Annotated in this window: 215 protein-coding genes and 10 pseudogenes (2 of these 225 running past the window's edge); 110 read left to right on the top strand and 115 right to left on the bottom strand. The window is 59.5% G+C overall.

The annotated features are described in order from the left end of the window. The 3 genes from AM571_RS26770 to AM571_RS26760 all read left to right on the top strand — a co-directional run. Positions 1-451, top strand: the 3' portion of a protein-coding gene (locus AM571_RS26770) for an SDR family NAD(P)-dependent oxidoreductase (RefSeq protein ID WP_074064060.1). It extends 263 nt beyond the left edge of the window; only the last 451 of its 714 coding nucleotides appear in the window; the start codon falls outside the window, past its left edge; it ends in the stop codon at positions 449-451. Positions 452-472: 21 nt separating this feature from the next. Beyond that, positions 473-712 carry a tautomerase family protein gene (locus AM571_RS26765; protein ID WP_074064059.1) on the top strand — a complete coding sequence of 80 codons (240 nt, stop codon included), beginning with the start codon at positions 473-475 and terminating at the stop codon, positions 710-712. Between the two features lie 317 nt (positions 713-1029). Further along, positions 1030-1431, top strand: a complete 402-nt coding sequence (locus AM571_RS26760; RefSeq protein ID WP_074065591.1) for a cupin domain-containing protein — start codon at positions 1030-1032, stop codon at positions 1429-1431. Between the two features lie 1160 nt (positions 1432-2591). On the opposite strand, the gene AM571_RS26755 is transcribed toward AM571_RS26760, so the two are convergent. Then, on the bottom strand, positions 2592-2996 hold the full coding sequence (locus AM571_RS26755) for a response regulator (protein WP_237358644.1): 405 nt from the start codon (positions 2994-2996) through the stop codon (positions 2592-2594). Positions 2997-3405: 409 nt separating this feature from the next. On the opposite strand from AM571_RS26755, the gene AM571_RS26750 reads away from it, so the two are divergent. The 9 genes from AM571_RS26750 to AM571_RS26710 all read left to right on the top strand — a co-directional run bounded on the left by AM571_RS26750 (position 3406) and on the right by AM571_RS26710 (position 12170). Further along, on the top strand, positions 3406-4617 hold the full coding sequence (locus AM571_RS26750) for a glycosyltransferase family 4 protein (RefSeq protein WP_074064058.1): 1212 nt from the start codon (positions 3406-3408) through the stop codon (positions 4615-4617). 8 nt (positions 4618-4625) lie between these two features. After that, the gene (locus tag AM571_RS26745; protein WP_074064057.1) at positions 4626-5603 is read left to right on the top strand and encodes an NAD-dependent epimerase/dehydratase family protein; all 978 of its coding nucleotides are present in this window, start codon (positions 4626-4628) and stop codon (positions 5601-5603) included. Positions 5604-5720: 117 nt separating this feature from the next. Then, the gene (locus AM571_RS26740; protein ID WP_074064056.1) at positions 5721-6602 is read left to right on the top strand and encodes a dihydrodipicolinate synthase family protein; all 882 of its coding nucleotides are present in this window, start codon (positions 5721-5723) and stop codon (positions 6600-6602) included. Between the two features lie 23 nt (positions 6603-6625). Beyond that, positions 6626-7285 (top strand): GntR family transcriptional regulator, encoded by a 660-nt coding sequence (locus AM571_RS26735; protein ID WP_074065589.1) that lies wholly within the window; start codon positions 6626-6628, stop codon positions 7283-7285. A 51-nt stretch (positions 7286-7336) separates the two neighbouring features. Continuing rightward, on the top strand, positions 7337-8668 hold the full coding sequence (locus tag AM571_RS26730; protein WP_074064055.1) for an ABC transporter substrate-binding protein: 1332 nt from the start codon (positions 7337-7339) through the stop codon (positions 8666-8668). Further along, positions 8668-9603, top strand: coding sequence for a carbohydrate ABC transporter permease (locus AM571_RS26725; RefSeq protein WP_074065588.1), 936 nt, complete (start codon positions 8668-8670; stop codon positions 9601-9603). Before AM571_RS26730 ends, AM571_RS26725 begins: the two co-directional genes overlap by 1 nt. Next, positions 9603-10424 (top strand): carbohydrate ABC transporter permease, encoded by an 822-nt coding sequence (locus AM571_RS26720; RefSeq protein WP_074064054.1) that lies wholly within the window; start codon positions 9603-9605, stop codon positions 10422-10424. The genes AM571_RS26725 and AM571_RS26720 overlap by 1 nt, the downstream gene beginning before the upstream one ends. Positions 10425-10440: 16 nt before the next feature. Continuing rightward, the gene (locus AM571_RS26715; protein WP_074064053.1) at positions 10441-11403 is read left to right on the top strand and encodes a PfkB family carbohydrate kinase; all 963 of its coding nucleotides are present in this window, start codon (positions 10441-10443) and stop codon (positions 11401-11403) included. A gap of 320 nt (positions 11404-11723) precedes the next feature. Then, entirely contained in the window at positions 11724-12170 is a 447-nt protein-coding gene (locus AM571_RS26710; protein ID WP_074064052.1) for a GNAT family N-acetyltransferase, read from the top strand. A 54-nt stretch (positions 12171-12224) separates the two neighbouring features. Here the strand turns inward: AM571_RS26710 and AM571_RS26705 are convergent, their stop codons facing one another. The 6 genes from AM571_RS26705 to AM571_RS26680 form a co-directional block, all read right to left on the bottom strand. Beyond that, entirely contained in the window at positions 12225-12482 is a 258-nt protein-coding gene (locus AM571_RS26705) for a hypothetical protein (protein ID WP_074064051.1), read from the bottom strand. A 99-nt stretch (positions 12483-12581) separates the two neighbouring features. Further along, positions 12582-13280, bottom strand: coding sequence for a TfuA-like protein (locus tag AM571_RS26700; protein WP_074064050.1), 699 nt, complete (start codon positions 13278-13280; stop codon positions 12582-12584). After that, positions 13277-14470, bottom strand: a complete 1194-nt coding sequence (locus tag AM571_RS26695) for a YcaO-like family protein (RefSeq protein WP_074064049.1) — start codon at positions 14468-14470, stop codon at positions 13277-13279. The genes AM571_RS26700 and AM571_RS26695 overlap by 4 nt, the downstream gene beginning before the upstream one ends. Positions 14471-14479: 9 nt before the next feature. Further along, the gene (locus AM571_RS26690) at positions 14480-14698 is read right to left on the bottom strand and encodes a hypothetical protein (protein WP_074064048.1); all 219 of its coding nucleotides are present in this window, start codon (positions 14696-14698) and stop codon (positions 14480-14482) included. Between the two features lie 23 nt (positions 14699-14721). Beyond that, positions 14722-16566 (bottom strand): peptide antibiotic resistance protein, encoded by a 1845-nt coding sequence (locus tag AM571_RS26685; protein WP_074065587.1) that lies wholly within the window; start codon positions 16564-16566, stop codon positions 14722-14724. An 8-nt stretch (positions 16567-16574) separates the two neighbouring features. Continuing rightward, positions 16575-17018 (bottom strand): helix-turn-helix domain-containing protein, encoded by a 444-nt coding sequence (locus tag AM571_RS26680; protein ID WP_074064047.1) that lies wholly within the window; start codon positions 17016-17018, stop codon positions 16575-16577. Between the two features lie 402 nt (positions 17019-17420). Here AM571_RS26680 and AM571_RS26675 point away from each other — a divergent pair, with 402 nt between their 5' ends. Beyond that, complete coding sequence (locus AM571_RS26675) at positions 17421-17669, top strand: hypothetical protein (RefSeq protein WP_074064046.1); 249 nt, start codon at positions 17421-17423, stop codon at positions 17667-17669. Positions 17670-17699: 30 nt separating this feature from the next. Here the strand turns inward: AM571_RS26675 and AM571_RS26670 are convergent, their stop codons facing one another. The 5 genes from AM571_RS26670 to AM571_RS26650 form a co-directional block, all read right to left on the bottom strand. Then, a complete protein-coding gene (locus tag AM571_RS26670; RefSeq protein ID WP_132549037.1) occupies positions 17700-17984 on the bottom strand; it encodes an acylphosphatase in 285 nt (94 codons plus the stop codon). 64 nt (positions 17985-18048) lie between these two features. After that, a complete protein-coding gene (locus AM571_RS26665) occupies positions 18049-19791 on the bottom strand; it encodes a TRAP transporter large permease (RefSeq protein WP_074064044.1) in 1743 nt (580 codons plus the stop codon). Next, complete coding sequence (locus tag AM571_RS26660) at positions 19788-20480, bottom strand: TRAP transporter small permease subunit (protein WP_196776394.1); 693 nt, start codon at positions 20478-20480, stop codon at positions 19788-19790. The genes AM571_RS26665 and AM571_RS26660 overlap by 4 nt, the downstream gene beginning before the upstream one ends. 54 nt (positions 20481-20534) lie before the next feature. Next, the gene (locus AM571_RS26655) at positions 20535-21680 is read right to left on the bottom strand and encodes a TRAP transporter substrate-binding protein (protein ID WP_074064042.1); all 1146 of its coding nucleotides are present in this window, start codon (positions 21678-21680) and stop codon (positions 20535-20537) included. Between the two features lie 239 nt (positions 21681-21919). Further along, positions 21920-22843, bottom strand: a complete 924-nt coding sequence (locus tag AM571_RS26650) for a DMT family transporter (protein ID WP_074064041.1) — start codon at positions 22841-22843, stop codon at positions 21920-21922. 111 nt (positions 22844-22954) lie between these two features. Here AM571_RS26650 and AM571_RS26645 point away from each other — a divergent pair, with 111 nt between their 5' ends. After that, on the top strand, positions 22955-23830 hold the full coding sequence (locus AM571_RS26645; protein WP_074064040.1) for a LysR substrate-binding domain-containing protein: 876 nt from the start codon (positions 22955-22957) through the stop codon (positions 23828-23830). Here AM571_RS26645 and AM571_RS26640 read toward each other — a convergent pair. Next, positions 23805-24797, bottom strand: a complete 993-nt coding sequence (locus AM571_RS26640) for a GlxA family transcriptional regulator (RefSeq protein ID WP_074064039.1) — start codon at positions 24795-24797, stop codon at positions 23805-23807. The two genes, AM571_RS26645 and AM571_RS26640, sit on opposite strands and share 26 nt — an antisense overlap. Before the next feature lie 101 nt (positions 24798-24898). Between AM571_RS26640 and AM571_RS26635 the strand changes: the two genes are divergently transcribed. From AM571_RS26635 to AM571_RS26590, 10 genes are all read left to right on the top strand, one after another. Then, on the top strand, positions 24899-25801 hold the full coding sequence (locus AM571_RS26635; protein ID WP_074064038.1) for a 3-keto-5-aminohexanoate cleavage protein: 903 nt from the start codon (positions 24899-24901) through the stop codon (positions 25799-25801). Between the two features lie 7 nt (positions 25802-25808). After that, on the top strand, positions 25809-27311 hold the full coding sequence (locus tag AM571_RS26630; protein ID WP_074064037.1) for a carnitine 3-dehydrogenase: 1503 nt from the start codon (positions 25809-25811) through the stop codon (positions 27309-27311). Further along, positions 27308-28468, top strand: a complete 1161-nt coding sequence (locus tag AM571_RS26625; protein ID WP_074064036.1) for an acyl-CoA dehydrogenase family protein — start codon at positions 27308-27310, stop codon at positions 28466-28468. Before AM571_RS26630 ends, AM571_RS26625 begins: the two co-directional genes overlap by 4 nt. Positions 28469-28472: 4 nt before the next feature. Beyond that, positions 28473-30527 carry an acetate--CoA ligase family protein gene (locus AM571_RS26620; protein ID WP_074064035.1) on the top strand — a complete coding sequence of 685 codons (2055 nt, stop codon included), beginning with the start codon at positions 28473-28475 and terminating at the stop codon, positions 30525-30527. Positions 30528-30533: 6 nt separating this feature from the next. Continuing rightward, a complete protein-coding gene (locus tag AM571_RS26615; RefSeq protein WP_074064034.1) occupies positions 30534-31316 on the top strand; it encodes a carnitinyl-CoA dehydratase in 783 nt (260 codons plus the stop codon). A 121-nt stretch (positions 31317-31437) separates the two neighbouring features. Beyond that, positions 31438-33027, top strand: a complete 1590-nt coding sequence (locus tag AM571_RS26610; protein ID WP_074064033.1) for an ABC transporter substrate-binding protein — start codon at positions 31438-31440, stop codon at positions 33025-33027. Positions 33028-33123: 96 nt separating this feature from the next. Then, the gene (locus tag AM571_RS26605; RefSeq protein WP_074064032.1) at positions 33124-34131 is read left to right on the top strand and encodes an ABC transporter permease; all 1008 of its coding nucleotides are present in this window, start codon (positions 33124-33126) and stop codon (positions 34129-34131) included. Then, positions 34128-34955 (top strand): ABC transporter permease, encoded by an 828-nt coding sequence (locus tag AM571_RS26600; RefSeq protein ID WP_074064031.1) that lies wholly within the window; start codon positions 34128-34130, stop codon positions 34953-34955. Before AM571_RS26605 ends, AM571_RS26600 begins: the two co-directional genes overlap by 4 nt. Next, complete coding sequence (locus AM571_RS26595) at positions 34948-36579, top strand: ABC transporter ATP-binding protein (RefSeq protein ID WP_074064030.1); 1632 nt, start codon at positions 34948-34950, stop codon at positions 36577-36579. The genes AM571_RS26600 and AM571_RS26595 overlap by 8 nt, the downstream gene beginning before the upstream one ends. Positions 36580-36632: 53 nt before the next feature. Further along, positions 36633-38636 (top strand): CocE/NonD family hydrolase, encoded by a 2004-nt coding sequence (locus AM571_RS26590; RefSeq protein WP_074064029.1) that lies wholly within the window; start codon positions 36633-36635, stop codon positions 38634-38636. Between the two features lie 3 nt (positions 38637-38639). On the opposite strand, the gene AM571_RS26585 is transcribed toward AM571_RS26590, so the two are convergent. Together AM571_RS26585 and AM571_RS26580 are read right to left on the bottom strand one after the other, a co-directional pair. Next, a complete protein-coding gene (locus AM571_RS26585; protein ID WP_074064028.1) occupies positions 38640-39536 on the bottom strand; it encodes an alpha/beta hydrolase in 897 nt (298 codons plus the stop codon). A 93-nt stretch (positions 39537-39629) separates the two neighbouring features. Next, complete coding sequence (locus tag AM571_RS26580; RefSeq protein ID WP_074064027.1) at positions 39630-40106, bottom strand: Lrp/AsnC family transcriptional regulator; 477 nt, start codon at positions 40104-40106, stop codon at positions 39630-39632. A 103-nt stretch (positions 40107-40209) separates the two neighbouring features. Here AM571_RS26580 and AM571_RS26575 point away from each other — a divergent pair, with 103 nt between their 5' ends. Continuing rightward, positions 40210-40749, top strand: a complete 540-nt coding sequence (locus AM571_RS26575; RefSeq protein ID WP_074064026.1) for an RBBP9/YdeN family alpha/beta hydrolase — start codon at positions 40210-40212, stop codon at positions 40747-40749. Between the two features lie 98 nt (positions 40750-40847). Here the strand turns inward: AM571_RS26575 and AM571_RS26570 are convergent, their stop codons facing one another. Beyond that, on the bottom strand, positions 40848-41552 hold the full coding sequence (locus AM571_RS26570) for a transcriptional regulator NanR (protein ID WP_074064025.1): 705 nt from the start codon (positions 41550-41552) through the stop codon (positions 40848-40850). Positions 41553-41725: 173 nt separating this feature from the next. Here AM571_RS26570 and oiaX point away from each other — a divergent pair, with 173 nt between their 5' ends. The 11 genes from oiaX to dhaL all read left to right on the top strand — a co-directional run bounded on the left by oiaX (position 41726) and on the right by dhaL (position 54471). After that, complete coding sequence (oiaX, locus tag AM571_RS26565; RefSeq protein WP_074064024.1) at positions 41726-42982, top strand: 3-oxo-isoapionate-4-phosphate decarboxylase OiaX; 1257 nt, start codon at positions 41726-41728, stop codon at positions 42980-42982. A gap of 5 nt (positions 42983-42987) precedes the next feature. Further along, the gene (locus AM571_RS26560; RefSeq protein ID WP_074064023.1) at positions 42988-44325 is read left to right on the top strand and encodes a four-carbon acid sugar kinase family protein; all 1338 of its coding nucleotides are present in this window, start codon (positions 42988-42990) and stop codon (positions 44323-44325) included. 365 nt (positions 44326-44690) lie between these two features. Next, positions 44691-45518, top strand: coding sequence for a phosphogluconate dehydrogenase C-terminal domain-containing protein (locus AM571_RS26555; protein WP_074064022.1), 828 nt, complete (start codon positions 44691-44693; stop codon positions 45516-45518). A 76-nt stretch (positions 45519-45594) separates the two neighbouring features. Beyond that, positions 45595-46536: a D-ribose ABC transporter substrate-binding protein gene (locus AM571_RS26550; RefSeq protein WP_074064021.1), complete on the top strand. Its 942-nt coding sequence runs from the start codon at positions 45595-45597 to the stop codon at positions 46534-46536. 72 nt (positions 46537-46608) lie between these two features. After that, positions 46609-47253, top strand: a complete 645-nt coding sequence (locus tag AM571_RS26545) for a DUF2291 family protein (protein ID WP_074064020.1) — start codon at positions 46609-46611, stop codon at positions 47251-47253. After that, positions 47250-48800, top strand: a complete 1551-nt coding sequence (locus AM571_RS26540) for a sugar ABC transporter ATP-binding protein (RefSeq protein ID WP_074064019.1) — start codon at positions 47250-47252, stop codon at positions 48798-48800. The genes AM571_RS26545 and AM571_RS26540 overlap by 4 nt, the downstream gene beginning before the upstream one ends. After that, positions 48797-49861, top strand: a complete 1065-nt coding sequence (locus AM571_RS26535; RefSeq protein ID WP_074064018.1) for an ABC transporter permease — start codon at positions 48797-48799, stop codon at positions 49859-49861. Before AM571_RS26540 ends, AM571_RS26535 begins: the two co-directional genes overlap by 4 nt. Before the next feature lies 1 nt (position 49862). Further along, positions 49863-50897, top strand: a complete 1035-nt coding sequence (locus AM571_RS26530; protein WP_074064017.1) for a Gfo/Idh/MocA family protein — start codon at positions 49863-49865, stop codon at positions 50895-50897. Continuing rightward, positions 50894-52759, top strand: coding sequence for a hypothetical protein (gene apnL, locus AM571_RS26525; protein WP_074064016.1), 1866 nt, complete (start codon positions 50894-50896; stop codon positions 52757-52759). The genes AM571_RS26530 and apnL overlap by 4 nt, the downstream gene beginning before the upstream one ends. A 56-nt stretch (positions 52760-52815) precedes the next feature. Continuing rightward, the gene (locus tag AM571_RS26520; protein ID WP_074065586.1) at positions 52816-53820 is read left to right on the top strand and encodes a dihydroxyacetone kinase subunit DhaK; all 1005 of its coding nucleotides are present in this window, start codon (positions 52816-52818) and stop codon (positions 53818-53820) included. A gap of 3 nt (positions 53821-53823) precedes the next feature. After that, complete coding sequence (gene dhaL, locus AM571_RS26515; protein ID WP_074064015.1) at positions 53824-54471, top strand: dihydroxyacetone kinase subunit DhaL; 648 nt, start codon at positions 53824-53826, stop codon at positions 54469-54471. A gap of 43 nt (positions 54472-54514) precedes the next feature. On the opposite strand, the gene AM571_RS26510 is transcribed toward dhaL, so the two are convergent. The 6 genes from AM571_RS26510 to AM571_RS37110 all read right to left on the bottom strand — a co-directional run bounded on the left by AM571_RS26510 (position 54515) and on the right by AM571_RS37110 (position 60765). Continuing rightward, positions 54515-55633 carry a site-2 protease family protein gene (locus AM571_RS26510; RefSeq protein WP_074064014.1) on the bottom strand — a complete coding sequence of 373 codons (1119 nt, stop codon included), beginning with the start codon at positions 55631-55633 and terminating at the stop codon, positions 54515-54517. A 3-nt stretch (positions 55634-55636) separates the two neighbouring features. Continuing rightward, entirely contained in the window at positions 55637-56422 is a 786-nt protein-coding gene (locus AM571_RS26505) for a slipin family protein (protein ID WP_074064013.1), read from the bottom strand. 28 nt (positions 56423-56450) lie between these two features. Next, on the bottom strand, positions 56451-57809 hold the full coding sequence (locus AM571_RS26500) for an NfeD family protein (RefSeq protein ID WP_074064012.1): 1359 nt from the start codon (positions 57807-57809) through the stop codon (positions 56451-56453). Between the two features lie 816 nt (positions 57810-58625). Continuing rightward, entirely contained in the window at positions 58626-59129 is a 504-nt protein-coding gene (locus tag AM571_RS26495; protein WP_074065585.1) for a DUF2269 family protein, read from the bottom strand. Beyond that, the gene (locus tag AM571_RS26490; RefSeq protein WP_074064011.1) at positions 59129-60439 is read right to left on the bottom strand and encodes an SDR family oxidoreductase; all 1311 of its coding nucleotides are present in this window, start codon (positions 60437-60439) and stop codon (positions 59129-59131) included. Before AM571_RS26490 ends, AM571_RS26495 begins: the two co-directional genes overlap by 1 nt. A gap of 44 nt (positions 60440-60483) precedes the next feature. Beyond that, entirely contained in the window at positions 60484-60765 is a 282-nt protein-coding gene (locus tag AM571_RS37110) for a hypothetical protein (RefSeq protein WP_081377211.1), read from the bottom strand. Between AM571_RS37110 and AM571_RS38545 the strand changes: the two genes are divergently transcribed. Then, positions 60664-61020, top strand: coding sequence for an alpha/beta hydrolase (locus tag AM571_RS38545; RefSeq protein WP_155774543.1), 357 nt, complete (start codon positions 60664-60666; stop codon positions 61018-61020). The genes AM571_RS37110 and AM571_RS38545 overlap by 102 nt on opposite strands. Further along, entirely contained in the window at positions 61017-61211 is a 195-nt protein-coding gene (locus AM571_RS38540; RefSeq protein WP_074064009.1) for an alpha/beta hydrolase fold domain-containing protein, read from the top strand. The genes AM571_RS38545 and AM571_RS38540 overlap by 4 nt, the downstream gene beginning before the upstream one ends. A 266-nt stretch (positions 61212-61477) precedes the next feature. Here the strand turns inward: AM571_RS38540 and AM571_RS26475 are convergent, their stop codons facing one another. Continuing rightward, entirely contained in the window at positions 61478-61684 is a 207-nt protein-coding gene (locus AM571_RS26475; protein ID WP_074064008.1) for a hypothetical protein, read from the bottom strand. A 525-nt stretch (positions 61685-62209) separates the two neighbouring features. Continuing rightward, complete coding sequence (locus AM571_RS26470; RefSeq protein WP_074064007.1) at positions 62210-63493, bottom strand: ABC transporter substrate-binding protein; 1284 nt, start codon at positions 63491-63493, stop codon at positions 62210-62212. Positions 63494-63685: 192 nt separating this feature from the next. Between AM571_RS26470 and AM571_RS26465 the strand changes: the two genes are divergently transcribed. The 6 genes from AM571_RS26465 to AM571_RS26440 are packed head-to-tail and all read left to right on the top strand — an operon-like array spanning position 63686 to position 71817. Further along, the gene (locus tag AM571_RS26465) at positions 63686-66196 is read left to right on the top strand and encodes a hypothetical protein (RefSeq protein ID WP_074064006.1); all 2511 of its coding nucleotides are present in this window, start codon (positions 63686-63688) and stop codon (positions 66194-66196) included. Positions 66197-66210: 14 nt separating this feature from the next. Further along, positions 66211-67305 (top strand): glycoside hydrolase family 88/105 protein, encoded by a 1095-nt coding sequence (locus AM571_RS26460; protein ID WP_074064005.1) that lies wholly within the window; start codon positions 66211-66213, stop codon positions 67303-67305. Next, positions 67302-68666 carry a glycoside hydrolase family 28 protein gene (locus AM571_RS26455; RefSeq protein WP_074064004.1) on the top strand — a complete coding sequence of 455 codons (1365 nt, stop codon included), beginning with the start codon at positions 67302-67304 and terminating at the stop codon, positions 68664-68666. Before AM571_RS26460 ends, AM571_RS26455 begins: the two co-directional genes overlap by 4 nt. Continuing rightward, positions 68654-69760, top strand: a complete 1107-nt coding sequence (locus AM571_RS26450; RefSeq protein WP_074064003.1) for an ABC transporter ATP-binding protein — start codon at positions 68654-68656, stop codon at positions 69758-69760. Before AM571_RS26455 ends, AM571_RS26450 begins: the two co-directional genes overlap by 13 nt. A 1-nt stretch (position 69761) precedes the next feature. After that, positions 69762-70757 carry a carbohydrate ABC transporter permease gene (locus tag AM571_RS26445; RefSeq protein WP_074064002.1) on the top strand — a complete coding sequence of 332 codons (996 nt, stop codon included), beginning with the start codon at positions 69762-69764 and terminating at the stop codon, positions 70755-70757. A gap of 13 nt (positions 70758-70770) precedes the next feature. Further along, positions 70771-71817 carry a carbohydrate ABC transporter permease gene (locus AM571_RS26440; protein WP_196776393.1) on the top strand — a complete coding sequence of 349 codons (1047 nt, stop codon included), beginning with the start codon at positions 70771-70773 and terminating at the stop codon, positions 71815-71817. Positions 71818-71823: 6 nt separating this feature from the next. On the opposite strand, the gene AM571_RS26435 is transcribed toward AM571_RS26440, so the two are convergent. Together AM571_RS26435 and AM571_RS26430 are read right to left on the bottom strand one after the other, a co-directional pair. Next, on the bottom strand, positions 71824-72861 hold the full coding sequence (locus tag AM571_RS26435; RefSeq protein ID WP_074064000.1) for a LacI family DNA-binding transcriptional regulator: 1038 nt from the start codon (positions 72859-72861) through the stop codon (positions 71824-71826). Positions 72862-73189: 328 nt separating this feature from the next. Then, positions 73190-74242 carry a D-TA family PLP-dependent enzyme gene (locus AM571_RS26430; protein ID WP_420493399.1) on the bottom strand — a complete coding sequence of 351 codons (1053 nt, stop codon included), beginning with the start codon at positions 74240-74242 and terminating at the stop codon, positions 73190-73192. A gap of 213 nt (positions 74243-74455) precedes the next feature. Here AM571_RS26430 and AM571_RS26425 point away from each other — a divergent pair, with 213 nt between their 5' ends. The 7 genes from AM571_RS26425 to AM571_RS37105 are packed head-to-tail and all read left to right on the top strand — an operon-like array spanning position 74456 to position 79176. Then, positions 74456-75298 (top strand): transporter substrate-binding domain-containing protein, encoded by an 843-nt coding sequence (locus AM571_RS26425; RefSeq protein ID WP_074063999.1) that lies wholly within the window; start codon positions 74456-74458, stop codon positions 75296-75298. A 58-nt stretch (positions 75299-75356) separates the two neighbouring features. After that, entirely contained in the window at positions 75357-76019 is a 663-nt protein-coding gene (locus AM571_RS26420; protein ID WP_074063998.1) for an amino acid ABC transporter permease, read from the top strand. Between the two features lie 6 nt (positions 76020-76025). Continuing rightward, positions 76026-76685 carry an amino acid ABC transporter permease gene (locus AM571_RS26415; protein ID WP_074063997.1) on the top strand — a complete coding sequence of 220 codons (660 nt, stop codon included), beginning with the start codon at positions 76026-76028 and terminating at the stop codon, positions 76683-76685. 13 nt (positions 76686-76698) lie between these two features. Next, positions 76699-77469 (top strand): amino acid ABC transporter ATP-binding protein, encoded by a 771-nt coding sequence (locus AM571_RS26410; RefSeq protein WP_074063996.1) that lies wholly within the window; start codon positions 76699-76701, stop codon positions 77467-77469. A gap of 14 nt (positions 77470-77483) precedes the next feature. After that, positions 77484-77873, top strand: a complete 390-nt coding sequence (locus tag AM571_RS26405; protein WP_074063995.1) for a RidA family protein — start codon at positions 77484-77486, stop codon at positions 77871-77873. Positions 77874-77893: 20 nt separating this feature from the next. After that, positions 77894-78703 (top strand): IclR family transcriptional regulator, encoded by an 810-nt coding sequence (locus AM571_RS26400; protein WP_074063994.1) that lies wholly within the window; start codon positions 77894-77896, stop codon positions 78701-78703. Positions 78704-78747: 44 nt separating this feature from the next. Next, positions 78748-79176: a hypothetical protein gene (locus AM571_RS37105; RefSeq protein ID WP_196776381.1), complete on the top strand. Its 429-nt coding sequence runs from the start codon at positions 78748-78750 to the stop codon at positions 79174-79176. Here AM571_RS37105 and AM571_RS26390 read toward each other — a convergent pair. The 9 genes from AM571_RS26390 to AM571_RS26350 form a co-directional block, all read right to left on the bottom strand. Beyond that, complete coding sequence (locus tag AM571_RS26390) at positions 79131-79322, bottom strand: hypothetical protein (RefSeq protein ID WP_155774542.1); 192 nt, start codon at positions 79320-79322, stop codon at positions 79131-79133. The genes AM571_RS37105 and AM571_RS26390 overlap by 46 nt on opposite strands. 141 nt (positions 79323-79463) lie before the next feature. After that, the gene (locus AM571_RS26385; protein WP_074063992.1) at positions 79464-80903 is read right to left on the bottom strand and encodes a M20 family metallopeptidase; all 1440 of its coding nucleotides are present in this window, start codon (positions 80901-80903) and stop codon (positions 79464-79466) included. A 114-nt stretch (positions 80904-81017) separates the two neighbouring features. Continuing rightward, positions 81018-82562 carry an ABC transporter substrate-binding protein gene (locus AM571_RS26380; RefSeq protein ID WP_074063991.1) on the bottom strand — a complete coding sequence of 515 codons (1545 nt, stop codon included), beginning with the start codon at positions 82560-82562 and terminating at the stop codon, positions 81018-81020. Positions 82563-82597: 35 nt separating this feature from the next. Next, the gene (locus AM571_RS26375; protein WP_074063990.1) at positions 82598-83461 is read right to left on the bottom strand and encodes a serine hydrolase; all 864 of its coding nucleotides are present in this window, start codon (positions 83459-83461) and stop codon (positions 82598-82600) included. Position 83462: 1 nt separating this feature from the next. Further along, on the bottom strand, positions 83463-85091 hold the full coding sequence (locus AM571_RS26370) for a dipeptide ABC transporter ATP-binding protein (RefSeq protein WP_074063989.1): 1629 nt from the start codon (positions 85089-85091) through the stop codon (positions 83463-83465). Beyond that, a complete protein-coding gene (locus AM571_RS26365; protein ID WP_074063988.1) occupies positions 85088-85906 on the bottom strand; it encodes an ABC transporter permease in 819 nt (272 codons plus the stop codon). The genes AM571_RS26370 and AM571_RS26365 overlap by 4 nt, the downstream gene beginning before the upstream one ends. Continuing rightward, complete coding sequence (locus AM571_RS26360) at positions 85903-86847, bottom strand: ABC transporter permease (RefSeq protein ID WP_074063987.1); 945 nt, start codon at positions 86845-86847, stop codon at positions 85903-85905. The genes AM571_RS26365 and AM571_RS26360 overlap by 4 nt, the downstream gene beginning before the upstream one ends. A gap of 177 nt (positions 86848-87024) precedes the next feature. Beyond that, entirely contained in the window at positions 87025-87927 is a 903-nt protein-coding gene (locus AM571_RS26355; RefSeq protein ID WP_074065582.1) for a LysR family transcriptional regulator, read from the bottom strand. 83 nt (positions 87928-88010) lie between these two features. Further along, positions 88011-88916: a LysR family transcriptional regulator gene (locus AM571_RS26350; protein WP_074063986.1), complete on the bottom strand. Its 906-nt coding sequence runs from the start codon at positions 88914-88916 to the stop codon at positions 88011-88013. A 112-nt stretch (positions 88917-89028) separates the two neighbouring features. Here AM571_RS26350 and AM571_RS26345 point away from each other — a divergent pair, with 112 nt between their 5' ends. Continuing rightward, positions 89029-90390, top strand: a complete 1362-nt coding sequence (locus AM571_RS26345) for an MmgE/PrpD family protein (RefSeq protein ID WP_074063985.1) — start codon at positions 89029-89031, stop codon at positions 90388-90390. A 351-nt stretch (positions 90391-90741) separates the two neighbouring features. Further along, on the top strand, positions 90742-90948 hold the full coding sequence (locus tag AM571_RS26335; protein WP_074063983.1) for a hypothetical protein: 207 nt from the start codon (positions 90742-90744) through the stop codon (positions 90946-90948). 13 nt (positions 90949-90961) lie between these two features. Here the strand turns inward: AM571_RS26335 and AM571_RS26330 are convergent, their stop codons facing one another. Next, positions 90962-91684, bottom strand: coding sequence for a metallophosphoesterase family protein (locus AM571_RS26330; RefSeq protein WP_074063982.1), 723 nt, complete (start codon positions 91682-91684; stop codon positions 90962-90964). A gap of 10 nt (positions 91685-91694) precedes the next feature. Beyond that, complete coding sequence (locus tag AM571_RS26325) at positions 91695-92501, bottom strand: nucleotidyltransferase family protein (RefSeq protein ID WP_074063981.1); 807 nt, start codon at positions 92499-92501, stop codon at positions 91695-91697. Between the two features lie 208 nt (positions 92502-92709). On the opposite strand from AM571_RS26325, the gene AM571_RS26320 reads away from it, so the two are divergent. From AM571_RS26320 to AM571_RS26310, 3 genes are all read left to right on the top strand, one after another. After that, on the top strand, positions 92710-92931 hold the full coding sequence (locus AM571_RS26320; RefSeq protein WP_074063980.1) for a hypothetical protein: 222 nt from the start codon (positions 92710-92712) through the stop codon (positions 92929-92931). Continuing rightward, a complete protein-coding gene (locus AM571_RS26315; RefSeq protein ID WP_074063979.1) occupies positions 92928-93176 on the top strand; it encodes a hypothetical protein in 249 nt (82 codons plus the stop codon). Before AM571_RS26320 ends, AM571_RS26315 begins: the two co-directional genes overlap by 4 nt. Positions 93177-93316: 140 nt before the next feature. Next, on the top strand, positions 93317-93622 hold the full coding sequence (locus AM571_RS26310) for a hypothetical protein (protein WP_074063978.1): 306 nt from the start codon (positions 93317-93319) through the stop codon (positions 93620-93622). A 229-nt stretch (positions 93623-93851) separates the two neighbouring features. On the opposite strand, the gene AM571_RS26305 is transcribed toward AM571_RS26310, so the two are convergent. From AM571_RS26305 to AM571_RS26290, 4 genes are read right to left on the bottom strand one after another with little or no spacing between them, the layout of a single operon-like run. Then, positions 93852-94691, bottom strand: a complete 840-nt coding sequence (locus AM571_RS26305; protein ID WP_074063977.1) for a metal ABC transporter permease — start codon at positions 94689-94691, stop codon at positions 93852-93854. After that, positions 94688-95545: an iron/manganese ABC transporter permease subunit SitC gene (gene sitC, locus AM571_RS26300; RefSeq protein ID WP_074063976.1), complete on the bottom strand. Its 858-nt coding sequence runs from the start codon at positions 95543-95545 to the stop codon at positions 94688-94690. The genes AM571_RS26305 and sitC overlap by 4 nt, the downstream gene beginning before the upstream one ends. After that, positions 95545-96447, bottom strand: a complete 903-nt coding sequence (locus AM571_RS26295; protein ID WP_074063975.1) for a manganese/iron ABC transporter ATP-binding protein — start codon at positions 96445-96447, stop codon at positions 95545-95547. The genes sitC and AM571_RS26295 overlap by 1 nt, the downstream gene beginning before the upstream one ends. Then, positions 96444-97358, bottom strand: a complete 915-nt coding sequence (locus AM571_RS26290) for a metal ABC transporter substrate-binding protein (RefSeq protein WP_074063974.1) — start codon at positions 97356-97358, stop codon at positions 96444-96446. The genes AM571_RS26295 and AM571_RS26290 overlap by 4 nt, the downstream gene beginning before the upstream one ends. Positions 97359-97607: 249 nt before the next feature. Here AM571_RS26290 and AM571_RS26285 point away from each other — a divergent pair, with 249 nt between their 5' ends. Together AM571_RS26285 and AM571_RS26280 are read left to right on the top strand one after the other, a co-directional pair. After that, the gene (locus AM571_RS26285) at positions 97608-98471 is read left to right on the top strand and encodes an alpha/beta fold hydrolase (protein WP_074063973.1); all 864 of its coding nucleotides are present in this window, start codon (positions 97608-97610) and stop codon (positions 98469-98471) included. Between the two features lie 49 nt (positions 98472-98520). Beyond that, on the top strand, positions 98521-98742 hold the full coding sequence (locus AM571_RS26280) for a hypothetical protein (RefSeq protein WP_074063972.1): 222 nt from the start codon (positions 98521-98523) through the stop codon (positions 98740-98742). Between the two features lie 126 nt (positions 98743-98868). On the opposite strand, the gene AM571_RS26275 is transcribed toward AM571_RS26280, so the two are convergent. Further along, positions 98869-100872 (bottom strand): putative bifunctional diguanylate cyclase/phosphodiesterase, encoded by a 2004-nt coding sequence (locus AM571_RS26275; RefSeq protein WP_081377208.1) that lies wholly within the window; start codon positions 100870-100872, stop codon positions 98869-98871. Between the two features lie 265 nt (positions 100873-101137). Here AM571_RS26275 and AM571_RS26270 point away from each other — a divergent pair, with 265 nt between their 5' ends. After that, entirely contained in the window at positions 101138-102175 is a 1038-nt protein-coding gene (locus AM571_RS26270; RefSeq protein ID WP_074063970.1) for a class I SAM-dependent methyltransferase, read from the top strand. A gap of 118 nt (positions 102176-102293) precedes the next feature. On the opposite strand, the gene doeB is transcribed toward AM571_RS26270, so the two are convergent. The 10 genes from doeB to AM571_RS26220 form a co-directional block, all read right to left on the bottom strand. After that, a complete protein-coding gene (gene doeB / locus AM571_RS26265) occupies positions 102294-103292 on the bottom strand; it encodes a N(2)-acetyl-L-2,4-diaminobutanoate deacetylase DoeB (RefSeq protein ID WP_074065581.1) in 999 nt (332 codons plus the stop codon). A gap of 7 nt (positions 103293-103299) precedes the next feature. Next, complete coding sequence (gene doeA / locus AM571_RS26260; RefSeq protein ID WP_074063969.1) at positions 103300-104481, bottom strand: ectoine hydrolase DoeA; 1182 nt, start codon at positions 104479-104481, stop codon at positions 103300-103302. Between the two features lie 31 nt (positions 104482-104512). Then, positions 104513-105505: an ectoine utilization protein EutC gene (eutC, locus tag AM571_RS26255; protein WP_074063968.1), complete on the bottom strand. Its 993-nt coding sequence runs from the start codon at positions 105503-105505 to the stop codon at positions 104513-104515. After that, positions 105502-106503, bottom strand: coding sequence for a hydroxyectoine utilization dehydratase EutB (gene eutB / locus AM571_RS26250; RefSeq protein WP_074063967.1), 1002 nt, complete (start codon positions 106501-106503; stop codon positions 105502-105504). Before eutB ends, eutC begins: the two co-directional genes overlap by 4 nt. 4 nt (positions 106504-106507) lie before the next feature. After that, a complete protein-coding gene (eutA, locus tag AM571_RS26245) occupies positions 106508-107284 on the bottom strand; it encodes an ectoine utilization protein EutA (RefSeq protein WP_074063966.1) in 777 nt (258 codons plus the stop codon). A gap of 1 nt (position 107285) precedes the next feature. Beyond that, positions 107286-107945, bottom strand: coding sequence for an ectoine/hydroxyectoine ABC transporter permease subunit EhuD (ehuD, locus tag AM571_RS26240; protein WP_074063965.1), 660 nt, complete (start codon positions 107943-107945; stop codon positions 107286-107288). A gap of 3 nt (positions 107946-107948) precedes the next feature. Continuing rightward, positions 107949-108608, bottom strand: a complete 660-nt coding sequence (ehuC, locus tag AM571_RS26235) for an ectoine/hydroxyectoine ABC transporter permease subunit EhuC (RefSeq protein WP_074063964.1) — start codon at positions 108606-108608, stop codon at positions 107949-107951. A gap of 69 nt (positions 108609-108677) precedes the next feature. Then, the gene (ehuB, locus tag AM571_RS26230) at positions 108678-109517 is read right to left on the bottom strand and encodes an ectoine/hydroxyectoine ABC transporter substrate-binding protein EhuB (RefSeq protein WP_074063963.1); all 840 of its coding nucleotides are present in this window, start codon (positions 109515-109517) and stop codon (positions 108678-108680) included. 50 nt (positions 109518-109567) lie between these two features. Further along, positions 109568-110353, bottom strand: a complete 786-nt coding sequence (gene ehuA, locus AM571_RS26225; RefSeq protein ID WP_074063962.1) for an ectoine/hydroxyectoine ABC transporter ATP-binding protein EhuA — start codon at positions 110351-110353, stop codon at positions 109568-109570. 120 nt (positions 110354-110473) lie between these two features. Further along, positions 110474-111859, bottom strand: a complete 1386-nt coding sequence (locus tag AM571_RS26220) for a PLP-dependent aminotransferase family protein (protein WP_074063961.1) — start codon at positions 111857-111859, stop codon at positions 110474-110476. 100 nt (positions 111860-111959) lie between these two features. Here AM571_RS26220 and AM571_RS26215 point away from each other — a divergent pair, with 100 nt between their 5' ends. From AM571_RS26215 to AM571_RS26195, 4 genes are all read left to right on the top strand, one after another. Next, entirely contained in the window at positions 111960-112439 is a 480-nt protein-coding gene (locus AM571_RS26215; protein ID WP_074063960.1) for an Lrp/AsnC family transcriptional regulator, read from the top strand. 1008 nt (positions 112440-113447) lie between these two features. Further along, positions 113448-114944 carry an NAD-dependent succinate-semialdehyde dehydrogenase gene (locus tag AM571_RS26205; RefSeq protein WP_074063958.1) on the top strand — a complete coding sequence of 499 codons (1497 nt, stop codon included), beginning with the start codon at positions 113448-113450 and terminating at the stop codon, positions 114942-114944. Between the two features lie 31 nt (positions 114945-114975). Continuing rightward, the gene (locus tag AM571_RS26200; RefSeq protein ID WP_074063957.1) at positions 114976-116355 is read left to right on the top strand and encodes an aspartate aminotransferase family protein; all 1380 of its coding nucleotides are present in this window, start codon (positions 114976-114978) and stop codon (positions 116353-116355) included. 11 nt (positions 116356-116366) lie between these two features. Continuing rightward, complete coding sequence (locus AM571_RS26195; protein WP_074063956.1) at positions 116367-117437, top strand: alcohol dehydrogenase family protein; 1071 nt, start codon at positions 116367-116369, stop codon at positions 117435-117437. Positions 117438-117514: 77 nt separating this feature from the next. On the opposite strand, the gene AM571_RS26190 is transcribed toward AM571_RS26195, so the two are convergent. After that, positions 117515-117745, bottom strand: a complete 231-nt coding sequence (locus AM571_RS26190) for a hypothetical protein (protein WP_074063955.1) — start codon at positions 117743-117745, stop codon at positions 117515-117517. A gap of 404 nt (positions 117746-118149) precedes the next feature. Between AM571_RS26190 and AM571_RS26185 the strand changes: the two genes are divergently transcribed. Continuing rightward, positions 118150-118926: a phosphodiester glycosidase family protein gene (locus AM571_RS26185; protein ID WP_074063954.1), complete on the top strand. Its 777-nt coding sequence runs from the start codon at positions 118150-118152 to the stop codon at positions 118924-118926. Positions 118927-119111: 185 nt separating this feature from the next. On the opposite strand, the gene AM571_RS26180 is transcribed toward AM571_RS26185, so the two are convergent. Next, on the bottom strand, positions 119112-120554 hold the full coding sequence (locus AM571_RS26180) for an FAD-binding oxidoreductase (protein WP_074063953.1): 1443 nt from the start codon (positions 120552-120554) through the stop codon (positions 119112-119114). Between the two features lie 187 nt (positions 120555-120741). Between AM571_RS26180 and queC the strand changes: the two genes are divergently transcribed. Genes queC through queE form a run of 3 tightly spaced genes read left to right on the top strand, consistent with a single transcriptional unit; the run spans position 120742 to position 122542 of the window. Further along, positions 120742-121452, top strand: coding sequence for a 7-cyano-7-deazaguanine synthase QueC (gene queC, locus AM571_RS26175; protein ID WP_074063952.1), 711 nt, complete (start codon positions 120742-120744; stop codon positions 121450-121452). Next, complete coding sequence (gene queD / locus AM571_RS26170) at positions 121452-121808, top strand: 6-carboxytetrahydropterin synthase QueD (RefSeq protein WP_074063951.1); 357 nt, start codon at positions 121452-121454, stop codon at positions 121806-121808. Before queC ends, queD begins: the two co-directional genes overlap by 1 nt. Beyond that, positions 121805-122542 carry a 7-carboxy-7-deazaguanine synthase QueE gene (gene queE / locus AM571_RS26165; protein ID WP_074063950.1) on the top strand — a complete coding sequence of 246 codons (738 nt, stop codon included), beginning with the start codon at positions 121805-121807 and terminating at the stop codon, positions 122540-122542. The genes queD and queE overlap by 4 nt, the downstream gene beginning before the upstream one ends. Positions 122543-122589: 47 nt before the next feature. Here queE and AM571_RS26160 read toward each other — a convergent pair whose 3' ends face one another. The 6 genes from AM571_RS26160 to AM571_RS26135 form a co-directional block, all read right to left on the bottom strand. Next, complete coding sequence (locus tag AM571_RS26160) at positions 122590-122775, bottom strand: hypothetical protein (RefSeq protein WP_022712945.1); 186 nt, start codon at positions 122773-122775, stop codon at positions 122590-122592. A 149-nt stretch (positions 122776-122924) separates the two neighbouring features. After that, complete coding sequence (locus tag AM571_RS26155; protein WP_074063949.1) at positions 122925-124814, bottom strand: bifunctional sugar phosphate isomerase/epimerase/4-hydroxyphenylpyruvate dioxygenase family protein; 1890 nt, start codon at positions 124812-124814, stop codon at positions 122925-122927. 31 nt (positions 124815-124845) lie between these two features. After that, positions 124846-125706, bottom strand: a complete 861-nt coding sequence (locus tag AM571_RS26150; protein WP_074063948.1) for a shikimate dehydrogenase — start codon at positions 125704-125706, stop codon at positions 124846-124848. 64 nt (positions 125707-125770) lie between these two features. Continuing rightward, entirely contained in the window at positions 125771-126787 is a 1017-nt protein-coding gene (locus AM571_RS26145; protein WP_074063947.1) for a TRAP transporter substrate-binding protein, read from the bottom strand. A 78-nt stretch (positions 126788-126865) separates the two neighbouring features. Beyond that, entirely contained in the window at positions 126866-128146 is a 1281-nt protein-coding gene (locus AM571_RS26140; RefSeq protein ID WP_074063946.1) for a TRAP transporter large permease subunit, read from the bottom strand. A 10-nt stretch (positions 128147-128156) separates the two neighbouring features. Further along, the gene (locus AM571_RS26135) at positions 128157-128720 is read right to left on the bottom strand and encodes a TRAP transporter small permease (protein WP_074063945.1); all 564 of its coding nucleotides are present in this window, start codon (positions 128718-128720) and stop codon (positions 128157-128159) included. Positions 128721-129006: 286 nt separating this feature from the next. On the opposite strand from AM571_RS26135, the gene AM571_RS26130 reads away from it, so the two are divergent. The 3 genes from AM571_RS26130 to AM571_RS26120 all read left to right on the top strand — a co-directional run bounded on the left by AM571_RS26130 (position 129007) and on the right by AM571_RS26120 (position 134014). After that, positions 129007-129660 (top strand): TetR/AcrR family transcriptional regulator, encoded by a 654-nt coding sequence (locus AM571_RS26130; protein WP_074063944.1) that lies wholly within the window; start codon positions 129007-129009, stop codon positions 129658-129660. A 639-nt stretch (positions 129661-130299) separates the two neighbouring features. Next, on the top strand, positions 130300-132846 hold the full coding sequence (locus AM571_RS26125; protein WP_074063943.1) for an NAD-dependent epimerase/dehydratase family protein: 2547 nt from the start codon (positions 130300-130302) through the stop codon (positions 132844-132846). Positions 132847-133066: 220 nt separating this feature from the next. After that, positions 133067-134014 (top strand): complex I NDUFA9 subunit family protein, encoded by a 948-nt coding sequence (locus tag AM571_RS26120; protein ID WP_074063942.1) that lies wholly within the window; start codon positions 133067-133069, stop codon positions 134012-134014. 201 nt (positions 134015-134215) lie between these two features. On the opposite strand, the gene AM571_RS26115 is transcribed toward AM571_RS26120, so the two are convergent. The 13 genes and pseudogenes from AM571_RS26115 to AM571_RS26060 all read right to left on the bottom strand — a co-directional run bounded on the left by AM571_RS26115 (position 134216) and on the right by AM571_RS26060 (position 147497). Further along, a complete protein-coding gene (locus tag AM571_RS26115) occupies positions 134216-135892 on the bottom strand; it encodes an ABC transporter permease (RefSeq protein ID WP_074065580.1) in 1677 nt (558 codons plus the stop codon). Between the two features lie 41 nt (positions 135893-135933). After that, positions 135934-136959, bottom strand: a complete 1026-nt coding sequence (locus tag AM571_RS26110) for an extracellular solute-binding protein (RefSeq protein ID WP_420493398.1) — start codon at positions 136957-136959, stop codon at positions 135934-135936. 115 nt (positions 136960-137074) lie between these two features. Continuing rightward, positions 137075-138139, bottom strand: coding sequence for an ABC transporter ATP-binding protein (locus AM571_RS26105; RefSeq protein WP_155774540.1), 1065 nt, complete (start codon positions 138137-138139; stop codon positions 137075-137077). A 255-nt stretch (positions 138140-138394) separates the two neighbouring features. Then, positions 138395-138632 (bottom strand): annotated as a pseudogene (locus tag AM571_RS38535) (hypothetical protein); the annotation flags it as partial. Then, positions 138616-138772: pseudogene (locus tag AM571_RS38530) on the bottom strand (type II toxin-antitoxin system PemK/MazF family toxin); the annotation flags it as partial. The pseudogenes AM571_RS38535 and AM571_RS38530, both read right to left, overlap by 17 nt. Beyond that, a complete protein-coding gene (locus AM571_RS37780; protein ID WP_237358642.1) occupies positions 138769-138933 on the bottom strand; it encodes an antitoxin MazE family protein in 165 nt (54 codons plus the stop codon). The pseudogene AM571_RS38530 and the gene AM571_RS37780, both read right to left, overlap by 4 nt. A gap of 203 nt (positions 138934-139136) precedes the next feature. Continuing rightward, the gene (locus AM571_RS26090) at positions 139137-140633 is read right to left on the bottom strand and encodes an amidase (protein ID WP_074063939.1); all 1497 of its coding nucleotides are present in this window, start codon (positions 140631-140633) and stop codon (positions 139137-139139) included. Positions 140634-140693: 60 nt separating this feature from the next. Beyond that, entirely contained in the window at positions 140694-140996 is a 303-nt protein-coding gene (locus tag AM571_RS26085; protein ID WP_074063938.1) for a TSUP family transporter, read from the bottom strand. 3 nt (positions 140997-140999) lie between these two features. Further along, positions 141000-142382: a M20 family metallopeptidase gene (locus AM571_RS26080; RefSeq protein WP_074065578.1), complete on the bottom strand. Its 1383-nt coding sequence runs from the start codon at positions 142380-142382 to the stop codon at positions 141000-141002. A gap of 9 nt (positions 142383-142391) precedes the next feature. After that, positions 142392-144047, bottom strand: a complete 1656-nt coding sequence (locus AM571_RS26075) for a dipeptide ABC transporter ATP-binding protein (protein WP_074063937.1) — start codon at positions 144045-144047, stop codon at positions 142392-142394. Further along, entirely contained in the window at positions 144047-144949 is a 903-nt protein-coding gene (locus AM571_RS26070; protein WP_074063936.1) for an ABC transporter permease, read from the bottom strand. The genes AM571_RS26075 and AM571_RS26070 overlap by 1 nt, the downstream gene beginning before the upstream one ends. Before the next feature lies 1 nt (position 144950). Beyond that, a complete protein-coding gene (locus AM571_RS26065; RefSeq protein WP_074063935.1) occupies positions 144951-145868 on the bottom strand; it encodes an ABC transporter permease in 918 nt (305 codons plus the stop codon). A 111-nt stretch (positions 145869-145979) separates the two neighbouring features. After that, positions 145980-147497: an ABC transporter substrate-binding protein gene (locus tag AM571_RS26060; RefSeq protein WP_074063934.1), complete on the bottom strand. Its 1518-nt coding sequence runs from the start codon at positions 147495-147497 to the stop codon at positions 145980-145982. A 176-nt stretch (positions 147498-147673) separates the two neighbouring features. Between AM571_RS26060 and AM571_RS26055 the strand changes: the two genes are divergently transcribed. Next, positions 147674-148366: a GntR family transcriptional regulator gene (locus AM571_RS26055; protein WP_074063933.1), complete on the top strand. Its 693-nt coding sequence runs from the start codon at positions 147674-147676 to the stop codon at positions 148364-148366. A gap of 38 nt (positions 148367-148404) precedes the next feature. On the opposite strand, the gene AM571_RS26050 is transcribed toward AM571_RS26055, so the two are convergent. Beyond that, positions 148405-150723 (bottom strand): transketolase-like TK C-terminal-containing protein, encoded by a 2319-nt coding sequence (locus AM571_RS26050; RefSeq protein WP_081377299.1) that lies wholly within the window; start codon positions 150721-150723, stop codon positions 148405-148407. Between the two features lie 202 nt (positions 150724-150925). Next, entirely contained in the window at positions 150926-151939 is a 1014-nt protein-coding gene (locus tag AM571_RS26045) for a 1-aminocyclopropane-1-carboxylate deaminase (RefSeq protein WP_074063931.1), read from the bottom strand. 159 nt (positions 151940-152098) lie between these two features. Between AM571_RS26045 and AM571_RS26040 the strand changes: the two genes are divergently transcribed. Further along, positions 152099-152563, top strand: a complete 465-nt coding sequence (locus AM571_RS26040) for an Lrp/AsnC family transcriptional regulator (protein WP_074063930.1) — start codon at positions 152099-152101, stop codon at positions 152561-152563. A gap of 585 nt (positions 152564-153148) precedes the next feature. Here the strand turns inward: AM571_RS26040 and AM571_RS26035 are convergent. Genes AM571_RS26035 through AM571_RS26025 form a run of 3 tightly spaced genes read right to left on the bottom strand, consistent with a single transcriptional unit; the run spans position 153149 to position 155154 of the window. After that, positions 153149-153991: a type 1 glutamine amidotransferase domain-containing protein gene (locus AM571_RS26035; protein WP_074063929.1), complete on the bottom strand. Its 843-nt coding sequence runs from the start codon at positions 153989-153991 to the stop codon at positions 153149-153151. Positions 153992-154045: 54 nt separating this feature from the next. After that, on the bottom strand, positions 154046-154348 hold the full coding sequence (locus AM571_RS26030; protein ID WP_074063928.1) for a putative quinol monooxygenase: 303 nt from the start codon (positions 154346-154348) through the stop codon (positions 154046-154048). 14 nt (positions 154349-154362) lie between these two features. Then, positions 154363-155154 (bottom strand): SDR family NAD(P)-dependent oxidoreductase, encoded by a 792-nt coding sequence (locus AM571_RS26025; RefSeq protein ID WP_074063927.1) that lies wholly within the window; start codon positions 155152-155154, stop codon positions 154363-154365. A gap of 97 nt (positions 155155-155251) precedes the next feature. Between AM571_RS26025 and AM571_RS26020 the strand changes: the two genes are divergently transcribed. After that, entirely contained in the window at positions 155252-156172 is a 921-nt protein-coding gene (locus tag AM571_RS26020; RefSeq protein ID WP_074063926.1) for a LysR substrate-binding domain-containing protein, read from the top strand. Positions 156173-156225: 53 nt separating this feature from the next. Here the strand turns inward: AM571_RS26020 and AM571_RS26015 are convergent, their stop codons facing one another. After that, the gene (locus AM571_RS26015; RefSeq protein WP_074063925.1) at positions 156226-157017 is read right to left on the bottom strand and encodes an aldolase; all 792 of its coding nucleotides are present in this window, start codon (positions 157015-157017) and stop codon (positions 156226-156228) included. Positions 157018-157038: 21 nt separating this feature from the next. Then, the gene (locus AM571_RS26010) at positions 157039-157740 is read right to left on the bottom strand and encodes a haloacid dehalogenase type II (protein ID WP_074065577.1); all 702 of its coding nucleotides are present in this window, start codon (positions 157738-157740) and stop codon (positions 157039-157041) included. Between the two features lie 89 nt (positions 157741-157829). On the opposite strand from AM571_RS26010, the gene AM571_RS26005 reads away from it, so the two are divergent. Continuing rightward, the gene (locus AM571_RS26005; protein WP_074063924.1) at positions 157830-158684 is read left to right on the top strand and encodes a LysR substrate-binding domain-containing protein; all 855 of its coding nucleotides are present in this window, start codon (positions 157830-157832) and stop codon (positions 158682-158684) included. A gap of 190 nt (positions 158685-158874) precedes the next feature. Here AM571_RS26005 and AM571_RS37770 read toward each other — a convergent pair. Together AM571_RS37770 and AM571_RS26000 are read right to left on the bottom strand one after the other, a co-directional pair. Beyond that, positions 158875-159130: pseudogene (locus AM571_RS37770) on the bottom strand (LysR family transcriptional regulator); the annotation flags it as partial. Positions 159131-159177: 47 nt separating this feature from the next. Then, complete coding sequence (locus tag AM571_RS26000) at positions 159178-159969, bottom strand: IclR family transcriptional regulator (protein ID WP_074063923.1); 792 nt, start codon at positions 159967-159969, stop codon at positions 159178-159180. 221 nt (positions 159970-160190) lie between these two features. Between AM571_RS26000 and AM571_RS25995 the strand changes: the two genes are divergently transcribed. The 8 genes and pseudogenes from AM571_RS25995 (at position 160191) to AM571_RS25960 (ending at position 168308) form a co-directional block, all read left to right on the top strand. Then, a complete protein-coding gene (locus tag AM571_RS25995; protein WP_074063922.1) occupies positions 160191-161261 on the top strand; it encodes an ABC transporter substrate-binding protein in 1071 nt (356 codons plus the stop codon). 21 nt (positions 161262-161282) lie between these two features. Further along, on the top strand, positions 161283-162797 hold the full coding sequence (locus tag AM571_RS25990; protein WP_074063921.1) for a sugar ABC transporter ATP-binding protein: 1515 nt from the start codon (positions 161283-161285) through the stop codon (positions 162795-162797). Continuing rightward, positions 162797-163759: an ABC transporter permease gene (locus AM571_RS25985; RefSeq protein WP_074063920.1), complete on the top strand. Its 963-nt coding sequence runs from the start codon at positions 162797-162799 to the stop codon at positions 163757-163759. The genes AM571_RS25990 and AM571_RS25985 overlap by 1 nt, the downstream gene beginning before the upstream one ends. Next, positions 163756-164697, top strand: coding sequence for an ABC transporter permease (locus AM571_RS25980; protein ID WP_074065576.1), 942 nt, complete (start codon positions 163756-163758; stop codon positions 164695-164697). The genes AM571_RS25985 and AM571_RS25980 overlap by 4 nt, the downstream gene beginning before the upstream one ends. After that, the gene (locus AM571_RS25975; RefSeq protein ID WP_074063919.1) at positions 164694-165650 is read left to right on the top strand and encodes an amidohydrolase family protein; all 957 of its coding nucleotides are present in this window, start codon (positions 164694-164696) and stop codon (positions 165648-165650) included. The genes AM571_RS25980 and AM571_RS25975 overlap by 4 nt, the downstream gene beginning before the upstream one ends. Beyond that, positions 165643-166950 carry an alanine racemase gene (locus AM571_RS25970; RefSeq protein ID WP_074063918.1) on the top strand — a complete coding sequence of 436 codons (1308 nt, stop codon included), beginning with the start codon at positions 165643-165645 and terminating at the stop codon, positions 166948-166950. The genes AM571_RS25975 and AM571_RS25970 overlap by 8 nt, the downstream gene beginning before the upstream one ends. Before the next feature lie 37 nt (positions 166951-166987). Beyond that, positions 166988-167243: pseudogene (locus AM571_RS25965) on the top strand (Rid family hydrolase). A 51-nt stretch (positions 167244-167294) separates the two neighbouring features. Then, positions 167295-168308, top strand: a complete 1014-nt coding sequence (locus AM571_RS25960) for a succinylglutamate desuccinylase/aspartoacylase family protein (protein WP_074063917.1) — start codon at positions 167295-167297, stop codon at positions 168306-168308. Positions 168309-168334: 26 nt separating this feature from the next. On the opposite strand, the gene AM571_RS25955 is transcribed toward AM571_RS25960, so the two are convergent. Beyond that, on the bottom strand, positions 168335-169519 hold the full coding sequence (locus AM571_RS25955; RefSeq protein ID WP_074063916.1) for a hypothetical protein: 1185 nt from the start codon (positions 169517-169519) through the stop codon (positions 168335-168337). 245 nt (positions 169520-169764) lie between these two features. Here AM571_RS25955 and AM571_RS25950 point away from each other — a divergent pair. Then, positions 169765-169999, top strand: a pseudogene (locus AM571_RS25950) (mobile mystery protein B); the annotation flags it as partial. Positions 170000-170177: 178 nt separating this feature from the next. Here the strand turns inward: AM571_RS25950 and AM571_RS25945 are convergent. The 6 genes from AM571_RS25945 to AM571_RS25920 form a co-directional block, all read right to left on the bottom strand. Further along, positions 170178-170882 carry a 4-carboxy-4-hydroxy-2-oxoadipate aldolase/oxaloacetate decarboxylase gene (locus AM571_RS25945; protein ID WP_074063915.1) on the bottom strand — a complete coding sequence of 235 codons (705 nt, stop codon included), beginning with the start codon at positions 170880-170882 and terminating at the stop codon, positions 170178-170180. Between the two features lie 89 nt (positions 170883-170971). Further along, a complete protein-coding gene (locus AM571_RS25940) occupies positions 170972-171814 on the bottom strand; it encodes an ABC transporter substrate-binding protein (protein WP_074063914.1) in 843 nt (280 codons plus the stop codon). A gap of 32 nt (positions 171815-171846) precedes the next feature. Then, entirely contained in the window at positions 171847-172611 is a 765-nt protein-coding gene (locus tag AM571_RS25935; protein ID WP_074063913.1) for an amino acid ABC transporter ATP-binding protein, read from the bottom strand. Then, on the bottom strand, positions 172608-173366 hold the full coding sequence (locus tag AM571_RS25930; protein WP_074063912.1) for an amino acid ABC transporter permease: 759 nt from the start codon (positions 173364-173366) through the stop codon (positions 172608-172610). Before AM571_RS25930 ends, AM571_RS25935 begins: the two co-directional genes overlap by 4 nt. Next, positions 173363-174070, bottom strand: a complete 708-nt coding sequence (locus AM571_RS25925) for an amino acid ABC transporter permease (protein WP_074063911.1) — start codon at positions 174068-174070, stop codon at positions 173363-173365. Before AM571_RS25925 ends, AM571_RS25930 begins: the two co-directional genes overlap by 4 nt. Beyond that, complete coding sequence (locus tag AM571_RS25920) at positions 174067-174846, bottom strand: SDR family oxidoreductase (protein WP_074063910.1); 780 nt, start codon at positions 174844-174846, stop codon at positions 174067-174069. Before AM571_RS25920 ends, AM571_RS25925 begins: the two co-directional genes overlap by 4 nt. A gap of 180 nt (positions 174847-175026) precedes the next feature. On the opposite strand from AM571_RS25920, the gene nac reads away from it, so the two are divergent. Next, positions 175027-175986: a nitrogen assimilation transcriptional regulator NAC gene (gene nac, locus AM571_RS25915; protein ID WP_074063909.1), complete on the top strand. Its 960-nt coding sequence runs from the start codon at positions 175027-175029 to the stop codon at positions 175984-175986. Between the two features lie 13 nt (positions 175987-175999). Here nac and AM571_RS25910 read toward each other — a convergent pair whose 3' ends face one another. The 7 genes from AM571_RS25910 to AM571_RS25880 form a co-directional block, all read right to left on the bottom strand. After that, positions 176000-177202, bottom strand: a complete 1203-nt coding sequence (locus AM571_RS25910; protein ID WP_074063908.1) for a pyridoxal phosphate-dependent aminotransferase — start codon at positions 177200-177202, stop codon at positions 176000-176002. A gap of 62 nt (positions 177203-177264) precedes the next feature. Continuing rightward, positions 177265-178032, bottom strand: a complete 768-nt coding sequence (locus AM571_RS25905; RefSeq protein WP_074065575.1) for a 5-oxoprolinase subunit PxpA — start codon at positions 178030-178032, stop codon at positions 177265-177267. A gap of 90 nt (positions 178033-178122) precedes the next feature. Continuing rightward, on the bottom strand, positions 178123-179118 hold the full coding sequence (locus tag AM571_RS25900; protein ID WP_074063907.1) for a biotin-dependent carboxyltransferase family protein: 996 nt from the start codon (positions 179116-179118) through the stop codon (positions 178123-178125). Then, complete coding sequence (gene pxpB, locus AM571_RS25895; RefSeq protein WP_074063906.1) at positions 179115-179819, bottom strand: 5-oxoprolinase subunit PxpB; 705 nt, start codon at positions 179817-179819, stop codon at positions 179115-179117. The genes AM571_RS25900 and pxpB overlap by 4 nt, the downstream gene beginning before the upstream one ends. Next, positions 179816-180238: an acetyl-CoA carboxylase gene (locus tag AM571_RS25890; protein WP_074063905.1), complete on the bottom strand. Its 423-nt coding sequence runs from the start codon at positions 180236-180238 to the stop codon at positions 179816-179818. The genes pxpB and AM571_RS25890 overlap by 4 nt, the downstream gene beginning before the upstream one ends. After that, positions 180235-181629, bottom strand: coding sequence for an acetyl-CoA carboxylase biotin carboxylase subunit (gene accC / locus AM571_RS25885; RefSeq protein WP_074063904.1), 1395 nt, complete (start codon positions 181627-181629; stop codon positions 180235-180237). The genes AM571_RS25890 and accC overlap by 4 nt, the downstream gene beginning before the upstream one ends. Continuing rightward, positions 181629-182057, bottom strand: a complete 429-nt coding sequence (locus AM571_RS25880) for an acetyl-CoA carboxylase biotin carboxyl carrier protein (RefSeq protein WP_074063903.1) — start codon at positions 182055-182057, stop codon at positions 181629-181631. Before AM571_RS25880 ends, accC begins: the two co-directional genes overlap by 1 nt. Positions 182058-182493: 436 nt before the next feature. On the opposite strand from AM571_RS25880, the gene tnpA reads away from it, so the two are divergent. From tnpA to tnpC, 3 genes and pseudogenes are all read left to right on the top strand, one after another. Continuing rightward, on the top strand, positions 182494-182868 hold the full coding sequence (gene tnpA / locus AM571_RS25875) for an IS66-like element accessory protein TnpA (protein WP_132549283.1): 375 nt from the start codon (positions 182494-182496) through the stop codon (positions 182866-182868). Further along, a complete protein-coding gene (gene tnpB, locus AM571_RS25870) occupies positions 182865-183218 on the top strand; it encodes an IS66 family insertion sequence element accessory protein TnpB (protein WP_074063902.1) in 354 nt (117 codons plus the stop codon). The genes tnpA and tnpB overlap by 4 nt, the downstream gene beginning before the upstream one ends. Before the next feature lie 69 nt (positions 183219-183287). Then, positions 183288-184872: pseudogene (tnpC, locus tag AM571_RS25865) on the top strand (IS66 family transposase). A 28-nt stretch (positions 184873-184900) separates the two neighbouring features. Here the strand turns inward: tnpC and AM571_RS25860 are convergent. Then, positions 184901-186223, bottom strand: coding sequence for an NAD(P)/FAD-dependent oxidoreductase (locus AM571_RS25860; RefSeq protein ID WP_074063901.1), 1323 nt, complete (start codon positions 186221-186223; stop codon positions 184901-184903). Between the two features lie 345 nt (positions 186224-186568). Between AM571_RS25860 and AM571_RS25855 the strand changes: the two genes are divergently transcribed. The 3 genes and pseudogenes from AM571_RS25855 to otnC all read left to right on the top strand — a co-directional run bounded on the left by AM571_RS25855 (position 186569) and on the right by otnC (position 189246). Next, on the top strand, positions 186569-187264 hold the full coding sequence (locus AM571_RS25855; protein ID WP_074063900.1) for an aspartate/glutamate racemase family protein: 696 nt from the start codon (positions 186569-186571) through the stop codon (positions 187262-187264). A gap of 83 nt (positions 187265-187347) precedes the next feature. After that, positions 187348-188608, top strand: a pseudogene (otnK, locus tag AM571_RS25850) (3-oxo-tetronate kinase). Beyond that, on the top strand, positions 188605-189246 hold the full coding sequence (gene otnC / locus AM571_RS25845; RefSeq protein ID WP_074063899.1) for a 3-oxo-tetronate 4-phosphate decarboxylase: 642 nt from the start codon (positions 188605-188607) through the stop codon (positions 189244-189246). Before otnK ends, otnC begins: the two are co-directional and overlap by 4 nt. Before the next feature lie 971 nt (positions 189247-190217). Here otnC and AM571_RS25835 read toward each other — a convergent pair. Then, positions 190218-191183, bottom strand: a complete 966-nt coding sequence (locus tag AM571_RS25835) for a DUF4440 domain-containing protein (RefSeq protein WP_074063898.1) — start codon at positions 191181-191183, stop codon at positions 190218-190220. A gap of 684 nt (positions 191184-191867) precedes the next feature. Between AM571_RS25835 and AM571_RS25825 the strand changes: the two genes are divergently transcribed. Next, the gene (locus AM571_RS25825) at positions 191868-192098 is read left to right on the top strand and encodes an Imm32 family immunity protein (protein ID WP_074063896.1); all 231 of its coding nucleotides are present in this window, start codon (positions 191868-191870) and stop codon (positions 192096-192098) included. A gap of 175 nt (positions 192099-192273) precedes the next feature. Here AM571_RS25825 and AM571_RS25820 read toward each other — a convergent pair. Beyond that, positions 192274-192983 (bottom strand): annotated as a pseudogene (locus tag AM571_RS25820) (transposase); the annotation flags it as partial. A 95-nt stretch (positions 192984-193078) separates the two neighbouring features. After that, positions 193079-193597: a GNAT family N-acetyltransferase gene (locus tag AM571_RS38525; RefSeq protein ID WP_074065574.1), complete on the bottom strand. Its 519-nt coding sequence runs from the start codon at positions 193595-193597 to the stop codon at positions 193079-193081. A gap of 229 nt (positions 193598-193826) precedes the next feature. On the opposite strand from AM571_RS38525, the gene AM571_RS38070 reads away from it, so the two are divergent. The 7 genes from AM571_RS38070 to AM571_RS37760 all read left to right on the top strand — a co-directional run bounded on the left by AM571_RS38070 (position 193827) and on the right by AM571_RS37760 (position 198956). Then, positions 193827-193958, top strand: coding sequence for a hypothetical protein (locus AM571_RS38070; protein ID WP_257788708.1), 132 nt, complete (start codon positions 193827-193829; stop codon positions 193956-193958). Between the two features lie 161 nt (positions 193959-194119). Beyond that, entirely contained in the window at positions 194120-194377 is a 258-nt protein-coding gene (locus AM571_RS25810) for a hypothetical protein (protein WP_081377298.1), read from the top strand. A 323-nt stretch (positions 194378-194700) separates the two neighbouring features. Then, positions 194701-195246 carry a DUF1269 domain-containing protein gene (locus tag AM571_RS25805; RefSeq protein WP_074063894.1) on the top strand — a complete coding sequence of 182 codons (546 nt, stop codon included), beginning with the start codon at positions 194701-194703 and terminating at the stop codon, positions 195244-195246. Between the two features lie 109 nt (positions 195247-195355). Further along, on the top strand, positions 195356-196381 hold the full coding sequence (locus tag AM571_RS25800) for an alpha/beta hydrolase family esterase (protein WP_074063893.1): 1026 nt from the start codon (positions 195356-195358) through the stop codon (positions 196379-196381). A 1087-nt stretch (positions 196382-197468) separates the two neighbouring features. Further along, positions 197469-198437 carry a DMT family transporter gene (locus AM571_RS25790; protein WP_074063891.1) on the top strand — a complete coding sequence of 323 codons (969 nt, stop codon included), beginning with the start codon at positions 197469-197471 and terminating at the stop codon, positions 198435-198437. Beyond that, positions 198430-198588, top strand: coding sequence for a DUF945 domain-containing protein (locus AM571_RS37765; protein WP_237358641.1), 159 nt, complete (start codon positions 198430-198432; stop codon positions 198586-198588). Before AM571_RS25790 ends, AM571_RS37765 begins: the two co-directional genes overlap by 8 nt. Next, positions 198585-198956 carry a DUF932 domain-containing protein gene (locus tag AM571_RS37760; RefSeq protein WP_237358640.1) on the top strand — a complete coding sequence of 124 codons (372 nt, stop codon included), beginning with the start codon at positions 198585-198587 and terminating at the stop codon, positions 198954-198956. Before AM571_RS37765 ends, AM571_RS37760 begins: the two co-directional genes overlap by 4 nt. A 296-nt stretch (positions 198957-199252) precedes the next feature. Here the strand turns inward: AM571_RS37760 and AM571_RS25780 are convergent, their stop codons facing one another. Both AM571_RS25780 and AM571_RS37755 read right to left on the bottom strand, forming a co-directional pair. Next, positions 199253-199864, bottom strand: a complete 612-nt coding sequence (locus AM571_RS25780; RefSeq protein ID WP_237358674.1) for an antitoxin Xre/MbcA/ParS toxin-binding domain-containing protein — start codon at positions 199862-199864, stop codon at positions 199253-199255. Between the two features lie 54 nt (positions 199865-199918). Continuing rightward, positions 199919-200170, bottom strand: coding sequence for an NYN domain-containing protein (locus AM571_RS37755; protein ID WP_237358639.1), 252 nt, complete (start codon positions 200168-200170; stop codon positions 199919-199921). Between the two features lie 1212 nt (positions 200171-201382). Between AM571_RS37755 and AM571_RS25770 the strand changes: the two genes are divergently transcribed. Beyond that, on the top strand, positions 201383-201964 hold the full coding sequence (locus AM571_RS25770) for a glutathione S-transferase N-terminal domain-containing protein (RefSeq protein ID WP_074065573.1): 582 nt from the start codon (positions 201383-201385) through the stop codon (positions 201962-201964). Further along, a complete protein-coding gene (locus AM571_RS25765; RefSeq protein WP_074063889.1) occupies positions 201961-202818 on the top strand; it encodes an alpha/beta fold hydrolase in 858 nt (285 codons plus the stop codon). The genes AM571_RS25770 and AM571_RS25765 overlap by 4 nt, the downstream gene beginning before the upstream one ends. Before the next feature lie 198 nt (positions 202819-203016). Here the strand turns inward: AM571_RS25765 and AM571_RS25760 are convergent, their stop codons facing one another. Both AM571_RS25760 and AM571_RS25755 read right to left on the bottom strand, forming a co-directional pair. Further along, entirely contained in the window at positions 203017-203403 is a 387-nt protein-coding gene (locus tag AM571_RS25760) for a response regulator (RefSeq protein ID WP_074063888.1), read from the bottom strand. Next, positions 203384-204550 carry a sensor histidine kinase gene (locus AM571_RS25755; RefSeq protein WP_074063887.1) on the bottom strand — a complete coding sequence of 389 codons (1167 nt, stop codon included), beginning with the start codon at positions 204548-204550 and terminating at the stop codon, positions 203384-203386. The genes AM571_RS25760 and AM571_RS25755 overlap by 20 nt, the downstream gene beginning before the upstream one ends. Before the next feature lie 447 nt (positions 204551-204997). Between AM571_RS25755 and AM571_RS25750 the strand changes: the two genes are divergently transcribed. Both AM571_RS25750 and AM571_RS25745 read left to right on the top strand, forming a co-directional pair. Next, positions 204998-205258 carry a helix-turn-helix domain-containing protein gene (locus tag AM571_RS25750; RefSeq protein ID WP_074063886.1) on the top strand — a complete coding sequence of 87 codons (261 nt, stop codon included), beginning with the start codon at positions 204998-205000 and terminating at the stop codon, positions 205256-205258. A gap of 82 nt (positions 205259-205340) precedes the next feature. After that, on the top strand, positions 205341-207074 hold the full coding sequence (locus AM571_RS25745) for a SulP family inorganic anion transporter (RefSeq protein ID WP_074063885.1): 1734 nt from the start codon (positions 205341-205343) through the stop codon (positions 207072-207074). A 203-nt stretch (positions 207075-207277) separates the two neighbouring features. Here the strand turns inward: AM571_RS25745 and AM571_RS37750 are convergent. The 5 genes and pseudogenes from AM571_RS37750 to AM571_RS25720 form a co-directional block, all read right to left on the bottom strand. Beyond that, a pseudogene (locus AM571_RS37750) lies at positions 207278-207856 on the bottom strand (hypothetical protein); the annotation flags it as partial. A gap of 207 nt (positions 207857-208063) precedes the next feature. Then, on the bottom strand, positions 208064-209059 hold the full coding sequence (locus AM571_RS25735; RefSeq protein ID WP_074063884.1) for a HupE/UreJ family protein: 996 nt from the start codon (positions 209057-209059) through the stop codon (positions 208064-208066). After that, positions 209056-209985, bottom strand: a complete 930-nt coding sequence (locus tag AM571_RS25730) for a peptidyl-prolyl cis-trans isomerase (protein ID WP_237358638.1) — start codon at positions 209983-209985, stop codon at positions 209056-209058. Before AM571_RS25730 ends, AM571_RS25735 begins: the two co-directional genes overlap by 4 nt. Then, positions 209982-211922 (bottom strand): DUF3604 domain-containing protein, encoded by a 1941-nt coding sequence (locus AM571_RS25725; protein ID WP_074063882.1) that lies wholly within the window; start codon positions 211920-211922, stop codon positions 209982-209984. Before AM571_RS25725 ends, AM571_RS25730 begins: the two co-directional genes overlap by 4 nt. A gap of 346 nt (positions 211923-212268) precedes the next feature. Then, positions 212269-212460, bottom strand: a pseudogene (locus tag AM571_RS25720) (Rrf2 family transcriptional regulator); the annotation flags it as partial. Between the two features lie 176 nt (positions 212461-212636). Here AM571_RS25720 and AM571_RS25715 point away from each other — a divergent pair. Next, complete coding sequence (locus tag AM571_RS25715; protein ID WP_074063881.1) at positions 212637-213206, top strand: nucleoside 2-deoxyribosyltransferase; 570 nt, start codon at positions 212637-212639, stop codon at positions 213204-213206. 282 nt (positions 213207-213488) lie between these two features. On the opposite strand, the gene AM571_RS25710 is transcribed toward AM571_RS25715, so the two are convergent. Further along, positions 213489-213908, bottom strand: coding sequence for a type II toxin-antitoxin system VapC family toxin (locus AM571_RS25710; RefSeq protein WP_074063880.1), 420 nt, complete (start codon positions 213906-213908; stop codon positions 213489-213491). Next, complete coding sequence (locus AM571_RS25705) at positions 213905-214159, bottom strand: FitA-like ribbon-helix-helix domain-containing protein (protein ID WP_074063879.1); 255 nt, start codon at positions 214157-214159, stop codon at positions 213905-213907. Before AM571_RS25705 ends, AM571_RS25710 begins: the two co-directional genes overlap by 4 nt. A gap of 451 nt (positions 214160-214610) precedes the next feature. On the opposite strand from AM571_RS25705, the gene AM571_RS25700 reads away from it, so the two are divergent. Further along, entirely contained in the window at positions 214611-216377 is a 1767-nt protein-coding gene (locus AM571_RS25700) for an adenylate/guanylate cyclase domain-containing protein (RefSeq protein WP_074063878.1), read from the top strand. Between the two features lie 311 nt (positions 216378-216688). On the opposite strand, the gene AM571_RS25695 is transcribed toward AM571_RS25700, so the two are convergent. Next, positions 216689-217120 (bottom strand): GNAT family N-acetyltransferase, encoded by a 432-nt coding sequence (locus AM571_RS25695; RefSeq protein WP_074063877.1) that lies wholly within the window; start codon positions 217118-217120, stop codon positions 216689-216691. A 175-nt stretch (positions 217121-217295) separates the two neighbouring features. On the opposite strand from AM571_RS25695, the gene AM571_RS25690 reads away from it, so the two are divergent. Further along, entirely contained in the window at positions 217296-217880 is a 585-nt protein-coding gene (locus AM571_RS25690) for a GNAT family N-acetyltransferase (protein WP_196776380.1), read from the top strand. Positions 217881-218072: 192 nt separating this feature from the next. On the opposite strand, the gene AM571_RS25685 is transcribed toward AM571_RS25690, so the two are convergent. Further along, positions 218073-219950 carry a methyl-accepting chemotaxis protein gene (locus AM571_RS25685; RefSeq protein WP_074063875.1) on the bottom strand — a complete coding sequence of 626 codons (1878 nt, stop codon included), beginning with the start codon at positions 219948-219950 and terminating at the stop codon, positions 218073-218075. Positions 219951-220205: 255 nt separating this feature from the next. Between AM571_RS25685 and AM571_RS25680 the strand changes: the two genes are divergently transcribed. The 3 genes from AM571_RS25680 to AM571_RS25670 all read left to right on the top strand — a co-directional run bounded on the left by AM571_RS25680 (position 220206) and on the right by AM571_RS25670 (position 221936). Then, entirely contained in the window at positions 220206-220541 is a 336-nt protein-coding gene (locus AM571_RS25680) for an ArsR/SmtB family transcription factor (RefSeq protein ID WP_074063874.1), read from the top strand. Then, positions 220534-220962, top strand: coding sequence for an SRPBCC family protein (locus AM571_RS25675; RefSeq protein ID WP_074065572.1), 429 nt, complete (start codon positions 220534-220536; stop codon positions 220960-220962). Before AM571_RS25680 ends, AM571_RS25675 begins: the two co-directional genes overlap by 8 nt. Before the next feature lie 134 nt (positions 220963-221096). Further along, positions 221097-221936 (top strand): hypothetical protein, encoded by an 840-nt coding sequence (locus tag AM571_RS25670; RefSeq protein WP_074063873.1) that lies wholly within the window; start codon positions 221097-221099, stop codon positions 221934-221936. 718 nt (positions 221937-222654) lie between these two features. On the opposite strand, the gene AM571_RS25665 is transcribed toward AM571_RS25670, so the two are convergent. Then, positions 222655-223596, bottom strand: coding sequence for an alpha/beta fold hydrolase (locus AM571_RS25665; RefSeq protein ID WP_081377207.1), 942 nt, complete (start codon positions 223594-223596; stop codon positions 222655-222657). Between the two features lie 750 nt (positions 223597-224346). Here AM571_RS25665 and AM571_RS25660 point away from each other — a divergent pair. Next, entirely contained in the window at positions 224347-226113 is a 1767-nt protein-coding gene (locus AM571_RS25660; protein ID WP_074063872.1) for an adenylate/guanylate cyclase domain-containing protein, read from the top strand. Between the two features lie 360 nt (positions 226114-226473). On the opposite strand, the gene AM571_RS25655 is transcribed toward AM571_RS25660, so the two are convergent. After that, positions 226474-227493 (bottom strand): LacI family DNA-binding transcriptional regulator, encoded by a 1020-nt coding sequence (locus AM571_RS25655; RefSeq protein WP_074063871.1) that lies wholly within the window; start codon positions 227491-227493, stop codon positions 226474-226476. A 187-nt stretch (positions 227494-227680) separates the two neighbouring features. On the opposite strand from AM571_RS25655, the gene AM571_RS25650 reads away from it, so the two are divergent. Next, positions 227681-227778: the 5' end (the start) of an ABC transporter substrate-binding protein gene (locus AM571_RS25650; RefSeq protein ID WP_237358636.1), read on the top strand. The gene runs 943 nt beyond the window's last position; the window shows 98 of its 1041 coding nt (coding positions 1-98); it begins with the start codon at positions 227681-227683; its stop codon lies off the right edge, out of view.

The following is a 227778-nucleotide window of genomic DNA, read 5'->3' as shown; positions in this document are numbered from 1 at the left end:
TTTCATCGAGATGACCCAGGAAGACTATGACCACAACCTCGGGGTCAATGTGGCCGGCTTCTTTCACATTACCCAGCGCGCTGCCGCCGAGATGCTGAAGCAGGGTTCTGGCCATATCGTCAGCATCACCACGAGCCTTGCCGATCAGCCAATGGTCGGGATGCCATCGGCGCTCGCCTCCTTGACCAAGGGCGGTCTGAACGCCGTGACCCGGTCACTGGCGATGGAGTTCTCGAAGAGCGGCGTTCGCGTCAACGCGGTGTCTCCAGGCGTGATCAAGACGCCGATGCATCCGGTGGAGACGCATTCGGCTCTCGCCAAATTGCATCCAGTTGGTCGAATGGGCGAAATCCGCGACATCATCGATGCCGTCCTTTATCTCGAAACCGCTCGTTTCGTAACCGGCGAAATCCTCCACGTCGATGGCGGCCAGAACGCCGGTCGCTGGTGAACTTCTCGAAGGGAGACCAAAATGCCTATCGTCACCGTACAGGTTACCCGCGAGGGGACCACTGCTGACCGCAATTCGATCACCGCCGAGGAAAAGGCCGCCATTATCAAGGGCGTCAGCGAGGTGCTGCTCGACGTGCTGAACAAACCCCTTGAGTCCACCTATGTGGTGATCGAGGAGGTCGATCTCGACAATTGGGGCTGGGGCGGGCTTCCGACGGCGCAGTATCGCGCCAGGCGTGCGCCGGCAGCAAAACCTTGAGCCGCCGGCAGGAAGTTCGCACGTGAGGGTTTCGCCCAGAAACTCACGATAGGACTGAGATCGCTGCGTCGATGTGAGATCGTCAAAGGGTTGTACTGGGCGCCGCCCTTTCAAAAAAGGGAAAAAAGTACCATGGCGCTCGTATCCATAGCGAGTGGCCGCAAAAGGTCGACCCTCGACGTGAGCGATTTTTGTTCCTCTACATGGCGTTACAAAAAGCGCAGCCCGCGGACACATCGACGATACAGGCCCTCGCTCAAATGGCGCTGCTGTCCTCGAAGATGACGGTTTCGGTCCCAATACGAAAGGATGACCATATGACAACGATCAGACTCATTGCAGCTGCCCTGACGATAGCCGCAAGCGCGGTGACGCCGCACATGGCGCAGGCTCAACAATTGACAATTCAGCGCACCGATCTTCTGCGGCACGACCTTGACGTGCCTGGACGCGAACTTGTTCAGGTGCGCGTCGACTTCGAACCTGGCGCAATTGCCGCTAAGCATTCTCATCCCGGCGAAGAGATCGCCTATGTCCTGGAAGGCTCGCTGGAATATCAGCTCGGGGATAGGAGGCCCATCACGCTCAGGGCCGGCGAGACCTTGTTCATTCCCGCAGGAGTGCCCCACGTCGCGAAAAACGTCGGCAGCGGCAAGGCCTCTGAACTCGCCACATACATCGTCAAAAAGGGGATGCCACTCGTCGTACCGGCCAAGTAGATGATGCGCTCAGCGTACTGTCGCAGTCCGCAACGAAGACCCCTTCCTCCGGCAAGCAAAACACAGACACATTGTTTCCCGCCCGGGCTGCAGCATCAATCACATGGCGGGTCGGGCTTCAGGCTGGTTTCTGAAATCAAGGTGTTGGGGCGCAGCAATCGGCCGGATTTTCTGGGCGATTGCTCCAATTGACGGGACGGTCTGCGGCACGGGAACGACGGCTCGTTCTTCGATTGTTTGCCTGGCTGATCGAAGTCGGACCTTCACGAGCCTGGAATTCTTTTCTGAGCGATTGCCCGATCGTTGCGATGAACGTCAGCTGGATCGCTTGCGGCGGTCGATCCGACGTTGACGTCGCCAGGTTAGTGCAAAGGACCGCGGGGTCCCGTAGCCCATGGGCCTTACCGACTGCCTACTTCGAGCTGCAGATCTAGTTCAATGCCAACAAGAACAAGGCCTGCCCGACGCATTGACAGGCAATCCCGGGTTGCTAAATGCTGGCTTTGGTCCTATATAGAAACAGCTGCCGCGTGTACCTTCTCCTCCCGGTGCCGCCAGCTGTTCCCCTCTGGAGGTTCACACCTTCACATCTCATGGGCCGCAATTACCTGCGGCCCATTTTTTCGACAGTCAAGCTCCATGACCGGCAAGCCGTCTATTGTGGAGTGGTTGTTTTTGCCATGCCGGAAACTGCACGAGCGAGGTCGGCAAGGTGACGAACGGTGGTTCGGCAGGTGGGACAGCTCCGTTCAAGTCAGCAGTCGTCCTCTAGCCACTTTGTCGGCGGGCATCCAGTTCATGCGAGGCGAGCCCGTCGCATCTGAGCCGCAAAAGGTCAATCTACGGCACCTAGAAACCTTGAGCGGTGCCGCTGCGCAAGCCGTTGCGCATCCGTGCAAGGCAAAGAGTGCCACAGTCCCCGTTATGACGATGCCGAAAATGAAGTATTCCAGCCACTTGCGGCAAACACCAGAACCACCGTGCAGAAAAAATGCCCCGCAAGCGGCGGGGCACTGAGAAATGCGAAAGCGCCGCAGAGTGGACGACTGAGCCTAGTTTAGCTTGGAGGCGTTTTCCGTCAACTTGGACTAAGGTCCCAAATCACCGAAAGGCGCTCTGGTTGTACTCGGATCATCTGCCGGTGGTCCGGCTGGTGCCTTTTACAACGGGAGCGTAGGCCCACCGGTGCGGGCGGAATGTTCAGCCGAACCGATAGCAGCTCGTGAGAGAGCGGCGAGCAGTCTCTCGGGCTCACAGGGCTTCCAAAGCAGCTGGCCTGCGGAGAAAGCGGGTTCGCTCTCGATCGCCGCATCTGGTTCGCCGGAATAGAGAATGAAGGGGACGCTGCGCTCTGCAAGGGTCTTCACCGCAAACGAGCACATTCCATCGCTGAGACGCGGATCGACGATGGCGATATTCGGGGTGTTGACACCCAGCCATCCGATAGCCTCGGCACAGGTCGACAGGGTAATAACCTTCTCGGCGCCGTTTTCCTGAAGAAGCTTCTCGACATCGAGAGCGATGATCGGCTCGTCCTCAAGGAGCAGAACAGTTCCAATCGTCATCTTGCACCCCCCAGCTGTCGCCATTGCGCGCCATCAAATAGCGTACATTCGATAGGGCTCAAAGTCACTTCACATTGTAAAGCATCGAATGCAGCGCGCAGTTGCAACTTCCGTGTCATGCCATTGGCCCCTCTGTCTACGCAGCGTTGCTTTTGTCCGCCGCTGACCGACAGCAATTCCCGGTCAGCAGGCTGAAGAAACCCCGACGCTGGCGATATTTGACGTGGGTCGTGCAGCAGCAGATTGTTTTTAAATAGCAATCCCCCGGCACTTCATTACTGCGGACTAATGCCATTGGGTGAATTGCAATCGGACGTGATAAATCGCCTCATTGAAAGCGGGGATTTTGGTTTTCCTTTGCCGGTGCTGGTCCCCGCTTGGCCCCTGCGTAGATTTGGGCGGTTCGACCATGCGCCTTATTGTCGTGAACGACGTTTCCGTTGTCCAAGGTGGAGCGACGAAAGTCGCGATCCAGTGTCTGCAGGCCTGTGCGCGGGCCGCCATGGATTGCACTTTCTTCGTTGGCGACGACGGGACCGGCCTTGAAGAATACGGTCTGCGCTTACCGACGATCGCGCTTGGCGAAAGGCCGCTTCGAGACGGGCCTGTCATCGCCAATGTTTTCGACCGTCACTTCAACAAGCGGGCCTACGAGGCGCTGTCGATGCTGTTGGCACGATCCAGCGAAAAGACCGTCGTTCATGTGCACGGTTGGAACCAGATCCTGTCGCCTTCGATCTTTCATGCCCTGGCCGAGAGCCCGGCCCGCGTCATCGTAACGGCCCACGACTTTTTCCTGAACTGCCCGAATGGCGGTCGGCTCAACTACAGGAGCGGCGAAATCTGCCCCGTCAAACCGATGTCGCTCGAGTGCCTGGCAACCAACTGCGACAAGCGCAACTATCTGCACAAGCTTTGGCGCTTCCGGCGCATGCTGGGGCAGATTGGCGTCGGTGACGACTTTTGGCAGCGCATCGAGGTGATCCTCGCTCACGAGAAAATGGAAGCCTACTTGACCCCCGGGCCAATCAGGAATTTCCAGACCTTGCGCACACCCACCGAGCCGCTTACGCGGCGGCCGACGGAACCTTGGCGGCACGAACGCATCATGTTCCTCGGCCGCATGACCTGGGAAAAGGGCGTGCGTACGCTGGGCGAAGCACTGCGCATGACCAATCAGGCAGCAACGCTGATCGGCCGCGGGCCGCTTCTCGAAGAGATGCAGGTGACGCTTCCAAATTGCTGGGTGCCCGGTTGGCTCGACCATGAAACCGTAGCCGAGCTTGCCGACCAGGCGCGGATATTCGTGATGCCGTCTCGGATGCCGGAGCCTTACGGGCTGGTGGCCGCCGAGGCAATCATGAGTGGAATTCCGGTAATCATAAGCAGCAATGCTCTCATTGCTGACGAGATCGAGCAAAACCGCGCGGGGCTGGTGTTCAAGAGCGGCGATGCCGCCTCACTGGCCGAAGCGTTGTTGAAGGTCAAGAGCGACAGCCTTGTGCAAAAGCTCGCAGAAGGCGCCCGCGCCTTCGGCAATAAGATTGCGCCCAGCCGCGTAGAATGGGAACGCCGGATGATCGCGATCTATGCAGGGGAGGCTGCATTTCTCGCTGCTTAGGGGGGATCATGACGCGTGCACTCGTGACTGGCGGATGCGGCTTTGTCGGCCGGCATCTCTGTGACCGGCTCTTGGCCGAGGGCTTCGATGTGGTCTGCGTCGATCCTATAAAACCGGGAACGGGCGCAAGGCCACCTTCTTCAAGCCAGCGTTTGCATCGTCAGTTCACCTTGAATGAGCAGGATTGCCGGGGATTTTTCGAAAGCACCCGCGAGCATTTCGACTATGTGTTTCACCTCGCGGCGCTCGTCGGCGGGCGAATGATGCTCGAGAACCAGACGCTGCTCGTTGCCGAAGATCTCGCCGTCGACGCAGCGCTCTGGCGGTGGGCAGGCGAATGCCGCCCCGCAACCGTCGTCTATTTTAGCTCCAGTGCGGCGTATCCCGTGGCATTGCAAACTGAGGCGATGCAGACGAGGCTTTCTGAAGACATGATCTCGTTCGAGCGCCCGCTTGGCGTGCCCGACCTCAGCTACGGCTGGACCAAGCTCACCGGCGAATATCTGATGAAGCTTTATGTCGAGCGCTATGGCGGCCGGGCCGTTGCCTACCGGCCGTTCAGTGGCTATGGCGAGGACCAGGACCTCGCCTATCCCTTCCCGGCCATCTGCAACAGGCTTCTCAAGGAGCGCGGCGCGCCGGAAGTCTTCGTCTGGGGAAGCGGTCGCCAATGCCGCGACTTCATCCACATTTCCGATTGCGTCGATTTCATTTGGAAGACGATGGACGCGCTGCCATCAGGCGCAAGCCTTAACCTCTCGACAGGCAAAGCAACCGCTTTCATTGCGCTTGCCGAGCTTATCTGCCGCGAGCTCGGCTGGGAACCGCAGGTGCGAGGAATGGCAAACCGTCCAGAGGGAGTGTTTTTCCGCTGCGGCGACATTACGCTTCAAAAGGCATTCGGACTCGCGCCGAAGATCGGCATCGAGGAAGGTGTGCGGCGCTGCCTTGGACATCATCACCGCCTCGACGCCGCCTGCGTCTGACCCACGGACCCTATTGCACCCGCCGGCGCGAGCGGTCGGCGATATTTCACTTGCCGGTCCACAGCTAACATGTTAGTCAATCCGTACTGAATAGTCAGTTTGGCGGGATGCAGGTTCTTGGAGCGTTTTGGATTATCGGTGGCGCTGGCGACCCCTTTCGACGGCGATGAACGCGTTGCTGTTTCTGCGATGATCGCACACGCAAAGCGGAGCCTTGCGGCTGGCTGTTCCAGCGTCACGCTGTTTGGGACAACCGGCGAAGGATCGTCGATCGGCAGCACTGAGCGCCAGAGGGTGCTTGCGGCATTCATCGAGGCCGGCATCGAGCCCTCCCAAATTGTCGTGGGCGTCCTGGTCGACGCCGCCGAGGATGCTGCTGCCCAGACGGGCTATGCTCTTTCCATGGGCGTTCGAAACATTCTCCTGGCCCCGCCTTGCTATTTTAAGAATGTCAGCGACGAAGGCATTTTCCGCTGGTTTTGTGCCGTATTCCGCATTCTGGGGGATCAAGCGCGCGACATCATCGTCTATAACATTCCCTCCATCACGATGGTGCCGTTGAGCGTTGCGCTGATCGGCCGCCTGCGGCAGGCCTTTGCGGGAATTGTGACAGGCGTCAAGGATTCCTCCGGCGATTGGGCCTTTACCGAAAAACTGCTCGAGGCCCATCATGATCTCATCATCTTGATCGGCGATGAGCGCCACCTGGCACAAGCAACGCGCCTCGGCGGCCAGGGCGCAATCTCCGGCATGGCGAATTTCATCGCCCCGGAGATCAAGCGCATGGCCGAAGAAGGAAGGGATGATCCGCGCGTCGTTGCTTTCGTGGCCGACCTGCTGAAGCACCCCGTGACCCCGGCAATAAAGGTGATGATCGCGCACCTGAGTGGTGATGACATGTGGCTTGCGGTTCGCCCGCCGCTCGTTTCAATATCCGGCGAAGGATGCAACGAGCTTGCCCTCGCCTTTGACGCCCTGTTTCGAAAAAAGGCCGCTTGATCGTCATGTACGAAGGGGGATCCATGAGTGGATTGGACGAACAGCCGACGTTGCGGGAAAGAGCTTATGAGAGCTTTACCCGGCATCTGCTGGCGCGCGATGTCCGTCCCGGTCAGTTCGTCTCCCAACGCCGCCTCGTCGAACTGACCGGACTGACGCTCGGCGCAATCCGTGAACTCATTCCAAGGCTCGAAGCCGAGGGCCTCATCAAGACGGTGCCGCAGCGCGGCCTGCAGATTGCTCATATCGATCTCAACCTGATCCGCGAAGCCTTTCAGCTTCGCGTGTTCCTGGAGAAGGAGGCGGTTGCGCTCTTTACGCGGTCGGCCTCCGACGAAACGATCGCAGGCCTTTTGAAAACGCACCGGGACATCGCCGAGGCCATCGATGGCGGCAACAATTCGCATGAACTTGAGCTTCACGCCCAGGCTGTGGACTGGGGAATGCATGATGCCTTCATCGACGCGCTCGGCAACACCATCATCTCGAATGTCTACCGGGTGAATTCAATCAAGATGCGCCTTATAAGCCAGGAACGCTTTCGTATCGACGGTCGCGTCGGGCCGGTCATGGGAGAACATCTGAAGGTTCTCGAAGCCATAGAGCGACGGTCTGCGGAAGATGCGGTCAGCGCGCTCGTGGCACATATCCATCACGCGAGGGACCGCGCACTCAGATTATAGGAAATGCAAGCCGGTGGTGAGGAGATCTCCGGCAAGAAGAGGAGGAATGGCATGTCATCTTCAATTTGGAATCCAACTCGCCGGAATTTTCTGGCTGGTTCTGCCGCTCTCGGCGCCGCCGGCTTTCTTGGCGTCAGGGCGGCTTCGGCCGCCGTTGACTGGAAACGGTTTGCCGGCACAACGCTCGAAGTCAATCTCGTCAAGAGCCCACGCAGCGAGATCATCCTCAAATATCTCGGCGAGTTCCAGGAGCTGACCGGTATAAAGGTCAATGCCGAGGCGACGCCCGAACAGCAGCAGCGCCAGAAGACGACGATCGAGCTCAGCTCCGGAAAGCCGAGCTTCGACGTCGTCCACATGAGCTATCATGTGCAGAAACGGCAGTTCGAAAAAGGTGGCTGGCTTGCCGACATAAGCGGATTTCTCAAGGATCCGTCGCTTACCGATCCGTCGCTGGTCGAGAGCGATTTCGCCGATGCAGGCCTGCAGTTCGCCAAGGATTCCGACGGCCTCCTGCGCTCCCTGCCCTTCTCCGTCGACTACTGGATCGTCTACTGGAACAAGCAGCTCTTCGAGAAAAAGGGCCTTTCGTACCCTGCAACCTTCGAAGAGATGGCGAACGCCGCAGAGGCCCTGACGGACGCGTCCAGCAACACTTATGGCTTCGTTGCTCGCGGACTGAAAAATGCCAATGTCCCCGTGTGGACGGCCCTCATGCTCGGTTACGGCATGACGCCCCTCGGGCCCGACGGCAAACTGCGCACCACCACCGATGAAGCCGTCCAGGCGGCAACGCTCTATCAGCGCCTGATGACGAAGGCAGCACCTGTCGGCGTCTCCGGATTCAATTGGGCAGAAGCCCAATCGGCATTCCTGCAGGGCAAGGTCGGCATGTGGCTTGATGGCGTCGGCTTTGCCCCGCCAATCGAAAACCCTGAAAAATCCCGGGTCGTCGGCCAGGTGGGTTACGGGATCATGCCGAAGGGCCCGAAAGCGCAGGCAGCCGCGACTTTTGGCGATGGTATCGGGGTAACGGCAGCAAGCAAGAACAAGGAAGCCGCCTACCTCTTCTGCCAATGGGTGGTTTCCCATGACATGGGCGCCCGGCTTCTGCAGGCTGGTGCCGGCGTTCCCTTCCGCCAATCCATCCTTGAAGATCCCAAGGTTCGCGAAGGCGTCACGATGCCGAGCTCATGGGTCGATGCGGTCGTCGGATCCGGCAAGATTTCAAAGCTCGCCCTGCCGGTCATCATCCCCGTCACCGAATTCCGCGACATCTATGGCGTCGGCCTGACGAACATGATCGGCGGCGCAGACCCGGCCGCCGAACTCAAGTCAGCCACGGCCCAGTTCGAGCCGGTCCTGGCCCGAAGCGAGGGATGATGTCTTCGGTGAGCATTGAAGCGGCGAAGGCGACGGCAACCCGTGCGAGGAGCAAGTCCAGTGGACTTGCTCCCAACTACTGGCCCTTCGTCGTCCCAGCCCTGATCGTGATCGCGGCCGTCATCGTTTTTCCATGGGTTTTCACCCTGTGGATGAGCGTGAACAGCTGGACACTCGGGCAGGCACAGGCGTTTTCAGGATGGGACAACTATCTCCGTCTCGCGACCGACACGCGTTTTTGGGATTCTCTTTGGCATACCATCCTTTATACGGCGCTTGCGGTGATCGGACCCCTGTTTCTGGGAACGCTCGCCGCCCTGATCTTTGACGCGCAGTTCCCGCTGCGGGGATTCCTGCGCGGCATCTTCGTCATGCCGATGATGGCGACACCTGTTGCCATCGCGCTCGTCTGGACGATGATGTTTCATCCACAGCTCGGCGTCCTGAATTATATTCTCTCGTTGGTCGGAATTGGACCCCAGGAATGGATCTACAATCAGAAGAGCGTCATTCCCTCGCTGGTTCTGGTTGAAACCTGGCAGTGGACGCCGCTGATCATGCTAATCGTGCTTGGCGGTCTCGCGGCTCTGCCGCGCGAGCCGTATGAAAGCGCCGAAATCGACGGTGCCAATGCCTGGCAGAAGTTCCGTTATCTCACGCTGCCGATGATTGCGCCCTTCCTCATGGTCGGTGTCATCATCCGCAGCATCGATGCCGTAAAGAGCTTCGACATCATCTATGCGATGACGCAAGGCGGACCGGGCACGGCCTCGGAGACGATCAATATCTATCTCTACAATACGGCCTTTGCCTATTACGACATCGGCTACGGATCTGCGATGGCCGTCGTCTTCTTCGTCGTCATCGTTGCGCTTTCCTTCGTTTTAATGATGGTGCGGGCGCGCACGAACTGGTCAGACACGGAGACACGCTGATGAAGCGCAAGACGCTCGATCGCATCGGTCTTTTCTTCGTCGCCACGGTGATGGTCTCGCCGGTCATCCTCTTCTTTCTGTGGATGATCTCGCTGTCCCTGAAGTTCGAAATCGACAATGGAGCCTATCCGCCGATCTTCATCCCGGAGCGATTTGCCTGGTCGAACTACGCCAAAGTATTCGAGGAGAACAATTTCTTCCTGTATTTCTGGAATTCCATTCTTGTCACGGGAGCGGCGACCTTTCTGGCGTTGTTGATTGGCGTGCCGGCAGGCTATGGCATTGCCCGCCTCAAGGCCGAGCGTTCGGCAATGGTCATCATGATCGCGCGAATGACACCTGGGCTTTCCTTTCTGATCCCGCTCTTCCTGCTCTTCCAATGGCTGGATCTCCTCGGCACACTCTGGCCCCAGATCATCATCCATCTGGTGGTGACCGTGCCGATCGTCGTATGGATCATGATCGGCTATTTCGAAACGACGCCGATGGAGCTCGAAGAGGCGGCAAGTATCGACGGGGCAACGCCATGGCAGGTCTTCCGCTTGGTGGCGCTGCCGATCGCCAAGCCCGGCATTGTCGTCGCCTTCATCCTCTCCGTCATCTTCTCGTGGAACAATTTCGTGTTCGGTATCGTGCTCGCGAGCCGCGAAACCCGGACGTTGCCGGTGGCAGTCTACAACATGCTTTCCTTCGAGCAGGTCAGCTGGGGACCGCTTGCGGCCGCAGCTCTGATCGTTACGCTGCCGGTGCTGGTGCTGACAATGTTTGCCCAGAAGCAGATCGTTGCTGGTTTGACGGCGGGCGCCGTCAAAGGCAGCTGACGGCGGGCATGCTGTCTTGACGAGTGAAAGGCTTTTAAAGACAAGGGACCGACAGCCGCACGTCTTGTGCGTCGGTGCAGCTGTGCTGGATACTCTGTTTCGCGTTCGTAAAATGCCGACGGGACAAGGCAAGGTTCTGCCATATGACATGCTGCAGATAGTCGAGGGCATGGCCTCGAGCGCGGCTTACGCTGTTGTCAGGCTTGGGGGCAAGGCAAGCCTGTGGGGTTCTGTTGGGGATGACGAAACTGGCAAACGCATTATCGCGGATCTCTCGGCAGCCGGCATTGACACAAGCGGAATGCAGATCGCGCAAGGCGCGAGATCTGCAGTTTCGACCATCGTGGTTGATGACGGCGGCGAGCGTCTCATCGTCCCCTTTTACGATCCCGAACTGCATCGATCCGTCAAACACGTTTCGACAACCGAGATCGCCGCTTTCGACGCCGTATTAGTTGATGTTCGATGGCCAAAGCTTGCTCTCAAGGTCCTGGAAACGGCACAAAGCCTAGGCAAGCCGGCGATCTTGGATGGCGACGTCGCTGCCGATGGGGTCATCGAGCGCCTGGGGCCAGCAGCCAGCCATATCGTCTTTTCGCACCCTGCAGCAGGCAAGCTGGCCGGGACGCAGGATTGTGCTGCAGCGATCGGAGTGCTCAAGCAGCGTTTCCCGCAGGCGTTTATCAGCGTCACGGCAGGTGAAAACGGCGCCTTTTGGTATGACGATGTCAACGATTGCGTGATGCATATGACCGCGCGATGCGTCAAAGCAGTCGACACACTTGCCGCAGGCGACATCTTCCATGGCGCGTTCGCCTTTGCCGTCGCACAGAAATGGCAAATCGAAGATGCCATTCGAATCTCATCGGCGGCGGCAGCACTTAAGTGTCAGGTCTTTGGCGGACGCACGGGTGCACCCGACAGCGATCAACTTGCCGCCTGTCTGGCACAATGGACGCCTCAGGTCTCGCGGGTGTAACTGCGCTTGGAGCGCTCTTCGCGGTCTGCCTGGTTTGGCCGCCCCACGTCTATCCGGGATTACATCTTATACCAGTGTACCATTGTCATGTTTCCCCTATCACGAGTGTCACGATAAAGTCACGACACCTTTGCGCAAGCCTGTGCTTAGTTCTCTCGGAGGCGCTGTGGAACCGATCCAATAGAAACAGGATCGCCGATGGAGCGCATCATTTCGCGGTCTGGTAGAACATTGCGGAAAACAAGTTTGCAGTGCTCTTCAGGCGGATTTGGGAGACAAGCAGGTTTTCTTCTCTGCGAGCGTTTCAATAGCAGGTGTGGATGCCCATCGAATTCAGACGAATAACACATGCCGAGGCGGCGCAAAGCGCAGCCATTATGGTTGAGGCTTACGCCGAGCCGCCTTGGAGTGAAAAGTGGTCGATCGAGAATGCAGCTTGGCGTCTGGACGAACTGGCCAAAACACCTGGCTGCATTGGCGTGGCGGCATTCGAGGCGATAGAAGCCATCGGCTTCGCTTTTGCCCTTCCGCATACTTCGGTGATCGGCCGCGGCCTGCACCTTGCTGAAATAGCCGTATTGCCCAAGCATCAACGAAAAGGAGTCGGCTCAGGTCTGCTGAGCCGCCTCCAAATCGAAGCCCGAGCAATGGGTTATCTGCAGATCTGGCTCGTTTCCCAGCAGAGCGGTCGCGTTGCCAACTACTACACGGGCAATGGGTATGAGCCGTCAAACCGGCTTGGCGTTTATTCCAAGCGTCTTGACTAGCCGCGACGATGGTGCGACGAGCCATGGCCGACTTGTCGGCCCGAGTGGACGCATTTAGTGCCTGTGCAGATTGAAGACGTCCACGGACAGCGCCAGGTCGGGCAGGCCCGTTTCGGCGACATCGCCAATCTCGCGTGTAACGGCCTTCAGGGCAAGGTCAAGCCAATGCGTCGCGCTGACAAGCTCTACGTCCTGCGCCGCGTATCTTGCGTAAGTGATCATTCGGGCGAGCGCGATCAGCTCATCCAATTCGTCAATGGATCTTGCATTCTGGCCGGGGCCATCTGGATTGCTTGCGGAAGTGGTGCTCATCTCGATCTCCAATACCTGTGGAGAACATATTGGGGATAACAGCGAAGAGCCCGTGAAAACCGCGTGACACAATCACTAATTGCAAGTGGCATAGGCATATCATTTGGACGAAACATATGTCTCGTTCATACGCCATGAAATCTCTCTGTCGAAGGTGGATCCAGTGATGGCGCGAACAGCTTCCAGGAGCGCAAGAGCATCGGCACGTTTCTGGTCGACGGCGTTTGAGACCAAGAGCGAAAGCAACTTTCGCGGTGGCACTACACTGGCCGTGTCGCAACCGGCGATGATCGATTGCCAGGTCCGCTCCTTGAAGAAGATTTGCGAAGCACTCTCCTCAAGCCTTACCCGCATGGCAGGTGCTAGCTTGTTTTCGCTTTCCAACTTGTCGAGCGTTGCCCTGACGTTAACGAGCGGCACCGTCAGGGACTTATATCCATAATCGATTGGGCCGTGGAGCAATGCCACGTCAGAATCATCCACGGTCACGCCCGTCTGGTATTCATTGAAGATACGGCCGATGCCAATCATGCCAAAGAGCTGGCATTCTGCAGCGCGCAGTGCTCCCATGCTGGCCGCGCCCAAGACAGCCACATTCTGAGATAGCGCATAAAGGATCTCCTTGTGCCAGACCGGCGCCGTATATTCGAACCCGCCGTCGATGAGACCGATGACGCTCGCCCCGCGCCTCACGGCGGCAAGAACATCGCCCTGAACCGCAGGTGGACAGACGAAGACCTCCTCGCCAGCGAAGGATTCCGCATCTGGAAGGCTGGGACCGACGAACACGACCTTCATGACATAATGGCCTTTGAAACCGCGCGATTTCCAAAGCGGCGTGCGCGACCGCCCGGAGGGTTTTCAAGAGCAGGGATAAAGATTTTCGTGACGCTGAAGGGAAGTGCGGGATCGCTCAGGGCCAGGACGATGACCTTGTCTATTTGCTTTTCCCGCAAGGCACCCAGCGTATGGTGGAGATGTTGTGAGAGCGATTGTGGAAAGGCCGGCGCAATCGCTGCCGGCATCGCCGGAACGGCCTGGAAAGCGGTGCGCGTCTGCAGCGGGAGAGGCGCATGATAGGTTTCGGGCAATATGTCATCCCGCGCGCCGCTGATATAGGTCAACCGGGATTGAACTGCTTCGGTTACAGCCCGTATGGCTGCCCGAACGGGCGATGGATGAGCGCCGTTTCCTGCCGTTACTTCGACAAAACGGACATCTGCGGCGCCATGGATTTCCCCTGGTGCTAAAATTGCTGTGAAGCATGGAATGGCGATATCGCTCATCATGTCGAAGAGTCGAAGTACCAGCCCGGCCGTTTCGATTTTTTCGATCAATTGATCCAGCGCCGGGTCCTGGAGGCCGCGTGGATCGATGCAGCGCGAGTAGCGGTCTTTGTCATTGCCTATCTGCCAGAGGACATGGGCATCCCGTTCTATGCGCTCGAGAATCCCATGGAGAATTGCTTCTTCGAGCGTGTTTCCGCACGCCAAGCCATCGGAGGACATCCAGAAGCGGCAATCGCGCGTCCGGTCGAGGATCGCGGCCTCGAAAGGGATATAGATCTCGGTCCCCGACAGGAGTTCCCTGCCGAGCGCCCATTCGATCCCTTCGTCATCGCCTATGTCGTTCTTGTGGCGACCGATCAGACAGTTCAGCTTTTCAACCATGTAGCCGGATTCTTGAAGGCGGCGCGCGCTTGTTCGCACAGTATTGACGGAAGGATTGCCGGCAACGGCCCGTTCCAGGGCCTCCATGACGGCCGACACCTTCGCATCGTCGTCGGTCAGGCCCTTGCCTTGAGCGACGACGATCGAGCGGGCATTGGGAGAATAGGCACACCAGACCGGTATCCCGATGCGATCGAGACCGGTGTGACGTGCGACACGGGTAACGCCGAAGTCAAGCAGAAACGGCGAGACGCGCATCAACGTTTCCGACGGCACGACGGCCCGGTCGGAATATGAAAGGACTTGAGCGGCTGTCAGAGTAGGATCTCAACCGTCGACGTGCCCGGAAAACACCGCTTGCGCCGAAGAAACAGCAATAGCGAAATCCACCTTCTTCACAAAGGTGGCTCCTGTCTTGCGGACATCCGAAACAACTCGTGCCAGCTCTCCGACAGGCGATGCAAGCGGCTTCACCGTGCCTGCGTCAAGATCGGCAATCCAGAGATCCGCTTGTCCTGCAACGCCGAATACGACAGCTTTTTCCATAAATTTTCTCCATAAGGGTTGTTTTAAAATCCGGCCTTCAAAAGGCCCTCCCGATAAAGCTCCTTCTGCCATTGTTCCTTGAAAGGAACGACAGAGAGCCATTTCTCGACATCGAAAACAGGATTGAGTGCTTCGGCGCGTTGCCGGTAAAACTGTGCCCGCCTTCGATCGCCAATCATCGCACAGCTTGCCGCCGCGATCCGGTGAGCAGGTGCTTTGTCTTTCATCGCCTCCACGTATTCGATTGACGCTTCATACTGCTCAAGAAAATAACTTGCCCCTGCCGCGCACCAGAGGTAGGCGTCGGGCGATATCGGGTTGAGCGAGATCGCCTTTTTGATCTTCGACAACGCTTCCTCCGGGCGAGAGGCATGTACGAGCGTGTCAGCATGGCTATAAATGACGTCGGCAAAATGCGGACTCAATTCTTCCGCCAGACTGAGAGCGGAAACGCTGTGATCGACGTCGCCGCGATAAAGCTTGGTGACGCCTAATTCTCTGTATCCGCCAACAAATTCCGAATCCCCATCTATGGCCTTAAGGGCGCTCGATTCCGCCAGGCGCAGCAGCTCTTCGTTTCCCTGCGCCGTAACAAGCCATTCACTTGTATAGGTACGGGCAAGACCGGCAAAGGCGGGCGAGAAATTAGGATTGTATCGAAGAGCCTCCTTGAATGCGCTACGTGCCCTGCGGATATGTGGCAGCGTCAGCTTGCCAACCAAACTCGCACCGACGAGATATGAATGGTATGCCTGTGGATTGGCCTCGATGTTCAATCTGGCCTGCTCGTTCCTGGCCAGCTCTTGCACCAGCGAAGAGGTCAGCCTCTGGGCAATGAGCCGCCTTTGTGTCGGCAGTGCGTCCGACGTCATCGTAAAGCGCGTTGCCCAGATGACCTCGTCGGTGGGAAAATAGATAAGCTGGGCATAAAGCCCCTCAGTCGAAAGCCGCGTTTCAAGGAGATAAGAGATCGAGTGCCGCACAACGACCTGGGCTTTGTCGGAGTCGCGACGAATCTGGTCGGCCGTGTGCGGTGCGACAATAGAAATGTTGCGGAGCGCGCAAAGCTCAATGGTGACGTCTTCGATCAGGGCGTTGGCAATAGCGAGCCCGGCAACATGTCCCTGCGGAACCGGCGGAAGCAGCACGACTCGAGGAAGCACTGACGGCGAGGGCCTGACAGGCTCATGGTGCACGAGCCCGTCTGGTCGGGTCAATGGCAGGGCGTCGATTTTCGGCCTGCCTACCTTCTCATGCCTAGCCCCGTCAGCCGGATCGGCTCCAGGTAGCCGGCGAAGCATTTCCCTGATTTCTTCATCGGCCGGATCTTTCTCCAGAAGATACAGGCCGGCGGTGGATATCGCCCGGACCTCATCATTGCCTTTGGCATGTGGCAAGGCGTCAAAAAGCACTTCGCGCAGCTTCAATCGATGAGTCCGACGCTCTCCCGTGATCCAGTTGTCGATCGACCTGGTTGAGGGTTTCACGTTTGCCATGAAATCCCGCTGAAGCAGGTCGCTGATCGCTTGCAATCGCGCCAACGGAGGCATTGAGCTATCGAGAGTCTGAAGATCGACGGCAAGAGCCTTCGTGTTAAGCCGGATCGAACTGGACGTGATCTGGAGCAGGGCTGCGTTCGTGTCGTCATCGATCTGTCGAATGCGTGAGATCAACTTGCGCAGGTTAAGCCCCGAAAGCTCGGCCTGCGCGTCGGCCCATAGAAACTCCGAGAGCTCATGACGGCTCAGTTCATGGGTCTTGCGGCTGAAGAGATAGGCGACCATCACCAGGCCCTTGGCCGGATAGCGAATGGCATTGCCATCGGCATCGCTCAGCCGCAGATCGCCGAATGTCTGCAGATACAGCACCAAAGTGTCTATCCTCGCTCGGGTTCTATCTGATCGGAACTGTCGCGGTGGTTCTCGACCGGGTTTGCAGAGCCAAGGCTTCTGGTAAGGGCAAGCAGTTTTTGACGGACGTTGGGATCTTCGATTGCCAGAAATGCCCTGCTGAGTGCCACTCCCTCCTTCGACGTCATAAACAGCGTGACATCATCCGTCTCGCACCGTGCCTCGACATCGGATGACGCGCTCGCACTGTTTTCGAAGAAGAACCCGATGGGAACTTTGAGAATTTCCGCAATTCTCTGGAGCCTGCCAGCGCCTATTCGGTTCATGCCCTTCTCGTATTTTTGCACTTGCTGAAATGTTATACCCAAGGCGTCCGCTAGACTGCCCTGGCTCAAGCCAAGAGCCTTCCGCCTGAGCCGCAGACGACCACCCACATAGATATCAATGGCATTTGGAGATTTCGCCTTCATGGGGCCCCCTCTTGGCTCATGCGACGTGCATCATGATACATTTCGACGAAAATGCAACTAAAGGTCATCTATTACAAATCTTATTCTTGGTTTCCTGCCAAGGACCCTCTCAATGTTTTTACAACCAAGTCTAATTAATCTCAATTTAAGGTAACTGACCTGGCAATAAACGGGGCAGGAGTCCCCGGGCAGCTTGTTTTAGCATGAAATACTATACTGCTATTTAAAATTGTGTCACGTCGATTTCACGCATCGCTGCGGAATTTTACAGTTATGCTTCCTGCGTCAATATCTGGCGCTTTCGCTGGCCGATGGGGGCAAGCATCCACAGCGTCAGCGCGTTTTGTCGGGTCGATGCATCGTCGGTGATCACCACCGCTCAAGATCGGAGTTGTGAGAGCTATGGAACTACCTTCCATTCAGGTCAATCATGCCGATCGTCTTTTTGCCTGCCGGCAGAAGGTCGAAGGGGCCGTTTACGAGATCATTTTCAGCGAAAGGCTTATGGAGTTTTCGGCAGCAGAAATCGCCATGGCGGTCGCTGATATCGCTGATGATTATATCCTGTCGATTGCCAAGCAGAAATCGGCAACGCACAAGTCGGGCGGCCTTGTCATCGAATTAGGCCTTCGACGGCAGGAAGCGCCATGACAGATGCCCCTTCGTGGGCGGCTACCAACCTCAACGCGTGATCCGGAAGTCCGTTGGCGCCTCATCCAAGGAGGCCTGTTCGCTCACGACCCTGGAAACGGACGCGCCGACGGGTCCGTTCCAAAACTGTTTCAACATTCTCGAAACCGCCGCGTCCTGCCCGGCGATCAATGCGGTCACGGATCCGTCATCTTCGTTACGCACCCAGCCGGTCAAGCCGAGCCGCTGTGCCTGGGTCTTTGTCCATATGCGGAAGCTGACGCCCTGGACCTTTCCCGATATGTGCACGAGCCTCACCTTAGGATCATCCGTCATGACCACCTCCCTCATCAGGAAAATGCAGCACCTTGCGTGAAAGCAGAACGGCGCAATGCAGCTATCAGCCGTAGAGATAATTGGGAAGCCAAAGCGCCATTCCAGGCCAAATATACATGATGATCATGCAAAGGATGACGATCAGCATATAGGGCATCATACCCGCGAAGATCTGGTTGAGCGTGACGTGCGGCGGCGAAACGCCCTTGAGATAATATGCCGACATCGCCACCGGCGGCGACAGGAAGGCTGCCTGCAGATTGACGAAGACGAGGACACCCCAAAGGATGGGGTCGATGTCGAAGTGTCTCAGCATCGGCAGGAAGATCGGCACGAAGATGATGATGATCTCGGTCCATTCAAGCGGCCAACCAAGGATGAAGATGATCGCCTGCGACAGGATCATGAACTGTACAGGTGTCAATTCAAGCGCCAGTACCCATTCTTCGATCAGCGCCTGCCCTCCCAGAATGGCGAACACCGCGGAGAATAGTGCGGATCCGACGAAGAGCCAGCACACCATCGCCGTCGTCTTCGCAGTCAGGAATACGGCTTCCTTCGTGCGTTTCCAGTTGAGCGTTCGAGCCTGAAATGCCAACAGGAAGGCGCCCGCGGCCCCGACTGCGGCAGACTCGGTTGCAGTCGTGATACCGAACAGGATCACGGCGAGCACGACGACAGTGAGGAGCGCGAGCGGCATGACGGAGGAAACCAGAAGCTTTACCACCTGAAGCCGCTCCGCACCCATGTTGTAGTAGTAGCGTGAAAGGGCCAAAGCAGCGATTGCTGCAACGAGTGCGAACGACACGTAGAAGCTCGTCGCCGGGCCGTTGACCACGGCCGCGCCCGCATCCACCGCAGGCGCTCCGAGCTGCTCCAGTCCTTCCGGGACTTCCGTCTCGCCGGAGGCCTGCGGATGGATAACAACATACCACCACACCAGCAGCAGCGTGAATGCTGTCAAGAAAAAGGGCACGAGGCTTGCGCAGAAATTCTTGAAGAGCACCCAGTAGGTGAGCCGTCCCTCAGCCGTTTCGAGTGCCATTGCCTTGGAAGGCGAGGTCAATGCGCGCAAAAGAGCGAGCATCATGTTCTGCGAATAGGCCGCTTGAAGACTGCGCATCCAGCTTGCCACCGGAACCTGCATCTGCTCCTCCGGCAAAGCCGGCGCGACCTTCGGGTTGATCACCGCCCAGCTGAGAATATAGACGAGATAGAGGAACGCGAGGAAGAAACCTGGAAACATCGTCGCAGCGTAGAGCTTGACGACAGACTGCCCAGCAACCGCGGCATAGACAATGATCATCACCGAGGGTGGGATAAGGATGCCCAGCGTACCGCCAGCGGTTATGACGCCGGAGGCAAGCTTCACGTCATAGCCCGCTCGCAACATTGGGCTCATGGCGATCACCCCCATCAGCACGACGACGGCACCGACGAGACCGCTTGCAATTCCCCAGAACGTGCACACGATCAGGCTTGCCACGGCAAGCGACGCAGGAACGCGCCGGAACGACAGCTGGATGCTGTAGAACATCTTGTCGACCAGCGCGCCGCGTTCCATCACGTAGCCCATCAGTACGAAGAGCGGGATGGAGATCAGTACGTCGTTGGTCATTGCCCCGTAGGTGCGCTGAACCATCAGGTCAAAGACCCGATTGTCGATCCAGTGCTCGGCAGGATTGTAGAAGGCGTAGAAGCCGAAAAGCATGCCGAGCCCCATCAGCGTGAAGGCGGTCGGGAACCCCATCATGATCACGACCACGATGAGAAGCAGCATCATCAGCCCGAGGAACGGATCGCTCACGTTTCGATGTCTCCCCCCATTCCGCGCTGCCGCGCTGCCCGGTCTAGGTCGTGGGCGCGCTCGATCGCTGCCTGGCGCGTCTTTGCATCTACGTGCTCGCTTTGCCCAAGCTGCTCGGCAACAACGTCGATCTCCTCCACGTCCTTGAGCCGGGCCGGCCATTCGCCGGTCCTCAGGCAGACGATGCAGCGAAGCATTTCGGCAAGCCCCTGCAGCATGACGAGCGCGCCTGCCACCGGAATGACCGTCTTGAAATAATAGATCGGCGGACCTTCCGCGGTGACCGTCGAATGCTCGCCGATCCGCCAGGACAGCGCTGCATAGTCATAGCCGGCGTAAACAAGGGCGGCGACGCCCGGCAGGAAGAAAAGGACGTAAAGGACGAGATCGAGCCCGGCCTGGATCCTGGGCCTTAGCGAGCTATAAAGAAAATCGCCGCGCACATGCGCATTCTGCGCCAGTGCGTAGGCTCCGGCGAGCATAAAGAGGGTGCCATAGAACATGTTGCTGGCGTCAAAGATCCACGCCGTCGGCATGTTCAGGATGTAGCGCTTGAAAACCTCGACGCAAACGAGCGCCATCAAGGCGATGATGAGCCAAGCCGCAGCTTTTCCGACCCACACGCTGACTGCATCCACCTTGAGCAAAAAATGCTGAATGTTCACACGCGTGCCCCCGGGAAAGAGCATTTCCTCACTGCAAAGCATCACCGGGTCCCCCGCGCGGTGATCCCAATCATACCTTCAGAGTTCTTTTGCCACCCCGTTCGGTCCGAAGTAGTGGTCAAAGGCGAGCCGCCGACCGACGACCGTGTCCTGCTCCCATCGCGTTGCCCGCTCGGCGAAGGCGATCTGCGATTGAAGAATCTCCTTGAACAGCGGGTTTTCGCGGGCCTTCGTCTTCACCACCTCGTCGTAGACCTCCAGTTGCTTTTTGAGGAGCGCCTCCGGAGTCTTGTAGAACTTCACCTTGTCGGTCGTCTGCATCTCGACATAGTCTTTGGAATAGCGGTCGATCGCCTTCCAGGCCATGTCCTGAGACGCCGCCTCGACGGCATTGTTGATGATCGCCTTCATCTGGTCGGGCAGGCCGTCATACTTGGTCTTGTTGAACATGATCTCGAATTGCTCGGCATTTTGGTGATAGCCTTGCAGCATGCAGATCTTCGAGACATCCGGGAAGCCGAGAACCCGGTCGGATGAGGCATTGTTGAATTCGGCCGCATCAAGCAGCCCGCGGTCGAGTGCCGCGACGATCTCTCCGGCGGGCAGCGCATTCACCGCGGCCCCAAGAGCGGTGAAGACGTCAATCGAAATGCCGACTGTGCGGAACTTCAGCCCCCGAATATCCTCGGCCTTGGCGACCGGCTTCTTGAACCAGCCGAGCGGTTGTGTCGGCATCGGCCCATAGGGGAAGGAGACGACGTTCGCGCCGATCGACTCGTAAAGCTTGGCAAGCAGCTCCTTGCCGCCGCCATATTTATGCCAGGCAAGCAGCATGTTGGCATCCATCGCAAAGCCTGGACCCGAGCCCCAGAGCGCCAGCGCGGTCTGTTTGCCGTAGTGGTAGACGAGCACGCCGTGGCCGCCGTCGAGAGTCCCCTGGGAGACTGCGTCGAGCAGGCCGAAGGCCGGCACAACGGCACCCGCCGGCAGCACCTCGATCTTGAGATCGCCGCCGGTCATGTCGTTGACCTTCTTTGCAAAATCGAGTGCGAACTCGTGAAATATATCCTTGGAGGGCCAGGTGCTCTGCCAGCGCATGTTGACCGGCCCCTGCGCCTTGACGACGCTTGGCGCCGCCATCATCGCCGCGCCGGCCATGGCTGCGCCGCTCAGGAATTTGCGACGCGACGTTTTCCCCTCGACCCGACTTCTTGTGCGTTTCATTTTTTCCTCCCGAAGCCATGGGCTTTTCTCGCCTTTTTGATGACCAGGATGAGGAAAGCGCATTCAGTGTCTGCCCGCATCCCGCTCATGATCTAGCTTCTTAACTCCAGATAATACTCCTCAACGAGCCCCAAGCAAAGATTGCAGAAATGGACCGTCGAGATTTTCCTCAAACGCGCGCGGCCAATCGAAGGAAACCAGGCGATCGGGAACGTGATTTTATGAACATCAGCCTGGAACTATAACGGAGATTTCTCAGCCTTTGCGAGCATGCGGCGGCAACGGCGGAAGTCGACAATCGTATGCCAGAGCACAGCGGCCAGGATGATTGCACCGCCCAAGAACGTGGCGGCCGGCGGTTGCTCGCCAAACAACAGCCAGACCCAGAAAGGTGTCAGAACGATTTCCATGGTGCCGACGAGGGCAGCTTCCGCCGGCGGCATACGTCGTGCACCCGCAAGGAACAGAACCAGTGCAATGGAGAAATTCGTAGCCCCGAATGCCGCAAGCACGACCCAGTTGTGAAGATCAAGGGAGCCAACCGAGCCGAAAGGTGCAAAGAGAACAAGGGTGAGGAACGCACTCACGATGGTCGGGGGAAGGCTTGGCACATCCGGGTTGATGCGGGGAATGATGATGACAAGGGCAAATGAGACGGTCATTCCGAGCGCCAGAAGGTCGCCGGTTCCCGTGCCGCCGTCGACGGACGAAGCCACGATGACCGCCACTCCTGAAAAACAGATGCCTCCGGCAACAAGGGTCCGCCTTGCGACTTTCTCCTTCAGGATCAGCCAGCCGAAGAGGGCGGCAATGAAAGGAGCGGTGGCGTAGATCATCGTGACGTTCGCGACACTGGTCATATAGAGTGCGCCGATGAAGCAGGCCTGACTGAAGGTCTGACATCCAATCATCGCAAGACCCGAGGGATGGAGAACCGAGCGCCATTGACGCCTAGAAAGGCCGCCTTCCAGGAAAAAGCTCGGAATCAGGAGAAAAAGCCCGCCGAACAACGATCGCCAGGCGATCGTCGTCCACATATCGACGGTCAAGAGCCGCGAATAGAGGCCGCTGGCGCTCCAGGCAAGAGTAGCGGCGACCACAAGAGCAATGCCTTTTTCGTGCTCGCTGATCGCGAAGGATCGTGCCTGAAGGGGGATGGTCATGCGGGCTGCCCTGGGACAAGACTGAAGCGACACGATCTGTGTGCGCCCCTAATTGACATCAGACAAACGAATAGTAGAGATGTCTGCCATCGGATTTCATTATGGCTGCCCATGCGTGAACCAATTGAAAGCGACCTGCTGCGGACTTTTGTGGTGGTGACCGAAACATCAAACTTTTCGGCCGCTGCCCAGCGCATCGGCCGGACCCAGTCGGCTGTCAGCGCCCAGGTGAAGCGACTGGAGGACACGATCGGCGAAACGCTCTTTGAAAGGGGCGCGCGCGGCGTTGCGCTGACCGGCGCTGGAACGCGCCTCCTTCCCTATGCCCGACGGGTGATCGACCTTCTCAACGAGGCAGCGGCGACGATCCGGACCAAGCCGCTGGATGGGCCTGTCCGCATCGGTATCCCCGAAGAATATAGTCAGACCGTATTGCCGGCCGCACTTGCTGCATTCTCCGTTCGCCACCCGGCCGTCGAGGTGACAATCTCTTGTGATTACACATCCCATAATCTCGCAGCACTCGATCGCGACGAACTCGACCTCGCCGTCGTCTTCGACTGGAGCAATCAGATCAACGGCGAAGTCCTTTGCATCGACCCTACGGTCTGGGTGACCTCGATGGTGCATCGAATGCACGACGCCGATCCGCTGCCGATTGCAATCTACCGCAATTCGACCTGGTGCCGCGACTTTGCGCTTCGTTCGCTGGAACAGCATGGCCGCAGATATCGCATTGCCTTCATTGCCGATACAAGTTCCGGGCTGAAAAACGCGGCCGCCGCCGGGCTTGCAGTGACCACGCTCTCCCGTAGCAACATCCCGCCCGGATGCCGGGAATTGACGAGTGCTGACGGTTTTCCGCTGGTCGATTCATCCCGGGTCGTATTGCGCCGCAGCCGGCATCATTCCACCGCGGCGATCCAGGAACTGGCCGAAAGCGTGCGAGAGGCCTTCCAGCCTATGGCCGCTCTTGCGTCACCATGACGCGACGGCGGAGGCGACGCCGGGTTTCGGAGGGGCTTTCGGAGAAGCTTGCCCGGTAGCTCCGGGCAAAGGCGGAAGCCGAATTGAAGCCGGTCGCGGCGGCGATATCGGCAAAAGATGCCTTTGTCTCGATCACCTTGCGACGGGCAGCATTCAACCGCAGTGCCAGATAGTGCACATGTGGCGGCGCGCCAATGCTCTCCTGGAAGAGTCCCTGCAGGTGACGCGCGCTGATGCCGACGCGGCGCGCAAGCCTGGCCAGAACCAAAGGCTGCTCGACGTTGTCTTCCATCAACCGGATCGCGTGAGCGACGCGCGGATCGCGCATCCGCAAACTGACGGTCGATGGAGAAAGCTCGTGCTCGGAATGGAAATTTGCTTGTTCGTAGCTGAAGAGCCGGCTGACTTCCAGCGCCAGCGTATAGCCTTGCCGCTGCCGGATCACCTCGAGCATCAAATCGACGGTCGGCAATGAGCCGGCAGTGGTCAGCCGTTTGCCATCGATGACGAAACGCTCCCTTGAGGCACGGACTTGCGGGTAGGCAAGCGCGAAATCTTCGAAATCTTCCCAGTGGATCGTTGCAGAATAGCCATCAAGAAGGCTTGCTTCGGCAAGCAGCCACGTTCCGGATTCTATGCCGGCGATCATCGTTCGGTGGCGCGCAGCTTGCGAAAGATGCATTTTCACCGCCGCAGTGGCGCTTTGCCTCCAGTTGTAGCTTGCGAGTACGAAGAGTGGCGCCGTATCGGCCGTTGGCTTGAAGGCCGCACAAGCGGGAACCGGGATGTCGCTGGTCGTTGGAGCCGGATTGCCATCCAGGGTCAATAGACGCCAGCGATAGATCTCGCTGCCGCAAATGCGGTTGGCGCCTCGCAACGGCTCGATCACGGAGGCGATCAGGATCAGGTTGGTTTCCGGCAAAATCAGAAGATCGATATCGAGCCGTTCGGTCGATCGGGTCAGCATGAACTCTCCACGATTTCCCATATTGTATCATCTGGTTCCGTTTGTGCAAAGCAATAGCGAGGGCTTTGCCGCGTAATGGCCTCAATGCGAGGGAGAACATGATGCCTCTAGCAATGAACCGCGATGTCTTCGTCACCTGTGCCGTAACCGGCGCCGGCGATACGGTCTCCAAATCCAGCCACGTTCCCGTTACGCCCAAGCAGATCGCCGATTCCGCGATCGACGCCGCCAAGGCTGGGGCGGCGGTCGTTCACTGCCATGTCCGCGATCCGGACACAGGTGCCGCAAGCCGGCGCAACGATCTCTACAAGGAAGTCACCGATCGCATCCGCTCCGCTGAGATCGACGTCGTGCTCAATCTGACGGCCGGCATGGGCGGGGATCTCATATTCGGCAATGTTGAAACGCCTCTGCCCCTCAACCCGAAAGGGACCGACATGGCAGGCGCCAGCGAGCGTGTCAGCCATGTCGGCGAATGCCTGCCCGAAATCTGCACGCTCGACTGCGGCACCATGAACTTCAGTCTCGGCGACTATGTCATGACCAACACACCAGGCATGCTGCGCGCGATGGCGAAAAAGATGACCGATCTTGGTGTGCGGCCGGAAATCGAGGCGTTTGACACCGGCCATCTCTGGTTTGCCAAGCAGCTTGCCGAAGAAGGCCTGATCGAGGACCCGGTGCTGATCCAGCTCTGCATGGGCATCCCGTGGGGGGCGCCCGACGATCTCAATACCTTCATGGCGATGGTCAACAACGTGCCGCAGAGCTGGACTTTTTCGGCCTTCTCGATTGGCCGCAACGCCATGGCCTATCCGGCAGCGGCTATTCTCGCTGGCGGAAACGTCCGTGTCGGCCTCGAGGATAATCTCTACGCCGGCAAGGGCATGCTTGCCACCAACGCACAGCTTGTCGAAAAGGCCGTCCAGGTGGTCGAAGGCATGGGCGCGCGCATCATCGGACCAGAAGAGGTCCGAAAGAAACTGAAACTGACGAAGCGCTGAGGAGCGGATGATCAAGATCAACAAGGCAGCCTGCATAGGCGGTGGTGTCATCGGCGGCGGATGGATTGCCCGCTTCCTTCTGGCCGGTATCGACGTTGACGTCTTTGATCCGCATCCTGACGCGCGCCGCATCATCGGCGAGGTCCTCGACAATGCCGAACGCGCTTATGCGATGCTGACAGGTGCACCGCTGCCGCGACGCGGCAACCTGACCTTCTGCGGCAGCCTGGAAGAAGCCGTCGTCGATGCCGACTGGATCCAGGAAAGCGTGCCCGAACGGCTCGACTTGAAGCGGAGCGTCCTGGCCCAGATCGACGCGGCAGCGCGACCGGACGCCTTGATTGGTTCCTCGACCTCGGGCCTGCTGCCGACGGATCTTCAGCAGGACATGCAGTATCCGGAACGCCTCTTCGTCGCCCATCCCTATAATCCGGTCTATCTCCTGCCACTGGTCGAGATCGTCGGCGGCGAGAAGACGGCGATGGCGACGATCAAGGCCGCAATGGAAAAATTGCCGCCGATTGGCATGAAGGGCGTTCACATCGCCAAGGAGATCGAGGCTTTCGTCGGCGACCGTCTTCTCGAGGCGCTCTGGCGTGAAGCCCTCTGGTTGATCCATGACGATATCTGCACAGTCGAGACGCTTGACGACGTGATCCGCTATTCCTTCGGCTTGCGCTGGGCACAGATGGGTCTCTTCGAAACCTATCGGATTGCAGGTGGCGAGGCTGGCATGCGCCACTTTCTCCAACAGTTCGGTCCCTGCCTGGCATGGCCTTGGACGAAGCTCACCGAAGTGGTCGATCTCGACGACGCGCTTGTCGAAAAGATCGGCCAGCAGTCCGACGAGCAGGCAGCCGGCCGTTCCATTCGCGAACTCGAACGAATTCGCGACGAGAATCTCGTCGGTATCCTTCAGGCCCTCAAGGGTGGCAATGGCGGCAAGGGCTGGGGTGCTGGAAAGCTGCTGAAGGATTTCGAGCACTCGCTCTGGGCAGCGGGCGGGAAGAAGAAGGCAACATCCGATCTTTCGCAACCCCTGCGGCTGGTCGAAACCAAGGTCAGCCCCGCCTGGGTCGACTATAATAGCCATATGACCGAGCACCGTTACCTGCAGGTTTTCGGCGACACTTCGGATGCCCTCTTGCGCCTCATCGGTGTTGACCTCGCCTATGTCGAGGCGGGGCAAAGCTATTATACGGTGGAGACCCATATCCGCCATCTCAAAGAGGCCAGGCTTGGCCAGGCGATCCATGCAACCTGCCAGGTGCTTGCAGTCGATGAAAAGCGGTTGCAGGTGTTCCACACGATCCATGACACGGAGGCCGGCGACGCGATTGCGACCGCCGAGCACATGTTGCTGCATGTCGACACAAAGGCCGGCAAAGCGATACCCGCCGCAGCTGAGGTGCTTGAGAAGGCCGGGGCCATCGCTGCTGCCCATGCAGCTCTCCCCCGTCCTGAAGGGGTCGGCCGCCATGTCGGCCAGAAACGTTGGGAGTCGTCATGAATTTTGCCCTCAACGAAGAACAGGAGATGATCGTCAAAACGGTCCGCGGCTTCGTCGAGGCGGAAATCTATCCGCATGAGAACGCCGTCGAGCGCACCGGCTTCGTCGCGCCTGAACTTGCCCAGGCGATCCGGCGCAAGTCAATCGAACTCGGCTTTTACGCCTGCAATTTCCCGCAAGAGGTTGGCGGCGCCGGGCTCGACCATACCACATTTACTTTAGTGGAGCGGGAGCTTGGCCGCGGCTCGATGGCTCTGACGGTCTTCTTCGGTCGTCCCTCGGGTATTCTCATGGCCTGCGAAGGTGACCAGCGGGACCGGTATCTGCTGCCGGCTGTGCGCGGCGAGCGGATCGACGCGCTTGCAATTACCGAACCGGACGCCGGTTCCGACATGCGCGGCATGAAGTGTGCGGCCCGCCGCCAAGGGAGAGATTTCATCCTCAATGGGACGAAGCATTTCATCTCGCATGCCGACGTCGCCGATTTTGTCATCGTCTTTGCCGCAACCGGCCAGGAGGAGACACAGAAGGGCACGAAGAAGAAGATCACGGCCTTCCTCGTCGACCGCGGCACTCCGGGCTTTGAAATCCTCAAGGGATACGATTCCATATCGCATCGCGGCTACCACAATTGCATCTTGAACTTCACCGATTGCCGGCTTCCCGAAACCCAGGTGCTGGGCGAGGTCCATCGCGGTTTGGATATCGCCAATGAATGGCTCTACGGCACGCGACTGACAGTCGCCGCCACCTGCGTCGGACGGGCTCGACGCGTCTTCGACATGGCCCTTCCCTACGCTGCCGAGCGCCGGCAGTTCGGCAAGCCGATCGGGTCCAATCAGGGTGTTTCTTTCAAGCTCGCGGACATGATCACCGAGATCGATGCGGCCGATTGGCTGACGCTTGCTGCAGCCTGGAGGCTCGATCAAGGTAGTGGCGCCAACCGCGAGATCGCCTCGGCAAAGCTCTACGCTTCCGAAATGCTTGCGCGTGTAACGGACGAAGCAATCCAGATCTTCGGCGGGATGGGGCTGATGGACGATCTGCCGATTGCCCGTTTCTGGCGGGATGCGCGGGTCGAGCGCATCTGGGACGGCACATCCGAGATCCAGCGCCACATCATCAGCCGTGAGCTGCTGCGGCCATTCGGAGCATGAAACGATGACCCAGCGCCCGCTCGACCGCCTGCTCAGACCTCAAACGATCGCTGTCTTCGGCGGTCGCGAGGCCCATCGGGTCATCGAGCAATGCGATCGAATGGGATTTGGTGGAGAGGTCTGGCCCGTCCATCCGAAACTCGAAGAGGTGCATGGACGGCGCTGTTATCGTTCGGCGATGGAGCTGCCCGCCGCGCCAGATGCCGCTTTTGTCGGCGTCAACAGAATTCTGACCCTCGACATTGTCAGAGATCTTGCTGCAAGGGGAGCAGGCGGTGCAGTCTGTTACGCGTCGGGCTTCAGCGAGGCGGCCGGCGAATTGGCCGACGGTGCCGATCTTCAAAGGCGCCTGCTTGCGGCGGCCGGCGACATGCCGATCCTCGGGCCGAACTGCTACGGCCTGATTAACGGTCTTGATGGCGCATTGCTCTGGCCCGACCAGCATGGGATGCAACGCGTCGACCGCGGCGTTGCAATACTCACTCAATCGTCGAATATCGCGCTCAACCTGACCATGCAGACGCGCGGGCTGCCCATCGCCTATCTGGCCACGGTCGGCAACCAGGCGCAGACCTCCCTTTCAAACCTCGCCTATGCGCTGCTCGAGGACCCTCGCGTCACCGCAGTCGGGCTTCACATAGAGGGTTTCGGAAGCTTGCGGGCGCTCCAGGACCTCGCGCTACGAGCATGCGAACTGAAAAAGCCGGTCGTTGCACTCAAGGTCGGGAAATCCGAACAGGCCAAACGAGCCACGGTTTCTCATACGGCTTCGCTATCTGGCAGCGACGCGGTCGCCGATGCTGTTCTTGGCCGTCTGGGGATCGGCCGTGTCGACTCGCTACCGGAATTGCTGGAAACGCTAAAGCTCCTGCATGTTGCCGGACCGCTTACGGGCAATACGATCTCGTCAATGAGCTGTTCAGGTGGTGAAGCGTCGCTGATGGCAGATGCCGCCGTCGGTCGCGCCCTGGAATTTCGTGCCTTGCGGCCCGGGCAGCTCGAGCCGCTTCGTCTCGCGCTCGGGGAAATGGTCACCCTGTCCAATCCCCTGGACTACCACACTTTTGCCTGGGGCGACCTCGCTCGCCAGACGGACGCTTTTACGGCAATGTTTGAGGGCGGCTATGCGCTTAATCTCGTCGTGCTTGATTTCCCACGGACCGACCGATGCGTTGTCACCGACTGGACGACGACGGTCGATGCGATCGTTGACGCTTCAACCTCCACAGGCACGCTTGCAGGCGTTGTCGCGACACTTCCCGAAAACATGCCTGAAGATCGTGCCGTGAGTCTGATGGCGAGAGGTGTCGTGCCCTTTTGCGGCCTTTGCGAAACGCTTGCAGCGTCCGAAATCGCAAGCCGCATCGCCCGGGAATGGAGTGCTCCACCCGCGCCGCGTCTTCTCGACGTGCCACAAGTCGAAGGCGAGATCGAAACCTTGGATGAAGCCGATGCAAAGGCAGCGCTCTCGGCCTTTGGTGTTGTCGTCCCTGCCGGATTCGTGGCCCATTCTGCGCAAGAGGCAATGAAGCGCTCCGACGAGCTTGGCTATCCCGTCGCGCTCAAGGGGCTCGCCATTGAGCACAAGACTGAGGCGGGTGCGGTGGCGCTCAACTTAAAGGACGCAACGGAGGTATTCGACGCAGCCACATCAATGCGCAGCACCAACGGTTTCCTGGTCGAAAAGATGGTGGAGCACAGCGTCGCCGAGCTGATCATCGGAGCAACACGCGATCCTGTCTTCGGATTAACGCTCACAGTCGGTTCGGGCGGAATTTTGGTGGAATTGCTTGAAGATTACGCCATTTTGCCGCTTCCAACGACAAGAACGGCGATAAGGGAGACGATTTCACGTCTGAAGGTCGGAAAATTGATCAACGGCTATCGTGGACGTCCAAAAGGCGATCTCGAAGCGGTTGTCTCAGCTGTCTCAGCAGCGGCAGACTATGTCGTAAAGAATGCCGCGCGTTTGGAAGAACTCGACATTAATCCATTATTGGTTCTTCCTGAAGACAAGGGCGTTGTCGCAGTCGACGCCCTAATACGGCGAAGGAGGTAGCAGAAGTTGAGCGGCTCCATTCTCACGAGACGCGACGGCGGCATTTTCGAGGTCATCATAGATCGGCCCAAAGCGAACGCCATCGATCTTGCAACAAGCCGCGAGATGGGCGTTCTTTTCCGCGACTTTCGAGACGATTCAGCCCTGCGCGTTGCCATCATTTCCGGGGCAGGGGAAAAGTTCTTCTCCGCAGGCTGGGATCTCAAGGCGGCGGCGGCGGGCGATGCCGTCGATGGCGACTACGGCATCGGGGGATTCGGCGGGATGCAGGAACTGCGCGATCTGAACAAGCCGATCATCTGTGCTGTCAACGGCATCTGTTGTGGCGGCGGACTGGAGATTGCCCTTTCGGCGGATCTGATCGTCGCGGCTGAACATGCGACCTTTGCGCTGCCGGAAATCCGCTCGGGAACCGTTGCGGATGCAGCATCCGTCAAGCTTCCCAAGCGCATCCCCTACCATATCGCGATGGACATGCTCCTGACGGGACGCTGGCTCGACGTTTACGAGGCCCATCGCTGGGGCTTCGTCAACGAGGTTGTCGCGGCCGACAAATTGATGGACCGTGCATGGGAACTTGGCCGGCTGCTCGAAAGCGGACCGCCGCTTGTCTATGCCGCCATCAAGGAAATCGTGCGCGAAGCAGAGGGAACAACGTTTCAGACAGCCATGAACAAGATCACGAAACGGCAGCTTGCAACAGTCGATGCCCTCTACTCGAGCGAAGACCAATTGGAAGGCGCGCGGGCTTTCGCGGAGAAGCGAACCCCAATGTGGAAAGGAAAGTGACGAGGCGGCGGCAACCGCCATTTTTTCCGCATGATCTTAGGCGGCGGAGGCGGAAGAGGAAACCGCATGCCGCCAATTGCTCGAAAGTTCTGTCAACGCATCAAGAAGAAGGAACAGGGGAATGAACGGCTATACGAAATATCTCACAAGTCGCGTAACCGCCGGTGGACTGAGCCGCCGTGAATTTATCGGACGTGCGATGGCAGCAGGCATTACCCTGGCTGTTGCCGACAAACTCTTTACCGAAAGCGCACAGGCAGCCGAGCCCAAGCGTGGCGGTCATCTGAAGCTCGGCCTCGAAGGTGGGGCGGCAACCGATTCCAAGGATCCGGCAAAGTTCTTGTCGCAGTTCATGTTCTGCGTCGGCCGCTGCTGGGGCGACATGCTGGTTGAATCCGACCCGCTGACCGGGGCTGCAGTCCCTGCGCTTGCCCAATCCTGGGAGCCGTCGAAGGATGCGGCGATCTGGACCTTCAAGATCCGCAAGGGCGTCAAATTCCACGACGGCAAGGAAATGACAATCGACGACGTCGTCGCGACGCTGAAGCGCCACACGGACGCAAAGTCCGAATCCGGCGCCCTTGGCGTGCTGGGGTCGATCAAGGATATCAAGGCGGATGGCGGCAATCTCGTATTGACGCTGAGCGAAGGCAATGCCGACATGCCGCTGCTGCTCACCGACTATCACCTGGTGGTCCAGCCAAATGGCGGCAATGACGATCCGACCGCCTCGATCGGCACCGGCCCCTACAAGCTGACGAGCTTCGAGCCAGGTGTTCGCGCGACTTTCGAAAAAAACAAGGATGACTGGCGTTCCGACCGCGGTTTTGTCGATTCTATCGAAATCATCGGCATGAATGATGCCACCGCCCGTATCGCAGCGCTGTCGTCGGGCCAGGTGCACTACATCAATCGCGTCGATCCGAAGACGGTCGATCTCTTGAAGCGCGCACCGAACGTGGAGATCCTGTCGACCTCCGGCCGCGGCCATTACGTCTTCATCATGCATTGCGATACCGCGCCGTTCGACAACAATGACCTTCGCCTAGCGCTGAAATACGCCATGGACCGTGAAAGCATGGTCAAGAAGATCCTTGGCGGTTATGGCAAGGTTGGCAACGATTTCCCGATCAACAATACCTATGCGCTGTTTCCCGAGGGCATCGAGCAACGCGCCTATGATCCCGACAAGGCGGCATTCCACTACAAGAAATCCGGACACAGCGGCTCTGTTCTTCTGCGCACCTCCGAGGTGGCCTTTCCCGGTGGAGTCGATGCGGCCGTTCTCTATCAGGAAAGCTGCAAGAAGGCGGGCATCGCCATCGAGGTCAAGCGCGAGCCCGGCGACGGTTATTGGACCAACGTCTGGAACGTCCAGCCCTTCTCGACTTCCTATTGGGGCGGTCGGCCGACGCAGGACCAAATGTACTCCACCGCCTATCTCTCGACAGCCGACTGGAACGATACCCGCTTCAAGCGTCCGGATTTCGACAAGCTGCTGTTACAGGCCCGTGCCGAACTCGATGAGACCAAGCGCAAGGACATGTACCGGACCATGGCGATGATGGTGCGTGACGAAGGCGGACTCATCTTGCCGATGTTCAACGACTTCGTGAATGCTTCCACCAAGCAGGTAAAAGGCTATGTTCACGATATCGGCAACGACATGTCGAACGGTTACGTGGCGACCCGCGTCTGGCTGGACGCCTAGCACGTGAAGGGGTTGACGCCCCTCATCTCTAACGCAGCCAGGACCGCGGGCTTGCCCCCTGCGGTCCTCCCGACGTTTCAGCACGAGGCCATTGCCATGTCCAATCCTCCATCAGGTCACATCTTGCCCGGCCTGAGGTTCAAGCAGCGTTTTCCTCTGCTTGCCCTTGTTGTCGAGCGCGTCGTGCTCAGCATCGTCCTGCTCTTTGCCGTCTCCGTCGTGATCTTCGGTGGATTGGAAGCACTGCCCGGCGATTTTGCGACAACCTATCTCGGCCAGTCCGCAACCCCCCAAGCCGTCGCCAATATTCGTCAGGATCTCGGGTTGAACCGTCCGGTAACGACGCGCTATTTCGAATGGCTCGGCGATGCCCTGCGGGGTGACTTCGGCTCGTCGTGGGCCAGTAAGAATTCCGTCAGCGAGCAGATCGGCAAGCGCCTTGGCAATTCACTCTTACTTGCGGGCTTCTCTGCGGTCATCTCGGTACCGCTTGCCGTGGGTCTTGGTATGATCGCCGTCCATTTCCGCAACCGTGTGCCGGACAAGATCATCAACATCATCTCCCTGGCGGCGATTTCGCTGCCTGAGTTCTTCATTGGCTATCTCCTGATCCTTTTCTTCGCCGTCAAATTCGGCGTCGCGACCTTTCCGGCGACCGTTTATGAAAGCATGGGCCTTGTCGACCGGCTGAAGGCGATCGCGCTGCCCACGGCTACTCTCGTTCTCGTCGTCCTGGCGCATATGATGCGAATGACGCGCGCTGCCATCCTTTCCGTCATGTCTTCAGCCTACATGGAAACTGCCGAGCTCAAGGGCCTCGGTGCCTTCCGGTCAATCGTCAAGCACGCAGCTCCCAACGCGCTGGCGCCGATCATCAATGTCGTGGCGCTCACCCTTGCCTATCTCGTCGTTGGCGTCGTGGTTGTCGAGGTCGTCTTCGTCTATCCTGGCATGGGTCAGTATATGGTCGATGCCGTCACGGTTCGCGACATGCCCGTCGTGCAGGCCTGCGGCCTCATCTTCGCTGCCGTTTATATCCTCCTGAACATGGTGGCCGATATCCTCGCCATCATCGCCAACCCGCGACTGAGGCACCCGCGATGAGATTACCAAATGTTCCCATCACGGCCTGGATCGGTATATCCGGCATTGCAGCCGCCTTCATCTGCGCGATTTTTGCGCCCTGGATTGCTCCCTATGGCGAAACGGAAGTGGTCGGAAACGTCTGGCAGATTGCCGATGGCCAGTTTTTCTTCGGGCTCGACAATCTCGGCCGTGACATCCTTTCACGTCTGATATTTGGCGCCCGCACGACGCTTTTCGTCGCGCTTGCCGCAACGATCATCTCCTTCTCGCTCGGAATCATCTTGAGCTTCACGGCGGCCGTTTCGCGTGGATGGATCGATACGGTCTTCTCACGGGTCAACGATCTGATGATGTCGATCCCGACGCTGATCTTCGCGCTCGTTGTGCTGGCGGTGTTGCCGCAGAACCTGATCGTGCTGATTCTCGTGATGGCAATTCTCGATTCCACCCGCGTTTTCCGTCTCGGTCGGGCGGTCGCGCTTGATGTCGCCGTCATGGAGTTCGTCGAAGCAGCGAAATTGCGCGGCGAAGGCAAGACCTGGATCATCTTCCGCGAGATCCTGCCAAATACGCTGACACCATTACTTGCCGAATTTGGCTTGCGTTTCGCCTTCTCGATCCTGTTCTTGTCGACGCTTTCCTTCCTCGGTCTCGGCATTCAGCCGCCGGCAGCCGATTGGGGCGGCATGGTCAAGGACAACAAGGACGGCATCATCTTCGGAATATCCGCAGCCCTTGTTCCCGGTTCGGCGATCGCAGGCCTTGCCGTCTGCGTCAATCTCGTCGTCGACTGGCTATTGAAACGTACGTCCAGCCTCAAGGGAGGGCGCGGCGATGCCTGAGCTTCTTTGCGTCCGCAATCTTAAGATCGAAGCGACCAGCTATCCGCCGGGCGAGGCGCCGAAGCGCGTGACGATCGTCGATGACGTGTCCTTCGACCTTAAAAGGGGCAAGGTTCTTGGCCTCATCGGCGAATCGGGTGCCGGCAAATCGACGATCGGCCTTTCTGCCCTGGCCTACGGGCGAGGCGGTGCCGAAATCACCGGCGGTGAGGTTCGCCTCGACGGCCAGAATATTCTCGCACTCGACACGGTCGGCATCCGCCGGATCCGCGGTGCGCGCGTCTGCTATGTCGCACAGTCGGCGGCAGCCGCTTTCAACCCCGCACACCGGCTTGGCGATCAGGTGATCGAGGCTTCGGTGAAACATGGGCTCATGACCAAAGCGGAAGCGAAGGAAAGGTCAATCTACTTGTTTCGGGTGCTTGGCCTGCCGCACCCCGAAACCTTCGGAGATCGCTTTCCCCATCAGGTCTCCGGCGGTCAGTTGCAGCGCGCCATGACGGCCATGGCGCTCTGCCCCAATCCCGAACTCATCGTCTTTGACGAGCCGACGACAGCGCTCGACGTCACGACACAGATCGATGTCCTTGCCGCAATCAAGCATGCAATCGAGCAGACACGCACGGCAGCACTCTATATCACCCACGACCTCGCCGTGGTCGCTCAGATTTCCGACGACATCATGGTGTTGCGCTATGGCAGGCAGGTTGAGTATGGCAGCGTACAGCAGATCATCGAGGCTCCGAGGCAAGAATATACGCGCGCTCTCGTCAATGTGCGTCAGGCGGCTCGAGAAGAAGCACCCGACCAGTCCGATGCGCTCTTGAAGGTCGACCATGTCAGCGCTGAATATTCCAACGGCTTCAAGGTACTGTATGATGTCTCGCTGCATGTTCCAAGGGGCCAGACGCTTGCCGTCGTCGGCGAATCCGGTTCCGGAAAGTCGACGCTTGCGCGCGTCATCACCGGTCTTCTGCCACCGAGCGACGGCAAGGTGTTCTTCCACGGCAATCCTCTGCCGCAAAGTGTCAAAAGCCGCTCGCACGACGATCTGAGGCGTATCCAGCTGATCTATCAGATGGCCGACACGGCGATGAACCCGCGCCAGACCGTGCGCGACATCATCGGCCGGCCACTTACGTTCTACTACGGCCTGCGCGGGGCAGCCAAGACCGCTCGGGTCAAGGAACTGCTTGACCAGATAGAGATGGGCAACGGCTTCATCGATCGCTACCCGGCGGAGCTTTCAGGGGGCCAGAAGCAGCGTGTCGCCATTGCTCGGGCACTTGCCGCCAAACCGGACCTCATCCTGTGCGACGAGCCTACTTCCGCGCTCGATCCGCTGGTTGCAGAAGGCATCTTGAACCTTCTTCTGCGACTGCAGCAAGAATCGCAGCTTTCTTACATCTTCATCACCCACGATATCGCTATTGTGCGGGCGATCGCCGACAGCGTTGCAGTGATGCATCGTGGCAAGCTCGTCCGCTTCGGACCAAAATCGAAGGTGCTCTCCCCGCCATTCGACGCCTATACCGATCTCCTGCTCAAATCCGTACCCGAGATGAAGATCGGCTGGCTTGAGCGGGTGCTCACCACACGCAGGATGGAGAGTGCCGGCAATTGAATTCAGGGGCCGACTGTTCCCAGTTCACATTCCCGTTTGCTAACCAGGACACCATGACCGAACGCGGCTTCACGACCATCGAAAACCATTGGATCGCCCTGAAGGACGGTTCGCAGCTTGCAGCGCGCATCTGGATGCCTGACGACGCAGTGGCTGATCCCGTGCCGGCGGTCTTGGAGTTCTTGCCTTACCGCAAGCGCGACGGCACCAGCCTTCGTGATGAATCGACCTATCCCGTCTTCGCCGCTGCGGGGATTGCGGGGGTGCGCGTCGACATCAGAGGGTCGGGCGAATCCGACGATGTCATTGACGGCGAATATACCGAGCTCGAACTCGCCAACGCCTGCGAACTGATCGCCTGGATCGCTGCTCAGCCCTGGTCGAACGGTTCTGTTGGCATGATGGGTATTTCCTGGGGCGGGTTCAACAGTCTCCAGGTCGCAGCCCTTCGCCCGCCGGCCCTTAAAGCGATCATCTCCATCGCTTCGACAGTCGATCGTTTCAACGATGACATCCACTACAAAAATGGATGCCATCTTTCGGCCCAGCTTTCCTGGGCCGCAACCATGCTCGGTTATCAATCACGCCCGCCCGACCCTGCAATCGTCGGCGACCGCTGGAAGGAAATGTGGCTGCAACGCCTTGAGCGCGAACCCTTCTTCATGGAAGAGTGGCTCAAGCATCAGCGCAAGGACGACTTTTGGCGTCATGGCTCGATTTCGGAAGATTTTTCCCGCGTCGACATTCCCGCACTTGTCATCGCCGGTTGGGCCGATGGCTACCGCAATACGCCGCTGATGGCGGTGGAAGGTCTCGGCAGCAAAGCCAAGGCGCTCATCGGGCCATGGGTTCACAAATACCCGCATTTCGCCTGGCCAAAGCCACGCACCGACTTTCACGGAGAGGCAATTGCCTGGTGGAACCGCTGGCTGCGTGGCGACAAAAACGGCGTCGATCGGCTGCCGCAGGTGCGCGCCTATATCCTCGATGCCGTCCGGCCGGCACCGCGCCGGGTTTTCGATCCCGGCTTTTGGATTACCAAGGATGTCTGGGAGCCCCCAAAGATGCAGTGCCTTTATGTCGAGCAGTTCGGCCGGCTGACTGAGGGAATGCCGATCCCCCAGGCGCCGGAGCATCCCGTCTATCTGCGTTCACCACTCGATACCGGCACGGCATCAGGCGAATATTTTACGCTTAAGCCGGATGCGGAGATGGCTCTCGACCAGCGCGGCGATGATGCGGGGTCTCTCGTTTTCGAAACCCTGCCGCTTGCCGAGGACCATGACTATCTTGGCCGGCCGGAACTCACGCTTTCTCTTCGCTCAACGGCGGCGACCGCCAATCTTTGCGTTCGTCTAGTCGATGTTCATCCCGACGGGACAGCCACACGCATCTCGTTCGGCGTGCTCAACCTTGCTCATCGCGACAGCAATGCCGCGCCGGAACCGCTGAAGGCGGGAGAACGGACCACGGTGCGCATCGTCCTTGATGCCTGCGGCTATCGCGTCCGCCGCGGTCACCGCATCCGCCTTTCGCTCTCGACTGCCTATTGGCCGCTGATACTGCCACCGCCGGAGAACACTGGCGTGAGCATCGATGTGGCCTCGATCGGCCTTGCGCTTCCCAAACTGGGCGACCATCAACGGATCGAGATGAAGGCGCCTGACGATCCTGATCCACTGCCGAAATATATCGAGCACGCTCCTGCCGCCACGAAGAGACAGGTCGTCCGTGATCTCTGCACCAATTTGACCCATTATCACATCCATGAGGACACCGGTCTTTTCGAGCATCCCCAGACCGGGCTTTCGACACGGCAGGTGAGGCAGGAAGTCTGGTCGATCGCACCTGACGATCCTCTTTCGATGACCGGCATTTCCACATGGACGTGCGAGATGCAGCGCCCCGCCTGGTCCATACGCACCGTGTCGACGGCCAGGATCTCCTGCACTAAGACGCGTTGGATGATCAGCGCCGTCGTCACGGCCTATGAAGGCGAGAACAAGGTCTTTGAAAAGAAATTCGCAGAAAAGCGGATCGCCCGGGACCTGATGTAATGATCATGCTGCAGCAAAACGGCTGGCCGCCTCGCACACTGCCCGAAAGGCGACGCGGGCTCCATCGCTCATATGACGGGCTCTCAGCCAGGCGTGCACCAATTGCGGCTCTTCGCGGAACCAGACCTCAACACCGGCCCTGGCAAGCTTTGCCGCGTAGCAGCGGCCATCGTCACGCAGCGGATCGAAATGAGCGACGGTGATGAAGGCGGCCGGCAGCTCCGCAAATGAGGCGGCGGCAAGGGGTTCGGCGACAGGATCGCCTGGGGGAGCCTTCACCATCGCACGGTAATAGGCGACGTCCGACGTTCTCAGCCCCGGTGCATTTTGCATTTCCCTGTAGGAACCGGATAGAAGATCTCCGCCAAGTGCCGGATAGATCAGCACCTGGCCGGTAATGCCGCCCAATCGCTGCTGCCGTGCTCTGATCGCCAATCCAGCGGCGAGATTGCCGCCAGCACTGTCGCCGATCAGCACGACCTGCCGGCCCGAGACGAGCAGGTGTTTCAACACCTCGAAACAATCATCCGTTTGCGCCGGCCATCGATTTTCTGGCGCAAGGCGATAATCGACCGAAACGAGTTCGGCACCGGCAAAATCCGCAATCTCGGCGCAGATCGCATGATGGCTTTCAAGCGATCCCACGACAAAGCCGCCACCATGCAGATAAAGCAGGGCGGTCTCTGTCCTAATCGCCTTCGGCCGGTAATGCCGTGTCGCTATCCGGTCGGAAACGAGGGCATCGGCACTCGTCAGTCCCTCAGGCACGGGCTGGTCGAACCGCGCACAAAGCGCATCGTACCATTGCCTTTGCTGGGAAATGGAAGCATCTACCGCATCAGCGGGATAGAAGCTGTCACAGATTTTTAGGAACTGCAAAACCCCTGTCTCTGTCGGCATCGATTGGTGCACAGGCAACCCTCATCTTGGTTCGAAGTTCGTCCGTTCTCTTTCTCCGTAAAATCCGCTCGATCGGCTTTACGCTTGAAATTCCTAAACCTGCTGGATGAGCGTGCGCCCGATGAATTTCGGCGGCTCGCCACGCAAGACGAGAGACGTCGTTACGGCCCCGAACCGCGCAATCGAATCCACCAGCGTCTCGAGGTCTCCCGGTGACGGGACGAGAACCTTCAAGAAAAAGCAGTCCTCTCCCGTCAGCCGCAACACTTCTATGACATGCGGCATCTCGGAAAACTGTTTCAAACATGCGCGGATGTGCTCGTGCGTCGTGCGCAGGCGCACGATCGCCATCATTCCCAACCCGAGCCGGGCGGCATCGATACGTGCACCGTAGCCGGCGATGATGCCACGTTCTTCCAGCCGCTTCACTCTCTCCGACGTCGCCGGTTGAGACAATCCAATCTTGCGCCCAAGTTCAGAAATCGCAATGCGTCCATCCTCCTGCAAGGCTTCAATGATGGCGATATCGGTCGGATCGAGCAGGAAGCGACCGTTCTGGGCAGGTGGCATGCTGTGACCTTTAGTTCATCGGAAATCGGATGTGTTTTCCGATGATTGCCTATTCCAGAGACAGATGGAAGACGCCATCGTCCTGGCATGAAAGGAGAAAAGTATGGCCGACATCATCATACTGCCCGGTATTGGAGGATCAGGGGAAACCCATTGGCAAACGCATTGGGAGCGGGCAAATCCCGAAGCGATCCGTTTTCAACCGAAGAGCTGGGATAAGCCGGATCTTGCCGACTGGGCCGCAGCGCTGGAGCAAACCGTCGCCGCCACGAAAAATGCGCCGCTGCTGGTAGCGCACAGTCTGGCGTGTCTTCTGGTCGTCCATTGGCAGCGCTTTTCTTCTCTTCCCGTAGCAGGCGCCTTCCTTGTGGCGGTGCCCGATCCACAGTCCGAAGCCTTCCCAGCGGAGGCTGGCGCTTTCACCGGCCCGCCAAAAGGCAGGCTCCGTTTTCCCTCTCTCGTCGTTGCAAGTTCCAACGACCCTTATGGCAAGATTGAACATGCCCGCCTACGGGCGGCTGAGTGGGGAAGCCACATTGCCGAGGTCGGAGCACTCGGCCATATCAATGGCGGCAGTGGGCTTGAGGACTGGCCGAGCGGATTTGCCCTGTTCCAAGCCTTTGCCAAGAGCATTTCCAAGTGAGTATGAGCAGGCCGATTGCTGCCGAGCGGCGGCTTGAACGAAGCTTCAGCCGTAGAGGCGCTTTGGATATCGCCGGTGATGGAGCCACATGCCGTGAACTACTTCGTGTAGAGCGCCCGCGAGCGTTCGAGATGCTTCAAAACCGCTGCTTCAGCACCATCGGCGTCGTTTGCGGCAAGCCGCTCGAGTATTTCCTCGTGCTCGACCAGTGTAAGCTTTTCCTTGCCGGTCCAGATGAGCATGTCGGTGTGATATTCCTTCAGCCATGCGAGCATCGCCTCACTTACGGCAACGAATATCGGATTGCCGGAAATTTGAGCGATGCGCGTGTGAAACTTCATATCCGCGGCGATGAATTCTTCTGCGTGTCCCAATGCGCGGCGCTGGCGTTCGATAATGTCGCGAAGCTCGTCGACGTCGCTCTGCTTGGTACGTTGAGCGGCCTCCCGCGCCATGCCCCGTTCGAAGAAAATCCGGGCGCTCTTCAGATGCTCCAGCGAATCGGCCGACTGGGACAGCATGATCTTCGCGGTCAAATCGACCTGGCGGAAGATCGATTGAGCCGTCAGTTGCAGTACCTTGGCTCGTTCACCATGGGAAATGTTCACGAGCCCCTTATTGGCAAGTGACTGCATCGCTTCGCGGATTGCAGGACGACCAACACCAAAGCGCTCCATGAGAACGCGTTCGGACGGCATTTCGTCGCCAGGCTGAAGTTCGCCTGACGTAATCATCCGCTCAAGTCGATCAAACACTTCGTCGGACAGTTTCCGGCGGACGATTTGTTCGATGGGTTGTGTCATAAGATCTCGCTGGCTCAAACGTCTCCTCCTATCATCTTCCATGCCGAGAACAAAGCTCAGCCCCAAGTCGCACTCCAAAAGAATCCGCTTTTCATCAAATGGAATACTCATTATACCAGATAATCAGTTGATGCCATGACAATTTGTCGTGCGAAAGGAGCGACCCGCACGTTATGACGATTACACTGACCTACCGCATCGAGACACCCGGGAGTGTCGACGCCATGGCGGACAAGATCGCAAGCGACCAGTCGACTGGAACCTTCGTGCCCGTTCCGGGTGAAACCGAGGAACTGAAATCGCGTGTCGCCGCCCGAGTACTGGCGATCCGCCGCCTTGGCGATGCAAGCCGTCCGACCTGGCCCGAAGTTGGCCCTGGCACTTTGCTCCACCGCGCAGATGTCGACATCGCCTATCCGCTGGACGCGATCGGCACGGATCTTTCGGCCCTGATGACCATTGCAATCGGGGGCGTCTATTCCATCAAGGGCATGACCGGCATCCGCATCGTCGACATGATACTGCCGGAGGCCTTCAAGAGTGCCCATCCGGGACCACAATTCGGCATTCCTGGAAGTCGTCGCCTGACCGGGGTAGAGGACCGTCCGATCATCGGTACGATCGTCAAGCCGGCTCTTGGCCTGCGGCCACACGAAACGGCACAGCTTGTTGGCGAACTCATCGAATCCGGCGTCGACTTCATCAAGGATGACGAAAAGCTGATGAGCCCGGCATACTCGCCACTCAAGGAGCGTGTCGCAGCGATCATGCCACGTATTCTGGACCACGAACAGAAGACCGGAAAAAAGGTCATGTATGCGTTCGGCATCTCACATGCCGACCCCGACCAGATGATGCGCAACCACGACATCGTCGCCAAGGCCGGCGGCAACTGCGCCGTCGTCAACATCAATTCGATCGGCTTCGGCGGCATGAGTTTTCTTCGAAAGAGATCCAATCTGGTGCTGCATGCGCATCGCAACGGTTGGGACGTGCTGACGCGCGCGCCTGGCGCCGGCATGGACTTCAAGGTCTACCAGCAATTCTGGCGGCTGCTCGGCGTCGATCAGTTCCAGATCAACGGCATTGGCGTCAAATACTGGGAACCGGACGAGAGCTTCGTCGCCTCGTTCAAGGCCGTTACCACGCCGCTCTTCGACGCCTCCGACTGCCCGCTTCCGGTTGCTGGATCCGGTCAGTGGGGAGGACAAGCCCCGGAGACCTACCAACGGACCGGCCGTACCACCGACCTTCTCTACCTTTGCGGCGGCGGCATCGTCAGTCACCCCGGCGGACCGGCCGCCGGCGTTCGGGCCGTACAGCAGGCCTGGCAGGCCGCGGTCGCCGACATACCATTGAAGACCTACGCGAAGGATCATCTTGAGCTTGCGGCCGCCATTGCAAAGTTCAGCGACGGAAAAGGCGCCTGATCGAGATGGACAAGCTCCTCGTCAGCTACTACGGCGATGACTTTACCGGCTCCACCGACGTCATGGAGGCCCTGGCGTCGAACGGCATTGCCACTGTGCTCTTCCTCGACATCCCGACACCTGAAATTCTCGCCCGCTTCAAGGGTTGCCGGGCAATCGGTATTGCAGGAACAAGCCGCAGCGAGACACCCGCATGGATGCAACAGCACCTGACGCCCGCCTTCGAATGGCTGAAGTTACTGGGTGCCGAGATATGCCACTACAAGGTCTGCTCGACCTTCGATTCCAGTGCTGAGATCGGCAGCATCGGCAAGGCGATCGAAATCGGCCGGACGACGTTTTCCCAGTCTATTGTGCCCGTCATCGTCGGTGCGCCGCAATTGAAGCGCTATACCGCCTTTGGCAACCTCTTCGCCGCCTACCAGGGCCGCATCTATCGCATCGATCGGCACCCGGTGATGCGTTGCCATCCAGTCACTCCGATGGATGAGGCCGACCTTGCCGCCCACCTGGCAAAGCAGACGCGCGTTCCCGTTGCAGTCGCCGACCTTGTTGCACTCACATCAGAAAACGCCGATGCGCGGATCGACGAACTCGCATCGATTTCTGACGGGATTATGCTCATCGATGTCGATTCGGAGGCAACACAGGCGGCTGCGGGTAAACAGCTACTCCGACTTGCCCGCAAATCCGGGAGTTTCGTTGCCGGCTCGTCAGGTGTCGAATACGCGCTTCTCAGTGCCTGGCGGCGAAACGGGTTTATCGGCGAAAGCCGCATTTCGTTTGCCGATGTCGGACCAGTCGACCGCCTCGCCGTCGTGTCCGGCAGCGTATCTCCGACAACCGAGCGCCAAATCCGAAATGCTGTCCAAGTCGGATTTGAAAGCATTGCGCTCGACCCTCTTGCACTGGTGTCGGAAGATAGCGAACGATTGGTGGACGAAGCGGTACGGGCCGGCACTCGAAAGCTGAAGGAGGGAAGGAGCGTCATTTTCTATACCGCCCTTGGCCCCTCGGCGGACGTTGGCATTCACATCGACATGGTCCCCTTCGCACGTCACAAGCTCGGAAGTGCGCTCGGCTCGGTTTTGCGCCGTTTAATAGAAAGCCAAGGGCTTTCGCGCGCGGTCATTGCCGGCGGCGATACCTCCAGTCATGCACTCAGGCAGTTGAAGATAGACGCCCTGACGACGCTTCTCCCGCTTCCCCACACACCTGGTTCTCCGCTTTGCCTCGCCCATGGCAGCTATGAGCCGACCAATGGCCTACAGATCGCCCTTAAGGGCGGCCAGGTCGGGTCCGACCACTATTTCGCGCAGATCCGCGATGGCAAGAGGAACTAGGATGAGCTTCTTGGGCTGCACCAGCTCTAAGAACAACCGTCCACGAAGTTCTCCCCGTCGCGCACCGCCTCGCCGCGGCGGACCGTGAACCCGACAATCGCCGCCAGCGGTTCGTCATCCCCTCCTTCGCCAATGACGTCGAAGAACTGCCAGCTCGATATTGTCGGGTTAGATCGTTTCGATAGCCGCTAGCATTTCGCGGGAGCGTTCACACCATGCTGATCCTTCAGGGCATGCGTCGGTTGCGTGGGCCATTGATCGGCTCTTGCAAAAAAATAGCACACCGCTACTCTTATTGATGATATGGTGATTGACTCATCATACCAGTATGTGATCCTATCAGTTGAAGAAGAGATGAGGGAAACATGACTAGAATCGCCCTATTCGGCGCAGGCGGAAAAATGGGATATCGGCTTGCCAAAAACCTCAAGGATTCGCGCTTCGACGTGCGCCATGTTGAGGTCAGCGATGCCGGCAAAGATCGCCTGAAGAATGGCCTCAACCTCGATTGTGTGCCGGTCGATGCTGGTCTGGACGGCGCAGAAGTGGTCATCCTCGCCGTGCCCGATACGGCAATCGGAAAAGTCGCGGCAAGCATCGTCGACAAGCTCAAGCCCGGCACCATGGTCGTGGCGCTGGACGCTGCGGCTCCCTTTGCCGGTCATCTGCCAAAGCGCGACGACCTCACCTATTTTGTCACCCATCCCTGCCATCCGCCAATCTTCAATGACGAGACGGAGATGCAGGCGAAGAAGGACCATTTCGGCGGCCTGTTCGCCAAGCAACACATTGTTTCGGCGCTGATGCAGGGACCAGAAAGCGCATACGCGCTCGGTGAAGAGATCGCCAAGGTCATCTGGGCGCCCGTCATGCGCTCGCATCGGGTCAGCGTCGACCAACTTGCAATGCTCGAACCTGGCTTGTCGGAAACAGTCTGCGCGTCACTTCTCGTCGTCATGCGGCAGGCCATGGACGAATGCGTCGCGCGCGGCGTGCCTGAGGAAGCTGCCCGCGACTTCCTGCTCGGCCATATGAACGTGCTCGGCGCGGTCATCTTCAAGGAAATTGACGGCGTGTTTTCGGATGCCTGCAACAAGGCGATCGAGTTCGGCATCCCGGCGCTAATGCGCCCAGACTGGAAGAAGGTATTCGAACCACAGGAGATCGCCGAAAGCATCCGGCGTATCACCTGAGGTGGCCCGGGGAGGCAAAGCCTCCCCTCAACCGCCCAAAGGGAGACGGGGCGTCATTCACACTCGGGAGGAGATCATGATACTAGCTCTGAAATTGAAAGTTGCGGCCTTCGCCGGCGCACTGGCGCTTGCAACGGCCATTCCTGCATATTCGGCCGACCTTATCGCCATCATCACGCCGGCCCATGACAATCCCTTCTTCAAGGCCGAAGCTGTCGGTGCCGAGGCCAAGGCGAAGGAACTTGGCTACGAAGCCCTCGTCATGACCCATGACGATGACGCCAACAAGCAGTCCGAAATGATCGACACTGCAATCGGAAGGGGCGCCAAGGCCATCATCCTCGACAATGCCGGTGCAGACGCCTCTGTCGCGGCCGTCAAGAAGGCAAAAGATGCGGGCATCCCCTCCTTCCTGATCGACCGCGAAATCAATGCGACCGGGGTCGCCGTTGCCCAGATCGTTTCCAACAACTACCAGGGTGCCCAGCTTGGCGCTCAGGAGTTCGTCAAGTTGATGGGTGAAAAGGGCAATTATGTCGAGCTGGTGGGCAAGGAGTCTGACACCAATGCCGGCATCCGCTCCCAGGGATATCATGACGTTATCGACGACTACCCGGACCTGAAAATCGTCGCCAAGCAGTCGGCGAACTGGAGTCAGACGGAAGCCTATTCGAAGATGGAGACGATCCTCCAGGCCAATCCCGACATCAAGGGCGTGATTTCAGGCAACGACACGATGGCCATGGGCGCGATCGCAGCCCTGCAGGCTGCCGGCCGCAAGGACGTGATCGTCGTCGGCTTTGACGGTTCCAACGATGTCCGGGACTCCATCAAATCTGGCGGCATCAAGGCGACGGTCCTGCAGCCGGCCTATGCCCAGGCACAATTGGCCGTCGAACAGGCAGACGCCTACATCAAGAGCAAGACGACGCCCAAGGAAGAAAAGCAGCTCATGGACTGCGTTCTCGTTAACGCCGACAACGCCGACAAGCTCGAGACCTTCGCGCTCACGAACTAACATCAGCCATGTCCTGCAAAGGGCGCGGCATGCCCCTTGCAGGACAAATAGTATGACGTCGAGGTTCATTGCATGTTGAGAATGAAGGGCGTTCTGCTGGCTGCAGTCGTGGCGGCGGCTTTGCCCAGTTGCAAGATCGTCAAGACGCCGACCGCAGAGGAAAAGGCGACGGCAGAGGCCAAGACCGCCTTCGACCCGAATGCAAGGGTCGAGGCAATCTGGCAGCCCCAGGTCGTACCCTACTTCGAGAAACGTGCAGGCGAACTGAAGGAAGTCTTGCAACTGTCCACCTCCAGCCCAGACCAGGCGGGAGACAAATATGGCAACCCGCGCAAGCAGAGCAGCGCGCCGTGGACCTATGCGGTGAAATTCACCGGCAAGATCATCGCCGCCGACACGGCATCGCGTGCAGCAACGCTCGATGTCGACGCCGATGGCGACGGCCTAGCTGACGCAAAGGTCCAGATCGGGCCGGCTGTGCGCGGCACGGCGTTGCGCGACACGCTCGACTTCGTCAATTTCAACGAATTCAAGAATCAGATCGAGTGGGCGCAGTTTGGCAAGGCGTTCAACGAGAAAGCCAATGCGGCCTTCCTGTCCGCCATCCCCCGCGACGGCCTAGCCGGCAAGACAGTGACGGTCATCGGATCTTTTCCCCTGCCAAGCAGAGGACAACTTCCACTTGTCACGCCTTGCCTACTGACGGTGGCATCATGACCGGAAGCGCCACAGCAAAGGACGACATCATCCTGCGCCTCGACGACGTGTCGAAGGTCTATTCCGGCATCATCGCGGTCAAGCGCGCCAATCTCGAGCTGCACCGGGGCGCCGTTAACGTCCTGGTCGGTGAAAACGGTGCAGGCAAATCGACGCTCATGAAGATCATCGCCGGGGTCGAACGGCCGACACTTGGCCGCATCATCCTGGATGGCGAGCCGGTCTCGTTCGCAAGCCCGGCCGATGCGCAAGCCTGTGGAATCGGCATGATCTTTCAAGAACTCAATCTCTTCGCCAACATGTCGGTCGCCGAGAACATTTTCGCAACTCGCGAAATCACCCGTGGCCTGTTCGGCATCGACCACAAGGCACAGGCTGCGAAGGCCAATGAATTTCTGAAGCGTCTGGATGCCGGAATCGAGGCCGATGCCATGGTCGAGGATCTGCCGATTGGCCAGCAGCAGCTCGTCGAAATCGCCAAGGCGATGTCTGTGAATGCGCGCATCCTGATCATGGACGAACCAACCTCCGCCCTTTCGGCCGCCGAAGTCGAGGTGCTCTTTAAGGTGATTGCGGAGTTGAAGGCTCAGGGGGTGGCGATCGTCTACATTTCGCACCGTCTAGAAGAGCTGATGCGCATCGGCGATTACATCACCGTGCTGCGCGACGGCCAGGTTACCGGCCAGGCAATGATTGGCGATATCGATACACGCTGGATCGTACGCTCGATGATCGGCTCTGATGCAAAGGATTTTGCAAAGTCGGCAGATCACGGCGTTGGAGACGAGGTCTTCCGCGCCGAAAACATCAGCCTGCCGCGAACGACGGGCGGACTTGCGGTCGACAACGTCTCGCTTTCCGTCAAAGCGGGTGAAATTCTCGGCATCTATGGTCTCATGGGCGCCGGGCGCAGCGAATTCTTCGAATGCGTGATCGGACGTCACCTGCACTCGACGGGCAAGATCTTCATCGAAGGCAAGGAAATACGCGCCCGCGATACGACCAGGCGCATCCGCCGGGGCATTGCGCTCATTCCCGAAGACCGACAACGGGAGGGACTGGTCCCGGTGCTCTCCATCGCCTCCAACCTGACTTTGGCAAGCCTTGGTCGCTTTACCCGCCTCTTCCATATCGACGGCGGCGCTGAAAAGAAGGCCATTCGTGATGCGATCCGCGAGCTCTCGATCAAGGCGCCCAACCCGGATTTTGAGGTGACCTCGATGTCGGGCGGCAACCAGCAGAAAGTGGTCATCGGCAAGGCGCTCATGACCAATCCGAAAGTGCTTTTGATGGACGAGCCAAGCCGCGGCATCGATGTCGGCGCCAAGGCAGATGTGTTTCGCACCATGCGCCGGCTAGCGGCAAACGGGCTCGCCATTCTGTTTTCGACTTCGGACCTCGAAGAGGTCATGGCACTTTCCGATCGCATCGCGGTCTTGAGCAACGGCCAACTGGTGGCGATCTTCGACCGCAGCGAGGCAAAGGAAGAAGCCATCGTCCAGGCTTCGGCCAAGGGACATGGACATCAAGGGAAACTCGCGTCATGACGGCCGCTACCTCATCCACCTCAACGCCGGCGAGCGCGACCGGCTCTTTCCTTCTGACGCTGATGAAGCTCAGGACCTTCATCGCGCTCTTCGCCGTCATCGTGTTCTTCGCGATCTTCGCACCGAATTTTACCTCGACCGCGAACATGATCCTGATGTCAAAACACGTCGCGCTCAATGCCTTCCTGGCGATGGGCATGACATTCGTCATCATCACCGGCGGCATCGACCTGTCCGTCGGATCGATCGTCGGGCTTTGCGGCATGGTCGCCGGCGGCTTGATCCTTTACGGCATCGAGCTGCCAATCGGCTACACGATCTATTTCAACCTCTTCGAGATCGTGTCGATCACACTCTCGATTGGTCTCATCATCGGCCTGATCAACGGGCTGCTCATTACGAAGCTCAACGTTGCCCCGTTCATTGCGACGCTCGGCACCCTGTATATCGCCCGCGGCCTGGCGCTGCTTTCCTCGGATGGCCAGACCTTTCCGAACCTCGTCGGCCGGCCGGAATATGCCACGACCGGCTTCGACTTCTTTGGCGCAGGTCGGGTGCTCGGATTGCCGGTATCGATCTGGATCCTCATCGCGCTCTCACTGCTTGCAGCCTATGTCGCGCGCTCGACGCCGATCGGCCGTCATATCTTCGCCGTCGGCGGCAACGAGCGCGCGGCGCGCATGTCGGGGATCCGCGTCGATCTCGTGAAGATCTTCGTTTATATGTTCTCCGGCCTTTGCGCGGCCATCGTCGGCATCATCATCTCATCCGAACTTATGGCTTCGCACCCGGCGACTGGTGAGAGCTTCGAACTCAACGCGATCGCTGCGGCGGTTCTTGGAGGAACATCGATGTCCGGCGGCCGCGGGACGATCGGCGGAACGATTATTGGCGCCTTCGTCATCGGTATTCTGTCGGACGGGCTGGTGATGATGGGCGTCTCGTCCTTCTGGCAGATGGTCATCAAGGGTCTGGTGATCATCATTGCCGTGGTCGTCGATCAGGCCCAGCGTCGACTGCAGCAACGCGTTAGTCTCATGCAGATGGCAAAGGCGGGTTGAAATGAGCGAATTGACGGGGGCATTGATCGGCTGCGGCTTTTTCGCGATCAACCAGATGCACGCATGGAACGATGTCGATGGCGCCAGGATCGTCGCGATCTGTGACCGCGATCCGGCAAGGCTGAAGGTCGTCGGAGAGCAGTTCGGCATCGATCGTCGCTATGGCGACGGCGAAGCACTGTTTGCAGACGGCGGTTTCGATTTCGTCGACATTGCCACAACGGTAGAGAGCCACCGGGCCCTTGTGGAAATGGCGGCCCGGCACAAGGTGCCGGCCATCTGCCAGAAGCCGTTTGCAAAGACGCTGTCGGACGCAAGGATCATGGTCGAGACGTGCCGCAAAGCCGGCGTGGCGGTGATGGTACACGAGAATTTCCGCTGGCAGACGCCAATCCAGGCGGTTCGAAAGGCGCTGGAGGTCGGCGCAATCGGCACACCATTTTGGGGGCGCATCTCCTTCCGCTCCGGCTATGACGTCTTCTCGGGGCAGCCGTACCTGGCAGAAGGTGAGCGGTTCATCATAGAGGATCTCGGCATCCATGCACTCGACATTGCGCGTTACATCCTCGGCGACGTCTCGGCCGTTACGGCTCGCACCAAGCGGGTCAACCAGAAGATCAAGGGCGAGGACGTCGCAACGATCCTGCTTGACCACAAAAACGGCGCCACATCGGTCGTCGACGTCAGCTATGCCACGAAACTGTCGACGGAACCGTTCCCCGAGACGCTGGTCGAGATTGATGGATCCGAGGGCACGATCCGGCTCACCCAAGGTTACGGCCTCAAAGTGACCAATGCGCAAGGCACCACGACCACGAACGTGTCGCCGAAGCTGCTGCCATGGGCGTCACGGCCGTGGCATAACATTCAGGAAAGCGTCTATGCAATCCAGCAGCACTGGGTCGATCAGTTGAAGCGTGGCATGGAACACTCGACATCCGGCGCCGACAATCTGAGGACATTCGCACTCGTCGAGGGAGCCTATGAAAGCGCAGCCACAGGTCAGACGATCGATGTCGGAGCGATGCTTCAATGACAGACGATCCATTTCTGCTCTACGGCACCCGTTTCGTTGAAGCAAAGCCGGTCCGACTGCGTTGCGGAAAACTGGAGGCCGATCTTGCCAATGGCGGCCTCCGCACCATTCGCTATGACGGAACCGAAGTGCTCAGAGCAATCTCCTACCTTGTGCGTGACCGGGACTGGGGCACCTACATCCCGGAGATTTCCGACCTCAAGATCGACCAGAATGACGACCGTTTCGAGGTCTGCTACCGGGCTCGGTGCGACGGACCGCAGGCGACGACGCTTGTCATCGAAGTTCGCATCGCTGGAAGCACCGACCGGCTCGAATTCATGGCCGAAGCTGTCTCGCAAACAGGCTTCGAGACCAACCGCTGCGGCTTCTGTATCCTGCATCCGATCGTTGGAATAGCCGGAACGCGGGCTGCCGTCGAGCACGTCGACGGCAGGATCGTGGCAACGACGTTTCCTGATTTGATCGAACCGTGGCAACCGTTCAAGGACATGCGTGCCATCAGCCATGACGTCATGCCTGGCGTCAAGGCGGAATGCAGGATGGAGGGCGACACCTTTGAAATGGAAGACCAGAGAAACTGGTCGGATGCGTCATTCAAGACCTACGTCAGACCACTCGCCCTTCCGTGGCCCTATCAGATCTCGCTCAACCAGCCCGTCCGGCAGAAAGTATCGCTCATCATCAGGGACGGCCGCCGCGCCGAACGCCCCTCGGCTGCGCCTTTCTGCAAAACTATAAAACTCGAGCTCGGGCCGCGGACCGGCACCATGCCGGCAATCGGCCTAGTCATTGCGCCCGAGGAAGCTGATGCCACGCTGTCGGCAAAGACGATACTATCGGAAATCGCTCCCCAGGAACTTCTCTTCCATTTCGATCCTGATTGTGGGCATGGCGTCGAAGCGCTTGACCGGTTCGCCGCAATCGCCGCCATTCACCGCGGACGCTCGACGCTTGAGGTCGCACTTGCCTGCAAGCAATCACCGGCACTCGAGGCGGCCACGATTGTCCGACAGATGCAGTCGGCAAAATTCAAACCGGATGCGATTATGATCTCGCCCTCGGTCGACCGCCAATCAACCCCGCCCGGCAGCAAATGGCCGGACTGCCCACCTCTTGAAGAGGTCTACGCAGGAGCCCGCTCGATCTTTTCGGGCATTCGTATCGGCGGCGGGATGCTGAGCTATTTTACTGAACTTAACCGCAAACGCGTGCCCGACGGACCCCTCGATTTCATCAGCCACTGCACCAACCCCATCGTGCATGCGGCCGACGATCTCAGCGTCATGCAGACACTAGAGGCCTTGCCTTTCATCACCCGCTCCGTGCGTGCCATCTACGGCCGGAAACCCTACCGGATCGGCCCATCGACCATTGCGATGCGACAGAACCCCTATGGCAGCCGCACGATGGATAATCCGTCGGGTGCACGCATCCCCATGGCCAACCGCGACCCGCGCCATAACGGACGTTTCGCGCAGGCCTTTGCACTTGGTTACTCCATCCAAGTGTTGGATGCCGATCTCGAATGCCTGACACTTTCGGCATTGACCGGTTCGTTCGGTTTGATCGCAGGTCCGGGTGAACCGATCGAGGAAGGCGCCCGACGCCCGCTGTTCAATACCGTGCGGACGCTGTCTGCATTGGCTGGTTCATCCTGGCAGGAGTGCTTGTCCTCCTCCCCCTGCGAGGCCCTGGCATTTGTCGTTAACGGCCCTACAGGGGCAAGGCTCCACATCGTCAACCTGACGAGCCGCGAACAGAGCATCGATTGTGGCACATGCATAAAAGGGTCGGGAGATGCGAGCGCAATCCGCCGGCTCGGCCCGCTCGCGACGGCAGTCTTGCCGCTTGCGGATTGACCTTCAGCGTCAGCAACTGCATCTATGACATCGTGCTTCGATCAGGGAGGATCGGTGTGAAGACCAAGAAGCTTATCAATTCCGGTGCAAACGTCGTCGATGAGATGCTCCAAGGTGTCCTGGTGGCTCATCCTCACCATCTTTATGCGGCCGAGGACATGCCACGGGCGATCATTGCCAAGAACGGGCCACGCAAGGGCAAGGTCGGGCTGGTCATCGGCGGCGGATCCGGGCACGAACCGACATTCCTCGGTTTTGTCGGCAAGGGGCTCGCAGACGCTGCAGCGATAGGCAATGTATTCGCATCGCCACCGCCCGATCCGATTATCGACTGTGCCAAAGCCGTCGACGGCGGCGCCGGTGTGCTTTTCATGTATGGCAATTATGCCGGCGACGTCATGAACTTCGATATGGCCGCCGAAATGCTTGCCCTGGATGACATAGAAGTGCGGACCGTACTGACGACGGACGACGTTGCCTCGGCCCCTTCGGATCAAATGCACAAGCGACGCGGCGTAGCGGGCAACGTTTTCATATTCAAGGCCGCTGGTGCGGCATGCGATCTCCTGTATTCCCTCGACGACGTCGAGCGCGCCGCCCGACGCGCGAATTCGCGCACCTACACGATGGGCGTCGCGCTTTCGCCGTGCTCGCTGCCGCAGACGCTCAGACCGAACTTCATGATCGGCGAAGACGAGATGGAGATCGGGATGGGAATTCACGGAGAGCCCGGCGTGGCTCGCGGGCCGTTGAAAACTGCCGACGAGGTCACCGACGAACTCATGGACAGCATTCTTGGGGAGATGAATGCCAGTCCCGGCGATCGTGTCGCAGTCCTGGTCAACTCTTTGGGTTCGACGCCGATGATGGAACTCTACATCATGATGCGTCGCGTGAAGTCCCGGCTTGATGATGCCGGACTTGTCATCCACACGTCACTCGTCGGAAATTACTGTACGTCGCTTGAGATGGCTGGCGCGTCGATCACCGTCATGCACCTCGACGGGGAGCTTCAGCGCTTGATCGACCACCCCTGCGATTGCGCCATGTTTACGAGGTAACCGATGGCCATTACAACCAGGGATCTGCAGCATCTGCTTGCGCTCATCGCCGAGGAAATGGAAAAGAACCGCGATCGCCTTTGCGAGTTGGACGGTGTCATCGGCGATGGGGACCATGGTCTGGCGATGGACGCTGGTTGCCAGGCGATCACGAAGGCCGTTGGCGAACTCGATGCCGCCCAGACTGCGCCGACGCTTCTGTTCAATATCGCCGCAAAGGCATTTCTGAACGCCGTCGGCGCTTCGTCGGGTCCCTTGTATGCCACGGCATTCATGCGCGCCGGAGCTGCGGCGAAGGACAAGCAGGCATTGAGCGATGACGACTTGCTGTCTGTCGTCGCGGCGATGGCTCAAGGCATCCATGAGCGCGGCAAGGCAGAGATCGGCGAGAAAACGATGATGGACGCCTGGGGGCCGGCGGCCAACGCTGCGCTCGAGGCCCGGCGTCAGGGAGCTTCCCTTTCCCAATGCTTGGCGGCGGCCGTTCAAGCGGCGCGCAAGGGCTGTGAGGCGACGAGCGGCATGGTCGCGACCAAGGGTCGCGCGGCCCGGCTGGGTGATCGGGCGGTGGGACACGTCGATCCTGGCGCGGCGTCGGCCGTCATCATGATTGAATCGATGGCGCGGTTTGCGTCTGCGCGTGAGGGGTAGCTATCACAACTGGGTGTGCGGACTGCCTCGACTTGCGCGAGACTTAAAGGGACCTGGACCTGCGCAGACGGCCGAAGCGGAAACCGTCGGCTACGGCCGCACGAACCATCATCATTTCTCCGATCGTTTCGTGCGTCAGAAGACCGATGAGATGATCAGCACCGTCCACGACCGCGATCGCCGGCACATTTCCGTGCTGCATCAAACGCAGGCTATCTTCCAGACTTTTGCGATGATGGATTTGCGGAATGTCAGTACGCATCGCGCTTGCAACCGGCGTGTCTGGACCTTTGTCCTTTAAGGCGCGTATCATGTCATCACGTGTTAGCAGCCCTTCAAAGCGGCCGGCGGAATCGGTAACGGGAAATTCGCGCTGGGTTGTCGCAAGCAGCATCTCAATCGCCTCGTCGATAGTCGCCGAGCGTTTGAGTTCCACGAATTTGGTGACCATCACGTCGCTAATGAGCACTCTGCTGGAGAGCTCGCGGATCTGCGCATGCTGCGCTTCTGCGGTTGCAGCGAGGTAAACGAAGATGCCGATGAAAATCAGCAGCGGGTTGTAAAGAAGGCCGACGAAGCCAAAAACAAAGGCAAGGCCTTGGCCGATCGTAGCGGCAATCTGCGTCGCCCGTGACCAGGTAAAGCGCGATGCGAGGGCGGCCCGCAGCACCCGGCCTCCGTCCATCGGAAAGGCTGGGATCATATTGAAAAGAACGAGGAAGATATTGACCCCGGCAAGCCTAGCCAGGAAACCGCCGCCAGGATCCTCGACATCGGCCATCTGCTCGATGCCCGCTGAGGCGCCGATGGCAAGAATGATCAGCGCTGCGATCGCGACGTTGACGAGCGGGCCGGCGATGGCAATCAGCAGTTCCTGGTGAGGCACGTCGGGCATGCGTTCAAGACGGGCGACGCCGCCGATCGGCAACAATGTGATGTCAGGCGTTTTGATCCCGAAGTAGCGAGCAACGGCAACATGACCGAACTCGTGCAGTACGACGCAGACGAAGACGGCGATGATGAAAGCCGTGCCATCCCAGGCTGCCTGTGTACCGCCGATCCGGTAATGTGTCAGCCAGATCCAGACGAGCAGCAGCGCAAAAGTAATGTGAACGCGTACGGCCGTGCCGGCGATCGTGCCCATCTTGAAGGACCAACCCATCGATCATCCCCTTGAGCTTTGCGAAGATTGGGCCGAAATTAACGGCATCAAATTTCCGAGCTCCATCGGAAAAGGAAATATGATTGTCGAGGTCTTCTCGCCAGCGATCACGTTCAGCGTGCTCAGATAGCGAAGCTGCATGGCCTCCGGCTGCCTGGCGAGGATTTCGGCGGCTTCAAGCAGCTTTGCTGCAGCCTGCTGCTCACCTTCGGCATTGATGACCTTGGCGCGCCGTTCGCGTTCGGCCTCCGCCTGTCGGGCGATTGCGCGAACCATGGATTCATTGATGTCCACATGCTTGATCTCGACATTGGCGACCTTGATGCCCCATGCATCGGTCTGGGCATCCAGGATCTCCTGAATGTCGCTGTTGAGCTTGTCACGTTCGGCCAGCATCTCGTCAAGATCGTGCTTGCCGAGGACCGAACGCAGCGTCGTTTGAGCAAGCTGGCTTGTCGCCGTCATGAAGTCCTCGACCTGGATCGTCGATCTTTCGGGATCGATAACCCTGAAATAGATGACAGCGCTGACGCGGACAGAGACATTGTCGTGCGAGATAACATCCTGACCGGGCACATCGAGCACCCGCGTGCGCAGGTCCACGCGTATCATTTGCTGGACATACGGGACCAACAGGATCAAGCCGGGACCCTTGACGCCAGTGAAGCGGCCGAGCGTGAAGACGACCCCCCTCTCATATTCGCGCAGGATTTTGATCGCCGATGCGATCACGAGCAGCAAAACGAGAATGACCACAAGGTAAGATGCGAGTTCTGCAAAGATGCCCATGACGCTTCCTCCTGCTTTTTAAAAGCCGCTAAGTCTCCTGCGCACGGCGCACGACATCTAAGGTCAGCCCGTTTCGACCGGTCACACTGACACTATCACCGGCGACGAGCGGTTCGCTGGAGGTCGCCGCCCAGCGTTCCCCATGCGCGATGACGTATCCCGAAGTGCCTGTCCAACTGTCGACTTTGCCCGAAATACCGATCATCTGCTCGGTGCCGGTGCCGACTTTGCGCCGATGCGAAACGATTGCGAGCCAGGCAATGATGAGACTGAAAGCGAGACAGGCAATGGCGATGCCGGCCAGTACGGACGAGGAGACTTCGAGTTCCGGCAGATCGGTGTCGAACAGAAGAGCCGCGCCGAGCACGAGTGCTATTCCGCCGCTGATGCCGAGGGCGCCAAACGAGGGCGCGTGCGCCTCGGCCACTGTCAAGCCGGCACCTAGGATGATCAGGCCTACGCCGGCGTAGCTGACCGGCAGCAATGCCAGGGCATAAAGTCCAAGTAGCAGGCAGATACCGCCGATTGTACCGGGCATCAGCGTTCCCGGGGCGACAAATTCGAAGATCAGCCCGTATATGCCAACCACCATGAGGATAAGGGCAATGTTCGGATCGGTAATCACGGAAAGCAATCGCGTGCGCCAATCCGGTTCGAGTTCGTGAACAGCAAGCCCGGCGGTTTCGAGCGGGATATCCCTTTGGCCGACCCGTACGATGCGCCCTTGAGCCTGCCTCAGGAGATCCTCGATGGTGGTTGCCGTAAAATCGATGACATGTTCTCGTGCGGCGGCGGGTGATGAAAGGCTTGCAGCTTCGCGCACGGCACGCTCTGCCCAGTCGGCATTGCGATTGCGCAGTTCGGCAAGTCCGCGAATATAGGCGACCGCATCATTGACGGCTTTCGCTTCACTGGCATTACGTGGTGACTGCGGCTGCCTGCCAGGCTCGTTCGGTTCATCCTTGCCCGGTTCGGGGTCGCCATCGAACGGACTTCCGCCAAGCGAAATCGGTGTCGCTGCGCCCAGATTAGTGCCCGGCGCCATGGCTGCAATGTGACTGGCGTAGAGAATATAAGTACCGGCGCTGGCAGCACGTGCGCCACTCGGTGCCACAAAACCGGCCACAGGCACTGGCGAGGCGATGATCGCGCGGATAATGTCCCGCATCGAAGTGTCGAGGCCGCCTGGCGTATCCATCTGCAGGACGACCAGGCTCGCACTGGTTCCATCGGCATGTTGGAGGCCGCGTTTCACATAGTCAGCCGTCGCTGGTCCGACAGCACCGTTCAACTTCAGCACGACGGCAACGCGCTCTGCTGCAGACACGGAAGCTGTGGAAGCGACGGGCGAAATCAAGATCAGCGGCAAGGCGAGTATTGGCAACATTCGCCGCCAAATCCCTAAGCGCCACGGTCTCTTCCATCGGATACTCATATTTGGGAATATATGGCGGGGCCGCCAAATGGTAAGGCAAACCGCCTGTGGATGTATCCACGCCGGTGCCAAGGTCTCAGGCGTTCGCCTGGCTCTGGTCCGCTTGCGACAGAAAGAGGGGCTGCGCGCGGTGCAGGATACAGCTTTAAGGGCTAGCGCGCGTTGAAGCCATACGCTTCACGCACATTAGGGTCCCACATTTGGACGTTCATGCAGCTTTTCTAAAGCATTATGTATGCGCCTCAAATGACGCCCACCAGCAGAGGAGCGCGAATAATTGAGCCAGTTCGAGTGTACGCGTGGCAACAGTGCGTTGCGAAAGTTATCAAACAAAATCTATTACCTAATCATTGCTGCCGTTTTGCTGGCCTTGTGGGGAGGTACGGCTGAAAAGCACAACGCCCATCAGGCAGCGGTTGCTGACATGGACGGTCAACGGAACTGGTGAGCGGAAGGATCCGTGGCCCAGTCGAGAACTTTGAAAGGCAAAACTACCTTCGTCGACTTCCGATCGGAAGACCAGCAAAGAAGGCGCAGATGGTTTGCGCCCAAGCCCGATCAAGTCGAGTTATCTGCGCAGCGCTTCTCGGTAACCTGCTGATCACGATCACAAAGTTCACCGCGGCTTTGTGACAGCAGATCCATGCGCTGAGTGAAGGCACGGACTGGGATTTTGCCATTCTTTGCCATCGCATTTCCATTGCCTGTCTTTCCAGAACGCCAAGTGGCGGCCGGATGCGAGACTGCCGGCTACTCCCGTCGACGCAGCTATGGCGTGCGCTCGCCCAGCCATGAACCCCAGCTGCCGAGGTCCGGCCGCGTGATCATCAACCAGAAGATGGCAAGCACGGCAGCGAACGCCGGAAACCCGAAGGCGAACCAGCGCCAGAACAGATCGTGATACCGGGTAGGCAGAGCGGAATCGGTTTCGACCGCCGCCTCGGACAGTCGACGCATTTCCATCTGCATCCAAACGACGGGCAGCCAGAACATGCCAGTGACGATGTAAAGGATGATCGATACCACGATCCAGCCTTCGGTTAGGGAATAGCCGACATTCCAGGCAAGTGCGACACCGGTAATGGGTTGGAGGACAACGGCCGTCGCCGTGAAGACGAAATCGGCGATGACGACAATGCGCGCTACGCCAGCGATGATCGTCGGCCGGCCGGTGAGATGGGCAAGCAACATGAAGAACGCGATGCCGGCGCCGGTGCCCAGGAGCACCGAGGCGCCGATGACATGAAGGTATTTGAGCACGAAATAAGTGATCATCGGTCTTCCAGAATGACGATCGTGATCAGGTGAAGGACGAGGATCGGCCAGATCTTCAGCAGCGGCCCGAGCGGTTCCCTCCAAAGCTCCGGCAGCAGCAGCGTGCCTGCCGCGACATAAAAAAGCGAGATGGCGACCCCTAGCAACAAGCCGGCGTGGGATGTACGGCGGAACGCGATGAGCGCACCAACCACGAGGTCGGCGAATGCCCCCGCAACGACGCTTATCTCGGCGAGCGCCGGCAAGGCTGTGCGGCGCATCAAGTCGACACCGAGTCCCCATCCGACGGTCAACGATATGATGCCGGTCGCGATCCAGAATGCCGCGAGCACCAGCAGCGCGATCGGCTTAAGGAAGTAGAGTCCCGAAAACCACCGTTCCTGCACGCTGATCGGATAAGCGGCGAGCGCGTCGCTCAACGATGTCGGCGTAATGCCCGTGACTTTGATCCACCGCGTCGGATCGCCTGTCGCCCCACGGACGATTTCGCGCGCGGCGGTGGTCCGCAGCGGCGGACGCCAGCCTAGCCATCCTGCCAGGTCGCCAAGACCATAGAGTATTTTCGAGACTGGTCTCGGAAGCGGGAGCTCGTGTGCAGGCTTGCGTCCCATCCAGCTGCGATAGGCAGCGACGACCTCGCCGAACTCGAGCGGCTCCGGCCCGGCCAGATCGAGTGTGACGCGGGCTGGCGCGCTGTCAGGCAGGAGCCTGACCACGGTTTCGACCACGTCGTCGAGCTCAACGACCTGAAGCTTGCCGGTGTCCGGCATCAGAGGCAAGATTGGCAGCGCTGCAAGCCCGCGGAACATAGCGCTTGCTCCATAGGCTGCGCGTCCGAGTACGACGGACGGACGCAGAATGACCCAGTCGAGCGCCGAAGCCTTGAGCGCCTCTTCCGCTCGATACTTGGTATTGGAGAAATCGGACGGTTGAGCACGGTCCACGCCGATCGCAGAGAGGTGGATAAGGCGCTTCACGCCGGCCCGTTCGCAGGCTTTGAAGAGTGCTGACGGACCATCAAAATGAACGGCCTTTACGTCGTCACCCGGTCCGTCCTGCAGCGCGCCTGCGCAATTGACGGCAACCTCCACGCCAGAAAGCACATGTAGCCAATCCTCGGGTTTGGTGGCGAGCGCGACGTCGAAGCGCATGTTCTGGATCGCACCCGACCGTCGCCAGGTTCGTGCGAGACCCGTGACTGAATGCCCTTCCCGTCTCAACCTTACCGCAATCGCAGAGCCGATCAGCCCCGTAGCGCCGATCACCAGTATGGTTCGCCGGCTGTCGGCGGGATCGGTCAATTCCATTTTTGCAGTTCCTGAGCCCGCATCTATCCCGTGAACTGATCATTCTAACGGATGCAGCGCCCGTCGGTTCCGCATGCCTGGCTCGCCTTTGCCGGTACCAGATGATGGAGCACCCTTGGAAGCGTATCGGCGGCAAAGCGCTGGAGCTGCGCAGCGACCCGAAATTGATCCCCGTCCCATAAAACCGCAGCGTCTTCTGTAATCGACGATATCTCGCAGGTCCTGTGTTGCTTGCGGCTGTCATTGACTTTCGCAATGCCCGCGACGACCGCCTCGACCGAACGCTTCGCCAGTGCATCATCGCAACGGAATGGCTTACTGATCATCTTGCTGATTTCGGCGCAGACCGTATCCTGATTGGAGGAAAGTCATCCGGTGCCCATCTTGGATGTGAAGCGCTCCTTCATCTGCGGTCGGTGGGCAAGATCAGCCGCGTTGCCCGGTTCTATTCCATGTGCGGCGTTTTCGACCTCGACGCTTCGCGGAGCCTGCGCAAAGTTTCTCGCTGCAGCCTCCTCATCGACGGCCCTGCGGCGATTAAAAACCTTCACCGTTTGACCCTTCCCTTCCCAGCAACTTGAGACGTGGACCGCTCCATCGTGACCTCGCCGGTCTCCCGCCGTCGCTCATGATCGCTGGAGCACTTGATCCCATCGTCGACGACAGCACCGGAATGAGCGAAAGATGGGCTAATCAGAATGGGAACTCGCGGTGCATTGTCGTTCCCGAGGCACCACACGGATTCAACCGCCTTCCACATCACTTGCCGTGAAAACGAATGAGTACGCTTGCGGTTGGATCCGCGATACGCTCGCATCACACGAGCCAGAAGCGGCAGTGAGCTCGCTCACCGACCGATAGCGGTTGTTGCCTCGTCCGTTAAACCATTATTGAAGCGTCTGGAAAGCAGGAGCTGAGAATGTGATGGCATGGCAGGATTTGATGTAGGACAATGCCGTCGCAGATGTCACACGCCGAGGCCGAAGACAATGCCAGCCGTCCACGCGAAGCCTTGGCTGACCTTTGAACCGACCACCGTCATGCAGCGAGCAGGATAGCAGCCATCGCGACTGCGCAGACGAAGCCGACAAGGTTTAGGCCCAACGAGACGAGCTCGCTTACTCGCTGTTTATCGTGCCGGCCAAGTTCATCTCCTGTACCCAAGACGGCCACTGCGCCGGCAACGATCCAACATGTCAACGTCAGTGAACCGAGAAGGAGCGCCAGATTCGTCGCGACATTCATTCGAACTTCCTCCATGGTGCTTACCCAACCGCAGCAGCATCAAATTGTTCCGGCCCTCCAAGGGATCTGTCACCGGCGGAACTGGCATTTGCCTTGAATGCCACAATATTTTTTTGGTGCACGGTCGCTGGCACCACCCCATCGGCCTCGGGCGCGGATTGGTCTGGCGTGTCTTGCGGCGTTTTCCTTCAAGGCATGCGGGTTCATGGCATACATGGGCGGTGCTTCGAGGCTGCGGACGCAGCCTTGTATCGGTCCTTCCTCGTCTTCTTTCGTGAAGACAGCCGCCTGCCGCCGAGCGGCCGTGCCGGTGCTCTGCCAGGGTCAGGATCGGTGCACCACGCCGATGCGAAGAACATCTTGAAAGGCATGATTAAAGAGCGAAGGCCGAACGCACTCTTGGGGTTTACCGCCAAAATCTGTCGAGTGTGTCTGCACGCACTGCACCGACTACCCGGACGCTGCTATCCACGGCCCTTGTCCAAGGCCGTGGATGACAGACTTCGGCAGCAATAAGCGTGCAAGCTATTTGGCAGCGATTGCCTGGTTGGTCTTGTCGACATCGGCGCTCATCGCCGCATAGGTTTCGTCGAGCGAGAGCTCGCCAACGATCAACTGGCTCATTCGCTGGACGATCAACTGGTAGATCGCTGAAGATCCCTTCATGCGCTCCATGTCGCGCGCTGCCTGCGGTACATTCTTGCGGCTCGCCAAGAAGACGGCCATCGCATCCTTGGCATTGTTGCTCGCGAGCTTGTACTGCGGGTCCTTGACGTCGGCGCCTGTCAGAATGACGTAATTCTCGGCGATCTCACGCTGGATTTTCTCAGAACCCAGAAACTCGATGAATGAAGCGACGGCCTGAGGATACTTGGTGCGCTTGAAGCCGACAATCGCGGTGCCGCCCGGCATGGCGTAGCAACCGGCATCACCGCAGGGCGCGCTGATCGCTGTCCAGTCGAAAGCATCGCCAATCTTCTGCTGAAACGGGTTCACCATCCAGTTGCCGGCAAGATAGGTCACGACGTTTCCGTTGACGAATTCGTCGCCCATGTTCTTGTACTGGGATCCGCCGGCCGCTCCCCACATTTCCTTCGGGAAGGATCCGTCCTGTGTCCAGCTGTAAAGATCGGCAATGTAACGCTTGGCGGCATCGTCGGGAAAGGAGAACTTGCCGTCCTTGACGTAGGTCGCGCCATACGAGAATGCAGCGCCGGAAAAGCGATGGCCCGATCGATCCATCGTGAAGGGAATCTGGGCACCTGTGGCCTTGGCAACACGCGCGGACGCTTCCACGATCTCCTTCAATGTGGCGCCGGGCTTGGGAAGCGGTTCGCCAGCCTGTTCGAAAAGGGTTTTGTTTACAAACGGCAGGTTGAATGTCTGCGATGCGACATAGCCATTGATCGACTGCGGGTCGTTGACGCCCGGGAAGCGAAGAATGTTGAGGCTGTCGCCATGCAGCTTGGCGAAGCCTTCGGGGTCTTTCATGTAAGGTCGCATGTCGAGGTAATATGGCGCAAGCTGCCAGTCGGAAATCTTGGCGACATCCGGGCCTTCGCCGACGGCTAGCTGCACAGGCAGTTGCTTGGAAACGGCGTCATAGCCGGACGACACAAAGTTGACCTTGACATCGGGATTTGCGGCTTCGAATTCTTTGCTGAGTGCTTCCATCCGCTCGACGTAGGCCTGGTCGTCGTCGGTGAACAGGAAAGTAATCGTTTTTGTTTCCGCCATGGCCATGCCGGACCACGCGAAGGAACCGGCCGTCAGAGCGAGCGCGAAGGCTGCCGAAAGAGAGTGCTTCATTTTCATCCTCCCATGAAAACATTTTCATCAATCGCGATCAAGATCGTCGATGAGCGAATTTCATATACTTGACATTCCTCCCGTCAAGCTATTTTCTGCGGCTGTTACGCGGTTTTCGAGCCAAACTGGAAAAGGAAATCGCAAAATAGTGAGAATGAAAAACTTTTCATTCGATTGCGGAGGAGGCGATCTGTGAACGAAGGGCCGGGACCCGAGGCGCCCGCATATTATGTCGGTCAAGGTCAAACAGTGACAGCTTGGGCGGTTTCTGATCTGATCGCCAGCTATTTTCCCGGCATCGCTGCGCCGGCGGAAGATCGCGTCGATTATCGTTTTATCAATGGTTTCGTCGACGTCGGGGATCTGCCCTGCCGGAAGGCTTTCTTGTCGACGATGGTCGGGCGCGAACTTCCTGCCGATACGTCGTGGCCGGTAGCGAGCCTCTACCTACCGGGGTCAAACCGCCGCGTCGAGTTCACCGGTTTCTGGCACGTGCCGACCCATCTGCGTCGATGGCTGAGGGGCGTCTTCAGGACCGCCTCGCACCGTCTCTTGCATCTCAGGCTCAAGACCTGCGGCGGGGTTCGCGTATGGGTCAATGGAAAGGAAGCGGTGCGTTTCGAACCGTTCAGGCGCAATCTGGAAAGTTCAACGGACGTTGCACTGTCGCTGGAAGCAGGCGACAACCAGATTCTCGTTCACTGCGAGGATCTTGCCGAACGCGACACGACCTGGTTCTTCGAACTGGAAGTGCTGGACAAGGAGCCGCTGTGCGTGCTGTTGCCTGTGGCGCTGGATCACGAGGAAGTCCGCGAACTGGAAAACCTCGCCCGCGGCGTGCGCCCTATGCGCGACGTCTTCGTCAACGAGCCATTGGAACTGATATTCGATACGGCGCCACAGCGCGACGTGCCGGTGGAGGTCAGCGTTATCGGTCACGGCCATGAGCGGCCTGTCTTCGCACACTCTGTCTTGAGCCTGCGTGCCCATCAAAGCCGTCTGACGGCCGAAAATGTGTGTCGCATTGCAGATGGCTATCACGGCGTGCATCTGACGATCGGCAGCGGGCCGGGATCGGTCACGCGTGTCATCGATGCCGGCTTTCTAGCAAACGTTTCTCCATCGTCACCCAAGGCGACATTGAAGGACCGCAAACGCCAAGCGCTCGAATACAGCGCCCGCTTCGGTGCCGAGCGCGTGGCGCGCATCATTGCCATGATGGAAACCGGCTATCAAGACCAGGACGCCTTTGACCGCATCCTGGATAAAACGCTCACCTCTATCGATGCCCGTGAAGACTGCTCGGACTTCATCATGGTGCCGCTGCTTTGGCTGCTTGGAGCCCATGGCGCTCAGATGCCGGCCGGCACCGTCGAACGTATAAAGCACTCCGTCCTGTGTTACCGCTACTGGGTCGACGAGCCTGGCAATGATGCAATGTGGTTCTGGAGCGAAAACCATGTGCTGTGCTTTCACACAAGCCAGCTGCTGGCAGGGCTTCTCTTGCCGGAGGAGACCTTTTCAGCTTCGGGCAGGACGGGAAGACAGCAGGCAGATCTCGCTGCCACGCGCCTCCGACACTGGTTCGACAGCGTCGAGGCACACGGCCTTGCGGAATGGAATTCGGCGGCATATTACCCGGTCGACTTCATCGGACTGCTGGCGCTGGAGCGCTGGGCAGAAGCGTCCATTGCCGAACGCGCGCGCGCGCAGCTCGATCTCATTTTCCGGATGATCGCGCTGCACACGCTTTCAGGTGTTCCGGCCGGATCGCAGGGCCGCGCCTATGACAAGGAGCTGCGCGCCGGCCCCCTGACAGAGCTCGCGCCCTTCGCACAAGTCGCTTTCGGAACCGGTTGGCTCAACGGTGGGGTTGCGTCGTTGCCGTTGTTTTGCGCGGGCAGCTACGAACCGCCTGCCGATCTCGCCGATCTTGCGAACTTGGCCCCGGGCAGAAGCGTGGAGGCGCGCTACAGTCAGGGCCTGGAGAGCGCAAAGCTCGTCCTCTTCAAGAACGAAGCGGCGCAGCTTTCGACCGTCGTCGATCACAAGACCGGGCAGAAGGGACATCAGCAGCATGTGATCGATGTGCGCCTGGCTGGCCATCCCATGGCAAGGCTCTGGATCAACCATCCTGGCGAGGATGACCCATGGGGCAATCAAAGGCCGTCCTATTGGGCCGGCAATGGCATTCTACCACGCGTCGCCCAGCATCGTGACGTCGCCCTTCTGATTGAGGATACCCGCGACGCACGGCATGCATGGACGCACGCCTATATCGGCCGCGACGGTCTGGACGCTCTCATCATCGACGCCAATTGGCTGATGGCGCGCTCCGGCAACGGTTTTTCTGCCATTTACGCGTCAAACGGTCTGGAACTGATCGCGGATGGACCAACGGCTGGCCGCGAAGTGCGCTCCTATGGATCGCTTTGCGGCTGGGCAGCAATTGTCGGATGCGGCGACGGCGACGCCTTCACCACCTTCGTCCAGCGCATCCGCCAGACGACGGTCTCCTTCGACCGCGAAGGTCGACGTCTTGTGCTGACGCCAGAGGGCGGCCCGGCCATCAGTTTGACTTATGCCAATGGGCTCTCGCTGGGTGGGAAGGCCCGCCCCTTCACCTACGATCAACCGCACCCGATCCTTACCTACGACAGTGCCGCATCCGACGCTGGCACTGAAAGACCATTCTACTCCTGAACATAGGTGCCAGCATGAATCCAACATCTGTCGACAATGCCGCCCTTCTTTCGACCATCGATCGAGTCGCGATGGCTTTCAGCCGTCTCAAGGGCATCAGGGAAGGACTGGTGAGCGCCGAGACCAACTCGGGTATCCAGTTCGACGAATGGGATTGGGAAGTCGGCGTTGGGCTTTACGGCTTCCTAAGACGCGCGATATCAACCAATGATCAAGAAGCACTTCAGGACCTTGTGGCCTGGTACAGCAGCCAGATCAGACGTGGCCTACCGCCACGCCAGATCAACAGCACGGCTCCGATGCTGCCGCTTGCCATCCTTGTCGAGCATGTCGATCGTCCCGAGTTTCGCGCCCTTGTCGAAGACTGGGCCGAATGGCTGGTAAAGGAACTGCCCAAAACGGAGGACGGTGGTTTTCAACACGTTGTCAAAGAACGTCTCAACGAGGGCGAACTTTGGGACGACACGCTGTTCATGGCCTGCCTCTTTCTCGCGCGCGCAGGCGTGCTTTTCAAGCGCAGCGAATGGATCGACGAAGCTGTCTACCAGTTCGTGATCCACACGCGCTACCTGTCGGATCCCGTGAGCGGACTGTGGTATCATGGCTGGACCTTCAATGGGCGGCACAATTTTGCCAATGCCTTTTGGGCTCGCGGCAATGCCTGGATCACGGTGGCCATCCCGGAACTCTTCGAGCTTGTGCCGATGTTGGGCGAGAAGGACCGGCGTTATCTTTCCAATGTCCTTGCGAGCCAGGTACGATCGCTCAAGGCACGCCAGAGGCCGGACGGCATGTTCACCACTTTGTTGGACGACCCCGCGTCCCCAGTGGAGACGTCAGCCACCGCCGGAATTGCCTACGGCATCCTGCGTGGCGTAGATGCCGGCATTCTGGACAGCAGCGACCGGATCTACGCCGAGCGGGCGCTTTCGGCCGTGCTGGCGCGCATCGACGAGGAAGGCGTCGTCCATGGAGTTTCGGACGGAACGCCGATGGGTCACGACCTCGATTTTTATAGAAGCATACCCAACGTGCCGACGCCTTACGGCCAGGCGCTCACCATGCTGCTCCTGACGGAAGTCGTTCTGGAGCGCGGTCACCAGCAATGAGCGCGACGTCTCTTATCTCCATCGATGCCGCCGGCATCGACGACACCGCTCGATTGCAAGCTGCCATCGACGAAGCGTCGGCTTCAGGCGGCGGGCGTGTGGTGCTCGAGGCCGGCATCCATGTTTGCCGCGGGATTCAGCTCAAATCCGGTGTCGACCTTCACCTGGCCGCCGGCGCGATCTTGCGTCCGGTCCCCGATTATGACGCCTATGCGCATACGACCGTTTCGGTCATTGCCGAGAAATCAAACCGCGGCATGATCGTCGCCAAAAATGCGCGGCGGATAAGCCTGACGGGCTGCGGCCGCCTCGAAGCCGGTTGCGACAGCTTCATCGTCGGCGACGACAAGACGGTAGGGACATTCATCCCGGCCGATCTTCGACCGCGCGTTGTCGTCCTGGAGGCGTGTGATGGGGTTGAGATCAGCTCCATCCATATATCCCGCTCGCCGATGTGGACGCTGCATCTTATCGGCTGTACGGATGTTGCAGTCAGGGGTGTGAGGATCGAGAACGACCATCGTCTTCCCAATACCGACGGTATCGTTCTCGATGCATGCCGCAGCGCCATCATCGAAGATTGCCTGATAGCGACCGCCGACGACGGCATTTGCTTGAAGACGAGCATCGGTCCGGCTGGCGCTGCCATAGGGCAATGCGAAAACATTCTCGTCCGCCGATGCTCGATCCAAAGCTTGAGTTGCGCCCTTAAGATCGGAACGGAAACACATGGCAATATCACGAATGCCGTATTCGAGGACTGCAATGTCTCGGCCTCCAACCGCGCGCTCGGAGTTTTCTCGCGCGACGGCGGTCGAATATCGAACGTCAGATTTTCGAGAATTGGAGTGGACTGCCACGAAACGCTCGACGGCTTCTGGGGTTCGGGAGAAGCGTTGACGATCAATGTCGTCGACCGCGTCTCCGCGCAGACCGCCGGGGCGATCGAGAACCTCATCGTCGAAGACATAAGCGGTCGAATGGAAGGAGCGATCACTTTGATTTCGACGTCTTCCGCCGGCATTCGAAATGTCCGCATGGCGCGCATAAGCCTGGTCCAGCGGCCTGGGCAATTGGGTACGGGGCAATTCTACGACCTGCGCCCGACGCATGCGGATTTGGCGCCGCGCGGCGATGGAGGCGGCCGCGCCAATGCCTGGACCCGCGGTTCGGACGGACGGGTGATCGGTCTCGAGCGCTATCCGGGAGGAATGCCAGCCGCCTACGTGGCCGGGGTCACGGGGATCATTCTGGAAGACGTTCTGATCAAAAGGCCGGTACCCTTGCCGCAGGGATGGAACAAGATAGACGTCGCCTTCGAAACGGCGACACCTGATGGGAGCAGGGCATGGCAGAACTGAAGCTTTCCACCGTCAACAAGTCATATGGCGCCATCAAGGTCCTGCATGATGTCGACCTTGATATCAAGGACGGCGAGTTCGTCGTTTTCGTTGGTCCCTCCGGATGCGGCAAATCGACCTTGCTGCGCATCATCGCGGGTCTCGAAGACATTACTTCCGGCGCAATCGCCATCGGAGGGCGGGATGTAGGCCAGCTTTCGCCCGCCGAGCGCAAGATCGCGATGGTCTTCCAGTCCTACGCGCTTTATCCGCATATGAGCGTTCGCAAGAACCTCGCTTTCGGCTTGGAGAATCTCAAGTTCAAACGCGCCGAAATCGAGACGCGGATCGCCGAAGCGGCCAGGATGCTGGCCATCGAGCCCTATCTGGACCGGCGTCCGAAACAACTTTCAGGCGGGCAGCGCCAGCGTGTGGCGATTGGCCGGGCAATCGTACGCGAACCGGATATCTTTCTCTTCGACGAGCCGCTTTCGAACCTCGACGCCGCACTGCGCGTCCAGACGCGAGCCGAAATCACAAAACTCCATCGTGAGATCAAAACCACGATGATCTACGTCACCCATGACCAGGTCGAGGCGATGACGATGGCCGACAAGATCGTCGTGCTGCGCAGCGGGCAGGTCGAGCAGGTGGGCGCTCCGCTGGAACTGTTTGAGAATCCGCGAAATCTCTTTGTGGCAGGCTTTCTCGGTTCTCCACGCATGAACATCATAAAGGGCAAGGTCGCCGGTATCGGTGAAAGCGGCGTTATCATCGATGTCGGCACCGGCGGCAAGCTGATCAGTGACGTGGATCCTGCCGGGGTACACGTTGGGCAGGCAGTGCTTGCCGGCGTCAGGCCCGCGCATTTTGCACGCTCCGGTCAAGATGGGTTGCCGTTCGTCGTCCAGTACCATGAGGGGCTTGGAACTGAAACCTATGTCTACGGCAACCTTGAGGGGCTGGACGAGCAGATCATCATTCACGAGGCGGGTCATTTCGCGCCGTCACCAGGTGATCGCATCCTGATCAGCTGCCTGCCTGTGCGCGTTCATCTCTTCGATCCCGAAAGCGACCTGGCGTTCAGCCGGCGGCAAGGCCAAGGGAGGCTCTGATATGACGACGCTCAAGCGAGGTGCGGCCCTTTATCAGGCGGGCGAGACGATCATGAGAGCGGTCGAGGCCCCAGTGAACGGGATGGAGCGCGTCCTCGGCCGGAAACGCATGCCATGGCTGTTTCTGGCTCCGAACTTGGTTCTGTTCGGCATATTCACGTTCCTGCCAATCGCCATCGCCGTGGGTTACGCCTTTACGGGCGGTACGAACCTTTTCGTGTCGGACCGGCCGTTTGTCGGCTTCGAGAATTTCCGCACCCTGCTTGCTTGTGATGATTACCTGAGGCCCGGAACTTGCCGCGAATCGCTTTTCTGGACGGCTGTGTGGAACACGCTTTGGTTCGTGGCATTCAACGTCGTCGCCACATTGCTCGTAGCCCTGATTACCGCGCTGATACTCAATCGAGCAATTGTCGCGCGAGGCTTCTTCAGGGCAATCTTCTTCTATCCTGTATTGCTGTCTCCCGTCGTCATCGGTCTTATCTGGAAATGGTTCCTTGATCGAAATGGGCTGCTTAACGCCTTCCTGCAGATGCTCGGCGTACCCCCGGAAATCTTCCTTCTCGATGTCGGTTGGTCACGATTCTTCGTCGTGGTCGTCTCCGTCTGGTTTCACATGGGTTTTTATACGCTCATCCTCCTGGCCGGTCTCCAGGCCATCCCGAAGGAGCTTTACGAAGCCGCGGCAATCGATGCAGCCTCGCCTCGCCGCACGCTTTTGAGGATCACACTGCCCCTGCTGGGGCCAAACCTGCTGGTCGTTCTCATTCTTCTGATGATCAGGTCGGTCCAGATCTTCGACGAGGCCTGGGTTCTTACCAACGGCGGCGGCCCGGGCACAGCCAACAGCTTTATCGTGCAATACATCTACCAGATGGCTTTCAGCAGCGATCTCCGCCTTTTCGGCCTTGCATCCGCGGCATCGGTTCTGATGGGATTTGTGCTCCTGGTACTGACGCTGATCCAGCTGCGCCTTGGCCGGAGAATGGAGTCATAAAATGAATAACATTATGAATCCCATCAGATTTCTAACGCGCAGGCGCCGTGCCGAACGCATCGATATAACCGACATATTGTCATGGATCTGGCTATTTGCCGGAACCCTGGCCGTCCTTGTTCCTGTAGTCTGGGCAGGTCTTTCCTCGCTGAAACCGGCAGCTGAGATCACCCGGTTTCCGCCGACTCTGCTTCCCCGCGCCGCCGTCGAGCAGACTGTGAGCGGATTCGACAAGCCGCTTAGCCTATGGCAGGTCACCATTGACGGTGAAACGCGGGAAATGGCGATGGTCCGTCGCATCGGCCTCAAAGCTCAAATGGTCGACCCTGTCAGCCCGCAAAAGCCCGTCAGCGTCGATGTGAAGAGTATCACGCCCGTGCAGCGGCTGACCGTGGCTACGCAAAACTACGCCGATCCATTGACGCGTTTCAACTTCCTGACCTTTCTAAAGAACTCGGTGTTCGTCACGTTCGTCGCAACAGTCTTGACACTCCTGGTCAATGCCATGGCAGCTTTCGCATTGTCGAAATACCGGTTTCGCGGCGACAAGACGGTTTTCGTGATCATCATTTCGACCTTGATGATCCCGCTCGCCGTCGTCATGGTTCCTGCGTATCTGGTGGTCGTTGGCGTTGGTCTTGCCGATAACCTGTGGGGCGTCATCCTTCCGACGATCGCCTCTCCGACAGCCGTGTTCTTGCTGCGACAATATATGCTGACGATACCGGATGAACTGATCGAGGCTGCACGCGTTGATGCGGCCAGTGAATTCTGTATCTTCTGGCGTATCATTCTGCCGCTGACAGCACCTGCCTTGGCGGTGCTGGCGATCTTCTCCGTCCTTTGGCGCTGGAATGATTTCCTCTGGCCACTTATTGTCCTCAACAGCCGCGAGAATTTTACGCTGCAGGTGGGCCTCAATGCGTTTCAGGGAGAATTCTCGGTGCAGTGGCACTACATCCTTGCGATGACATTTCTCAGCCTGCTCCCTGTGACGATCGTGTTCGTGTTTCTGCAGAAATACATCACCACTGGGATCGCCGGAACGGGGATGAAATGATCCCGGTCAGCGTGGCGGCGCAATGCTGCCACGCAACACGAGATGGCATCCCAGTTCCAGGCGGTGGGCCGGCCGGTGCGGGTCATTGGCGATCAGCCGCTGTTCGATCAGGGCCAAGGCAGCAGCGCCGAGCCTGTCGGCCGGAACACTGATTGTCGACAATGGCGGACGGCTGAACTCACCTCGCACGATATCATCAAATCCCAGCACGGAAATCGCCTCTGGCACTCGAATGTCGCGATCAGCCAGTGCCTTTAGGCATCCAAGCGCCAGGTTGTCGGCGGCGCAGAAGATGGCGGTGGCTCCTCGCATGTCAGGATCATGATCAAGCAGGGCATTGATGGCGGCCTCGCCATGTCTGGGTTCATATCCTTCAGCCTCGAGGATCATGTCCTCCAGAACAGGAAGCTGCGCGGCAAGAAACGCGTCGGAAAAGCCGTCATATCTGCGCTGGATCGTCGTTCGGCCCTTCCAGGTCAGGTGTAGAATGCGACGATGTCCGAGCGCGAGCAGATGCTCGATACCGAGGCGTGCTCCGAAGCGGTTTTCCGGCGTGACCGTATCGACCAGCATGGCTGGATCTTCGCCGTTTATGATGACGACGGGCATTCCGGCAGAAGCAAGGCTTCGGATGAGTTCGGGCTGATCGTCGTTCAAGATGACGATACCGTCAGCTCGCTCCGAAAGCGCAATCTGCCTTACCTGACTACCATCGATTCTCCGGCCGGTGCTGACAAAGGGTATGGTTCTGATCCCGCGCCGCTCACATTCCTTCCGAAGGCCGTTGAGGATCGTCCAGCTCACCAAGTTGAGGTCACTTTGCGGAGCGGCATCGTCGGGAATTGCAAGAAGCAAAACGCGTAGCGCCGCAATCGTCGCCCTCTTCCTTCGGCGCTCGAGATAACCCAGACGTTTTGCTGAATTCAAAACCCTCTCACGCACTTCGACCGTAAGTGGGGCGGTTCCGTTCAGGGCGTGCGAAGCTGTGCTGAGGGACACATCCGCATCGCGCGCGACATCTTTGAGATTGACTTTGCGTTCCACTTTTCCGTCACGAACTCTAATCGCGCCTTCAAAGGCATGTGAGCTAACACGATGTTTTTACATAAAAACTTTCAAAGCGCCATGCGTTTTATGCCAATAATTTTCCGATCGTCGCCGAAGACGGGCCGCAAAGCTGCTGCAAGGCTTCTTTGGTCTCGGCAACCTTTGCGAAAAGTTGTCCTTCCATCGACAAGACTGCCTTTTGCGCCCTCGTGCACGGCCATGCCTGATTGAGCCCTGAGCAGAGCACTGACGGCCTTGCAAGGGCCACAAGTGGGTTGGCTTTTGGGAGCGTGCCCGCACCAGGGCTTCCTGTCCTGCCTGCTGGTCAAACAATTTTTCCACGCGCGACGACGGGCCAGATTTCCGGTCCGGTCCGCTCGGCACTCGTGACCATGACGGCCTCAACCATATTGGTGACGACGCAGGCATGGTTTGGCACGATCCGTACCTTGTCCCCGACCGCAAGGCCGATCGCGCCGGTGCTGACCAGCCTTCCATGTTCTTCCGAAAGCTGGTCGATCGCTACGTCGTCACGTCCGAGCACATGGCCGTAACCTTCAAGACCGAGCAAGTCTGAGGTCAGCGTCTTGGAGCCGGCGTCGATCACCGCTCGGTCCGGTGCGGGAACGGAGACGACGGTGGCGAGCACGCTCAGTGCACAATCCTCCCAGCTGCAGACACCACGCGCCACGAGAGATCTGTCATTGTAGACATAGGTTCCGGGGCGATACTCCGTGGTCGTCGGAGAGCCGGCGGCATGCATCATGGATGGCGTACCACCGGATGAAACAACCGGTACCGTCAGTCCCCGCGCATTGATGCGGGTGGTGGCCTGCCTCATGAAACTTTCGACCCCCGCCTCGCCACCTGCCGGCGGGTACGTCATCAACCCGCCGAAAACGAGGCCGGGTGCTGCCTGGATTGCGACGGCCAGGTCCTCGGCCTCCTCCACCGTCGCGACGCCGCAGCGATTGGCGCCTGTGTTACATTCCACAAGCACCGCCAGCGGCGCAGACGCGGCATGGAAGGACGCCGAGAGCCCGTCGACGACCTCGCGGCTATCGGCGACGACCGACAATTTTACTTTTCCCGCTAGCGCCTTCAGGCGTTCCAGCTTGGCAACACCTATAATATTGTAGGTGATCAGTACGTCGCGTATGGCTTTGCTGCCGCAAACCATCGCCTCGGCTTCCGAAACCTTCTGGCAGGTAATGCCGATTGCGCCCGCCGCAAGCTGCATCTCTGCAACGGCTGGCAGCTTGTGTGTCTTGATATGCGGGCGCACACGGATGCCGTGCCTGTCTGCATAAGCCTGGAAGCGATGGATGTTCCGCTTCGCGATGTCGAGATCGATAAGCACGGCGGGGGTGTCGATCATTGTCAAATCTTTAGGAGAAAAGGGCATGGGAGCCTCGCAGAACGGTATGAAGAATGCTGGACCGCCAAAAACCCGTCGTCAATGACGATACATCTTTATGGCAATGCCTATTGACAAGTCATTCCTCATACCCCTTGATAAGTCAATCCGATAACACAGACACATGTCCGCTATATTGGATTATCAGAAAAACGGTCAATCAAGGGGAACACGATGACCTATTCCTTCCTCGCCGGCACGATGTCGCTGGCCGTCGCCACTGCTTTTTATTCTGCGCCAGCCCTCGCTGAGGGCAGCAAGCTCGATGAAGTGCTTACCCGAGGCCACCTTGTCCTTGGCACCGGCAGCACCAATGCGCCCTGGCATTTCAAGAGCGCCGACGACAAGCTTCAGGGTTTCGACGTCGACATGGGCCATATCATTGCCAAGGCACTCTTCGGCGATCCCGAAAAAATCGAGTATGTGAACCAGTCTTCCGACGCCCGCATCCCCAACATAACCACCGGAAAAGTGGACATCACCTGCCAATTCATGACCGTTACTGGCGAGCGGGCTCAACAGGTTGCCTTCACCATTCCTTACTATCGCGAAGGCGTGGGCCTGATGCTCAAAGCAGATGGGAAATATGGCGATTATGCCGCACTGAAGGCGGCTGGCTCGTCCGTCACGGTTTCGGTCCTGCAGAATGTCTATGCGGAGGCCATGGTGCATGCCGCTCTGCCGGAGGCGAAGGTGGATCAATATGAATCCGTCGACCTGATTTATCAGGCGCTGGAATCTGGACGCGCTGATACAGTGGCGACAGACCAGTCGTCGCTCGCCTGGTACATGACCCAGAATCCGGGCCGCTACAAGGATGCCGGCTACGGCTGGAACCCGCAAACCTATGCCTGCGGCGTCAAGCGCGGCGATCAGGATTGGCTGAACTTCGTCAACACCGCTCTGCACGAAGCCATGACCGGCGTCGAATTCGACACCTACGCCAAATCTTTCAAGACCTGGTTCGGCAAAGACCTGACCCCGCCTCAGATCGGCTTCCCGGTCGAATTCAAATAACAGCCGTGTGGAGCGGGGCCGGTCTCCCGCTCCCTCAGCCTCAGGGGAAGGCATCGCCATGGGTTACACTTTGAATTTCGCGGCCGTTTGGCGTAATTTCGATTTCCTGTTGAGCGGGCTCGCGCTTAGCCTTGGCCTTGCGGTGGTCTCGATCTTGATTGGAGCGGTGATCGGTCTTTTCGCGGCCTTCGCGCTGACGTCGAAGAACCGCTACGCGATCGCATCAGCGCAGCTCTATGTCACGGTGATCCGCAACCTGCCGATCCTCGTTCTGGTGCTATTTGCCTATTTCGCGATGCCGCAGATGGGCGTCCGTCTCGACAAAATGGAAAGCTTCGTGCTGGTTCTATCCCTTTATTCGGGTGCCTATCTCGCTGAAGTGTTTCGGGCCGGCTTACTGTCAATTCCCAAAGGTCTGACGGAAGCCGGCCTCGCCATCGGTCTGACGGGGATGCAGATCCGCAGCTCCATCATCGCTCCACTGATGCTGCGCAATGTGCTGCCGTCGCTGTCTTCAACGACCATTTCGCTTTTCAAGGATACATCGCTTGCCGCCGCCATCGCCGTGCCTGAGCTGACATTTGCGGCCCGCAAGATCAACGTCGAGAGCTTCCGAGTCGTGGAAACCTGGATGGTCACCTCCGGCCTCTACGTCGCGACTTGTTTTCTCATCGCCGCCTCGATGCGTTTCGTCGAGGGCCGCCTGGCCCTGCCGAGGTAAGCCCGGATGTCTTACACCTTTCTCGAACAATTCTGGATCGCCCGATACGTTATCATGAACGGGCTCGGCATGACCGTATCGATCTCTCTGCTGGCCATCCTTGCTGGTTCCATACTCGGAGTTTTCGTCGGCTTGGCGCTCGTCTACGGCGGTGCTGTTTTGCGCTTAACGGTGCGCGCCTATACCGACGTTATTCGTGGCACGCCGGTGCTCGTGCTCGTGCTGGCGAGCTATTACGTCTCCTCCGCCGCCGGAGTTGATCTCGGGCCGTTTTCGGCAGGTGTCCTCGCACTTGCGATCTTCTGCTCCTCGCATGTCGGCGAAATCGTGCGCGGAGCGCTTCAGGCCATTCCCAAGGGACAGACCGAAGCGGCCAAGGCGATCGGCCTGACCTTCACCCAGACCTTCACCTCCGTGCTATGGCCGCAGGCCATGCGCCAGTGCTTGCCGTCCTGGGTGAACACGGCAGCCGAGATGGTAAAGGCCTCGACCCTGCTTTCTGTCATCGGTGTGGCGGAACTTCTCCTGCGCACGCAGGAGATCATTTCCCGCAATTTCATGAGCCTGCAGTTCTATTTCCTGGCTGGCGCTCTTTATTTCATTGTCAACTACGGCATCGAGCACTTCGGCAAATATGTCGAGCGCAAGACCGCCTTGCCATCCTGAAAAGGCTCCCCCGATGGCCAAGACCATTCTCGAAATCAAGGGTCTGCGCAAGACCTACGGCATCCAAGAAGTCCTCAAGGGCGTCGATTGTAGCGTCCAGGAAGGCGAAGTCATTTCCATCATCGGCTCGTCCGGCTCTGGCAAGACGACTTTGCTGCGTTGCATCAACATGCTCGAAGAATTCCAAAGCGGTACGATTAGCCTGGACGGCGAGGAAATCGGCTATCGCGTCGAAGGCGTGACCCGGCGCCGCAAAAGCGAGAAAGAAATTGCACGCCAGCGTGCTCTGACCGGCATGGCGTTTCAGCAGTTCAATCTCTTTCCCCATATGAGTGCTGCTGAAAACATTATGCTTGGCCTCGTCAAGGTGAAGAAAATGACGAAGGCGCAAGCCCGAACCATTGCCGAAAAATGGCTCGACCGAGTTGGCCTCGCCGCGCGCATGAACCATTATCCCGGTCAGCTTTCCGGCGGTCAGCAGCAGCGCGTCGCGATCGCCCGTGCCATCGCCATGTCGCCGCGGCTGATGCTGTTTGACGAGGTGACTTCTGCGCTGGACCCCGAACTGGTCGGTGAAGTGCTTCAGGTCATCAAGGGGCTTGCCGCCGACGGCATGACCATGCTGCTCGTCACCCACGAGATGCGCTTCGCCTACGAAGTTTCGTCGCGCGTCATCTTCATGAACCAAGGCGTCATCTGCGAGGAAGGCGACCCCAAGAAAATGTTCGTCAGTCCGAAGACGGAGCGGCTCGCCGAGTTCCTCAAAACCTCAAGTTTCAACTAGAAGAAAGAGATCCCATGACAATCAAGCGTTACGGGGCCGGCGAAACCGGAGCCGGCGGACAGCCGCTGCCCTTTGCCCGGGCGACGGAAGCAGCAGGCTGGCTCTATGTCTCGGGCCAGGTCCCTATGGAAAACGGCGAAATCGTGCAAGGCGGTATTGTTGCACAGAGTCGCAAGGCAATCGAGAACATGATCCGTATTCTCGACGAGGCCGGCTACCGTCTGGAGGATGTCGTGCGCGTTGGGGTCTGGCTCGATGATCCTCGCGATTTCTGGAGCTTCAATGGCGTCTATGCTGAATTTTTTGGCGGAAATGCACCGGCACGCGCTTGTGTTCAGTCGCGGATGATGGTCGATTGCAAGGTGGAAGTCGATTGCGTGGCCTATCGCGCCGATCGCGGCTGACAGCAACTCCGGAGAAGAATATGACAGAAGACTCCGGCGAAACGGCATCACGACGGACGCGAGGACTGGATCGCGCCTTCGAGATTCTCGAGTTCCTGCGTGTGAAGCGTCGGCCGATGCGCCCGAATGAGATCGCCGCGGAAATCGGCGCGCCGCGCTCCTCCATCTACGAGCTCGTCAACCTGCTGCTCAATCACGGCATGCTGGATTATCAAGGCGGCGAGGGCCGGATCTTTCTCGGCCGCCGCCTCTATTTCCTCGGCACCGCATATGCCGAGCAGTTCGACCTTATGCGCGAGTGCGACCGAATGCTGGTCCATCTCGCCGAGGAAACGCGTGAGACGGCGCAGATGTGTCTGCTCGAGGGCAAAAAATATACGGTTGCTATGATGCGCGAGGGCATCCGACCGTTCCGAATTTCCTCGAATGTCGGCGAACTTGTTTCCATTCCCTGGACCGCGTCAGGCCGCCTCCTCGTGTCAAACCTTTCGGACCAGGAAATCCTTGACCTTATCCCGCCGGAGGATTTCGTCCTGCCGAACGGCCGGCGGCTGGATCCGGCGGATTTCATCGCCCAGGTAAGGCAGGCAGCACGCGATGGATATTTCACCTTCAATAGTGAAGTGGAGAATTTCACCCATTGTCTGGCTGTCCCGATTTATCAGGCTGATGGTACCTGCATCGCCACCCTGTGCCTGGTTGCCCCACGTGAGGATGGGCTGCGCAATCGCGCTGCCTATCTCGATAGCCTGCTGAACGCCGCGCAAGAGATTTCCGAAAAGCTTGGATTCAATTCTCTTTCAAGACGTGTTTCTACAACGCGCGTGTGAATACTCAGAACCTGGGGCGAGGAATGCCTCGCTGACATGTAGAATTGTTGCAGATCGAAAAGCTGTTTTACCGAGCTCGAGTGGCCTTGCGGCGCACCAAGGCCATCTTGGGGCGGAACGGCGTGGCGTGGCCCATGATGGTGGAAGTATCGCATCACATCGATGCATCCGAGCCTGACGCTGATGGGTTTTACGATTACCATTACGAATACGACCTATTTGAATTCACAGATGGATTTGTGACCTTTCTGGCGCGTGCATACAGCGACGAGCCTGATGGGGCAGCAATGATGACGCGCATCGAAGGAAATGACCATCATCTTCTGACAAAGCGGGATCTGCGTCATCCACTGTTTCTCAGGGCCGCAGACTATCTGCGCGCGGCCGGCAAGACCAACCTCGATTGGCTGGACAGAAGCAGCAGCGCCTATGTCCCATTGACGCCGAAGAGATCGGGTGTCTCAAGGCAATAGTCGGACCGCAAAACAATGCCAAACAGCTGTATTTCGGCGCGGGCGCGGTCCTCAGTCACGACCAGCCGCTTGGCTTTCACGCCGGATTCAGGCTTGGCGACCTGGATCACGACCGCCCTGCCATAGGCATCGATGTTGCGCTCCATCCTCGCGCGCCGGTGCGCATGATGCGCATCCATTCAACATAATGGTTTCAAACCGATGACCTGGCAGTTCCTCGTAGCACTTGGCCAACGGGGGGAAGTGAACTGTCGGCCAATCGCAGATCGCTTAGCCATTCGCCCGGTCTAATGCACCGGCTGGACCGTCTCAGGGATGGGGCATACATAAGGCTGACCATCCATCTTTTCCGACCATTCGACTTTTGCTTGGGCAAGAAGTTCGGCTGATGTGAAGAGGTCGAGGCCTGTTGCCGCCAATACCTTGGCGGCATGGACCATGGCTTTGTGCGCTCCGGGGCTTCGTCCTTGAGCGACGACTTGCCATGTGTGTGGACTGGTACCGATTGCCCAGGCTGGCGCCCAGCATTGTGCCGTTGGCGTCACCCGGCTGACATCCCCGACATCCGTCGAGCCGGCGCGAAAATGCGACTGGCCCTCGAAGGCACGAAGGCCGAGATGAAGCGGCGTCGAACCGTCGATCTTCCCATCTAAGAAAACATCCTCCTTGATCTGGTAAAGACGGATGCTGCTTTTGATCGCCTCCTCGCTGAAGGTCTCCTGGATCTGCCGGGCAAAATACAGATCTTTTTCATCGAAGGGCACAGGCCCGAGCGCCACCAGATTGCCGTGAATTGCGGTTTCGAGCGTTAGATTGGGCAACAGGCTCGTGGAGGCGGCATCGAACACAGCCTCCACCTCCGTCTCCGTCATCATCGCCGCGCCTTTGGCGACCATCTCTACACGCTGGGCAAGCCTCAGCGCCTGTGCCATTTCCGGCGCGCGTATCAAGTAGAGTACCTCTGCCTTGGCCTGCACGACATTGGCGGCCCTCCCGCCCGCATCGGTGATGGCGTAGTGCACTCGGCAATCCTGCGGCATGTGTTCGCGCAGGAAGTTGACGCCGACATTCATCAGTTCGACGGCATCCAGCGCCGAGCGGCCGAGATGGGCGCTGTTGGCCGCATGAGCCGCAACACCCCTGAAGCGGTAGAATGTCTCGACCACAGCCAGATTGTTGGTCGAGCGCACGCCGTTGAAGGGCGCCGGATGCCAAGTGAGTGCCGCCTCGACATCGGCAAAGGCGCCGGCGCGCACCATGAAGGTCTTTCCGGAGCCACCCTCCTCGCCTGGACAACCATAATAGCGCACAGTCCCGGGAAGCTTATGGGTTGCAAGATGCCTGGCAAGCGAAACGGCGGCAAGCAGTGAGCCGCATCCCAGAAGATTGTGCCCGCAGCCGTGTCCGGTCCCGCCGGACTTGATAGCCTGAGGAGAGTCCACGCCGGCGACCTGGCTGAGGCCGGCCAGAGCATCGTACTCTCCGAGAAAGGCGATAACGGGCTTGCCGCTGCCGAACTCACCGATGAAGGCCGTCTTCATGCCAGCGATACCCTGCTTCACCAAAAAACCATGCTGCCGCAGGGTCTGGATCAGCAGGTCGGACGACTGATGCTCGTCGAATTTCAGCTCAGCGAAATCCCAGATCCGGTCGCTGAGAGCGGTGAACTCAGGAGCCATCGCTTCGATGGCGGCGCTGAGCGAAAGCAGGGAAGCGATGTCGGGCATGTGTTCTCCCGCAGAAGCGTGAAATGCAGGTGGAAAAACTTCGCTCCGGCGGATGTCACGTCCGCCGGATGATATGTTCGGATGCTTGACGAATGGCGCCGGAAAGGCTGCACGCTAATTGTCGAGAGAAACTTCCCACAGGCGGGCGTTGGACTGCCAGACGGGCTGGCCTTTCAGCGTTTTGGTGGCGCCCCAGACATCGATCATGTCGTAGAGAAAGATGCCGGGCATATCCTGCAGCATCAGTTCATGGAATTGATCGAAGATGGCTTGGCGATTCTTCGGATCGATTTCCGCATAGACGGCTTTCATCAGTTCGATTGCCTTGGGATTGTCCCACATCAGCGACGCATTCTGATCCTTGTCGCCGACGTAGAAACTGTACATCAGCGCCGGGTCGAGGCGGGGCGCCACGGATTGCGAAATGATCTGGTATTTGCCTGAACGGCGGCGATCGACCTGGGTGGCGTAATCAAGCACTTCGATCTGGATGTTCATGCCGATCTGCTGCAGCATGGCCTGTGCCATGACGGCGGCCGGAAAGCTCGGCACGTTTCCGCGCTTGTTGGCGATGATACTGATTGGTTCGCCTTTGTAACCTGCCGCATCGAGCTCGTTCTTGGCGGCTTCCAGATCAAAGGCAAGACGCTTCTTCTGCGTTTGGCTGAAGTAAACGGAATCGGATGACACCATCGATCCGTTCGCCTCGCCCGTACCATTCGACGCGGCCTCGACAAGCTGGTCGAGATCGAGCGCCTGCGCCATGGCGCGACGGATGGCCGCCTTGCTGAGAATCGGATCGCGGGTTTGGATGTAGAACAGGTTCTTGCCGTTGTTGCGCGAAACGATAACCTGCGTGGTCTTGCTCTCCTTCAATTCGGGAATGAGATCGGGAGAAATCTCGGCAGTGTCGAGCACGCCCGATTGCAAGCCCGCCTTGACGGTGGAGGCGTCGGGAATGACCATGAATTTGATACCGTCGACCAAAGGCCGCTTGGAGCCGACCATGCCGTCCGGCTTGCCGTCATTGGCGGGCGAAACATAATCATCGAACTTGGTCAGGTGAATATATTCGCCCTTCTTCCACTCGTCCCACTTGAATGGGCCTGTTCCGATCGGCTTGTCGAACATGCCATCGCCAGCAACGGAGTCGGGGGAGATGATGCCTGTATAGCCGCATTCAGGGCGTGACATCAGACCAAGGAAAACGGCCGATGGCTCCTCCAGCGTCATCGTCACAGTTGCGGCGTCGATTGCCTTGATGCCGGTAACGTGGACCGCACCGCTGCCGTCGAAATCCTTGACGCATGTCCATTTCGTCTTCGGATCCATGTAGCGGTTCCAGTTCCACACAACATCTTCGGCCGTCAGCGGCTTGCCGTTGTGGAATTTTACACCCTCGCGCAGCTTGAACGTATAGCTGAGCCCGTCCGCCGCCATGTCGATGCTGGCGGAAAGGAGCGGCTTGACCTCGCCATTGTTGGCATAGCCGACGAGGCCCTCGACGATGTGGAGAATAACGCCGTCGGTATTGCCGTCGCGGTTGACTCCGGGATTATTGCTGCGCAGGTCGGAACTCTGCGCCACGACGATATCGCGCCCGGCCGCGCTTGCGGCGAGCGAGATCAGGATGGTGCCTGCAAGCAGGATGGTCTTCATGGTTCTACCCTCTTGGTTGTTTTTGTTTGATTGCTTCACGCTTGGAATTCATCCCAGCAGGCGCGCGAGAGCCTGCCGATGGTCTCGAGCGATACCGTATATCCCGGCGTTCCGTCCGGCATCGCTTGCGGCACCTGATCGGTATAGGCGGCGATGATGTAGAAGGGCGCGCCGCCGCGATAGACGATGCCCGCATCCATGCGTCCGCGCTTGCCACGTCCGCCCTTGCTGGCGACCTTCGTTTCGAACGGCAGGCGGGAGTGGATGCCGTAGCGCAACACCTGGTTTCTCAAGGTCTGCAGCGCAAACTGGCAAAGAGCAGGCGGGCAGCCGAGTTTTGCAGCGGCGGCTTTCGACGTCTGTGCATCGAGGATCGTCTGCAAAAGCATGAGCTGATCGGCGGCCGTGGTGGTCGTGACCGCGCCGAGCGCATGATCCGGCGAGAGCGCCAGCGGCGGGATGAGGAAGCGGTGATGCGTCCTGATCATGCCGATCGACTTGCAGTAACGATCGACTTCTTCGAGCGTCAGCCGCTCGAACACCATCTTGGTGCAGACATTGTCGCTCAGCACCATCATGCCGGTGATCGCGTCCCGCAGGGGTATGACAATGCCTGGCGTCAGGTATCGAAACAGGCCACTGGCCACCTCTTCGGCGAAACGCGGCTCATAGACGATCGGCTCATTCAGGTCGAGGCGACCATCACCGACGGCCTTCAATGCCGCCATCATGATCGAGGTCTTGCGCGTGCTGGCCGAGGGTGTCTCCTCCTGCGCCCCTCGGTCGAACGTTTCGCCGGTCAGCAGATTGCGGATGCAATAGCGGGTCACGAAGGGTTGGGGATCGCAGATCGCGTTCAGCCGTTCGGCCGTCTTGTTCGAAGTCGTGGTCCTGTTCACGTTAGGCCTCCAGTCGCCATTTCAGCTTGACCCCGCCGGTCTCGTTGAGATCGAGTGCGGGAATGGCCGAAAGCAGACGTCGCGTATATGTCGCCTGCGGCCTGTCGAAGATCGTATTGCGGTCGCCCTGTTCGATGATGCGGCCGTCCTGCATGACGACGACGCGGTCCGCCACCTGCTCGATCACGCCCAGATCGTGGCTGATGAACAGGCAGGAAAAGCCGTAGCGCCGCTGCAGATCCGAAAAGAGCGTGAGAACCTGGGCGCGCACCGTAACGTCGAGCGCCGAGACCGGCTCGTCGGCAATCAGGAACTTCGGTCGCCGGGCGATTGCGCGGGCAATCGCAACGCGCTGGCGCTGGCCGCCGGAAAGTTCATGCGGATAGCGCCGGGCGTGGTCGGTTCCCAGTCCGACCTCCTCGAGCGTTTCATAGGCTCGTTTCCTCTTGGCGGACCGATCGATATCGGGCACAAGCCGAAGGGCTTCCTCGACCAGCGCCAGGATTGTCATGCGCGGATCGAGCGACGAGAAGGGATCCTGAAAGACCATCTGGCAGTTCAGCCGATAGTCACGCCAGTCTGCCTCACGCTCACGTCCCTGAAAGAGCACTTCTCCTTCACTCTGGCGGACCAGTCCGGCGATGGTACGCCCGAGTGTCGTCTTTCCTGACCCAGAGCCGCCAACCAGAGCCACCACTTCGCCGGCATGGATATCGACGCTGACACCATGAAGCGCCCGCTTGGCGGTTCTTTTCCTGAGAAGCGATTTGCGGCCGGCATAATCCACCACGATATTGCGCGCCGACACCATCGGCACAGAGGCCGTGTCGATCGTGCGGATCTTGCCACGGACGGGAAGCGACGAGAGAAGCTTGCGCGTATAGGGATGTTGCGGCGTTTCGAGAATCCGCTCCGTGGTTCCCTGTTCGACCACGACGCCTTTTTCCATGACGACGATGCGGCTGGTATAGCGCGCCACCATCGGCAGATCATGGCTGATCAGCAGCACGGCTGTGCCTTCGGCCTTGGTGAGCTCGACCATCAGCTCCATGACGTCACGCTGGATGACTGCATCGAGCGCCGTCGTCGGCTCGTCGGCAATCAAAAGCGCCGGCTTCAGGAGCATGACGGAGGCAAGCATGATGCGCTGGCGCATGCCGCCGGAAAATTCGTGCGGATAGGCGCAAAGTGCCGCCTGCGGGTCGCCGATGCCAACACGCTCGAGCATGGCGACGATGCGGTCGCGCCGTTCAGACGCGATGACATTCGTGTGAAGCGTGAGCCCTTCTTCCAACTGCCGGCCGATGGTCATCGACGGATTGAGCGAGGTCATCGGCTCCTGGAAGACGAGCCCGATCTCGGCGCCGCGCATTCGGCGCAAATCAGCCTCGCTCATCAACATCACGTCGCGACCCTTGTAGGTCACCTGACCTCCCGTCACCTTGATGGGAGGCGGAAGCAGCGAGATGAGCGCGCGCGTCGCCAGCGACTTGCCGGAACCGCTCTCCCCAACGATGCCGAAGATCTCGCCGGGCTCGATATCAAAACTGACATCCTTGACCACCTCGACACCGCTGCAGGCAACCTCGAGCGAGAGGTTGCGGACGCTCAGAAGTTTCTGTTGGGTCATTTCAAGCCTCTCATGCGTGGATCGAGCTTGTCGCGCAGCGCATCGCCCAGAAGATTGATGCCGAGAAGCGTGAGCGCGATGCTGAGGCCGGGGAAAAGGCCAAGCCAGACGGCCTGCTCGACGAATGGACGGCCGGCGGCCAGCATGTTGCCCCAGGTGGGAGCCGGCGGCGGAACGCCGAGCCCGAGAAAGCTGAGCGCGCTTTCTGACAGGATCGCCCAGCCAAACATCGAGGTGGACAAAACCGTGATCGGCGCCAGGCAATTGGGCAGGATGTGACGCAGCATCGTATAGATCTCGCCATTGCCCATGATCTTGGACGCTTCGATGAACTCGCGTTCGCGCAGCGACAGCACGGCACCGCGAACCACGCGCGCCATGGATGGCGTATAGGCGATCCCGAGTGCGAAGATGATTCCGTACTGGTTGGCGCCGAACACCGCGAGCAGGCCGAGAGCCAGTAGAATGCCGGGGAAGGCAAGCAGGGCATTGTTGATCGCCATGATGACTGCGTCGACCCAGCCACGCGCATAGCCGCTGACGAGGCCGACCAGGGTTCCGGCCACTACGGCAAACGAGACCGTCAAAGCACCGATCCAGACACTTGCGCGAGCGCCGATCATGATCCTGCTCAGCACGTCGCGGCCGAATTCATCCGTTCCAAGCCAATGCTGGGCGCTGGGGGCTGCCAGGCGCGCAGTGAAGCTGAGCTTCATCGGATCGTACGGTGTCCAAAGAAGTCCAAGGGCTGCGACGACGAGCAAAAGAGCGACCAGCGTCCCGCCGATCAGACTGTTGAATGTGAACTTGGTCATTCGGCCACCACGCGCGGATCGAAGAGAGGATAAAGCAGATCAACGATCAGGTTGACGACCACGTAGGAGAATGCGACGAGCAGGAGGCAGCCCTGTATGACCGGATAGTCACGCTGGAAGATGCTGTCGACCATCAGCCGGCCGAGGCCGGGAATGGTGAAGACCGTCTCGATGACGGCAATACCGCCGAGCAGGTTGCCGAGGATAAGGCCGATCATCGTCCAGGTCGGGCCGAAAGCGTTTTTGAAAGCATGCTTCCAGAGGACAGCGCTTTCCGACAGGCCTTTTGCCCGGGCATGGGTGATGTAATCCAGCCGGAGAACTTCGAGCGTGGAGGCTCTCGCCATGCGGATCAGCACGCCCATTTCATGAATGACCAATGTCATGATCGGCAGGACGAGATAAAGCAGCCCGGCAGTGATCTGGTCCCCGATCGAGACATAGCCCAGGACAGGGAGCCAGCCGAGCTCGAGGCCAAAAAGCAAAAGCAAAAGCAGGCCGAGCCAGAATGTCGGAACCGACAGAAGGACCGTGGCCGTGCCGATAAGGGCCAGATCCGTGAGGCTATTCTGCCGCCAGGCGGCGATGACGCCGGCCGGAACAGCGATCAGGCTAGCCAACAGCACAGCCGTCACCACGATCTCCGCGCTGACGACAAATCGTGAGGCGACAAGCTCCAGAACGGGCTCATTGTTGACGATCGAGCGACCGAAATCCCCGGTGAGGACATTGCCTCCCCAGATCAGGAACTGTTCCGGCATGGATTTGTCCAGCCCGAGTTCGGCGCGCATTTGCGCAATCTGGTCTGGCTGCGCCATGTCGCCAAGCAGCAGCGCTGCCGGATCACCCGGAATAAACCGAATGAGTGCGAACACGGTGATCGCCACGATCAGCACGGTTGGCAACGCCATAAGGAGGCGGTTCAAGATAAATCTGAGCATCGGTTCCCCTGAACACGATTGTTAATCGGCCGTTGATCGGCTTGTTTGTCGGCAAACTATGAGCGATGATAAAAATTAGTGCAATATTATGCATTTTTGTCATAGCTCTATGCGAATATCGCGTACGGCGGGAGACCATGTTGGCCCCTGGTCAGGGCCATTAAACCCTTGTGCCAGCTACGGATTCTGCGAAAGAGCGATCTGACGCTTCAGAGCGTCCATCAAGGCTCGCGCGGCACGCGACAGAGGCATGCCCGCCGGTTTGGCCAACCCGAACTCCTGCTTCGAAACAGGCGTGAAAGGACGCTGAACCACCGGCAAGTGCCGATAGAGATTGGCGTAGAAACTGCTGAGAATGGCAATACCCAGGCCGTGGGCGACATAGGCGCAAGCCGAACTGTTGGTGTGTGTCTCGATCTTTACGCTCTGCTTCACGCCGGCTCGTTTGAACGTCTGATCAAGAAGCATGCGGGTTGGCATTTGCCGTCCAATGAGAATCAGGGGAATATTGCGCAGATCCTTCGGCGCGATCTCGGCGAGCGCTGCCAACGGATGGCTCTCGGGAATGACGCAGACGCTGACCCCGCTTGCCACCGGCTCCATGTCAATGCCGGGACCGATCTGTTCCTCATAGCGCAGAAAGCCGAAATCGATCACTCGTTGTTCGACCAGACGCGTGATCGCTGTCGTGGTCTCGAAAAAGGTTTCGATGCGAACCGTCGGATATTTTTTGGAATAGTCCACCAACATGGCCGGTGCGAATTCTTCCCACATGCTGCTTGGCAACCCAATGCGCACGACCTCGGGTCCTGTAGCCCCGCTTCGCAAATCCTCTGCCAGACCGGAAAACCGGTTGAGTCCGAGCAGGATATTCTCCGCGTCTCGGGCGAGGATGCTGGCCTCTGGCGTTGGAATGAGCCGCCCCTTGTCACGGGCAAACAGCGTCAGCGACAGATCGGACTCGAGTTGTTGCAACAGACGGCTGACACCTGACTGACTGAGACCCATACTCTTCGCCGTCGCGATCGTCGATCCGGTTGCCAGCAACGTCTTCAGCACCTCCAATTGCCGAAAATTGATCATTTCAAAAGCTCCCTCAAGGTATAAGCGCAATTGATCCTCTGGCTAAGCAGCCCGCAATGGATTGGAAGTAAAATCGGCTGTTATGCCCACTCCTGCAGATATCGCAAAAATGGAGCCGCCGCCTTCGGCAGGGGCACCCGATCAGAGCCGACGACGGCATAGGTCACGGGCAAGGCTGGCTCCAGCGGCACGAAGGCCAACGGCATTGAGCGGTACTCGTTCGCCAGCAATTCGCTGACGATGGCGATCCCCAGGCCTTCAGCGGCAAGACCGCAGGCGCACCCCACCGAATGCGCCTCGATCGCTGGGCGCTGGCGCAGTCCCTGTTTGTAAAAGAACGCCTCTAGCTCATGACGCACCGGACGCTCACGATTGAGCAAGATCAGGTCGCATGCCCTGAGATCGGCGACTGTCAGCATGTCGCGGCCGGCCAGCGGATGGTCCCGGTGCAGCACGCAGATATTGCGCGATGGCAGCTCGTGTTCGAGCCGCAGCCCCGGAGTTGGCGAGGGAAGGCGCGTAAAACCGATATCCGCCTGCCCGTCCGCCACCATGCGCTCGATCGCCAGATAGCTGCCGGATGCAACCTCGATCCGGACCGGGCCATTCTCGGCAAGAAAGCGTTTCACAAGGCGCGGAACAAGCGTGACGGACAGGCTCACCGGAAACGCCAGCCGCAAAGGAATTTCTTGAGAACGGCCGTTCTCCAGTTCCAGTGCCAGCACTTTCAGCGCAGTCAGACGGTCGGAGATTGCCCGGATCTCCGGTCCCAGCTGCAATCCCTCGCGCGTCGGCGCCAATCGGTTCTTGTCCCGCTCGAACAATCGCACACCAAGATAAAGTTCGAGCTGATGCAGAAGCCGGCTGGCATTCGATTGCGAGATGCCAAGTTCACCAGCCGCCGCGATCGTCGATCCCGTCGCCGCGATCGCGTCATAGGTCTGGATGTGCTTGACGCTGATCGTGACATCGCTGCCCTTCGTCATTCCTGCTCCCGAAATTGAATAGATCGACCCGCAAACCGCATAAGATTGCACCGCCTTGCGAAGTCCAACATCCTTGCGCCCATCAACGAAGACTTTGTGGAGGCATTCGTCAATGGCGACGGTTCTGGAAAAAATCGCCGATCATATCGTTTCGAGAACAAGCTTTTCTCCCGTCGCCATGGCGAGCGCTCAGGAGGCGGTTATCGACACGATCGGCTGCATGCTGGCGGGTGCTGCCGATCAGGCACCGCAAGCCGTGGCAAGGGCATTCTCCGGACAGATCGGCGCGAACGGCCCCCCGGCGATCCTGCGAGGCGGGCAGTCATCACCGTCGGTCGCGGCGCTGATCAACGGGACGGCCGCTCATTGTCTTGATTTCGACGACAACTTCCATCCCGCCCGGGCCCATGCCTCCGCGGTGTTGGTTCCGGCCTTGCTGTCGATTGCAACCGCCGATGCGGCAATCTCGGGACGACAGTTCCTGCACGCTTATCTCGCGGGCCTTGAGGCACAGGCTGCCGTCGGCTTCGGGGTCAATCCTTCGCACTACAATAGGGGATGGCATGGCACGTCGACCGTCGGCTGTATCGGAACGGCCGCCGGCGTAGCGATCCTTCTGGGCCTGAATGCAACAGAGATCGCCCAGGCGATGAGCATCGCCACAAGCTCTGCCGCTGGTCCGAAAGGCCAGTTCGGAACCCCCACCAAGCCTCTTCATGCCGGCATGGCCGCGCGAAACGCGGTCGAGGCGGCTCTCCTGGCGCAAGCCGGCATGAGCGGACGGCTGGACATTCTTGAGCGTCCACAAGGCTTTCTCGATCTTTTCGGCGGTGAGGCCTGCGCCGGGTGGCAGACGCTTTCGATGGGCGATAGTCACATTATCGAAACGCATGGCCTGGTGACAAAGCTCCATCCCTGCTGCGCCTCCACGCACCGCGCCATCGATGCGGCGCGCGACCTGCAGATGGAATATGACTTTTGCCTGGACGACGTGCTTTCCATCGAAACAAAGTTGGGACGATCCGCGGTTGACAATCTGGCCTATCCAGACCCTGTGGATGAGATGCAGGCACGCTTTTCCATGCAATATTGTCTCGCCACTGCGCTTTACCAAGGCAACCTTTCGCTGTCCGATTTCACTTGCGCTGCAATTTTTCGTCCCGAAATTCGCCTCCATATGCCGAAGATATCAATGAGCGCCTACCATGCAGCGCAAGAGCACGGGATCGAGCGCCTTCCCCATCACGTCACCATCGACCTTAGAGATGGACGTAGACTGAAGACTGAGCGGCTCCATGCAACCGGCTCGGTCGCCGTGCCTCTTACAGCCGCCGAGCGACGCTCCAAATTCGCTGATTGCCTGCGTTGGGCAGGACTGCGAGCCGAAAAGACGCATGAGGCGTTCTTGAATTTTGAGGACGCCGCATCCCTAAAGGAGATGTTGAACAGCTTTGAAAGGTCCACCGCTCCCTGACGCGCCGGCGCTTGTCCTTGGGGATGGACATGTTGGCCGTTGCAAGGTCTTCCAGCACGACCGTTCCGCCATCTTCAATCTCAGGATCGGCGCACGCGTCGCAGCGGATATCATGCTGCCATGGCAGGTCAGAGGTCTCACGATGTTTTCTCCTCAACGATCGATGGCGCACCAAACTCGGCTGTTGCGAAATGTTCCGCCGGTCGAGGCTTTCCAATATCAGCGGCAATCGTTTTCGGCGGAACAGAGGATCTCGGCACGAGTTCTTCCCGAGGGCGCCCAGAACAAGATCGAATCCGTCCTTGGCGCCTGGCTTGAACAGCAAGCCTTTCCACCAAGAAGGAGGAAATGATGACCTCGTCCAAGCATGCAAAGACCACCAAACCACGCGACATCGACCTGTCTGACGATCCAGGCATCGGCCGTTCCCGCGGTATCGTTTCTCCGCCGGATGACGAAGCACTCCAGGCCGACAATACCGTCGAAGGCGATACCGCCAACGACACGACGCCTCAGGGCGGCATCGATCCGCGTCATCGAGGCCGGACTAATAAATAGCAGTGAGGACTGGTCACAGCTCGAGCAACGCGTAGGGCTTTCCAGTCGGCTTTTCGACATGGGATGCGACATTGTAGACCGGGGCGCCGCCCGGGGTGCGGCCCTCATAGGATCCGCGATGGGCATGGCCATGGACGACCGCATTCACCCGAAACCGGTCGATCGTTTCCGCAAGCCGTGAAGAACCGAGGAACGGATAGATTTCCAACGGCTCGCCCGCCACGGTTTCGGCGATCGGTGCGTAGTGCAGCACAACGAGTGAACGATCCGAACGCACCTGTCGCATCGCGTTTTCCAAAAGCATCGATTCCTCGACACTTTCGGCGACCATCGCCTTGATGGCGGTTTCGCCGAATGAGCCAAGCATATGGCGCCCGAAGCCGCCGACAAATCCCTTGACGCCGACGAAACCGACGCCGGCGATCTCCGCGGCCTGGCCGTTCAGCAATTTCACGCCGACGTCGGTCAGAATTTTGCAAACATCGTCGACCTGGCCGCTTTCGTGATCGTGATTGCCGAGGACGGCAACGGTCGGCACGGTGCAATGGCGCAGATCGCTCGCAAGCAGTTCGGCTTCCTTGGGCCGGCCGAGGTCGGTCAGATCGCCTGCAATCACCAGAACGTCGGCAACCGAGGAAATTTCGGCAAACAGATCCTTGTAGGATTTTGCGCCGTCTTCCGTGACGTGGAGATCGGCCACCGCCGCAATCGTCACGTTCTTTCGCTGATCATCCATCACGTTTCTCCTAATCTCCTCGCAGTTCGCCTTCGCCGCCGACATCGGCAAAGCCCCATTCCTTGACGTCGATCTCGAAATCGACACGGGAATACATCCGGCCGCGGCATATCTTCATTTGCGGGAGCGGCAATTCCTGCTGCGCCTTGAGCCGGTTTAGAAGCTCCTCCAGCAACCACTGCGGAATCTTGTCGCGCTCGGTCGGGTAGATCCACCTGAAATTGAGAAGATGGATGAGTAGGACTTCCCAATGGACTTCGAGATAACCGAGCAGCTTGCGCCAATCGATGGAATCATGCGCCTTCAAAATGACGTGCGCGACGTCGGCGCCATCATAGCGGTGCCGCAACTGGACAAAGCATTTGGACCAGACGAGTTCGGTCGGACTGACGATCCTGACAGTGTGACCGCACATCTCGACTTTGCGCGCGTCCTCGAACCAGTCGTCGCCAACAGGCATGGTGCCGTTGGACGAAGCAAATATGACATCGAAGAAGTGATTGCCCTTCAGGACCTTTCCAAGCCAGCGCTCATCTTCGACTTCTACAGCGTAACCTTTGGATTTGAAGTGCCCCAGGATACGGGCATAGTCGCCGGCTTTGCAAAATATGTCGAAATCCTTCGTCTGGCGCGAAATACCGGTGTAGGCGCACACGGCGTAGGTGCCGGCGACTAGAAACGGGATACGGGACTTCACGAGTTCCTGAACGGCTTCGGTGACGAACGGCTCGGCATCCGGATCGATGAGCTGCGGAACCGCCTTTGCTTTCATGAGCACGTCATTGTTTCTGTCCTGTCCGGCTGTTCGCGCGGTCATCGTCGATCCCTGCGTTGATACGCAAAGCAACACCTGGAGTGGCTCGATGTTCCCAGGCCTTTCGTTTCAGGCGATGGCCTTCGATGGGCAGCGGGCAGGAAAACCTCCCGGATCGGGCCGGAACTTCGCAATCTCCGCGTCGTTTGGACCATGACAAGCGCGTCCGCGCCCAAAAAATGCTTTGCGATAGCTGAATTTGGAGGATGCCATGGACAGACGAGCAAAACTATCGACCGGCACAAGCGACAGACCAAGCAAGGAAACCATTGCCGGAAGCGGGCCCGGCATTCCCGACGACAGCGGCCGGAAGGTCGAGCCGACGGATGAGGAAGCCAAAGGCAAGAAAACTTCGCTGTTGAACGATCGGCGCGACGATCTCAAGGACAAGCTTGATGAGCAGATCGATCTTCCCCAAAGGGGTTCGCCATGAGCGAGATGAGAAAAGACAGGTCTTCCACCTCGGTTGCGCCGGATACGAAAGCCGGCGACGGGAAAGGCGCGAGGAGCGAGAGCTCGGATAAGGATCCTGTCCAGCGACCATCGTCATCGTCTGCCGGAAAACGCACCAGGCTCAATGCCGGCAGAATTGCGCTGGCTCTGATCGGCACGATTGGTGTGGTGGCATTCATCCTCTATGTGACGATCGTCCTATACGGCCTGGTCAAAGGTTCCTGATCGCGCCCGCCGGTGCGATAGATGCGGTCGATCGCCTCCGCGACCGTGACGCTGGCGCTGGCGTTCCATGCAAAGTTTGAGTTGACCGTTTTCGATGGCGAGGCGAAACTTGCAACCGGCAGCAGGGCAGGAGGAAAAGGATGGAGGAGCCAGACAGCTGGCGCCACATGGCAAGCGCCCCCAAAGACGGCAGTCGGATCATTGTCACGATCCGCCCGTCCGAACAGGGGCCGGCAGAGGTTGACCTCGCCTATTGGTCAAATGGCGATCAGTTCGGCGCAGAAGGCTGGCGCGCCTCTGATTCTTCGCCCGGCCGCATCATCGAATATGCCGAGCCGGAATTGAAGTGCTGGATGCCGATGCCCTCGGCCAACCTCAACCGCGACTCGATGCCCTCGCCTTGGGAAGGCGACGACGCCCAGCAGGTCGACGGCTCAGGAATCTAGACCCGCACCGCATGAACCAAGAAAGTCTGCCGGAATGGCGATGGCGCATTTTCCGTAACCTTTCATTGTCGAGCGCGCCGCCGAAGACCGCGAACTTTCTTGAAGCTGCCGGGGACTTGCCAATCTCGACAAGTACCCCTTCACGGCTTTCGTCGTGGGTCCTCGTAACCTGTCGCGGTCGGGGATCCGCTCCTCGTTCACCGGCAGCGTAAAGTTGTCAGGCGTGGGCCTATTGCGGTGTCGCCTGGGACCGCTTCGTCCTTACAGTGACGACAAAGGCGGCCGTAAACAGGATGGAGAGCATCAACACAATGGTCGGCGCCGGTGCGCTATCAATGTAAAAAGAGAGATAGATTCCAGCACCTGAAGCGATTAAGGCGATGGCCACCGACAGGATCAGCATCCTGCTGAAGCTCCGCGTCAGCAGGAAGGCAATAGCGCCCGGTGCAATGAGCATCGCGATGGCGAGAATAATTCCGACTGCCTTCAACGCTCCGACAACGGTCAGCGAGATCAGGCAAAGCAAGCCGTAGTGCAACAGGTTGACCCGAAGGCCGACGGCCCTCGCCTGGGTCGGATCGAAGGCGTGCAGCAGGAAATCCTTCCACTTGATGCCGATGATCCCCGCGGTCAATGCCGCAATGACGGCTGCCTCGGCAATGTCGCGCCAGGCAACGCCCAGCATGTCGCCAAACAATATGTGGTCGAGATGCACCTCGGACTGGATCTTGACGTAGAGCACCAGGCCGAAGCCGAACATGCCGGAAAACACGATGCCCATCACCGTATCCTGCTTGATGCGGCTGTTGTCTTTCAAAAAGCCTGTCGCGACCGCGCAAAACATGCCGGTGACGAAGGCGCCGACTGCAAAAGGGATGCCGATGATATAAGCAATGACCACGCCGGGAAAAACCGCATGGGAAATGGCATCGCCCAGCAATGACCAGCCCTTGACCACGAGAAAGCAGGAAAGCAACGCCGTCGGCACGGCCACAAGCATCGAGATGACCAGCGCATTGACCATAAAGCTGAACTGGAAAGGCAAAAGCAGCGTCTCGAGGATATTCATTGACGGGCCTCGTTAACTTCGGCCGCCCTGCGGCGCGCAGCCAGCATCCCGTGTTTGGGAGCAAGGAAGAAGGCGGCAAGGAAGAGGAGGGTCTGCAGCACGACGATGATGCCGCCAGTTGCGCCGTCCAGGAAATAACTCGCATAGGCGCCGACGAAACTGGTCGCCGCGCCAATGACGACGGCGATCGCGAGAAGCCGTGGAAAGCGGTCCGTCAGCAGATAGGCAGTGGCGCCCGGGGTCACCACCATGCAGATCACGAGGAAGGCACCTACCGTCTGGAGGGCGGCGACCGTCGAGGCCGAAAGCAGCGTGAAGAACATGATCTTGAGTGCATCTGGATTGAGGCCGATCGACCGTGCATGGGTCTCGTCGAAGAAGGTGACCATGAGGTCCTTCCACTTGACGATCAGGATGGCGAGCGAAACAAAGCCGATGATGGCGAGCTGGAGAGTGTCCTCCGGCGTGATGGCGAGGATGTTGCCGAGCACGATGGTCTGGACGTTCACCGAAGTTGGCGACAGGGACACCATGAAGAGGCCGAGCCCGAAGAAGGAGGAGAAGATCAGACCGATAATGGCGTCCTCCTTCAGCCTTGTACGCTGGTTGAGAAAGAGCATCGCGGCCGCCGCAAGGCCGCCGGAGAAGAAGGCGCCGGCCGAAAAGGGAAGTCCCAGCATATAAGCGCCGGCCACCCCGGGGACGATCGAATGGGAAAGCGCATCGCCGATCAGTGACCAGCCCTTGAGCATCAGATAGCAGGATAGGAACGCGCAGACACCACCGACCAGAGCCGACACCCACATGGCATTGAGCATGTATTCGTAGGTGAAAGGCTCAACGAGAAAGGCCATCAGCGCGGACCTCCATCGCCCCGTGGCTCGTTCGCCACGAGCCGGCCATCTTGCAGCACGAGCGGGCGTTCGTCATCGGTCATCACATCGATCGGATGTGACTGGCCATCCTTGGCCTCGGCCAGCATGAAGTGGCGCAGCACGCCACCAAAGGCTTTTTCAAGATTAGCCTGCGTGAAAGTCTCGGCAGTCGTGCCATGGGCGAGCACAGTGCCTTTGATGAGCACCGTACGGTCGCAGAATTCAGGCACCGAGCCGAGATTGTGCGTGGAAACCAGCATGACCCGGCCCTCGTCGCGCAGTTCGCGAAGCAATGCGATAATCTGGTCCTCGGTCTTGACGTCGACACCGGTGAAGGGCTCATCGAGCAGGATGACGCGTCCGTCCTGGGCGAGCGCACGGGCCAGGAAAACGCGCTTCTTCTGCCCGCCCGACAGCTCGCCGATCTGGCGCGTGCGGAAGTCGGCCATGTTGACGCGTGCGAGTGCCGATGAGACCGCAGCGTGATCGGCCGCCTTCGGAATGCGCATCATGCCCATGTGGCCGTAGCGGCCCATCATGACGACGTCTTCGACAAGGACTGGGAAATCCCAATCGACCTCCTCGCTTTGCGGCACGTAGGCGACGAGGTTCTTGCGCAGCGCCTCACCGACTGACATCCCGAGCACTCTTATGTCGCCCTTGGCGAGACGCACGAATCCCATGATCGACTTGAACAGCGTCGACTTGCCTGAGCCGTTGACCCCGACCAGCGCGGTGATCGTGCCCATCGGGATCTGGAAACTCGCATCCCAAAGACCGGTATGGCCATTGCGGTAGGTGACGGTGGCGCTTTTCACCGCAATGCCCGACCCCGCATCGAAAGACGCGGGGCGGGCAAGATTGCTGAGGGTTTCATTCATTGCGACAGGCCCTCGACAAGGCCCTTTTCGACAGTATCGGAGGTGACACGGAGCAGATCGATATAGGTCGGCACGGGTCCGTCCTCTTCGCTGAGGGAATCGACATAGAGCACGCCACCGTAGTGTACGCCGGTTTCGCGCGCCACCTGCCTGGCCGGCTTGTCGGACACGGTGCTCTCGCTGAAAACGGCAGCGATCTTGTTGGCCTCGACGGCATCGATCACTTTGCGGACCTGTTGTGGCGTTCCCTGTTGATCGGCATTGATCGGCCAAAGATAGAGTTCCTTCAGGCCAAAGTCACGAGCGAGGTAGGAAAAGGCGCCCTCGCTTGAGACCAACCAGCGCTTGTCCTCGGGAATCTGTGCAAGCTTTTCTCGGATCGGCGTAATGGTCGCCTCGATTTTCTCTTTATAGGCGGCTGCGTTGGCCTCGTAGGCCGCGGCGTTCTTTGGATCGTATTTGACGAATGCATCTCGGATGTTGTCGACATAGATCAGGCCATTCTTCGGCGACATCCAGGCATGCGGATTGGGCTTGCCGGCATATGGTCCCTCGGCGATGCCCATCGGTTGAACGCCTTGCGAGACGACGACACCGGGAACGTCACGGAGATTGACGAAGAACTTTTCGAACCAGCGCTCGAGATTGAGGCCGTTCCAGAGGACAAGTTGAGCGCCCTGCGCCCTTTGTATGTCACCAGGTGTCGGCGAATAATTGTGGATCTCCGCACCCGGTTTGGTGATGGATTCGACGATGGCGGCATCGCCCGCCACGTTCTTGGCCATGTCGGCGATGACCGTAAACGTCGTCACCGCCTTGAACTTCTCCTGGGCTGCTGCCGGCATCGCTGTGACCGCCACGAGTGCTGCCGCGATCAGTCCGGCCAACAAGCGCCCTACCCGTTTCAACATGCCGATGCTCCTTGCTGCGAATGATTTGCATATGCAGTCTTATGGAAAGGTCCACATCTTTGCAAGTGCGACTTATTCGCAATTATGAGTAACTCATGAATTCGATCTTGCCTTAAAGGGGGCAGCGACCACCACGGCGCTGCCGCCCGATTGTGCGGAAAAATATACACCCCGACCTGTCGGATTTCGCAAGGGGCCTTCGTCTTATGATCGGCACTTGCGAAAACACCAGACAGCGAGGAAAGACGAATGTTCCGCACAGCCCTGATCGCAGCAGCTCTCAATGTCAGCAGCTTTCTCGTTGCCGAGGCACAACCGGCGGCCAACCGCGTCAAGGTCAATGGCATGCAGATCTATTACGAAGTCTCCGGCGATGGCGACCCGCTGGTCGTGCTGCACGGCGCCTATATGAACATCCCCTCCATGGGATCAATTATCCCGAAGCTCGCCAAAACCCATAAAGTCTACGCGCTCGAACTTCAGGGCCACGGCCGCACCACCGATATCGACCGGCCGATCACCTATCCCAGCCTGGCCGACGACGTGGCAGCCTTTATGGACGCGGTCGGGCTCAAGAAGGCCGATATATTCGGTTACTCCATGGGTGCGGCCGTCGGGCTGCAGGTTGCCATCCGCCATCCCGAAAAGGTGAACAAGCTGATCGCAGCCTCCGTCGCCTATGATGTTGAGGGCTGGCAGCCGCAGTTCAGGGACTTCATTCCGCAAATGACGGTGGAAATGTTTGTCGGCATGCCTTTCGCCGAGGACTACCGCAAGCTTGCCGCCAATCCCGATGGTTTTCCTGCCCTGGTCAAGAAGCTGATCGCGCTCGAACACCAGCCGATGGCATGGGAAGCGGACGTCAAGGCGCTGAAGACACCGGTGCTGATCATTACTGGTGACGCCGACGTTGCGACACTCGAACATTCCGTGGCCATGTTCCGGCTGCTCGGCGGCGGTACGATGGGCGACATGGGCAAGCCGCTGCCGGCATCGCGCCTGGCCGTCATGCCGGCGACGTCGCACACGGCTGTCATCAACCAACCCGAGCTACTGCATGCCTTCATCGAGCCGTTCCTGAAAGGCGACACGCCGAAGGGCATGTTCGACTAGCGTCGGCATCGCTGCCGGTCGCAACTTCCCATCGACGATCAAGCCAATTGTGACGCGCGGCACCCAGAACAAAGGCCACATGGTGAGCCTTCGCATCCAGGCCGCGCAGCGGACAGATTTTTTCGCCATTAACGAAACAACGCGCCAAACCGATGAAAATCACGAAAGCCTGAGTTTCATCGCGAACGGCCTGCCGCTTTCTGCTGCTCACCATCGATATCGGCTGCCCTCGCGCGGTCTTATCGCCTTCGAACAGGTGCCGGCGATCTGAAATACTGGCATGAGGAGCCTTTGAGACCACGCTTCAGGCATGGGTTCTTCTGCCATCCGAAATGGAAATAGACCACATCTCCGTAAGCAAAGGCAACTAAGAGATCCTCAAGGCCGGGACCTCAGATCACGAGGCTTTGGCGCTGTAGGCCAGCTCATCATCGGGGGCGGCCGCCTCCAAATGTCGGCGCGCAAATTCCGTGGCTGGCACGGGCCGCCCCACGTGAAATCCCTGAACATCGTCAATTCGAAATTCCCGCATCAGCTCGAGCTGTTTCTCCGTTTCGACGCCTTCTACAAGAATGCGATGCCCACGATTGCGGATGAGCCGAATTATATCGCGCAGCATGGATCTTCCACGCGCCGTATCGCTGTCGTGAAGGAAGGAACGATCAATCTTGACGGTGTCGAAGTCGATCAGTCGAAGCCAGGAGAGGCCCGCGAAGCCGGTCCCAAAGTCATCCAGCCAAATCTTGATGCCAAGAGCTTTGAGGTCGCTGATGCAACGGATAACATCCGAATGCATCTCCAGTTCGAGCCCCTCGGTAATTTCGAACGCGATCCTTGCGCCCATCACGCCAGTCTCGGAAAGGACGGCGGCGACGGAAGAGGCAAAACCAGGTGCTCTCAACTGGATCGGCGAAACATTGACGCTCACGAGTTGGACATGATTTTCCGCCAGCAGTTCCCTGCAAACCGTGCGCAGCGCCCAATAGCCAAGTTCCATGATGGCACCGGTTCGCTCGGCCACCGGAATGAAGAGGCCTGGCGGCGCTTCGTTGCCGTCAGGCATGTTCAGTCGCATGAGAGCTTCAACCGCATGCACGTTGCCACTTTCGACGTCTTGAATCGGCTGATAGACAAGGGAGACGAGGTTCTGAGGCACGGCAATCTTCAAAATCGCCGCTATGTGCGCCGTTTCGTCACCGCTTTGGGGATCGTTCGGATCGAAAAGTTCTGCGCAATTGCGGCCGTTTGCTTTTGCCGAGTAAAGCGCGCGATCTGCTTCGTTGATGATCTTTTCAAGTTTCGAACCGGATTCTGGTCTAGTGACTGCCGCGCCAACGCTGACCGTTACCACCGGCACCCCGTCAAGACGCTGCCCGTGCGCAATTTTAAGGTCTTCGACGGTTCGGCGGAGTTTTTCCGCTAGATCCGCAGCCTCCACATCGTTGCGCAGGGCCGCGATAACGATGAATTCCTCGCCGCCATAGCGCCCAATCGTCGCCCCTATGGGCGCCACGGCGTCGTCAAGAGCCGTCGCCACAGCGATCAGGCATTTGTCCCCCTCCTGATGACCATAGAAGTCGTTATATTTTTTGAAGAAATCGACATCGATCAGAAACGTGGCAAATTCGATCCCCTGCGTTTGCCATTTCTCCCAAAAGTCACGCAACTGCTGGTCGACGGCCCTTCGATTTTCAAGTCCGGTCAATGGGTCGGTATTCGACAGTCTCAGAAGTGCCTTTCCACGCTCCGAGGCTTCCTGGTGCTGGAGGTCTGCCTCGTGGGCGTTGAGGAAGACGTTGAAGCGTTCCTTGTTAAGCTTCCAATTCACATAGGAAGTGAATGTGAAACACGACAAGTAGAACGTCACGAAAGCGAGATCGTAGGAAGGACCGGGACTGAAGACTGTAAGCGATGCAAGGAAGATCGCCAGCACCAGGCTCGATGCGATAACCGACAATGAAAAGCGAAAACTGAAGAAGAGATTCGCGCCCATCATGAAGATCGCGCCGAACACCATATAGTAGGACAGACTTTCAACGCTTGTCGTCAACAGCGTCGGAATGACCCATCCCGCATAGCCCAGCACCAAGGCGGCCGCGCATGTCAGATCGAGGTAATTGGTACGGACGCCGTGTCGGAGTTGAACTTCGAGTACGAGCAGGGCTCCGAGCCCGACGATCACCCGCGCGATTATGGTGAAGATCGCCACATCCGGAACAAGCAGCAGGTCGGTCACGAAGAACATCAGATAGACGGGGACGGCCAACCAAAGGCCAGCGCGGGTCGATGCTCTGCGTCGCTGATCGCCCTGTTCAAGATAGAGAGCGCGCAGCTCGCAGGACTGATAAGCCTTTTGCTGCGCAAAGAGCGTTGTCTCGACTTCTGCCAGCGTGTGCCTCATGCACGGTTCACCCGAACTCATCGATATTGAAGGGTTCCGCCCGCTCCCGCGACGTCGAAACAATTTGCTGTCATTGCAGATCGCACAGCCAAGGTTATCGCGACGATAGTTATTGCCGATGAAGTTTTGGTTAAGCCCCCATCCCGGCACAAGGTTACCGGGCGACAATGGGTTACTGATTTTCCGAGATGGCGCCATTTATAAAACTCTGGCGCGAGGCAATTTCTTTTTCTATAATTAGCTTAGTATTAACGGAAAGAACAAAGTGAACCGATTTCAGACAGTTCTCGATGGAGTTAGTCTCGTCACCCCTGATCTCATCGCAGGAAGTTCAAAAATATCAGACAGCGGGTATCTGCAAGAACGCTTCATTGAAGGGCGTGCAGAACTGGCCGTTTTGCTCGCCTTAAGCGAGCAGCAATTCCAGAACCGCTTGCCGGCAGCAGAAATCGTCCGCGATCTGACGACGCGGCTGAGCGACCTCAGGCAAAAGCTGCCTTCCTCCGTCTGGCAGCGCCTCACGCCCATTGCTCGCGAACATCCCGTCGCTGCCTATCTGCTTGAAGATCCCCTGACGCGCTGGTCCTTCGAAAAACCTCGCGGCTACTCGGGCGACGCTCAACTTCTCGACTTCATTTATGAGCATCCGAGCATGAGCCCGGCGATTGAGCAGGCTTCCGCCCTGGGACGGGATCTTTATGCCTACACAAAGCAAGCTTCGTCATCTGTCGCTGTGCGCGAAAGGCGTAGCATTTTGACCGCAAAGGTGGACGCCATCGCATCTGATCGGCCGGGCGACACCGAGATTCTGACGATCGCTGCTGGACATCTGCGGGAAGCGGACCAGTCGCAAGCGTTGAAGGAAGGCGCAATCAGTCGCTGGGTGGCGCTCGACCAAGACCCGCTCAGTGTCGGATCAGTATCGCGCGACTTTGCCGGAAGTCGGGTCGAGGCCATCAATGGCTCCGTACGCACGCTCTTGTCACGTTCCCAGCAACTGGGGCGTTTTGACTTCATCTACGCTGCCGGCCTCTATGACTACCTTGCGCACAACGTGGCAGTGAAGCTTACCGAACGTTGTCTGCAGATGCTCAAGCCCGGCGGCCAGTTTCTATTTGCCAACTTCGCGCGCGACATACGCGTCGAGGGATATATGGAAACCTTCATGAACTGGGCTCTTCTGTGGCGGTCTGAATCGGAGATGTGGTCGATTATCGGCGGCCTGCCAAATCAGGATCGTTTTGAAGCAAAGGTGCAGTTCGGCGAAAACAGGAACGTCCTCTACGCGATCCTGCAGACCTGACGTTCGATGCCAATGCCAGCGGCCCGAGACATAGACGGCCCTCCTGCCCCACGGCTTAAGTGAACAAGCCAGCAAGAGCGCCGCGCCTGAGCGCGGCGCTGTTGTCATCTCTGCAGGTTTAGACTGCCAGGACCGCGGCGCAATCGCCGGGCTTTATCAGTCCCGGAAAATGCCGCGCAGCGAGGATTCCCGTCATTTTCGAGCGGAGCTCGACCGGAAGACCACCGGTCCTTCCGACCTGATGGATGCGAGCCACGACCTCACCCTTTCGCACGGCCTCGCCGAGGTCGAGCGCAAATTCGACGAGCCCCGCCTCCTCTGCAAAGAGGAAGCAGTCTTTATCCGGCATGTCGAGCCATTGGCTTGGCTGCGGATCGACAACGCCCTCAACGATGCCGGCATGCTTCAGAACGTTCATCACCCCGCGTTTGGCAATAGCTGCGCCTTTGGCCGTCGCCGTCCCGCCGCCGCCGAGCTCGGTGGTGATGAAGATTTTGCCCATCTCCTCGGCGGCTGTGTCGTACATGCCGACGGCGTCGATCTCCAGCATTTTCATCGAGTAGGGCGCTCCGAATGCCTGAACGAACTCGAAACCCTTTGCCTCCTGTTTCTTGTCTGGAAGAACGTGGGCGGCGCAGAAGGGCAGAAAATCGAGTGTCCTGCCGCCTGAATGGAAGTCGAGCACAATATCGGCAAGCGGCAGAAGGACCCGCTGGAAATAATCGGCAATCTTCTGTGTGACCGTGCCGTCCGGTCTGCCCGGAAAGCTGCGGTTCATGTTGCCCTTGTCGATCGGCGAGGTTCTGGTCTGTGACAGGAACGCCGGGTAGTTCATGGCGGGGACGATGATGACGCGGCCCTTGACCTCTTCTGCCCGAAGCCTGCGGGCAAGATCGAAAAGTGCGATTGGCCCTTCATATTCATCGCCATGGTTGCCGCCTGTCAAAAGAGCAGTCCGGCCTCGGCCATTTCGTATGACGGTGATCGGGATCATGACAGATCCCCATGCCGAATCATCGCGGCTGTAGGGCAGCCGCAAGAAACCATGCTGAACGCCGTCCACCTCGAAATCGACCGTCGCACTGATCGGCGATGGGCGCATTGTTGTATCGCTCATCATCCCATCAGTCCTTGACCATCAACTTTCGCGGCACATTGGCGAGGCACTCGACGCCAGTCTTCGTGATCAGAATGCTTTCGGTCGTCTCAAAGCCCATGTCTTCGAGCCAGAGACCTGTCATGAAATGGAAGGTCATGCCTGGTTTCAATTCCGTCTTGTCGCCGGGACGCAGGCTCATGGTCCGCTCGCCCCAATCCGGGGGATAGGAAAGCCCAATCGGATAACCAGTACGATTGTCCTTCACGATCCCGTATTTCTTCAGCACCGCAAAGAAGGCATTGGCGATGTCTTCGCAGGTGTTGCCGGGTTTTGCGACGGCAAGGCCAGCCTCCATGCCTTCGAGGGTTGCTTTTTCCGCATCGACAAAAGCCTGCGTCGGCTTGCCTAGGAAAACGGTGCGCGAAAGCGGCAGATGATAGCGATTATAGCAGCCGGCGATCTCGAAGAAGGTTCCCTCGCCGTCTTTCAAAGGCCGGTCATCCCAGGTGAGATGCGGGGCAGAGGCCTCCACGCCCGACGGCAGCAAAGGCACGATGGCCGGGTAATCCCCACCGATCCCGTCGACGCCTCTTGTGCCTGCATCATAGATCTCCGCGACGAGATCGCATTTGCGCATACCGACTTCGATCTTGTCGAAGATGCGCTGATGCATTGCTTCGACAATGCGTGCGGCATTGCGCATATATTTGACTTCCGTCTCGCTCTTGACGGCGCGCTGCCAGTTAACGAGCGCCGTGGCGTCGACGAAACGGGCATTCGGCAGATGCTTCTGCAGCGAAGCGAAGGCAGCAGCCGAAAACCAGTAATTGTCCATCTCGACCCCGATCGAAACCTTGCCGAGGCCGCGGTCCGTCAGGATGCCGGAGAGGTAGTCCATGGGATGGCGCTCGGTCGACTGCACGTAGTGATCGGGATAGCCGATGATGTTTTCATGCTTCAGGTAGGCGGTGAGCTTCGCGCCATTGGCGTCCTGCCCGCGACCGAACCAGATCGGTTCGCCAGAAGGCGGCACGATCACGGCCTGATGCACATAAAAGGACCAGCCGTCGTAGCCGGTTAGCCAGGCCATGTTCGATGGATCGCTGACGATCAGCACTTCGACGCCCCTGGCTTCCATCGCCTTTCGGGTCTTGTCGAGGCGGGCGCCGTATTCCTCGAGCGAAAATTTGAGTCTAGGCTCACTCATGGTTTTTCTCCTTGTCCGGTGCCGCACCGGATCAGCTTTCGAATTTCGTTCCGGCGTTGGCGGCGCTGGCTCGCGCAAAGGCAAGCGTGGCGATGGCGGTGTCCTGTATGCCGGTGCCGGTCAGGTCTGCGATCGTGATTTGCATTGCGTCCGAACGGCTCTGACGTTGACCGGCTACGATCTGTCCAAGCTCCGGAAATGCCGCGTCGGCGGCAACCGCGCCTGTTGCGATCGCGTGGTGGAGTTCGCCCAGCCGACGCGTCTGCTTCAGGCTGTCGGCGACATAGAGCCCCGCCTTGGCAAACGCGACGGGATCAATCTCGTTCTTGTGTTCCGCATCAGAACCCATGGCTGTCACATGCTGGCCGGCCTCCAGCCATTCGGCCTTCAGGATCGGTGTTTGCGAAGGCGTGGTCGTGACGATGACGTCGGCCCCGGCGACCGCATCCTTCGGGTCCGCCACGGCGGTGACTGCCAGGCCAAGCGCGTTTGCGAGCTGTGCGGCGACACCTTGCGCCTTGGCAAAATCGCGCGCCCAGATCCGCGCCTGGCAGATCGGCCGTACCAGCATCAGCGCCTCAAGCTGCAGTTTCGCCTGCACACCGGCCCCGAAGATTGCCGCGACCTTCGAGTTCTCGCGGGACAGGTGCTTTGCTGCGACGGCTCCCGCAGCCGCCGTTCTGACATCGGTCAGGTAGCCGTTGTCGAGGAGCAATGCTTGAACAAGGCCGGTTCTGCTGGAAAGCAGCACCATCATTCCGTTCGTGCTTGCAATCCCGATTTTGGGATTGTCGAAGAAGCCGGGACTGATCTTGATGGCAAAACTCTCGATGCCCGGGACGTAGGCCGTCTTCACATCGACTTCGCCACGATGTTCGAAAACGTCGAGTCTCAGGATCGGGGGCATGGAGACAGCTTTCGTCGCCAGCGCTGCGAAGGCGTCCTCGACGCAGCTGACCGTATCAAGATCGAGAGCGATGACCTTCCGGAGATCTGCTTCGGTCAGAATGACCATGGAACTCATGCCGCATCCTTTCTGCCAGGCGCGGTCGCGCCGTTGATCACACGTCGATGCTGCTCCATGTCGACATTGCGGCCTGACAGGATCGCAACCACCGGCCCGCTGATCTCGATCTTGCCGGAAAGCAGCGCTGCAACCCCGACAGCACCCGCTCCCTCGATCACCTCGCGTTCCACCCGATAGGTATGACGAATGCCCGCAGCGATCTCCGGTTCGCTCAGAAGAACGACGTCATCAAGCAGGTCGCGGCACATCGACAAAGTGAGCTGGTTATTGAGGCCGATGCCGCCACCCAAGGAATCGGCAAAGCTCTCCTCTTCCTGGACCTCCACCGGGCGCCCTGCCTCAAGGCTTGCTTTCATGGCAGCACCCCGCTCCATGGTGAGGCCGATGATGCGCACCTGTCGATTGATCGCTTTCAGCGCGGCTGCGACACCACAGGCCAGCCCGCCGCCCGACAGCGGCACGAGGACCGTTGCGGCATCGGGGCAATCCTTGAAGACTTCCAGCCCGAGCGAGCCCTGCCCCGCAATCACCCTGGCGTCATCAAAGGGTGGGACCGCGACCAGCCCGCCCTTTTGTACAAGTCGGTCAACCTCCCGCTGGGCGTCGTCCTGCGAGCGTCCGATGATTCGAACATTTGCGCCGAGCCGGCGGATCTCGGACACTTTGTTTTCGGGAACCAGCCGGGACATGCAGATGGTCGCCGTAGAACCCTCGGCCCTGGCGGCAAAGGCAAGCGCGCGCCCGTGATTGCCGGTCGAGGCGGCGACGACGCCGCGCGCCTTCTCCTCTGCCGAAAGCGAGAGCACGGCATTGGTGGCGCCGCGCAACTTGAAACTACCGGTGATCTGCTGGTGCTCGAGCTTCAGGTAAACGGCTGTGCCTACGCGTTCGCTGAGTACGTCCGACCTTATCATCGGGGTTTTCCGGACCCGGCTGGAGATGCGCTCGGATGCAAGAATGATGTCCCGCAGGCCGACTGGCAAAGAAGTGCTCATGACATCACTCCGGATAAGGCATTGTCATGAGAAGGGCGACCTGCGGCCACGCTTTCTTCTCGCCGCACAGCCTCAGGCAGGCCCAGGCAGTCGCAAGGTTGCTGCTGACCACCGGCTTTCCGATCTTGCGTTCGATCCTGCCTGCGACCTGGGCGGCACGCAGCGCCGTGCAGGAGATGAAGAGGGCATCCGATCCTGGCGCAGTTGCGTCAAGCCCAAGCGCTGCGATGTCGTCCGGCGCAATCCGCGCCATCTCGCGATCGTCGGTGAATCCAAGGCAGGTGAATCGGTCTATTTCGAAACCGAGCTCTGTAAAATAATCCGCCATCGGCCTGCTTGTTGCGGCAGTGTAGGGCGTCAGGACCGATATTCTTTTTGCGCCGAAGGCGCGCAGTCCCTTGACCGCAGCCGCCGTTGGCGTGACAACCGGCACGCCGGGCTTTGCAGCGGCGATTGCCGCCTCGACCTTGGCGTCACCGATGACGACCGATGCCGACGTACATGAATAAAGGATAGCGTCAAGCGGTTCGTCTGGCAGGATAAGCCCTGCTCCTGACGTCAGCGAAGGCTGCATTTTCAGGAGGTTTTCCGGCGTCGTCGGATTGGCGTAATGGATGCGACTCACATAGACGCCGATGCGATTGCTGGCGACCATTCGCTGGAAGTCGACTTCCGTCGTATGGTCGGTTGCAAGGATCACGAGGCCCACGCGCTTTTCCACGGGGCGTTCGTCCAACCGCGGACGGTGACTTGCCGTCAGGATATCGATCGTCGCCGTCATATCAATCTTCCCTCCGCGCATAGCGCTCTTCGAGCCAGCGCAGCCCGATCACCGAGATCAGGCTGATTGCCAGGAAAAAGACGCCGACCAGGGTCATCGGCTCGATATAGCGGTAGTTGCTGTTGGCGATGCTCTTGGCCTGGTTCATCAGCTCGAGCACGGTGATCGCAGAAAGCAGCGGCGTCTCCTTGAACATCGCGATGAAGTAATTGGCGAGTGCCGGGATCATCGGAGGGATCGCCTGCGGCAGGATGACATGGATCCATGCCTGGCGCATGGTGAGGTTCGTCGCCTTTGCCGCTTCCCACTGCCCACGCGGCACGTTTTCGATGCCGGCGCGGTAGACTTCCGCGGTATAGGTCGCATAGTGCAGGCCAAGGCCGATGACGCCGGCGACAAGTGGCGCAAGTCTGATGCCGATGTCCGGCAGCACGTAGAAGATGAAGTAGAGTTGTACCAGGAGCGGCGTGCCGCGGATGAACTCGCAGAAGAAGCCGACGCTGCGCGCCAGCACGGTGACAGGCGAACGCCGTACAAGCGCTATCGCAAGGCCAAGGGTCGCCGCAACCACCGCGCCGAGTACCGTGGCAAGAATGGTGATCTTGAAGCCTTCGATGAGCGTCGGCATGATCTGCCAGACGAAGTCCCAGTCCCATTCCATCGGCTAGCCCCTCATCCCGTCGAGACCGCGGCCCATGCGCCGCTCAAGCCAGCGCATCGCCGTCGAAATTGCCCAGGCCATCAGGAAGTAAAGAACGAGAATGGTCGCAAACGGGATCAGCGTGTTGCCTGTCTGTGCCCGCACAACCTGCGCCTGGAAGGTCAGATCCGTCAGCGAGATCAGCGAGACGACGGCCGTACCTTTGAGAAGTTCGATCGCATTGTTGCAGAATGTCGGCAGCATCAAGGGCAGCGCCTGCGGCAGGATGATGTGGCGCATGCGCTGGTAGCGCGACAGGTTGAGCGCGATGCAGGCTTCGGTCTGTTCGCGCCCGATGGCCTTGACGGCACCGCGAACGACTTCTGCTGCATAGGCGCCGACATTAAGTCCGAGAGCAAGAACGCCGGCCTGGAGCGGTGTCAGGGTGAGCCCCGCAAAGGGCAGCACGAAATAGACCCAGAAGAGCTGCACGAAGATCGAGGTGCCGCGAAAGAACTCGATATAGGCTGTTGCAAGCGCCCGCACGGCGAAGAAAGGCGACAGGCGTGCAAGCCCAGCGACGAATGCCATCACAAGCGCCAATGCCGATCCCATCAGCGTGAGCTTGATGGTGACGAGCGCACCTTCCAGGATCAATGTGAGGTAGCCGGACCATACCGACATCTGGACGGGTCCCTTTCAGGAGATTTGAGGAACCGGCTCCGCGCGTGGGCGGAGCCGGACGTCGGCGGGCTACTTCGCTGCGCAGAGCTTTTCGCGGCTGGTCGACATTGCGGCTGCGGCCGAGAAGCCGTAGGGCTCGATAATCTTTGCGAACTCGCCCGATTCCTTCATTTTCTTGAGCTCGACATCATAGGCGTCGCGAAGGGCAGCGTCCTGCTTGCGGAAGGCCGCACCATCGCAATAGACGGGGGCGCCTACGACCGGTGCGACCGTCTCAAGGTTCGCATCGTTGGCCTTGGCCATCAAATCGTGGATCGACAAAACCGGCAAGGAGTAGGCGTCGATGCGGCCATCCTGCAGCATCTTGATGCCGCTCTGGCCGTCAGGGACAACGATGACACGATCGCGCGGCACGCCGGCCTCAAGCGCGAGCTTTTCTTCGGTGCCACCGCCCGGTGCGCCGATCTTGGCATCCGGATTGTCGGCGATATCCTTGTAGCTCTTGAGCTTCAGCGGGTTGCCCTTCTTGACGGCAAAGGCTTCCGCGTCGCAGAGCATCGGCTCCGAATAGGCAACAGCAGCACAACGCTCGGGCTTCATGAAGAGGCCGGCGGTGATCGCATCGTGACGGCCGGCCTGCAGGCCCGGGATCATCGCTCCATATTCGGAAATCGAGGCGACAACTTCCTTGACGCCGAGACGTTCAAAGATCACGCGTGCAACGTCGGGGGCAGCGCCCGACACCTTTCCGTCCGCGCCGACCGAGGTGAACGGCGGCTCGTTTGCAATGGCGATGCGGGCAAAGCCCTGCTCTTTGAGCTGCTCGAGATCGACGGCCTGTGCTGGCGCAACCGCTGCCGAAAGAAGTGCGGACAATGCGGCGGCACCTAGAAGAATTGTCGTTTTCATGTTCCCTGCTCCTGGTTTTCCTTGGATTATCGCTTTGGGCTGCATGGCGGTCAGATGCGATGTCCGGCCGCGATGATCTTGCGCAGGAAGATTTGCGTCCGCTCCTGCGTCGGATTGCGGAAAATGTCGTTGGGACTGCCTTCCTCGACGATCTTGCCGCGGTCGAAAAAGAGTACGCGGTCGGCGAAATCATGGGCAAAGCCCATTTCGTGCGTGACGAGAAGCATCGTCATGTCGGTTTCCGACGCGAGGTGCTTCATGACGCTCAACACCTCCTCGACGAGTTCGGGATCGAGCGCCGATGTCACCTCGTCGAAGAGCATGATCTTCGGTGACAGCGCGAGGGCTCTGGCGATTGCGACACGCTGCTTCTGGCCGCCGGACAACTGGGCAGGTACGCTCTTGGCTTTGTCAGCCATGCCGACCATGTCCAGGAGCTCCATCGCACGCTTTTGCGCATCCGCCCGCTTGATGCCTTTCGTCAGCATCGGCGCAAGCGTCACGTTGTCGAGGACACATTTGTGGGGAAACAGATTGAAGTGCTGGAAGACCATGCCGATCTTCTCACGCATTCGGTGCAGGTGGCGCTCGTCGGCCGGCACAAGCTCGTTGCCGCGCGGCATGTGATAAAGCTGCTCGCCGTCGACCTCGATATGACCGCCGCTGATCGATTCAAGCGTCATCAGGATGCGGAGAATGGTCGTCTTTCCCGATCCCGACGGCCCGATCAGTGCCAGCTTCTCGCCCGGCATGACATTCATCGACAAACCGTCGAGTACGGTCAGTGGACCGTACTTCTTGACGATGTTGTCGATGCGGATGATGGGCGCCGTCATTCATCTCTCCCTGTTGAGACAGGCAATGCACTAACGATGACGGCCGATCGAAATCATGTCAATTCGCAAAATAATATCATGACAATTATTCTGACTCTGCCCATTTCGCGGGCAGCAGCGTCAAATCGCAAGCAGCAGCGCCTCTGGATTTCCTTGCGCCAGAGATGCGACAATGCCCAGGCCGGTTCGCAATTCGTTTTCCGTGGTCGAGCCGAGCGAGATGCGCACGGCGGGGGTCCACCCCTGGTCGGCAGTCCTGAAAGAGGTGCCGGGTGCAATTGCAACGCCCCGCAGGCGGGCCTGCGACACGAAGGAATCCTCCTGATGGGCGCCCGAAAGCGGCAGCCACACGTGCAGGCTCTGGGGATGGGCGCGATAGGCCAGGCCCGTCAATGTCTCTGCGGCGATCGCATGCCGGCTCTTCAACGCCTCGCGCTGCCACCTGACAAGTTCCAGAGCCGTACCGTCGCTTACCCAGCGGGTGGCGATTTCGGCAATCGCCGGCGTCGCCATCCAGCTCGAAACGAGATGGCGGTTGGCAACAGCGGCGACGTAGCGGTCGGGTGCTGCGAGATAACCGATGCGCAAGCCCGGTACGGTGATCTTCGTGAAGCTCGTGACATAGAGTGTGCGCTCCGGCGCAAAAGCGGCAATCGGCGGTGCGCGATCTTCCACCAACGGACCCAGGATGTCGTTTTCGATGATTGCGATATCATGGCGTGCGGCGACATCGGCAAGCTGCTGGCGGCGATTTGCACTCATCAGCGCCGCCATCGGGTTGATGACGGACGGCTGCAGAAAGACCGCCCGGATCGGGCCCCTGCGGCAGGCCTCGTCGAGGGCTTCGGGAATCATGCCCTCCTCGTCGATCGCCAAGCCTTCCAGATGAAGGCCGAGATAGGTGGAGAGGGGCACAAGCGTATGGTGGCTGATGGCTTCGGTCGCAACGGTGGCGCCAGGTGGGGCAACGCTCATCAACGCGACGGTCATGCCGGAGGTCGCTCCGTTTGTAAGGCAGATATTCAAAGGAGAGACGTTCAGGCCGCAGCGGGAAAGCCAGTCGGCCGCAATGGCGCGGTGGCGCGGAAAGACCATGTTCGGTCTGAAAGACAGGGCCGAACTTGACGGAAGATTTTCCGAAAGCCAGGCGAAGGCTTGGCGCATTTTTTCAAGATGGACCTGCTCGCAGACCGGCTTGAGGATCGAAAGGTCGATCACCTCGCCGAGCCGCTCCGGCAGGTAGGGCGGTTCGGGCTCGCGCGGCTGCGTCTGCACGAAGCTGCCGCGGCCGATCTCCCCCGATATCAGGCCCCGTCGGATCAACTCGTCGTAGGCCCGGCTCACCGTCTGTACGGAAAGCTGCAGGTCGTCGGCCATCTTCCGGTGCGGTGGCAGCCGGTCGCCGTCCGAGAGCTTTCCGTCGGCAATCGCGCGGGCGATCTGCTCGGCGAGCGAAAGATAAGCCGGCCGGCGAAGCTGGGAGTGATCGGGGCGCCAATTTGTCATGATTTAAACACTGATGAAAATCAGTTCAATTGACAATGGTAAAATGGGCTCCCATTGTCTTTTCCTCACCTTTGGAATGATTTGCGCAGCTGGGAATGCTATGAAACTCGACGCCATCGATCTGCGTATCCTCGACGCCATTCAGCGGGATGGACGCATCACCAAGCTGGCGCTTGCCGAAAAGGCCGGCCTTTCGCCAACACCTTGCTGGATGCGGCTTAGAAAGCTGGAAAAGGCCGGCATCGTTACCGGCTACCACGCCCGCGTCGCGCTTCGCCGGATCGCTCCGGTTGCGAGCGTCATTGTGGAAGTGACGCTCGCCAACCATCGCCAGAGCGACTTCGAGCGCTTCGAGCGTGTGATTGCCACCATTCCGGAAGCCGTCGGCTGCTGGTCGGTCGGCGGCGGGATCGACTATTTCTTGAAGATCGCAGCGCCCGATATCGACGCCTACCAGCGGCTGATCGATGACCTGCTTGACCGTGAACTCGGCATCGAGCGCTATTTTAGCTATATTGTCACCAAGACGGTCAAGGACGAGACGGTCCTTCCCGTTGGCTCTTTGATTGGCCGTCCGTGAACAATCTTGGACGACGTCAGTATCGGCTGGATGTGAGCGCGCATCGGCAGGGGAACCCGAAGCCAACCAGATCCGCTCGGGTTGGAAGAACTCTTAATCATCTGCGATGAGGTTAACGCCGACAAGGTGGCCGACGCCTCATGCTGTTGTCGGTCGACGGCAAGGAGCATTGTCCTTTGACCGCGGGCGAAGGGATCGATCGGATGGAACCGTAAGCCCGTGCAGGTGTTAAGAACGGACAAGCAGGTATTTGCTCAACTCAAACAGGGGATTTCCATGAACAATCTTATTTGGCTTGTTGGTGCCGTCGTCATCATAATCGCGATTTTGAGTTTCTTCGGCCTTCGCTGAGCGTCAGACGCCGGTGATGAGACATGCTGCAGCCTGCCGCGCACCGCGCAGAGCTGGCTGCCGCTGTTCATCAGAATATGATAATCGGCGAAGGTTCAATCGAAGCTTTGGTCTCTGGCGGCACCGGTGCCGGGACTGGTCCGGCAATCGCTCGCTCGTCCGCCCCAATCCCCCCAAAAAGCAAGGCTGCTGCTGGCAGCCTTGAAATGTCGCCCGGTTGATAGCCGGTCCTTCCTTGATGTGGTCTGCATCAATGTCCTTCAACCCGTCAGCTGATAGCCCGCCCACCCCGCGGAAGGTGATGCGCAAACCGGCCGGTAGAGAGATCAGCCGCTGCAAGCCGGGGCCCTAGCCAATCTTTCTCTTCTGGCTGCCGGCAATGGACAATTTCTCGCCTCCGCCTGTGGCAGACTTACCTCGTCGGCAATGAGAAGGCATGAAAGAGACCGCGCCCGCTGAGAGGACGGATCGCTGAGATGCAGGGGGGATCGAGCGACAGTCATACTTCCAGCCTTTCGGCCCAATGGTTCGAGAACCGAAGGACGGAACAGCCTGTCCAGCAGAACAATTGGCAAAAGACCGACCAAACCTAACCGAACCCAGGGAAAGCCGGCAAATGGCGGTTCCTTGCCCCTTGCGTTCTTATTGGAGATAATCATGACCGCGGTTTTTGCCCGTCCCGATTTCCACAACGCGCTTTCACGCCTCAAGGACAGGCATCTCCTGCGCGATCTCGCCTATATCGGCGGACGCTGGTCGGCGGGCGACGCCGGCAAGCGTTTCGAAGTCACCGACCCTGCATCCCGAACTACGGTTGCCTGGGTCGCGAGCCTCGGCGCGGACGAGACGGCAATTGCCATCGAAGCGGCGGCGCGGGCAATGCCGGCCTGGCGCGCCATGCTGCCACAACACCGGGCAAGAATCCTGCGCAACTGGTTCGACCTGATCCTTGCATCAAAACAAGATCTCGCCTTGATCATGACCCTCGAGCAGGGCAAGCCGCTTTCGGAATCCTTGGGCGAGATCGATTATGCCGCCTCTTTCGTCGAATGGTACGGTGAGGAAGGCAAGCGGCTGAATGCTGAAAACGTCACGAGCCATCTTTTGGATGCTGAGATGATCGTCCGCCGCGAGGCGCTTGGTGTCGTCGGCATCGTCACGCCGTGGAACTTTCCGTCCGCCATGATCACGCGCAAGGCTGCGGCAGCACTTGCTGCGGGCTGCACCGTCGTTGCCCATCCTTCGTCCGAGACCCCGCTTTCGGCACTCGCGCTTTGCGAGCTCGGCGAGCGCGCCGGGATCCCGGCGGGCGTGTTCAATGTTGTCACCGGCGATGCGGAAACGATCGTCGGCCGCATGTGCGAGGACGAGCGCATCAGGGCAATGAGCTTCACGGGCTCGACCGGGATAGGCAAGCGCATTGCCGCTCAATGCGCGTCAAGCTTGAAAAGACTGGTGATGGAGCTTGGCGGACATGCGCCGCTTATTATATTCGACGATGCCGACATCGAGCGTGCGGCCAGAATTGCCATCGACGCCAAATTCGCCACGTCGGGTCAGGATTGCCTGGCTGCCAACCGTATCTTCGTGCACCGCCTCGTTGCTGATCGTTTCGCTGACGCATTTGCGCGCCACATCAGAGCGTTAAAGGTGGCAGACGGCCTTTCGGCGAATGCCGATATCGGCCCGCTGATGCATGAACGTGCCATCGTCAAGGTCGAGGAACAGGTCTCCGATGCGCTGAAACGCGGAGCCAAACTGGTCACCGGCGGTAAACGTCACCCCGCCGGCCAACTTTTCTTCGAGCCGACGCTGCTGACAGACGTTCCTGCCGACGCTCTCATCATGCGCGAGGAAACGTTTGGCCCGGTCGCAGGCATCAGCGTCTTCGACACTGAGGACGAAGTGATCGCAAAAGCAAACGCCACCGAATACGGTCTCGTCGCCTATGTGGTCACGGAAAATGGCGCCCGGCAGATGCGCCTTGGGCGTGCGCTCGAATACGGCATGGTGGCGATCAACCGGGTGAAGATCACCGGCGGTCCCATTCCTTTCGGCGGCTGGAAACAATCCGGACTTGGGCGCGAGGGCTCAAGGCACGGCATCGAAGCTTTCACCGAGCTCAAATATCTTTGCATCGACACGGCCGCCTGAGGCCCTTCCCTTTAACATCAAGGACAACGCCATGTTGGAACGAAGCAACGAACTCAACGCCTTTGACCGGGATCATTTCTTCCATCCCTCCACGCATATGGGCATGCACGCACGTGGCGAGACGCCGACGCGGGTGATCGGCAACGGTGAAGGCGTCTACATCACAGATACGAGCGGGCGCTCCAGTCTCGATGCCTTTGCCGGACTTTACTGCGTCAATGTCGGCTACGGTCGGCAGAAAATCGCCGACGCGATCGCCGAACAGGCAAAGAACCTTGCCTACTATCACGCCTATGTCGGCCATGGCACGGAAGCATCGATCAGGCTGTCGAAGATGATCATCGAGCGCGCGCCCGAAGGCATGAGCCGTGTCTACTTCGGCCTTTCCGGGTCCGACGCGAACGAAACGAACATCAAGCTCATATGGTACTACAACAACATTCTCGGCCGTCCGGACAAGAAAAAGATCATCTCGCGCTGGCGCGGTTATCACGGCTCGGGTGTGATGACAGGCTCGCTAACGGGCCTCGAACTCTTCCACAAGGCCTTTGACCTGCCGCGCGCGCCCATTCTCCACACGGAAGCTCCTTATTATTTCCGCCGGCCCGACCGCTCGATGGACGAGGAGCAGTTTTCGCAATTTTGCGCCGATAAGCTCGAGGAGATGATCCTTGCCGAAGGTCCGCAGACAATTGCCGCCTTTATCGGCGAACCAATCCTTGGGACAGGTGGCATCGTCCCGCCGCCCAGCCGATATTGGCAGAAGATTCAGGCCGTGCTGAAAAAGTACGATATCCTGCTGGTTGCAGATGAGGTGGTGACCGGTTTCGGGCGCTTGGGCACGATGTTCGGCTCGGACCATTACGGCATCAAGCCGGACCTGATCACTATCGCCAAGGGCCTCACGTCCGCCTATGCGCCGCTTTCCGGTACGATCGTTTCCGACAAGGTCTGGCAGGTGCTCGTCCAGGGATCCGATCAGATGGGGGCAATTGGCCATGGCTGGACCTACTCCGCTCATCCGATCTGCGCCGCCGCTGGGATTGCCAACCTGGAGCTGATCGATGAGCTTGATCTCGTGAGGAATGCCGGCGAGACCGGCGCCTATTTCCGCTCGGAACTGGCAAAGGCCATCGGCGGTCACAAAAACGTCGGCGAGGTGCGTGGAGACGGGTTGATGGCGGCCGTTGAGTTTGTTGCAGATCGGGACGATCGCAAATTCTTCGATCCCTCGCAAAAGATCGGTCCGCAGGTAGCCGCTGCACTGCTGGAGCGCGGCGTGATCGGCCGCGCCATGCCGCAAGGCGACATCCTCGGTTTTGCGCCGCCCCTTTGCCTCACCCGGGCCGAGGCCGATATTGTGGTCAAGGCTGCGGCCGAAGCCGTCGCCAACGTCTTCAAATTCATCTGAGGGAGTTTGAGATGACCGTTGTTCCGAAGACGATGGCAGCCGTACAGCTCATTGGACATGGCGGGCTGGACAAGCTGATCTATAACAGAGCCACCCCTGTCCCGACGCCGGCAGCCGGCGAAGTGCTCATCAAGGTCGCCGCCTGCGGCATGAACAACACCGACGTCTGGGTCCGTGAGGGCGCCTACGGCACCGAAGACGACCCGTCGGCCGTTTCCACGTGGCGCAGGAAGGGCAATACGCTGACCTTCCCGCGCATCCAGGGGACGGACGCTGTCGGCCACATCGTCGCAGTTGGCGACGGCATCGACGCAGTACGGATCGGCGAGCGTGTAATGGTCGACTTCTCGATCTATAATCGCCAAGACGACAGCCTTGCCGACATCGATTATATGGGCCACGGCCGAGATGGCGGCTATGCGCAATACATGGCGCTGCCTGCGGAAAACGCCCATGTCGTCGATACCGATTTCACCGACATCGAACTTGCGACCTTCTGCTGTGCCTACCTGACCGGAGAGCGCATGCTCGAGCGGGCGCGGCTCTCTGCGGGCGAACGCGTCCTGGTGACTGGGGCATCGGGCGGTGTCGGATCGGCGATAATCCAGCTCGCAAGAGCGCGCGGCGCAATCCCGATTGCGATAGCCGGCCCGGGCAAGGAGCAGGCTGTCCTTGACATCGGCGCAGAAGCAGTCGTTACACGCGGCGGCAATGATCTTGTCGAAGCCGTCGATCGGGCATCAGGCGGTCGGTCGATCGACGTCGTGGCCGATCTCGTCGCCGGATCGATGTTCAACGATCTTTTGAAGATCCTGCGTCCCGAAGGCCGCTATACGACGGCTGGCGCCATCGGCGGGCCGGTGGTTCAGCTCGACTTGCGGACGATATACCTGAAGCAACTAGAATTGCATGGATCGAGCCAAGGTACACGCGCCGACTTCCATCGGCTCGTCCGCTATATCGAGGAAAAGAAAATCCGGCCCCTGGTCGGTGGCGTCTACCGGTTATCAGACTTCCGTCGGGCTCAGACGGACTTCATGGCCAAGAACTTCATCGGAAAGCTCGTCGTCGTCCCGGACTAAACGAAATCGGCAGGTTGGATCCGGCGCCGCAGCTCGATCTTTCGGCGCCGGCCCTTCCGATTATCACCCTGGCGGGGTCAAAGAGCTGGGACGAATTTCCAAAAAACTCCCTCCTGACGATCCCTATAATACTTGAACTCGCACTCAAACTTCCGTCCGTAAGCTTTGGCAGCCTTCAGGCATTGGTCGCTCACCGGGTTCATCCCTGTATCTGGGGCGAACCAGTCCTCAAGCAGATCGTCCGGCACATACGTGCCGACGCGCAGCGGAAGTGTGGCGAGTACAACGTCCATTTCATTCGGCACCATGATAAAAGCCTCCTTTTCGGACTAACCGCGATCGGATGAACCGGTTCCGTGCCGTCTGTAACTACATCCCCCAGACCGCATCATGTCAACGAAACGACTGCCCGGCCGGCTTTGACGGCACCGTTCGATACCCTTTTAGACCGTTGCGGCGACGGCAGGCGACGGCGGGTGCGTCGCCGGTCATCCTTACCAGCCTGAATAACAGCCTGAAGCGCCGACCGAGACGCTTCGAAGCCGAGGACGTGCCGCTTTATGACAGCCCTTGATAATAGAAAACTCCTTCCTCGAACTGCTGGAATTGCCCATAGTGGCCACCGACTTCTCGAAATGACGTCACATTCGCGTTAGCCATAATCACGAAGGAGACCGGTCCAATTGAGACATGAAATCAGGTATCTGCCGCGATGACGTATCTGAAAAAAAATGCGGTGATCGGCGCCTTGATGCTGGTTGCATCGATCGCGCTCCTGCCGCCGGCCTTTGCCCAAGATTGTGAGCAGGAAACCTTCGAGGAGGCGCGATACATCGTTTGCACCCTGGAACCGGGCAAAGCTGACCTGCGACTGTTCTGGAAGGGCGTTGATGGCGAGCCCTACCGTTTTTTCTCGAGCCTCGCCGAAGCTGTGGGGAAAACCGGACGAACGCTGACATTCGCGATGAACGCGGGTATGTACCGCGTCGATTTTTCGCCGATGGGACTTTACGTCGAGGCCGGCCAAGAACTGCGACCCGCCAATACGGCAAAAGGCGAAGGCTCAGCCGATCTGCTGCCCAATTTCTATAAGAAGCCGAACGGCGTCTTCTTCTTCGGCGACACAAGCGCTGGAATACTCCCGACGGATCAATTTTTGAGACGTCGCCCCAAGGTGCGGTTCGCGACCCAGTCCGGGCCCATGCTTGTCATTCAGAACAAGCTTCACCCGGCCTTTTTATTGCGGTCGAAAGATCGAACCCGTCGCAGCGGTGTGGGTGTCTGTAGTGGTGGCAGGGTTCGCCTTGCCGCAAGCGATGACAGTGTGAATTTCCACGAATTTGCGCGCCTGTTCCGCGACCATTTGAAATGCCCCAATGCATTGTTTCTCGACGGTGGACGAGGTGTGGGAATTTTCAATCCGGCCATGGGCCGCAATGACAGATCCTGGCATGGCGGGTTCGGACCGATTTTTGGAGTTGTGGAATAACGCCACGAACGGGCAGTGAACGCGGGAAGGCGATCATCGACCCAGGCCGCAGGGCGAAGTCGCGATAGAGCAACTCCTCGCAGTCAGCTCGGATTCCGACGGATGGAGCGACATAAGTCAACGCAGTGCCGCCGATGGCCGGCATCGTGGGCGGCGGCACCTGGCCTTTTGTCCGTTGCTGACTGTCAGCCGGCGGCCCGCATTTCCGCCTGTGGCTGCACATTCTGGTTCATGCGGAACAGATTCTGGGGATCGTAATGCCTCTTGACCTCCGTCAGACGTCTATAGTTGCCGCCATAGGCCGCTTCGACACGATCGCTTTCATCCTCCGGCATGAAGTTGATATAGGCTGTGCCAATGGCGTGCTTCTTGGTTGCCTCGAAAAGCTCGCGTGCCCAGCCGATGCACGTGCTATCCATCGAATGTTCGCGCCAGCGCGCATGGACGTTCATGACGAAATGCGAGTTGCGCTGCGGAAAAGCCGTATCCTCCACTGCAATGCGGCCTGCTGCACCGCCCACATGACCAATGAAGATCTCGCATTCCGGCCCCGGAAGCTTGCGAACGGCATCGAGGAGAACTGCAATCGTCGCATCCGACAGCTCTGCGAAATCCTGGCTCTTCCAATAGTTGCGCGCGCCTGGCGTCAGCAGCGGATCGAATGCCTGTTGCCAGGCGGCAAAAGGCGTTGGACCGACAACATCGGCAATCGGATTGCCGATTTCGCGAAGAGCCGCGGCAGCGACCTTACCCGCCTCTATGTCGCCGCAATGGCACATGGCGAGCGCAAGGATTTCCCTGCCGTGCCAGTCGGCGGGCAGGAACGGCAGCGGCGGTGCCTTGCGCATGACCGCCCAGCAAGTGAGATCGTCCGGCGCCGTTTCGAGCACCTGGCGATATTGCCTGAGCACCATTTCCGCGTCGGCAAAAGGATGGATGACCAGGCCCGCCAAAACTTCGCCCGGCAGGTCGTGGAGCCGGAACTCAAAGGAGGTTACGACGCCGAAATTGCCACCGCCTCCGCGCAGCGCCCAAAACAGATCCGGCTCTTCCTTCTCGCTGACGCGGACCAGCTTGCCTTCAGCGGTTACGACCTCCATCGAAATGATATTGTCTATCGTCAGGCCGAACTTTCGTGTGAGCCAACCGAAACCGCCACCAAGGGTCAGTCCGGCAATGCCGGTCGTGGAATTGATACCCGTCGGCAGAGCCAGCCCGAAAGCCTGTGTCTCGTTATCGACATCAGCAAGCGTTGCGCCCGGCTCGACCCTCAAACGCCGCGTGCCCGGGTCGACCCTTACCGATTTCATCGGCGACAGATCAATGACCAGGCCACCTTCACAGACCGCATTGCCGGCGATGTTGTGGCCGCCGCCGCGGACCGCCAGCAGAAGATTGTTTTCGCGCGCGAACCGGACTGATCTCATAACGTCGGCGGCACCAGCGCAGAGCACGATGAGACCCGGGCGCCGATCAATCATTGCGTTCCATATGGACCGCGCCTCGTCGTAACCGGCATCCGTCCGCCTCAAGAGCCTGCCGCGCAGACCTGCCGCGAAGCGATCGAGCACAACGTCCGTCATGACCGTTTGGCCCTTGTGCAGGGTCGTAAGGTTCAAGTTGTCCATGAGTTCCTCCCCAAGGCGGCAGAGCCCCGTTCCGCCGTGGCAGCATTTTGCGCTTCGTTCCTTAGTTACGCAAGATAATGCTAATAAACATTCCAGCCGGGACCCTTCACAAGCTGGATTTATTGCTTTAGAAGCGCGCCCATAATCCGGTCGCAGCCCACCCGGTCAAAACAAGGGATCCGACATCATGAAAACCATCGTCATCTGCTCCGGCGGGTTGGACTCCGTTTCGCTTGCGCACAAGGTTGCCGCGGAACACCAACTCATCGGCCTCCTCTCCTTCGACTACGGACAGCGGCACCGCAAGGAACTCGATTTCGCAGCGGCATGCGCCAAACGCCTCGGTGTGGTCCATCAGATCATCGACATCAGGAATATCGGCAATCATCTGACGGGATCGGCGCTGACCGACGACATCGATGTTCCGGACGGACATTATGCCGAAGAGACGATGAAGGCGACCGTCGTGCCAAACCGCAACGCCATCATGCTTGCCATCGCCTTCGGCCTTGCGGCGGCACAGAAGGCCGATGCCGTCGCCGTCGCCGTGCATGGTGGCGACCACTTCATCTATCCGGACTGCCGGCCGGGTTTCATCCAGGCCTTCCAGGACATGCAGAACCAGGCGCTCGAAGGCTATGCCAAGGTTTTGCTTTTTGCACCTTACGTCACCGTCTCCAAGGCCGACATCGTAATCGATGGCGCCAGGAACGGCACTCGGTTCGCACAGACCTGGTCGTGCTACAAGGGCGGTGCGCGCCACTGCGGCCGCTGCGGCACCTGCGTGGAACGGCGCGAAGCGTTTCATCTGGCCGGCATAGATGATCCGACAGACTACGAGGACCCGAACTTCTGGGTGGGCGCAACGGCGGGCTTTGCAGCCGAAGAGGTGAAGTGATGTTCCGCATCACCAAGGAATTTCATTTCTCCGCCTCGCACCGGCTCACAAGCCTGCCCGCCGACCATCAATGCGGTCGCCTTCACGGACACAATTACATCGTGGAGGTGGAACTTTCGGCAGCAACGCTCAACAGCCACGGATTTGTCCGCGACTACCAAGAGCTTGCGCCGCTGAAGTCCTATATCGACGAGCACTTCGACCATCGCCACCTGAACGAGGTCCTCGGACATGATCAGGTGACGGCTGAATGTCTGGCGAAGCATTTTTACGATTGGTGCAAGGATCGCCTGCCGGAAACCTCGGCCGTGCGCGTCAGCGAGACGCCGAAGACCTGGGCGGAATACCGGCCATGACCATCGCCCGCACGCCCGAGATCCGCGTCAGCGAAATCTTTGGCCCCACCATCCAGGGGGAAGGCATCTTGATCGGCCTTCCGACCGTCTTCGTCAGGACGGGGGGATGTGATTACCGCTGCTCATGGTGTGATACGCTGCATGCCGTCGACAGCGACTATCGCGATCAATGGCGTCCGATGTCGGTCGACGATATCTGGCAGGAGGTCTTGCGGCTTTCGGGCAACAAACCGCTGACGGTATCGCTATCGGGGGGTAATCCGGCGATCCAACCGCTCGGGCCGCTGATAGAACGCGGACACAGCGAGGGTTTCCGTTTCGCGTTAGAGAGCCAGGGCAGCATTGCCAAGGAATGGTTTTCCGCACTCGACGTCCTCGTCCTGAGCCCAAAACCGCCGTCAAGCGGCATGGAGACCGACTGGCATTCGTTCGAGGCCTGCTTGAAAATGGCTGCCGAAAAACCGCAGCTTGCACTGAAGATCGTCGTTTTCGACGATCGCGATTACCTGTTTGCCCGGACCGCGGCGGCACGTTACCCGACGCTTCCGGTTTATCTTCAGCCCGGAAACCATACGCCACCGGCGCCCGGCGACGAAGAGGCACGCGTCGATCTCGACGGCATTATGGACCGGATGCTCTGGCTGGTTGACAAGGTGACGGAAGATCGGTGGTTCGAGGCCCGCGTGCTCCCGCAGCTGCATGTGCTGATGTGGGGCAACAAGCGCGGCGTCTGACGGCGATGGCGACGCAAGGCCGCCATCGCAAACTAAAGAGGGATTGATCAGCGGAACCGCGGCTGTTTCGGCGAGACGTTCGCCCGAATCTCATGAAGGGGGGCGTTCTTGCCAAGCAACCGCAAGAGCTTGCGCTCCTCTGCCGGATCAACTCCAAGCTTCTTGCAGTGATCGGCAACGTCGCGATCGTGCGGGCCTGGCACATGAACTTGCCTATTGTTCATATTCTTCATGGTCATTTTCCTCCTTGTGAGGATAACGCCTGAGGATCGCAAATCGTTCATTAGGCACCGCTTAAGTTGCCAGGAACGCCTTTTGAAGGGCGTGAACTCATGCGTTTATACACTTTCGCAAAGGGGGTGTTCGCTCAAGTTGCGGTTCGTCACGCACGCGGAATGCCCGCCGGTCGCAGATGCTTTCTGAGCGCAGCGATGCGGAAAATGGCATTGGCCGCGCCGTATCCCCGATAGCCGCGCCTTTCGACAATCTCGAAGAACAGGCCTTCACCGTAGGTGGGACTGTAGAGCTGGAAATATTCGCCATGCTCATCGCGGTCATAGAGGATATTGTTCGCCTTCAATCGTTCCGCAAACTCCGCGTCCAGACCGAAACGCGCTTCAAGGTCGTCATAATAGTTCGGCGAGATCGCAAGAGATATGAAGCCGTTTGCGCAAAGGGCAGCGGCAGTGGAAAAAATATCCTGGGTATTGAAGGCCAGATGCTGAATGCCGGAGCCGAAGGTTTCGGCAATGAAGTGGCCGGCAAGCGTGTTGCGGTTTTCGGCACCGTTCATGGTGATGCGCAGCGACCCGTCGGCATTTTCTATGGCCTGGCTTCTCACGATGCCGGAGGGATCGACGATGTCGACCATCGGCGTCTTGTCAGCATCGAGGATCGATGTGTAGAACAGCAGCCAGGTCAGCAGTTCCTCATATTTCATGGTCTGGGCAATGTGATCGATCGACTGCAGCCCGGCAGGCTGCGGGGCTGCCGTGTCTTCGACCGGATCAAACTCGATTTCCCATATGCGGGCGAGCTCCGTCTTGGCGTCGAGGAAATAGAGGATGCCGCCGCCGACACCGCGTACGGCCGGCATCTCGATCTCGCCAGCATCAAGAGGTTGGCGAAAGCGTTCGGCGCCAAGGGCGACGGCGCGTTCGACTGCCGCCTTGGCATCGTCGACCATCAGGCCGGCAGCATAAGCCGTCGTGCCATGGACGGCATATGACGCCCCGGCAAAGCCCTTCTGCTCGGTGTTGACGACGAGATTGATACCGCCTTGGCGAAAGACGGTGACACTCTTGGTCTTGTGTCTCGAAACTTTTCGAAAACCGAGGTTTGCAATCAACCTTTCGAGCTGCGGCGCTTCGTCCTCGTCGATCGTGAACTCGACGAAGGCAACACCTTCGACAGAGGCGCGCGGCGGCATCGCGGGAACGGGCAAGGAGCTTTCCGGCACCTGCCGCTTTACCTGATCACCGAGATAGATCAGAGAGCGCCGGCCATCGACTGCGATTGCCGTGGGCGAGCCACCGCGGAACTGATCATTGAAGATCTCCAGCGACAGATATCCGTCGTATCCGGTTGCCGCCACTGCTTTCATGAAGTCCAGGACCGGCAAGTCGCCTTCGCCGGGCATGTTGCGGAAATGCCTGCTCCAGAAAAGCAGATCCATGTCGATCAAAGGCGCATCGGCAAGCTGGATGATGAAGATCTTTTCTTTCGGGATCGAGCGGATCGAGTTCACATCGATTCTGCGCGACAGTGTATGGAAGCTGTCGAGGATAAGGCCGATATTGGGATGGTCGGCACGGCGCACGATCTCCCAGGCGTCGCGGTGATCGTGAATGTGCCGGCCCCAGGCCAGCGCCTCGTAACCCACCCTCAGACCGCGTTTTGCCGCGCGCTCACCCAGTTCATGGAAGTCGATCGCGGCTCTGTCCAGACCGCCAAGCGATGCTGGCGACACATTGGAACAGACGAGCACGAGATCCGTGCCCATTTCCTGCATGACGTCGAATTTGCGCTCGGCACGATCGAATGTGCGGCTACGAAGCGGCTCGGGCATGCCTTCGAAATCACGGAACGGCTGAAACAGTGTGATCTCCATCCCGAGATCACGCACCATCCTGCCAACCTGACGCGGGCTCTCATCAAAGATGAGGAAATCGTTTTCGAATATCTCGACGCCATCGAAACCGGCCTTGGCGATTGCCTCAAGCTTGTCCCGGAGATCGCCGCTCAACGATACGGTCGCTATAGACGTCTTCATCGGCCTGCTCCCTTTTTTGTCGAATCGAGGATTACTCGGTCATGGCCTTGAAATGCGCGAGCATTCGGGCTGCGTCCGGCGTTCGTCCAGTCAACAGACGAAAGGCGCCAACGGCCTGGAAGACCGCCATGCCTCCGCCGTCGAGCGTCCGGCAGCCGCGACATGCTGCTTGCCTCAGCAGTTCGGTCTCCAAGGGGAAGTAGACGATCTCGGCCACCCAGTGCCGTTCCTCAAGCAGTTCCGGCGGCAAGGGGGTGCCTGGATATTTCGTCATTCCGGTTGGCGTTGCGTGTACGAGGCCGGCTGCCTGCCGCATCTCTGACGCCAGATCCCTTCCGGCGACGATGGAAGCCGCGGGAAAGAGCTGTGACATCGTTTCCGTCAAGGCGGCAGCACGTTCCGCTTCGCGATCGAAGACTGCCAGCCTCTGCAAGCCAAGAAAGAGCATTGCATAAGCGGTTGCAACGCCGGCGCCGCCAGCACCGAGCTGGACGGCCGAAGAAAGATCGGCGTCTGGAAGCCCGCGACGGAAGCTTTCGGCAAAGCCCCACCAATCGGTATTGTGTCCATATCGCCGCCCATCTTCGAATACGACGGTATTGACGGCGCCGAGAGCCCGCGCCTCGGGTGACAGGTCGTCCAGACAGGAGATGACGATCTGTTTGCAGGGATGGGTGATGTTGAGGCCTGCAAGGCCTTGAGCTTCGGCCTCGGCCAGAAGTCCCGGCAGGTCGGCTGGCGAGGCGCCGATCCGGTTAAGGTCGATCAGTTCATACTCGTAGTTCAAACCCTGGGCGGCACCCTCCTTCATGTGCATGGCGGGTGTCAGCGACGCCTGGATGCCAGCACCGATCAGGCCGGCCCTTAGCGGTCTTACAATTGTTTCGGCCATCCGTCTTTTCCGTGGTTTTGATGAGAAAGAGACCAGGCCCGCAGCAGCGGGCCTGGTCCTTTGCTTATTTGCCGCGAATGGTGTCGAGTTCCTTCATCAGCTGGTTGACCGTTTCTGCGCCGATCTGGGGGCTGAACTTGTCGATCAACGGCTTGACGGCGTCGCGCAGCTTCTGCGTCTCTTCCGGGCTCAGTTCGCTGACTTCCATGCCGGTCTTTTTGATCTCTTCGATCGCCTTGGCGTCCATCTCGCGCGAAACCTTGCGCTGATAGTCGCGGGCCTCGGTTGCGGCCGATTGGAAGGCGGCTTTTTCTTCATCGTTGAGCCCATCCCAGAACTTCTTGCTGATGAGCACGATCTGCGGATTGTACTGATGGCGTGTCACCGTCATGTACTTCTGCACTTCGAAGAACTTGGCATTGATGATGTTCGCAGCCGGATTTTCCTGGCCGTCGACAGTGCCGGTTTCAAGCGCCGTATAAAGCTCGGTGTATGGAAGCGGAACGGCGTTGGCGCCAAGGCTGTTGAAGAGCTCGATCGGGATCGGCGACTGGATCGTGCGGATCTTAAGGCCCTTGATGTCCTCAAGCTTGGTGACTGGGTGGCGATTGTTCGTCAGGTTGCGGAAACCGAGCTCCCAATAGGCAAGACCAACGAGGCCGGTATCCGGCAGAAGCTTCATGAGGCCGGAGCCGAACGGTCCGTCCATCACTTTGTCGGCTTCCTCGCCGCTATTGAAGAGGAAAGGAAGATCGACCGCGCCGAACGGCTTGACATTGTTTGCAAGGATGCCGGCATTGAGCACCGTCATTTCGATGACGCCGCCCTGTAGCGCCGAGACGGTCTGAACGTCGCCGCCAAGCACGCCGCCAGGATACAATTTGACCTCGATCTTGCCGCCACTCTTCTCCTTCAAGAGCTCGGCGAACTTCTCCATTCCCATGACCTGGGGATGGCCCTTGTTGTTAGCCGAGGCGAATTTCAGCTGGTGCTCGCCGATTTCGGCGATCGCCGGGCCGGTTGAAAGCAGCGCGATCGGCAGCGCCAATCCCAGTGCCAGCTTCGTCAGTTTATTGAGCATGTCTTCCTCCCAGGTTTGTGGCCGGTAACTCCCTGCGGCCGCTTTGAAATTCGTTCGCCGTTGCCGGCCAAACTACGATCAGTGTCCGAACCAGGAGACCGGCACGGTCACCAGTTGCGGAAACAGGATGAGCAGAAACAGAACGATCAATTCGGCGATGAGAAAGGGCATCACGCCCTTCATCAACTCTTCCATCGAGAGCTTTGAGACGCCGCAGATAACATTGAGCACGGTGCCGACCGGCGGCGTGATCAGGCCAATCGCATTGTTGATGATGAAAAGCACGCCGAAATAGACCGGATCAATGCCCGCCTGCTTGATGATCGGCATCAGCACCGGCGTCATGATCAGGATCGTCGGCGTCATATCCATGGCGGTTCCGACGACGACGATCAGCACCATGATGGCGAGCAGCAGAAGGGTCTGGTTGTCCATCAGCGGTTCGACCAGGGCCGCGAGTTCGCCGGGCACGTCGGCAACCGTGATCAGCCAGGCCGAAACCGCCGCACAGGCAACCAGGAACATGACGACAGAGGTGATCTTGGCGGCCGCCACGAAGACGTGAAACAGTCTCGCCGGGGGCAACTCGCGATAGATGACCATCGAGACGAAGAGCGAATAAACAGCGGCAACGACGCCGGCTTCGGTCGGCGTGAAGACGCCGAATTTCAAGCCGACGATGATGATGACCGGCAGCATCAAGGCCCAGATGCTGTCGATGAGCGCTTTGAGGCGCACCGCGCCGCTCTGCTTTGCGGGAAGTGCGAACTGCTCCTTTCGCGCGACGATCAGCCAGGTCACACAGAGGGCGGCGGCGATCATGAGCCCCGGGAAAATCCCCGCCAGAAAAAGCTTGGTAATCGAGACGCCGCCAACCACGCCGAAGAGGATGAAGCCGATAGACGGAGGAATGATCGGCCCGATAATCGAAGCTGAGGCGAGGAGGCCGCCGGTGCGCGCCGGGTCGTGTCCGGACTTCTTCATCATCGGAAAAAGAAGGGCGCCCAAGGCCGCTGCATCGGCAACGGCCGACCCGGAAAGGCTCGAAAGAACACAGGCCGCGAAGATGGCGACAAAACCGAGACCGCCGCGGACGTGGCCCACCATGGCCATGGCAAGGTCGACAATGCGACGAGACAGTCCGCCGGTATTCATGACCTCTCCGGCGAGGAGAAAGAAGGGAACCGCCATCAGCGGAAAGCTGTCGGCGCCGTTCAGCACGTTCTGCGCCACGATCTGCGCATCGAACATGTCAAGATACATCATCAAAGCAACGCCGCTGATGATGAGGGCAAAGGCGATCGGCACGCCAAGCGCCATGGGTCCGAGAAGTGCTCCAAGAAAGATGGATACAGTCATTTCCCGCCCCTCAATGCTTTGTCACGGCGCTGGCAAGTGCCGGATCGGCGTGATCGTCGAGCGCGGCTTGTTCCTCACTGTCACGGACAAGCTCGACCGTCATGACGTCGATGCGCCCCGTGGCGATCGCAAAAGCGTCCCACAGGAGGATGAGAAAAGCCGGAATGCCGAAGGCCAGGCCGGCGCCGTAGAAAAATGCCATCGATATCCCGGTCGCCGGCGCTGCCACATGGAGGTTGATCAGCGTTTGAGTCCAGGCACCGCTGATCATCAGCCAGGTCGCCAGCAGCATCAGTGCATGCCCGACGAGGGCAGCCATTTTAGCAGCCGTGGGTGGCAGGCGCCGCAGCACTGAATCAACTCCGAGATGGCCATGCTCGCGCATTGCGACGACCGCGCCGAGAAATGTCAGCCAGACGAAAAACATCCGAGACAGCTCTTCGGAGGACGTGATGCCTTGATTGAAGGCATAGCGAAGGATGACGTTGCCGAAGACGAGGACGACCATGCCTGCCAGCAAGAGCGCGATCGTCGCCTTCAGCACGAGAAAATAGAAATCTATGATGCGGGTCATTCGCTCCTCCCAAAGCGTGGGCCACAGATCCAGTGATCTTTCCGACGTAAATCAGCCGCGCGCGAACGCACATCTGGGCGGAGACCTCGCGCCCCTCCTCCGGGACATGTTGCCTTGTTTTAAAAATGTACTAACTAGTTCGAATGTCAAGCGGTGATCTATTGAAACGCAGGTGTAAGGTGAATATGACTTGTCGTCGGGCAGCGCATGAATGGCAGCCTTCACGTTCAGGATCCGGTTTTTGACGATTGGAAACAGCGGTTTAGGTGATAAGGTCGTGAGAGTGATGGCGGATCGGCCTGAAAACGGACGAAAGAACGATCCGCAGCGGACGCAGGCGGATATCCTCGTCGTCGCGACGAAGGAGTTTGCGACCCATGGTCTCGCCGGTGCGCGCGTCGATGCAATCGCGGAAAAGACCCGTACCTCGAAGCGGATGATCTATTACTATTTCGGCAGCAAGGAGGGTCTTTATCTTGCCGTGCTGGAGCAGTCCTACCGCAAGATCCGCTCGTTGGAGGCCGATCTAAAGCTTTCGAACCTGGAGCCAGAAGCAGCGCTACGCACGCTGATCGCAACGACCTTCGATCATGACGAAGCCAACCCGGATTTCGTCCGGCTGGTGAGCATCGAGAACATTCATCACGCCGCGCATATGCTGCGCTCCGACGCCATCCGCGACCTCAACGTCTCGATCATCGAGACGATAGCTGGAATCCTCGAACGTGGTTTCGAACAGGGCGTATTTCATCGCAAGGCCGATCCGATCGATGTCCACATGATGATCAGCGCCTTCTGCTTCTTCCGCGTCTCGAACCGCTACACCTTTGGCACGATTTTCAGGAGGGATCTCTCGGAAAGCGATGCCATCGACCGGCACCGCGGAATGATCGCCGATGCCGTCGTCAGCTATCTCAAGTCCTGCCCCACGCCGGATTGACGGTGGCCAGCTTTGCGGCGGCGATCAACGATGTTGTGTCGGAAGAAGGCGAGGCGGCTGCCGCGAACAGCCGGTTATGCAAATGAGTGGGGCAGATCTCCTACTCGAGATGACGTTCATCTGCGTGGCGCACCGCTTGCTAAAAAGGGAAATTTTCTTCGGAGATTCACTTCGGGCCACAATTTGATCGACCACCTTGAAGGTATATGAACCGACGGCACCTCATTTCGTATCACGAACCTCATAGGCCTGGAGCTATTCCAGAGGGCGCTCGACTGGACTTCGCCAAATAGGCGGCGTGCAGCGTCGAACCCGACATCACAGTGATATCTTGAAACATTTTTCAGTGCTGGAAGGATGGGCCGCTGCGGGCGGCACCTCTTTCATGCTTTGGCTCTCCGTCAATGTCGAACGACACATGGAAGCGCGTTGTCTTTTGGCACTTGGAACAGAATCGGCGGCCAATGCTTTAATTGCTGAAACAGACTCAGAGCGACTTTGACGAGAGGGTTTCGCTCATCGTTTCAGCAACAACCCGGCAGCTTTGAAAATGCTCATCGCCGCTGCTGCGCCATTTGCGGAATGCAAGCTCCACGCTGTCGCGGCGATAAACTGTGTCGCCTAGAAGGAAGCGATCCGATGCCGAAGAAAGCCGAAGACCGTCCTGCGGTGTTCATCACCGGAAGCTCCGGGTTCCTCGGCCAGGCCATCGCGAAAGGTCTGCGCGAGCGGTATCAGGTCATCGGCCTCGACGTCAGGAAACCAGAGCACCCGATCGACGGAATGGAGACGGTCGAGATCGATCTCACCTCCGACGAAAGCGTCGATGCCGCCGTAAAGGAAGCGGCAAGCAGAGCCGGCGAGCGTATCGCCTCCGTCATCCACCTGGCCGCCTATTACGACACAACCGGCGAGGACAATCCGAAATACGAAGCCGTGACGGTGCAAGGCACACGCCGGCTGCTCAAGGCGCTCAAGGCAGTCGGCGCCGAGCAGTTGGTATTCTCCAGCACTCTGCTGGTCCATGCGCCGAGCCCCGACAAGGGCGTGCGCATCGACGAGGACTCCCCGCTCGATCCGTCTTGGGCTTATCCGAAGTCGAAGGCCGACACCGAGGAGCTAATATCGAGCGAGCGTGGCGACCTCCGGACCGTGGTCCTGCGGCTCGCCGGCGTCTACGACGAGGACTGCCGAGCCGCGTTCATCGCGCAGCAGATCTCTCGCATCTTCGAGCGGCTGCCGACCGCCTATCTCTTCGCCGGTGATCTGACCTCGGGCCAGCCATACCTTCACAAGGACGACCTGGTCGACGCGATCGTGCGCATTGTGGACCGTCGCGCAGAGCTTCCCGAGGAAACCGTGCTGCTGCTCGGCGAAGAGGAGACGCCGTCCTACGAGGAAATGCAGAAGCGTATCGGGCGGCTGGTCCACGACGAGGAATGGCGCACGCTCAGCCTGCCGAAAGGGCTTACGAAGGCTGGCGCCTGGCTGCAGACCGAGGTGCTCGATCAGGAAACGGATATCAAGCCCTGGATGATCGAGAACTCCGACGACCACTACGAGATCGACGTCTCTCGCGCGCGCTCTCTGATCGGGTGGGAGCCGCGGCACAGCCTGACCGGAACGCTGCCGGAGATGATCCGCAGGCTGAAGCTGGATCCGACAGACTGGTACGAGAAGAACAAACTCCATCCGTCGGCGGTCGCAGCCTCGGAGCCGGAACTGGATCAGGCGAGAAAGCGCCTGATCCAGCCGCTCGAGCGCAGCCCGGAGGACGTCGACAAAGCCGTCCGACGGCATCGTTTCTGGACGCTCTGGGCGCCGATGGCGAATGCGGCGCTCGGTCTGTGGCTGGTGACCTCACCGATGACACTGGGCCTGTTCGATCCGGTGTCGGCAACAATGCCGCCAGCTCTTGGACACGAAATCGCTGAACCCCAGGTCAGGAACATACGGCTCGGCATCAGCGAAATTCTGACAGGCCTGCTCATCGCCATCCTGTCGCTGACGGGCATGGCGCGCGGACGCCAATGGGTTCAGTGGATCACGGCTGCGGTCGGTCTGTGGGTGATGTTCGCGCCGCTGGTGTTCTGGACGACGAGCGCGGCGGCCTACGGCATCGACACGCTCGTCGGCATGCTGGTGGTGGCCTTCGCGGTGATGATCCCGCCAACGCCGGGCATAAGTCACCGGGCGTTGGCGGCCGACGACGACCGCCCGCTGGGCTGGAGCTATTCGCCGTCTTCTTTCACCCAGCGCATTCCAATCGTTGCCCTGGCTTTCCTCGGGCTTTTCGTGTCGCGCTACCTCGCCGCCTACCAGATGGGTCATATCGACGGATTGTGGGATCCGTTCTTCGGTCCTGGCGAAGCGGCTGTCACCAACGGCACTGAGGCGGTCGTGACGTCCTGGGTGTCGAAGGGATTCCCGATCGCCGATGCCGGCCTCGGCGCCTTTGCCTACGGCCTCGACATCCTCGCCGGCACCATCGGCGACCGTCGCCGCTGGCGCAGCATGCCGTGGATGGTGTTCCTGTTCGGCCTGCTGATCATTCCGCTGGGCGCGGTCAGTGTCTCGTTTATCATCATCCAGCCGCCGCTGATTGGTGCGCTGTGCACGCTCTGCATCATCCAGGCGGCGGTAACGGTGATCCTCATCCCGTATTCCGTCGACGAGGTGCTGGCGACCGTGCAATATCTCTGGCGCGCGAAGCGGGCGGGCGAGCCGTTCTGGCGCACCTTCTGGATGGGTGGTCCGGCGCTTTCGGAGAACCAGACGCCAAAGCCCGATCTCGACCGTTCGCCAGGCGAATTCCTGAAAGACTTCCTGCTCGGCGGCGTGACCTTCCCGTGGACTCTCGTCGCCAGCACACTCCTCGGCATCCTGCTGATGGCGACGCCGCTGATCTTCGCAACGCAGCCGCCGCTCTACTTCAGCGACCACATCGTCGGCTGCCTCGTGATCATGGTCGCCGTCACTGCCATGGCCGAGGTCGTGCGCCCGGTGCGCTTCCTCAACGTAGCGCTCGGTGCATGGATCGCGGCATCCCCGTTCTTGCTGGACGGCGGTTCAGGCATCGCAGCGGTAGCCGATATCGTGATCGGACTGGCGTTGATCGGTCTCAGCCTGCCGCGTGGCGCGCCTAGCGAGGAACACTACGGTGGTTGGGATCGGGCGATTGTCTGACTTGCTCGACCTAAGCGCCCATTCCGTGAATCAATGTCGCTATGCTTGCTAGTCGGCCGCGGCGGATCGGCTGTTACACCGCCGCGATGCTTCCGGTCTTCATCGGCGGCATCGCAATCATCTACGGGATCGGAGGTGAGGAAATTAGCTCGTCCACCAGCCCGGTGAATACCTTTCCAGCCTTCGGTCGAACGTTTCGCGCTCAAGATCGTTGGAGAGGATGGACGACATACCGAACCCATCATTGACCATTCGGCCGGGGGAGAAGCTCGCCGTCGTGTTCGGCGGCTCTGGCTTTCTCGGCCGAAGGATCGTGAAACGCCTTCTCCACCGCGGCATCGCAGTGCGAGCGGCATCTCGCCATCCGGATCGCGCGAGAGGCGAGCAGGATCACGGCGAACTCTTCACCGCCATCAAAGCCGACATCCTCGACCAAGATCAGGTCGCCGAAGCTGTTTCGGGCGCGAGCGCGATCGTCAACGCTGTTAGCCTCTATTCCGAGCATGGAGATCTGACGTTCGAACGGGTCCACGTTAAGGCCGCGTCCGGATTGGCGACAGCGGCGCGCGACGCTTCAGTAGAGAGCTACATCCAGATTTCCGGGATCGGTTCCGATCCAAGTTCGAGGTCGCGCTACATCAGGGTGCGCGGGGGCGGCGAGGAAGCCGTCACAGCTGCGTTTCCCGACGCGATCATCGTTCGCCCTGCAGTGATGACGGGAACCGACGACGCCTTTCTGACGTCGATCGTGAGACTGGTTCGTGTCCTTCCTGTCTATCCGCTGTTCGGCAGCGGTGACACCCGTCTCCAGCCTGCATTCGTGGAAGACGTGGCGGAGGCCGTAGCGCGTCTTGCTTCGGGAACGGCCGAATACCGGGGCCGTATATTCGAGTTCGGCGGTCCCCGCGTCTACACCTATCGAGATCTGGTTCGCGAAGTATCCCGACTGCTCGGCATCCGCACACGATTGGTGTCTGTCCCGTTTCCGGCCTGGCGCGCGCTTGCGACATTCGCTGAGGTTGTCCCCGGCGCGCCGCTGACACGCAACCAGATTGAACTCATGGAGAGAGACAACGTAGCGGACACCGAGCAGCCGGGCTTCCACGAACTGGGGATGGAGCCTCGCGACATCGACGAGGTGGTGCGAGCGATCCGGGAAAAGTCGTGATGAGGAGATATGGCGAGGTGCGACCAGTGTGGCAAACTGCGACAAGTGATTTCAGGCGTATTGGGAGAGGAAACACACGTTAGACAGTTTCGAATGTTCCCGAAGGTCGCTCCGATCTGCCGGCATCGCGAAGTGCATATCATCGGGCACGGCGTCGTCAAATCGGGCTTACAACAACCGCTTGGCTTCACTGCTCCCCTTTCAGGATTTCCACCGCCCGATCCGGGCAAGAACGATAACCGGCAAGACGCCGACAAGAACGATGGCAAGTGCGGCGACCGATGCTTCCTCATAGGTTCCTCGCGCCGCCTCCCCATAGAGATGCGTCGCCAATGTCTCGAAATTGAGCGGCCTCAAGAGGAGTGTGGCCGGCAGTTCCTTCATGCAGTCGACAAACACAAGCAAGCCTGCGGCCACGAGCGTCGGTTTCGAAAGCGGCAGATGAATATGCTGGAATATCCCAGTCACGTTCTGGCCGAGGCTGCGCGCGGCGTGATCGAACGAGCGCGGAATTCGGCTGAAGCCAGCCTCGACCGAACCGACAGCAATTGCCAGGAAGCGCGCGACATAGGCATAGCCGAGCGCGGCCCCGGAGCCGATCAACAGCAGACCGGTTGACGCACCCAGCCATTCGAGCGCAATTCGATCGATCATCCGGTCGAGCGCCGCAACGGGCACCAATATACCGATCGCCAATACCGTCCCGGGCATCGCATAGCCGACCGTGGAAATTCGCTGCAACGCCGCCGTGATGCGACCGGGAAGCGAGCGCGCCGCGTAGGCGATGACCACGCCGAAGAGCAGGATGGCGAGGGTTGCTGTGGCCGACAGGATCACTGTGTTGAGCGTTTCCGAGAACAGCCGGGACGACAGCCCGGCGAAACGGAAGCGTTTCCACGCCTCAACGACAAGATAGCTCGCCGGGGCAACGAACCCGATGAAGACCGGCAGGAGACCGAGCGCAAATGCCGTCAGGCCGGTAGCGGTGCCGAGACGATGCGGCGTGAAGCTCCGGGATCTTTGCGCGCTCGACCAGTAGCGCTGGCGACGGCGTGCCCAACGCTCCATTGTGACGAGCGCGACCACCAATGTCAGCATCGCAAGTGCAATCTGCGCCGCACCCGGCAGGTCTGACCGCGTCACCCAGGTCGTGTAAATCGAAACAGTCAGCGTCTTTACGCCGAGAAATTCAGAGGCTCCGATGTCATTGAGTGCCTCCATCAATGCCAGGCTGACACCGACGGCGATCGCGGGCCGCGCCAACGGCAATGCGACCCGCCAAAAGACACGGCCCTTTCCGCTTCCGAGCGTGCGCGACACTTCGACCAGGTTGGCCGCCTGAGTGAGAAACATAGCCCGTGTCGTAAGGTAGACGTAAGGATAAAGCACGAAGCCCAGCAACACGATGCAGCCGGCCATCGAGCGGATATCGGGCAAACGGAAGTCACGGGGGCTCGCATATCCGAAGGCCGCTCTGATCGCACCCTGAATCCAACCGATCGGATGGAGAAGATCGAGATAGGCGTAGGCGACAATATAGGTCGGCACCGCCAGCGGGAGAAGCAACGCCCATTCGAGCAGCCTGCGGCCGTGGAAATCATAGGCCGTGACGAGCCAGGCCGTCGAGGTGCCAAGAAGGGTCACCAGGACCCCAACGCCGACCAGCAGCATGCCTGTCTGCATCAATGCTTGCGGCAGGACATAGGCGAGAAGATGCGGCCAGAGCCCGCTCGATCCTTCAAGCGCCTGCCAGACAAGTGCAAGAACTGGAGTGGCGACCAGCGCAGCGATAAAGGCGGATGCAAGCAGCCATGGCCGCCCGGATCTGTACCGGGCAGCCTTCAGCTTGGAGGAAGAACGAAGATCGACGTGCGGCATCGGCAGCCACCGGGCGCGGCGCCGCCGGGCCTGGTCGTCCATCAGTTGTCGAAGCCGACCTTCTCGGCCAGCTCGCTTGCCTGCTTTCGATGCTTGACGATTTCCGTCATCTGCACGGGATCGACCTTGAGTTCACCAAACGAGGCGATGATTGGATCGATTGCTGCGCCGGCCTTGACCGGATACTCATAGTTCGCCTCCGCATAGAGCTTCTGGGCCCCGTCCGAAACAAGGTATTCCAAGAGCTTCACGGCCTCATCCTTGTTCGGCGCATGCTTTGCGATGGCCGCGCCACTAATGTTGACCTGCGTGCCGCCGTCCTCGAAGGTCGGCAGGATGACTTTGATCGCGTTGCCCCAGGCGACCTGTTCCTCGCCTCCCTTGCCGGAGCGCATCAGGCCGACGTAGTAGGAATTGGCAATGCCAATGTCGCAAATCCCGCCGAGGATGTCCTTTGCCACATCGCGGTCGCCGCCGCCCGCCTTGCGTGCGAGATTGCCTTTGACGGCAGCAAGCCACGCTTCCGTCGCCTCGGCACCATGATGCGCGATGTAATCGGCGAAGAGAGCCGTGTTGTAGGGGTGCTGGCCGGAGCGGATGCAGATCTTGCCCTTCCATTTTGGATCAGCCAAGTTCTCGTAGTTGAAGCTGGCGAGATCGATGCCCTTGGCGGCGTAGAGCACGCGGGCGCGCATCGAGAGAGCAAACCAATTGTCGGCCGGGTCACGCAGGTTTTCCGGCACGGCGGCTTTCAGTGCATCCGACTTGACCGGCTGCGTCAGGCCCTTTTCGGCCAGGTCGGCGAGATTGCCAACATCGACCGTCATGAGGATGTCCGCAACAGAGCTTTCCCCTTCCGAGGCCACGCGCTCGGCAAGACCGTCCTTCAGGAAGACCGTATTGACCTTGACACCGCTCGAGGCGGTGAAGGCGTCAAGCAGTGGTTGGATCAGTCCGGGTTCGCGCGTCGTATAGATGTTCAGTTCGGCCGCCATGGCACCGGCGCCGTTGGCGAGAGCGAACACGCTGCCCAGCAGGGCAAGGCGCAATGCGGAAATGGTTTTCAAGATGCGGTCCTCCATCGAGTTGTTCTGTCTGGCCGGAGATTGGTGACAGCCAGCAAATTGCTCGAACATATATGATGGAGATAATCAAGTTTTTTGTTGAAGGCAATCCTTTGGGTCACTCCGCGGCAAAGACCAAGACGCCTTTCGGATCGACGCTCAATGATATCCACTCGCCCGGCCGCACATCGACGCGGCCTGTTGTGCGCAAACGCAGGAGGTCAGGAATTCCTTCGACGCGGATCGACAGTTGCTCGATCTCGCCGAGGAAGGAACAACTCGTGACAAGGCCGGCGACTCCTTCGCCTCCTGACGAGACGAAGAGGGCCTGAGGACGAATACAGGCAAATGCCTTAGCGCCCTCCCGCGAATCGAGCCGGGCGGGAAAGGCTCCCAGCGCCGTTTCGATCCGGCCATTGCGGTATGTCCCTGTTATCCTGTTGCAGGGGCAGAGGAATTCGGCGGCGTAGAGCGACGTAGGGTGATCGTAGATATTGTAGCCGGTCCCGATCTGCACGATGCGGCCTTCCTTCATCAACACGACCCGGTCGCCCACCGAAAGCGCCTCCTCGGGGTCGTGCGTGACGAGGATCGCCGCGGTCCCCAGGGCCCTCAAGGTCCCAATGGTCTCCTCGCGCACCCGCTCCCGCAAGCCGCGGTCAAGATTTGAGAAAGGCTCGTCCATAAGGAGGATCACCGGTTTCGGGGCAAGGGCACGCGCAAGGGCCACGCGCTGCTGTTCGCCACCCGACAACGTGTGCGGATGGCGGCCGGAAAGTGCCGAGATGCCGATGCGAGTTATAACTTCGACTGCCCGGGCACGTGCCTCGTGCCGTGGCAGCTTTTTCAGTCCGAACGTCACATTCTCCTCGACCGTCAAATGCGGAAACAGGGCATAGTCCTGGAACATGAAGCCGATATTGCGGTCCTCGGGCTCGACGAAGCTGTTTGCTCCGGCGATCTCCGCACCGTTGAGCAGAATTTCACCGCTGTCTGCCTTGTCCACCCCGGCGATGATGCGCAGCAGCGAGGACTTGCCGCAACCGGACTGGCCGACGAGGCAGACGATTTCGCCAGGCGCGAGTGAAAACGAAACGTCGTCAAGCGCCTGCGTTTCGCCATATCGTCGGCTGACATGCGCAAGCACAAGCGTTCCACTGATCTCCTCGAGCGATCCATGCATTTGCGATCCTTCAGTCAGGGTGAGCATCAAGTCAATAACGTTCTGGTTCCATTCTGACAACAGCGACAGTTCCGGTCTCACTGCACCTCGGCATGCTCGACGAGGTGCTCGCATTTCGCCAGGCATGCTTGCGACATCCCTCGGCGCTCCTGAGACTCTCCGTTTCCCAGAAGACGCTCATCAGTCCATCGAGTTGAGGGCCACTTGATCGGCGCAACGACCTTGATGCCTTCGCAGTTGCGCTCGTCGAGCGGTTCAACGCCAGGACAATTGGTCTTTTCGGCAACCGCCCGCTCGGATCGAATACAGCTACCCTATGCGGCAAATTCTGGCCCCATTTCCAGAGGACAAGGTTCTGGTCTGAGCAATCCGCACCGGGCGCAAAACTGGGCACGAGAACACCGGCGACACCGTTTGCCTCGGGACTACCGTTCGCAAGCGCGCTCGCCCAAGCGCAAGCCATCTCCTCAAACGTGACCGAAAATGGGGCGCGTCGGTCTCATCCGTGGTGAAGGCGCAGATGATGATGGAATCCGTGGCGTCAAATGCCTCGTCGTGCACGACGACGACAGGGCGAGGCTTGCCCGCATAGCCCTTACCGCCAGAGACGCTCCAGATGTCGCCACGCCTCATGCGCCGTCGCCATCTTCGAAAGCGATGTCGGACACCGCGTCGATGAACGCCTGATCGCTCAGCGCATGATCACTCGTCGCCGCGGCAAGCGACTGCCGATGCGCTTCCGTTTTGAATGATGGTGCGCGGACATCCGGCACCCAGATCTGGATTGGGCGCAAGCCCTATGCCCGCAGACGCGCACGATGCTCACTTACCTTCACACGGGACGGCTTTGAATTTAAGCTGACGCTGATTGCGAGTCTTTCTACGAGCGGGGTCATCGGGCCGGACGCCGCCTCGTAGAGGGACGCCCCTTCACGTCGATCGACGCGCCCCCGGGGCCCCAAGCCGAAGAACGGCGTAGACCACGCTTCACACAAATTCAGAAACCCATGAAGCCTTCGCTGTCGGCCAGTCTTGGAGCCGTCTTCAGCCTCTCCACGTTGACAGTCGGGACCCCAAAAACAGGCTCGCCCGCAAAGATTTCCTCGATTACGGCTGCCACCTGCAGAACGCCGGCGTCATCATGCCGGCGGCCAACGATCTGCAGCCCGAAGGGCATGCCGAGCGTGTCTCGCCCAACGGGGATAGTGACAGATGGATGGCCGGCCAGCGTTGAGGCATAGGCCATGGCCAGCCAGTGATAGTAGTTCTTCGTCGGCTGACCGTCGATCTCTGTCGGATAAAGTTCGTGCCAGTCGCGCGGGCTGATGGTCACGGCCGGGCAAAGCACATAGTCATGTTCTTCGAAAAACCGCTGCCAGTCGCGATAGAACCGGCCCTGTTTCGCCAGCGCATCGGCAATATCGAGCGGACCATAGCTTAGCCCCTCCTCGACATTGGCGCGGACATTCGGGCCGATCTTGTCGGGATGGGCCTGCAACAGCGTGTGGTGCACACCGAGAAACATCACGCCACGAAGGACGGAAAAGATGCGATCGGCATCGGTGCAATCGGGATGGGTCTCCTCGACCCTGCCAAGATGGGCGGACAACTGTGCCACCACCCGGCCAAAAGCGCTGCGGATCACCCTGGAGGTCGGCGCAAAGCCGAAATCTTCGGTGACGGCGATCCGCAGGGCGGCCAGATCCGGACGCCGACCCCGGCCGAAACGATCGAGCCGCCACGGCGTCTGCCCGTCGATTACCACCGTATAGGGGTCCAGCCGATCGGGTCGCGCCATGACCGACAGCATCAGGGCCACATCGGCGACGCTGCGCGCCATCGGTCCGCTGGTCGACAGATGCATCAGGGCCATGGCGCGCGTATCGCCAGGAACGACACCGGGCGATGGTCGGAACCCGACGACACCGCAAAAGGCTGCGGGGTTGCGCAGGCTGCCTCCGGTATCCGAACCCGTTGCCAAAGGTGACATACGGGCCGCCAAAAGGGCTGCCGACCCCCCCGACGAACCGGCCGCACTTTTCGTCGTATCGTGAGGATTGGCCGTGACGCCGTAGACGGCGTTGCGGGTATTGCCGCCGGCGCTCCACTCGGGATTGTTGGTCTTGCCGAGAGGAATGCCGCCGGCCAAGCGCATGGCGGCAACGATGGAATCGTCCTTGACCGCGATATTGTTGCGAAATATTTCCGAGCCGAAGGTGGTCGGCAGGCCTTGGACATCGATCATGTCCTTGACGCCGAAAGGCAGGCCATGCAGCGGACCGAGCGCCTCATGGCGCATCACGCTCTGTTCGGCCTGGCGCGCCTCGGCGAGAACCCGGTCGAAATCCTGCGCCACCAAGGCATTGACTGCGGGATTGATCTGCGTGACGCGCTCGATACAGGCCTCGGCCAATTCGACCGGCGACAGGCGGCGTTGCCCGATCAGCCGGCGGGCGTCCATCGCATCGAGATCGGCGGGATGGGTCTTGCTCATGGTCATTCCTTTTTTACGTCGAAAGCGCGCCGAGGCCCTTGATCAGCATGTTGAGGGCCATCAGTGAGATGAACAACGCGAAAACCGCTGGACGAGTAACGGGCTGGCCAGGCTCCTGGACCCGTCGACTGCACCGCGCCGATGATTCATCAGTTCTGAGCATGCTGAACTGAACATGATGGTGCCGCCGGATGTTGCAACACAGACCTGCATCGGACGGTCGCTCTCATAGCCGAGGAACTCGAAGACGTAATAGAGGGCCGGCGCCAGGACGACACCGCCGCCGATACCGAGCAGGCCGGCGATCAGGCCCCACACGGCGCCCGTCGCCGCCAGAAAGATGAAAAGCAGAACAAAATCCATCGATCAGGCAGTTTGTTTGAGGCTTTTAGCATTCTCGGCGATATCGAGGAACAGCGCCGTCATCAGCTGCATGCCTTCGCGGGCAATCGGCGCCAGCGCATGCTCGTTGGGCCCATGCTGGCCGCATTCGGCATGGGAGTGCGGGATCCAGATCGTCGGTAGCCCGAGGATGTCGGTAAAGGCATCGTTGGGAAGAGAGCCGGCCAGATTGGGCAGCACATGCGGCCGTTTTCCCGCCGACCGCGTGAGCGAGTTTTCGACGAAGCGCACCCAGGGATGATCCGGCGAGAAGCGAGTGGCCCGGAAGGCCTCGCCGCGCGCGGGCCGAACCTCGACCATGGAAAAACCATGAGCATCGAGATGGCGTCGCAAGGCGGGGATGATGTCGTCCATGTCGGTGCCGACGACGAAGCGCAACTGGCAGGCGGCCCGCGCCGAACCCGAGATGGCGTTTTGCGGCGCATTGATATTGCCGGATGACATGGCGAGAACGGCAAAGGAGTTCCAGCCGAAGACTCGCTCGCTTGGCGTCAGATCGCTCTCGCCCCATTCGGCATCGTGACGGCGCGGCGGCAGATCACGCAGCGTGGCGCGGATATCCGGCGTCAGGCTGGTCGGCCGCCATTCAGGAACGAGGATCTGGCCACGGGCGTCGGTAATCGTCGCGATCGCCTGGGCCAGGATGATGGCGGGATCGGCCAGCAATCCGCCGAAATTGCCGGAATGGTGATCGCCGTCACGCAGATTGACCATGAGATTGATGGACATGCCGCCCCGCGACCCCATGAACATGGTCGGCGTGTCGACCGCCAGACGCGGGCCGTCTGACGCGATCAGCACATCGGCCGCCAGCCGCTCCCGGTTGGCCGTGAAGAATTCGCGCAGCCCGAAGGAGCCCGTTTCCTCTGCCATTTCGAGAATGATCCTGGCATTGAAACCGAGCCGGCCAGTTTCACGGATCAGCAATTCCAGCGCCTTGATGTTGATCAGATGCTGGATCTTGTTGTCGGCCGTGCCCCGGCCATAGAGCTTGTCGCCTTCTCTGGTCAAGGTGAAGGGCTCAAGGCCCTCCCGCCAACGATGGGCCTCCCCGTTGCAGACATCGCCATGGCCATAGATTAGGACGGTCGGCAGGCTTTCGTCCTCGATGCGGCTGGCGATCAGCAGGGGAGCGCCGCCCTCGCGAGGATTCTCGAAAATCTCGACGGCAAATCCCATGGCAAACAGCAGTGGCTGCATATCCTCCTGCAGATAGGCATAGAGATCCTCCAGCCGCCCTTCCGACTGGCTGACAGAGCGGCGCGCCACAAGCGAGGCAAGATCCGCGATCAGCCCTCCACCGTCGACATAGTGGGCGGCGGCTTCGATCAGGTGTGTTCTGTCCATGGAATGCATTTACCTCGCTGCGTCGGCAGGGCCAAGCGCTGCCATATCTGGCGCTTCCCAGCCGCGGCCGGGCACGGCGGCGAGCAGTTGGCGCGTATAGGAATGTTGCGGATTGCCGAACACGTCGTCGACCGTGCCATATTCCACTACCTCGCCTTTTGACATGACGAGGATATGGTCGGAGATTTCGGCCGCTACCCGCAGATCGTGCGTGATGAAGATCACGGTCAGACCGACGGCCTTACGGATGTCATCGAGCAGTTTCAGCACGTCCTTCTGCACCGAAACGTCGAGCGCCGATACCGCTTCATCTGCGATCAGGATTTTCGGCTCGACCATCAGGGCGCGGGCAATGGAGATGCGCTGACGCTGGCCGCCTGAAAACTGCGCCGGATAGCGATCGAGTGCATCCTCCTCCAGCCGGACGATCTTCAGAAGCGCGCGCGCCTTTTCCATGGCCTGTTTGCGCGGCACGCCGAAGTTGACCGGCCCCTCGACCAGCAGGTCGCCAATCTTGCGGCGCGGGTTGAGGGATCCGTACGGATCCTGAAAGACGATCTGAATATGTTTTCTGAAATCACGCCGGCCGGCAGCCGTGGTCGTTTCCAACCTGGCATTGCCGATCCAGACCGAACCCTCGTCCGGCTCCACAAGCCCCATCAGGCAACGCACCAGCGTCGTTTTGCCGGAACCGGATTCCCCGACGATACCAAGCGTCTGGCCTTCCAGAACGGTAAAGTCCGTTGGCTTGACGGCATGCACCTTGCGGGCCGGCTTGAACATCGTCCGTGCGGTCGAATAGGTTTTTTCAATGCCGGCGACCCTGAGCGCGATCGGCGCAGACGTAGCAGGTTTGCCCTTGAGTCCCTGGCGTTTCGGCACGGCATCGATCAGCATGCGTGTATAGGGATGGCTCGGGCTGTTCAGCACCTGTCCGGCGGTGCCCTGTTCGACGACCACGCCTTTCTGCATCACCAATACACGATCGGCCAGTTCGGCCACCACGTCGAAATCATGGGTGACGAACAGGATGCCGGCCTTGCGGCTTTCCTTCAACGCCTTGAACATGTCGAGGATCTGCGCCTGCGTCGTCACATCGAGCGCTGTGGTCGGCTCGTCGGCAATCAACAGGCGCGGTTCCATGGCGAGCGCAATGGCGATGACGATGCGTTGGCGTTGGCCGCCCGACAGTTGATGCGGATAGGCATGATAGAGGCGTTCGGGGTCGGGAAGACGCACTTCCCTGAGAAGAGCCAAAGTGCGGGCCTGACGTTCGGCCCTGGATATCTGCATATGTGTCTCGAAGACCTCCTCGATCTGATTGCCGACCGTGTAGCACGGGTTCAGCGCGCTCATCGGCTCCTGAAAGATCATGCCTATGCGGCTGCCGCGCAGTTCGGCATGCTCGGCCTCGGAAAGCTTCAGCATGTCGCGGCCTTCAAAGAGGATTTCGCCTGCGGACGGCTTCAGGATTTTCGGCAAAAGCCCCATGGCGGCGAAGGACGTTATCGATTTTCCGGAGCCGGATTCCCCCACAATGCATAGGATTTCCTTCTCGTGGATGTCGAGCGACAGGTTGCTTACGGCATGCGTCCGATCGCCGCCCTTCGGCAGATCGATGGTCAGGTTGCGGATCGACAGGACGGGGGTGGCAGTGTGGGTCATCAGTTTCTGCCCTCCGGCGCGGTCACGTCGCGAATGCCGTCGCCCAGCATGTTGATGGAAAAGACCAGGATGAACAAAGCGATTCCGGGAATGGTGATCAGCCAGCTCTCGAACAGCAGCATTTCCTTGCCTTCGGAAATCATCAATCCCCAGGATGGGGTTGGCGGCTGAACGCCGAGCCCGAGGAAGGACAACGCCGCTTCCAGGATGATGGCGTGGGCCATTTCGAGCGTTACGATGACGATCAGTTGATTCATGACATTCGGCAGAACGTCCTTGAATAGGATGCGCGGCAGGCTGGCGCCCAGCACTTCGGCTGCTGCGATATAGTCCATCTGCCGTACCTGCATTGTGGCGCTGCGCAGCACCACCGCAAAACGGTCCCAGAGCAACAAGCCGAGCACCGAAACGACGACGGTCAACGATCCGCCGAACAGCGCCACCACCGCCAGCGCCACCAACGTTGCTGGCAAAGCCAGCCGTACCGAGACGATGAACATCACAACCGCATCGACCTTGCCGCCGAAATAGCCGCCAAGAACACCGAGCGTCGTGCCGATCACGGCGGAGATCAGAGCGGCTGTAAAGCCGATCAGCAGGGAGACACGAGCGCCGTAGATCAGCCGTGACAGGTAGTCCCGACCCAGCGCATCGGTGCCCAACAGGTGTTTCCAGTCTCCGCCCAGAAAGACCGGTGGAGCGAGCCTCGCCAAAAGATCCTGCCTGTAGGGATCGTAGGGAGCAATCAGCGGCGCGAAAAGCGCTGTAAGGCCAACAAACAGCAGGATCAGGAAGCCGATCATCAAACCGCGATGTTTCATGGCCTTGCGGGCCAACTGACGGGAGGGGGCCGGCGATGCCGCTGGAAGATCGAAGCTGACGGTTTGGGATGTGTTGCTCATATCAGGCAGTCCTCAGACGGGGATCGAGCCATGCGTTCAAGACATCGGCCAGGAAAGTGAAGGCGATGTAGAACATCGCGAAGATCAGGATGAGCGCCTGCATGGTAGGCAGATCATTGCGGGAGATCGATTCCCAGGCGAGGTAGCCGGCTCCATGCAGCGCGAAGATGGTTTCCACCACGACCGATCCGCCGAACATAAAGCCGAGCTGCACGGCCGCCAGGCTGACGACCGGAATGATGGCATTGCGCAGGGCATGTTTAAACAGAACCCGCCGAGGCTTGATGCCCTTGGCCCTTGCTGTGCGGATGTAGTCGGCCGATAGCACTTCCAGCATGCCGGCGCGTGTGAGCCGCATGATGGCAGGCGTCGCGTAGTAGCCGAGCACGATCATCGGCAGGATGTAGCCGGTCCATTGCCGCGTTCCCGAGGCCGGCACCCAGCCGAGATTGACCGAGAAGACAACGATCAGGACAAGGCCGAACCAGAAGCTCGGAATCGCCTGTCCGACGACGGCAATGCCGAGTGCCAGCCGGTCGATCAGCGTATTGGGAAAGGCGGCCGCGAGAACGCCCATGGGAATGGCCAGTAGCAGGGCGAAGCTCATGCCGAGGAAACCGATGGTCATGGTGACCGGCAGCCGTTCGGCGATCATGCCAGAGACGGGGGTCTTGAAATAAAAGCTCATGCCGAAATCGCCGGAGAGCGCGCGTATCAACCAGTCGAAATATTGAACGAGCAACGGTCGATCGAAACCGTATTGGCTACGAACCGCGGCTATCACCTTTCCGGACGCTCCTTCGCCGGCAATGGCAATCGCCGGATCGCCGGCCATGAACAGAAGTATGAAACTGATGAAGGACACCGTCAGCGCGACCAGCGCCGCCATGCCAATCTTGGTCAGGACAAATTTCAACATCTGATACCCTCAAGCAGGTCTCGCGGCTACGTGATCTCGACATTCCTCTAAACGGGAAGCTCAAATCCGGGCCGGGCCGCCAAAGGCGGTCCGTCCTGGCTATTGCAGATGTCACTTCCAGCCGATCTCGTAGAAACGGACCAGTTCGTCCGGGGTCGGCGTGAAAGAAATGTCCCCGCTCATGACGTAGTTGGTGGAATAGTTCCACAATGGCACCCAATAGGCCTTGTCGGCGATCACCGAGAGCGCCTGGGCGTAGAGCGTCTTGCGTTCGGCCGAATCGATGGAGGAATCGGCCTTTTCCAGAAGATCGGACAGGCTCTTGTCGCGTGCATCATCTTCGCCGCCCATGGTGAAGAATTCGCTGGTGATGGCCGAGACGTCTGCAATCGAGTTGGAGCCCCAGGTCATAAAGGAGATTGGCGCACCGTCCTTGATGCGCTTTTCGCGTAGTGCTGCATATTGCATGTAGTTAAGGTTGGCCTTGATGCCGATTTCGGCCAACATGCCGATCATCGCTTCGGCCAACGGCCGGTCACGATAGGCATAGAACTCGATCTCGAAACCGTCGGAATATCCGGCTTCCGTCAGCAGCGCCTTGGCCTTTGCGGGATCGTAGGCATAGGTCGTGATGGCAGTATCGCAACCAAACTGGCTGGGCGAGCAGGCGCTATCGATGACTTCCGTCGTGCCCTTCATCAGCGCCTCGACGATCCCATCGCGGTTGATCGCATGATAGATCGCCTGGCGAACCTTGACATTCGTCATCGGGTTCTTGTCGCCGGAGCGTCCGGCCGCATCGAGCGACAGATAGCCGACGCGCATGGTCGGGGCATTGATCACCTGAAAGCTGCCCCGTCCGGTCATCTTGTCGGCCTGGTCGGACGGAACCTGCCAAACGAGATCGATCGTGCCGTTGAAAAGCTCCGCCATCTGCGTGTTGATGTCCGGGATGGTGCGAATATCGATGGTGCCGACCTTGGCTTTCGGCTTGGCAGCGGCAAAATAATCCTCGTTGCGCTTCAGCACGAAATGTTTGCCCGGCTCGACGGTCTCGAACTTGTACGGTCCGGTGCCGACCGGCTTGGTGGCGACACCGGCAGGGCCGACAGCCTTGTAATATTCATCGGGATGGATGATGACCGGGCCGGCCAGGTATTCGAGCGCTGCGGGAAATGGCCCGTTGGTGATGATGCGCACCTTGAACTGATCGATCTTTTCGGCCCGCTTGATCCAGCCCGTAGCCACCTTGTTCTTTGCGCCGTTTTTCGGATCGACGGTGAAGTTCAGCGTATAAACGACGTCATCGGCATCGAAGGCCTCGCCATTGTGGAACTTGACGCCTTCGCGCAGGGTCAGGTCGAGCGTGGTGGAATCCACCCAGGTCCAACTGGTTGCCAGATTGCCGACATACTCTCCGGTTGCCGGGTCGCGATAGAGAAGGCCGTCCCAGGCAGCATTTCCGAGCAGGATGCCCTCACGCGCGGTGTTGAAATAGGGATCCACATGCTCAAGTTCCTTCGCAAACGCGATGGAGACCGTGTCGTCAGACTTGCCAGCCCAGGCGTTGGTGGCAAACAGGAATGCGGGCAGAAGAGCGGCCGCAGCCGCCGTCTTTGTCAGTTTCATTCTCGTTCCCTTTATTTGTGCCTATTTTATAGGCTTCTGTGGTTGGTGGCTTTATAGTAATCGATTTCTTCTTTTTGTATACAATTTATTTGTATTGCGTACATAATTTAGCGATTGCATACAGCTGCTTGCCAAATCCTGCAGATCGCACCACAATGCGCGTGGAGAACACCGATATGAATTTGCCCGCATCAAGGACGCCAACGGCCGACCTCCTCTACGAGCGTATCGAGACAATGATTGCCGAAGGACAGGTCAAGGATGGCGAGCGCCTCGATGAAATGCGCCTTGCCCGGGATTTCGGCGTTTCGCGCACCCCTTTGCGCGAGGCGTTGCGTCTTCTTTCGGCGACTGGCCTTGTCGAGCTTGTTCCCAATCGTGGTGCTTTCGTGCGCCAGCCCAACTTCACCCGCCTCGTGGAAATGTTTGAAGTGATGGCCGAGGTGGAAGCCTGGTGCGCACGGCTGGCGGCCAGTCGCATTACCAAGGCACAGCTGCTGCTTCTGCGCCAAGCCGCCTCTGCCTGCGAAGCCGCCCTTCAGGCACAGGATTACAAGCGCTACTATGTCGAAAACGCCGCGTTTCACACGATGATCTACGAGGCGTCCGGCAACGGCTTCCTGGCCGAAGAGGCCGTTAATCTGCACAGGCGCCTTAAGCCCTTCCGGCAGGCGCAACTCGCCTTCGGCGACCGCCTGTCGCAGTCGATGAGCGAGCACCGCGAAATCCTGCTGGCGCTCGAAGCGGGCGATGCGCGGCGCGCCGACACCGTGATGCGCGACCATATACGTGTCCAGGGCAGTATCTACGAAGAATACCGCCAATCCATGAACGGAGCGCGCGACGGCGCCGGACGTCAGGCCTCTTGAGGCCTCAGAGCGAAGTCCGAGATCGGCGGCATCAGACATCATGGAAATAAGAGAAGCTCGGAGACCGCCGCACCTCGCGTCAGGCCAGATATCGTCCTGACGATGCCGGCCTTGTCGATGCCGTAGTGCCGATAAAGATCCTGCACCGTGCCGGTCTGGCCGAAATGCTCGACCCCGAGCGGTATCGTCCGGTGGCCGTGAACGGCACCAAGCCAGGCAAGTCCCGCGGGATGTCCATCGGTGACGGTGACAAGGGTGCAATGGGACGGAAGGCCGGCGAGCAAGGTCTCGACATGACCCAATGCCCGATTGACGCCGCGGCGCCGTGCCCTTTGGGCAGCTGTCCATCCAGCGTTCAGGCGATCGGCGGAAGTCACCGCCAGCACACCGATATCGCGTCGGCTTTCGCCGAGCAGCCCGGCCGCCGCAATCACTTCCGGCGCGACGCAGCCCTGATAGACCAGCACGACATCGGCATTCGGCCCGGGCGGCTTCAGCCAATAGCCACCATCGATGACGTCTTGGCGGAAGCGCTGCTCGTCGCGCGGCGCCGGCTGCTCCAGCGGCCGCGTCGTCAACCGCAGATAGACAGAGCCGCCCGTCTCGTCGCGCAGCCAGGTGCGTTCGTCCGGCTTCCCGTCGCCATCGCGCTGCATATAATCAAAAGACCAGTCCATGATGATTGCCAGCTCATCGAGGAAGGCCGGTTCGAAACTCGCCAGCCCGTCCTGGCTGATACCGATCAGCGGCGTGGCGATCGACTGATGCGCGCCGCCCTCCGGCGCCAGCGTGATGCCTGACGGCGTGCCGACGATCATGAAACGGGCATCCTGGTAGCAGGCGTAGTTCAGGGCATCAAGGCCGCGGGAGATGAAGGGATCGTAGACCGTGCCGATCGGCAGCAGGCGCTCACCGAACAGCGAATGGGAGAGACCGGCAGCGGTCAGCAGCAGAAAAAGATTCATCTCGGCAATGCCGAGTTCGATATGCTGCCCCTGCGGGGAGAAATGCCATTTCTGCGCCGACGGCACCCGCTCGTCGCGAAACGTGTCGGCCTGCGCGTCGCGGGCAAACAGGCCTCGCCGGTTAACCCAGGGACCGAGATTGGTCGAGACCGTGACATCGGGGGCGGTCGTCACGATACGGGCGGCCAGTGCCGTGTCGGTTTGGGCCAGCGCATCAAGGATTTTGCCAAACCCGGCTTGCGTGGACAGAACGCGATCCGCAAGCAGGACCGGCCCTTCTGTCGCAATGCGTTCCGCCTTGAAGCGTCGCGGCCCCGGCTCGAAGAACGGCACGCGGGCGAGGAAAGCCCGTGCTTCACTGCTGTCGGCCATGGTCGAAAACGGATCCCACTCTGCGCCGGGCGCAACCTTCATTGCCGCCTGGAAATCGGCCATCTGGCTGGATGTCATCAGGCCGGCATGATTGTCCTTGTGCCCGGCAAGCGGCGTGCCCCAGCCTTTGATCGTATAGGCCAGGAAGACCGTCGGCCGGTCATGATCGATACTGTCGAACACGTCGGTCAGCGCCTCCAGGCAGTGGCCGCCAAGATTGTTCATGAGTTCCGCCAGTTCGGCATCGGACCGCCGCTCGATCAACGCCGTCACGTCACCCTGATCGCCGATTTCGTCGAGCAGTCGGCGCCGCCAGGCGGCCCCACCCTGGAAGGTCAATGCTGCATAGAGCTGATTGGGGCAGGCGTCGATCCAGTCCTTCAGGCGCGTTCCACCCGGCTCCGCGAACGCGGCCTTCTGCCGCGCACCATACTTGACGATGACGACATCCCAGCCGAAAGCCTTGAAAATGGCTTCGATACGCTGCCAGAGACCTTCGCGCACCACACCATCGAGGCTCTGGCGATTATAGTCGATGATCCACCATGCATTGCGCAGATCGTGCTTCCAGCCTTCCTGCAGGCACTCGTAGACATTGCCTTCATCCAGTTCGGCGTCGCCAACGAGAGCAATCATCCGCCCGAGCGGCCGTTTCTGCGCCCAGGGTTTGGCGGCAATGTAGTCCTGCACCATCGAGACAAAGGCTGTGACGGCCACGCCGAGCCCGACCGAACCGGTGGAGAAATCGACATCGTCAATATCCTTGGTACGGCTTGGATAGGACTGCGCACCGCCGAACCCCCGGAAATTCTCCAGCTTGTCGCGGGTCTGGTTGCCCATCAGATACTGGATGGCGTGAAACACCGGGGAAGCATGCGGCTTGACCGCGACGCGATCTTCCGGGCGCAGCACATGATAATAGAGTGCCGTCAGGATCGAGGCCATCGAGGCCGAGGACGCCTGATGTCCGCCGACTTTAACCTCGCCTTTATCGCGTAGGTGATTGGCATTGTGAATCATCCAGCAGGCAAGCCACAGGACCTGCTTCTCGACGGATTTCAGAATTGCGATATCGGTGCTTGTCACGACCGTCTCCCAGTCACGCGATCACGTTTTATGAGAAGCCGCCGGCTGCCTTTCGCTTTTGCTCTGGCTGGATCTCGTTCCCATATCTGCAACACCCGGCTGGATGATTATCCTGCCGGGTGGCCTCGGCAAGGCGTTAGCCGTTGCGGAACGTATAGGCATAGCCATTGATGGCCGGCGCACCGCCGAGATGGGCGTAAAGCACCTTCGAGCCTTCCGGGAAGTAACCCTTCTTGACCAGGTCGATCATGCCCTGCATCGACTTGCCCTCATAGACGGGATCGGTGATCATGCCTTCGAGACGGGCGCAGAGCCGGATCGCTTCCTTGGTTTCGGCGGACGGTACGCCATAGACCGGATAGGCATAATCCTCAATCAGGACGATGTCGTCCAATGTCAGGTCCCGGCCAAGCTCGACGAGTTCGGCGGTGCGCTGAGCAATCTCCAGCACCTGGGCCTTGGTCTGGGCCGGCGTGAAGGAGGCGTCGATGCCGATCACATTGCGCTCGCGGCCATCCTTGGCAAAGCCGACCGTCATGCCGGCATGGGTGGAACCTGTCACCGTGCAGACGACGATATAGTCAAATTTGAAGCCGAGTTCGGCCTCCTGCGCACGCACTTCCTCGGCAAAGCCGACGTAGCCGAGACCACCATATTTGTGAACGGATGCACCGGCCGGGATGGGATAGGGCTTGCCGCCTTTGGCCTTGACGTCCTCGATGGCATCTTCCCAGCTCTGGCGGATACCGATATCGAAGCCCTCGTCCACCATCTGCACATCCGCACCCATGATCCGGCTCAGCAGAATATTGCCGACGCGGTCATAGACGGCGTCTTCGTGCGGCACCCAGCTTTCCTGGACCAGCCGGCACTTGAAGCCGATCTTGGCGGCAACGGCTGCGATCATCCTCGTGTGGTTGGACTGCACGCCGCCAATCGAGACCAGCGTGTCGGCATTGGAGGCGAGCGCATCGGGAATGATATATTCGAGCTTGCGCAGCTTGTTGCCACCGAAGGCCAGACCCGAATTGCAGTCCTCGCGCTTGGCATAAAGCTCGACCTTGCCGCCGAGATGCTCTGAAAGCCTTTCCAGCTTCTCGATATGGGTTTGTCCAAATGTGAGCGGATAGCGCTCGAATTTTGCCAGCATGGGATCCCCTTCAGCTTGTTATGACACTGGAGAAACGCTAACATCACTTGGATGAAAGGTGCTCTCAAACTTAGCCAATGGATTGTTCAATATTCGGCATGATCCGCAATTTTTGAGCGATGTCTTTCATAATGCTTAAATTTTTCGGAAGATTCTTTCGTGACTTCGGAACTCGACCGCATCGACCTGAAAATGCTGCGCCTGCTGCAAAACAACGGGCGGCTCAGCAATGCCGAACTGGCGCAACTGGTCGATGTCAGCGCCGCAACCTGCCATCGCCGCACGCAGAGGCTTTTCGAGGAAGGCTATATCAAGTCGGTCAGAGCCATGATCGAGCCGCTGAAGGTCGACAGGGGCGCCCTGGTCATGGTCGGCGTCGTGCTGGATCGCTCGACGCCGGAAAGCTTCGGCGCCTTCGAAAAGGCGGTCGCAAAGCTGAGTTTCGTGTTGGACTGCAATCTGGTGGCGGGCGACTTCGATTACTTCCTGAAGATCCGCGTGCGCGACATGGCCGATTTCAACCGTATCCACGGAACACAGCTGATCGCGCTCCCCGGCGTGCGCCAGACCCGGACCTTCTTCGTGATGAAGGAAGTGGTCGACAATGCACCACTGAACTTCTGAATAATGCATATATGCTTGATTTCTATCAAGCGCGAGGCGCCAACTTGCCGAGCAGCGCCGGCATGGAAAACAGCGGCGTTGCAAGCGCGATGCTAACCGCTGTCGACGCTTTCGGAACTAGCGCAGGACTGGCATGAACTTGGCGACGTGCGCGACCTGCTGGGACGCTGCGATCAATGGACGTCACGCCCACTGCCAAGGTCGGTGGCCGTAGAGTGGATCGCATGGGGGGAGGAGTGGCTTCAGCAGGCTGACCGACGGCTGGCGGCATCGACAGCGTTCGCCGAACGGACCTACAGAGACTGACTGACTGACTGGATGCCCAGCAAGCGTTACGATCCGTATTTGGGCATCGTGGTCTTCGCGGCGGTGCCAGAAGCCTCTCTTCGAGCATCAACCCGTCACGACAAACTCAACTGCGCCCCGATTATGAGGGAGTGTTGTGGGTCTCCCCGCTGCAGGGGGTGCACCGAGACTTCACGGACCATCGTCATGCCGAGTCCATTCCCCAAAGCCCGAGAGGCCCGCCGCACCTCCTCGCGCGGCGAGCTTCCATCTTTCAAATTCTGCCGTGTCGTTACCGTGCTATTTCAGCCGACGCAGCAACTCATGCGCCACGGCGGGTGCGGATGCGGGATTCTGACCGGTGATCAGTTCGCGATCCACAACGACGTGGCCGGCGAAAGGAACCTCGGCCTGGCTGAACTCACCACCTGCTTTCGCAAGCGCATCCTGCGGATAGAATTTCATCTCGCCACCGTCCAGCAAACCCTTCGCCATTTCCTCCTCGCGATTACTGAAAACGGTCAGCTTGTAGCCGGCGTAGATCCAGTCGGATTGCGCCTTCGCAGTCTCTTGCGTTTCGGACGTCGCAACGAAACCGGGCGCGTCTGCGAGCGTGGAAAGCAACGCAATAGGTCCATGACAGACCAAGGCTGTCGTCTTGCCCTGTTCATGAAAATGGGTCAGTAGTCTGCCGAGTTCGGAACTCACCAGGAGATCCTGCATAGGGGCATGCCCACCCGGGACATAGACGGCGTCGAAACGGTCGTAGCCGATCTCTTCGACGCGTGCGAGGCTGATGACCGGTGACTTCTCGCGAGACAGGATGCCAAGTTTCGCCAGCCCCGCTTCACTGGCTTTCATCGCCGCCTCGTCACCACCGAAATACATCTTGTCGATGGAGGTCCTGTCGAGCGATGGCGCCGTACCTTTCGGCGTCGCAAACGTGATCTGGTGTCCGGCATCGAGCAGCGCTTGTACCGGCTGCATGAGTTCATTCAGATAAAAGCCGGTCTGGAACACCTTGCCATCCTTCAGGTCGAGACGGTCGGAATCCGACAGGACGATCAGCACGTTTCCGGCGTGGGCGCTGATGGTGCTCGCACCGAGCGCGAGAAAAATGGCGAGACTGCGCAAAAGCTTCATGGGTTACCCCCGAATGTGAGAAAATCCTAATAAGAACGAAAGGCGGGGCGCAACTCACCCAGCGACTTTGGTCAGCCGGTGGAGTGCAAAGTCGGCGAAATAGTCGGCCACGCCACTTGCCTGAAAGCGTTGCATGGCGGCCCCTTGCATATGCGCGCGCCATTGCTCTTCGCTTGCCCAGTCCTCGACGAAGATGCGAACGCCTCCATCATCGAGCGACTGGTGCAGTTCGTAACGAAGGCAGCCGTCCTCAACCAAAGTCTCTGCGACGAGCTCTTCCTGGGCGGCACCAAGGGCCGCCTCCTTGCCGGGCTTTGCCGTGGTGATGGCGATGATGGTCAAAGGTGCATTCGACACGGATAAGACCTTTCTCAAGCGATGGTGTTGACGAGACCGCCCTCGGCACGCAGAGCAGCACCGTTCGTGGCTGATGAACGGGGGCTGGCGAGATAGGCGACGAGATTTGCGACCTCTTGCGCCTCCACCATGCGCTGCAGGATCGAAGCCGAGCGAGCCGTGGCAAAGAATTCGGCCTCGATCTGCTTGATTGGTGCAGATGGATCGCTTGCCTGGCTGCGCAGGAAAGTCTCGATACCTTCCGAGCGCGTCGGTCCCGGGAGTACGGAATTGACCGTGACATTGGTGGCGCGGGTCAGTTGCGCCAGTCCACGGGAAACCGAGAGCTGCGCTGTCTTGGTGGTCGCGTAGTGGATCATGTCCTGGGGAATGGCGAGCCCCGATTCACTCGAGATGAAGATGATGCGGCCCCAATTGCGTTCCAGCATGCCAGGAAGATAGGCCCGTGACAGGCGCACGCCGCTCATGACATTGACTTCGAACAGGTGGCTCCAGTCAGCATCCGTGATGTCGCCGAACGCCTTGCTCTCGTAGATGCCGAGATTATTGACGAGGATATCGACCGAAGGTTCGACCTTGGCGATGATCGCAGCACCCTCGGCGCTGGCGGCGTCTGCAAGAACCCCGATGATCTCCGATCCGCCCGATGCCTTGACGGCCGCGATCGCACTGTCGAGCTTGGCGCGGTTGCGTCCTGTGATGATGACGCGCGCGCCTTCTACGGCAAGCGTTCGCGCGATTTCCAGGCCGATGCCAGCCGAAGCGCCCGTAACGAGGGCTGTTTTTGCGGTGAGTTTCAGATCCATGTCGTTTCTCCAGATTGTTGCTGGAAACAATCTATGATTAAGCAACGCGAGCAACTATTGCCTTAAAAAGACATGCACTTGTGATTGAGGATCATCAATGCCCCGTATTTTGATGGAGCGCTCGGGCGAGATGGAAGTGTTCGCTCGCGTCGTACAAGACGGCGGATTCTCCGCCGCCGCCCGTAACCTCGACATCACCCCATCGGCCGTCAGCAAATTGATCGCACGCCTGGAAGCCAGGCTTGGCACGCGTCTTCTGGTGCGGACAACCCGCGCTCTGACACTAACGGAAGAGGGCGAGGCGTATCACCATGCGGCACTGAGGATTCTCCAGGAGCTGAACGATGCGGATCAGGAGGCGGCCGGAGGAGCGGTTCGCGGTCGGCTGAGAATCAACACGACGATACCCTTCGGAGCAATGTTCGTGGCACCGGCCATGCCGGATTTCATAGCACGCAATCCCGATCTGATCGTTGACCTCAGTTTCACCGACGGCATTGTCGATCTGGTCGCTGAGAAAACCGATGTCGCCATCCGGATGGGAAATCTGCCAGATAGCGGCCTGATCGCACGCAAGCTTGGTCAAAGCCGGCGGGTGGTCTGCGCGTCACCCGAATACTTGGCGCGCCGGGGTTCACCACAAACACCTGCAGATCTCGAACAGCACGACTGCCTGACATTCAATTTTCGGCGCGCAAGGCCGTCCTGGCCGTTTCGTTGCGGCGGCCAGGACATCGCCCAACCAGTCAAGGGCAGCATCGTCGTGAACAACGGTGAGACGATGAAGCAGATGGCCCTGGCCGGCGCCGGCATTGCCCGGGTGGGTCTGTTTCATGTGGCGGAGGAGATTTCGACGGGGCGGCTTGTTCCACTGCTCCAAGAGCATAATCCGGGAGATCTGGAACTGGTTCACGCCGTTTACGTCGGAGGAGGACCCCTGCCCCACCGTGTTCGAGCCTATATCGAATATATGGTCGTCACCTTGAGTGAATCACCCCTCTTGCAGGGGAATGCCTGACCACAGCGGTGGAGGAAAAAGCGAACTCCAAACGGCTCGCTTTTCCTCTTCGATCAATCACGGTATTGCGGCTCTTGACGGTCGAGAACGCGCCGGATGCTTTCCAGATGCATCCGGGCACTTTCCGGGTCCCCTTCGCGCATCTGCTGTGCCGCCTGGGCGGCGACCTCCGGCGAAACCGGCAGGAGGCGGCGACCAGTGCTCATCGCCTTCAACTGAACCTCGGAGGCACGCTCGAGATAGTAGAGGTCGTCCCAAGCCTCGGCGATGTTCGGCGCACACACCATCACCCCGTGGTTTTTCATGAACAAGATATCCTTGTCTCCAAGGACAGAGGCGATCCTGTCGCCTTCGCTTTCATCCAGAGCCAGGCCGTTGTAGGCTTCGTCGACCGCCACGCGGCCGTAGAATTTGAGCGCCGTCTGGCCCGCCCAGACCAGTGGCTCGCCTTCCACCATGCTGAGCGCGGTCGCATTCGGCATATGTGTGTGGAAGGCCGCTCCCACCCGTGGCACCATCTTGTGCAGGCGCGCATGGATGAAGAAGGCGGTCGCTTCGGGAACGCCATCGCCGGCAACGACGTTGCCCTCGAAGTCGCAGATCAGCAATGACGAGGCATTCGCCTCCTGAAAGGCCCAGCCTAAGCGATTCACGATGAAAAGGTCCGGATGGCCTGGCACAATGGCGGAAAAATGGTTGCAGATCCCCTCCTCGAGGCCGAGTCGCGCCGCCATCCTCAGGCACGCGGCGAGATCCACCCTTGCCTGCCAGATCTCGTCCGTGTCCAGCGACACATTGCGCCGGAGCGCCGGCTGTCCCTTCGCAATATTCAGTTCGTGAGCCATCTCTGTCTCCCTGGCGATGCGTTACATCCAGCCGGCCGCCGCGAGCACGGCCGGGACCTTGTCGAGCGTCGGGACGATTTCATTCGGTTGATAATCCGCGAGCGGTTTTCGGTCCGTCCCGCGATCGACCCAAACCGTACGAAAGCGCAGTTCGCGCGCCGCGGCAAGGTCGAGATGCGGACTGGCACAGATATGCAACAGATCGTTGATGCCGACGCCGAGACTGTTCCAGGCGTAGTGGAAGATCTTTGCAGTCGGCTTGTAGGCCCTCGCCTCTTCGGCAGTAATGACACGGTCGACGTGCCCCCCAAGCTGGGCGACATTGCCGGCAATGATCGCATCATCCGTATTTGAGATGATCGCCAGGCGAAAATCAGCAGCTTTCAGAGTCTCGAGCGTCGCGACGACTTCCGGAAATGGAGGCATCTTGCCGATCGAGGATGTCAGGAGCTCGGCGTCTTCAGGTTCGAAGCTTAGGCCGAATTCGCCCATCGCCTTTTCCAGCGCCAGAGCGCTCACCTGTTTGAAGGAACGGTGCGGGCGCTCTTCTTCCAGCGCATGCTCGTGGCGGTCGTAGGCGCCGATGAAGGCCCGCTGGTCGATGTCGCCGCCTTTGGAAAACAGGATCCTGTCCATAGCCGCGAGCAACCCCTCGTCCCACTGGATCAGGGTTCCGTAGCAATCGAATGTCAGCCAGGTGGGCCGGGTGCCGGGAAGTGTCATGGCGATCGTCTCCTTCAATGCCGGCAGATTGACAAAGGAAGATGTCATTGAGAAATTAAATGTCTCCATCACCTTCATTGGAAAAGCAAATGAGCTTCGGTTTCGATCTCGATCTTCTCAGAACCTTCGCAGCCGTCGTCGATTCGGGCGGTTTCACCAAGGCCGCCGAGCGCATTCACCTGACACAATCGACCGTCAGCCAGCAGGTGAAGAAGCTCGAGACCAATATCGGGCAGGCGCTTCTGCTGCGCGACAAATCGACGGGCAGCGTGCAGACAACGGAGGCCGGCGAACTGCTTTTAAGCTATGCCCGCAGGCTGCTTGCCACTGCCGAGGAAGCCATGGAGGTGATGCGCAAGCCTGCCGCGCCGAAGACTGTTCGCCTCGGGGTGCCTGAGGATTTCGCCGGCCGGCGGCTGATCGACCTGCTGTGCGGATTTTCGGCCGCCTCGCCGCATATCCGACTCGATACGGTGAGCGGCTGGAGCACGGAGCTTCGCCGTCTGTTAGACGCGGGTGAGATCGATCTTGCGCTGATCAAGCGCGAACCGGGTGATGGGGCGTGCCTGGCGAGCTGGAAAGAAGAGCTGATCTGGGTGGAGAGCGCGGCCCGTGCTGTTGAGATGGATCCAGTGCCACTTGCGGTCTTTCCCGTAGGCTGTATCTACCGGGATCGCGCCATACGGGCGATCGAGCGCAGCGGCCGTCGCTGGAGGATCGCCTATACAAGCCAAGGTCTGATGGGTGTGCAGGCGGCTGTTGCTTCCGGCCTCGGGATCAGTCTCCTGCCTTCCGACGCGGTGCTTGCCGAACATCGGCAACTCGGAGCAGTGGATGGTTTCGAGGACCAGCCCGCATCCGAGATGGCCTTGGTCAAGGGCCGCGCAGGCTTGTCCAACGAAGCCAAATACCTTGGGCGTTTTCTGGCAGATAACCTGGCTTAACGTCCGCAAGATAGTTTGCATGTAGAGGAAGATCTCTTGTCGCGGCAGTAGCTTTGTTATGCCGTCCACGTGCCAACGGCTCGTTCAGCCAGGCTGAATGGCTCCGGAGGCGAAAGGATATCCATGGAGGGCACCGGCGGTAGTAGCGGAGGCACGAAGCCCTTACCATTACGAAGAGCTCGTGGCCTCAGGCGACATAGCGTTCGGCCCAAATTCGATCTGCATCGACGATGGGATGCCTACGAACCGATCTTCAAAAAGGGTTTAGCAGCGCAATTTCCCGCTTTCCGCCGGCACGATCCCGATCTCCAGATCTATGGCCGCGTCCCTCAAGGCTGAACGTCCTTGTCCGATCTCTGCACAAGGCTAGCCCTTGTCCCCGGCGCAGCGCTCGTCACTAAGGCACTCAGACCCGCGACATAGAGAAAAACGAATGCCTCGTTGGCGCCAAACGCGACGTTGAGCCAAACCAACGCCTTCGCGCCGTCGAGTTCTACGGCAAGCTTCGTTTTGGTCGCATTGGGGCTTGATCTAGGTTCGCAGCGGCCTTCTTCAGACAGTCGAGATAATGGTCCCGGTTTGCAAGGCCGTCGTCGCGCGGCGTCACGAGGCAGAGGGTTGCGGCTGCATGGCCTTCTTCGCCCCGCACCGGTACGGCAAAACAGTGGGTGAAGCTGTCGACGATGCTGTTGAACGTGAAGAGACCTTCACGCTCGGCCTGGCGCACCTCGGCGATGAAGCTTTGTGGATCGAGCCACTCGCCAGTTGGCAGACGGAAATCCTGCGGCGGAATGAAGTTCAGGATTTCCTGATCCGACAGGTGCGCGACAAGTAGGCGGCCCGACGCCGTCCACGGGATCGGCACCGACTGCCCGACATCCGTCGAAATGCGGAATGGGCGTGCGCCTTCGCGCATGCGAACAACCGTGTATTTGTTTCCATCCAGCATGCAAAACTGCGCTGTTTCCCGCGTCTCGTCGGCAAGCAGTTCCAACGCCGCCTCGCATTCGCGGGTAAAATCAAAATGGTTCTCATAGGCTGCGCCGAGGAAATACAGCTTGCGGCCGAGATAGACACGCCCTTCGCCGCCGGTGAATTCCAGAATGCCATTCTGAAGCAGCAGGTTGACGAGCTCGTAGACCGACGAGCGCGGCGCGCCGATTTGCGCGGCAATTTCGTTCGGCTTCAGGGCCTGCCGTTTCTGGCGCAGGAACTCGAGGATCTCGAAGGCGCGGTCGAGTCCTCGGGCTCGTTTGCCGGCTGCTACGTCCTGAACTGCATCCATTGTTGTCGGTCTCTCTTTTTTCGGCCCGAGCTTTTCAGACCGTCTGTCTCATCTGTCAATCGATCCCGTCATCCATCGCTCATGAAATTTTCCGAGCCCTCTTGCGAGGTAAAAAAATCGGCATAAGATCACCTCGTCCGGTATATAGATCATATGTACGGTATATTGGACAAAGACAATGGGCAAGCCGTGAACGCTGCCGCACAAAAAAGGGGATCGACATGAAGAATCTTGAAAATGGCATTTCCGCTTCGCTATGCCGCCGACTTCTTGCGGGTGCTGCCGCCGCCGCGGCACTCCTCGTCTTTTCAGCCGGCACGGCCTCAGCCGCCGCCAATTGCATCAAGGGCGACAGGAAGGCGCCCTACACGGTCGGCTGGGCGAACATCTACTCGGTACCGACCTGGATGAAGCAGACCGAAGGCACCATCACGGCTGAAGTGGAGGAGCTGAAGAAGGCTGGCCTCGTGAAGGAGCTGATGATTACGGACGCGCAGGGCAACGCCCAGACGCAGATCCAGCATATCCAGTCGATGATCGATGCCAATGTCGACGCCATCGTCGTGATCGCCGGTTCCTCCAACGCGCTCGACCGCGTCATCTCCGATGCCTGCGACAAGGGCATCGCCATCGTGAATTTCGACAGCCTCGTCAACACTGACAAGGTGACTGCGAAAATCAATACCGATTCCAATGAATGGGGCGCGACCGCTGCCAAGTGGATGGTCAGCCAGCTCGGCGGCAAGGGCAAGATCATCATCATGAACGGTCCGGCCGGCATTTCGGTGAGCGACGACCGCCGCAAGGGCGCCCAGCCGATCCTCGATGCCAATCCCGGTCTACAGGTGATCACCGAGACGAACACGGAATATAACGTCGCTCCGGCACAGGAAGCGATGACCAGCCTGCTCTTTGCCAATCCCGAAATCGACGGCGTACTGTCGCTCGGCGGCGCGCTATCGGCCGGCTCCGTCCTCGCCTTCGAGCGCCAGGGCCGCGACCAGGTGCCGACAACAGGCGAAAACGCGCGGCAGTTCCTGGAGCTCTGGAAGGAGAAGGGACTGAAGAGCTGGGCGACCATGCAACCCAACTGGCTCGGCGCGCTTTCCGTTTACACGGCTGTCCAGGCGCTGGAAGGCAAGGACGTTCCGGCCTTCGTCAAGGTGCCGCTGCCTGTCATCGACGAGAGCACGATCGGCAGCTACCTCGCACGGGCCGACAAGTTCCCGGCTGACGGCTATATCTACTCGGACTACGACAAGGTGCTCTTCGACAAGCTTCTTGCCAAGTAATCCGCGCTGAGGGAAGCCGCCATGACGGAAAAAAGGCCCCTGCTGGAAGCCCGGCAGGTGTTCAGGGGATTTTTCGGCAATCCCGTTTTGAAGGGCGTCGACATCGCCCTTCTGCCGGGCAGGGTTCACGCCTTGCTCGGCGAAAACGGCGCCGGAAAGTCCACACTGATCAATCTCCTGTCCGGGGCTCTCCAGCCGGACGGTGGTTCCATCCTCGTCGAGGGCAAGTCCGTCGGGCGCTTCAGCCCGGCGGATGCGCGCGCAGCGGGTATCGCCGTAGTTCAGCAGGAGCTGAGCCTCACGGCCAGTCTCTCGATTGCCGAAAACGTCGGTCTCGGCGCGTTTCCGCGCCGGTTCGGTCTCATCGATTACAGAGCGCTTCATCACGGCGTCCGGGATGTCTGCGACATGGTGGGGCTCACCGAGCCGCTCGACATGCCGGTCGCCGATCTCGCGCTTGGCCGCCGTCAGATGGTGGAAGTCGCCAAGGCGCTGTTCCGAAAGCCGCGCGTGCTGATCCTCGACGAGCCGACTTCATCGCTCTCCGCTCACGAAGCCGGCATCCTTGCCCGTCTGATCGAGACGCTGAGGGACCGCGGCACGGCACTTCTTTATATTTCCCACCGCCTCAATGAGGTGCAGGCGCTCTGCTCGCATGTCACGGTGCTGAAGGACGGCGTGGTCACCGCGGACCAGTCGCTGTCTGGCATCGACGGCGAAGGCCTGGTGCGCCTCATGGTCGGCCGCGAGACCGGCGACCTGTTCCCGCCCCGCCTGGCCGCAGCACCCGGCGCGATGCGCATCCGTGTTGAAGGCTTTTCCGCCGGCGTGGTGCGTGACGTCGGCTTCTGCGCCCGCGCTGGCGAGATCGTCGGCATCGGCGGGCTCGTGGGACAAGGGCAGGAAGACCTGCTGCTCGGCCTCTACGGCGCGATTCCGGCCGCGGCTTCCAGAGCGGAGGTTTCAGGCAATTCCGGCCTGCCCGCCAATGTCGGCGTGGCAAATGCCGCGGGCATCGTCTATGTCCCTGCCGACCGCAAGCACGAGGGGCTGGTGATGCCCCATTCCATCGCATCCAATCTCATCCTTCCCTCGCTTGGACGGCTCGCCGGCAAGGGGCTGCGCGACCGGCAGGCGGAAAACGGCCTCGTCGCCGATCTCGCGCTCCGACTGAAGATCAAGGGCGATACGGACCGCCAGGTGCAGGCGCTTTCCGGCGGCAATCAGCAGAAGGTGGCGCTCGCGAAATGGCTGCCGCTCGATCCCTCCGTACTGCTCCTTAACGATCCGACGCGCGGCGTCGACATCGAGACCAAGCGAGAAATCTATCTCATGCTGCGTGCCTTCGCCGCGGAGGGGCGGCTCGTCATTCTGGCCAGTTCCGATACGCCGGAGCTCGTGCATCTCTGTGATCGTGTCGTGGTTCTGCGCGAGGGGTGTGTCGCGGCGGTACTGTCGAACGATGAAATCACCGAAGGAGCGATCGTCGGCGCGGCCATGGGCATCACCACCACGACGCAGGGAGAGGCTGCCTGATGAGCGCAAGTTCCCCAATGCGGCTCTACGGCTCGATCCAACTCCGCCGCAACCGCGGTCTGGCCGGCCTCTATCTGGTTGTCGCCGCCTTTCTCATCCTCTATGCGATGCTCTTTCCTGGCATCCTTTCCATTGGCGGCTTCTCCAAGTTCACGCAGAACTGGTTCCCGCTCGCGCTCGTCACCATGGCGCAGGCGCTGCTGATGCTGAACGGCGGCATCACACTGGCGATCGGCCCGCTCGTGAGCCTCGGAGCCGTGATCGCCGCAACGACGATGGAAGGAGCGCTCGGCGTGCCAGGCGGCATTCTTGCGGTCGCACTCGCCGGTCTTTCGATCGGCGCCGTCATCGGCGCCATCGTGACGCATTTGAGGTTGCCTGCAATCATCGTCACGCTTGCCGGCTCCTTCATCATCGGCGGGGTCGCGCTCATCCTGCTGCCGAGGCCGGGCGGGTTCATCCCCGATTGGCTGTCCACGACGCTGGCCGGTCACACACCCGTCGCCTTTGTGCTGCTCGTCGTCATCCTGGCGCTCTGGAAGGCCTTTCTCGCAACGCCGCTCGGCCTCGGCATCTACGCGGCCGGCGACAATCCGGTCGGCGCATTCCGCTCCGGCGTCCCGGTCGAGCGTGTGAAGGTCGTCGCCTTCGCGCTGTCCGGTCTTCTCGCGGCACTGACCGGTCTCTTCGTCGCTGCGCAGACCGGCTCGGGCGATCCTGTTATCGGCACGCCCTTCACGCTGAACTCGATCGCCGCCGCCGTGCTCGGCGGAGTGGGTTTTCTTGGCGGCAAGGGCACGATGCGTGGCGCGATCTGTGGCAGCCTGCTGCTCTCGGTCATGATCAACGTCATGTTCTTCCTAGGCTTCCCGCCGGTCGCGCAATATGTCGCGCAGGGTCTGATCATCGTTGGCGCGGTCGCTGTGCCGGAACTTCTCGCTCAATGGAAGGCAAGGCGATGAACACGATCAGGTCCGCGTTCCGCAATCCGCCGTTCCTGACCCTCCTACTGGTCGCACTCGTCTGGATCGTCGCAAGCTTCACGCTGCGTGGTTTCGGCGCCTATGGCCACCTGCGCTACCTGCTCGAACTCGCCGCGGTGATCGGCATTGCGGCTGCCGGGCAGACGCTCGTCATCCTTATGGGCGGCATCGATCTTTCCGTCGGCGCTGTCATCACTGTCACGGCGATCCTGCTGCCGCTTTTTTCGCCGGCCTGGGACCCGACCGGCCTCGTCGGTATCGCGGTGGCCCTAGCCATCGCCACCGGCATAGGCCTCATGAACGGCGCGGGCGCTGCCTATCTTCGCGTGCCGCCGATCATCATGACGCTTGCCATGGCGACCTTCCTGCAGGGCTTGCTCGTCATTGTCGCCGGCGGCAGCGCGGTCACCGTCAGCAATCCGGCGGTCATTCTGCTCGGGCAGGCGCGGCCGCTCGGCATTCCGGCCGGCATCATCCTGTGGCTCGTAGTCTCAATCGCCATTCTCCTGCTCGTCCACCGCATGCCGATCGGCGCGCGTTTCCTGGCACTTGGGGCGAATCCGCTGGCTGCCCGGCTTTCCGGCGTCAGCGTCACCCGCAACACGCTGATGGTCCATACCCTGTCGGGTTTTTTCGCAGGGCTTGCGGGCATTCTCGTGCTGGGCATGAACCGGCAAGGCTATGTCGGTATCGGCGACCCCTATCTGCTGACGTCGATCGCCGCCGTCGTGCTCGGCGGCACCTCCATCCTTGGCGGCCGCGGCACCTATGCCGGGACCATTCCGGGGGCAATCCTGCTCGTCACGACGACGGCGCTGATCACTGTGGTCAACGCCTCCCCCGGCTGGCGGTCGATCATGTTCGGCACGCTGATCCTTGCGCTTCTGCTCGTATCCGGCCGCGAGGCGCGCAGATGACGAGGCGCTATGACGGGCCGGTGGTCGATCCGCACCATCATCTCTGGGACCTTGGGCTGCAACGTCATCCCTGGCTACAGAAGGCGCGAGCGTCCGGGGAGGATATGGTCTTCGGCAGCTTCGCGCCGATCTTGCGCGACTACGGCGTCGACGATTATCGCGCCGACGCCGCGCGCCAGAACGTCGTTGCAACGGTGCATGTGGAGGCCGGCTGGTCCGATGCGCACCCGCTGGAAGAAAGCCGCTGGCTGGATGGCCTCGACCGCAGCTCCGGCGTCGCGCATCGCTATATCGCGCGTGTTCCTCTCGACGGGCCGGATGCCATACGCTTGCTCAGGGCCGAAGCGGCAAATCCGAATGTCGTCGGCATCCGTGATATCGTCAGCTGGCATCCGGAAGCGGCGAAGAGCTTCGCCTCGCGCCCGAACCGGATGGGCGATCCCTCCTGGCGGGCGGGGCTTGCCGAAGCCACGCGGCTCGGGCTGGCCTTCGATCTGATGCTTTTTCCCTGGCAGATGAGCGAGGCGCTCGAGCTCGTGCAGGATTTTCCGGAAACGCTTTTCGTGCTCAACCACGGCGGAAGCCCCACTGATCGGAGCGAGGACGGCATGGCGCGCTGGCGCCGCGGCCTGCAGGCGATCGGTAGCGAGCCGAACGTGCGCCTGAAGATTTCCGACCTCGTCGCCTACGACAGCGAATGGACGCTCGAAAGCCTGCGGCCGGTGATCGAGCATTGCCTCGATTGTTTCGGCCCGGCGCGCTCCATGTTCGCGAGCGACTTTCCAGTCGCGGGCCTGCACGCCTCTTTCGACGAGGTCTATCAGGTTTTCCGCACGGTCGTCTCGCAGCTGTCTCTCGAGGAGCAGCGCGACCTGTTCTTTGCCACTGCCAATGACACCTATCGCCTCGGCATCGCCGAACCGGTCGAGATCAGGAGCGGCTACCATGTCTGACCTTCATACCGCGGAAAACGCGTTGATCGACGAGCGGGTGCGCGGTTTTCCGCCAGGCAATCCGCCGCTCCCGATTGCTGCAATCGGCAAGCAGGGATGGAAACCCTATGACGGCAGGATGGCCCTGCCGCTGATCTCGCTCGACCGGCAGGCCTTCTCCTGCAATGTCGATCTGATGATGGCCTACGTAAGGAGCCACGGCGCCGAGATTGCTCCGCACGCCAAGACACCGATGTCGACGGCGCTGGCGCACGCTCTTGTGACCGCAGGCGCCTGGGGTACAACGGTCGCCGACATCCGCCAGGCCGCCGTCCTGCTCAAGGCGGGACAGCGCCGCCTGATCCTCGCCAACGAGATCGGCGGGGCCGCCGCTGCTCGCCGGCTTGCGGCCATGCTCGCCGATTATCCCGATGCGGAACTGCATGTCTTCGTGGATTCGACAACCCTCGTCGATGCACTTCGCTCAGCCTGGCAGCAGCGTGCGGATCTGCCGCCCCTCGGCCTGCTGGTGGAGTTCGGCGCCGGCCGCGCCGGTGCTCGCAACGCCGTCGTCGCCGAGGCAATCCTCTACGCAATACTTGCGGTGGAGACACCGACGTTCGGGCTGACCGGCATCGCCGCCTATGAAGGTGCGGCCGCGACCGCCGATGCAAAAGAGACGATGCTTCGCGTCGACGCGCTGATGGCGATGACAGCGGATTTCCTGCCGAAGTTGCGCGCCCGCATAGGCGACGCGCGGCCGCTCATGGTCACGGCTGGCGGCTCGGTCTATTTCGACGTGGTGGTCGCGCGGCTTGCAACCGCCGTTGCGGCCGATCCCGCCTGCCGGCTCGTTCTGCGTAGCGGCGCGATCTTCTTCCACGATCACGGTATCTACGAGCGTGGCCTTGCCGGCCTCGATGCGCGCGGCGGTTTCCGCATCGGCGACGAGACGTTTTCGGCGGCCGCAGGTTTCCGTCCGGCGCTGCGGGTCTGGGCCGAGGTCTTGTCGCGGCCGGAAGCGCAGCTTGCGATCTGCGGCATGGGCATGCGCGACGTGGCGATGGACCAGGGCCTGCCGCAGCCGTTAGCGCTCTATCGCAATGGCGCCTACCTCGCCGATCTCAGGGGCGCCGAAGTTTTCCGCCTGAACGATCAGCATGCCTTCGTCGCCCTTGCCGACGATAGCGACGTCGCTGTGGGCGACGTCATCGAGTACGGCATCTCGCATCCCTGCACCTGTCTTGACCGGCATGCTATCCTCTACGGCCTCGACCCGGACCATTCGGTGACGGCGGCCTATCTGACCAGCTTCGGCTGACTTCGCCCTCCAAGGGCAAGAAAGGCAAAACCCGCCCATGATGCAGCGTTATCAGATGGTCCGCGTACGAGCCAAACCGTCAGCTAAGTGGGTCTCGTCTATCTTGCCGGCCAGGTCGCAGAAAGTCGAAAGGCGCACATTGAGGTCCAGACCCGCGATGTGCTCTGCAAGATCGACGTCCTGTTGAAGGAAGCCGGTATGGACCGCTCGCGCCTCATAGCCGTCACCGTCTTCCTGCCGGCTCGCGCCTGCGTCGAGGTAGCCTCGCCGATCCCGATCTGCGCATCGAATGACCACGCTCGCCGACCTCTGACGGGATTATAACCGTCCACACTGGAGACATCATGCATAGTGGCCTCGTCAATCCGATCGACTTTTCGCGCGAGGGCCGGCAGGCCGGCCACCTCGCCATTCCCTATTCGATCGACCGCTCGCCCTATTATCAGATCCGCATTCCTGTCCTTCGCCTGAAGAATGGCGCGGGACCGTCTTTGCTGCTGATGGCCGGCAACCACGGCGACGAGTATGAGGGCGAACTCCAACTCGGCCGGTTGATGCGCCTGTTGGAGGTAAAGGGACTTCGTGGCGCCGTCACCGTCCTGCCGATGGCGAACCTGCCGGCGGTGATGGCGGGCAAGCGCTGCTCGCCTTTTGACGGCGGCAACCTCAATCGGGCGTTTCCCGGCGATCCCACCGGGTCACCGACGGCGCGCCTCGCTCATTTCCTCGAACACGAGCTCTTTCCCCGCCATGACGTCGTGCTCGACCTGCATTCGGGCGGCACATCCATGGCGCACCTACCCTGTGCGCTGATCGAGCGGCAGGCGGATGGCGCCCGCTTCGAGCGGTCCGTCTCGCTGCTGCGGGCGATCGGCGCATCGCATGCCTTCATTGCCGACAACGGGCCAACCGCCCCGACATCGATGGGGGCTGCCGGGCGGGCGGGAACCGTCGGTCTTTCCGGCGAGTTCGGCGGGGGCGGAACCGTGACGCCTGAGACAATGGCCTTCACGGCGGCGGCGATCGACCGGCTGCTCGTGACACTCGGCATCATCGAGCGTCCGGTCTTGTCGCGCGTGCCGCTCCCCGAACCGGGATCATTGCAGCTGCTTTCACTGTCCCGGCACAGCCAGGGCATCTATGCGAACCGCAGAGGCTGGTTCGAGCCGGCCGCGGCACTTGGCGCCACCGTTTCCGCCGGCGAACTTGCCGGATGGTATCATGACCTGGAACGCCTGGAGCAGCCGGAGGAAGAGCTGCGCTTCGTCGAAAGCGGCATTGTCATTTCCCACAGGCTGCATTGCGACAGCCAGGCCGGCGACTGCCTGATCCAGGTCGCTGAACCCATCGCATCCTGAGGAGAGCGTCCTGAGCGCTAATCCGCTTAAGTGATGACGTCGACCGCTGCCTTGACCCAGTCGAGACGCTTTGCCGGTATGAGGCCGTAGTTGTAGAAGTTCACGCCGTCAGCGCCGGCATCGACGGAGGCTCTGGCGCGTGCGGCCAGGACCGCAGGCTCTCCGACCTCGGGATAGAAGACGCGCAGGCCCACCCCGAGGAACTTTCCCGGTCCGATTGCCGCCCGTCCGGTCCGAATGACATCGCCGATGACACCCGGAACCATGTCGTAGCAGCAGAGGATGACCCCGTCGCAGAGCTTGCCGATGGCTGCAAGATCGACGCCGCCGAGCCAGCCGTCCTTCAGGTCGATGAGCACGATGCGGGTCGCCGGATCGGCGGCCGCCATGATCTCGCCGATCAGACTGGTTACCGGTTCGCTGCGCCAGGCAAGATAGCCGTGCAGATCCGGATAGTCGCGAAAGGCATCGATGCCGGCTGCCGGGAAGTCAGGGAACTGCCGTTCCGGAACAACCCGTTCGCACAGTTCCGCGATGAAGCGCACGACCGATCTGCGCGCGCCTTCGACCGGCACGCCCGCCTTCGTGGCGCGCGCCGTGCAATGGTCGCAGAAGCAAAGTGACAGTAGGAAATCGTCTTCGGCGTTCAAGCCGACACCATCTTTCTCGTGATGGTATTCATGCGCGAAACCCATGAAGTTCGGACTTTCGAGTTCCACCATATCGGGCTGGTAGTTCGTCGTGATGTCGCGCACGAGGGTGACAACATAGGCGCGCGCCGCCGGGCTGGAGGGGCAAAGGTTGTAATAGTTGGGATTGCCAAAGGCATTCCGCGTCACGTGATCGGGATGCAGCATGCCCAGACGGGTATTGTGGAGGCAGACCGTCCAGCAGGAGACCTTGAGACCCGTCGTGTCGCGTCCCCTGACGAGTGCGTCCAGCATATCACCGCGCTCATCTACATTCCTGGCCATCAGCGGCCGGATCACCTTGCCCTGCCATAGGCTTTCATCAGGCCGGAAGTAGACCGTCCCGTCCTCGGGGAAATAGGCCTTTTGCAGCGGGCTCCGTGGCTGAAGGAACCGGCCAGCATGATAGGAGGTCGCCAGGCTGACCGCTGTGAGGCCCGCACGGTCGCGAAGGTCGGCGACAAGTGCTGCGAGCCCCTGGTCCTGGACATCCCACGGGTAAGCCCACATGGAAAGATGCATGCGTACTCCCTTCAAATCTGTCCGTTTTATAGAACACGTGACCATTATAGTGTCCAGCCTTCATGAACACCGAGAGAAGATTGGGACACACGGAGAAGGACCGCTGGGGCTGAAATTCAGGGAAGGTTCTGTATTCGCGGGCTAACCGACCCAACCGATGACGACAAATATCAAATGAGAGAAACAGCTCCCTTGAAGCTGTAGTCGAGTCTCGTGCACGCAAGATCGCGGGATGCGAGCTCCATGAGATCGCGATCCGGTTCCACCATCGCCTGGTCGCGATTCACCCATTTCCGAACGGAAATGGTCGTCATGCGCGCCTGGCGGCTGATGTTCTGATTGAGCGGCTTGGCGGCAAGCCTTTCAGCTGGGGCGGTGGCAGTCTGGCCAACGTCGGCCAACTGCGTGCACGTTATGTCGCAGCACTACGTGCGGCGGACAATCATGACATCGGACCGATGCTGGGAATTCGCACGCAGCCGAGTCGAGAGAGGGGTCACGTTACACAGAATTATTTCCGCTCTGCGGGAGAGTGGCGCCTTGAACGGATATGAACTTGGCGACGCCCAAGCAGATCAACTCGGTGTCTGATAGACCGAGCCTGTCGGCACGACGGATATTTTCGTGACTTGCCTGGGGGAGTGCCGAGGTGTCTTTCTCAAGTAATTCGATGCCCTACGCCGATAAACCAGCTATCGACGACGAGGCCCTTGGCCTTCAGCACGGGTTCCAGCTTGCTGACCTCGATGACCGATTTCCCCTCCTTGTAGGCGGCGATATAGCCGGCTTCGGCATCTTCGCGGGCCTGTGAGAGTCTTGCTGCTTCCTGTGCTTCCTGCCTGCGCACGACCACCAGTCCGTCGGCATCGCCGACCATGATGTCGCCGGGATTGATGGTTTCGCCGCCGACGATGATCGGATCGTTCACAGCCGCAATGGTTTCCTTCACCGTTCCCTTGATGCAGACACTGAGCGAGAATACGGGAAAACCGAGCTCCCGCAGCTGCAGCGTGTCGCGCACGCCGGTGTCGGTGACGAGGCCGCCGATACCCTTTGCAAGGCAGGCATTGGCAAGAACATCGCCGAAGGAGCCGGCCTCCTCGTATTCGCCGGCCGATACGACGATAATATCGCCGGGTTTCGCATAGTTGATAGCGAGCTGCAGCATGATGTTATCGCGCGGTGCGCATTTCACCGTAAAGGCCGGACCGCACAGCTTCATGCGGTAGTCCACGGGCTTGAGGCGGGAGGAAAGCGCGCCGCGGCGACCCTGGGCCTCGTGGATCGTCGCCGGCGAAAATCTGGAAATCGCATCGATATCGGCTTTATCAGGCCGTTCAGTGATATCTTTTATATGGATCATGGATGCCTCACATCTTTGATCGACGGCGCACATGCCCCGTCGTCTGATTCTTTGGAAATCGTCGCTGGATGACGTCGAGGCCGATCGGCCTATGGGATCGGGTCGAACTTCAACTCGGAGAGCGGCAGGACCTTATCGGTGCGGGTCATCTTGTATTCGGTGTTCGGGCCGAGCCACTTGTCCCAGATCTTGTTGATCTCGCCTGACCCGTCGAGCTTGTGCAGGATTTCGTTGATCTTGACCGTGAGCGCCGGCTGATCCTTGGCCATGCCGATGCCGATCGGCTGATACAGCATCGGCTCCTCGATCATCCGCATTTCCTTGCCCCTGCTCTTCGATTCATTGACGAACTTGGTCGTCGTCATCGTGTTGGCCACCATGCCGCGCGCCTTGCCCTGCTGGACCGCGAGATAGGCAGAGGCGGTATCCTGGAATGTCAGCGGATCGGACTTGTTGAGCTTGATGGACATTTCCGAAGTCGAGCCCTTGGTCGAAGCGATGCGCTGGCCTGCGTAATCGGCCTTGTTCTTGCCTAGGTCGTCCGCCGGGACGATCAGCATTTCCTTGGCGAGATAGTAGGGATCGCTGAACTGGATCTGCTCGGCGCGGCTCAGCGTATAGGCAAGGTTGGCGACCGTGATGTCGACGCGGCCAAGCTTGACCTCGGGCACGCGCGCCTCCACCGAAACTGGCTTGATTTCAGCTTTGACGCCCATTTCCCTGGCGATGGCACCGCAGAGGTCGACATCGAAACCGGTCATTTCACGGGTCTTCGGATCAGGCGAAGCGAAGGGAGGAACGTCGGCGAAGGTCGCGCAGCGCAGGGTCTTCGAAGACATGATGGTGTCGAGCTGATCGGCGTGCGCGGGCACGGCCGCGGCCGCGGCCAAGCCGGAAAATGCGACGGTGAGGCTCAGGCATTTCCAGTTCATTGCTGTTCTCCTTTGTTTTTGGTCGTTGGTAATCAGTGCCTGAGATCAGCGAGGAAACGCTGAGCCCGAGGGTGGCGTGGATTGCTGAAGAAGTCTTCAGGGGTCGCCATTTCGATGATCTGACCGGCGTCGATGAACCAGATCCGATCCGCGACCTCGCGTGCGAAACCCATCTCATGAGTGACGCAGAGCATGGTCATGCCCTCCTTGGCCAGGCTCTTCATGACGGCGAGCACCTCACCAACCATTTCAGGATCGAGCGCGCTCGTCGGCTCGTCGAACAGCATCACCGGCGGTTCCATGGCAAGAGCGCGCGCGATCGCCACCCGCTGCTGCTGGCCGCCCGACAGCTGGCCGGGATAGGCGCTGGCCTTGTCGGCAAGGCCGACCCGGTCGAGGAGCTTGAGGGCCTTTTCGTGGGCGACATCAGGCGTAACGCCCTTCACCCTGATCGGCGACATCGACACGTTCTCAGTGACCGAAAGATGCGGAAAAAGATTGAAGTTCTGGAATACGAAGCCGATCCGGCTGCGCATTACGTTGAGCTCCTTCGCCCGCATTGAGGCGTGAATGTTCTGCCCGTCGAGCGTGATCGATCCGCTGTTGATCTCTTCCAGGCGATTGATCGTGCGGATCAGCGTTGATTTTCCTGAACCTGATGGACCGCAGATGACGACCACCTCGCCGCGTGCGACCTGCGCATCGATGTCCTTCAGGACCGGATAGTCGCCATAGCTCTTGCAGACCTGCAAAAGCCGGATTGTCTGCGATTCCTGTGCTGAAACTGACATGATCATAGCTGCTCCGATACGATTTTCGATGGCGCGACGAGGGGGGCGGCGGGGACGCTGAGCAGTCCCGCACGTCGCCGCGTAATGCGCCGCTCGAGGCGATTTGCGAAGTAGGTTAGGGTCCAGCAGATGACGAAGTAGACGATCGCCAGGAGGAGGAAGACCTGGAAAGGTTGCGTCAGGAGCTGGTTGTTGACCTGGCTTGCCGCAAAGGTGAGGTCCGGCACGTTGATCACATAGCCGAGTGTGGTGTCCTTGATCGTCGAGACGAAGGTGGAGATGATGCTGGGGATCATGTTGTAGAGTGCTTGCGGCAGGATGATGCAGCGCATCGCGCCGATATAGCTGTGACCAAGCGCACGTGCTGCATCCATCTGGCCTGGTCCCAGCGCGACGATACCGGCCCGGACGACTTCGCTGAGGAATGCGCTTTGATAGACCACCAGCGTCGTCAGCATCGTGACGAAACTCGGCACATCGGCGCCCGTCAGCAGCGGCACCAGGAAATAGCTCCACAGGATGAGCATCAGGAGCGGCACGCCTCGGGTGAAATAAACAAGGGCAGTGGCCGGCCAGCGAAGCAGCGGAGATTTGGAGAGCCGCGCCAGTGCGAACAGGATGCTCGCCGGAAAGGCGAGAGCGATGCTGAGTGCGGAAAGGATCAGCGTGTTGGCGAGCCCGCCTAGCGGCCCGTTCGGATATTGGCCAATCAAAAGCAGCAGCCAGTAGTCGCGGATGATGGCGATCATGTCCTCGATCATGCGCGCGCCCTCCACGCAGGATCCGCGCGCATCGACACATAGGCGCCGATGCTCATGATCACGAGCGAGAAGGACAGGTAGAGAACCGTGCCGATCAAATAGATTTCGAAGGTTCGGAAGCTGAGGTTATCGATCTCCTTGACGGCGTGCGTCAATTCCGACGCGCCGATGACGACGGCGAGGCTGCTGTTCTTGAACAGGGAAACGCTGTGATTGACGAGCGGCGGCAAAGCATTGCGCACCCCCTGCGGTATGATGACGAAACGCATCGCCGAGACGTAGCCATGGCCGAGGGCGCGGGCGGCCTGCATCTGGCCGTCACCGACCGACCGCACGCCCGAACGGAGATCTTCGCTGAAATAGGCCGCCTGGCAGAGCCCGAGCCCGATCACCGCAAAGATCGCCTCTGCATTATGGCCTGCAAGCCATGTCGCCATGCCGCTTGGCATCAGCGTGAAGATGCCGAAATACCAGAGCATGAGCTGCACCAGAGTGGGGACGTTTCGATGATAGGAAACGTAAGCGGCGACCAACGGATCGCCGAAGCGAAAGGGCGACAGGCGCACACCCAGCAGCACAAGTGCGAGCGCCATTGCCAGCGACCACGACCCGGCATAGATGATGAAGGTCATCTCGACGCCATGCAGTAGCATGGCGGCATATTCGGGATGCCCCAGGATTGCCGAAAGGTCGAAGCCGATCACGGGGTCGGCTCCCCGGATTGATTCGACTTCGCCTCGGGCTGCGGCTTTGCCGTCTGCAGGCCGCCCATGACCTGCAGCGTCGGCGTGATTTCCATATGTCCGATGTTGACCGCGACTGGAGCTGCGATTGCGAAGGCAATAGCGTCGGCAATATCGGTCGCCTGCGGCAGTTCGAAGCCATCGACGAACCGTTCGCGGACGCTGGGATCGTTGCCATGGACGTGATTGAAGATGTCCGTAGCCACACGGCCGGGGCAGATCTCCGTGACCCGGACACGCTTGCCGAACGCGTCGATGCGCAGCTGGTTAGAGAGCATGCTCACCCCGGCCTTGGTGGCATGATAGGACGAGTTGCCGCCGAAATTATAGGTACCGGCGATCGACGAGATATTGATGACGTGGCCGCGATCCCTCGCCACCATGCCGGGCACGACCAGGCGGCAGAGGTGCAGGACCGCGCGAAGATTGACGTCGATGAGCAGATCGATATCGCTCTCGTCGGCTTCGAGGAATTTCTTCGGTCGGTCGACGCCGGCATTGTTGACGAGAATATCGAATTCTACTCTACCCGCGAGCTCGGCCATCGCGGGACGGTCGGTCACATCGATGACATGAGGGATGCAGCCCGTCCGCGCAGCCAGCATCTGCAGCGCTTGGCCACTGCGGGCAACGGCATGGACCTCGATGTTCTCCTGGCGCAGCCGCTCGACAACGGCTGCACCGATTCCGGACGATGCGCCAGTTACCAGCGCGGTCTTGTAGTCGGAGAATGGCATTGTCGTTCCCCTGTTGTTGATTGAGACAGTAGCGAAGCTTTAACCCCTTGCCTAAGACCGATTATCTCTGGAGCAATAAGCAACGGTTATGGAGCAGCTGCGGCTTGCTGACCAAGAGAAAACAGCGATGCCGGCGTCCCCGCGCGGCCTGGCCTGAGACCTCATCGCGTTGCAAAAGCAATGCGCCTCTGCAAACATGCGGCCCGTGCAGACCAGAATGGTACCCCGATCCTCATGGACATCAGACGCCTCAAATCCTTCATCGTGATCGTCGACAGCGGCAGCATCACGCGAGCGGCGGATCTTTTGCATATCGCCCAGCCGGCTCTCAGCCAGCAGCTTGCAGCGCTGGAGGAGCATTTCGGCCACAAGTTGCTAATCCGCAGCCAGCAAGGTGTGAGTATGACCGATGCGGGGCATGCGGTGTATCGCCACGCCCAGATCATCCTCCGGCAGATGGAGCAGGCGCAGGCCGATGCATCGGCGGCCGGCAATTCGCTTGCGGGGCGCGTCTCCGTCGGTCTCGTGCCCTTCAGCAGTGCTGCGACGCTCTCGGTCGACCTCCTGGCGGAAACCAGAAAACTGCACCCTGGCATCCTGTTGCATCTGACCGAAAGCGTCGGCCAGACGTACAGCCAGATGATCATGAACGGCCGGCTGGAAATGGCGCTGCTCCATGGAACCGGGCCGATCAAGGGCGTGCGGTTTGAACCGATACTCAGTGAAGAGTTCTTTCTGGTCGCCCATCGCGACTTCGCGATCGAGGCGGCTGCGAAACCCGTTCCGGTCAGTGCTCTCGACGGGATGCCGATGCTGTTGCCGCCAGCCTATAATTTCGTCCGCCGCGCGGTCGATACCACCTTCACGCGCACCCGCACCAATCTGAAAGTCGTAGCGGAAGTCGAAATCGTCCGCACCCTGGCCCGCGCTGTCGCGAGCGGTCTCGGCGCGACGATCATGCCGCGGGCCATTGCCGATCGCATCGTCTCGGAATCGAGCGAGCCGCTGATCTGCCGGCTCGTCTCGCCCAGGATAGAGGAAACCCTTTCGCTTTGCGTTTCAGATCAGAATCCTTTGTCGGAGCCTGCCCTTGCCGTTCGCGACATTCTTCTTTGTCTGACGGCGCAACTGAAAACGTAAGACGCATCGCCAATCAGCGCATGTCCCGGCAGAATTGCGCTATGCGCGCGCAGCCTTCGTCGAGTTTTTCCATGCTCGTGGCGTAGGAAATGCGGAAGAAGGGGCTCATTCCGTAAGCGGCGCCTTGCACGGTTGCGACATGATGCTCCTCCACCAGCGCCATTACAAAATCGACATCGGTTTCGATCTTTCGTCCGCCCTTGCTCGTCTTGCCGATCAGCCCCGATATATTGGGATAGATGTAAAAGGCGCCTTCGGGTCTGTGGCAGCGCAGGCCCTCAACCTCGGACAATTTGTCGAGGACGAAGTCCCGTCTCTTCTTGTAGATTGCAGCGCGCTCCTTCAAGAGATCCTGAGGCCCGTCGAGCGCTGCGGTCGCCGCGGCCTGCGTCAGCGTCGCAATGCCGCCGCCATTCTGGCCGTTGACGTTGCTGACGGCCGAGATGAGCTCTTCTGGTCCGGCGCAGAAGCCGAGCCTCCAGCCGGTCATCGCGTAAGCTTTCGAGACGCCGTTCATCGTCAGGACGCGCTCGTAGAGCATCGGCTCGACTTCCGCCATCGTGCAGAACTGGAAGTTGTCATAAACAAGGTGCTCATAGATATCGTCGGTCATGATCCAGACATTGGGATGGCGCAACATGACTTCGGCAATGGCGGCCATCTCCGCCCGGGAGCAGGCAGCACCGGTTGGGTTGTTTGGGAAATTCAGGAAGAGCCATTTGGTACGCGGCGTGATCGCCGCTTCCAGCTCCTCCGGACGCAGCTTGAAGCCGGTCTTCTCGTGACAGGGGACGGCGACCGGAACACCGCCGGCGAACCTGACGATGTCGGCATAGCTGACCCAGGAAGGTGTCGGAATGACGACCTCGTCACCGGGATTGCAGGTTGCCAGCATGGCATTGAAGATCACCTGCTTGCCGCCGCCGGAGACGACGATCTGGCTGGCATCGTAGTCGAGATTGTTGTCGCGCTTGAACTTCCTGATGATGGCGGCCTTGAGCGCCGGCGTGCCGTCCATCGGCGGATATTTCGTATCGCCTGCGAGAGCCGCCACATGGGCGGCTTCGATCGCGTGCGCCGGCGTGGGGAAATCCGGTTCGCCGGAGGAGAGGCTGACGACCTTAATCCCTTCAGCGGCCAATTCTCTGGCGCGTTGGGTCATGGCGGCGGATGCGGATATGGAAACCTTCTTCAGGCGATCGGCTTTGACGGACATCGACGTGGTCTTTCGATGAGGGATTGGAGTTACAGACCGCCGGCAGGCGATCGGGGATTGAGTCATTCGGCGAGTTCGGCAGCAGGCGCGAGCGTGGCGCCCGTGGCTTCGATCTCGCCGCGCACGATGCCGGCAAGCTCGAGAGCGCCCGGCGTATCGCTGTGGACCAGGATGGAGCGCGCCGGCATGGCGATGACGGTTCTGTCGATCGTCTGGACGGTTCCGTCGAGCAGGAATTGCCGCACACGCGCGCGCACCGAGGCCTCGTCCTTGATGACTGCGCCTGGGAGCCCGCGCGCGACGAGTTTGCCGTCGGCATCATAGGCCCGGTCCGCTAGGAAAAGCGCCAGCGTCTTCAAGCGCGCGCGCTTGGCGGCCTTTTGGATCTCGCTGCCTGACGTGACGAAGACGACGAGATTGGCGTCGACGGTGGCTATCGCATCCATCATCAGGTCGGCGAGGACAGGGTCGCGGTTGACCATGTTGCCCATGGCGGCATGGAAGCTGATATGTGAGACGGCGACCCGCTCAGCTCTGGCGATCGCTGTCAGGGCGCCGAGCTGGTAGAGCATCTGCTGGCGAAGCTCGTCCGCCGGGAACGGTATTTCGCGCCGGCCGAAGCCCAGCCGGTCGGGCAGGCCAGGGTGGGCTCCGATACCGATGCCGTTCAACCTCGCGAGCCGGACCATGCGCCCCATGGTGTCGGGGTCGCCACCGTGAAAGCCGCAGGCGATATTGGCCGAGGAGACGATTTTCATCATCGCCTCATCGTTGCACAGCCGGTAGGGGCCAAATCCTTCGCCCATGTCGGAATTCAGATCGATTTTCATGCGTTCCTCCAATGAAGAGGCGGCCTCTTTCATGCCACCTCCGTCTGATGGACTTGGGCTCTTTGTTTTCATCCATGCCGTCGTCCCACATCAGGCCATGGCCTTCAGGGCCAGCTTGACCATTCGGGACGTCTGCCTGACATCCTCGACATAGCGGCCAACAGCCTGTTCGACGGCCCGGGCCTCGGCATGCGTCGAGCGGAAGAATTTCAGGCGGGCGCCGATGCGGGCCTGGCCGAGCCGCCAGAGGTCGCATTCGATCACGCCGGCAACCTTCGGATATCCGCCGGCCGTATTCGCATCGCTCATCTGCACGATCGGTTCGCCGCCCGGCGGTACCTGGATCACGCCGGGCACGACGCCATGGGAGCGCATCTCGATCGATGTGGTCGGCGTGATCGGCTCGCCAGACAAGCAGTAGCCGGTCCGGTCGCTTCGAGAGGAAATCCTCCAGGTCTGGCTCCAAAATTCTTCGCCGTCTCGGGCGAAAAGATCATGCTCGCCGGCCGGCAGAGCGCGAATGGGCAGCACGCCGTCAACGGGAGCCGGGAAGACATCGCGCAACGCCGTCGCCGGCTCGATGATGGCAAGGCCTGGGGCCGGCAGCATCGCAATCTCCAAGTCCTCGCCAACCGCGAGCCGGTCGCCCTTCGCCAGTGGCCGACCGGCATTGCCCCCGAAACCGCCGCGAAGCGACGTGCTGCGCGAGCCCATGACGACAGGGATATCCAGCCCGCCTCCGAGCGAGACATAGGAACGAGAAAGCCGCAAGGGCTGCCTCAATTCGAGAACCTGTCCGGCTTCGGCGACATGAGCGCACCAAGAAAGCAGCTCCGATCCATCGAGATGAGGATTGCTGTCGGCGCCGGTCACGGCAAAGGCCATGCGGCGTTCGAAACTAAGGCGGAACGGGAAGGTTTGCACCTCGATCGCTGCCGCATTCTCATCATTGCCGACGAGAATATTGCCGATCCGGGCCGCGAGCGGATCCATCGCGCCGCTAGCCGATACGCCGATATCGCGATAGCCCGGACGACCGAGGTCCTGCACCGTGTTGAAAGGGCCACTTTCCAAGATTTCGATCAAAGCTCGATCCTTGCGGGCAGGAACCGCACCGTATCTCCCGGCGCCATCATGGCGGGGTTCGGCGAGATTGGGTCGAACATCTCCAGTGTCGCAAAGCCGATGGAATTCCAGCCGTTCGGGCCCGTCAGCATGGCGACGCCGGTTTGCATGCCGCCGATGGTAACGCAGCCCTTCGCCATCTTCAGCGAGGGCATGGTCTTTCGCGGCATGTAGATACGGGGATCGAGACCATGCAGATAGCCGAAACCGGGCGCGCTTCCCAAGGCGAAGACACGGTAGGTTGCTTCATGGTGGATGCGCACCACCTCGCGATCGCTGAGGCCCGAGAGATCGCAAAGGGCCGGAAGATCGCTCGCATGTTCGCCGCCGTAATGGACGGGAATTTCGATGCACTTGCCTACGAGATCGATGCTCTGCGCATTCTCCCATGCCTGCAGCAGCCGGACGACCGCCGCATCGGGATCCTGGGGCGTCTCTTTGAAGATCACCAGCAGGTTGGTCATCCCGGGGATATCTTCGGCAAGATCCTCCCAGCCCTTGACGATCCGCGACAGGGCCCAGATTCGTCGCTGCGCGGCAAGTTCGAAGTCGCCTGGCGCTTCAAGCAGGAAGGATCGGGTGCCGATCGCAGAAACCCGCGCCCGGTTTTGGGTCGCCGGAACGATCTCGCGTTGCGCATGTCTATTCGTCGTGGCGATCATGATGGGAGCTCGATTTCGACCAGAGGGTCACCGAATCCGACCAGCGCGCCCGGCTTTGCGAGCAACCTGGTCAAAACACCGGAACGGCCGACGCTGAGGGGAAGCAGCACATGGCCAATCCTGATGAAGCCAAGGATATCGGCGTCGGATACGGAGCGCGGCACAGTTCGGGGCGCGGTAGAGGCGGGATGTTCGGCGCAGAAGTATCCTGCCATCGGCGCCTTCACGACCACCAGCGCGGAGCCCGGAGCGCGCGGCATCGTCTCCGTCGAGCTGATCGAGGCGCCGCCCTCCCCTGAAATGACGATACGAAGCTGCCCGGCCGGCCGGGAGATTTCCAGCCCGTCCACGCCGGCTGCCGTCAGCGCGGCGGTAAGGGATGCGATGGTGGCCGGATCGCTGAAATCGATCGCGCTCATGCCGCCACCCTCCGCAGCTTCAGCCATTGCTCGAGATAATGAATATCCGTCTCGCCGCGCGCGAAAGCGTCGTCCTCGAACAGGGCCCGCAGGAAGGGAAGATTGGTGGCGATACCGTCGATCTCGGTGCCGGCAAGCGCTTCGCACATTCTTGCCATTGCTTTCGCCCGCGTCGGCGCATGCACGATCAGCTTGGCGATCAGCGAGTCGTAATAGGGCGAGACCTTATAGCCGGCATGGATATGCGTATCGACGCGGATACCAGGTCCCTGAGGCAAAGCCAGATGAGTGATGACACCCGCCGACGGCAGGAAGTTTTCGGGGTCTTCGGCATTGATGCGGCATTCGAAAGAATGGCCTTCGCATGTCACATCGCGTTGGGCGAGATGCAGAACTCGACCCTGCGCCGTGTTGATCTGCGCCTGGACGATATCGAGCCCGCTCGTCATCTCGGTGACGGGATGCTCGACCTGAAGTCGCGTGTTCATTTCGATGAAATAGAAAGCGCCGTCCTCATAGAGGAACTCGAAGGTTCCGACGCCCCGGTAGCCAATCTGGCGGCAGGCTTCCACGCAGGCCATGCCGACCGGCTGGATGATATCGGGTGCTATGCCGGGCGCCGGTGCTTCCTCCACCACTTTCTGATGGCGGCGCTGCATGGAGCAGTCCCGGTGCCCCAGCCAAACGGCATTGCCGTGATCGTCGCAAAGAACCTGTATTTCGATGTGGCGCGGATGCTGGAGGAATTTCTCCATGTAGAGCGAGGGCGAGCCGAAGGCTTTGCGCGCCTCTTCTCGCGTCAGCGCGATCGCTTCCTGCAACTGGTCGGCCTCAGGCACCACGCGCATGCCGCGCCCGCCGCCGCCGCCAGACGCTTTGACGATAACGGGGTAACCGATCTCCAGCGCGATGCGCTCGACCGAAGCCGGCTCGTCGGGCAGCGCGGTATCAGGACCGGGAACGCAGGGGACACCGGCCGCCATCATCGCCCGCTTCGCCGCGATCTTGTCGCCCATGGTCGCGATCGAAGAAGCGGCCGGGCCAATGAAGACCAGCCCCGCCCTTTCGACCGCGTCGGCGAATGCGGCGTTCTCCGACAGAAAACCGTAGCCGGGGTGGATGGCGCCCGCGCCGGTCAGGCGGGCCGCGAGAAGGATGGCATCCTGATTGAGATAGCTCTTGCCTGCGCTCGACGGGCCGATGCAGAGAAAAGCGTCTGCCGCTTCGCTGTAAGGCGCTTGCCTGTCCGCCTCGGAACAGATGGCGACCGCCTTGAGGCCGAGGTCGCGACAGGCGCGCATTATCCGGGCGGCGATCTCGCCGCGGTTGGCGATAAGCACAGTATCGAAACGGAGTTCGGCGGCTGCGGTTTGTTCAGGCGTTTCCAGCATCAGGCAATCTCCGCCAGCAGTTCGCCGGTCTCGATCTCGCCACCGTCGATTTCGATCAGGTGCGTGATGCGCCCGGCCCGCGGCGCGGCGATCTTGTTGAAGACCTTCATCGCCTCGATGATGAAGAGCGTCTGCCCCTCCTCCACCTCGTCGCCGATGGCAACGAATGGCGGCTCGCCGGGCGCCGGGGCCCGGTGCAGAACGCCGAAAACGGGCGCCTTTACTGCATGGGTTTTGTCGATGCTCGAAGGCGCATCGGGGACAAGGCTGGCCGGAGATCCTGCTTTTTGCGGGAACTCGCCGGCGGCCCCCTGTCCCGGAGACGCTCGGAAAATCCGAACCGTCACGTCCTTTTCCGTCACGGTCAGCTCGGCAATGTTCGATCGGCCGACAAAGTCGATCAGCGTCTTGATCTTCGAGAGGTCCATGTGCGTGCTCGGGATTTAAAAATTCACCGCGCAGACCTGAGGTTTCAAATCGCCCGGCGTTAGATTTCCCTAGCACGATGCGCCGACTGATGGGGTCAGACGAACTTTTGATGGAGCATGCTTGCTCAACTGTCATGTTTCCGTCGCCCGGGAGTCACGAGGGAGAGTGATGACTGCTCTCAACTGAATGGTTTCGAGGTCAGGAAACCGCGCCCGTCACGGATTAATCAGATTGACCGGTCATAGACGCAGCTCGTACCCACCTCAGGCCGTCAGGACATTGCTAACATCCCAAGGATAATTTCTTTCAATCAAGTCTGGCTGTGGTTGCCGATTAACAGTAACGGGTGTTCCGTCCCCACATTGCCCTCTGCCGCCTGATCTGTGATCGAGGTTTCCATGGATGAAGAACGGGTGTTTCTCCATGGAGACTACATTGGAGTTTCTCACAACCAGGAAGCCTGAACGTGAGGTCCACCGACATTGGCCTGATGAGGTCAAGGCGAAGATTGTTTCGGAAAGCTTGAGGCCTGGCACGACGGTCAATGAAGTTGCGCAGCGCTATGGATTGCGAGCGAACAGCCTCTCCACCTGGCGGACGATGGCACGGCAGGGCAAGCTGATCCTGCCAGCACCGGAGGATGCGGTAGAGTTCGCGGCGGTGATCGTCGATCCGCCTGTTTCGGAACTGCCGCCTAAGATGCTCAGTCGCCCCGAGATCGTCCTCGGGCCCGTCACCATCCGTCTTGAGGAAGGTGCGTCTGCTGCCCGGATCGCTGCAATCGCTCGCGCCCTGACGGCGGCGACATGATTTTTCCGTCAAACCGCGTTAGAATCATGGTGGCCACCAAACCCGTAGACTTCCGCAAGGGTCATGACGGCTTGGCAGCGCTTGTGAGGCAAGAGCTGCACAAGGACCCGTTTACCGGAACTGTCTTCGTCTTCCGGTCCCGCAAGGCGGATCGGCTGAAGCTGATCTACTGGGATGGCTCCGGCATCGTCATGGCCTACAAGAGGCTGGAAGAGCACACGTTCACCTGGCCGGCCATCAAGGATGGCCTGATGACGATGACACATGCCCAGTTCGAGGCCCTGTTTGCGGGCCTTGATTGGCGGCGGGTTCATGCCGTCCAGACGAGAACACCGGAGGCCATCGAGTAGCTGCGGCACGATGACTCAGCACGGCAAATTCCACAGGCAAGTCGGCTACGGATTTGATCGTTTTCGCCCATGCTGGATGCCGCCGACCTTCCCGATGATGTTGCCGCCCTGAAGGCGATGCTGATTGCGGCGCGGCTAAGCGAGGCGGCCAAAGACTCCGTGATAGCCAGCAAAGACGAGCACATCGCCCGCAAGGATGAGCGGATCGAGCGGCTTGAGAAGCTGGTAGCCGCCTTCAAACAAGCAGCCTTCGGGCGCAAATCCGAGAGGACCGATCCCGACCAGTTCGATCTGGCACTGGAGGACCTGGAAACGGCCATGGCCGCGATCCATGCCGAGGATGACGCGGACGTTCCTGCTGGAAACGGGATTGCCAAACCACGCGCGATCAATCGCGGTTCGCTTCCAAAGCATCTTCCGCGTGTCGAAGAGGTGATCGAGCCGGAAAGCCTGATCTGCGCCTGCGGCGGTTGCCTGCATTGCATTGGCGAGGATATCTCCGAGCGGCTGGCGTGATCCCGGCACAGTTCCGCGTCATCGTCACCCGTCGCCCCAAATATGCGTGCCGTGCCTGCACTGACGGTGTCGTTCAGGCCCCGGCTCCAGCACGGCTGATCCAGGCAGGACTGCCGACAGAAGCGACCGTCGCCCATGTGCTGGTCTCCAAATATGCCGATCATCTACCGCTTTACCGTCAGGCCCAGATCATGAGCCGCCAGGGCATTGACCTCGACCGATCCACGCTGGCTGACTGGGTCGGTCGGGCAGCGTTCGAATTGCGTCCCGTCTTTGATGCGCTGATCGCCGACCTGAAGCGCTCATCCAAGCTGTTCATGGACGAGACCCGTGCCCCGGTTCTCGATCCCGGCTCGCACAAAACCAAGACCGGATACTTCTGGGCGCTGGCGCGGGATGATCGTCCTTGGAATGGCGGTGCTCCGCCAGGTGTTGCCTTTACCTATGCGCCCGGTCGCGGAGCATTCATGCCGAACGGATATTGCAGGGCTTCTCGGGCATTCTGCAGGTCGATGGATATGCCGGATACAACAGGCTGATCGCACCGGAGCGTGTCGGTCCTGACATCCAGCTTGCCTATTGCTGGGCGCATGGCCGGCGCAAGCTGGTGGAGATCACCCGCAACGGCTCAGCACCGATTGCCGAGGACGGCGTCAAGCGCATCGGCGAACTGTACCGCATCGAAGCCGAACTTCGGGGCCTTAATCCGAAGGCTCGCTTGGCTGGGAGACAGGAGCGGTCAGCGCCACTGGTCGCCGACATGCAGGCCTGGCTTGTCCATCACCGTGCCCGTGTCGCGACGAAGTCGCCGCTCGGCGAGGCTTTGGCCTACATCGCCAAATACTGGGACGGCCTGAAGCTCTTCCTGACCGACGGACGCATAGAGATCGACAACAACACCGTCGAGCGGACCATCCGACCGATAGCTCTCAATCGCAAGAACGCGCTCTTTGCAGGCCATGACGCGGGAGCAGAGAATTGGGCGACAATCGCCTCGCTGATCAAAACCTGCAAATTCAATGCCGTCGATCCGCTGACCTATTTGACTGCGACGCTCACCGCCATCGTCAACGGTCACAGGCAGAGTTGCATCGATGAGCTTTTGCCGTGGAATTATTCGGGACGAACAAACGGCTGAAGTCTGCTGTCGGCCCAAAGCGGCCATCTCAAATTGCGCCCACCTTGACCTTCGAACCGTCGAGGAGGCGCGAGAGGCGGAAGGGGGTGGGGTCCACACAGGGGGTATCGTTGGCAACCAGGTCGGCGGCCAGGCGGCCGATGCCGGGTCCAAGCCCGAAGCCGTGACCGGAGCAACCCGCCGCCAGGTATAGGCCATTCACCCCCTCGGCCGGTGAGATGACCGGCACTGCATCAGGCGTAAAATCCACATAGGCTCCCCAACTGTCGGCGATTTCAATCCCCGCCAAGGCAGGAAACAGCTCTTTGACCCGCTTCAAGATAGAAGCCGCCGTCCGACGGTTCGGGGACGGATCGAGAATGCGCGTCTTCTCGAAGGGCGACGTCCCGCGCCCGTTCCAACCTCCGAAGGCTTCCGGCCCCCTGAAGAAGGACTCTCCGATCCCGAACTGCACAGCCTTCAGGCGCTTGACAAACATAGGCATGAACCAACGCGCATAACGAAGACCTTGTGGCGTTATGTCGAGCATCGCTCGGCCGCTGATCGCCAGCGTGTAGCTACCGTCCAGCCTGCGGGTCAACGCAACTTCCGGCGTATAGAGCGCCTCACCGAGATCGGCCGTGGGCTTGGTGCGAAGAGCGGTCTGACGCACGCTTGCTTGTGGAAACAGGATGCCGTGTTGGCGGCAAAACATCGAAGTCCAGGCACCGCCCGCGCAGAGGACGGCTTCTGTTCGGATCAAACCTTTCTCGGTAATCACCCCCGATACAGTCCCGTTTGTCAGATCAAGGCCTCGTGCAGCGCATTCCTGGTGGATTGTCGCGCCCCGTTTCCGAGCACCCTCGGCGATCGCGGGCGCTGCTATGGAAGGCTCACCCTTGCCATCATCGATGGAATGGACCCCGCCGAGCCAGCGGCGGCCGTTTGCCGGGATTGCCGTAGCTGCCTCTTTGGCGCTCAGCATACGGGTACTGACGTTGAAGCGCTGAGCTATCTCACGCCAGCTTTCCCATTCCGCCAGTTGCTTCGGATTGTCCGTCGCGTAGAGCAGACCGCACCGACGAAATCCGACGTCCTCGCCGATCTTCGACTCAAACTCACCCCAAAGCCGCAGGGCGACACCTGACAGAGGCAGTTCCCGCTCATCGCGGTTCTGTTGACGGCACCAACCCCAATTGCGGCTCGACTGCTCGCAGCCGACACGACCCTTTTCCACCAGCGCGACCGACAAGCCGCGCTCCGCGAGAAAGAACGCTGCCGTTGCCCCGATAATGCCGCCGCCGATGACGACAGCGTCCGCCTTCGCGGGGATTCCTTGATCGCTGGGAATTTGCTTGAGGAGTGGAGACATGAAGGCTGACCTGAACTGTTGCCGCACGCCGCGGCATGGCACGCTTCGGGCGGGAATAAACGGTTGGGTAGAGGTTCTCGGCATTGTGCGACCTCACCTGATCGCAAGGCTATCGCAGCCGGGACAGCATAGTGCGTCGACTGGCGAACCGCAGACGGCGGAAAATTCCGTTTCGGGCGAGGCATCAGTCAAAACTGCCGCGCCAGGCCGGATAGGCTGGGGACATCTTTAAAGCGATCTTTCGACCCATTCCGGCGCAAGCATGAGAGGCGTTGGGTGCAGTCAATCCTGCCGGCATGAATTCGAAGTGAAGAGTCGCACAAGCAGAAGCAGAGTCAGAAAGCCATGACGACCGACGTCAACGAGACCCCGAAGCTCGCGATGATCCATACGGTTCCCGGCATCATCCCGTCGTTCAACGAACTCGCGAGCCGCCATTTGCCGGACTGGCGGTCGTTCAATATGGTGGATGAGAGCTTGCTGGCGGATACGATCCGGGATGGCGCGCTGTCACGCCGGACGATGCGGCGGCTTTCGACCCACATCTGGTCGGCGGTGGATGCAGGGGCGTCGGCAGTAATAGTCACCTGTTCGTCGCTCGGCCCTGCCGTCGATGCGGCAATGTCCCTTTGCACGGTGCCGCTTTTCCGCGTGGATGATGGAATGGCAATCGAGGCGCTGCAGCGCGGCAACCGAATTGGTGTTCTGGCGACGCTGGCTACGACGCTGAGCCCCACGACCGGCTTGATTGAGCGCCATGCGGAAAGGATGGGGGTCAATATCTCGGTGACCAGTCGGCTTTGTGAGGGGGCCTTCGATAAATTGCGGAGCGGGGACAGGCCGGCGCATGATGCAATGATACGCGAAGGCTTGGCCTCTCTCGGCGACAGCGTCGATGTGGTTGTTCTTGCTCAGGCCTCGATGGCAAATGCGCTGAACGGGATCGGCGAGGCCGGCGTGCCGATACTGACCAGCCCCGAACTTGGTGTGATGCATATTGCAGCTGCCTTGAACGCCCGCACCCGTACCAGGGAAAACTAAGGGCGGAGGAATGAGTTGATCCTTGGATCGCCTGCACCGCACCTGATCCCATGATCTACGAGCGCTGCGGAGAGGAGTAGGACGTGCTTCTGGGAGTGATCGCCGACGATTTCACCGGCGCGAGCGATATTGCGAACACGATCGCAAGAGGCATCGGCCCCAAAGGCGGTTTGCGTACTGCGCAGTTTCTGGGCGTCCCTGGAACCGCGGCCTCCGGAGATATTGAAGCGGGGGTGGTCGCCTTGAAGAGCCGGACAATTCCGGTTGTCGATGCCATGGCGCAATCGCTCGCCGCCTTGAATTGGCTCTTGGCACAAGGCTGCCGACAGATCGTGTTCAAATACTGTTCGACCTTCGACTCCACGCGTGAGGGCAATATCGGACCCGTGGCCGAAGCGCTTGCATCAGCGCTCAATGTAAAGGGCGTCGTCGTATGTCCTGCCTTCCCGGGTGCCGGGCGCACCCTCTATATGGGGCACCTCTTCGTCCATGATCGGCTTCTCAGCGAATCCGGCATGCAGAACCATCCGCTTACACCTATGACCGATCCCGACATCCGCCGATGGCGGGGCTACCAGACCCGATCCTCCGTCGGACATGTCGCGCTGGATACGGTTCGCAAAGGTCCGGACGAAATCACTGCGGCGCTTGCCGAAACAGACCACAGGTTTGTCGTCGTCGATGCAACGTCGGACAAGGACTTGCTTGCAATCGGCGCGGCAATCGCCGGCCACAGGCTTGTGACGGGCGGTTCGGGCATAGCGATCGGCCTGCCCGAGAATTTCATTCGACGCGGCTTCGCTTCGGGAAATTCCGGCACACGGATCGGAACGGACGGGCCTGAGGCGATCCTGGCCGGAAGCTGCTCGGGTGCCACCCGCCACCAGATCGAAGTCCACAAGCAAGACCACCCGACGCTTGCTATCGACGTCGACAAGGTGATGAGCGGCGAGACAAGCTGCGACGGTGTCGTGGAATTCATGACGAAGAACCGCGAGCAAGCTCCGCTCGCCTATTCCTCCGGCACGCCTGAGGAGGTCCAAAAGATACAGAGGAGATACGGCCGCGAAGAGGTTGCAGCCACGCTCGACGCCTTCTTTGCCGACACGGCCCGCAAACTGGTTCTTGCGGGCGTGACGCGGTTGGTTGTTGCCGGGGGCGAAACGTCAGGTGCGGTCGCATCGGCGCTCGATCTCGGCGCTGACGATAGGACAGGAAATCGATCCGGGCGTGCCGGTCCTTCTTTCGCAACGGGAAAAGCCGATCGCCCTGGCGTTAAAGTCAGGCAACTTTGGCTCTCATGACTTCGTCGTCAAAGCGCTGGAAAGGTTGAAGGGGATATGAGCTCGAAAGAGAGGGAAGTCCGCGAGGATATCGTGCGCCTATCGCGCTCGCTCTATCAACGCGGCTTTTCGGTCGGATCAGCAGGCAATATCAGCGCGGCCGTTGACGACGGCATCCTCATCACTCCCACGAATTCGTGTCTGGGTTTTCTTGATCCCGAAAGGATCAGCAAGATCAGTCATGATGGACGCCACCAGTCAGGCGACCGAGCGTCGAAGGAAGTGTTTCTGCACAAGGCTTTTTATGAGACCAGGCCCGGCACGGGGGCCGTGGTCCACCTTCATTCAACCTTTGCAACGGCCCTTTCCTGTCTTGTCGACATTGATCCGGATGATTGTGTGCCAGCATTGACGCCGTATGTCGTCATGCGCGTCGGCAAGGTCAAGCTCCTGGATTATGTGCGGCCGGGCGACGAGAAGGCGGGGGACTTGATCCGCGCGCTCGGCGGCAAACATGCCGCCGTGCTGCTTGCAAACCATGGTCCCGTGGTCACCGGAAAAGACATCTCCTCGGCCGTCTATGCCGCTGAGGAACTTGAAGAGACCGCAAAACTCCTCGTTATGCTACGGGGCCTGCCAAGGCGCCTGCTTTCGGACGATAACGTGGCTGAGCTCAGGTCCGTTTTCGGGGAGCGGTAGTTGCGCCAACGTCGTGTTGGGTCGTCAAGGGGCGAGTGATCTGAAAGCCGAAGCTAATCGCCCCAATTTGAAGGCGCATTAGCGCCGGAGCACGACTCCCGATGTCCCCTATTGGCGCATTCTTGCCATCAATGTCGTAGCGGTATTTTTCGGAAAGCCCAATCGAGCTTGGTCAATGTGCGAGGAAAACACCGCCTACGGTTTTGGTCGGGTCGACTGGCGCGCTCACGCGAGGAGGTATCATGCCACGAGGGAAGCAGAAGCCACGCCGCGCATTCGCCCTGCCGGAGATCGAGGTCGGTGACTGGCATGGGGAGTTCGCTGGTCCCCCCTCAGGAACATCGGTCAGCATATACAGCCGGGTCCGCCCATCATGGTCGTAGAGTTTACCTACTTGATCCTCGGAGCGGTGGTCATTTCGCCGATCAGCAAGTTCCAATGGCCAGCAGCGGTCTGCTTCTGGGTCCGAACGCCGTTAACACCCGAAAGAGTCGAAGCGGGCCTTATGTTTAAATCCGATGAAATTCCGTCTGTGCATGTCAGCTTCGAAGTCACGCGGCAGCAGTTCACCGAGACCTGCTGGCTATTCAGAGAGAAATTGCTAAAGGATTTTCATTTCCGAATTGGGCCTGGGACAGATGATCATTGGCCGCTGGAGAGCTGGGGAGCTAGTTTTCTGCTTTGATTGACCGCGATGGCAGATGCCTCGCCAAAGAAGTCGCCGTGAGCCCCATGCCAAACCGACATACTCATGCGTTAGCGTCGTTCCCGTTCCCATTCGCCATGTGAGAGAAAAAACCAATGCGTGAGGACGACCGGATATGGCATGTACGAGATTTGGTGAAGGAGCACGTTTCAAGCCCATCGCTGCGGCACATTCGGGACCCAGCTGCAATACTTTCGACCTCGCGTCGGATTCTGAAGAAAATCGATCGCGTCACCGGAATTTGGCAGACGTTAACCGGCTGAATTTATTTGGTCGGAGCCTCGGTGCTCAACAGCGTACGGACTAGCGCGGCCTGGCTTCGCACGCCGGTCTTGTCGAAGATGCGCTGTAACTGGGTACGCAGCGTGTTGACGCTGACCTGGAGCACATCGGAGGCCGCTGCGAGTTCCAGGCCATCGACGATCAGACGCGCAAGTCGGGTCTGTGCTGGTGAGAGGTTGAAGACCTCCCGCGCACAAGCGATCCGGCGTTCGATCGTCTCAGCGTCGTCGAAGGAGATCAGCACCCTGCCATCCTCGAGCAGGACCCAGCAGTAGAGCGACACTCCCGCAGCATCCTCGCCGAGCTTCACGGCCCAGGCCTGTTTCGGCACGACGTTCAATGGGCGCTGGCTCTGCAACTCGTAGAAAGCCGAGCGCACTGCGTCACGCAACCCAACGTCGCGTTCACGCCGCCGGGCGCGCAGCCTTCCGGCGGCGGCGGCCAGGCCCGGATGGCCGAGCATGCGCTCCCGCGCAAGCCGGTTCGTCCAAAGAATCTGCACGTCTGCGTCGACTTCTATCAGCGGGCAGCTCGCCTCCTCAACAGTGCACTCCATCACCACTGCACAGCCAATCTTCCAGACGCCGTCAATCCGGTGAAGAATCCGAAGCTGGCGCTTGCGATCCTCGCCAGTGTCGCTGCCGATCTGGTCGAAAGTCACCCAAGCCATGTCCCGGTCGATGACGACGTTGACCTTTTCCCAGCGGACGCGGCCCGCAAAGGTATGTTTCTCCGGAAATCTCTCCACGATTTTCTTGATCCGTGCAGCGATCGCAACCCAGCCTTCGTCCACCCGCACGCCGAGCGAAACCCAAGCTTCCATGCGTCGGGTCTGGGGCGATTGCACCCAATGGTCCGCCCATGCTTCGAAGTCCCGCTGCAACCAGGCATCGGTCTCGGCGCGGATCACTCCCAGGATCGCCGCCGGGTCAGCCTCGCTGTCTTCCATCTCGCGGCCTCCTATGGCAACGGATCGCAATATAGCATGGCTGGCTCACTAGGACATGGTAGCGCCTCTTGTCCGGATAAGCCGACCAGAAGCAGGATCATTCCGGCGGTTACGGCGATCGGCGCGAGCAGCCGGACGCTCGGACGTAACAGGATGGACTTATCGCCGTAGTATTGGTCCTCGGCAGCGGCGCTCATCCGTGGGGGATGGCGACGGCAGCGCATATGCGCGGCGACGAGAATGTGAAAGTCCATTTGCTGCCTCCCGGTTCGGGCTACATCTGGCGCATCCTCGCACGTATTCGGGCCGTGCTCTGTCATGCAAGCGGATGACATCGGGCTCGGCTCCTGGCTAGTAGCTGGCAAAGAGCCGAGGACGGCATGTGGACGATCTGGCGAATAGATCGCCTGGGAAGATTGCTGTGGTGGGATGTTTCGTAAGCATTGAGATCGATGATTCTGGTAGTTGCGTCCACAGATGAACGACCGAACGCTGAATCGCACCAGAGTTGCCGTTAAAGATACTCCCGAAGCGTAGTGGCATTTGCTACCGAATTCCGGAATTATGCGGTGAAGTAGCGCGTGCCCAAAGACGCAGTCGGCCCGAAGCGGACGATCACCTATGTCGACTTTGGTTGCAGCATTCGGCTACTTATAAATCTCGACGCACGAGAGGGTAATCAGCATGTTGCTGACAGTGGAAAAACAAAAATCGGAGCAGGGAGAAGTTGCTATCTGCTTTGATAGAGAAGGCCTCGAATTCCTGATCTTTCAACTCTCGAAGCTGCGAGAACGTCATGACCATTTTCACCTAATGACGCCCGCTTGGGCAGGCCACGAGCTGACAGAAGAATTGCAGGGCGGCGATCAGTACGAGCTTTGCAATAGCCTGAGACTTGTCCGCCTTCTCCCCTGAGGGAACAATAGACTTCCTCCTCTGCCGAGGTCGCCTTCCGGCCCTGACCAGACTTCCGAGCGTCCATTTGCAGCCTGCAAATTAACTTTCGATAAGCAACCGAAAGTTAAGCCTCAAACAACAAACCCGCGCCTTGGCCGTCAGCTTGCGGTATCAATCGCGCCTGGCAGTTCCAACTCGTGCGTCGATCCAGAATGACGCCGTGATCAGTATCGATCAAATAGTTGGTGGCGTAGGCGAAGAAGGCATGTCCTTTGTGGGCACCAGTCCATTGAGCTGCCGGATCGGACCGTGAGATGAACTTCGGCGTCACCGGCGACGCCGCACCAAAGGCCGCGTCATCGAGGACCGCCAGATATTCTTGCACCGATCGACCAGCATCGTCTTTGACTTCCCATTCCGCGCCGGGCACGGAGCGCTGCTTGTTGGCGTCCGTCGCGATCAAGCTGACATCAACGGCAAATCCTTCCGCGCCCACAAGCCCTTGTGCAAGGCAGCGCTCCACCATTGTCTCGAACATGTGCCGCAGGATGCCGCTTTGCCGGAACCGGCCACGACGGTTCTTCGAGAAGCTGGAATGATCCGGTACCTTTCCGTCCAGGCCAAGGCGGCAAAACCATCGGTATGCGAGATTCAGATGGACCTCCTCGCAAAGTCGCCGTTCCGACGGATACCCATGCTGTAGCCGATGATCAGCATTCGCATCATCAGCTCAGGATCAACTGAGGGCCGACCAGTGTTGCTATAGAAAGGCTTCAACTGTGCTCGAACGCTATCGAGATCGAGGTGACGGTCGATCCCGCGCAGCAGATGGTCTGCAGGGACATGATCATCGAGGCAGAAATCGTAGAAGAGCTGCGCCGGAACCACCTGACATCCCATCATTCGCCTGAGTCCCTGCAAATCACTCAGAGGATTGAATCACGCGGCCCAAGCAGAGTTTTTCAACAATATCGGCCCTCTGCGGACATCAGCTTTCGTTATCCCGTTGTCGCTCTGTCTTTGGGAGACCAGCCTTCCCTTGTGGTGACATAGACGAGATTTTTTTGGGCGTTTTCAGATACCCGAGGGATTGCACCGCTTCTTTTTGCGACGGCGATGGAGGCATAATTTTCAGGATGAATGATGTGGACTGCTTCCATCCAACCAAGCTCTTCAAACGCCCAAATTAAGCAGCGAGTTGCCGCCTCAGTGGCGTATCCTCTGCCCCAAACGTCGCGACTGAACGCCCAGCCAATCTCAGGGCCTACCCATCCGGGAGGGAACCACGCGCCCGCGCGGCCTATCCAACGACCCGTCGCCTTCTCGATTACCGAGAAATTGCTATACCCCTGAACGCTCCAAGCCCCTGCGAAAAGGCATAGATTGCGCCACGCACCTGTAGCATCTTGCGGGCCGCCGATGAATCTAGTGACCTCAGCCTCGGAGAGAAACACGGTCCAAGCAGGGAGATCAACCGCGCTGGGATGCCGCAACAGAAGACGCTCTGTTTCTATCATTTTGTCGCCTTTGGGAGTTGCCGTGAACGACCGCATACCGCCGCTACAAGACATAACGATGACCGCTCATGGCGTCGCATAGTTGCCGCCTCCATCATACTGCGATCAGTAAAATGTAGCGTATGATTTCGGTCAAGGTGCGAGCGGCACGCCGCTTACGATTAACAACTAACTCCAACGCCGTGAACAATAAAACGGGTCCCGCGTTTGAAGGGAAAAGGAGCTCTTGATGTCGTACGGATCGCTGAGTGCTCTTGGTGACACCTGGTGCCGGTACAGCCCGGAAACCGAGACCCCCGAGGCCGCTCATGACCTGGTGGACCAGTACCTCGCCTTCGCCGAGGAAGCGCATGCGAAATGACATTATCGATGAAATCGAGCCGCCCGTCCCGAAGCCTATCTTGCCGATCAGCCTCGGCGCGTTTTATCGCCGCGCCTTTAGGCCATGCATTGATATGAAGTCGGTTCGAATGGCTAACAGAGCTGAGAAGTAGACTGCTTTACTAAAGGGTGGAGGCAATGATGGAGCAAGAGAACAGCGCGGCCGATTTCGCCCAATCCATTGAGAAGTGGACAGACGACGAGATATTTGAACTCCTGGCGAAGCTCGAAATCGACAGCGAGAGCGTTTCGGCAAGTGGAGAGTTGGAGCCCGAAATTCAGGCAAAGATCAATATCGTGGAAACCGAGATCGAAGCGCGCTTTCCGGGCCAACTCCTCGCGCCGTTCAAAAAATGGAAGCAAGATCGGCTCGGAGGCAGCAGCGCGACAGCAGAATGAAATTCTGCAACATTTTCTTCGATCGCGATGCAATACCAGCTTTGTGACCTCCTGAGCGCAAACCGAGGCGCCGCTCCAGTTCCACGTTTCCTGAAAAATCCTCACCTTCATCTGGACCAGCCTTTACCGACTGAACCGCAAGGTTCTGCGCGGGAATTCCCGAGGACGAACTCGATGACGAAGGCGACGGATATTGTGCTGACTCGACGGGTGTGTTGGCTCGACCGGAGCGCGCGGAAATCACGGATCAGCTCAGGATTTGCTCATGGACGAAACCTATTTGGCTTCTATGTCTTTTCGAGATACCAACGCGGAGAAACTCGATGTCAGAACTCGTGGTGCTCGGTTTCGATACCGCCGACAAGGCGGACTCCATTCTCAACCGGCTTGTCCAACTCGAGAAGGAATACCTCGTCGATCTGGAAGACGCCGTCGTCGCAGTCCGCGACAGCTCGGGCAAGGTCCGCCTGAAGCAAAGCCTCAATCTTACAGCGGCCGGCGCGGCAAGCGGCGGCGTTTCTGGTGCCCTGTGGGGATCGCTGGTCGGTCTCCTGTTCCTTAACCCGCTGGCGGGCATGGTCCTCGGTGGCGCCTTCGGCGCCGGATCGGGCGCGCTTGCCGGTTCAATAACCGACTATGGGATCGATGACGACCTCGTCAAGCGGCTGGCCGAAGCGATTCCGGCCGATAGCTCGGCGCTGTTCCTTCTCATCCGGAAGGCGCAACCCGAGAAGGTGCTGGAAGCATTCAAGGGTGAGCAGGCCAAGGTCTTGCGCTCCTCGCTGTCTCCGGAGCAAGAGGAGCGCCTAAGTCGGGCGCTCGCTGCCGAACCGCTCGTCCCACCTGCTCCGCCTTCGTCCAACGTCTGATGGCTGCTGGACCACTGCGAATAGCGTGAGAAATTTGAAAACTAGTCTGTCGATGGTTGCCTTTGGCTACGGGAGAAGCATCGAAGACCTCGTGGTAAGGACGTAGCCGGTGAAGGTGCGATTTGCGAAGTCTTTCTCACGACTATTGAACACTCAAAGGAAACTTCAGAGCCTTTTCGAAAAGGCTTGGAAAAGTTCGCAGACGAAAACGAGATCCACCTCGAGAATCTCGAAAGGCGGCGCAAATCCGGTCCTTAGGGAGGTAGTCGGCTTCGGCAGCAACCCCGGACGCCTTGCAATGAAGCTTTATCTTCCTAAGCGGTTGCCAGCAAAGCCGCCGCTCGTCGTGATCCTTCATGGGTGCCGGCAGACGCCTGAAAGCCTCGACGCTGCAAGCGGATTTTCAAGGCTCGCTGCCCAGCGCGGATTTGTTCTACTTTATCCGCAACAGAAGAATGCCAACAACGCCCATGGCTGCTTCAACTGGTTTCGGCCAAGCTCAGTGGCGCGCGACCGTGGCGAACTCATGTCTGTCCGGCAGATGATCGAACATGCAATTGACCGCCACCGGATCGATCGGTCCCGGATCTACATTGCGGGGTTATCTGCAGGGGGATCAATGACATCGGCCCTTATCGCAACATATCCCGGCCTGTTTGCCGGTGGCGCCATCGTCGCCGGAATGCCCTTTGGAACCGCAAGGGACGCAGTATCCGCTTTGCGGGCGATGAAATCCGGCACCTCGCCTCCACCTGAAGGATGGGGCAGCCCAGTCAAAGCGGTTTCTCCTGCGCAGAGCGTTTGGCCCCCGGTCTCCATATGGCAAGGAACAGAAGATCGCGTGGTGAAGTCCGTTAACGCAAAGGCATGCGTTGATCAATGGCTCGAGATTAACGGCATTCCGGAAGATACGCGCCGCACGGGCGTCCAGCCATGGGGTACGCTTATCCGGTGGAAACAAGACGGACGTTTTCGGGTGTCGCTCTACATGTTACAGGGGTTTGGCCATGGGCTTCCAGTGCGAGATCTCGGGAAAGGCCGAGGACGAAAGCTCGATCCCTATGTCCTTGACGCGGGTATATCTGCTCCAGTCGAGCTCATGCGTCTCTGGGGTTTGAAACGGTTCGCTCCTTGAACATGCCCAATGCCTTCTTGTTTGTAGGCCAGATGGAGTGGCTGCCGGCCTAACGGGATCTGAATGGCTCTTACAAGCTAAAGGCGGTGCGGAGCGTAACCATGCGCCTTCCTCGCGCCCCATTTCGACTTTCGCTCTTAGTTAATCTCGCACTTCTGGCGATGCGCGTGGGTTTTCTAGATGGACATGTTTCGCCTGGCCATCGCGTCAACCCTCTCAGCCGGCGGACGGTCGCGCGGAGGAACGAATTCATGGATGCGCATCTACAGAGCGACATATCGCTGCGCGATCTTGCGGCTGTCGCCAGTTTGCGCTTGCCACATAAGCCGGCAAAAGTATGCAGCGGCTCTCCGACAACGACATGAATGAAACCGATAGTCTGAAGCTGTCGCTTGAATCGAGTTCAAACCGGTGGCATTTCCCTAGTCTGCGTGAAAAGGTCATAGCAGGAACAAAATGAAATATGTTTCGGTATTCGTTTTAACATTCATGTCGATTTGTTTTGGATGGTTATTTTATGAAAGGTACTGGAAGTTTCGGGGTTGCATATCGCAAGCGTTATCCAGCTGCCTCACTCCCGACGGCGACAATCTAACGCAAGGCGGCTCTCTGTGGGCTGGTGTTGCAGGGTTGTTGTTGTTGCTTGCAATCATCTCAGCCTGGCGCGTTTTCCGGGCCCGGGATCGTGACCAATAGCTGTAGCTGCGTGCATTCGTTCGCAAGCAACCAGGCGGGTGGTTGTAGGCGATGCACGTAAGAACGTCGCGGTTGGCACCTCCGGATCTAGAGCATAGCAAGCTGCTTGCTTTGAAGCGCTGTGACTATGCGCGCCCATGACTGACCCGAAGCAGCGATCAATGATCGAGAGCGTGCATCATTGCGAGCGGGCCCGCCAGTTTGCCTTTCAACATGGTCGGCGACGCCGAACCGCTCCAAGATCCGAAGGGTAGCATCGAGAGGGTGGCTCTCATTTTCACAGAGTACCGGCTAGGTCTCGCGGCCGGTAACTTACATCCATTCGATCAACCGAGGCCATCGGCGTCACGGGAATCACCGGTTCAGTGGCGCGACGTCAAAGGTGAATATCATGGACAGACTCTTCTTTGTTGGCGTGTCAGCTGCTCTGTTTGCGGCCTTTGCCTTTTCGCTCAACTTCATCGTGCCCTTCATCATAGGCGACTATTCCAACTTTGATTTTGCGCTCATCCGTCATGTCGTCTCAGCGCTCGTCGGTCTTTACATTCTGTTTTCGCAAAATGGCGTCATGCGCCATCTCACGCTTCGCAACTGTTTGCAGGCAATCTGGCTCGCTTTCATCGGATATGTCGGCTACTTTCTTACGGTGACGGGAGCGGCGGTCTTTGCCGGCCCGGTCATCGCTCCGGCCTTTCTCGGCCTGGTGCCGATCGTCTTGATGGTCATAGGAAACCAGCGCCAGGGGTCATTGCCATGGCGGTCGCTCATGATGCCGTTGGCGCTGGTGATGGTCGGCCTTGCTCTGGTCAATGGCGCAGCATTCACCACCGAGGGACTGAACTCGGTTCGATCATTGTGGATCGGCGTGCCGCTGGCGCTCGCGGCGGTGGGACTTTGGTGCTGGTTCGCGCTTGCCAATCAGGCTGCGCTCGCCACCCGACCGGAAATGCCCTCAGGCGTGTGGTCGGCGCTGATACTGGTCGGCGGTGGCGTCTTGGTTCTGGCCTTCTATCCCGTCGGTGCCGCTATGGATCTCTTCCAGCTTCCGACATTGGGATTTTCTTGGAGCTCCGCGGGCAATCTGTATTTTTGGGGCGCATCTTTCGCGCTGCTGGCAACCGTGGGCGGCGTCTGGACCTGGAACATCGCATCACGGAGCCTGCCTGTTGCGTTGGCCGCGCAATTGATCGTTTCGGAAACCGCCTTTGGCGTTATCGGAGGACTTATCGTTCATGCCCGTTGGCCAACCCCGATCGAAGTCGGAGGAGTGGTTGTCCTGATCGCGGGCGTCGTTCTGTCAGTGCGGATTTTCTATGATCGTCAATTCGCATCGGCAAAGGCAGTATTGGCGCATGAGTAATCTGATCCGCCTGCGCCGCATCAATGACGGCAAGGTCTACAATGTCGGAGACACGGTTTGCGAAATCCTGCTGAAAAATGCCAATGACGGGACGAGCGCCTATGAGCTTATGGCCGGGCTTTCCGTGTTCGTTGCCTCAATTCCTTGGTGACACAGACCGGCACCATCGACGCAATCAGAGTTCGCCATTCCGGCGATGTGCAGCACAAGGTCATCGAAGGCACCTATCGTGTTCTCGGCGAGGCCGAACGCACCCTCGCCGCTCCGCAGGATTGGTCGACCTTGTGGCTGAATCATGAGGAAGCCGATATTCTCGCAGACGCCGCCCATGTCCTGCGCTTCGGAGACAACGAAGGCGAGACGACCACGCCGATCAAGGCGCAACAGTTACTTATCCCCCGCCGCCACGACGACCGCGCCAATGATCTCTGGACCATCTGGAACGTGGTACAGGAAAACGCCATCAAAGGCGGGTTGCGTGGCGTAGGACGCGACGATCTCGGCAGGCCGCGCGTGTGACTTCCCGCGCCGTGAACGGCATCGATCAGGATATCAAGCTCAACAAAGCCCTTTGGCTCCTCGGCGAAAGGATGGCGGCGCTGAAGGCGTGAGCGGGCAAGCGCATGCGCCGCCGCAAGAGGCGGCGCGACGCGCCCGCGCTCAGTCCCACTTTGTGTTTGCAAGATCATGAGCCTTGGCCACCCGATGCTTGCCGTTTGCCTGTCCCTCACCGCTATCCAAGCGGCGCGTGCCAGGACGAGGGATGCCCCGAAGCCCCATCCCTCGCACTCCCTTCCCACCCGTGAAATTCAGGATTAAGAGGACAAATCGTCCTGATCGCCGGCCTTGTCGAGCTGGTTGCGTATATAAGCTTCGATGTAGTCGAAGACCTCGACCGCGCCGGCATCCGTCTCGATCAGATCGATCGGGCGACGGCCGCCGAGATGCGCGCTCTCTCGGCGCGCCCATTTCAGGACTTCGCCTTCGGTGCGCAGCACCGGGCGGGCCATCTCCAGCATCCTCGCGAGATGATGCGGTTTCGCATACCATGAGGTCCGCAGCTCGTCATCGGAGATATGCCGTCTGACCCAATGGGCCAGCTTCGCCAGCGACACGTTCGCCTCGCGTTCGAGATCCCCGCCCGCGCCGACTTTGCGTGTCGGGATCACCAAGCCGCGGACGATATGCGGGCAACGCGCCTGCAACATCTGCAACGCCGGCGTAAGGTCGGTATCGTTGGTGACGAGCACAACCTGGTCGATGTCGCCGCTTAAGGCGTCGTCGTAGAGATGAAGCGCCAGATTCACATCCGATTGCTTCTCCTCGAGCTTCCAGACCTGGATCTTGTCGCAATCACGTGGCCAGCGCTTCGGATCGTCGGCTGGAACGATATGCTGGTTGGCCTTGTAGAGCGAATAATGGCCCATCACGAAGGAGAGCCTGCCACCGCAATGTGTCGTCAGGGCGTTGTGATATTGGGCCTAAGAAGACACCGAGTCTTCGCCCTTGGCCGCGCTTTCGATGATCTTGGCCGTGAAATACTTGATTGCGCAGTCCGGATGCAGGGTCATCGTTGCCGGTTCGGCGTCCGGTCTTGGCCGATAGAGGATCGACGGTAGAATTTGCGTTTCGAACAGGGAGAGAACGTCGAGCCACTTGAAGGCCGTCTTGCGCAGGCAACCATAATAGAGATTGTAGCCGTCGATGTAGACACGTGTTCGTAACCCCGGCACTCCTACCCCCAGACATAAAAAAAACCGGCTTGCGCCGGCTTTTTACCCCAACCGCCCGGAGCCCATGTCTCTCAGGATGCTGGGTTAGTTGTTACTCTCAACATAGTGTCGAGTGGTCCTCTAGTCAACCTATATTGACGGCCACCGACGCGCTGAAACAGGCGATTTCGCCGTGATTTCACCTTAAATAGGCATTCCTCGGGGAATCTGCAACGGAATGACACGGCCCGCGGCGGGCATTGAATCAGGAGAAGGGCCACCGCCCGTACGGTCGGCCGCGCTCTATGCCGATGGCACGGAGCCAGCCTTCGGCCGTCTCCGCCGATACCGGTAAAGATCGCTTGTCCAGCGGCTGCTCACGCATCAGGTGTCGAGGCCCTTTCCGGCGTTCCTGGCTCGCCCTGTCGCTGCATCAACTCTCGGTGCGCGGCAGTCATAAGATGGGCGAGATAATGTGCCGGTAAACTAGCCCAAAGGTATTAGTGCGGTTCCTGACAAAAAATCGGCCCTGCCGACGGGGTGTGTTCAGCGCAGGGCCAAGTCGCCGGCTGGATGCGCGTTTGTGGACGGTCGCGCAATCCGTAGATTTCAACGACTTAACTGCCGAGAGGTTCCGCCAGCACAAAAAATCCCCGACGAAATCGGCGCGAGTGCTGACGACGAAGAGGGAACGCCGGAAAGACGTTCGCATGATCGGGGGTTATGGCTTTGTACGCTAGCATACCGATCGATACCCGAAGAATTGAGGAGCACCACATAGCCATGTCCAGGGGCGGTCGGCGAACGTTCTACGTGAGTCGCGAATTGTTTGGCGCAGCTGTCCTGATCGGTATGATGCGGGCCCGCGTGCATCGGTTTAACCCGAGTTCCTTATGCATCGTGCGACAGGTTGAGGGAGCTATCGCTGTTCCTGCCACGCGCCACTAGAATAACAGGCCATCAAAAGTGGGCAAACTAGCACCTTCTTCGGCGGGTGCAGAACCAGAGCCAACCGACCTCGAGATGCTGCCGTGATCGCACAGGTGCTTCTATGCGGACAGCAACGTCCTTTGGAAGACGGGTCAGCCAGCGCTATAGGCACTTGATTGATCCGCCGGTCGATGGGCGTCTTCACCTCTTTCGTCCGTCAAGAAAGCGCTTGCATTATTGACTAGGCTGTGTCAATATTGCAACTGGTTGTGCTTTGCAATCAATATGAAAGGACTCGGAGCGATGAAGCTTTACTCGGCGCCCGGTTTCACCAGTTTGGCCGACCATATCGCCATGCTGGAGGCTGGAATTCAGTTCGACTTGGTCAAGGTCGACCTTGAGACGAAACAGATCGAGGGGGGCGGCCGCTACATCGACATCAACCCGACAGGCTATGTGCCCGCCCTCATGTTCGACGATGATGAAGTGCTGACGGAAAATGTCGCGATCCTGGCTTGGATCGCCGATCGCACACCAGCGCTCGCACCGCACGGTCATCTGGGCCGCTACCGCCTGCTTGAGATGTTGAGCTTCATTGCGACTGAGATTCACAAGCGGTTTCCCACCTATCTGTCACTTCCGGAGGAAGTCAGGGAGCCGACGGGCCAGCAACTGCTGCACTGGTTCGGCTTCCTCGCGGATCGATTGGATCGGGGCTACCTTTTCGGAGAGACCTTTACGGTCGCGGATGCCTATCTCTTCCAACTTGCGTGGGGCGCGGCTCAACTCGGATTTCCCCTGCCCGAACCGTTTGACGACTACATTGCCCGGATCGAGCTAAGGCCGGCGGTACGAGCGGCGCTGCTCCGCGAGGGCCTCGCATGAGTGAGCTGATGATCCGCACCGATGGGGTCGAACTCGCAACGCAGAGCTTTGGCGATTCAGCCCAGCCGCCGCTAATTCTGATCATGGGCGGAATGGCCTCGATGCTGTGGTGGCCGGAGGAATTCTGCCAGAGGCTCGCCGAACGGGGTCGTTTCATCATCCGCTATGACCAGCGCGACACCGGCCTTTCGACGAAATATCCCCCAGGACAGCCGGGCTATGTCTTCGACGATGCTGTCGATGATGTTTTCCGCGTGCTCGACGGTTACGGGATCTCGACAGCCCATATCGTCGGCTTCTCCCTCGGCGGCATGATCGGCCAAGTGGCCGCGTTGAAGAATCCGGAGCGCGTGCTTTCCCTGGCGGCGATCAGCACCTCGCCGGTCGGCGTGGACACGTCCGGCCTTCCGGCGAGCGGCGAAGCCTGGATGGAGCATATGACCATGGAAGCGGACTGGTCGGAACGGGCGGATGCCGTCGCCTACCTCGTCGAAGACGCGCGCCTGACTGCGGGGACGGCGCATCCGTTTGACGAGGCCGGCACTCGAGCTTTCCTTGAGCGGGACTTTGGCCGGTCCGGAGGCTATCTCAGCGCTACCAACCATAGCGTCCTCTTTGAGGTTGGCGAGACATGGCAAGGCCGCCTGAACGAAATGACGGTGCCGCTTCTCGTCGTCCACGGCACGGCCGATCCGGTTTTCGCAGTCGAGCACGGCGAGGCACTCGCGCGCGCTGCAACGGACGCGAAGTTCGTGAAGATCGAAGGCGGCGGCCACGAAATTCATCCTGGAGATTGGGAGCAGATCATTTCTGCTATCGAACAACATGCGGAAGGACGAACATCCGCCAAGTGAACGAGACAATGCCAAGGGAGGGTGGAGACAATTGATCGTGCCGACTTTTATGACGCGGAATTGAAGCCGCACAAACAGCATCCGCGCGCTGACGCCGGCGATTGGAATACGAACTCGATCATCGAGATGCGTCCAAATCACGCCTGGCAGGAACAGTAGAGCAAGTTGGATTAGGAACAGACTAGGCGTAGCCGTTTCTCAGGGGCGGGCATCGCGAATCACTGTGGATAGTTCTTGCCCCAGCTTCTTCTCGTCAACGGGTTTGCTCAACAGCGGAGCGATGCTGAGGGCTCCGGTGAGATGATTTCGTGGGTAGGCGCTCATTACAAGGAACGAACGCCCGCTCGCCTGCAAAGCGACGGCGACGGGCTCGGAGGACTCGCCATCTAAGTGCACGTCGAGAATGGCGGAATCCGGGCACTCGTCCGCAATCAACGCCAGCGCCGCAGTGGCGGTGGCAACCGGTCCGACGACGATGCAACCCCACCTTTCTAGGATGTCCTGGATGTCCAATGCGATCAGTCGCTCGTCCTCGACGACCAGGATCCGCCGGCCGCAGAGTTCGTCATGCAGAGAGCCCGTCATCGTCGTACTCGTCCACGGGAAACTCCAGACGGTAGTGAAGGCCGCGCCGCTCGTAGAGCAGTACAGCCTTGCCCTTCAGTTCATGGGCGACGACATCCTCGAGCAGGCGAGTCCCGAAGCCCCTTCGTTTCGGTGGAGTAATCTCTGGCCCGTCCACCTCCTGCCAAGTCATCGAGAGCTGGGGGCGCCCGTTCACCTGCTCCAGATACCAACCGAGGCGCACCGTTCCTTGAGCGACGCCGATCGCCCCATGTTTGGCCGCGTTCGTCGCCAGTTCGTGCAGCGCCAGACCGAACATACGGGCCTGTCTCGGCGACAGCCGGACCGATGCCCCTTCGATAGCGATCTTTTTTGGATCGTCCTGTCGATAGGGCGCGAGAACCTCGTCCGCGAGCGCCAGCGGATCCACCCGCTCGTCGCTGCTTTCGAACACCAGGCTCTCTGCCGCCGAGAGCGCTTGGAGCCGGTCGATGAAGGCGTCGCGGAATTCTTCGGCGGTTCGCCCCTCGGCCGACGTCAGAGAAGCCAGTGCGCGAATGAGGCCGAGTACGTTCTTGACCCGATGTCCGAGTTCTCGCGCGAGGACACCCTGCTCTCGGGCCGATCGTCGGAGTGCATCGTGCGCACGAACCCGCTCGATCGCCGCCGCAAGGAGATTTGCGTAGGTGCGCAGGAAGGCGATATCGTCCTCGCCGAAGTTCCGCGGCTCCTGGGCGTCGACCTCCAGCACCCCGAACGGCGCCTGTTCGCCGGCGATGATCACGTTGACCATGCTCTTGACACCATGCCGCAGCAGCACGTCCGGCATCCTGAACCGATCTTCCACACTGAGATCCGGGGATACAACAGGCTGGTCGGCCCTGAGCGCGTAGCCTCCTGGGGAGTCTTCGTTATCCCCAAACGTTTCGTGACCGACGACGCCAGGCTCCCAGTTGACGCCGCTCCGGATCAGCATCTCGCCGCGGTCGGGGAGATGCTCGAGCACCTTCACCAGCGGCACATCGAGCGCCGCGAAGACTAGCTCGCAGGCACGATGAAGCAAACTATCGATATCGTTGCACTGAAAGGCGAACAGCCCGAAATCGGCTAGAGCAGCGCGTTGCGCTCTCAATCTCTCTTCGACTGTCTGAGTCTGCCCGTCGGTCATCTTCCGCTCCAGTGTCGGCCTAACGGCTGCCACGTCCGAAGGTTCCGGCGGGGCAGTGCGTCAGCACCCGCTCGGAAGCGGTGATTCCCGCGACCAGCTTCACCTCGACCACGATCCGAAGCGAGACCCCTCCCCTGTGGCGACGATCCGCGGGGCGCGGCGCGAACTGAAGATCGGACATCTTTCAATCCACCCGAGCGGCGGATGCACGCCCTCAGGCATTGGCCGGAGCCGAGCCCCACGCTTGGTGCGGGACCGGCAGCGGCGGTGTCAAGGACAGCCAGGTGCCATTCGGCTGCTGGCTTGGTCGGTATCGTCGGTCATGCTGCACATAGTAGGCGACAAATGCAGCAGTTTGCCATCAAGGTATTTCGTTTTGTGTTGATGTTTTCTACTTCAATGATAATGTTCTCAAGGAGATTTTGCATGCATTTATGAATGCCCTGAATGATCACTGCCGCCCAACTTCGTGCCGCCCGAGCGCTCCTCGATATCGACCAGAAAACCATGGCAGCGATGGCTGGCGTATCGGTGCCGACCATCCAGCGCATGGAGGCAAGCTCCGGCAATGTGCGCGGGGTGATCGATTCCTTGGTCAAGGTTGTCGAGGCGCTCGACCGCGCCGGCATCGAGCTGATTGGCGAGCACACCGTCAGTGGCGGTGGCGGCCGCGGTGTCCGTCTCAAACACCCTGTAAATACCGGCTAATTCTCAGGAATTTCGCGAACGCGGCGCCGACCGGCCGACGGGCCGACGATCCGCCTCTGTTGTGGAACGTGAAAGGATCGCCATGGTCGCTCGAACTGTTGAGCCCAGCTTTTTTGAGCTGTTCACTCCCAAGCTTGTCACGGTTCTGCGCGAGCACTACGGCCTCGCCGACCTGAAAGCCGATGCCATTGCCGGCCTTACGGTCGCCATCGTGGCGCTGCCGCTGTCGATGGCGATTGCGATCGCTTCCGGAGTCACTCCCGATCGCGGGCTCTACACGTCAATCATCGGCGGCTTCCTTGTTTCGGCATTTGGTGGCAGCCGCTTTCAGATAGCCGGACCGGCCGGCGCGTTCATCGTGCTCGTGTCCGCGACCGTGGCACAGCACGGGCTCGACGGTCTTCTCCTTGCGACGATGATCTCCGGCGCGATCCTGATCGTGGTCGGACTGCTGCAGCTCGGGACCTTCATCAAATACATCCCCTATCCGGTGACGGTCGGCTTCACCTCTGGCATCGCGGTCATCATCTTTGCCAGCCAGCTCAGGGAATTGCTCGGCCTTACCCTCGACAAGGAGCCGGGGCCGCTCTTGCCGAAGCTTTTGGCTATCGGCAGTGCCATGCCGACGACGAACATCTTTGCAATTGCCAGCGCGGCTCTCACGATTGGCGTCATCGTTGGCGTCCGCCGCTACCGGCCGCATTGGCCCGCCTTCATCATTTCGGTGGCAGTTGCTGCCACTGCGGCCGCCATACTCGGCCTGCCAGTCGAAACTGTCGGCACGCGGTTCGGCGGTATTCCGCATTCGCTGCCGATGCCGCAGGTGCCATCGCTCTCATGGGCGAAGGTAGTGGAAGTCTTCCCGTCCGCGCTTTCCTTCGCGCTCCTCGGCTGCATCGAGAGCCTGCTCTCGGCCGTCGTGGCCGACTCCATGAGCGGCCGGCGACACCGGTCCAACTGCGAACTGGTAGCCCAAGGCGTGGCTAATATCGCCGCTCCGCTCTTCGGCGGTTTCTGCGTGACCGGCAACATCGCCCGCACAGCAACCAATGTCCGCTCCGGCGCCCGCGGTCCTTTATCGGGCATGCTGCATTCGGTCTTTCTATTGCTGTTTATGCTGATCGCCGCGCCACTTGCCGCTTATATCCCGCTGGCCGCACTGGCTGGCGTGCTGGCGGTCGTGGCCTGGAATATGGCGGAAAAGCACGAATTCGCGACGCTCGTGCGCGCCTCGCGAGGCGATGCCGTCGTGCTGCTTGCCACCTTCCTGCTGGTTGTCTTTCGCGACCTGACCGAGGGTATTCTGGTCGGCTTTGCGTTGGGCACGCTGCTTTTCCTGCATCGTATGGCGGAGGCCGTCGAAGTCGAGCACACATGGTCGGTCGCTGAGCAGGACAAGGCCGATACGATGAATGGCAACGGGCGCAAACCTTACGAGGCGGATCTGGCAACCGATCCGGACATCGTCGTCTGCCGGATATCCGGGGCGTTCTTCTTCGGGGCGGCGGCAGGCGTCGGGGCCGCGCTGGATCGTATTGGTGAGCACCCCAAAGCCTATGTCATCGATTTCTCAGCTGTGCAAATTCTCGACTCGACGGGAGCCGCCACCATCGAAGGCTTTGTGCGTAAGGCTCATCATCAAGGCGCCGCCGTTCACATTGGCGGCGCATCATCGTCGGTCCGGCGCGTGCTGCTGATACACGGCATGCGACCGCCGCGGGTGCGCTTCAAGAGAACGCTGGCCGACGCAGTGACGGCCGCGCGTGCGGGAATCCTGCAGGGGTCGCAGACTACAGTGAGCCAGCGAGATGGTTGAAGGTGTTCGATTTTTGCTGGCGAGGTTCTGCGAGAATGAAGAGACCACACGCATGCTGGTGACGACGACGCACGCTTGAAGCGGTACCAATTTATACGAGGTCGGCGATCGGGAGGCCGCGCGCCGATGTGACGGGATTAGACAAGTGTGCGCTTAGCTTTGGGGCCAGCACCGGCATGAGGATGTCCATCCCGAGGGTCGCACTAAAAATGGATAGCGACCCCAAGGATCGGACCCTGCTGCACGCCGTCGAAGAGAACCCGTCGTTTCTGTAGTTGATCCCCGATCGGCGGTACGCCGCGACGCCCGACACCGTCCCGTTGAGTTTGTAGCCGAGGGCCAAGGCGACGTCCCAGTCGATATCCGCGCGCCTGCACCGACCAGTCCCCATCCGGTCATCCAGATCTCCGGCGTAAAGAAGTAATTGCCTCAAAAAGCTGCGATGCCATCAACTCAGGTATCACCGTCGTCGCCTTACGGGCCGTCGAAACAGCCCACCGTTGAATCCGATGGTCATGTCGAGCGACCAGACCCTGATGCCCCAGGGGAGTAGCCGACACCGAGCAGGCCGGCGAACATCTTCGAGGTAACGTCGAGACTGTCGGCCAGGTGCCGGCAGGCGTGCCCACATCCGCCCCGAGTCTGGTATAGATGATGTCGGCGATAATGTTGTAGCGGTCGTACCGCACCTCGCCCGCCGCCATGAAGGCGAAGTCGAGGTGTTCAGCAGGTCGCCGAAGTCGGCGTCCATGTACCTCGGGCAATCTGAACTGTGCGATATCTCAGGAATTGCCGATCCGCAATCAGTAAGCGAATGCGAATGCCGCCTGACAATTCCCCACTTGTGTTCCCAGTGACTATCCCGAGGCACAGGCGGCGATAGGTACGACCGCGAGCGATTGCGACGCCGAAAAGGGAAGTGGCGCCCGCGTCGGCGTACTACTGCGGGCTGGCAGCGGAGCGAGAATGGACCTTTCGGTTGGCGCTGCTCACGCCGCCAACCCGGCGATCCGCGAAACCAGCCACAGCATCGCGGCTGTTCCTATCATGTAGGCGCCGAATTGACGCGCAGGTGCGGGCTTTATCGCGCCCAATGCACCTGCCGCCTTCAACACGACCAGCGCCGCGGCGACGAAGATCATCTGGCCCGCCTCGACCCCCAGGTTGAATGTCAGCAGGCTCAGCGGCACGTCGAATTGCGGCAGGCCGATTTCCTTAAGGGCACCGGCAAAACCGAAGCCGTGCAGCAGTCCAAACGCGAAGGCCACGACCCAGGGGTAGCCCTCGGACAGTCGTCTCTCGCCCGGCTTCATTCTGACCAATTCGCTCGCGACGAAGGCAATGCTGAGCGCAATTGTCGCTTCGACGGGCTTCTGCGGCAGACTGAAATACCCGAGCAAGGCTCCAGCCAACGTGATGCTGTGGGCAATCGTAAAAGCCGTGATTGTCTTGACCAGCATCCAGGGCTCTCGAATGAGCAGCATAAGGGCAAGAACGAAAAGTAAATGATCGAGACCCGAGAGTATGTGGTCGACGCCCAGCAGGAAATAGGCCTGAGCGACATCAAGGCTGGTCTGTGCGCCGGCAGTGACGAAAGATGGCGCGTCCGGCATGAGGCGCACGACCTCCGTGTCTCCGCTCTCGTATTCGATGCGAACGAGCGCTTCGGTCATGGTTGACCTGAGGCCGTCGATGGTGATTTCGCCGCCTTTCAATCCGCCAGCGCAGGCGACGGTCCACCGCTCCAGATAGGCACCGCCGTCGATCGACCTCACTGGTTCGGCTTTTTCGACGCACGGTTTCGGCAGACTTGCATAGAGACCGAGACGCATGTCGCGTTGCGCCGGCACCTTCCAGACGACAGCGAACTCGTCGCGCCTCGTTTCGCGCATGTCGAGATAGGCTGGCCTGATCTCATGAGCCATGCCGGATGTGGCCATGAACACTGCGACAAGCGCTGACAGCAAGGCGCCAAGCCGCGTCATTGGCCCGATTCCGCACCGGCCGGGCTTTCGATATTCACCACATAGCGCTTGAGCAGGTTGGCAAATCGCTGATCTTCGAGTTCCTTGCGCTTGGCGTTCGTCCATTCCCTCGCGACGGCATCGCGCACTTCGTCAAGTGCCGGCAATCGGCCGGGCACGCGCTCAGACACCCGGATCAGATGCAACCCGAAACCGCTGGCGACGGGACCCGTCCACTGGCCCAGCGGGGCCTTGTCGAGTTCTTCCACGAATTCGACGCCGAAGGTCTGGCTGATCGGTGTCTTGCCCGAAAGAGGCAGGTTGGGCGGAAGCAGCGTCGGATCGGCAAGAAGGGCGTGATCCGTTGCCGGATCGGTCAGCAGCACTTCGAGGACGGAAGCCGCGTCCTGTGCGATCGTCTCGCCGCGCCGCCGCGGGTTGAGAAACACCTGCTGGAAGGCCAGCATCGGATCGATCTCGAACATGGCTGCATTGGCTTTCAGATAGAAGTCGAGCTCAGCATCGGTCGCTGTCAGAGCTTCGGCGTCGGCGGTGCTCAAAAATTCCATCTTCTGGCGCAAGCGGCGACGAACGACCGTGTCGTCCCTGTCGAGCCCGAGCTCCAGCGCCTGGCGTACCAGAATTTCTTCCTTCACATATTCATCGATCAACCCCTTCAGTTCCTCGGCTGTCGGCGGGCGCTGCCAGGTCTTTGCGAACACGGTCGCCATCTGCTCGATCTTTGGGGCCGTGACGATGATTCTGTCCGGTTTGTCTTTCGCATCGGCGCCCAAGAGCCCGTAACCGGCAAAGATCAGCAGCGCGAGCAGCAGAAAATGGACCAGCGGCTCCCTCATCACGCGTTTCAAGGAGGTCGCGCTCGCTCGTTCGCGAGCTGCCGGACCCGACGATCCGGCAGTCAGTTCAACCGCCGGAATCTCAGTCACGGCGTGTACCAGATCGGCGAGGTATAGGCGCGTTCGGTGACGGTCATTCGCGTGCCCTCCAGCGGCTTTGTCCCGAACCGTTTGGCGTCATAGGCGGTCCACCGAGGCGTCGGTATCTCGATGACGCGCCCGTAATAGAAGGCCTTCTGTTTCGGGTCGAAGCTGGGGTCCTTCCAGACCGCGATCAGTTCCGGCGCACCGATGGTGTTGGTCCAGGTCGCGTTCTCGATGTCGACGGTGCTGCCGACCGATGGCACCTTGCCGTCGGCGCCCGGCTTGCGGTCTCCACCCGAGGCGACGTCGTACACCTGCTCATGCGTCTCGCCCTTGTCGTCGAGCCAGCCCTTGACGATCTGGTAGCGGTCGAGGTTGGCCCCGATCGGGTCTCGCAGCGCGGCGACGAGGAACGAGGGCGCCTTGCCTTCCGGCGCTGCCGTGAGGTCGCCCCCCATGGGAACGCCCTTGCCGTAGCCAATTGCCCCGGGATTGCGGCTCTCGGCATCGACCCGCTCGAAATCCCAGCCGCCGAAGAAGCGCACAGCCATGCGCGATCCCGTCGTGGCGTAGGTTTCCTTGCGCTGCATAGCGTCCCAGATGGCCTCGCGCGTGTTTTCCGCCGCCCAGACAGCCGCGTAGCCAGACGCGCCGACCTCCCAGTCCATCACCGTAATCCCGGTCTTGGCGTCCTTGACGAACGTTGCCGTCAGGCGTTCCGGGCTCGGCTCCTGCGGCGTGGTCTTTCCAAAGAAGTTTTCCTCTTCCATGGCCGCAAGGCCCGTATGCGCGTCGGAGCTGCCGACCAGCCCGAACTTGTAGGGGTTCGTGCCGAGTTCGGCTTCGAGCTTAAGGCCGTTCTTCAGCGCCGACCGTGTATATTCGAACTCGAGCATGTCAGGCGTCTTCGGCACGCTGGCATCGAGATTACCGAAATCCCAGGTCTCGAAATCCGCGAACTCGTCATTGGGCGACAGGACCGGATGCGCCTCGCCGTCGCCCTTCGTCTGGGTTGTCTCGTAGAGGCGTTCCCACCGGGAGCGCTGCTCGACATATTCCTTGTCGACCGGCTTGCCGGTGAAGGATTCGATCATCGGGAACATGCGGCCGTTGGACAGATTGCCGTTGTGCGCAATCGCCAGCACGCTACCGCCGGTCTTGTCCTCATAGGCCTGCATCCACTTCCATAGGTCGCGCGGATTGTCGCTGCCCAAGGGCTTAAGCGTCGTATAGGGCACGACCTGATCGGCCTTGTCGGCATTGTCGCGGAAGACGACATTGCGATGCAGATTGTTGCCTGCCGTGTTCGAGGTCCACTCGTAGCCGATGAAAGCCGTGAACCGCCCCGGATCGTTATATTCCTCGGCGGCCTTTATCGTGTCCTGCCACGCGTTTTTGTAAGGACGTGTCTCCGGCCCGTAGATCATGCTCTTGGGCAGCGTTCCCTTGCCAAAGCTGAAGATGATTTCGAGCGCCGCTGTGGCACCCTGACCCGCCTTGATCATATCGTACCAGGTCTTGGCCTGCGGATCGGTGATGACGTCTGGCTTGCCGGCAAAGAGGTCCGGAAACATGCCCATGTTGTCGGAATGATCGGCTACCACCAGGAAGTCGAGCGGCCGTGACAGCCTAGCAGGCTGGCCGCTTGACGCCGTGATCTCCTCCCCGCGGGCGAAGCGGTAGGCGTCGCGAGGCGTCAGCCGCGCTCCGAAGGCGCCGGCGTCGAACGAGGCTCCGGTATGGAGATGCGTGTCGCCAAACAGCGGCCGGGTCGGAAAATTACGCCCCGCATAGGGCGAGTAGGCGGGTTTGCTGGAAAATGCCTTTCCGGCCTTCGCACTGTCCAAAGTGCCGATATCGGTTGTCTCCTGAGCCGCAGCCGGCAAGGCAGGACCCAGGCTCACGAACACCGCAATAATCAAGTTAGCAGATGTTTTTTTCATCGTTTCCCCCCTTTGCAGCAGTGATGTTTAAACCGTCCGAGCGGGCTTTGTTGATTTGTATTAATGACAGGAGCCCCTGTCTCCGGTCCTTCGTCATTCTTTAGGCGCCCGGTAATCGCTGCGGCACCAATCCTAGCATGCCTGCTGATCTTGTTTAGGCCTCCTTTTTTGCAAGTTGTCAGGAGGCTCGAACGCAGCTAGTGTCAAAATTCCGCAAAGTGCATTCAGCGATCCTTGGTCGAGCAGCTTTGTGCAGACCAGCTTAGCTGCGCCCTGCTGGATTGCTGCCCGCAACTTCTAGAGAAACTGCGTGATTGCTAAAGGCGCTCTGCCGCGTTTGGACGTGTATTGCGCCACCGCCTGCCCAAAGCTGTCGCGTCAAACCGGCATCGCTCAACCTCGATAATAACCCGCGAATGACGACAGCACCCGTATTGGCCGAATAGGCAAGATCCTCCGAGCGCATCGGCTTGCCGTCGCTGACGGCCAAACCGGTCAGAATGTGGACGGCGACTGCACATCGGGTACTGGTCGGCATGGCGCTATCCGCTTGTGTGCAATAAGCACAATTACACACTAGCCGGCCTGTCATCATCAACCGTCGAATTTACTTCGGAACAATGCTCGGGCGGCTTTCCCCACTGGATTGTGATCTTTCTTCGCGATACAGCGAGAAGATCTGTTGCCGAGCCCATCCCATTTAGGTGCGATTTTATGACAAGTAAAGTTTATCTGGCCGGTCCGGAGGTCTTCCTTCCCAACGCCCGTGAGATCCTCGATCGCAAGGCAGCACTTGCCCGTGAGGCGGGACTTCTCCCGCTCTCGCCCGGCGATCTGGAAATCCCGCACACGAACTCGAAGCGCGAGCGGGCCGCGGCGATAAACGCGGTGGACGAGAAGATGATGATCGAGGCTGACGCGATCATCGCCAATCTGACGCCCTTTCGTGGCATTGCCGCCGATACGGGGACGGCCTTCGAACTCGGCTTTATGTGCGCAAGCGGTAAGCCTGTATTCGCTTACACGAATGTGGCCCGTGATCACATGGGACGAGTGAGCGATCTTTATGGCGGGGCCGTCGCATATGATGCAGAAGGTCGACTGCGTGACCCGAACGGTATTGCAATTGAGGATTTCGGCCTGGCCGACAATCTCATGCTGCACGCAGGGATTGAGCGGCGAGGTGGCGTCCTCATCATTGGAGACGCCGCGCGGGATGCGCTCTATACGGACCTTGCCGCGTTCAAGACGTGTCTTGCCGTCGCCGTTGAGAAGCTGCGCTAAAGTGCTCAGTCCTGGCACTTGGTGGAACGGCTAAACCGTTTGGTTTCGCCGCATGCGCAGCGCCTCCATCATGGTGATCAGCGGCTTTTCGCCAGTCGCAAGCGCCGAAACCTCCGCAGACATTGACGGACTGTCGGCCCTGACCGCTGCACGCTTTCTCCGTAAATGCGATCGGTTTCATCGTCGGCAGATTGAAACATGAAATCTGAGGGGGGGCAAATTGGAGGCCGATTATACGCCCAGGGGGTCAGCACGTTGGAACACACTTAGCTGAATATAACTTTATTGGGACCATGGATTGATCACTTTCAATCCGGCTGCCTCGAAGGGGCTTGTGTCGCGCGTTGCGACCGCGAGGCCATTCGCCGCTGCTGTGGCTGCAATATATCCATCCGCCTTGCCGACCGCCTTCCCGGACAAGCGAGCGCGCACCATGAGTTCCGAGTAGAATTGGGAGGTGGCTGAATTAAAGGGTAGGACGCGTTCTGCGAAGTGAGGTAGCACTTCGCCCTCCAGGCGATCGCGAAGGACTGTTTGCCGTTTGCCTGAAGGCATGGCGGCAATCCCGAAGCGAAGTTCGGCAATTGTTATCGCGGAAAGGAACAACGTCTCGATGACTTGGGCATCCATCCATGCTACCACTGCCCCGTTGGGAGCCGGTTTCCATGGCTCCGATATCACGTTGGTGTCCAACAAGATCATTCGAACGTCATCGGTTCGGCTGGCGCCTTATCGCGATTTTGCTGCAGGGCTTCAACATCGTCATTGGATAGCTCCGCGTCCCGACCTATGGCCGCGAGTAAAGAGCCAAGTTTCACACGTTCAGATGGACGAACGGCGGCCTCAATAATGTCACGGATTTCGGCCTCCGTACTACGGCCGTGATGAGCCGCTCGCACGCGCAGCGCGCGATGCGTTTCATCAGAAAGATTACGAATGGTGACCGCCGGCATTGATATCATCCTGTCAGATTTGATGACTTTGATATCAAAATATACCCGATGACAGCGTTTTTCAAGAAGGCTCCGTTGGGATTGGAACCAACGACCCTGTTATTCCTCTTTAACGGATTCGTTAAGCGAGCCAAGATTTTGGCTTGGCTGGAATGACTGATTGGGGCCGGGAGCGGATAGTTTGCTGTAGGGCACATTTATGAGATAGCCGCCGCTCGGCGACCGTGGCAGGGCAGTCATTGTCCAGGGATGGACGTCGGCGGCGAACATTGTCACCGTCGAACTTATAGAGGGCTGCGTCAAGCGCTCCTCCGGATGGGTGCTGAATTGTAACCTTTCAGGGTTGACGGCGACCAGATGGCGCGCTCAATCTCAGTCAAAGCCGAGCGCAAACCGAAAATTTCCTTTTTCCCTGCGTCCCCCTGTATGGTGGAGACGAGGAGATGGTCCTATGAGCGAGAAACGCAAGCTAGCCGCCGTCCTGGCCGCGGACGTGGTCGGGTACAGCCGGCTCGCTAACGCGGACGAGGACCGCACTTTGGCCAGGTTGCGGGCATTGCGCAGCGACCTGATTGATCCGACCATCGCCGTGCACAACGGGCGCGTGATCAAGCGCACAGGGGATGGGGCTTTGGTCGAGTTTCGCAGTGTGGTAGACGCTGTGCGCTGCGCCATTGAGGTGCAGAACGGCATGGTCGACCGCAATGCCGGGGTGCCGCAGGACCGCCGCATCGAATTCCGGATCGGTATTCATCTGGGCGACGTAGTCGAGGAGAGTGACGGCGACCTGATGGGAGACGGCGTCAACATCGCCTCGCGCCTGGAGGGCGTCGCTGCCCCCGGCGCCATCTGCCTGTCCGAAGACGCCTATCGCCAAGTCAAGACGAGGCTCGAGCTTTCGGCCACTGATCTCGGCAACACGCAGCTGAAGAACATCGCTGAGCCGATCCGCATCTACTCGCTCCAAGTCGGCACCGCCGCGCAGGCAACTGTGACCCCCGGAATTCCGGCCGCTCCGCTTTCGGCAGCAACGCCGCCGAGGTTATCGATCGCCGTGCTGCCCTTCTCCAATATGAGCGGTGATGCCGAGCAGGAGTATTTCGCCGATGGAATCTCCGAAGACATCATCACGGCTCTCTCAAAGTTGTCACAGCTGTTTGTAATCGCCCGCAATTCGTCCTTTACCTTCAAGGGCAAGAACGTGAACGTTCAAGAAGTGGGCCGGAACCTCGGCGTGCATCATGTGCTGGAGGGCAGCGTCCGCAAATCCGGCACCAGGGTACGGATCAACGCACAGCTTATCGACGCGACCACGGGTGGACATCTGTGGGCCGAACGCTTCGATCGCGACCTGACAGACATCTTTGCCGTGCAGGATGACGTGACGCAGCAAATTGTCGACGCGCTCACGATCAACCTGGCGGAGGGCGACCAGCAGCGGCTCGCGATCGAGCAAACCGGGAACCTAGAAGCGTATGACTGCTTTCTACATGGTCGAGAGCAGCTGTGGCGGTTCACGAGAGCGCAAAACATCCAAGGCCGGGAATTGTTGCAGCGCGCCATCGAACTGGACCCGAGCTACGCTCCCGCCTACGCTTTCCTCGCCTTCGCAAACATCCTGGACTACGCAAACCAGTGGAGCTCGGCGTGGTCGACAGCAATGGAACAAGCGGAAATGTTTGCGACACGGGCAGTGGCGCTCGACGATCGATATCCTTACGCACATTGGGCGCTTGGCATGATCGAATTGTATTCGCGACGCCACGACGTAGCCATTTGCGAAGCTAAACGCTTGATCGCCCTCGCTCCAAATCTTGCCGAGGGATACGAAAATCTCGGTTACGCACTGCATTATTCCGGCAGGTCTGCGGAGGCACTCGCTTGTTTCGACCGGGCAATAGCCTTGAACCCATATTATCCGGACGTATACCTCCACTTCCAGGCACAAGCGATGTTCCAGTTGCACAGGTACAAAGAGGCAATTGACATCCTGAAGCGGCGACTTGTCCGTAACCCCGGCACCGACGTCTCGCGCGTGCTTCTGGCGGCGAGCTACGGCCATCTGGGCCGCTTCGAAGAAGCCCGCCATGAGTGGCAGGAAGTGTTCCGCGTCAACCCTGACTATTCTCTGGAACATCGCCGGAAAGTATTGCCCTACAAGAATCCCGAAGACTTCGAATTAGTCGTGGACGGGCTTCGCAAGGCCGGCTTAGTGTAACTACCTGACCGGGCAAGTGTCCGGTCTTGCACCTCTGGAGCCATTCGCTCAGATGAGGGCAATATACGGTGTCGGCGCGACCAAGTCTTTCAGCATGGTCAACCGCGATGTCTACCTCTTGGTGAGGGCAAAGTTTGGCGCCGACATAGGCGCGCTGCTGAGGCGTTCTTGGGGCGGAAGGCGGCAGCTTATGCAGCCGTGGGCCGGATAGCCTTCGGAGGCTGAGCAAGTGAACGACAGCCTTAATCCTGTTGCAGCCATTCCGCCGTCATCCTGGGTGGTCTCTCAAAAGCGGACGCTGCTAGATCTGGTCACTTCAAGGCGATGAGACCGGCGTCGGTCGGCCTAAATTTGCAAGCGTCGAAATAAAACGTCCGGAGGTGCGGATCGAAATCCACATGGAGCCACTCGCAGTCGGTTTGTTTCACGCGATCAACGGCTTCCACAATCAGGGCCTTTGCTATGCCCTGGCGCCGGAAGGTAGGCGACACCATTGTATCCAGAATGAAAGCGTGAACCCCGCCATCCCACGCGACATTAACGAACCCTACCAGCTTCCCCGAGCGACGGGTACAAACCCAACCGAGGCTAAAGCGGTTTACTTGTGCCCACCAATCGACAGCGGAATCCTGATGCTCAAAACACTCCGCATGAAGAGCGTTGACCTCAGCGTTCCTGAACGCTCCTCGCCATTCGGTCACGTACTCGGGAGGCTCATATTCTTGCGTTGATGTTAGCTCCATGCGCGCTATTTGATCGGAGACATCATTCGGCGTCAACGTCCGCTCTTTAAACTGGCCGCCAGAAGCCGCCCAACTGCTGAGCCAGCAGCAACCGGTATCGCTCCCACGCGATCCGGATGAGTAGCTGAGAACGGGCACGGGCGCCTCGTCGGACTACCTATGTCAGGAGGGCAGTGTGAAATCGCCAACAGTGAGAATCATGGCCGCGGCCGAGGAAGACCTGGCCGTCGAAACGATCATGCTGGCGTTTGCAGCGGATCCTATGGCGCGATGGACCTGGCCGCATGCACACCAGTACCTAGCGGCCATGCCGCGAATGATCCGGGCGTTCGGGAGCAGCGCATTCTCTAACGGCAGCGCCTTTTGCACCGACGGCTACGCCGGGACGGCGCTGTGGCTATCGCCCGGAGTACATTCCGACGAGGAAGGCCTTGGTGCGGTGCTCGAAAGCACGGTTGCGCGCGCTCTTGCCCCCGAAACCACGGCCATATTCGAACAGATGGCCGCCTATCATCCGACCGAGCCACATTGGTACCTGCCCCTGATCGGCGTTGACCCGGCGTATCAAGGCGAAGGTCACGGCGACGCCCTGATGGTGTACGCACTCTCTCGGTGCGATCGCGATCACGCCCCGGCCTATTTGGAATCCTCGAACCCGCGCAACATCCCGTTCTACCGACGTTACGGCTTCGAACCGCTCGGCGCTATCCAGGTCGGTTCGTCGCCGACACTCGTCCCGATGCTGCGGCGGCCGCGTTAACGCTCAGTCCGATCAGATAGCTTGTGGCATACGGGCTCCGGGCGCGAAGGGAGTATGGAATGGACCGGCGAGGATGTTTGCCGGTCGGCGCATAGTCACATATCAGCTGCAACATCAATGATTTCAACAGAGGTGCATCGGCGATCAGCGTCGCCAATAGCTTCCAGGACCTCGACCACGGTCGCTGACGGTTCATCCTTGGATCATGCGGCGTGGAGCGACCATCTCCGGTGATCTGTTGCTTTCCTGGGATCGCACATTGCGCTGCATTTGCACCACACTCTTCTCGCTGTCCAATTGAAACTGATTGACCAGATCCCGCAGGCGGCTTGCCTCGGAGGACAACGAAGCGACGGCGGCCGTTGACTGCTCGACCATCGCCGCATTTTGCTGGGTCGCCTGGTCCATTTGATTAACGGCCGTATTGATTTCAGCAAGACCGGTCGACTGTTCGCGCGCCGAAATTGCAATCGCATCCATAACCCGGTTGATCTGTGCAACGTAATCACCGATCGACGTGAGCGACCTTCCGGTTTCAAGAACGAGTTTTACGCCATTTTCGACTTCCGTTGAGGACGTTTGGATGAGCCCCTTGATTTCCTTGGCCGCTTGGGCTGCACGCTGAGCAAGCTCGCGGACTTCCTGTGCGACCACTGCGAAACCTTTGCCCGCCTCACCAGCACGCGCAGCCTCGACACCTGCATTGAGCGCCAAAAGATTCGTCTGAAAGGCAATTTCATCTATTACGCCAATGATGTTCGAAATCTGCTGGGAGCTGTCCTCGATGCGTCGCATGGCTTGCTCTGCTTCCGATACAACCGTCGCTGATCGCTGGGCGCTGACATTGGCTTCAAGAGCCATGTTGCGTGCCTCGTCCGTGCGTTTCGTCGACATCGCGACATTCGACGTAATCTCGTCCAAGGCGGCGGCCGTCTCCTCGAGAGAGGCTGCCTGTTGCTCCGTGCGCTTGGACAGGTCCTGGGCGCCGGATGCGATTTCGCCGGTGCCACTGTCTATGCTGTGCACCGTCTGGAGCACTGCGCCGATCGTCGCGCCCAATTGTCGGAGCGAAGCATTGAAGTCTTCGCGCAACGCCTCGTACTCCGGCGCAAACTGCTGCGAAAGCTGAAACGATACGTCGCCTGCCGCAAGCCGCCGCAGACCTTCGCCCAACGTCGTGGTCGCGAAACGCAACTGTTCGGCCTCGACTTCGGCGCGCTGTTGGGCGGCAGCGCGCGCCGCCTCGCTCTCGCTGCGGGATGCAGCAGCTTCCGTCTCAAGCCTGACGACATTGAGGGCATTCTGACGAAAGATTTCAACGCCACCGGCCATTTCACCCACTTCGTCGGCACGGTCCGCATAGGGAATATCGCTATCGATGTCCCCATCCGACAACCGCTTCATGGCGGATGCGATGCGTCGGATCGGATTGGCGATGCCCGAGATCGCAAACACAATGCCGGCCACGGCGACGAGCACGGCCAGGGTTGCGATCGCTGCCGTCAGCATGAAAGCGGACTTCGCCGAAGCACTGCTTGCGGCCACAAAACCTTCGGCCTGGCTGAGAATAAAATCAACCAGATCCGCCACTCCGTTGTTTACCAGCTCGGCCTGCGGCTCCATGTTTTCCTTGAAGAAACGAACCGCGTCGGATGTCTTGCCGCTATTTTGCAGTGCGATCATTTGCTCAGCAAACCCGCGGTATTTGCTCAGTTCCGGCTTAATCCGATTGATCAGTTCGCGCCCACGCTCAGTGCGGACGCCGTTTTCATATTGGGAAACGACGTTCTCGACCGCGGCGACAGCAGCGTCGATCTTCTGCTTTCCGGTATCCTGCTCCTGTGCTGTGTCGTCGAGGAGGTAATGGGTATATACAAGTTTCAGATTGAGGAAGTTGCCCTTGATCTCGCGAGCCGTCACCAGCCGTTCCATCCAGAAGGTCCCTATCTGCTCAGTATTGGCACTGAGTGTCGAAATCGTGCTCAGCGACACATAGGACAAGCCAACCATGAATAGACTGATGATCGACAGCTTTAGAATCAGGGCTTGCTTGATGCTCGGACGTTTCATGCGGGTCTCCAGTTGAAGTCACCTACGACGCCGGCTTACCGGTTGACCTAAAAAGTCGCACTAAATTGATAATTTCGTATTAACCAAACAACAGGCGCCTTTCGACCAAGACTTCTCCAAACTCTCGCGTTTACGCGCCATGGCGCCGCCGGCGCCGAAGAGACTCATCATGAAACGAAACAATTTGAAAAATCATTCATCCAAATGGTTGACTAATCATCGCCGATGGTTATATTCAACCATACGGGTGAATAAATGAACGAAGACGCTCTGTCACATATTCTCAAGGCCGCTGGCGACACCACGCGGCGCAAGATTCTCACGCTCCTCGTTCAGGAGGGCGCGTTGAGAGTGACGGCCCTTGCTGCTCATTTTGACATGTCCCTGAACTCCGTTTCCAAGCATATCAAGGTTCTGGAGGAGGCGGGGCTGGTCACCCGCCGGACTTTGGGCCGCGAGCATCTCATTGCCGCGGAACTTGAACCGCTGCGGTTAACGGAGGCCTGGTTCGCCAAACTCAAGTCCGTCTGGGAACTGCGCCTGCAGGCGCTCGAAGAGGTGCTCAATGCAAAGGATGAAGGACATGAGTGAGCTTGAATTGACTGTTAACCGCAAGATCGCCGCGCCTCGCGAAAAGGTGTTTGCCGCCTGGCTTTCAGCGGAAATGCTTGCCAAATTCATGCAAACCCCGACGCACAGCAATGGCCCGTCGAGGGTCAGCGTTGACGCGGTCAAGGGCGGCCGGTTTTCGATTGTCATGCTAGCAAACGATCGCGAAATACCGCATACGGGTACCTTTCTGGAAATCGATCCCTACTCGCGCCTGTCCTTTACCTGGGAATCTCCTTATTCCCTTGAGGACAGTATCGTCACGATCGATCTCGCCGCCATCGACGCGAACACGACCGAGATTACCTTGAGGCAGGTCAAGTTCCAAAGCGATGAGGCGCGCCTCGCTCACATCGGCGGATGGAACGCTGTCCTGAACAAACTCGAAGAAGCCATCGCCTGACGTTTCTCTGACCTGCCACGGTCCGCCCGATTGCGCCGGCGGCTCGTGGCGCTGTCGGCTGAGCGATCTCACTATAATTTGGTTTGACCGGTGCGGCGCTGTTTGAACGGCGTGCAACCGGCAGGAGGAGAGTTATGTCTTTAATCAAGGAAGCAAATACACGTAGGACTATCGGCAAGGCAGTTATTGCCCTCGAACAGGCGAGCGACATCTTTAGGCGAGCCACAAAACCACTGCTCGCCTTTGCCATCGCGCTCGGTATCAGCATTGCGCTAAGCGGCAGGAGCCAGGCCTACGACACGGCCCTCGACAAAATGGCATCCGACCTCGAAATCCGCTACGCTCTCAGCGCCCTTCCGCCGGCCTTACGAGGCAAGGCTGCAGTCTACATTCTCGATCCCGCCAAGGGCTACGCGCTGGCCAGACAGGGAAGCAACGGATTGGCCTGCCTGGTCGAGAGGACGGCGTGGGAACTCGCCGACTTTCGAAACGATATCTACATTCCGCTTTGCTACGATGCGGCCGGCACAAATGCTCACTTTAAGGTTATCATGGACGTGGCCGCACTCCGTGCTAAGGGAATGTCCCCAATGGTCCTGAAATCCGAAATCGAGAAGCGATATGAGGACAAGACCTACGGCGTTCCCAACAGACCAGGCCTCTCTTACATGGTATCCCCGATCATGCGCACGGTTGGGCCGCCGGACATGGAAGTTCATACCATGACAATGCCGCACTTTATGTTCTATGCCCCCAATGTCACGAATGAAGACATCGGTGCCCTGCCTGCACTTGGAGATCCCGAAAGCCTCTTGAACCCGTTCATCGACAGACAGGGCAATGATCAGCAGAGCTACATCATCCAGCTCGTCGGCGAGGCGGAGAAGGCTAAAATCCTCGCCATCGAAAGGACACTGCTCGATGAGCTGTGCGCGTATCGCGAAATTCTATGCCTTTCGCACGCGAAACACTGAAACCGCTTTGCTGGGTACGGCGGCAGCTGTCGGCAACGATCATCGAAGACTTCGTCGTCCCGTTGTCTCCGTGAAGGCGAGCTGCCTATTGGGTGGGGAACCCTCGCGGATTCTATGCGGCGGATAATTCCAAGCCCGAGATTAGGCAGAGGCAGTCCCAGACGAACAAACGGGAATGCGGTATCCAGCCCGCGTATCAGAAAATGCCGGCCGTCGTCTAGATGCCCAGTCTCCTGCTTTGTGCACAGCTTCACGCATGGGCTTTTGTCGTCAAAGTCGAAAGGAAAAACGCGGACGATCGTGAACATACGAGAGGATCCAGACCAAGCGACGCCCGGTTTCCGCGGTATTCCGGAGAGATTGTTCAGCGCAGCTATACATCCAGTGCAGCAATGGCAAGTTTAATTAAGCTAACAATCTTCGGTCGAGCGCTAGAGGTCGAAACTGGAGTACACGAATCAAGCTGCGTATCACCCTTCGACGGCGGAGATCTCGAGGGGACGGGAAGGGCTGCATGATCCTGCAGCAGCAGATCGATCCGCTCGAATGTCAATCGGCACGGAACTTTGTCCCCTTATCGGCATCCAATTTTGACCCCTTTGTGTATGAGGTTATCACTTGCCGGCTCGACACCGGTCGGGGTTGCAGAGGGCCGGCAAGAGCGCCGTGATTGGCGAATCCGGCTTTAGCACAGAAAGATGGCATAGAAGGGTCGCGATCACGGTGCAGGTAGGAACTCGATCAATGCTTTCGTAACGGCTGAAGGCTGCTCCTCGGGGATCCAATGGCCAGAACCCTCCACAACCACGCCGCGTACGTTTCTTGCGACGTGACGGATGTGGTTGCCATACTCTGCTCCCATGCCCCCAACTCCACTCATGGCAAGAACCGGCATCTGCAGCTTCTCGATCGAGAATAATCTGTTAGCTTCAACGTCTTTGGGGAAGGCGCGATAGTATTCAAAGCCGGCTCGAAGCGCCCCTGGCTGAGCATATGAGCGTCCGTAAACTTCGTCGGCTTCGTTATCGAAGGCGTGCGAGTTAACGCCCTCGGCATTGTGGAACCATTTCAGATATTCGAGTTCGCGGCCTGCGATAAGCATTTCCGGAACGTCACGAACAGAGTGGAAGCGGAAATGCCACGTACGAGGACCTTGGATCAAATCGTCCCAAGGCTCGATGCCGGGGAGAGGAACATCCATGATCGCGAGTGTCTCAACGTCATTGGCATATTTGGCGGCATAGGCATAAACGACCATGCCTCCCATGTCGTGGCCGACAAGGTTTACCAACGGACCAATGCCCAGATTGCTCACCAGCTTGCGAATGTCCTCGGCAATCGAAGCCTTATCATATCCAGCCAGAGGTTTGGCGGTATCGCCCAGACCACGAAGATCCGGCGCGAGAACTGTATATCCTTGGGTCGCCAATTGCGGCATGACATGACGCCACATGTATGACGTTGTACCCCAGCCATGCAGCAACACGACCGTTTTCGGCCCACCCTGCGCCAAAAGGTAGTGATAAGCAACCCCGTCAACGTCGGACTTGCCATCGATGATTGAATGGGAAGTATCGATGATCGTGTCGTTTGCTGCCGGCACCGCCGGTATACCCGCGAATGTTCCAAGCATAAGAGCCACTAAAAAGTAAAAGCGCATTGCAAACTCCAGTGTTCAAAATCAGGCCCACAAAGCCCAAAAATCGTCCCCCAAATCTAGAACGAGTGGTTTTTCGAGCACTCCGTCGAGGCGAACCGCGACAGTAGTGGAGCAGCCGGAAATCATTAAATCGTCCGAATGCTCCAGTCTCTCAGGCGTCAACGCTGTGTCAACGGCGGCCAAGCCTCAAGATAAACGGCGTTAGGCCCTGAAAGCGCGAGACGGTCAAATTTCTGTCTTCCTCGTATCGGGTTGCGGGTCTCCACTTTGCAAAACTCAAGGGATCTGGACCACTGTGCGGAGGGCGCGTGTGTTCTATACTTTGATATAGAGATACCTCAGTGTAGGACCTGTGGCGGGTTGTCGGGAACACCATGATCAATGGCTGTCAATCGGCATGGAACTTTGACCCCTTTTCGTCCTCCAATTTGCCCCCTTGTGTACGAGGATCAGCACTTGCCGGCCGACGCGGGTCGGGGGTCGGCAAGAGCGGCGTGATCGGCAACGCGCTCAAGGACTCGCGCTGCACATTGCTAAATGAACGTTGACGCGCCGCGGTCGTTGCTCATTCTAAGCTGCCACCATTCCCGCTCGTCATCGGAAAGCCGAAGAGAAGAAGCCGATCCCTTCGGGTGCGACACCAGCGCATTCGCTTTTGGATTTCTCGTTCTATCCTGATTCGCGCGGTTCCAGAGCGCTTTCGCATTTGCATATCACGCGATACTGTATTGTCTTAGCGGAGGGGCAAGCATGGAACGTCGTCTTACCACAATAATGGCTGCCGATTTGGTTGGCTATTCTCGTCTAATGGCGGCGGACGAGGAAGGCACCATTTCGCGGCTGCGCGATGCGCGAACCTACGTGATTGACCCGGCGATTTTGGAAGGCGGTGGCCGGATCGTCAAAACCATGGGCGACGGGCTCCTAGTCGAATTCCCATCGCCAGTATTGGCGGTAAGAGCGGCCCTTCTAATGCAGCGCAACTTGAGTTCGCGCGAGTCTCCTCAAGGGGAAGACCGACGTCTTCGTTTCCGGATCGGTATTCATCTGGGAGACGTGGTGATCGATGGGGACGACATCCTCGGCGACTGTGTCAACATCACTGCGCGTTTGGAAACCATCGCACCCGCCGGAGGTATTTGCGTATCTCGTGCAATCTGCGATCACGTGCAAGGCAAGATAGAGGCTGGGATGACGTGGCTTGGGCCACAGTCCGTAAAGAACATCCCCGAACCAATTGACGTGTGGCAGGTCGAGGTGGACGGCACGCCGGTTAGCGCGGTTCGGCTCCCTGGACAGGAACGTGCTTCGATCGCGGTTCTCCCATTCCAGAATTTCTCTGCCACCCCCGATCAGGACTTCTTTGTCGACGGACTGGTCGAAGACGTCATCACAGAGCTAGGTCGCTTTCGATGGTTGTTCGTGATCGCTCGCAACTCGACTTTCGCCTACAAGGGAACAGCCAAGGACGTACGCAAGATCGCCCGGGAACTTGGTGTGCGTTACGTCGTGGAAGGATCGGTTCGGCGGTCCGGTGATAGGTTGAGGATCACTGTACAGCTAATCGACGCGCGGTCTGGAGCACACATCTGGGCCGAGCGGTGGGATCGTCCGATCGCCGATTTTTTTGATGTACAGGACGAGATAACGCGCCGGATTATCGCGGGCATCGAACCAGAACTGGGAGCGCACGAACGGGGCCTCGCCCTCGCCAAATCGACGGATAATCTTACTGCTTGGGAACTTTGTCACCGCGGCCTTGCTGAATTGCTTTCCTTCGAAGCAGGTTCTCAAGCCACTGCCGAGAAGTTTCTTCTACAAGCGCTCGAACACGATCCAAATTTCGCACTTCCCTACGCCTATTTAGCTCGGCACCGATACGCACTCGTCCTTTGGGGGCGTGCCGCAGACGCGCCTGTCGCTGTCAAGGAGGGACTATCATTCGCCACGAAGGCCTTAGAAATCGACAGGCGAAGCGATATCGCTTACGCGATGATGTCGCTCCTCCTTACGGTGGACGGGCGAGCGGAAGAGGCCATGCCTGTCGCTGAACAGGGCCTAGCATTAAATCCTAACTACGCATTTCTTCACTTCGCCCATGGAATGGCAGCCGTACGGCTCAGGGACGCCGATACGACAGTTAGAGCCGCACAAAATGCCATCGATCTCAGTCCTCACGACCCGTCTATGTTTGCGTTCAAGACACTACTCGGTATTGGCTTGATGCTGAGGGGCAAGCCAGATGACCTCTCAACGGCCCGGATGCATCTACGGGAAGGCGCGTCATTCGAACGCACAACCTATTACCCATTCATTGGGGCAGCGTTGCTCGCCCTCAAGTCGGGCAATACCGATGAAGTGAGGCTCTGGATCTCTGATGCTTTGAAGAAGTTTCCAAACCTGAATGCGGAATACGTCCGAGAGGCGGCCCACCCATTCTATGAAGGCAGTCCTTACTGCGACTACCTCGACAGGTTGATTGAGCAGGGGCTTCCCCCGGGAGAGAAGAAAAAATAATCACGTCTCTAAGAAGCCTCCTCACACCGGGCGCAGTGCCATAGAGGTTCTGCTGCCGCATTGACTACAATACCTTCGCAATATCCTGGTGAACAAGCATCCTCAGGCAGACCGGATTTCACGAGCAGTGCGAGCTATGCCATCGGACACACCGGCTATCGTGCTACAGTATTCCGGTCGCTTCCCACCGCGAGACAAGGCTTGGCTTACGGCCGAGGTTTTGAATCAGATCTGGGAAGCTGCTCGACCGGGGCATCAATCGTTAGGCTTTGACCTTGGGGCAAATGTGGAAAAAACTTCCGGATCTGCACTCGGGGGGTGTTAAGGTCGTGAGTGGAAATCGAGCTCGCGGCCCAGCAATCATTCATCTTGGATCATGGACATCTCGCCCGCGAATATTTTCTGCCACAGCGGGGCGTCCGGATGCTCTATGCGGCAAACGAGGCCCTCGACCAAGGCGCGGCCGACGCTGACCATGTCCACTGAATGCGCCATGAGCGGCGCGGAGAGATATCGTGCGATGCGGGTGTTGTCGCGGGTCGCGATGCTGAAGTCGCGGCCGACGGCGAGCCCGCGTTTGCGCAAGGCGCTAAGCGCCCCCAGCAGCCCCAGTTCGTTGGCGCAGACGAGGCCGGTCGGTGGATCGGCGCTTTCGAGCAGCCGCCCGATCCAGCGTTCGCTGGCCTCGATAGTAAAATCCTCATGCCCGATCAGAACGGGGTCGAAGGTTAGCCCCTGCTCATGAATCGACCTGCGATAGCCCGCCAGCCGCATTGCGCTGTACTGATCTTCCCGGGTCAGCAACTGGAGCGCGATGCGGCGGCAGCCCCGTTCGAACAGAAGCGAGGAAGCTTCATACGCGATGCGTTCATTATCGATATCGACATAGGCATAGTCCCGATCGAGATTGCTGCGCCCGAATGCGATGAACGGAAACCCCTGCTCCAACAAGTGGGGTATTCGAGGATCCTCCGCCAATATGCGCGTAATGAGCACACCATCGGCGGCGCCCGAACGGAGGACCATGTCGAGGTTCTCCTGCGGACTCTCCTCGGGCGTGGTTGAAAAGACCGTCAAGCTGTAGCCGAGCTCCCTTGCCGCCAGGGTCATCCCCTCCATTAGGGGAAGCTTGGCGATATCGGACAGGTAGTCCCTGGTCTCCATCGGCAGGATCGCGGTCAGGTTACGCGTAGAACCGGTGCGTAGTGCCCGACCATGCAGGTTAGGCACATATCCGGCCGCGTCCGCAGCCGCCTTCACGCGCCTGATCGTGTCGGGATGAACTTCCGGCCCGTCCTTGAGTGCCCGCGACACGGTAGTCACGGAGAGCCCGAGCTCATCTGCGAGCCTCCGGAGGTTCGGCCTACCCTTCGCCGTCATGTCGCCTCTGATCGTTGCCGTTTTCTTCCTTGTAGGTCGGCAATTCCATCATGGCAAGGAAAGCGTGGCGTGGCGAACAAAACGCTTGACGACTTGCCGATAAAGCGCAATCGTAACGTTACGATTTCATAAAATGAGGCGATAACGCCCAAAATGACCACCAGAGGCGAACCAAGGAGATGAGCCAATGATGCAGCTTTTCCGCTATTCCGTCGCAGCGATGGCGCTTGCGGCAGTGCCCGCGCTTGCCCAGAACGTGACCATTACCACCGCCGGCGGCGACTA

It is taken from the genome of Rhizobium etli 8C-3 (assembly GCF_001908375.1).
Classification (GTDB): domain Bacteria; phylum Pseudomonadota; class Alphaproteobacteria; order Rhizobiales; family Rhizobiaceae; genus Rhizobium; species Rhizobium etli_B.
This window is presented reverse-complemented; position numbering and strand designations above follow the sequence as displayed.

What these genes read in the sequence shown, in the direction of transcription:
- AM571_RS26420 (WP_074063998.1), top strand. Translation starts at nt 75,357, where the DNA reads ATGGGTTACACTTTGAATTTCGCGGCCGTTTGGCGTAATTTCGATTTC.
- AM571_RS26455 (WP_074064004.1), top strand. Translation starts at nt 67,302, where the DNA reads ATGAGCGCGACGTCTCTTATCTCCATCGATGCCGCCGGCATCGACGAC.
- AM571_RS26585 (WP_074064028.1), bottom strand. Translation starts at nt 39,536, where the DNA reads ATGCCGACAGAGACAGGGGTTTTGCAGTTCCTAAAAATCTGTGACAGC.
- AM571_RS26450 (WP_074064003.1), top strand. Translation starts at nt 68,654, where the DNA reads ATGGCAGAACTGAAGCTTTCCACCGTCAACAAGTCATATGGCGCCATC.
- AM571_RS26460 (WP_074064005.1), top strand. Translation starts at nt 66,211, where the DNA reads ATGAATCCAACATCTGTCGACAATGCCGCCCTTCTTTCGACCATCGAT.
- AM571_RS25670 (WP_074063873.1), top strand. Translation starts at nt 221,097, where the DNA reads ATGTCTTTAATCAAGGAAGCAAATACACGTAGGACTATCGGCAAGGCA.
- AM571_RS26575 (WP_074064026.1), top strand. Translation starts at nt 40,210, where the DNA reads ATGGCCGACATCATCATACTGCCCGGTATTGGAGGATCAGGGGAAACC.
- AM571_RS25955 (WP_074063916.1), bottom strand. Translation starts at nt 169,519, where the DNA reads ATGCATCTTTCCATGTGGGCTTACCCGTGGGATGTCCAGGACCAGGGG.
- AM571_RS26700 (WP_074064050.1), bottom strand. Translation starts at nt 13,280, where the DNA reads ATGAAGGTCGTGTTCGTCGGTCCCAGCCTTCCAGATGCGGAATCCTTC.
- AM571_RS26535 (WP_074064018.1), top strand. Translation starts at nt 48,797, where the DNA reads ATGACGGCCGCTACCTCATCCACCTCAACGCCGGCGAGCGCGACCGGC.
- AM571_RS25945 (WP_074063915.1), bottom strand. Translation starts at nt 170,882, where the DNA reads ATGATCCATATAAAAGATATCACTGAACGGCCTGATAAAGCCGATATC.
- AM571_RS25935 (WP_074063913.1), bottom strand. Translation starts at nt 172,611, where the DNA reads ATGATCATGTCAGTTTCAGCACAGGAATCGCAGACAATCCGGCTTTTG.
- AM571_RS26710 (WP_074064052.1), top strand. Translation starts at nt 11,724, where the DNA reads ATGCCCATCGAATTCAGACGAATAACACATGCCGAGGCGGCGCAAAGC.
- AM571_RS26570 (WP_074064025.1), bottom strand. Translation starts at nt 41,552, where the DNA reads ATGACACAACCCATCGAACAAATCGTCCGCCGGAAACTGTCCGACGAA.
- AM571_RS25920 (WP_074063910.1), bottom strand. Translation starts at nt 174,846, where the DNA reads ATGCCATTCTCCGACTACAAGACCGCGCTGGTAACTGGCGCATCGTCC.
- AM571_RS25980 (WP_074065576.1), top strand. Translation starts at nt 163,756, where the DNA reads ATGAACACGATCAGGTCCGCGTTCCGCAATCCGCCGTTCCTGACCCTC.
- AM571_RS26400 (WP_074063994.1), top strand. Translation starts at nt 77,894, where the DNA reads ATGACAGAAGACTCCGGCGAAACGGCATCACGACGGACGCGAGGACTG.
- AM571_RS25780 (WP_237358674.1), bottom strand. Translation starts at nt 199,864, where the DNA reads ATGGGCCATTATTCGCTCTACAAGGCCAACCAGCATATCGTTCCAGCC.
- tnpB (WP_074063902.1), top strand. Translation starts at nt 182,865, where the DNA reads ATGATTTTTCCGTCAAACCGCGTTAGAATCATGGTGGCCACCAAACCC.
- AM571_RS26220 (WP_074063961.1), bottom strand. Translation starts at nt 111,859, where the DNA reads ATGACAAATTGGCGCCCCGATCACTCCCAGCTTCGCCGGCCGGCTTAT.
- AM571_RS26630 (WP_074064037.1), top strand. Translation starts at nt 25,809, where the DNA reads ATGATCAAGATCAACAAGGCAGCCTGCATAGGCGGTGGTGTCATCGGC.
- AM571_RS26610 (WP_074064033.1), top strand. Translation starts at nt 31,438, where the DNA reads ATGAACGGCTATACGAAATATCTCACAAGTCGCGTAACCGCCGGTGGA.
- AM571_RS25665 (WP_081377207.1), bottom strand. Translation starts at nt 223,596, where the DNA reads ATGCGCTTTTACTTTTTAGTGGCTCTTATGCTTGGAACATTCGCGGGT.
- AM571_RS26730 (WP_074064055.1), top strand. Translation starts at nt 7,337, where the DNA reads ATGTCATCTTCAATTTGGAATCCAACTCGCCGGAATTTTCTGGCTGGT.
- AM571_RS26760 (WP_074065591.1), top strand. Translation starts at nt 1,030, where the DNA reads ATGACAACGATCAGACTCATTGCAGCTGCCCTGACGATAGCCGCAAGC.
- AM571_RS38070 (WP_257788708.1), top strand. Translation starts at nt 193,827, where the DNA reads ATGTCGTACGGATCGCTGAGTGCTCTTGGTGACACCTGGTGCCGGTAC.
- AM571_RS25680 (WP_074063874.1), top strand. Translation starts at nt 220,206, where the DNA reads ATGAACGAAGACGCTCTGTCACATATTCTCAAGGCCGCTGGCGACACC.
- AM571_RS26125 (WP_074063943.1), top strand. Translation starts at nt 130,300, where the DNA reads ATGCCGAAGAAAGCCGAAGACCGTCCTGCGGTGTTCATCACCGGAAGC.
- AM571_RS26440 (WP_196776393.1), top strand. Translation starts at nt 70,771, where the DNA reads ATGAATCCCATCAGATTTCTAACGCGCAGGCGCCGTGCCGAACGCATC.
- AM571_RS25750 (WP_074063886.1), top strand. Translation starts at nt 204,998, where the DNA reads ATGATCACTGCCGCCCAACTTCGTGCCGCCCGAGCGCTCCTCGATATC.
- AM571_RS26330 (WP_074063982.1), bottom strand. Translation starts at nt 91,684, where the DNA reads ATGGATGATCAGCGAAAGAACGTGACGATTGCGGCGGTGGCCGATCTC.
- AM571_RS25735 (WP_074063884.1), bottom strand. Translation starts at nt 209,059, where the DNA reads ATGACGCGGCTTGGCGCCTTGCTGTCAGCGCTTGTCGCAGTGTTCATG.
- AM571_RS26625 (WP_074064036.1), top strand. Translation starts at nt 27,308, where the DNA reads ATGAATTTTGCCCTCAACGAAGAACAGGAGATGATCGTCAAAACGGTC.
- AM571_RS26350 (WP_074063986.1), bottom strand. Translation starts at nt 88,916, where the DNA reads ATGACGAAGGGCAGCGATGTCACGATCAGCGTCAAGCACATCCAGACC.
- AM571_RS26160 (WP_022712945.1), bottom strand. Translation starts at nt 122,775, where the DNA reads ATGAAGAATATGAACAATAGGCAAGTTCATGTGCCAGGCCCGCACGAT.
- AM571_RS26725 (WP_074065588.1), top strand. Translation starts at nt 8,668, where the DNA reads ATGTCTTCGGTGAGCATTGAAGCGGCGAAGGCGACGGCAACCCGTGCG.
- AM571_RS26190 (WP_074063955.1), bottom strand. Translation starts at nt 117,745, where the DNA reads ATGGTGCCGAATGAAATGGACGTTGTACTCGCCACACTTCCGCTGCGC.
- AM571_RS26215 (WP_074063960.1), top strand. Translation starts at nt 111,960, where the DNA reads ATGAAACTCGACGCCATCGATCTGCGTATCCTCGACGCCATTCAGCGG.
- AM571_RS25710 (WP_074063880.1), bottom strand. Translation starts at nt 213,908, where the DNA reads ATGATCTTGTTGGACACCAACGTGATATCGGAGCCATGGAAACCGGCT.
- AM571_RS26205 (WP_074063958.1), top strand. Translation starts at nt 113,448, where the DNA reads ATGACCGCGGTTTTTGCCCGTCCCGATTTCCACAACGCGCTTTCACGC.
- AM571_RS25970 (WP_074063918.1), top strand. Translation starts at nt 165,643, where the DNA reads ATGTCTGACCTTCATACCGCGGAAAACGCGTTGATCGACGAGCGGGTG.
- doeB (WP_074065581.1), bottom strand. Translation starts at nt 103,292, where the DNA reads ATGAGCGATACAACAATGCGCCCATCGCCGATCAGTGCGACGGTCGAT.
- AM571_RS26015 (WP_074063925.1), bottom strand. Translation starts at nt 157,017, where the DNA reads ATGGCTCACGAACTGAATATTGCGAAGGGACAGCCGGCGCTCCGGCGC.
- AM571_RS26320 (WP_074063980.1), top strand. Translation starts at nt 92,710, where the DNA reads ATGGACAGACGAGCAAAACTATCGACCGGCACAAGCGACAGACCAAGC.
- AM571_RS26560 (WP_074064023.1), top strand. Translation starts at nt 42,988, where the DNA reads ATGGACAAGCTCCTCGTCAGCTACTACGGCGATGACTTTACCGGCTCC.
- AM571_RS26360 (WP_074063987.1), bottom strand. Translation starts at nt 86,847, where the DNA reads ATGCTCAGATTTATCTTGAACCGCCTCCTTATGGCGTTGCCAACCGTG.
- AM571_RS25700 (WP_074063878.1), top strand. Translation starts at nt 214,611, where the DNA reads ATGAGCGAGAAACGCAAGCTAGCCGCCGTCCTGGCCGCGGACGTGGTC.
- AM571_RS26550 (WP_074064021.1), top strand. Translation starts at nt 45,595, where the DNA reads ATGATACTAGCTCTGAAATTGAAAGTTGCGGCCTTCGCCGGCGCACTG.
- AM571_RS26750 (WP_074064058.1), top strand. Translation starts at nt 3,406, where the DNA reads ATGCGCCTTATTGTCGTGAACGACGTTTCCGTTGTCCAAGGTGGAGCG.
- AM571_RS26745 (WP_074064057.1), top strand. Translation starts at nt 4,626, where the DNA reads ATGACGCGTGCACTCGTGACTGGCGGATGCGGCTTTGTCGGCCGGCAT.
- queC (WP_074063952.1), top strand. Translation starts at nt 120,742, where the DNA reads ATGAAAACCATCGTCATCTGCTCCGGCGGGTTGGACTCCGTTTCGCTT.
- doeA (WP_074063969.1), bottom strand. Translation starts at nt 104,481, where the DNA reads ATGAGTGAGCCTAGACTCAAATTTTCGCTCGAGGAATACGGCGCCCGC.
- AM571_RS26735 (WP_074065589.1), top strand. Translation starts at nt 6,626, where the DNA reads ATGAGTGGATTGGACGAACAGCCGACGTTGCGGGAAAGAGCTTATGAG.
- AM571_RS25855 (WP_074063900.1), top strand. Translation starts at nt 186,569, where the DNA reads ATGACGACCGACGTCAACGAGACCCCGAAGCTCGCGATGATCCATACG.
- pxpB (WP_074063906.1), bottom strand. Translation starts at nt 179,819, where the DNA reads ATGATCGCCACGACGAATAGACATGCGCAACGCGAGATCGTTCCGGCG.
- AM571_RS26120 (WP_074063942.1), top strand. Translation starts at nt 133,067, where the DNA reads ATGGACGACATACCGAACCCATCATTGACCATTCGGCCGGGGGAGAAG.
- AM571_RS25990 (WP_074063921.1), top strand. Translation starts at nt 161,283, where the DNA reads ATGACGGAAAAAAGGCCCCTGCTGGAAGCCCGGCAGGTGTTCAGGGGA.
- AM571_RS26035 (WP_074063929.1), bottom strand. Translation starts at nt 153,991, where the DNA reads ATGAAGCTTTTGCGCAGTCTCGCCATTTTTCTCGCGCTCGGTGCGAGC.
- AM571_RS26600 (WP_074064031.1), top strand. Translation starts at nt 34,128, where the DNA reads ATGAGATTACCAAATGTTCCCATCACGGCCTGGATCGGTATATCCGGC.
- AM571_RS25940 (WP_074063914.1), bottom strand. Translation starts at nt 171,814, where the DNA reads ATGAACTGGAAATGCCTGAGCCTCACCGTCGCATTTTCCGGCTTGGCC.
- AM571_RS26645 (WP_074064040.1), top strand. Translation starts at nt 22,955, where the DNA reads ATGCGTGAACCAATTGAAAGCGACCTGCTGCGGACTTTTGTGGTGGTG.
- AM571_RS25810 (WP_081377298.1), top strand. Translation starts at nt 194,120, where the DNA reads ATGGAGCAAGAGAACAGCGCGGCCGATTTCGCCCAATCCATTGAGAAG.
- AM571_RS25725 (WP_074063882.1), bottom strand. Translation starts at nt 211,922, where the DNA reads ATGAAAAAAACATCTGCTAACTTGATTATTGCGGTGTTCGTGAGCCTG.
- AM571_RS26335 (WP_074063983.1), top strand. Translation starts at nt 90,742, where the DNA reads ATGACCTCGTCCAAGCATGCAAAGACCACCAAACCACGCGACATCGAC.
- AM571_RS26305 (WP_074063977.1), bottom strand. Translation starts at nt 94,691, where the DNA reads ATGAATATCCTCGAGACGCTGCTTTTGCCTTTCCAGTTCAGCTTTATG.
- AM571_RS26655 (WP_074064042.1), bottom strand. Translation starts at nt 21,680, where the DNA reads ATGAAACGCACAAGAAGTCGGGTCGAGGGGAAAACGTCGCGTCGCAAA.
- AM571_RS26670 (WP_132549037.1), bottom strand. Translation starts at nt 17,984, where the DNA reads ATGACGGATGATCCTAAGGTGAGGCTCGTGCACATATCGGGAAAGGTC.
- AM571_RS25705 (WP_074063879.1), bottom strand. Translation starts at nt 214,159, where the DNA reads ATGCCGGCGGTCACCATTCGTAATCTTTCTGATGAAACGCATCGCGCG.
- AM571_RS25890 (WP_074063905.1), bottom strand. Translation starts at nt 180,238, where the DNA reads ATGAGCGCGATCGATTTCAGCGATCCGGCCACCATCGCATCCCTTACC.
- AM571_RS26315 (WP_074063979.1), top strand. Translation starts at nt 92,928, where the DNA reads ATGAGCGAGATGAGAAAAGACAGGTCTTCCACCTCGGTTGCGCCGGAT.
- AM571_RS26580 (WP_074064027.1), bottom strand. Translation starts at nt 40,106, where the DNA reads ATGCCACCTGCCCAGAACGGTCGCTTCCTGCTCGATCCGACCGATATC.
- AM571_RS26660 (WP_196776394.1), bottom strand. Translation starts at nt 20,480, where the DNA reads ATGCTCTTTCCCGGGGGCACGCGTGTGAACATTCAGCATTTTTTGCTC.
- AM571_RS26055 (WP_074063933.1), top strand. Translation starts at nt 147,674, where the DNA reads ATGAATTTGCCCGCATCAAGGACGCCAACGGCCGACCTCCTCTACGAG.
- oiaX (WP_074064024.1), top strand. Translation starts at nt 41,726, where the DNA reads ATGACGATTACACTGACCTACCGCATCGAGACACCCGGGAGTGTCGAC.
- AM571_RS26185 (WP_074063954.1), top strand. Translation starts at nt 118,150, where the DNA reads ATGACGTATCTGAAAAAAAATGCGGTGATCGGCGCCTTGATGCTGGTT.
- AM571_RS25715 (WP_074063881.1), top strand. Translation starts at nt 212,637, where the DNA reads ATGACAAGTAAAGTTTATCTGGCCGGTCCGGAGGTCTTCCTTCCCAAC.
- AM571_RS26045 (WP_074063931.1), bottom strand. Translation starts at nt 151,939, where the DNA reads ATGCTGGCAAAATTCGAGCGCTATCCGCTCACATTTGGACAAACCCAT.
- AM571_RS26675 (WP_074064046.1), top strand. Translation starts at nt 17,421, where the DNA reads ATGGAACTACCTTCCATTCAGGTCAATCATGCCGATCGTCTTTTTGCC.
- AM571_RS25835 (WP_074063898.1), bottom strand. Translation starts at nt 191,183, where the DNA reads ATGGAAGACAGCGAGGCTGACCCGGCGGCGATCCTGGGAGTGATCCGC.
- AM571_RS26650 (WP_074064041.1), bottom strand. Translation starts at nt 22,843, where the DNA reads ATGACCATCCCCCTTCAGGCACGATCCTTCGCGATCAGCGAGCACGAA.
- AM571_RS25675 (WP_074065572.1), top strand. Translation starts at nt 220,534, where the DNA reads ATGAGTGAGCTTGAATTGACTGTTAACCGCAAGATCGCCGCGCCTCGC.
- AM571_RS26410 (WP_074063996.1), top strand. Translation starts at nt 76,699, where the DNA reads ATGGCCAAGACCATTCTCGAAATCAAGGGTCTGCGCAAGACCTACGGC.
- AM571_RS25760 (WP_074063888.1), bottom strand. Translation starts at nt 203,403, where the DNA reads ATGACGGGCTCTCTGCATGACGAACTCTGCGGCCGGCGGATCCTGGTC.
- AM571_RS26505 (WP_074064013.1), bottom strand. Translation starts at nt 56,422, where the DNA reads ATGGGCATCTTTGCAGAACTCGCATCTTACCTTGTGGTCATTCTCGTT.
- otnC (WP_074063899.1), top strand. Translation starts at nt 188,605, where the DNA reads ATGAGCTCGAAAGAGAGGGAAGTCCGCGAGGATATCGTGCGCCTATCG.
- AM571_RS25770 (WP_074065573.1), top strand. Translation starts at nt 201,383, where the DNA reads ATGAAGCTTTACTCGGCGCCCGGTTTCACCAGTTTGGCCGACCATATC.
- AM571_RS26085 (WP_074063938.1), bottom strand. Translation starts at nt 140,996, where the DNA reads ATGGATTTTGTTCTGCTTTTCATCTTTCTGGCGGCGACGGGCGCCGTG.
- AM571_RS26075 (WP_074063937.1), bottom strand. Translation starts at nt 144,047, where the DNA reads ATGACCCACACTGCCACCCCCGTCCTGTCGATCCGCAACCTGACCATC.
- AM571_RS26200 (WP_074063957.1), top strand. Translation starts at nt 114,976, where the DNA reads ATGTTGGAACGAAGCAACGAACTCAACGCCTTTGACCGGGATCATTTC.
- AM571_RS26475 (WP_074064008.1), bottom strand. Translation starts at nt 61,684, where the DNA reads ATGAATGTCGCGACGAATCTGGCGCTCCTTCTCGGTTCACTGACGTTG.
- AM571_RS26285 (WP_074063973.1), top strand. Translation starts at nt 97,608, where the DNA reads ATGTTCCGCACAGCCCTGATCGCAGCAGCTCTCAATGTCAGCAGCTTT.
- nac (WP_074063909.1), top strand. Translation starts at nt 175,027, where the DNA reads ATGCGCCTCTGCAAACATGCGGCCCGTGCAGACCAGAATGGTACCCCG.
- AM571_RS26385 (WP_074063992.1), bottom strand. Translation starts at nt 80,903, where the DNA reads ATGCCCGACATCGCTTCCCTGCTTTCGCTCAGCGCCGCCATCGAAGCG.
- AM571_RS26050 (WP_081377299.1), bottom strand. Translation starts at nt 150,723, where the DNA reads ATGATTCACAATGCCAATCACCTACGCGATAAAGGCGAGGTTAAAGTC.
- ehuA (WP_074063962.1), bottom strand. Translation starts at nt 110,353, where the DNA reads ATGACGGCGCCCATCATCCGCATCGACAACATCGTCAAGAAGTACGGT.
- AM571_RS25755 (WP_074063887.1), bottom strand. Translation starts at nt 204,550, where the DNA reads ATGACCGACGGGCAGACTCAGACAGTCGAAGAGAGATTGAGAGCGCAA.
- AM571_RS26500 (WP_074064012.1), bottom strand. Translation starts at nt 57,809, where the DNA reads ATGTTGCCAATACTCGCCTTGCCGCTGATCTTGATTTCGCCCGTCGCT.
- AM571_RS26000 (WP_074063923.1), bottom strand. Translation starts at nt 159,969, where the DNA reads ATGGATGCAGTTCAGGACGTAGCAGCCGGCAAACGAGCCCGAGGACTC.
- AM571_RS26140 (WP_074063946.1), bottom strand. Translation starts at nt 128,146, where the DNA reads ATGACTGTATCCATCTTTCTTGGAGCACTTCTCGGACCCATGGCGCTT.
- AM571_RS25985 (WP_074063920.1), top strand. Translation starts at nt 162,797, where the DNA reads ATGAGCGCAAGTTCCCCAATGCGGCTCTACGGCTCGATCCAACTCCGC.
- AM571_RS26430 (WP_420493399.1), bottom strand. Translation starts at nt 74,242, where the DNA reads ATGATCGACACCCCCGCCGTGCTTATCGATCTCGACATCGCGAAGCGG.
- AM571_RS26635 (WP_074064038.1), top strand. Translation starts at nt 24,899, where the DNA reads ATGCCTCTAGCAATGAACCGCGATGTCTTCGTCACCTGTGCCGTAACC.
- AM571_RS26070 (WP_074063936.1), bottom strand. Translation starts at nt 144,949, where the DNA reads ATGAGCAACACATCCCAAACCGTCAGCTTCGATCTTCCAGCGGCATCG.
- AM571_RS26425 (WP_074063999.1), top strand. Translation starts at nt 74,456, where the DNA reads ATGACCTATTCCTTCCTCGCCGGCACGATGTCGCTGGCCGTCGCCACT.
- AM571_RS25685 (WP_074063875.1), bottom strand. Translation starts at nt 219,950, where the DNA reads ATGAAACGTCCGAGCATCAAGCAAGCCCTGATTCTAAAGCTGTCGATC.
- AM571_RS26010 (WP_074065577.1), bottom strand. Translation starts at nt 157,740, where the DNA reads ATGACACTTCCCGGCACCCGGCCCACCTGGCTGACATTCGATTGCTAC.
- AM571_RS26115 (WP_074065580.1), bottom strand. Translation starts at nt 135,892, where the DNA reads ATGCCGCACGTCGATCTTCGTTCTTCCTCCAAGCTGAAGGCTGCCCGG.
- AM571_RS25995 (WP_074063922.1), top strand. Translation starts at nt 160,191, where the DNA reads ATGAAGAATCTTGAAAATGGCATTTCCGCTTCGCTATGCCGCCGACTT.
- AM571_RS26290 (WP_074063974.1), bottom strand. Translation starts at nt 97,358, where the DNA reads ATGTTGAAACGGGTAGGGCGCTTGTTGGCCGGACTGATCGCGGCAGCA.
- AM571_RS26690 (WP_074064048.1), bottom strand. Translation starts at nt 14,698, where the DNA reads ATGGAAAAAGCTGTCGTATTCGGCGTTGCAGGACAAGCGGATCTCTGG.
- AM571_RS26705 (WP_074064051.1), bottom strand. Translation starts at nt 12,482, where the DNA reads ATGAGCACCACTTCCGCAAGCAATCCAGATGGCCCCGGCCAGAATGCA.
- AM571_RS25695 (WP_074063877.1), bottom strand. Translation starts at nt 217,120, where the DNA reads ATGGAGCTAACATCAACGCAAGAATATGAGCCTCCCGAGTACGTGACC.
- AM571_RS25975 (WP_074063919.1), top strand. Translation starts at nt 164,694, where the DNA reads ATGACGAGGCGCTATGACGGGCCGGTGGTCGATCCGCACCATCATCTC.
- eutC (WP_074063968.1), bottom strand. Translation starts at nt 105,505, where the DNA reads ATGAGTTCCATGGTCATTCTGACCGAAGCAGATCTCCGGAAGGTCATC.
- AM571_RS25860 (WP_074063901.1), bottom strand. Translation starts at nt 186,223, where the DNA reads ATGTCTCCACTCCTCAAGCAAATTCCCAGCGATCAAGGAATCCCCGCG.
- AM571_RS26380 (WP_074063991.1), bottom strand. Translation starts at nt 82,562, where the DNA reads ATGAAGACCATCCTGCTTGCAGGCACCATCCTGATCTCGCTCGCCGCA.
- AM571_RS25905 (WP_074065575.1), bottom strand. Translation starts at nt 178,032, where the DNA reads ATGAAAATCGATCTGAATTCCGACATGGGCGAAGGATTTGGCCCCTAC.
- AM571_RS26060 (WP_074063934.1), bottom strand. Translation starts at nt 147,497, where the DNA reads ATGAAACTGACAAAGACGGCGGCTGCGGCCGCTCTTCTGCCCGCATTC.
- AM571_RS26370 (WP_074063989.1), bottom strand. Translation starts at nt 85,091, where the DNA reads ATGACCCAACAGAAACTTCTGAGCGTCCGCAACCTCTCGCTCGAGGTT.
- AM571_RS38525 (WP_074065574.1), bottom strand. Translation starts at nt 193,597, where the DNA reads ATGATAGAAACAGAGCGTCTTCTGTTGCGGCATCCCAGCGCGGTTGAT.
- AM571_RS25805 (WP_074063894.1), top strand. Translation starts at nt 194,701, where the DNA reads ATGTCAGAACTCGTGGTGCTCGGTTTCGATACCGCCGACAAGGCGGAC.
- AM571_RS25790 (WP_074063891.1), top strand. Translation starts at nt 197,469, where the DNA reads ATGGACAGACTCTTCTTTGTTGGCGTGTCAGCTGCTCTGTTTGCGGCC.
- AM571_RS26405 (WP_074063995.1), top strand. Translation starts at nt 77,484, where the DNA reads ATGACAATCAAGCGTTACGGGGCCGGCGAAACCGGAGCCGGCGGACAG.
- AM571_RS26445 (WP_074064002.1), top strand. Translation starts at nt 69,762, where the DNA reads ATGACGACGCTCAAGCGAGGTGCGGCCCTTTATCAGGCGGGCGAGACG.
- AM571_RS26595 (WP_074064030.1), top strand. Translation starts at nt 34,948, where the DNA reads ATGCCTGAGCTTCTTTGCGTCCGCAATCTTAAGATCGAAGCGACCAGC.
- sitC (WP_074063976.1), bottom strand. Translation starts at nt 95,545, where the DNA reads ATGGCCTTTCTCGTTGAGCCTTTCACCTACGAATACATGCTCAATGCC.
- AM571_RS26620 (WP_074064035.1), top strand. Translation starts at nt 28,473, where the DNA reads ATGACCCAGCGCCCGCTCGACCGCCTGCTCAGACCTCAAACGATCGCT.
- AM571_RS26720 (WP_074064054.1), top strand. Translation starts at nt 9,603, where the DNA reads ATGAAGCGCAAGACGCTCGATCGCATCGGTCTTTTCTTCGTCGCCACG.
- AM571_RS26640 (WP_074064039.1), bottom strand. Translation starts at nt 24,797, where the DNA reads ATGCTGACCCGATCGACCGAACGGCTCGATATCGATCTTCTGATTTTG.
- AM571_RS26530 (WP_074064017.1), top strand. Translation starts at nt 49,863, where the DNA reads ATGAGCGAATTGACGGGGGCATTGATCGGCTGCGGCTTTTTCGCGATC.
- AM571_RS26145 (WP_074063947.1), bottom strand. Translation starts at nt 126,787, where the DNA reads ATGCTCAATAAACTGACGAAGCTGGCACTGGGATTGGCGCTGCCGATC.
- dhaL (WP_074064015.1), top strand. Translation starts at nt 53,824, where the DNA reads ATGGCCATTACAACCAGGGATCTGCAGCATCTGCTTGCGCTCATCGCC.
- AM571_RS26545 (WP_074064020.1), top strand. Translation starts at nt 46,609, where the DNA reads ATGTTGAGAATGAAGGGCGTTCTGCTGGCTGCAGTCGTGGCGGCGGCT.
- accC (WP_074063904.1), bottom strand. Translation starts at nt 181,629, where the DNA reads ATGCTGGAAACGCCTGAACAAACCGCAGCCGCCGAACTCCGTTTCGAT.
- AM571_RS26275 (WP_081377208.1), bottom strand. Translation starts at nt 100,872, where the DNA reads ATGAGGCACACGCTGGCAGAAGTCGAGACAACGCTCTTTGCGCAGCAA.
- AM571_RS26755 (WP_237358644.1), bottom strand. Translation starts at nt 2,996, where the DNA reads ATGACGATTGGAACTGTTCTGCTCCTTGAGGACGAGCCGATCATCGCT.
- AM571_RS26195 (WP_074063956.1), top strand. Translation starts at nt 116,367, where the DNA reads ATGACCGTTGTTCCGAAGACGATGGCAGCCGTACAGCTCATTGGACAT.
- queE (WP_074063950.1), top strand. Translation starts at nt 121,805, where the DNA reads ATGACCATCGCCCGCACGCCCGAGATCCGCGTCAGCGAAATCTTTGGC.
- AM571_RS26325 (WP_074063981.1), bottom strand. Translation starts at nt 92,501, where the DNA reads ATGACCGCGCGAACAGCCGGACAGGACAGAAACAATGACGTGCTCATG.
- AM571_RS26130 (WP_074063944.1), top strand. Translation starts at nt 129,007, where the DNA reads ATGGCGGATCGGCCTGAAAACGGACGAAAGAACGATCCGCAGCGGACG.
- eutA (WP_074063966.1), bottom strand. Translation starts at nt 107,284, where the DNA reads ATGACGGCGACGATCGATATCCTGACGGCAAGTCACCGTCCGCGGTTG.
- AM571_RS37110 (WP_081377211.1), bottom strand. Translation starts at nt 60,765, where the DNA reads ATGATCAGTAAGCCATTCCGTTGCGATGATGCACTGGCGAAGCGTTCG.
- AM571_RS26295 (WP_074063975.1), bottom strand. Translation starts at nt 96,447, where the DNA reads ATGAATGAAACCCTCAGCAATCTTGCCCGCCCCGCGTCTTTCGATGCG.
- AM571_RS26345 (WP_074063985.1), top strand. Translation starts at nt 89,029, where the DNA reads ATGGCGACGGTTCTGGAAAAAATCGCCGATCATATCGTTTCGAGAACA.
- AM571_RS26470 (WP_074064007.1), bottom strand. Translation starts at nt 63,493, where the DNA reads ATGAAGCACTCTCTTTCGGCAGCCTTCGCGCTCGCTCTGACGGCCGGT.
- AM571_RS26180 (WP_074063953.1), bottom strand. Translation starts at nt 120,554, where the DNA reads ATGGACAACTTGAACCTTACGACCCTGCACAAGGGCCAAACGGTCATG.
- AM571_RS26080 (WP_074065578.1), bottom strand. Translation starts at nt 142,382, where the DNA reads ATGGACAGAACACACCTGATCGAAGCCGCCGCCCACTATGTCGACGGT.
- AM571_RS26490 (WP_074064011.1), bottom strand. Translation starts at nt 60,439, where the DNA reads ATGGAATTGACCGATCCCGCCGACAGCCGGCGAACCATACTGGTGATC.
- AM571_RS26365 (WP_074063988.1), bottom strand. Translation starts at nt 85,906, where the DNA reads ATGACCAAGTTCACATTCAACAGTCTGATCGGCGGGACGCTGGTCGCT.
- AM571_RS26090 (WP_074063939.1), bottom strand. Translation starts at nt 140,633, where the DNA reads ATGAGCAAGACCCATCCCGCCGATCTCGATGCGATGGACGCCCGCCGG.
- AM571_RS25910 (WP_074063908.1), bottom strand. Translation starts at nt 177,202, where the DNA reads ATGTCCGTCAAAGCCGATCGCCTGAAGAAGGTTTCCATATCCGCATCC.
- AM571_RS26540 (WP_074064019.1), top strand. Translation starts at nt 47,250, where the DNA reads ATGACCGGAAGCGCCACAGCAAAGGACGACATCATCCTGCGCCTCGAC.
- AM571_RS25825 (WP_074063896.1), top strand. Translation starts at nt 191,868, where the DNA reads ATGTTGCTGACAGTGGAAAAACAAAAATCGGAGCAGGGAGAAGTTGCT.
- ehuD (WP_074063965.1), bottom strand. Translation starts at nt 107,945, where the DNA reads ATGGAATGGGACTGGGACTTCGTCTGGCAGATCATGCCGACGCTCATC.
- AM571_RS26150 (WP_074063948.1), bottom strand. Translation starts at nt 125,706, where the DNA reads ATGGCCGAAACAATTGTAAGACCGCTAAGGGCCGGCCTGATCGGTGCT.
- AM571_RS26310 (WP_074063978.1), top strand. Translation starts at nt 93,317, where the DNA reads ATGGAGGAGCCAGACAGCTGGCGCCACATGGCAAGCGCCCCCAAAGAC.
- AM571_RS26390 (WP_155774542.1), bottom strand. Translation starts at nt 79,322, where the DNA reads ATGGAGCGCAACATCGATGCCTATGGCAGGGCGGTCGTGATCCAGGTC.
- AM571_RS26025 (WP_074063927.1), bottom strand. Translation starts at nt 155,154, where the DNA reads ATGGATCTGAAACTCACCGCAAAAACAGCCCTCGTTACGGGCGCTTCG.
- AM571_RS26005 (WP_074063924.1), top strand. Translation starts at nt 157,830, where the DNA reads ATGAGCTTCGGTTTCGATCTCGATCTTCTCAGAACCTTCGCAGCCGTC.
- queD (WP_074063951.1), top strand. Translation starts at nt 121,452, where the DNA reads ATGTTCCGCATCACCAAGGAATTTCATTTCTCCGCCTCGCACCGGCTC.
- AM571_RS26680 (WP_074064047.1), bottom strand. Translation starts at nt 17,018, where the DNA reads ATGAAGGCGAAATCTCCAAATGCCATTGATATCTATGTGGGTGGTCGT.
- AM571_RS26510 (WP_074064014.1), bottom strand. Translation starts at nt 55,633, where the DNA reads ATGGGTTGGTCCTTCAAGATGGGCACGATCGCCGGCACGGCCGTACGC.
- AM571_RS25960 (WP_074063917.1), top strand. Translation starts at nt 167,295, where the DNA reads ATGCATAGTGGCCTCGTCAATCCGATCGACTTTTCGCGCGAGGGCCGG.
- AM571_RS26020 (WP_074063926.1), top strand. Translation starts at nt 155,252, where the DNA reads ATGCCCCGTATTTTGATGGAGCGCTCGGGCGAGATGGAAGTGTTCGCT.
- AM571_RS26135 (WP_074063945.1), bottom strand. Translation starts at nt 128,720, where the DNA reads ATGACCCGCATCATAGATTTCTATTTTCTCGTGCTGAAGGCGACGATC.
- AM571_RS25655 (WP_074063871.1), bottom strand. Translation starts at nt 227,493, where the DNA reads ATGACGGCGAAGGGTAGGCCGAACCTCCGGAGGCTCGCAGATGAGCTC.
- eutB (WP_074063967.1), bottom strand. Translation starts at nt 106,503, where the DNA reads ATGAGCACTTCTTTGCCAGTCGGCCTGCGGGACATCATTCTTGCATCC.
- AM571_RS26765 (WP_074064059.1), top strand. Translation starts at nt 473, where the DNA reads ATGCCTATCGTCACCGTACAGGTTACCCGCGAGGGGACCACTGCTGAC.
- AM571_RS26605 (WP_074064032.1), top strand. Translation starts at nt 33,124, where the DNA reads ATGTCCAATCCTCCATCAGGTCACATCTTGCCCGGCCTGAGGTTCAAG.
- AM571_RS26105 (WP_155774540.1), bottom strand. Translation starts at nt 138,139, where the DNA reads ATGCATGGATCGCTCGAGGAGATCAGTGGAACGCTTGTGCTTGCGCAT.
- AM571_RS26065 (WP_074063935.1), bottom strand. Translation starts at nt 145,868, where the DNA reads ATGTTGAAATTTGTCCTGACCAAGATTGGCATGGCGGCGCTGGTCGCG.
- ehuC (WP_074063964.1), bottom strand. Translation starts at nt 108,608, where the DNA reads ATGTCGGTATGGTCCGGCTACCTCACATTGATCCTGGAAGGTGCGCTC.
- ehuB (WP_074063963.1), bottom strand. Translation starts at nt 109,517, where the DNA reads ATGAAAACGACAATTCTTCTAGGTGCCGCCGCATTGTCCGCACTTCTT.
- AM571_RS26590 (WP_074064029.1), top strand. Translation starts at nt 36,633, where the DNA reads ATGACCGAACGCGGCTTCACGACCATCGAAAACCATTGGATCGCCCTG.
- AM571_RS26415 (WP_074063997.1), top strand. Translation starts at nt 76,026, where the DNA reads ATGTCTTACACCTTTCTCGAACAATTCTGGATCGCCCGATACGTTATC.
- apnL (WP_074064016.1), top strand. Translation starts at nt 50,894, where the DNA reads ATGACAGACGATCCATTTCTGCTCTACGGCACCCGTTTCGTTGAAGCA.
- AM571_RS25880 (WP_074063903.1), bottom strand. Translation starts at nt 182,057, where the DNA reads ATGGACCTCTCGAAGATCAAGACGCTGATCGACTTTGTCGGCCGATCG.
- AM571_RS26155 (WP_074063949.1), bottom strand. Translation starts at nt 124,814, where the DNA reads ATGAAGACGTCTATAGCGACCGTATCGTTGAGCGGCGATCTCCGGGAC.
- AM571_RS25930 (WP_074063912.1), bottom strand. Translation starts at nt 173,366, where the DNA reads ATGATCGAGGACATGATCGCCATCATCCGCGACTACTGGCTGCTGCTT.
- AM571_RS26555 (WP_074064022.1), top strand. Translation starts at nt 44,691, where the DNA reads ATGACTAGAATCGCCCTATTCGGCGCAGGCGGAAAAATGGGATATCGG.
- AM571_RS25745 (WP_074063885.1), top strand. Translation starts at nt 205,341, where the DNA reads ATGGTCGCTCGAACTGTTGAGCCCAGCTTTTTTGAGCTGTTCACTCCC.
- AM571_RS37765 (WP_237358641.1), top strand. Translation starts at nt 198,430, where the DNA reads ATGAGTAATCTGATCCGCCTGCGCCGCATCAATGACGGCAAGGTCTAC.
- AM571_RS25765 (WP_074063889.1), top strand. Translation starts at nt 201,961, where the DNA reads ATGAGTGAGCTGATGATCCGCACCGATGGGGTCGAACTCGCAACGCAG.
- AM571_RS25660 (WP_074063872.1), top strand. Translation starts at nt 224,347, where the DNA reads ATGGAACGTCGTCTTACCACAATAATGGCTGCCGATTTGGTTGGCTAT.